127 protein-coding genes (2 of these 127 only partly in view) are annotated in these 230,686 nt (G+C 73.4%); 62 read left to right on the forward strand and 65 right to left on the reverse strand.

Annotated elements, in window-relative coordinates; all coding sequences use genetic code 11:
* The 3 genes from araA to ACGFIR_RS25555 all read left to right on the forward strand — a co-directional run.
* Positions 1 to 1,145, forward strand: partial view of an L-arabinose isomerase gene (araA, locus tag ACGFIR_RS25545; protein WP_393006646.1) — the 3' portion only. 358 nt of this gene lie to the left of the window's left edge; the window shows 1,145 of its 1,503 coding nt (coding positions 359-1,503); its start codon lies off the left edge, out of view; it ends in the stop codon at positions 1,143 to 1,145.
* Positions 1,146 to 1,358: 213 nt separating this feature from the next.
* Positions 1,359 to 2,351: a LacI family DNA-binding transcriptional regulator gene (locus ACGFIR_RS25550; protein WP_393006845.1), complete on the forward strand. Its 993-nt coding sequence runs from the start codon at positions 1,359 to 1,361 to the stop codon at positions 2,349 to 2,351.
* Positions 2,352 to 2,515: 164 nt separating this feature from the next.
* Positions 2,516 to 3,409, forward strand: coding sequence for an SGNH/GDSL hydrolase family protein (locus tag ACGFIR_RS25555; protein ID WP_393006648.1), 894 nt, complete (start codon positions 2,516 to 2,518; stop codon positions 3,407 to 3,409).
* 196 nt (positions 3,410 to 3,605) lie between these two features.
* Here the strand turns inward: ACGFIR_RS25555 and ACGFIR_RS25560 are convergent, their stop codons facing one another.
* From ACGFIR_RS25560 to ACGFIR_RS25590, 7 genes are all read right to left on the reverse strand, one after another.
* Complete coding sequence (locus tag ACGFIR_RS25560) at positions 3,606 to 4,862, reverse strand: phospholipase D-like domain-containing protein (RefSeq protein ID WP_393147583.1); 1,257 nt, start codon at positions 4,860 to 4,862, stop codon at positions 3,606 to 3,608.
* Between the two features lie 124 nt (positions 4,863 to 4,986).
* Positions 4,987 to 7,602, reverse strand: a complete 2,616-nt coding sequence (rph, locus tag ACGFIR_RS25565) for a rifamycin-inactivating phosphotransferase (RefSeq protein WP_393147585.1) — start codon at positions 7,600 to 7,602, stop codon at positions 4,987 to 4,989.
* Positions 7,603 to 7,784: 182 nt separating this feature from the next.
* Entirely contained in the window at positions 7,785 to 8,294 is a 510-nt protein-coding gene (locus ACGFIR_RS25570) for a DUF6301 family protein (protein WP_393147587.1), read from the reverse strand.
* Between the two features lie 7 nt (positions 8,295 to 8,301).
* Positions 8,302 to 9,918, reverse strand: coding sequence for a hypothetical protein (locus tag ACGFIR_RS25575; RefSeq protein WP_393147589.1), 1,617 nt, complete (start codon positions 9,916 to 9,918; stop codon positions 8,302 to 8,304).
* Positions 9,919 to 9,934: 16 nt separating this feature from the next.
* Entirely contained in the window at positions 9,935 to 10,228 is a 294-nt protein-coding gene (locus ACGFIR_RS25580) for a WXG100 family type VII secretion target (RefSeq protein ID WP_393006658.1), read from the reverse strand.
* Positions 10,229 to 10,247: 19 nt separating this feature from the next.
* Positions 10,248 to 10,502, reverse strand: a complete 255-nt coding sequence (locus ACGFIR_RS25585) for a hypothetical protein (RefSeq protein WP_393006660.1) — start codon at positions 10,500 to 10,502, stop codon at positions 10,248 to 10,250.
* Between the two features lie 307 nt (positions 10,503 to 10,809).
* Positions 10,810 to 11,502 carry a nitroreductase family protein gene (locus ACGFIR_RS25590; RefSeq protein WP_393147591.1) on the reverse strand — a complete coding sequence of 231 codons (693 nt, stop codon included), beginning with the start codon at positions 11,500 to 11,502 and terminating at the stop codon, positions 10,810 to 10,812.
* Between the two features lie 150 nt (positions 11,503 to 11,652).
* Here ACGFIR_RS25590 and ACGFIR_RS25595 point away from each other — a divergent pair, with 150 nt between their 5' ends.
* Complete coding sequence (locus ACGFIR_RS25595) at positions 11,653 to 12,093, forward strand: VOC family protein (protein ID WP_393006664.1); 441 nt, start codon at positions 11,653 to 11,655, stop codon at positions 12,091 to 12,093.
* Positions 12,094 to 12,196: 103 nt separating this feature from the next.
* Here the strand turns inward: ACGFIR_RS25595 and ACGFIR_RS25600 are convergent, their stop codons facing one another.
* The 9 genes from ACGFIR_RS25600 to ACGFIR_RS25640 all read right to left on the reverse strand — a co-directional run bounded on the left by ACGFIR_RS25600 (position 12,197) and on the right by ACGFIR_RS25640 (position 23,207).
* A complete protein-coding gene (locus ACGFIR_RS25600; protein ID WP_393006666.1) occupies positions 12,197 to 13,723 on the reverse strand; it encodes a hypothetical protein in 1,527 nt (508 codons plus the stop codon).
* 742 nt (positions 13,724 to 14,465) lie between these two features.
* Entirely contained in the window at positions 14,466 to 14,723 is a 258-nt protein-coding gene (locus ACGFIR_RS25605; protein ID WP_393147747.1) for a hypothetical protein, read from the reverse strand.
* A gap of 200 nt (positions 14,724 to 14,923) precedes the next feature.
* Complete coding sequence (gene rfbB / locus ACGFIR_RS25610; protein ID WP_393147593.1) at positions 14,924 to 15,901, reverse strand: dTDP-glucose 4,6-dehydratase; 978 nt, start codon at positions 15,899 to 15,901, stop codon at positions 14,924 to 14,926.
* 247 nt (positions 15,902 to 16,148) lie between these two features.
* On the reverse strand, positions 16,149 to 17,510 hold the full coding sequence (locus ACGFIR_RS25615) for a nucleotide disphospho-sugar-binding domain-containing protein (RefSeq protein WP_393147595.1): 1,362 nt from the start codon (positions 17,508 to 17,510) through the stop codon (positions 16,149 to 16,151).
* A gap of 10 nt (positions 17,511 to 17,520) precedes the next feature.
* The gene (locus ACGFIR_RS25620) at positions 17,521 to 18,753 is read right to left on the reverse strand and encodes a class I SAM-dependent methyltransferase (RefSeq protein ID WP_393006672.1); all 1,233 of its coding nucleotides are present in this window, start codon (positions 18,751 to 18,753) and stop codon (positions 17,521 to 17,523) included.
* A 501-nt stretch (positions 18,754 to 19,254) separates the two neighbouring features.
* Entirely contained in the window at positions 19,255 to 19,842 is a 588-nt protein-coding gene (locus ACGFIR_RS25625; protein ID WP_393006674.1) for a dihydrofolate reductase family protein, read from the reverse strand.
* A 248-nt stretch (positions 19,843 to 20,090) separates the two neighbouring features.
* Positions 20,091 to 21,302 carry an RNA polymerase sigma factor gene (locus tag ACGFIR_RS25630; RefSeq protein WP_393006676.1) on the reverse strand — a complete coding sequence of 404 codons (1,212 nt, stop codon included), beginning with the start codon at positions 21,300 to 21,302 and terminating at the stop codon, positions 20,091 to 20,093.
* Positions 21,299 to 21,697 (reverse strand): YciI family protein, encoded by a 399-nt coding sequence (locus ACGFIR_RS25635; RefSeq protein ID WP_393006678.1) that lies wholly within the window; start codon positions 21,695 to 21,697, stop codon positions 21,299 to 21,301. Before ACGFIR_RS25635 ends, ACGFIR_RS25630 begins: the two co-directional genes overlap by 4 nt.
* Positions 21,698 to 22,028: 331 nt before the next feature.
* Positions 22,029 to 23,207, reverse strand: coding sequence for an acyltransferase family protein (locus ACGFIR_RS25640; RefSeq protein ID WP_393006680.1), 1,179 nt, complete (start codon positions 23,205 to 23,207; stop codon positions 22,029 to 22,031).
* A gap of 376 nt (positions 23,208 to 23,583) precedes the next feature.
* Between ACGFIR_RS25640 and ACGFIR_RS25645 the strand changes: the two genes are divergently transcribed.
* A complete protein-coding gene (locus ACGFIR_RS25645; RefSeq protein ID WP_393147597.1) occupies positions 23,584 to 24,846 on the forward strand; it encodes a cytochrome P450 in 1,263 nt (420 codons plus the stop codon).
* Here the strand turns inward: ACGFIR_RS25645 and ACGFIR_RS25650 are convergent.
* A complete protein-coding gene (locus ACGFIR_RS25650) occupies positions 24,827 to 24,955 on the reverse strand; it encodes a hypothetical protein (RefSeq protein ID WP_393147599.1) in 129 nt (42 codons plus the stop codon). The genes ACGFIR_RS25645 and ACGFIR_RS25650 overlap by 20 nt on opposite strands.
* A 576-nt stretch (positions 24,956 to 25,531) precedes the next feature.
* Between ACGFIR_RS25650 and ACGFIR_RS25655 the strand changes: the two genes are divergently transcribed.
* Positions 25,532 to 27,163 (forward strand): MFS transporter, encoded by a 1,632-nt coding sequence (locus tag ACGFIR_RS25655; RefSeq protein WP_393006686.1) that lies wholly within the window; start codon positions 25,532 to 25,534, stop codon positions 27,161 to 27,163.
* Between the two features lie 405 nt (positions 27,164 to 27,568).
* Here ACGFIR_RS25655 and ACGFIR_RS25660 read toward each other — a convergent pair whose 3' ends face one another.
* A complete protein-coding gene (locus ACGFIR_RS25660; protein WP_393147601.1) occupies positions 27,569 to 28,048 on the reverse strand; it encodes an SgcJ/EcaC family oxidoreductase in 480 nt (159 codons plus the stop codon).
* A 456-nt stretch (positions 28,049 to 28,504) separates the two neighbouring features.
* Between ACGFIR_RS25660 and tpx the strand changes: the two genes are divergently transcribed.
* The 5 genes from tpx (at position 28,505) to ACGFIR_RS25685 (ending at position 33,776) form a co-directional block, all read left to right on the forward strand.
* The gene (gene tpx, locus ACGFIR_RS25665; protein ID WP_393006690.1) at positions 28,505 to 29,032 is read left to right on the forward strand and encodes a thiol peroxidase; all 528 of its coding nucleotides are present in this window, start codon (positions 28,505 to 28,507) and stop codon (positions 29,030 to 29,032) included.
* A 375-nt stretch (positions 29,033 to 29,407) separates the two neighbouring features.
* Positions 29,408 to 29,896, forward strand: coding sequence for an SgcJ/EcaC family oxidoreductase (locus tag ACGFIR_RS25670; RefSeq protein ID WP_393006692.1), 489 nt, complete (start codon positions 29,408 to 29,410; stop codon positions 29,894 to 29,896).
* Positions 29,897 to 29,934: 38 nt separating this feature from the next.
* Positions 29,935 to 30,390 (forward strand): SgcJ/EcaC family oxidoreductase, encoded by a 456-nt coding sequence (locus tag ACGFIR_RS25675; RefSeq protein WP_393006694.1) that lies wholly within the window; start codon positions 29,935 to 29,937, stop codon positions 30,388 to 30,390.
* A gap of 195 nt (positions 30,391 to 30,585) precedes the next feature.
* Complete coding sequence (locus tag ACGFIR_RS25680; protein WP_393006847.1) at positions 30,586 to 31,884, forward strand: aspartate aminotransferase family protein; 1,299 nt, start codon at positions 30,586 to 30,588, stop codon at positions 31,882 to 31,884.
* 335 nt (positions 31,885 to 32,219) lie between these two features.
* Positions 32,220 to 33,776, forward strand: coding sequence for a GMC family oxidoreductase (locus ACGFIR_RS25685; protein ID WP_393006696.1), 1,557 nt, complete (start codon positions 32,220 to 32,222; stop codon positions 33,774 to 33,776).
* 183 nt (positions 33,777 to 33,959) lie between these two features.
* On the opposite strand, the gene ACGFIR_RS25690 is transcribed toward ACGFIR_RS25685, so the two are convergent.
* Positions 33,960 to 35,123: an epoxide hydrolase family protein gene (locus ACGFIR_RS25690; protein WP_393006698.1), complete on the reverse strand. Its 1,164-nt coding sequence runs from the start codon at positions 35,121 to 35,123 to the stop codon at positions 33,960 to 33,962.
* Between the two features lie 356 nt (positions 35,124 to 35,479).
* Between ACGFIR_RS25690 and ACGFIR_RS25695 the strand changes: the two genes are divergently transcribed.
* Complete coding sequence (locus tag ACGFIR_RS25695) at positions 35,480 to 36,658, forward strand: acyl-CoA dehydrogenase (protein WP_393006700.1); 1,179 nt, start codon at positions 35,480 to 35,482, stop codon at positions 36,656 to 36,658.
* Positions 36,659 to 37,052: 394 nt separating this feature from the next.
* Here the strand turns inward: ACGFIR_RS25695 and ACGFIR_RS25700 are convergent, their stop codons facing one another.
* Positions 37,053 to 38,795: a hypothetical protein gene (locus tag ACGFIR_RS25700; RefSeq protein ID WP_393147603.1), complete on the reverse strand. Its 1,743-nt coding sequence runs from the start codon at positions 38,793 to 38,795 to the stop codon at positions 37,053 to 37,055.
* 280 nt (positions 38,796 to 39,075) lie between these two features.
* On the opposite strand from ACGFIR_RS25700, the gene ACGFIR_RS25705 reads away from it, so the two are divergent.
* Positions 39,076 to 40,731 carry an ABC-F family ATP-binding cassette domain-containing protein gene (locus tag ACGFIR_RS25705; protein WP_393147605.1) on the forward strand — a complete coding sequence of 552 codons (1,656 nt, stop codon included), beginning with the start codon at positions 39,076 to 39,078 and terminating at the stop codon, positions 40,729 to 40,731.
* A gap of 31 nt (positions 40,732 to 40,762) precedes the next feature.
* Here the strand turns inward: ACGFIR_RS25705 and ACGFIR_RS25710 are convergent, their stop codons facing one another.
* Together ACGFIR_RS25710 and ACGFIR_RS25715 are read right to left on the reverse strand one after the other, a co-directional pair.
* Positions 40,763 to 41,245 (reverse strand): cation:proton antiporter regulatory subunit, encoded by a 483-nt coding sequence (locus tag ACGFIR_RS25710; RefSeq protein WP_393006706.1) that lies wholly within the window; start codon positions 41,243 to 41,245, stop codon positions 40,763 to 40,765.
* A 193-nt stretch (positions 41,246 to 41,438) separates the two neighbouring features.
* The gene (locus ACGFIR_RS25715) at positions 41,439 to 42,386 is read right to left on the reverse strand and encodes an N-acetylmuramoyl-L-alanine amidase (protein ID WP_393147737.1); all 948 of its coding nucleotides are present in this window, start codon (positions 42,384 to 42,386) and stop codon (positions 41,439 to 41,441) included.
* A gap of 932 nt (positions 42,387 to 43,318) precedes the next feature.
* Here ACGFIR_RS25715 and ACGFIR_RS25720 point away from each other — a divergent pair.
* Positions 43,319 to 43,996, forward strand: a complete 678-nt coding sequence (locus ACGFIR_RS25720) for a hypothetical protein (RefSeq protein WP_393006708.1) — start codon at positions 43,319 to 43,321, stop codon at positions 43,994 to 43,996.
* A 195-nt stretch (positions 43,997 to 44,191) separates the two neighbouring features.
* Complete coding sequence (locus ACGFIR_RS25725; protein WP_393006710.1) at positions 44,192 to 44,776, forward strand: LuxR C-terminal-related transcriptional regulator; 585 nt, start codon at positions 44,192 to 44,194, stop codon at positions 44,774 to 44,776.
* A 25-nt stretch (positions 44,777 to 44,801) separates the two neighbouring features.
* Here the strand turns inward: ACGFIR_RS25725 and ACGFIR_RS25730 are convergent, their stop codons facing one another.
* The 9 genes from ACGFIR_RS25730 to ACGFIR_RS25770 all read right to left on the reverse strand — a co-directional run bounded on the left by ACGFIR_RS25730 (position 44,802) and on the right by ACGFIR_RS25770 (position 60,638).
* Positions 44,802 to 45,011: a response regulator transcription factor gene (locus ACGFIR_RS25730; RefSeq protein WP_393006712.1), complete on the reverse strand. Its 210-nt coding sequence runs from the start codon at positions 45,009 to 45,011 to the stop codon at positions 44,802 to 44,804.
* A gap of 69 nt (positions 45,012 to 45,080) precedes the next feature.
* Positions 45,081 to 48,257: an amino acid adenylation domain-containing protein gene (locus ACGFIR_RS25735; protein ID WP_393147607.1), complete on the reverse strand. Its 3,177-nt coding sequence runs from the start codon at positions 48,255 to 48,257 to the stop codon at positions 45,081 to 45,083.
* On the reverse strand, positions 48,247 to 49,248 hold the full coding sequence (gene sbnB, locus ACGFIR_RS25740; protein WP_393147609.1) for a 2,3-diaminopropionate biosynthesis protein SbnB: 1,002 nt from the start codon (positions 49,246 to 49,248) through the stop codon (positions 48,247 to 48,249). Before sbnB ends, ACGFIR_RS25735 begins: the two co-directional genes overlap by 11 nt.
* Positions 49,242 to 50,258, reverse strand: a complete 1,017-nt coding sequence (gene sbnA, locus ACGFIR_RS25745; RefSeq protein ID WP_393006718.1) for a 2,3-diaminopropionate biosynthesis protein SbnA — start codon at positions 50,256 to 50,258, stop codon at positions 49,242 to 49,244. Before sbnA ends, sbnB begins: the two co-directional genes overlap by 7 nt.
* Positions 50,245 to 50,700 (reverse strand): aspartate 1-decarboxylase, encoded by a 456-nt coding sequence (gene panD, locus ACGFIR_RS25750; protein WP_393006720.1) that lies wholly within the window; start codon positions 50,698 to 50,700, stop codon positions 50,245 to 50,247. Before panD ends, sbnA begins: the two co-directional genes overlap by 14 nt.
* A 2-nt stretch (positions 50,701 to 50,702) precedes the next feature.
* Complete coding sequence (locus ACGFIR_RS25755) at positions 50,703 to 51,980, reverse strand: MFS transporter (protein ID WP_393006722.1); 1,278 nt, start codon at positions 51,978 to 51,980, stop codon at positions 50,703 to 50,705.
* The gene (locus ACGFIR_RS25760; RefSeq protein ID WP_393147611.1) at positions 51,977 to 58,519 is read right to left on the reverse strand and encodes an amino acid adenylation domain-containing protein; all 6,543 of its coding nucleotides are present in this window, start codon (positions 58,517 to 58,519) and stop codon (positions 51,977 to 51,979) included. Before ACGFIR_RS25760 ends, ACGFIR_RS25755 begins: the two co-directional genes overlap by 4 nt.
* Positions 58,516 to 60,408, reverse strand: coding sequence for an amino acid adenylation domain-containing protein (locus tag ACGFIR_RS25765; RefSeq protein WP_393147613.1), 1,893 nt, complete (start codon positions 60,406 to 60,408; stop codon positions 58,516 to 58,518). Before ACGFIR_RS25765 ends, ACGFIR_RS25760 begins: the two co-directional genes overlap by 4 nt.
* Before the next feature lie 11 nt (positions 60,409 to 60,419).
* On the reverse strand, positions 60,420 to 60,638 hold the full coding sequence (locus tag ACGFIR_RS25770; protein ID WP_393006728.1) for an MbtH family protein: 219 nt from the start codon (positions 60,636 to 60,638) through the stop codon (positions 60,420 to 60,422).
* Between the two features lie 218 nt (positions 60,639 to 60,856).
* Between ACGFIR_RS25770 and ACGFIR_RS25775 the strand changes: the two genes are divergently transcribed.
* The 12 genes from ACGFIR_RS25775 (at position 60,857) to ACGFIR_RS25830 (ending at position 88,344) form a co-directional block, all read left to right on the forward strand.
* Positions 60,857 to 61,861 (forward strand): TauD/TfdA family dioxygenase, encoded by a 1,005-nt coding sequence (locus ACGFIR_RS25775; protein WP_393147615.1) that lies wholly within the window; start codon positions 60,857 to 60,859, stop codon positions 61,859 to 61,861.
* A gap of 144 nt (positions 61,862 to 62,005) precedes the next feature.
* Complete coding sequence (locus ACGFIR_RS25780; protein ID WP_393147617.1) at positions 62,006 to 68,539, forward strand: amino acid adenylation domain-containing protein; 6,534 nt, start codon at positions 62,006 to 62,008, stop codon at positions 68,537 to 68,539.
* Entirely contained in the window at positions 68,536 to 75,681 is a 7,146-nt protein-coding gene (locus ACGFIR_RS25785) for an amino acid adenylation domain-containing protein (RefSeq protein ID WP_393147619.1), read from the forward strand. Before ACGFIR_RS25780 ends, ACGFIR_RS25785 begins: the two co-directional genes overlap by 4 nt.
* Positions 75,682 to 75,741: 60 nt before the next feature.
* A complete protein-coding gene (locus ACGFIR_RS25790; RefSeq protein WP_393147621.1) occupies positions 75,742 to 76,632 on the forward strand; it encodes an acetaldehyde dehydrogenase (acetylating) in 891 nt (296 codons plus the stop codon).
* Positions 76,629 to 77,660 carry a 4-hydroxy-2-oxovalerate aldolase gene (gene dmpG, locus ACGFIR_RS25795; RefSeq protein ID WP_393147624.1) on the forward strand — a complete coding sequence of 344 codons (1,032 nt, stop codon included), beginning with the start codon at positions 76,629 to 76,631 and terminating at the stop codon, positions 77,658 to 77,660. Before ACGFIR_RS25790 ends, dmpG begins: the two co-directional genes overlap by 4 nt.
* 41 nt (positions 77,661 to 77,701) lie before the next feature.
* A complete protein-coding gene (locus ACGFIR_RS25800; RefSeq protein WP_393147626.1) occupies positions 77,702 to 78,688 on the forward strand; it encodes a methyltransferase in 987 nt (328 codons plus the stop codon).
* Positions 78,688 to 79,497 carry a 2-keto-4-pentenoate hydratase gene (locus ACGFIR_RS25805; RefSeq protein ID WP_393147629.1) on the forward strand — a complete coding sequence of 270 codons (810 nt, stop codon included), beginning with the start codon at positions 78,688 to 78,690 and terminating at the stop codon, positions 79,495 to 79,497. The genes ACGFIR_RS25800 and ACGFIR_RS25805 overlap by 1 nt, the downstream gene beginning before the upstream one ends.
* 81 nt (positions 79,498 to 79,578) lie before the next feature.
* Complete coding sequence (locus ACGFIR_RS25810; RefSeq protein ID WP_393147631.1) at positions 79,579 to 80,877, forward strand: aspartate aminotransferase family protein; 1,299 nt, start codon at positions 79,579 to 79,581, stop codon at positions 80,875 to 80,877.
* 27 nt (positions 80,878 to 80,904) lie between these two features.
* Complete coding sequence (locus ACGFIR_RS25815) at positions 80,905 to 81,831, forward strand: ornithine carbamoyltransferase (RefSeq protein WP_393147633.1); 927 nt, start codon at positions 80,905 to 80,907, stop codon at positions 81,829 to 81,831.
* A 110-nt stretch (positions 81,832 to 81,941) separates the two neighbouring features.
* Positions 81,942 to 85,097 carry a type 2 lanthipeptide synthetase LanM family protein gene (locus ACGFIR_RS25820; protein ID WP_393147635.1) on the forward strand — a complete coding sequence of 1,052 codons (3,156 nt, stop codon included), beginning with the start codon at positions 81,942 to 81,944 and terminating at the stop codon, positions 85,095 to 85,097.
* Positions 85,098 to 85,109: 12 nt separating this feature from the next.
* Complete coding sequence (locus ACGFIR_RS25825; protein WP_393006750.1) at positions 85,110 to 85,316, forward strand: hypothetical protein; 207 nt, start codon at positions 85,110 to 85,112, stop codon at positions 85,314 to 85,316.
* Between the two features lie 100 nt (positions 85,317 to 85,416).
* Positions 85,417 to 88,344 carry an ATP-binding protein gene (locus ACGFIR_RS25830; protein ID WP_393147637.1) on the forward strand — a complete coding sequence of 976 codons (2,928 nt, stop codon included), beginning with the start codon at positions 85,417 to 85,419 and terminating at the stop codon, positions 88,342 to 88,344.
* Positions 88,345 to 88,488: 144 nt separating this feature from the next.
* Here ACGFIR_RS25830 and ACGFIR_RS25835 read toward each other — a convergent pair whose 3' ends face one another.
* The 3 genes from ACGFIR_RS25835 to ACGFIR_RS25845 all read right to left on the reverse strand — a co-directional run bounded on the left by ACGFIR_RS25835 (position 88,489) and on the right by ACGFIR_RS25845 (position 91,901).
* The gene (locus ACGFIR_RS25835; RefSeq protein WP_393147639.1) at positions 88,489 to 90,240 is read right to left on the reverse strand and encodes an exo-alpha-sialidase; all 1,752 of its coding nucleotides are present in this window, start codon (positions 90,238 to 90,240) and stop codon (positions 88,489 to 88,491) included.
* Between the two features lie 147 nt (positions 90,241 to 90,387).
* The gene (locus ACGFIR_RS25840; protein ID WP_393147641.1) at positions 90,388 to 91,053 is read right to left on the reverse strand and encodes a hypothetical protein; all 666 of its coding nucleotides are present in this window, start codon (positions 91,051 to 91,053) and stop codon (positions 90,388 to 90,390) included.
* Between the two features lie 116 nt (positions 91,054 to 91,169).
* Positions 91,170 to 91,901 carry a FadR/GntR family transcriptional regulator gene (locus tag ACGFIR_RS25845; protein WP_393147643.1) on the reverse strand — a complete coding sequence of 244 codons (732 nt, stop codon included), beginning with the start codon at positions 91,899 to 91,901 and terminating at the stop codon, positions 91,170 to 91,172.
* Between the two features lie 215 nt (positions 91,902 to 92,116).
* On the opposite strand from ACGFIR_RS25845, the gene ACGFIR_RS25850 reads away from it, so the two are divergent.
* The 8 genes from ACGFIR_RS25850 (at position 92,117) to ACGFIR_RS25885 (ending at position 101,438) form a co-directional block, all read left to right on the forward strand.
* Positions 92,117 to 93,661: an ABC transporter substrate-binding protein gene (locus ACGFIR_RS25850; RefSeq protein ID WP_393147645.1), complete on the forward strand. Its 1,545-nt coding sequence runs from the start codon at positions 92,117 to 92,119 to the stop codon at positions 93,659 to 93,661.
* A gap of 108 nt (positions 93,662 to 93,769) precedes the next feature.
* Positions 93,770 to 94,726, forward strand: a complete 957-nt coding sequence (locus ACGFIR_RS25855) for an ABC transporter permease (protein WP_393147647.1) — start codon at positions 93,770 to 93,772, stop codon at positions 94,724 to 94,726.
* Positions 94,726 to 96,684: a dipeptide/oligopeptide/nickel ABC transporter permease/ATP-binding protein gene (locus ACGFIR_RS25860; protein ID WP_393147649.1), complete on the forward strand. Its 1,959-nt coding sequence runs from the start codon at positions 94,726 to 94,728 to the stop codon at positions 96,682 to 96,684. The genes ACGFIR_RS25855 and ACGFIR_RS25860 overlap by 1 nt, the downstream gene beginning before the upstream one ends.
* Positions 96,681 to 97,754, forward strand: coding sequence for an oligopeptide/dipeptide ABC transporter ATP-binding protein (locus ACGFIR_RS25865; protein ID WP_393147651.1), 1,074 nt, complete (start codon positions 96,681 to 96,683; stop codon positions 97,752 to 97,754). Before ACGFIR_RS25860 ends, ACGFIR_RS25865 begins: the two co-directional genes overlap by 4 nt.
* Positions 97,751 to 98,689: a dihydrodipicolinate synthase family protein gene (locus ACGFIR_RS25870; protein WP_393006767.1), complete on the forward strand. Its 939-nt coding sequence runs from the start codon at positions 97,751 to 97,753 to the stop codon at positions 98,687 to 98,689. The genes ACGFIR_RS25865 and ACGFIR_RS25870 overlap by 4 nt, the downstream gene beginning before the upstream one ends.
* Before the next feature lie 2 nt (positions 98,690 to 98,691).
* Positions 98,692 to 99,690, forward strand: coding sequence for an ROK family protein (locus tag ACGFIR_RS25875; protein ID WP_393147653.1), 999 nt, complete (start codon positions 98,692 to 98,694; stop codon positions 99,688 to 99,690).
* Positions 99,687 to 100,367: an N-acetylmannosamine-6-phosphate 2-epimerase gene (locus tag ACGFIR_RS25880; RefSeq protein WP_393006771.1), complete on the forward strand. Its 681-nt coding sequence runs from the start codon at positions 99,687 to 99,689 to the stop codon at positions 100,365 to 100,367. The genes ACGFIR_RS25875 and ACGFIR_RS25880 overlap by 4 nt, the downstream gene beginning before the upstream one ends.
* Positions 100,368 to 100,469: 102 nt before the next feature.
* On the forward strand, positions 100,470 to 101,438 hold the full coding sequence (locus ACGFIR_RS25885; protein ID WP_393147739.1) for an acetylxylan esterase: 969 nt from the start codon (positions 100,470 to 100,472) through the stop codon (positions 101,436 to 101,438).
* 78 nt (positions 101,439 to 101,516) lie between these two features.
* Here the strand turns inward: ACGFIR_RS25885 and ACGFIR_RS25890 are convergent, their stop codons facing one another.
* A complete protein-coding gene (locus tag ACGFIR_RS25890) occupies positions 101,517 to 104,501 on the reverse strand; it encodes a glycine--tRNA ligase (protein ID WP_393147741.1) in 2,985 nt (994 codons plus the stop codon).
* Between the two features lie 461 nt (positions 104,502 to 104,962).
* Here ACGFIR_RS25890 and ACGFIR_RS25895 point away from each other — a divergent pair, with 461 nt between their 5' ends.
* The gene (locus ACGFIR_RS25895; protein ID WP_393006773.1) at positions 104,963 to 106,645 is read left to right on the forward strand and encodes a 2-isopropylmalate synthase; all 1,683 of its coding nucleotides are present in this window, start codon (positions 104,963 to 104,965) and stop codon (positions 106,643 to 106,645) included.
* A gap of 94 nt (positions 106,646 to 106,739) precedes the next feature.
* On the opposite strand, the gene ACGFIR_RS25900 is transcribed toward ACGFIR_RS25895, so the two are convergent.
* Positions 106,740 to 107,903 carry a nitric oxide synthase oxygenase gene (locus ACGFIR_RS25900; protein WP_393147655.1) on the reverse strand — a complete coding sequence of 388 codons (1,164 nt, stop codon included), beginning with the start codon at positions 107,901 to 107,903 and terminating at the stop codon, positions 106,740 to 106,742.
* Between the two features lie 169 nt (positions 107,904 to 108,072).
* On the opposite strand from ACGFIR_RS25900, the gene ACGFIR_RS25905 reads away from it, so the two are divergent.
* The 16 genes from ACGFIR_RS25905 to ACGFIR_RS25980 all read left to right on the forward strand — a co-directional run bounded on the left by ACGFIR_RS25905 (position 108,073) and on the right by ACGFIR_RS25980 (position 150,809).
* A complete protein-coding gene (locus tag ACGFIR_RS25905; RefSeq protein ID WP_393147657.1) occupies positions 108,073 to 112,122 on the forward strand; it encodes an amino acid adenylation domain-containing protein in 4,050 nt (1,349 codons plus the stop codon).
* Positions 112,119 to 113,747: a condensation domain-containing protein gene (locus ACGFIR_RS25910; RefSeq protein ID WP_393147659.1), complete on the forward strand. Its 1,629-nt coding sequence runs from the start codon at positions 112,119 to 112,121 to the stop codon at positions 113,745 to 113,747. The genes ACGFIR_RS25905 and ACGFIR_RS25910 overlap by 4 nt, the downstream gene beginning before the upstream one ends.
* Positions 113,748 to 114,000: 253 nt before the next feature.
* On the forward strand, positions 114,001 to 114,228 hold the full coding sequence (locus tag ACGFIR_RS25915) for an MbtH family protein (protein WP_393006781.1): 228 nt from the start codon (positions 114,001 to 114,003) through the stop codon (positions 114,226 to 114,228).
* A complete protein-coding gene (locus ACGFIR_RS25920; RefSeq protein WP_393147661.1) occupies positions 114,228 to 117,242 on the forward strand; it encodes an amino acid adenylation domain-containing protein in 3,015 nt (1,004 codons plus the stop codon). The genes ACGFIR_RS25915 and ACGFIR_RS25920 overlap by 1 nt, the downstream gene beginning before the upstream one ends.
* A 2-nt stretch (positions 117,243 to 117,244) precedes the next feature.
* Positions 117,245 to 121,753, forward strand: a complete 4,509-nt coding sequence (locus ACGFIR_RS25925; protein ID WP_393147663.1) for an SDR family NAD(P)-dependent oxidoreductase — start codon at positions 117,245 to 117,247, stop codon at positions 121,751 to 121,753.
* Between the two features lie 43 nt (positions 121,754 to 121,796).
* Positions 121,797 to 122,858 (forward strand): TauD/TfdA family dioxygenase, encoded by a 1,062-nt coding sequence (locus ACGFIR_RS25930; protein ID WP_393147665.1) that lies wholly within the window; start codon positions 121,797 to 121,799, stop codon positions 122,856 to 122,858.
* Positions 122,855 to 125,938 (forward strand): AMP-binding protein, encoded by a 3,084-nt coding sequence (locus ACGFIR_RS25935; protein ID WP_393147667.1) that lies wholly within the window; start codon positions 122,855 to 122,857, stop codon positions 125,936 to 125,938. The genes ACGFIR_RS25930 and ACGFIR_RS25935 overlap by 4 nt, the downstream gene beginning before the upstream one ends.
* On the forward strand, positions 125,935 to 127,740 hold the full coding sequence (locus ACGFIR_RS25940) for an amino acid adenylation domain-containing protein (protein WP_393006791.1): 1,806 nt from the start codon (positions 125,935 to 125,937) through the stop codon (positions 127,738 to 127,740). The genes ACGFIR_RS25935 and ACGFIR_RS25940 overlap by 4 nt, the downstream gene beginning before the upstream one ends.
* Complete coding sequence (locus ACGFIR_RS25945; protein WP_393147669.1) at positions 127,737 to 130,112, forward strand: penicillin acylase family protein; 2,376 nt, start codon at positions 127,737 to 127,739, stop codon at positions 130,110 to 130,112. The genes ACGFIR_RS25940 and ACGFIR_RS25945 overlap by 4 nt, the downstream gene beginning before the upstream one ends.
* 2 nt (positions 130,113 to 130,114) lie before the next feature.
* Positions 130,115 to 131,278 (forward strand): pyridoxal-phosphate dependent enzyme, encoded by a 1,164-nt coding sequence (locus tag ACGFIR_RS25950; RefSeq protein WP_393006795.1) that lies wholly within the window; start codon positions 130,115 to 130,117, stop codon positions 131,276 to 131,278.
* A gap of 28 nt (positions 131,279 to 131,306) precedes the next feature.
* Positions 131,307 to 137,135 (forward strand): amino acid adenylation domain-containing protein, encoded by a 5,829-nt coding sequence (locus ACGFIR_RS25955; RefSeq protein WP_393147671.1) that lies wholly within the window; start codon positions 131,307 to 131,309, stop codon positions 137,133 to 137,135.
* Complete coding sequence (locus tag ACGFIR_RS25960; protein WP_393147673.1) at positions 137,132 to 137,914, forward strand: thioesterase II family protein; 783 nt, start codon at positions 137,132 to 137,134, stop codon at positions 137,912 to 137,914. Before ACGFIR_RS25955 ends, ACGFIR_RS25960 begins: the two co-directional genes overlap by 4 nt.
* Complete coding sequence (locus ACGFIR_RS25965) at positions 137,904 to 139,733, forward strand: ATP-binding cassette domain-containing protein (protein WP_393006801.1); 1,830 nt, start codon at positions 137,904 to 137,906, stop codon at positions 139,731 to 139,733. The genes ACGFIR_RS25960 and ACGFIR_RS25965 overlap by 11 nt, the downstream gene beginning before the upstream one ends.
* Positions 139,730 to 141,523, forward strand: a complete 1,794-nt coding sequence (locus ACGFIR_RS25970; RefSeq protein ID WP_393147675.1) for an ATP-binding cassette domain-containing protein — start codon at positions 139,730 to 139,732, stop codon at positions 141,521 to 141,523. Before ACGFIR_RS25965 ends, ACGFIR_RS25970 begins: the two co-directional genes overlap by 4 nt.
* Before the next feature lie 20 nt (positions 141,524 to 141,543).
* Positions 141,544 to 143,292, forward strand: coding sequence for a condensation domain-containing protein (locus ACGFIR_RS25975; protein ID WP_393147677.1), 1,749 nt, complete (start codon positions 141,544 to 141,546; stop codon positions 143,290 to 143,292).
* Entirely contained in the window at positions 143,289 to 150,809 is a 7,521-nt protein-coding gene (locus ACGFIR_RS25980) for an amino acid adenylation domain-containing protein (RefSeq protein ID WP_393147679.1), read from the forward strand. The genes ACGFIR_RS25975 and ACGFIR_RS25980 overlap by 4 nt, the downstream gene beginning before the upstream one ends.
* Here the strand turns inward: ACGFIR_RS25980 and ACGFIR_RS25985 are convergent.
* Positions 150,803 to 152,155, reverse strand: coding sequence for a condensation domain-containing protein (locus ACGFIR_RS25985; RefSeq protein ID WP_393006809.1), 1,353 nt, complete (start codon positions 152,153 to 152,155; stop codon positions 150,803 to 150,805). The two genes, ACGFIR_RS25980 and ACGFIR_RS25985, sit on opposite strands and share 7 nt — an antisense overlap.
* 428 nt (positions 152,156 to 152,583) lie before the next feature.
* Between ACGFIR_RS25985 and ACGFIR_RS25990 the strand changes: the two genes are divergently transcribed.
* Entirely contained in the window at positions 152,584 to 154,644 is a 2,061-nt protein-coding gene (locus tag ACGFIR_RS25990; RefSeq protein ID WP_393147743.1) for a cellulase family glycosylhydrolase, read from the forward strand.
* A 77-nt stretch (positions 154,645 to 154,721) separates the two neighbouring features.
* Here ACGFIR_RS25990 and ACGFIR_RS25995 read toward each other — a convergent pair whose 3' ends face one another.
* The 8 genes from ACGFIR_RS25995 to ACGFIR_RS26030 form a co-directional block, all read right to left on the reverse strand.
* Positions 154,722 to 155,996 (reverse strand): MFS transporter, encoded by a 1,275-nt coding sequence (locus ACGFIR_RS25995; RefSeq protein WP_393147681.1) that lies wholly within the window; start codon positions 155,994 to 155,996, stop codon positions 154,722 to 154,724.
* A gap of 49 nt (positions 155,997 to 156,045) precedes the next feature.
* Positions 156,046 to 157,197, reverse strand: a complete 1,152-nt coding sequence (locus tag ACGFIR_RS26000; protein WP_393006812.1) for a SagB/ThcOx family dehydrogenase — start codon at positions 157,195 to 157,197, stop codon at positions 156,046 to 156,048.
* A gap of 711 nt (positions 157,198 to 157,908) precedes the next feature.
* Complete coding sequence (locus ACGFIR_RS26005) at positions 157,909 to 159,231, reverse strand: SDR family oxidoreductase (protein WP_393147683.1); 1,323 nt, start codon at positions 159,229 to 159,231, stop codon at positions 157,909 to 157,911.
* Positions 159,232 to 159,290: 59 nt separating this feature from the next.
* Positions 159,291 to 160,844: a long-chain-fatty-acid--CoA ligase gene (locus ACGFIR_RS26010; protein ID WP_393147685.1), complete on the reverse strand. Its 1,554-nt coding sequence runs from the start codon at positions 160,842 to 160,844 to the stop codon at positions 159,291 to 159,293.
* Positions 160,841 to 161,092: an acyl carrier protein gene (locus ACGFIR_RS26015; RefSeq protein ID WP_393006820.1), complete on the reverse strand. Its 252-nt coding sequence runs from the start codon at positions 161,090 to 161,092 to the stop codon at positions 160,841 to 160,843. Before ACGFIR_RS26015 ends, ACGFIR_RS26010 begins: the two co-directional genes overlap by 4 nt.
* Positions 161,093 to 161,094: 2 nt before the next feature.
* The gene (locus tag ACGFIR_RS26020; RefSeq protein ID WP_393006822.1) at positions 161,095 to 161,367 is read right to left on the reverse strand and encodes an acyl carrier protein; all 273 of its coding nucleotides are present in this window, start codon (positions 161,365 to 161,367) and stop codon (positions 161,095 to 161,097) included.
* The gene (locus ACGFIR_RS26025; RefSeq protein ID WP_393147687.1) at positions 161,364 to 162,374 is read right to left on the reverse strand and encodes a hypothetical protein; all 1,011 of its coding nucleotides are present in this window, start codon (positions 162,372 to 162,374) and stop codon (positions 161,364 to 161,366) included. Before ACGFIR_RS26025 ends, ACGFIR_RS26020 begins: the two co-directional genes overlap by 4 nt.
* Positions 162,371 to 163,012, reverse strand: a complete 642-nt coding sequence (locus ACGFIR_RS26030) for a hypothetical protein (protein WP_393006825.1) — start codon at positions 163,010 to 163,012, stop codon at positions 162,371 to 162,373. The genes ACGFIR_RS26025 and ACGFIR_RS26030 overlap by 4 nt, the downstream gene beginning before the upstream one ends.
* A 221-nt stretch (positions 163,013 to 163,233) precedes the next feature.
* Here ACGFIR_RS26030 and ACGFIR_RS26035 point away from each other — a divergent pair, with 221 nt between their 5' ends.
* Positions 163,234 to 164,289: an FAD-dependent oxidoreductase gene (locus ACGFIR_RS26035; RefSeq protein WP_393147689.1), complete on the forward strand. Its 1,056-nt coding sequence runs from the start codon at positions 163,234 to 163,236 to the stop codon at positions 164,287 to 164,289.
* Between the two features lie 42 nt (positions 164,290 to 164,331).
* Here the strand turns inward: ACGFIR_RS26035 and ACGFIR_RS26040 are convergent, their stop codons facing one another.
* From ACGFIR_RS26040 to ACGFIR_RS26105, 14 genes are all read right to left on the reverse strand, one after another.
* Positions 164,332 to 165,207 (reverse strand): TauD/TfdA dioxygenase family protein, encoded by an 876-nt coding sequence (locus ACGFIR_RS26040; protein ID WP_393006829.1) that lies wholly within the window; start codon positions 165,205 to 165,207, stop codon positions 164,332 to 164,334.
* 22 nt (positions 165,208 to 165,229) lie between these two features.
* Entirely contained in the window at positions 165,230 to 165,925 is a 696-nt protein-coding gene (locus ACGFIR_RS26045) for a hypothetical protein (RefSeq protein WP_393147691.1), read from the reverse strand.
* The gene (locus tag ACGFIR_RS26050; RefSeq protein WP_393147693.1) at positions 165,888 to 166,937 is read right to left on the reverse strand and encodes a GSCFA domain-containing protein; all 1,050 of its coding nucleotides are present in this window, start codon (positions 166,935 to 166,937) and stop codon (positions 165,888 to 165,890) included. The genes ACGFIR_RS26045 and ACGFIR_RS26050 overlap by 38 nt, the downstream gene beginning before the upstream one ends.
* Entirely contained in the window at positions 166,934 to 176,734 is a 9,801-nt protein-coding gene (locus ACGFIR_RS26055; protein ID WP_393147695.1) for an amino acid adenylation domain-containing protein, read from the reverse strand. Before ACGFIR_RS26055 ends, ACGFIR_RS26050 begins: the two co-directional genes overlap by 4 nt.
* The gene (locus ACGFIR_RS26060) at positions 176,734 to 180,792 is read right to left on the reverse strand and encodes an amino acid adenylation domain-containing protein (RefSeq protein WP_393147697.1); all 4,059 of its coding nucleotides are present in this window, start codon (positions 180,790 to 180,792) and stop codon (positions 176,734 to 176,736) included. The genes ACGFIR_RS26055 and ACGFIR_RS26060 overlap by 1 nt, the downstream gene beginning before the upstream one ends.
* Complete coding sequence (locus ACGFIR_RS26065) at positions 180,789 to 194,411, reverse strand: amino acid adenylation domain-containing protein (protein ID WP_393147699.1); 13,623 nt, start codon at positions 194,409 to 194,411, stop codon at positions 180,789 to 180,791. Before ACGFIR_RS26065 ends, ACGFIR_RS26060 begins: the two co-directional genes overlap by 4 nt.
* Positions 194,412 to 194,482: 71 nt before the next feature.
* Complete coding sequence (locus ACGFIR_RS26070; protein ID WP_393147701.1) at positions 194,483 to 195,151, reverse strand: hypothetical protein; 669 nt, start codon at positions 195,149 to 195,151, stop codon at positions 194,483 to 194,485.
* Positions 195,148 to 198,486, reverse strand: coding sequence for an amino acid adenylation domain-containing protein (locus ACGFIR_RS26075; protein ID WP_393147703.1), 3,339 nt, complete (start codon positions 198,484 to 198,486; stop codon positions 195,148 to 195,150). Before ACGFIR_RS26075 ends, ACGFIR_RS26070 begins: the two co-directional genes overlap by 4 nt.
* 1 nt (position 198,487) lies before the next feature.
* Positions 198,488 to 203,995: an amino acid adenylation domain-containing protein gene (locus ACGFIR_RS26080; protein WP_393147705.1), complete on the reverse strand. Its 5,508-nt coding sequence runs from the start codon at positions 203,993 to 203,995 to the stop codon at positions 198,488 to 198,490.
* Between the two features lie 21 nt (positions 203,996 to 204,016).
* Complete coding sequence (locus ACGFIR_RS26085; RefSeq protein ID WP_393008637.1) at positions 204,017 to 204,235, reverse strand: MbtH family protein; 219 nt, start codon at positions 204,233 to 204,235, stop codon at positions 204,017 to 204,019.
* Positions 204,236 to 204,305: 70 nt separating this feature from the next.
* A complete protein-coding gene (locus tag ACGFIR_RS26090; RefSeq protein WP_393008635.1) occupies positions 204,306 to 205,592 on the reverse strand; it encodes an MFS transporter in 1,287 nt (428 codons plus the stop codon).
* Between the two features lie 13 nt (positions 205,593 to 205,605).
* A complete protein-coding gene (menC, locus tag ACGFIR_RS26095; RefSeq protein ID WP_393008633.1) occupies positions 205,606 to 206,730 on the reverse strand; it encodes an o-succinylbenzoate synthase in 1,125 nt (374 codons plus the stop codon).
* Positions 206,731 to 206,800: 70 nt separating this feature from the next.
* Complete coding sequence (locus tag ACGFIR_RS26100) at positions 206,801 to 207,484, reverse strand: MurR/RpiR family transcriptional regulator (RefSeq protein ID WP_393008631.1); 684 nt, start codon at positions 207,482 to 207,484, stop codon at positions 206,801 to 206,803.
* Positions 207,481 to 208,203 carry a GNAT family N-acetyltransferase gene (locus ACGFIR_RS26105; protein ID WP_393008629.1) on the reverse strand — a complete coding sequence of 241 codons (723 nt, stop codon included), beginning with the start codon at positions 208,201 to 208,203 and terminating at the stop codon, positions 207,481 to 207,483. The genes ACGFIR_RS26100 and ACGFIR_RS26105 overlap by 4 nt, the downstream gene beginning before the upstream one ends.
* A 95-nt stretch (positions 208,204 to 208,298) precedes the next feature.
* On the opposite strand from ACGFIR_RS26105, the gene ACGFIR_RS26110 reads away from it, so the two are divergent.
* Positions 208,299 to 209,441 carry a M20/M25/M40 family metallo-hydrolase gene (locus tag ACGFIR_RS26110; protein ID WP_393008627.1) on the forward strand — a complete coding sequence of 381 codons (1,143 nt, stop codon included), beginning with the start codon at positions 208,299 to 208,301 and terminating at the stop codon, positions 209,439 to 209,441.
* A gap of 83 nt (positions 209,442 to 209,524) precedes the next feature.
* Here ACGFIR_RS26110 and ACGFIR_RS26115 read toward each other — a convergent pair whose 3' ends face one another.
* Positions 209,525 to 210,616: a hypothetical protein gene (locus ACGFIR_RS26115; RefSeq protein ID WP_393008625.1), complete on the reverse strand. Its 1,092-nt coding sequence runs from the start codon at positions 210,614 to 210,616 to the stop codon at positions 209,525 to 209,527.
* Positions 210,617 to 210,915: 299 nt separating this feature from the next.
* Here ACGFIR_RS26115 and ACGFIR_RS26120 point away from each other — a divergent pair, with 299 nt between their 5' ends.
* Complete coding sequence (locus ACGFIR_RS26120) at positions 210,916 to 211,446, forward strand: adenylate kinase (RefSeq protein ID WP_393008623.1); 531 nt, start codon at positions 210,916 to 210,918, stop codon at positions 211,444 to 211,446.
* Positions 211,447 to 211,588: 142 nt separating this feature from the next.
* On the forward strand, positions 211,589 to 215,932 hold the full coding sequence (locus ACGFIR_RS26125; protein ID WP_393147707.1) for a S8 family serine peptidase: 4,344 nt from the start codon (positions 211,589 to 211,591) through the stop codon (positions 215,930 to 215,932).
* Positions 215,933 to 216,085: 153 nt separating this feature from the next.
* On the opposite strand, the gene ACGFIR_RS26130 is transcribed toward ACGFIR_RS26125, so the two are convergent.
* From ACGFIR_RS26130 to lanM, 4 genes are all read right to left on the reverse strand, one after another.
* Positions 216,086 to 218,347: a catalase gene (locus tag ACGFIR_RS26130; protein WP_393008619.1), complete on the reverse strand. Its 2,262-nt coding sequence runs from the start codon at positions 218,345 to 218,347 to the stop codon at positions 216,086 to 216,088.
* A gap of 160 nt (positions 218,348 to 218,507) precedes the next feature.
* On the reverse strand, positions 218,508 to 221,408 hold the full coding sequence (locus ACGFIR_RS26135) for an ATP-binding protein (RefSeq protein WP_393147709.1): 2,901 nt from the start codon (positions 221,406 to 221,408) through the stop codon (positions 218,508 to 218,510).
* Positions 221,409 to 221,488: 80 nt separating this feature from the next.
* The gene (locus tag ACGFIR_RS26140) at positions 221,489 to 221,728 is read right to left on the reverse strand and encodes a hypothetical protein (protein WP_393008615.1); all 240 of its coding nucleotides are present in this window, start codon (positions 221,726 to 221,728) and stop codon (positions 221,489 to 221,491) included.
* Positions 221,729 to 221,820: 92 nt separating this feature from the next.
* Complete coding sequence (gene lanM / locus ACGFIR_RS26145) at positions 221,821 to 225,087, reverse strand: type 2 lanthipeptide synthetase LanM (RefSeq protein ID WP_393147711.1); 3,267 nt, start codon at positions 225,085 to 225,087, stop codon at positions 221,821 to 221,823.
* A 306-nt stretch (positions 225,088 to 225,393) separates the two neighbouring features.
* Here lanM and ACGFIR_RS26150 point away from each other — a divergent pair, with 306 nt between their 5' ends.
* From ACGFIR_RS26150 to fabG, 4 genes are read left to right on the forward strand one after another with little or no spacing between them, the layout of a single operon-like run.
* Positions 225,394 to 227,226, forward strand: coding sequence for a BTAD domain-containing putative transcriptional regulator (locus ACGFIR_RS26150; protein ID WP_393008611.1), 1,833 nt, complete (start codon positions 225,394 to 225,396; stop codon positions 227,224 to 227,226).
* Positions 227,227 to 227,268: 42 nt separating this feature from the next.
* Positions 227,269 to 227,625, forward strand: a complete 357-nt coding sequence (locus tag ACGFIR_RS26155) for a hypothetical protein (protein ID WP_393008609.1) — start codon at positions 227,269 to 227,271, stop codon at positions 227,623 to 227,625.
* Between the two features lie 5 nt (positions 227,626 to 227,630).
* Positions 227,631 to 228,158: a 3-hydroxyacyl-ACP dehydratase FabZ family protein gene (locus ACGFIR_RS26160; RefSeq protein ID WP_393147713.1), complete on the forward strand. Its 528-nt coding sequence runs from the start codon at positions 227,631 to 227,633 to the stop codon at positions 228,156 to 228,158.
* Positions 228,155 to 228,901 carry a 3-oxoacyl-ACP reductase FabG gene (gene fabG / locus ACGFIR_RS26165; RefSeq protein WP_393147715.1) on the forward strand — a complete coding sequence of 249 codons (747 nt, stop codon included), beginning with the start codon at positions 228,155 to 228,157 and terminating at the stop codon, positions 228,899 to 228,901. The genes ACGFIR_RS26160 and fabG overlap by 4 nt, the downstream gene beginning before the upstream one ends.
* Here the strand turns inward: fabG and ACGFIR_RS26170 are convergent.
* Positions 228,873 to 229,706, reverse strand: coding sequence for an SDR family NAD(P)-dependent oxidoreductase (locus ACGFIR_RS26170; RefSeq protein ID WP_393008603.1), 834 nt, complete (start codon positions 229,704 to 229,706; stop codon positions 228,873 to 228,875). The genes fabG and ACGFIR_RS26170 overlap by 29 nt on opposite strands.
* A gap of 187 nt (positions 229,707 to 229,893) precedes the next feature.
* Between ACGFIR_RS26170 and ACGFIR_RS26175 the strand changes: the two genes are divergently transcribed.
* Positions 229,894 to 230,686, forward strand: partial view of a beta-ketoacyl-ACP synthase III gene (locus ACGFIR_RS26175; RefSeq protein WP_393008647.1) — the 5' portion only. Its footprint extends 155 nt past the window's final position; 793 of the gene's 948 nt are visible here — the first part of the coding sequence; the start codon lies at positions 229,894 to 229,896; its stop codon lies off the right edge, out of view.

The raw sequence follows: 230,686 nt of genomic DNA on the forward strand, positions 1-230,686 counted from the left end.
TGAACCTGAACCAGGCCGCGCACGGCGACCGCGAGTTCGGCTTCATCCAGACGCGCCTCGGCGTCGCCCGCAAGACCGTCGCCGGGCACGTCAGCGATCCCCGGGTGACCGTCCGGATCGGCGCCTGGGCCCGGGCCGCGCTGGGCTACTCGGCGATGCGGTCGCTGCGGCTGGCGCGCTTCGGGGACAACATGCGCGACGTGGCGGTGACCGAGGGTGACAAGGTCGAGGCGGAGCTGCGTTTCGGCGTCTCGGTCAACACCTACGGCGTCAACGACCTCGTGGCGGTCGTCGACCAGGTGGCCGACGCGCGGATCGACGACCTCGTCAAGGAGTACGACGACACCTTCCGGGTCGACCCGCAGCTGCGGCCCGGCGGGGCGCGGCACTCCTCGCTGCGCTACGCCGCACGTCTGGAGCTGGGCCTGCGCGCCTTCCTGGACGAGGGCGGCTTCCGGGCCTTCACCACGAACTTCGAGGACCTGGGCGGGCTGCGCCAGCTGCCGGGCATCGCCGTGCAGCGACTCATGGCCGACGGTTACGGCTTCGGCGGGGAGGGCGACTGGAAGACCTCCGTGCTGGTCCACGCGCTCAAGTCGATGGCGGTCGGGGTCGACGGTGGCACGTCCTTCATGGAGGACTACACCTACGATCTCACGCCGGGGGACGAACTGGTGCTCGGCGCCCACATGCTCGAGGTGTGCCCGACGATCGCCGGCGACACCCCGAAGGTCGAGATCCACCCGTTGAGCATCGGCGGGCGTGAGGACCCGGTCCGGTTGGTGTTCGACGCCGCGCCCGGTCCGGCGGTCGTGCTGGGCCTGGCGGACATGGGGGAGCGCTTCCGCCTGGTGGCCAACGAGGTCGACGTGGTGGCGCCGCCGCGTCCGCTGCGCCGGCTGCCGGTCGCGCGGGCCGTGTGGCGGCCCCGCCCGCACCTGGCCGGCTCGGCGGAGGCCTGGATCACCGCCGGCGCCCCGCACCACACCGTGCTGTCCCAGGCCGTGGGCGTGGCGGAGCTGCACGACCTGGCGGAGATGACCCGGACCGAGCTGCTCGTCATCGACGCGCACACCGACCCGCGCCGCCTCGCCGACGAGATCCGGTGGAACCAGGCCTACTACCGGCTCGCCCGGGGGTTCTGACCGGCGGGCGCGTACGTCGGCTCAGCCGCACCCTGGCCGGCGGGAGCGCTGGCGTAGACTGTCGACGTTCCAACCTCGGTCACCCGGCACACGTCGCCGTGGCGGATGGGAGGGCGGATTCAGCACCACGTGGTCCGCTCCCGCCGATTCGACGTGCGCGATCACCGACGGGGCCGGTGGGGAGGAGTGAGGTAGCCCGTGCGCAGTCCCGCGATGACGGACGTGGCCCGCCTCGCCGGCGTCTCGCACCAGACGGTGTCCCGGGTCCTCAACGGGCACCCCAACGTGCGCGAGCAGACCCGGCTCCGCGTCCAGGCGGCGATCGCCGAGCTGGGTTACCGGCCCAACCGGGCCGCGCGGGCACTGGTGACCGGCCGGTCCCAGGTGATCGGTGTGGTCGCGCAGAACACCACCCTCTACGGCCCGGCGTCGTTGCTGGCCGCGCTGGAACAGGCGGCCGCCGAGGCGGGCTTCGCGGTCAGCGTCGGCAGCGTCAGCGACCTGGACCACCGCTCCATCTCGGCGGCGGTGGAGCGGCATCTGGCGCACCGGGTCGCCGGCGTCGTCGTGATCGCGCCGGTGGAGTCGGCCGGGGAGGCCCTCGAACGACTTCCCCAGGACGTGCCCCTGGTCACCGTCGACGGTGACCCGGGCCGATCGATCCCGCTGGTGACGGTCGACCAGGTCGCCGGCGCCCGGGCCGCCACGCAGCACCTCCTCGACGCGGGGCACCGCACGGTCTGGCACGTCTCCGGCCCGCCGGACTGGTTCGACAGCGCTGGCCGCATCGAGGGCTGGCGGGAGGCTCTGCAACTGGCGGGCGCCGAGGTGCCGCCGTTGGTCCCGGCGGACTGGTCCGCGGCGGCGGGCTACCGGTGCGGGCAGATGCTCGCCCGGATGCCAGAGGTCACGGCGGTCTTCACCGCCAACGACCACCTGGCGCTGGGCGTGCTGCGGGCGTTGCACGAGCACGGCCGACGGGTGCCCGCCGACATCAGCGTGGTCGGCTTCGACGACGTGCCGGAGGCCGCGTACTTCATCCCGCCGCTGACCACCGTGCGGCCCGACTTCGCCGCGGTCGCCCGGGCGAGCCTGGACATGCTGCTCGCCCAGATCGAGTCGCCGAACGCCGCCGGCCCGTTGCGGCAGACCGTCGCGCCGAGCCTGGTCGCCCGCGACAGCGTCGCAGCCCCGCCGCGCCGCTGACGGGCACCGCTTTGCGTGCCCGAGCGCGGCCGGCGCGGCCCGTCCACCTGCGCCCGTGGGGCCGTGCGCGGTGATCGTCGTCATGCCGGCGACAATCATCGATATTGACGTTCGGCGACGGCGCGGACAGAATCACGGCACCCACCATGATCCCTGGAGATGCCATGACCCGTCCCCGCCTGCCATTCCTCCGGGCGGCCAGCCGGCTGGCCGCGTTCACCGCGGCCACCGCCGGTGTGCTGCTGGCCCTCGCCGCACCGGCCAACGCGGCCCTGCCCACCGGTCGCTACGTCGCGCTGGGTGACTCGTTCACCTCCGGCCCGCTGATCCCCACGCAGGTCGACCTCAACTGCATGCGCTCCAACCGCAACTACCCGTCGCTGGTCGCCACCGCCGCCCGCTCGTCGTCGTTCGCCGACGTGAGCTGCTCCGGCGCCACCACCGACGACATCCTGTACGGCGGCGACGGCGCGCTGGGCATCTCGCTGCCGCCGCAGCTCAACGCGGTCACCTCGAACACGGCGCTGGTCACCGTGCAGATCGGCGGGAACGACATCGGCTTCGCCGGCATCATCACCGACTGCGCGGAGGCGAGCCTGCGGAGTCCGCTCGGGTCACCGTGCAAGAACCAGTACACCGCCGGAGGCGTCGACCAGTTGCAGGCCAGGATCGCCGCCACCGCACCGAAGGTGAACGCCGTGCTGCAGGGGGTCCGCCGGGCCGCCCCGAACGCCCGGGTCGTGGTGCTCGGGTACCCGGCGATCCTGCCGGACAGCGGTAACGGCTGCTGGCCGGTGGTGCCGATCGCCTACCAGGACGTGCCGTACCTGCGTGGCATCCAGAAGTCCCTGAACACGATGCTCGCCAACACCGCGGCGGCGAACAACGCCACCTACGCCGACGTCTACGCCCCGTCGGTCGGCTACGACACCTGCAAGAGCAGCGGCACCCGGTGGGTCGAGGGGCTGATCCCGCAGAACGCCGCCGCCCCCTTCCACCCCAACGCCAGGGGTGAGCAGGGCATGGCCAACGCGCTGGTGGCCAAGCTGAACAGTTGACCCGCCGTCACGGGCGGGGGAGAGGCTCGCCTCCGCGCCGGGGCCCGGGCGACGGCCACGAGGGCTGTGCCCGGGCTCCGCACCGGCCGGGGTCGCGACGTCGAGAGATGTCGCCGGCCCACGGGACCGAAGCCCTGCTCCGCCCAACCCGGGCAGAGCAGGGCCGGCTCGGCCGGCGTCAGGCTCAGGGCACCGTTCAGCGGACGGCTCCGCCCCGGGCCCGGCAGATGTCCCGGACGTGCCAGAAGTCGTTCAGGTAGTCGTCGTGCATGCCGCGTCCCATGATCCGCAGCAGCGTCTCGTCAGCCTGCCGCAGGGCCGAGACGGCGTAGTTGTGACTGCCGGTGAAGACCCGCGGCACGATGTCGTCGTCGTACGCGCCGTCGATCAGCATGTACTTGTTGTGGGTCCGGATGTCCAGCCCCGGGCCGACGTTGAAGTTGCACCTGGTGAGCTGGATGTTGCTGCCCAGCGCGTTGAGCACCGCGGTGTTCGCCTCGGTGTAGACGACGTCGACCCAGCAGCCCGCGTTGCGCAGCGCGGTGAGCCGCTTGGCCACCTCGGGTCGGTTGAACGAGTACATGTTGACCCGGATGTCGGTCTGTCGGCGGGTGCCCGCGTCGTCGTAGGTGCACGACGCCACCGAGTTCAGGATGCTGACCACGGTGTCGGTGGCGGGATCGGAGACCGGCTGGCCGGACCGCTCCCGGCGGGGGAAGAAGTGCGCCTTGTAGGTGCTGCCGGTCGGTGTCACCCAGTAGTAGTCGTTGTCGCCGGTCGAGCTGTACCGGTGCGAGCGTAGGTCCGCGAAGTACGTCCGGTAGGCGTTGAATGTCGTGGCGTCGCTGAACGTCACCCCGTTGTTGTACGCCTCGTTCGCGTCCCACCACGTCAGGTTCGCCGAGCCCTGGAACACCACGTTGGACACGGTCGCCCCGGTGTCGAGCACGATCTTCGAGGCGGTCAGGAACTTGTTGTGGTTGTAGGCGGTGACCGTCGAGTCGGTGTACTGGATCGCCCTCGTGCCGATGCAGCCGCGGTCCTGGCTCGGGAACCGGTCCGCGCAGTGCACGATGTACGAGCCGGCGGTGTCCGTCGAGCCGAGGACCGGTTGCAGTCGCTGGAACGGGCGCCCGGTGGCCGAGGCCTGGTCGACGATGATCTTCACCCGGACGCCCCGTTGGTGCGCCCGGATGAGGCGACCGGGGAGGTCCGGGGTGGTGGCCGAATCGGTGACATCCGAGAACGAGAAGTGGAACCACGACATCTGGATCTCCTCGCCGGTCGGGACCCGGTCGATGATCCGGGCCAGCTGCGTGAAGATCGCGTTCTGCTCGGCGGCCGAGCCGAGCGGGCGGCTGAACACCGGTTTGTTCATGACGGGGTCGGGCTCGGCGGCGCTGGCCGGCGCGGGGAGCAGGGCGGGGACGCCGCTGGCGGCGAGGACGGTCACGAAGACCAGTGCCGATCGGGTCGCGAGTGGTGAAATAAATCGACGAATAGACATGTACGGATGGTGTCACCGCTCGCGCCCGACCGGCTACCCCGCGCCGGCACGCCCTCCGGTCGGTTGCCGGTCAGGGCAGGATCTCGACGTACCCGTCGGCCGCGTGCACGCGGATCCGCTGCCCGTCCCGGATCAGCCTGGTCGCGTGCTCCACCCCGACGAGGGCCGGCAAGCCGTACTCCCGGGCGACCACCGCCCCGTGGGTCATGAGGCCGCCCACCTCGGTCACCAGCCCGGCGATCGCGACGAACAGGGGTGACCAGCTCGGATCGGTGTAGGCGGTGACCAGGATGTCGCCCGGTTCGAGATCGGCCCGGGCCAGGTCCAGGACGACACGGGCCCGCCCCTCGACGATCCCGCCGGAGACCGGGAGGCCGACCAGCGCGCCCGCCGGCACGCCGTCGCGGCGGTACGCGCCGTTGATGCCCTCACCCTCGGACGTGAGCACCCGGGGCGGCGTGAGCGTCCGGTACGACCGGAACTCCTCCTTCCGCCGGCGGATGAGCTGATCGTCCACCTCGTGCGTACGCGCGACGTCGTGCAGTTCCTGGAAGGTGAGGTAGAAGATGTCCTCCTGCTCCGGAAGCACGCCGGCCCGCACGAGGTGCTCGGCCTCTCTCAGCAGGGCCTGCTTGTAGGTGAGGTAGCGGCTGACGATGGCGTACTTCGGATACTCCCGGTACCCGATGAAGGTGCGGACCCGGTCAATCATCCGCTTCGTCTCCAGCGCCTTCCGCTCGCCGTCGGGCTGGGCCCGCAGGCGCTCCAGAACCTCCTGTTCCTTCATCTCCGCCTGCCGGCGCCCCTGCTCGAAGCGCCGCTCGCGGGCGCCCGGCGCGAAGTTCCTGACGTTGTCGAGGATGAGGGGCACGAGCGTGGTCGGGCGTTCGCTCCAGCGTGGCCTGGTGATGTCGATCTCCCCGACGCAGCGCATGCCGTACCTGTCGAGGTAGGCCTGGATGGCGTCGCGCGCTTCCGGGCCGCCGGGCAGCGCGGCCAGTTCGTCCAGGAAGCCCTCGTCGTCGGCCTCCTGCAGGAAGGCGACCACCTCCGGGTACGGACGGATGACGTCGGCGACGTCCAGGAGCGCCAGCCCCATCTCCGACGTGACGTTGTGGGGAGCGGACAGCGTGAGCGTGTCGGCCACGTTCTTCTCGCCCAGCCATGCCTCCAGTTGCTCGTTGAGCCACCACGAGGCATCCATGGCCGCCATCAGCACCTGCATGCTGCGCGGATCGGTCAGCAGTCGCTTGTGTTCCTCGAAGGCCGCCAGGAGGAAGTCGAACAGCGCCGGGCCGGACTTCGTCCCGATGTCGCGCCGCAGGGTGGCGTTGGCGGCCCGGCTGAGTTCGATGAGGTCGGTGACGATGGCCGGGTCGGTCTCGATCGGGGCGGGCGCGTCGCCTGCGGGCGGCCCTGCCGGAGGACCCTGGTCGGGCAGCGGCGAAATGAGGTCGCCACGGTCGACGATGGTCTCCAGCGCGTCCCTCACCAGCGGATCGGACCTTCCCGCGAGCTGGAACAGGGCGGCGCGGCCCGAAGGCGACGCCAGGGCCCGGGTGACGTCGACGAAGAGCCTCCCACCGGCGTCGTGCATGGGCGCGAGGGCCGTCAGCTTCCACACCGAGAGCCCCAGCGGCTTCATGGCGTCGGTCATCATCTGCTGATGCCCCACGGAGAGGTAGACGTGGTTCTCCCCGTCGCGGGCCTCGGGGACGGGGAACAGCGTGGTGATCGGCCGGCTCTGCACGATCTGGAAGTCGTCGTCGACGAGGCACCACTCGATGTCCTGCGGGTGGCCGAAGTGGGCTTCGATCCGCCGGCCCAGCCGTACCAGCCGCACGACCTGTGCATCCGTCAGCGCCGGCTGGTCCTGCCGCGCCGGGTCGACCGCCCGTTCCACCGTCCCGCCGCCCGGTCGGGCGTGGACGGCGAGCGCTTTGCCGGCGATCGCCCGGTGGACGATCTCATCGCCCCGCACCCGGTAGGCGTCCGCGTTCACCAGCCCGGAGACCAGAGCCTCGCCGAGACCGAAGCTGGCCTCCACCGAGGCGACCTTCCGGTGGGACGTCACGGGGTCGGCCGTGAACAGGACCCCGGCCGCCTGCGGGAAGACCATCTTCTGTACGACAACGGCCATGCGGACCGTGCGATGGTCGATGCCGTTGCGTTGCCGGTAGGCCACGGCCCGCTCCGTGAACAGCGAGGCCCAGCATCGGCTGACGTGCTCGAGCACCGCCGCCTGCCCCAGGACGTTGAGGTACGTGTCCTGCTGGCCCGCGAAGGAGGCCGTCGGCAGGTCCTCCGCCGTGGCGCTGGACCGGACGGCGTACGCGGCCCGCTCACCGAGTTCGGTGAGAGCCCGTACGATCGCCGCCGCCACGTCGTCGGGCAGGACGACCGCCTCGATGCTCCGGCGGATCTCCGCACTGAGGGTGCGTACCGTCTCCCGGTCGTCCGGGGCCACCTGCGACAGTTGGGCGAGCCGATCGTCGATCGACGGCACGTCGGCCAGGATCCGCCGGTAGGCGTCCGTCGTCACGCAGAAGCCGGCCGGTACCCGGACGCCGTCGATCCGTGACAACGCCCCCAGGTGCGCGCCCTTGCCGCCGACGATCGCGACATGCCTGTCGTCGACCTCCCGGAGGTCTGACACGTACCGGTTGCTCGACAACGACACACGCATGCCGTACCCCATTTCTTTCCACCGTTCCCGGGCCCGGCCGACGATTCTGCGGCAGGACCCCGGTCTTGCGGCAAGCCCCGGGGTGCGATATACGTTTAAGTGGGACCACAGCCACTGTTTTCCGCCGCGAACTGAAACAGTTCTCACAAAGCGTGACGCGCGCTGTCGCACCTCGCCAGTCGTCAGGCGAGGTCCTTGATGACCTGGTCCCACTCGTCCTGGTACTCGTTGGAGGCCCACACCACGGCCACGGCGAACTCGGCGTGCCGGATCTGGACGGTCGACTCGGGGCCACGCCAGTGTGCCGCCGGCGATTCGCCCGACGTACGCCCCGTCGGCGGGCCAAGGACATCGGTGGCGGCGTCGACGGCGTCGGTGAAGGTGTCGTACAGGAAGACCTGCGACTCGACCGGCGGGTCTTCGATGGTCTCCGTCAGCCAGATCATGATGTCGTCGACATGGCCGGCGTCGAAGGTCAGGACGATCTGCTTGTCGCCGACCTCGAATCCGCCGTCGGCAACCGCGCCGAGACCGTCGATGGTCTCCCGGACGTCCCAGTGCATCCGCTCGGCCAGAGCCGGCACCTCGCTGATCGACCAACTCCACGAGGCCGATCCGAGCCGGGTGAACAGCAGTCGGAGTGACGCCATGTCCAGCCGCCGCCAGGTCACTATTCCTCCACCTTCCGGCATCGGTGAATCACCTTACCAAGCGGATCGAACCGCGACGCAGCTTGTCCGGATCGATGACGAATTCCCTGACGGTGATCTCGCAGTCGTCGTTTGTGCGTACCAGCAGATAGCGGATCGAGCCGGGGCCGCCATTTGTGATGGCGGACTGGATCTCGGACCAGAGTTCCGGGTTCTCCCGGAGGACGGGACCCAGCTTGCTGTCCTGTTCGAGTTGTTTACGCAGATAGAGCGCGCTTCCCTGCTCGACCGTCACCTCTGGGCTGTTCGGCTTCCGTGGGTCGGGCGCCTGCGCCTGGCCCAGTCCCGCCCTGCCACCCTTCTCCTCGATCGCGATGAAGGAACCCCGGCGATAGAGCGTGCGGTCGAGGTTGCCCGCGGTGCCCCGCTCGTAGGTCGCGCCCGTCAGGGGCCTCGCGTCGGAGAAGTCCCGCGCCACCACCACGGACCCCCCGGCCGACCCGAGCCGTTCGCTGGTCTGATTGACCCGCCGCTGCAGCCTGAGGAACCGTCGCCCCTCTGTCGCCAACCGCACGTATTCCTGGTTACTGAGGTGGGGCCGCGCCCTCGCCAGGAGGGCGGTGAGCTTGTCCGCGCTGAACCTGTGCATCGCCAGGCCGGCCCCGAGTCTGGTGACGACCGGTGCGATCTCCCGGTCCCACGCCAGATCGCGGAGACGTTTGTATGTCTTGGACATCTTGGCGAGCTTCCGTACGGCGGCCTCCTGCAGGCTGTTTCCGGACGCCGTGAGGCGGTACAGATGGCCCGACACGGCGCGTTCGGACAACTCACCCCGCAGGGGCTTGTTGTCGTCGTGTACGTACTGCTTCGAGTCGCGGAGTCTTCCGTCGTCCGTCCGCCACGCACCCATCCGGTCTTTGATGAAGTGGTTCTTGTCGTCGGGTCCGGCAAAAAGCCGCCGTCTGTACAGCCGGTCCCTCTGTCCGGTCCGCCGGAGGTCGCGCCGTTCGTAGCGCGGGAGTCGGTGATCCCAGGCGTCGGGCAGGCTCTCCACCTGCGGGATCGCCAGCTGGATCAGCTCGACGCACCGCCTCTCGGCCAGGGAGTACTGCTCCAGCACCCTCCGGATCGAATTGCTGGAGTGCTGTCGCTGTAGTTCCCAGTGCTGCGCCTGGGTTCCGATCCGCCAGGCCACCTGCCGTGCCACGGGGTCACGGTTGATCGTCAGCGCCAGCGCGAACTCCGGGTCGAGGCCGCGCCAGACGGGCCTGCCGGGGGGCACCGGCCCGATCAACACGCAGAACTGCGCCAGCAGGCAGCGGTACTGCATGTCCGCCTGCACCGCCCGGGACAGGATGCTCCGGGTGGTGGCCCTGGTCTGGTCGGTCAGGGTCTCGAAGTCATGCAGGATGTCGGCGCATGCGGCATAGGCCGAAGCGATCTTGGCGGCCTCTCCCGGCAGCTCGGACAGGCCCTGCCGGAACACGACGGCGAAGTCCCCTCTCAGCCGCATGCGGTGGCTGCCCGCGGAGACGGCTTGCAGCCGGTTCGCGAGCCGGCGGGCGTAGGCGGTCCGCCGACGCAGCTGCGCGACCATCGTCCGCAGTTCGCCCGGCGAGCCGGGGACGGGGTCGGTGGGCAGGTCGACGGCCTCCCAGACGTTCATGGGTCGGGGACAAGCGTCAGCCGATGCCGCCCGCGAGTCGGTTGTCGAGGTCCTGGTACTCGCGGATCGTGTCGTTGAGGAAGGCCGCCATCCCCTCGAGTCCGTCGATCATGTTCTGCGCGCCGGTCGACCACTGCTGGTAGGAGTCCTGGAAACGTGAGGAGGCGAGTTGGGTGCGGAACTCGCTGGTGACGAGCTGGTCGATCATCGACTTCATGGTCTGGAGCCGCTGAGTCATCTCGGTCTGGCCGGTCCGCAACTGGCCCGCCGCGCGCTGCAGGCCGTCATATCCGATATTGACGTCGACCACGTGTCGTCCCTTCTCCCCATCACTGTTCGGGAGTCGCCAGGTCCGCCTGGATCCGGTCCAACTCCAACTGACCGTCAACGAGGTGGTCGAACCACCGCGCGACGAGGTCCACCGACTCGTGCACGGTGGCGTGTGCCGCCGCCATCCCGCTGACGAAGCCGTGCAGCGCGTCCACGACCGGCTTCGGTTCGACCATCGGTACGCCGTCCGGCTGTTGCCGGGCGGCCGCCAACTCCGCCCGGACGCTGGCGAGTTCCCGCCGGGTCTGATCCACGGCGGCACGATCGAAACCAAACCCCGATGCCATGGTCTGATCATCCTTCCGGCACCTGCCCGTCGCCAACGCGGTGATCGCGCTGGGAAACTCATGTCAGGAACCTTTTGATGGACCTTCGTCGACCTCTGAGAACCCTCGACGATACTGGCACCGCAGGAACATGTAAATCGATTCGTGGACCGGTGCGGGGAGGAGCGCCAGGGCAGCTGATCCCGTAACTCACCCGCGGCTGCTGGCGGATCCGGTATCGGTTGTCGACGTACGCGGCCGGGGGCGGGACGCGTCTGATCACCGGACCGGTTCGTCAGGACGGCGGTGCACTCGGGGCGCGGCTCGGGTCGAAGCCGTCGAGGTGCAGCGCGTGGTCGACCGAGCGGCGCATCGCGGGCCGGAACTTCTCACCCCGGGTGTAGGCGACCGGCAGCAGGCCCACCTGGCGTACCGCGTCCACCGGGATGTCGAGAACCTGTGCGACCTCCGCCTCGAACATCAGGTGCAGGGTGGTCCAGGCCGTGCCGAGGCCACGCGAACGGGCCGCCAGGCAGAAGCTCCACACGGCCGGGATCACGGAACCGAACATGGCGGCCGACATCAGGCGTTCCATCGGACCTGGATCCCACGTGCTCACGCACGGCACCACGAGCATCGGCACCTCGTGCAGGTGCTCGGCGAGATACTCGACCGACGCCATCACGCGCTGCTGGGCGGCGTCGCGCGCCGCGTCCTCCTTGGTGATCTTGTCGGCGGCGAAGGGGAGGTCACGGTAGATGGCGAATGCCTTGCGGTAGATCTCGGCGATCGCCATCCGTTTCACCGGGTCGGAGACGACCACGAAGCACCACGGCTCCAGGTTGGATCCGCTCGGCGCCTGCAGTGCCAGGTCCACGCACTCACGCACCACGTCGAGGGGGACCGGGCGATCGAGGTCGAGTCGCCGACGGACGGCCCGGGTGGTGCTGAGAAGTTCGTCGGTCGAGAGGCCCAGGGTGGCTGGCATGTCTCGAAGAGTAGTGATTCGGCTGGGGCGTGATCTTCTTTGAGCTTGCGGCATCTGGCCGGCCTTCCCGGCCCGTGCCGCCCCCGGACAGCAACCGGCTAAAGGGGCGTTCCCGGATGACTACGAGTCTCTGGCCCTATACTCCGAGATATGACGATTCAGCGGATGGATCACGTCGGCATCGTCGTCGACGACCTGGAGGCTGCTGCCGCGTTCTTCGTCGAACTTGGTATGGAGATGGAGGGCCAGGGGCCGGTCGAGGGTCGTTGGGTGGACCGGGTCGTCGGGCTCGACGACGTGCGGGTCGAGATCGCGATGATGCGGACCCCGGACGGCCACGGTCGGCTTGAACTGACGAAGTTCGACGCCCCGACGGCGTTCAGCGCTGAGCCGAAGGTCGCACCGCCCAACACCCTGGGTATCCGTCGCATCATGTTCGCCGTCGACGACATCGAGGACGTCCTCACCCGTCTGCGCAGTCACGGCGCCGAGCTCCTCGGCGAGGTGGCGCAGTACGAGGACAGCTACCGGCTCTGTTACGTCCGTGGCCCGGAGGGAATCATCATCGCACTGGCCGAGCAGCTCGGCTGAGCCTGCCGGCGGTCGTTCGCCAGGAGACGATCCGCGCGGTCCAGCTGTCACCGGTGTCGGGCGGGGACACCTGGTCCCCGCCCGACACGGCCATCTTTCGCGTCTAACGCAGCACGCTGTCGCTGACCACGAACAGCAGGCCATGTGGCCGGGCCTCGCCCACCGAGCCGTGCGGCCATTTCTGGCGGTTGAAGTTGAGGCACTCGGCGCCGTTCACCTCGTCCCGGAACGAGGTGTCCATCGACACCTCACCGCTTGCACTGAAGTCGTACATGCAGATCCGGTGGTCGCCATCGAGCAGCGGGGAGACGAAATAGTTGGCCGACGCTATCCGGCTCAGCCCGCCGTTCTCACGGTAGATGCCGTCCCGGCCGCGGGTGAAGTTGTCCATGGCCCCCCAGTGCGGGCCGACGCCGGCGAACGTGGAAACGGTGTCACGGACCGGCATCACCCCGGTCAGCGCCGGGCAGTCAGACTCGTGCCCGCCAGCGGTCACTTCCTCGATCTCGTCGATCTTGCACTTCGGATTGTTGCCGGAGGCCAGCAGCTTCTGGATGTCCAGCACGTACACCATCCCGGTCTGTGCGTCCCGGGGCAGGCGCCAGTCGGCACCCATCACCGTGTGCACCAGGAACCGGTCGTCCGGGGTGACCCAGAGCCAACTGCCGCCACTGTTGGACCCGCTGAGCAGGCCGGACGTGTCGAACTTCCGATACGCCGTGCTGTCGTCGAAGACCTCGCGCCACTCCGGGTCCGGCTTGGTGATGTCCGGCGTGTAGTAGACGGCCCCACCCGCCATGGTCGACGCGAACGCGCCGCGGTGCCGAGGCTGGTGGGTGACCGCGGGCTCCATCACCATTCGGGGCTCGGCGAACGCGGGTTCATCCACCCGCGGGCCGTCGGGCAGCCGGGAAACCGACTTCAGTTTCGGCCGGTTGCGGTTGGTGATGTCGAAGATCCGCACCGTGTCGCGCAACCAGAGCGGATCGATCTCCGGGGTCGGCGGATTGAGATTGTTCTTGATCTCGGTGTAGTCGGTCACCACCATCCGGTTGAGATCCTCCCGCACCGCGATGCCGTGCGGGTTAGCGCACGTCGCCTTCTCGAGGGCCGGGTAGTTGTGACACTTGGTCGGATCCTCGCCGTACGGCAGTGCGGTCGCGATCTCCGATATGGTCCTGCCGTCCTTGCCGATCCGGACTATCTCTCCCGGAGAGCCCGCGTAGCCGTTACCGACCCGCACCTGGCCGTCGGAGTAGGTGCAGGGCCCGGGGACGTTCGGGCCGCCCATGTAGCTGGCGTAGGCGGTGCCGTCACTGAGCACCGCGAAGGCGTCCGGCGCCGAACCGCACGGAGTGTCGGCCGGCAGGTTGACTCCGGTAATCCTCAGCACCGGCAGTCGGCTCGCGTCGAGCACGAAAACCGTGTCCGAGAAGATGCCGCCGGCGTAGATCCGCTGGCCTTTGTGCCAGACGTACTGCATGTGGTGCGGTTCGTTCTGCCGCTGCGGGCCGAATGTCGCCGTGTTGACCACGCGACCGTAGCTGCGGGAGCCCTTGGTGGCGTCGATGACCGCGAGGAAGTCCTTGGCGTCGGGATTGGCGGCATCCACCGCACCGGACCAGGCCAACAACCACTTCCGCGGGCCGCCACGGAACGCGTCGACGGTCAGGTGGTTGGTGACGGTGTAGATCGTCCCGTCGGATCCCCGCACCCCGGAGGACTGCTCCGAGATCGCGTTCGCCGGGCCCGGCGGACCGAGCAGCGTGGCGACCATCGACCCGAGCATCACGAGGGCACCGATCCGCCTGGCGCGTCTCCTGAACGGAGTTCGGGCGGGCCCGGCCCCCTCCACGGCGGTGCCATCGCGCCTGCCGCCCGCTCTGGTCGAGCGACCGGCACCGAATCTGTAGATTGTCACGGGCTTCGTCCTATCGTGAGTGCTGATGGCGACTACTGCCTGGTCGCTGCGGCAACAGCGGCGGTCAGGACCATTTCCGAATCAGGGCGCGTCGCCGCTACGCATCGTGCCGCGATTCTCACCAAGCGTGGTCATCGTGCGCAGGCTCCTCCTCGGCCGATCACCGTCGGCGGCATACGGGCTTTCTGTCAGAGACTTCCTGAGAATGCTCGTATCCCCGAGGAACGGCCGCATCTCTGAGATTGCGGAGAATTCGCGGACAGCGGCGGTTATCGCCAACTAGCCGGACGATTCGCGCGTGAACCGGTGTCCTTTCCGCCGGCCGTGATCATTCCTGCAATTCTTGGCTACGCCGCTGGCGTCGACCGGCCGATCCGCATCGTCGGCCTGTCGTCCGCATCGTCGGACTGTCGCGCGATGACGAGCCCGAGTCGGCTGGCGTCGTGGCGGGTCAGGCCACAAGCAGACGGAGACCGAGTTCCGCCGTGTCGAGATCGACCGCGTCGGCCAGCTCGGTCAGCTCGGTCAGCGAAGGCCGGCCGACCACGAGGCTCGCGACCTCGGGCTGGTAGGCGCGGGTGAGCCAGAACCGCCGAAGCCAACGCGCATCGCCCAGCGCTGCCCAGACCTGCGCGGCGATCCGTGGCTCGGTCCGCCGCGTCACCGTGTAGGCGGCACCGATGGTGTCGTACAACTGCGCGCCGGACATGTCGCTGCCTCTCTGGCCGGCACGCACCCCGCACCGCGCCGGTGGCCGGGTGTCACTGCCCCCGATGCTCCGTCACCGGGGCGCCACTCCACCACACCGACGGGCCCTTCATCGAGATGCTGCCGTCCGTGAGGCGCCGCTCGCCGCCGTGCTCGCCCCGGCGGCACGGTGCTCGCCCGGTCCCGGGTTCGCCGCCGTGCTCACACCACGGGGTCGCGGCGCAGCGGCTGCCACCACTGCGGGTTGTCGCGGTACCAGGCGACCGTCGCGGCCAGGCCTTCGGCAAACGCGACCCGGGGCGTGTAGCCGAGGGCGCGCAGCTTCGCGTCGTTGATCGAATACCGCCGGTCGTGGCCCGGGCGGTCGGGCACCGCGCGGATGCGCTCCGGGCCGGCACCGCAGATCTCCAGCAGCAGGTGTGTCAGCTGGCGGTTGGTCAGTTCCTGCCCGCCGCCGATGTTGTAGACCTCACCCGGCTGTCCCTGCTCGAGCACCAGGTGGATGCCCCTGCAGTGGTCGTCCACGTGCAGCCAGTCGCGCACGTTCAGGCCGTCGCCGTACAGCGGAACCGTCTCTCCCCGCAGGAGATTGGTCACGAACAGCGGAACGATCTTCTCAGGGTGCTGGTAGGGGCCGTAGTTGTTGCTGCACCGGGTCACTCTGACGTCCAGGCCGTAGGTGCGGGCGAACGCCCGGGCCAGCAGGTCGGCGCCCGCCTTCGCCGACGCGTAGGGGGAGTTGGGCAGCAGCGGGCTCTCCTCCGTCCACGAGCCGGAGTCGATCGAACCGTAGACCTCGTCGGTCGAGACGTGGACCACCCGCGGCACGCACGCGTCCATCGCCGCCTGCAGCACCCCGGCGGTGCCGACCACGTTCGTCTGCACGAAGGCGTCCGCGCTGGTGATCGACCGGTCGACGTGCGTCTCGGCGGCGAAGTTGACCACGGCGTCGTGGCCCGGCATCAGCTCCGCGAGCAGCCGGGCGTCGCAGATGTCGCCGTGGACGAAGGTGAACCCGGGATGGTCGCGCACCGGGGTGAGATTCTCCAGGTTGCCCGCGTACGTGAGTTTGTCGAGCGCGGTGACCTGTACGCCGGAGTCTCCGTAGGCGCCGGAGAGGAGATTCCGGACGTAGTTCGAGCCGATGAAACCGGCCGCCCCGGTGATGAGCAAGCGCATTCTTACCCTCCTCAAGATGCCGGACCGGGACTGCGCCGGCCGGGACGCAACGGCAGGCGTGCGCCGCGCGGACTCCCGTCGGCCCGCTGCGAGGCGAAGGCCGCAAGGAGGGTCAACCGTACGGCGACCGTACGCCTCGTTCCCCGGCTGGACGGCGGCGGTCGCGTGTCGCGCGGACCGCCGCCGCCGAGCCGGTGTGTCTCCCGCCGTACGAGTGCCCTGCCCGAGGGCTCGTCGGCGTGGTGGGTCAGTGCGCCGTGGAATCCGGTTGCCGGTGCCGGGCGACCATCCGCTCCAGGATAGGAACGAATTCGGCCGGACTGGGCGTGGCCAGCAGGTCGTTGTGCATCCGCGCGACGCCCTGCCGGAACGAGGGCTCGGTCAGCACCCGCATGATCTGCTCGCGCATCTCGTCGACGGACGGCTTGCTAACGTCAATGATCAACCCCGCGCCGGTTTCCGTGAGGTACCTGGACAGGGCGGGCCCCAGGCTGTACCGGGAGCGGCCCATCCGACCTCCCAGGGCGGTCGCCGAGATCTCGTTGCCGACGAAGTCGAGCACGAGTTGCGGCACGCAGTTCGCCACCGCGGGCATGACGGTGCCCATACCGCCGTGGTGGATCAGCAGCGAACAGGTCGGCATCAGCTGGTTGAGCGGGACGAAGTCGAACACCCGGACGTTGTCCGGGATCTTGGACACCGCCCCCAGCTGGGTCTTGTTCAGCGTGGCGATGACCTCGACGTCCAACGTGGACAGGGCTTCCAGCAGGGCCGGGATGTGGGCCCAGCCCCCCTCCATGAACAGTCGTTCGGACAGGCCGAGCGAGACGGCCACCCGCGGGCGCGCCGGAACCGGGTACATCCAGTCCGGCATGACCTCCTGCCGCGCATGCGGGATCCACCGCATCGACAACGTCTGCGCCGACACCTCCGGCCCTACCGCCGCCGGCTGCTGATTGACGGTCCACTGCCCGAACAGCAGCTCGTCGTCGATCTCGACGCCGTACCGGTCGGCCAGCGGCCGTACGGTCTCGACCAGCGGGTTCTCCACCGACGGGCCACCGGGCCTGCTGGTGACCTCGGTGAACCTGTCGATGCTGCGGCAGAACACGTCGGGTGCGGTCCACCAGCGCGCCTGGACGGCGCCGCTGGCCCGGGCCGCGACCGCCGCGCCGGGAATGCAGGGGTCCCAGAGCACCAGATCCGGCTTCCAGGTCCGGGTGAACTCCACCAGGCCGTCCATCGCGGGCATCGGCTCGCCGGGGTCGCCCTTGTACGGGATGAAGTCCCACATCGCAGGCAGGTAGAACTGGGTGAGGACATCCCAGTGCTCGCGGTCCGGATCGTCGGGTCCGAAGGCCATGGCCTCGGTGACGCGAGCCAGCTCCGCGCGCTCCTCCGGGTAGGGCCGTCCCGGGCCCATCGGTATCGGCATGCTGTTCGGGTCACACCACGAAACCGGGGTGAGCCCCATCGACGCCGTTGACTCCGCGATGGACGCGTGGGAGACGACACAGACCTCGTGCCCCGCGGCCTTGAGCGCCCACGCGAGTGGAACCAACGGATACAAGTGTGCGGCCGCCGGCCAAATGACGAATACCACCCGCATCAAAGACTCCTTACGGCTCGCTGAGGACTTGGGGCTCGGGCAACGGAACGACGAACTTCCCGCGGAATCCTTCTGCGCGCAGCCGGGCAGACAGTTCATCCAGGATGTGCCAGGAGAACAGGATGGCGTAGTCCGGCTGATCCGGCCCGCACAGCTCCTCCTGCGAGATGACCGGAATGTGGACGCCAGGGAAGAGCCGGCCGATCTTGAGGGGACTGATCTCCGAGACGACGCTGATGTCCGCGGGTCCCAGCGAGCAGTAGTTGAGCAGGGTCACCGCACGGGCGGGGCAGGACGAGCCGGCGATCCGCGATCCGTCGCCGGCCAACTTTCTGACCAGGTGTCGGAAGCGGTCCCGGTGGTCCTCCACGCGGGCCGCGAACTCCCGGTAGGTCGCCTCGTCGGTGAGCTTCTGCGCGTCTTCCGCGCGGCGGAGTTCGGTGACGGAATCGCGGATCTGGTGCGCGCCCTTGAAACCGGCGTAGACGCGGACGGAGCCACCGTGGGTGTCGACGAGTTCGACATGGAAGACTTCGAGACCGTGCAGTCCGAAAACGTGCTGCAACGCGGTCAAGGAGTAGTACCGCGAGTGCTCGTGGTAGGCGAAGTCGTACTGCAACGTCCGCAGCATCTCCGGCAGGTAGTGCGACTCCGACACGAACATCCCGTCGGCTTCCAGGATCGTGCACAACCCGTCCAGGAAATCGCGCAGGTTCGTGACGTGGGCGAACGTGTTGGTGGCCACCACGATGTTCGCCGGCCGGGAGCTGGACATCATCCGCTGGGCGAGCTCCGCGCTGAAGTAGTCGGTGACGACCGGCGATCCGTTCGGCGACACCGAACCGCACGGATCGACGCCGAGCACGTTGAAGCCGCGCTCGGCCAGCGCGTCCAGCAGACTTCCGTCGTTGCTGCCGATCTCGATGACCCGGCGGCGCCGCGGATCGGGGTCCTGTTGCGCGGCCAGTACGGCCGCCAGTTCCACCAGGTGCTCACGGAAGCCCTTGGTGAGTCCGGCGAGGTGGTGGTAGTCGCCGGAGAAAAGAACACGCTCACTGACCGGTTCCATCACCTGGACCAGGCTGCACCGCGGGCAGAATCCGAGATCCAGTGGCCAGGTCTGTTCGGTCCGGGCCTCCTCGTGATTTTCCGGAAATACGCAAGCGGGCTGTTCGCCGAGTGACAGGAACTTGGTAACCGGGACGTCTCGGCAGGTCTGACAAAGCGTCCTGTCATCACCCACAGATGATCTCCTAACATAGGGGCGGACCGCTGTCTCGTCAGTTGTATCGCGGAGCCGTCGGCTTCGGCATCCTCACGATTGCGGTCCATGCTGGCGCCCGCGAACGGTGCGGATGACAACGCAGCGGACATCCCCGGAAACAGGCTCATTCTGTTTCCGGAGTCGCCGCTGTCGACGGCAGTGGTCAGATCGTCTGGGTATGGGGTGGCGCGGACGATGCGGGTTGTCTGTCCGCTGGTCGGGGAAAGCCGGTCCGTTGTCACGCGGCGTGGGCGTCGTGGCAATCGCTCATGTCACTCGCACTACTGCCACGGATATGGACGACGTCCATGGACCTGTCCGACCACGAGGAGTTCCCTCGTGGTCGGACAGAACCCCATTTGGAGGCCATTGTCGACTCCAGAGCCGACCCGATTTCAGGACGGCGGCGAGGTGTTCGGGAAGCGTCCTGCCCGCCACGGCGACGGATACGCCGAACACCTCGCCACACGTCGTCGGCGCTCAGGACTTCTGCTGCACCCCGTACTGCAGGAGCACGGTGTCAAAGCCGTCGAACGTGCGCACGCCCAGTCGCCGCAGCGACACCGGGTGCTCGAACAGCGGAGTGCCACCGGCGAGAGCGGCCGGGCCGAGCAGCAGGTGAAGCTCGTCGACCAGCCCCTGCTCGAGCAGCCCGTTCCACGTGGTGCGGCTGGCCCACGTGACGATCTCCTTGCCGTCCTGCTCCTTCAGCCTGGCGATCTCCTTGGGGGCGTCCGCCTGGGAGACGATCCGGGTGTTGTGCGCCCACGGGTGACCGGCCCCCGGCGGGGTGGCGTGATCGGAGATGACCACCTTGTCGACGACGTTGTAGAGCTTGGAGAACTCCCGGTCGGCCTCGAAGGCGGAGGGGTCGTCGGCGACGCTCGGCCAGTAACCCGAGAACATGGCGTAGGAGTTGCCCCCGAGCAGCACGGTGTCGGCCGCCTGCATCCGCTCAAGGTTGTACGAACCGAAACAGTTCTCCATCGGCACGGCCATCAGGTCGTGCCCAGGGCCCTCGTAGAAGCCGTCCATCGACACAGCGCTCACCACGATGAACTTGCGCATGCGAATCCCCTCCTCGTTGATCGTTCTGTGGCCGGTCGCAGCGGCGGCCGCAGCTACACGACCTCGCCTCCGCCCAGCCGTCCTGGCTTTCGTGTGTAGGACGGAGCGGCGGAGCGGAATTCGACATCGTCGGAGTGGCCGGCGCGAGTTTGACCGCCCGGTCCCGACCTGGCCCGTCGTCGTACCGCCGCTCGGCCCCGGGCCGCCCCGCGGTCGTGGCGCCTCCCGACCGGGCAGCCGCACGCGCATCAACCACTGAGCCGGGCGGCCTGGGAGATCAGGTACTGCCGTTCGGGCAGGCTGGTGGTGCGGTCGGCGGCTGCCCGGTAGTGGGTGGCCGCGGCCTTGGTGTCGCCGAGCATCTCACGCAGATGTCCGCGTACCGCGTCGAGCCGGTACTGGTCGCCCAGTTGTTCGTCCAGGGGTTCCAGGAGCTTCAGGCCGGTCTCCGGGCCGTGCACCATCGCCGCCGCGACAGCCATGTTGAGCGTCACGATCGGGTTGCCCGACAGCCGTTCCAATATCTCGTACACGGCGAGGATCTGCGGCCACGCGGTCTCCGCAGCGGTGGGGGCCTGGGCGTGCACGGCCGCGATGGCCGCCTCCAACTGGTACACGCCGATCTGCCCCCGTGACATGGCCTCCACCACCAGGGCGACGCCTTCGGTGATGAGCAGGCGGTTCCACCGGCTGCGGTCCTGCTCGTCCAGTGGGATCAGCTCGCCGTTCGCCCCGGTGCGGGCGGGCCGGCGCGCGTCGGTGAGCAGCATCAGGGCCAGCAGACCGGTGACCTCACCGTTGTCGGGCAACTGGGAGTGGAGCATCCGGGTCAACCGGATCGCCTCGTCGGACAGGTCGGCCCGGTGCAGCTCGGTGCCGTTGCTGCTCGTGTAGCCCTCGTTGAACAGCAGGTAGAGCACTCGTAGCACCGAGTTCAGCCGCTGGGTGTAATCCTCGCCGGCCGGCATCGTGAACGACACGTTCGAGGCCTTGAGCCGTTGCTTCGCCCGGCTGATCCGCTGCCCCATCGTCTTCTCGGGCACCAGGAACGCCTTGGCGATCTCGGCGGTCGTCAGCCCGGCGATCGCCCGCAGCGTCAACGCGATCGCGGACGCCGGCGTCAGGACGGGATGGCAGCACATGAACAGCAGCGTGAGGGTGTCGTCCTGGCCGGAGATCTCCACGGCCGGTGGTTCGAGACGGGCCACGGCCTGTTCGCGGCGGCGTCTGGCCTGGGTGCTGCGGATCTGGTCGGTCATCTTGCGCATGGCCGTCTGGATCAGCCAGCTGCGCGGACTGTCGGGGAGACCGTCCTTCGGCCAGTGCAGGGCGGCCGACAGCGACGCCTCCTGCACCGCGTCCTCGGCCGTGTCGAAGTCACCGGTCCGGTGGACGAGGACGCCCAACACCTGCGGTGCGAGCTCGCGGAGCAGTTCCTCCAAGCGCCTGGCGTGACTCATAGTGCGGCGATTACGCAACCCATCACTTGGCGTACCTCGATCCGTTGCCGGATCGGCCGACCGCCCGGGCCGGGCGCCGCCGACACCTGCGCGGCGATCTCGATCGCGCGGGCTTCGGAATCGACGTCGATGATCCGGTAACCGGCGAGGAGTTCCTTGAACTCCGGAAACGGACCGTCGGTGACCACCGAGGCGCCTGTGCCGTCGGAGGTGACGAACTTGGCCATTTCCGGGCCGGTGAGGCTCTGGACATCCACCAGCTCACCAAGTTCGGTGAGACGCCGGTTCAGTTCATTCTGGAACTTCAGATGGGCTTCGACGTCCTCGGCGGGCCAGTTCGCCATCGGCTCGACGCCCTCCGTGCCTGGATAGTTCTGCAGCAACAAGAACTTCATGTCTGCACCTCCCACGGATGATGGCCGCACCTCTGGCAAGTGTCGGTGACGCTACCACCCCGACCGGCGTCGAGCCGGGAACGCGCGCTTCGGTATTCGTCGAACGGTGGGCTCGATCTTGGAGCCGGCTACCGATTGGCGCGCCAGCGTCGCCTTTCGATCGTCCACGGGTACCGGTGGACGGTGCTGCCGACTCCAACGGCCACCGGTATTCGACCGAATACCGGTGGCCGTCCGAGTCGGGCGTCCCGCAGGACCGGCGAACCGTCTTCTCGCCTGCCGGCCGACAGGCGGCTACGGACCCTGGACGCCGGAGACGTCCCGGCGAAACTCACGCACTTCCGGAGAGTTGTGGACTCGGGGCCGTGCGGGGGCGGCTCCACCGGCGCATCATGGGCATCTCCACGAACCGGTGCAGCAACCAGCCGCCGAGGATGGACAGCGCGAGCAGACCGATTATGACCAGGACGGCGGTCGGCGTGTCGAACTTTCCGCCACCCGTCACATGGCGGATGTAGAAGACCGTCACCGTCTGGCACATGTAGAAACCAAAGGAGATGTTGCCGAGCCAGACGGCGAGCCTGCTCCGCAGTCCCGTCGGCGCGCCACGCATGTCCGCATCCGCGAACGTCGCCAGGAGCACGCCGATCGGAATGAGCGTGGTCACGTTGAAGGTGAGCTGCGCCGGAACGAAGTAGGTGGCGACGTAACCGAGCACCATGAACCCGACCGCGAGCAGCGGATTGATCCGGATCCACTTCCCGGCGAGGACGATCCTGGCCAGGATCGCGCCGAACGCGAACTCGAACATCCGCCCGGCCGGGAAGAGGTAACCCCACCAGAACTGCACGTCGCCCACCGGCGTGAAGCCGCTGCTGCGAGTCGAGAGGAAGAGCGTGGCGATCATCTGGAAGGCGACGAGCCCGGCGAACAGCGCCGCCGCGGTGATCCACATCTGGCGTACGGACATTCGCAGGATCGGACGGATGAGCAGGGGGAGGGTGACGTAGAAGAGCAACTCGCTGCAGAGCGACCAGGACGGGGTGTTGATGCTCTGGCTGATCGAGAAGTCGGGGAACCACGCGTGCACCAGGAACAGGTTGGGCAGCCACGTCTTCCAGCTGGCCACCCCGCCCGCGAAGAGCAGCATCACCAGCGCCCACATCACCACGTGGGTGGGGAAGATCTTCACCAGCCTGCGCCGGATGAAGGCTCGCGCCGAGCTGTCAGGTCTCGCCGACCAGGACAGCACGAAACCGCTCAGCACGAAGAAGAAGGAGACCCCCACGAAGCCGCCGTTGCTGAAGGCGTACGCGTACGATTGCGCGATGTCGGGGTTGGCGAACGGATTGATCCCCGGACCGGTGAGGTCGACAGGGTTCACCACCACTGCGGTATGGAAAAGAAACACCAGTAGGGCGGCGAAGAACCGCAGCCCGGTCAGTGAGTCGAGTTTCCTAGGCGCCCTTACGTCCTGAGGTTCAGGGGCGACTCGCACAGCTTCGGCCATGCCGGTTTCTCTCCCTTCAATTTGTCGGGTTTCCGGGTCCGGTGGAGGCACCGGCGCCGGCCGTCACCCTCGGTGAGTCCCGCTCAACCTCGCGGCCACCACCGCGCCCGCCGTGCCGGCGGGCCGCCGTGGCGTTCTCATGCCTGGTCAGGCCCCCTTCCCGGACCTGAACACCGTGCTCACACTGTTCACTCGCCGCACGGGGGTCGCATCTTCCGATGTGCGCTGCGTTGCGCACTCTGGAAGATGCGCATCCGCACCGGGTCAGGCGACAGTTGCCTGCCAGTACGTTCGAGGTTCCATCCAGCAACCTGCGGGTTCAGCGGGCGTGGCCTCTGGATGACCGGTTGATTTTGGGCACGAGGAGGCTGAACGAATGACCGTCCCCGTTGAACTCGGCGCGATCGATCTCTCCGACAACGACTTCTGGACCGAGTCGATCGAGTACCGGCATGCCGCGTTCGAGGCGCTGCGCGCCCAGCCCGGGCTGCCGTTCTTCGCCTCCCCGGAGTTCGGCTCGGCGCCGCGCGGTCGCGGATACTACGCGCTGACCAGGATGGACGAGATTCTGTTCGTGAGCCGCAACCCTGCCACGTTCATCTCCGGCAAGGGAAACGTCGCGATGGACCTGCCGGTCGAGTTCCTCGAGCAGTCGCTGATCACGATGGACGATCCCCGGCACGCCAGACTGCGGCGCATCGTCTCCCGGGGCTTCACCACCAAGGCGATCGCGGCGCTCACCGACAACGTGACCCTGATGGCCAAGGACATCGTCGACGAGGTGGTCGAGCGGGGCGAGTGCGACGCGGTCGCCGAGATCTCGGCGAAGCTGCCGCTGCGCGTCATCTGCACCATGATGGGCATCCCGGACTCGCAGCAGCAGTTCGTGTTCGAGCAGACCAACGCCATGCTCGGCGTCCAGGACCCGGAATACGTCGGGGAACAGGACGACGCCATGCTCGCGATGAACAAGGCGAGCCAGGAACTGGCCAACCTGATGCACGAGCTGGCCGCCCACCGCGCCACGAACCCCGCCGACGACCTGATCTCCAAGCTGCTCAACGCCGAGATCAACGGCGAGGCGCTCACGCCCTCGGAGCTGACCCACTTCTTCATCCTGCTCACCGGCGCCGGGACCGAGACCACCCGCAACGCGATCACGTGGGGGATCCATCTGCTCACCAAGTTCCCCGAGCAACGCGAGGCCTGGCTCTCCGACATCGACGGGGTGACCCCGACCGCGGTCGAGGAGATCGTCCGCTGGTGCGCACCGGTGATCTCCCAGCGGCGCACCGTCGCCGAGGACGCCGAGCCGATGGAGATCGCCGGCCAACCTCTGGGCCCGGGTGACAAGGTGGTGATGTTCTACTGGGCCGCCAACCGCGACCCGCGCTACTTCGAGAAGCCCGAGTCCTTCGATGTGCGGCGCTCGCCGAACCCGCAGGTCGGCTACGGCGGGCCGGGCCCGCACTTCTGCCTTGGCGCGCACCTCGCCCGCCTGGAGATCAACGTGATGTTCCGCGAGCTGCTGACCCGCATCCCGGACATCCACGCCACGGGGGAACCGGCGCGGCTGAAGTCGCCGCTCATCAACGGGATCAAGCGTCTGCCGGTGGCGTTCACCCCCGGCGCGCGCTGACCGTCGCCTCGCTTTCGCCGTAGCCGTAGCCGTAGCCGTCGCCGTCGCCCTGGCCGTCGCCGGGTGGCGAGCCGCCGCAGGTCGGCCACGTCGCCGTCGCGGTCTTCACCCATCGGCGCTCCTCGTTGCGGCCGAGGAGCGCCGATGCAGGGCGATCGCGCGGAGAGCGAGCCGGATCGCGTACGGGTACGGATCGGTGGACCTCCCGGGCAGCGTCCGGTCAGCCTCTCGTGGGAGCGCGGCCCCGTGCGGCCGTGGGCGCGTGTGGCACTCCGGGCGGGGTCCGCCGGACCGGATGCCCCCGGGACACGGCACGTCCCGTCATCCGGCTCCGGATCGATGTCGAAAACCGGTTCTCGGCTCCGTCCTACCCACAAAGACCGTCACGACGGATGAGCAGAGGGTGAACAGCCCTCCGCCCCGGGCCCGCCCGAGCCCGGGAACGTGACCGTACGAGGGGTGGATGACCGATGCGCGAGCTCGTCGCAGCGAACGTCGAGTCGTTCGGCGGCGTCCACGAGGGCCGGCGAACAGCGTCCCGGCCCTGCCGATGGACGACTCCTTCGACCACCTCGAACGGATCAACGCCTGCCGTCGCCGTCTTTGGTTGGCAGCCGGCCCGCTGACTCCGCGCCCGTACGCGTGACACGGCTGGATCGGCGACCGATTAGGGAGAGGTTCCTTCATGAGTACCGTTACGTCAGCCCAGGCCCAGACCGATGACCGGGCTGGTCCCCGGCAATGGATAGCACTGGCCGTACTTGCCCTGCCGTCCTTGCTGCTGTCCCTCGATCTGAGCGTCCTGTTCCTGGCGCTGCCGCACCTGAGCGCGGACCTGGGAGCCAGCAGCTCGGAGCTGCTGTGGATCGGGGACATCTATGGCTTCATGGTCGCCGGGTTCCTCATCACGATGGGCGCCCTCGGTGACCGGATCGGCCGCCGCAAGCTGCTGCTGCTCGGCGCGGCCTCGTTCGCCGTGGCCTCGGTGGTGGCCGCGTACGCCACGAGCCCGGAGATGCTGATCGCCTCCCGGGCGCTGATGGGCATCGCCGGCGCCACCATCCAGCCCTGCACCCTCGGCCTGATCAGCAACATGTTCCGCAACGCCAAGCAGCGGACGGTCGCCATCAGCCTCTGGATGACCTGCTTCATGGTGGGTCTGGCGCTCGGCCCCTTCGTCGGCGGGGTGATGCTCCAGTTCTTCTGGTGGGGCTCGGTGTTCCTCCTGGCTGTACCGGTCATGGTCCTGCTCCTCGCGACCGCGCCGGTCCTGCTTCCCGAATTCCGCGACAGCCAGCCCGGCAGGGTCGACCTGCTCAGTGTGGCCCTCTCCCTCGGCACCATCCTGCCGGTCATCTACGGCCTCAAGCAGGTGGTCACCGACGGCCTGACCTGGCCGACCGTCCTGTCCGTCGTCGTGGGCCTCGCCATCGGCGTGGTGTTCGTCCGCCGGCAGCGCGCCCTGGCCGACCCGCTGTTCGACCTTCGCCTGCTCGGCAACCGGGCGGTCAGCGGCGCGCTCGGCACCCTGCTGTTCGCCGGGGTCGCCGTCAGCGGCATCCTCCTGTTCTTCACCCAGTACCTGCAACTGGTGAAGGGACTGCCGCCGTTTCGTACGGGCCTGCTGATCATTCCGTACACCATCGGGGTGATCGCCGGATCCCTGCTCTCCCCGGGCCTCGCGCAGCGCATTCGCCCGGGGACCGTCGTCGCGGGTGGCCTGGCGATCGGCACGCTCGGGTTCCTGCTGGTCAGCCAGGTCCAGAACCTGCCCGGACTGACCCTCACCGAGATCGGTCTCGTCATCGCCTGCGGCGGCGTGGCACCCGTGTACGTACTGGGCACGGACCTGGTCGTCGGGTCCGCTCCGCCGGAGCGGGCCGGATCCGCGGCGTCGCTGGCGATGACCGGCGGTGAGGTCGGCACGGCCCTGGGCATCGCCGTCCTCGGCAGCGTCGGGACCGCCGTCTACCGCAACGAGATCGCCGACACGATGCCCGCGGACGTTCCGTCCAGTGCCGCGCAGTCCGCCAACGACACCCTGGCAAGCGCCGTCGAGGTGGCCGCAGGGCTGCCCGGAGCACTCGGAGCGGACCTTCTCGAGGCCGCACGCGACGCCTTCACGGACGCGTTCGTCGCCGTCGCCGTCGTCAACGCCGTCATGGTCGCCCTGCTCGCCATCGTCGTCGCCGCCGTACTCCGGCACATTCCTCCGACCGGCTCGAACGCGAAGGCGACGACGCCGACCGAGCCGACCGCCGAGGAGGCCAGGAACGGCCAGCCGGCAACGGTGGCAGGCGAGGCGTCCGGCGACTGACAGCGCAACCCGGTCGAGCCCGCCAGGAGGGCCGGTTGGTGTCGGGGTGGGAGGGCGCCCACCCCGACCGTACCGGTGCTCCTGGCGGCGGCTGGTCGGGAGACGTCCAGGCAAGCACCTGTCGCGTGTCACTCCGGTCGGCCGCACCTGCCGACGCCGGCGTGACGGCCCAGGGCACGCGCGGATGCCGGCACAGAGCTGGGCGGGCCGGGGACGCGCCGCGGCGCAGCGGCTCACCCGACGGCAAGCAAGTCTTCTACGAGGGGCGGACAGCACCGCCGGCCGCCACCAGCGTGGTGACGGCCGGCTCGTGCGGCAGCTGGGTGGGTCGCCCTGCTCTCCCCGGGTGCGCTGGTCACCCCGCAGCGCGGGCAGACCGACCCGGGCGCGGAGGAGCGGTGCGGGTCAGCCGTAGATGGGGCTCGACTGGTGGGACATCAGCTGCCAGTCGTCGCCCTGCCGGACGACGACCCAGACGGCGCGGATCTGCCGCTCCCGTGCGGTCTCGGTCTCGCCCGGCATGCGGATACCGCCCTCGGTGACCAGGACCGCGGCGTCGTCGCTGAGGAAGGTCACCGAGATGGGCCAGCCCTTGACCGAGGCGCCCCGCAACGGACCATCGAATCCGGCGGACATGTAGGCGTGGATCTCGTCGCGCCCCCGCAGCTGGTTGTCCTGCATCAGCAGGCTGCCGTTGGGCGCGAAGACCCGGGCGAACGCGTCGGCGTCGTTGTGCAGCCAGGCGTCCTGGATCCGCATCGGCACGGTCAGCGCCGCCTTCTCCCGTTCCTCCAGGAAGGGGCCGTAGTAGGACGTGTCCTCCTCGACCCCGGCGGTGGCCAGGATCGCGGCGGCGGTGCCGGGCATTGACGCGGTGCTGGGCACGATGGGCTCCTGTTCGTGACGGCGGATCCCGCCCTCGCGACGCGGCCGGCGGCCCGTCGCGCGGCCACCCTCGCCGGCCTGGTCCAGCGTCCGGGTGCCGGGCGCTGTGCGGCCCGGCGACGGGTGACGCGCCCGAGGCGGGCGGGCCGCCTCGGAACGCAATCGTCGGCCCGCCGGCGCGACGTCCGCACCTTCTGTATTGCCCCGCGCCGAGCGCCTGGTCGACGGTGCGGGGCGCCAGCGTCTCGGCGTCGGCCTCGCCCCGCATCGCCGCGATGCGGACGCCGGTCGCGCCGTGGCGGCCGGGGAGGGCACGGGCAGAGGTGCGGCGTCACCGGGGGCGCGGGGATGCTGCTGGAGCGCCGCCGGGGCCGGCGGTACGAGGAGGTCCACCCGGCTGCACGGGCACCGCCTGTGCCGAAGCAATCGGGCCGTCCGGATGACAGGAGACGCGTGATGACTACCGATCTGGCACGTACCGGGGCGGTGACCTTCCGGGGCCGCCCGGTCACCCTCGCCGGCAGCGAGGTGAAGGTGGGGGACCCCGCGCCCGGGTTCACCGTACTCAACAGCGACTTCTCCCCGTTGGGGCTGGACTTCGCGCCGGGCTCGGTCCGGATCCTCTCGGCGGTGCCGTCGCTGGACACCGACGTCTGTGACCAGCAGACCCGGCGGTTCCACGAGGAGGCCACGGCCCTCGACGGGGTCGCCGCGCTGACCGTGTCGGTGGACCTGCCCTTCGCGCAGGCGCGTTGGTGCGGGGGGAGCGGCCTGGAACGGGTCCGGACCGCCTCGGATCACCGGGATCTGTCCTTCGGGCTGGCGTACGGCGTGGTGGTGGCCGAGTTCCGGCTGCTGGCCCGTGCGGTGTTCGTGGTCGACCAGGCCGATCAGCTCGTGCACGTGCAGTACGTTCCGGAGATCGGCGCGCACCCCGACTACGAGCGGGCGCTCGCCGCCGCCCGTTCGGCGCTGACCCGCTGACAAGCTCAACCGTCGAACCGCTCCCGCTGACCCGCTGACCCGCTGACCCGCTGACCCGCTGACCCGCTGACCCGCTGGTCCGCTGGTCCGGCTGGCCCGCTGCGGGCCTGCTGCGGGCCTGCGCCGTTCCGACACCAGCCGACGGTCGTCTGCCGGCCACACCACCCGGTCGACGACAGGCCGGCAGCTGCCACCCGCCAAGGGGCCGCCATCACCGCGATGGCGGCCCCTGCGCGTGTTTCCAGGGCCGCCCTCGGCCGGAACGCCACCGTCCGCGGTGCCATCTCGCCCCGTGCGCTCCTGCCGCAATCGCAGAGAAGCTTCGCCGTCACGGAGAGATACATCATGGCGGAGCAAGGTCGATCGACGGAGGAGATGACCGTGTCCACAGCGACCTCGGCGCCCGGCGTGGCGAACGACAAGGCAGCCCTAGACGCCTATTACGGCGAGTTCACCGGCGAGAAGGAGAAGGAGGCGCTCAGCGTTCCGCTGCGTCTCGTCGCCGCCTGGGCCCGCAACGACGCCGACGGCGTCGCCGACGTCTTCACCGAGGACGGGATCCTCATCCTGCCCGGTGACGTGTACAAGAAGAGCCGCGAGGAGATCCGGGCCTTCATGGCCGCCGCCTACGCGGGCCCGTTCAAGAACAGCGGCGTGACCGGTCGGCCGGTGGACGTCCGCTTCATCGGTGACGACATCGCGCTGCTGCGCACCCACGGCGGCATCCTGGCCGAGGGCGAGACGGAGATCTCGCCGGAGCTGGCCGTCCGGTCCACCTGGGTCGTCGTCAAGCGCGACGGCGAGTGGAAGCTCGCCGCCTACCAGAACAGCCCTCGGGGTGCCGGCGCGACGCTGCGCTGGTGATCCCACTGCCCGACAAGCACATCCCGGAAGGAGAGACGATGGAGTCAAAATCGGCGGTGCTCGTCGATCAGGCGAAGAAGTGGGCGACCCATTACGGCGCGTTCACGAAGGGACCCGAGGGCGCCGCGCTGAGCGCTCCGCTGCGGGTGCGGGGAGCGTGGGACCGCAACGACGCGGCCGGCGTCGCGGACGCGTTCACCGCCAACGGCAGCATGCTGCTCGGTGACGAGCAGATGCGGGGCCGCGAGGCCATCCAGGCGTACCTCGGCGAGGCCTTCGCCGGGGGCCTGGCGGGCTCGCGGATCGAGGACGAGCCCGGTGACATCTTCTTCATCGACCCCGACACGGCGCTGGTGATCTCGACCGGCGGCATCGTGTCGAAGGGGGAGAGCAGCCTGTCGGCCAGCCAGCGGCAGCGCGTCTCCTGGCTGGTCGTCCGCGACAACGGCGAGTGGAGACTCTTCTCCTACCAGAGCAGCCCGATCAAGGGCTGATCCGCCACGGCGGGCCGGCCGGGACGCCGACGTGCGGACCCCGCAACGAAACGGGGGCCGGCCGGCCCGCTCCAATCATTCATCGGTGCTGTTCAGGTGAGGGAAAACGTGACCATCAACCAGTTGTTTGCCACATTGTCCAAAGCCGACGCCGACGAACTGGAGGCTCTCGACCGTCGCCACCTGATCCGCTCGATGCACCGGGGGGACATCGCCGACCGGGTGGTCATCGTCCGCGGCAAGGGGTGCACCGTCTGGGACTCGCGCGGTGAGGAACTGCTCGACGCCGCCGGCGGCGGGGTCTGGCACTCGCCGCTCGGCCACGGCCGCGAGGACCTCGCCGAGGTCGCGGCCCAGCAGATCCGGGAGCTGGAGTTCTTCACCAGCCTGCTGGAGTTCTCCAACGACAAGGCGATCCACCTCGCCGCCCGGCTGACCGAACTGGCTCCGGCCGGCATCGAGCGGGCGATGTTCTCCAGCGGCGGTTCCGAGGCGGTGGAGACCGCGATCAAGGCGGCCAGGCTCTACCACTTCCGCCGCGGCGAGCCGGACCGTACCTGGATCATCGGTCGTCACTACGCCTTCCACGGGGCCGCGTACGGCAGCGGCACGCTGACCGGTTTCCCGCCCATGCAGCACGGCGTCGGCCCGAACCTGCCCCACGTCGAGAAGGTCTCGCCGCCGTACCTGTACCGGGCGGCGCAGATGTACGGCGACACCGACCCGACCGACTGGCTGATCCAGGAGCTGGAGCAGACGATCGAGCGGATCGGCCCGGGCAACGTCGCCGCCTTCGTCGGTGAGCCGATCATGGCCGGTGGCGGCGTCCTCACCCCGCCCGAGGACTACTGGCCGCGGGTCCGGGAACTGCTCACCCGCCACGGCATCCTGCTGATCGCCGACGAGGTCGTCACCGCCTTCGGGCGTACCGGTGCGTGGTTCGACTCGCCTCAGCGGGACCTGAAGCCCGACATGATCACCATGGCGAAGGGGATGGCGGGCGGCTACGCGCCGCTCGGCGCCACGCTGATGACCGACGACATCGCCGAGACGCTCATCGGCCACGGCGGCTTCTTCCACGGCTACACCTTCCAGGGCCACCCGGTCGCCTGCGCGTTGGGCCTGGCGACGATCGACGTCATCGAGCGCGAGGGCCTGCTCAACAACGCCCTCGCCATCGGCGACTGGTTCCGTGCCGGCCTGTCGCCGGCGACCAGCCTCCCGGTGGTCGGCGACGTGCGGGTCGAGGGTTCGTTGGCCGCCGTCGAGCTGGTGGTCGACCGGCAGACCCAGCAGCCGATGGAGTGGCCCACGGTGGATCAGGTGGCCTTCGAGGTCCGCCGGGCCCACGGCGTCATCGCCCGGCCGTACGGGCACAACCTGGTGCTCGCGCCGCCGCTGGTGATGACCGAGCAGGAGGCCCGCCGGACCACCGACGCCGTCGTCGAGGTGCTTTCGCGCACCACCGCCGACGGCCGCATCGCACCGCGCTGAGTCCGGCTCTTCGACAGTCCCGCAGGGCCTTCCGCCCCGGCGTCCGATCCCGCGATCGTGGAGCGGGTCCGCCTGCACCCAGCGGATCCGCTCCACCGCTCCGACGTGCCCGCTCCACCGCTCCGACGTGCCCGCGCTGTCGTGCGTGCGCCGTCGTCATCCGACGAGCCGGGCCTTTTCCGCCGTGCTGCCGGCTCTTCGTACCTGCCGCCGGCAGCCGGTGTCGAGCGCGACCCCGACCGCGTGGCGTCGCCGAGAGAGCACTTCCACGCGCAGCTTCGGGCCACTCCCGAGGCTGCATCCCGCTGATCCATCATCCCCTCAAGGAGATTGGCATGTACGACTACGTGATCGTCGGTGCAGGTTCTGCGGGATGCGTTCTCGCGGCCCGGCTCAGCGAAGACCCGGACGTCAAGGTCTGCCTGATCGAGGCGGGAGGGCCGGACAGCGTGCCGAACATCCAGATCCCGGCGATGTTCGGTGAGCTGATGCGCACCAAGTGCGACTGGGACTACGACTCGCACGAGGAGCCGCGACTCGGCAACCGGCGGATCTTCCTGCCGCGCGGACGCGTGCTCGGCGGCACCAGTTCGATCAACGCGATGCTCTACATCCGCGGCAACAAGCTCGACTACGACGGCTGGAACCAGCCCGGCTGGAGCTACGAGGAGCTGCTGCCGTACTTCAAGCGCTCGGAGGACAACGAGCGGGGCGAGTCGCGCTACCACGGCGTCGGCGGGCCGATGAGCGTCTCGGACAGCCGCTCGAGGAACCCGATGTCCACCGCCCTCATCGAGGCCGCCCAGCAGGCCGGCCACCCCGCCAACGAGGACTTCAACGGGGCCGGCCAGGACGGCTTCGGCTACTTCCAGCTGACCCAGCGCGACGGACGACGGTGCAGCACCGCCAAGGCGTACCTGCACCCGGCGTTGAACCGGCCCAACCTCACCCTGGAGACGCACCTTGAGGTGCACCGGGTGCTCATCGAGAACGGCCGCGCCGTCGGCGTAGTCGGTGAGCGGCTGGACCAGCCGATCACCATCCGGGCCGAGCGGGAGGTCATCCTCAGCTCCGGCGCGTACAACTCGCCGAAGCTGCTGATGCACTCCGGCATCGGCAACGGCGAGATGCTCAGCCGGCTGGGCCTGCCCGTGCTCGTCGACAACCCGCAGGTCGGCCAGAACCTCCAGGACCACGCCTTCGTGCCGCTGATCTTCACCCACGACGAGCCGGTCAGCCTGATGATCGCGGAGGACCCGAAGTACCACCGGGAGTTCGAGGAGCAGGGCACCGGCCCGCTGACCTCCAACGGCCCCGAATGTGGCGGCTTCGTGCGTACCCGCTCGGGTCTGGAGGCGCCCGACGTCGTCTACTTCTCCGGTCCGCTGATCTTCCCGGACAGCGGGCTGAGCATGCCGAACGGGCACGGCATCACCTACGGCCCGGTCATGCTGACCCCGCGCAGCCGGGGCCAGATCACGCTGATCGCCAACGACCCGACCACCAAGCCGAAGATCGAGCACCGGTACTACACGGACGAGGACGACCTGGTCACGGCGGTGGAGGGGGTGCGGATCGCCATGGACATCGCCAGCCAGCAGGCGCTCAAGCTCTACACCACGACCCGCCACCAGGCGCCGGAGTCCGGCTCGGACGCCGACATCCGGGCCTTCGTCCGCCGGCGGACGCACTCGATCTTCCACGCCTCCGGCACCTGCGCCCTCGGCGAGGTCGTGGACGCCGAACTGAAGGTGCGCGGGGTGGAGGGCCTGCGGGTCGCCGACGTCTCGATCATGCCCAAGGTCGGCCGCGGCGCGCCCAACGCCTCGGCGATCATGATCGGCGAGAAGGCCGCCGCGCTCATCACCGATTCGGTGCCCGTCGCGGCGTGACGCCCCGGGCCGAGCGGCCCGCCGGGACTGCTCCCGGCGGGCCGCCGCCTGTTGCTGCCGCTCCCGGTCCGCTCGCTGGGCCCGACCGTCTCGTCGCACCCGGTGCCGGCTACGGGGAGACGCCCCGATACGCAACGGCCACGGGCCCGCCGGGAACGGCGGGCCCGTGGCCGGGGCGGGTGGTCAGGAGCGCAGCGAGGCGGCGAAGCCGCGCAGGTCCTCGACGAACGGTCCGGCCTGCTCCATCGGGCCGAAGTGGCCGCCCTTCTCGAACGTCGTCCAGCGCCGGATGGTCGACGTCTCCAGCCCGCCGAAGGCGCGGAACGGCGGGGCCGGGTCGTGCGGGAAGAAGCCCACCGCGACCGGCACCTCGATCGGCTCGCTCGGCACGCCGGGGGTGAACAGGGCGCCCAGCGCCATGCCGGACTCGTAGTAGAGCTGCAGGGCCGACCCCGCGGTGTTGGTCAGCCAGTGGATGCTGACGTTGGTCAGCAGCCGGTCCCGGTCGATGACGTCCTCCGGCGACTTGGCGGCCCGGTTCCACTCGTGGAACTTCTCGACGATCCAGCTGAGCTGGCCGACGGGCGAGTCGTTGAGGGCGTACGCCAGCGTCCAGGGCCGGGTGGTCTGGAGCCTCAGGTAGGCGGAGAGCTCGCTGTTGAACCAGGACATCGAGACCTGGTCGAGCTCGGCCAACTCCGGCTCGGACATGCCGGTCAGGCCGACGGCGTCCTGGGACGGCACGGTCGGCCAGGAGATGTGCACGCCGGCCACGTGCTCCTTGTCCACCCGGGCCAGGTCCAGCGAGATGATCGAGCCCCAGTCGCCGCCGGCGGAGAGGTACGACGAGTAGCCGAGGCGCCGCATCAGCTCCGCCCACGCGCTGGCCACCCGGGTGGTGGTCCAACCGGACTCGCGCAGCGGGCCGGAGAAGCCGTAGCCGGGGATCGACGGGATGACCAGGTGGAAGGCCTGGCCCGGGTCCCCGTCGTGCGCCCGCGGGTCACTCAGCGGGCCGATCATGTCGAGGAACTCGACGATCGAGCCGGGCCAACTGTGCGTGAGCAGCAGCGGCCGGGCGTCCGGCTCGGGGGAGGTGACGTGCAGGAAGTGCACGTTGGCGCCGTCGATCTCCGTGACGAACTGCGGGTACTGGTTGATCTCGCGTTCGGCGGCCCGCCAGTCGTAGCGGTGCTGCCAGTGCTCGGCCAGCTCGCGCAGGTAGCCGAGGGGAGTGCCGCGCTCCCACCCGGGGCTGGCGTAGGCGTCCGGCCAGCGGGTGGCCGCGATCCGGCGGCGCAGATCGTCCAGTTGGGGCTCGGGAATGTCGATCCGAGTGGGCTTCATGGGCCAACCTCTCCTCACGCAGGATGACGACCCGTCTACGGTGGGTCGAAATCAGGCTCACGCTAATGACCCCGGCGCGGCCGGTGCACCTTGCGGAATGCGGTCACGACCAGCCCCGGTGGTACGCCACCAGCACGGCGCGGGGACCGTCGGCGCAGGTCCCGGAGCCGGCTCGTCCGGCGCGACGGCAGGGCGCAAGCGAGAAGATGCGGCGCTGTCGCGCGGCGTCGCATGCTCGGTCCTGCTGGATACGAGGAACGTTTCGTACCGGGTGTGCGGTCCTGTGGTCCGGCGGCGGGCGGGCCGCGAGGTGCACCCGAGGCCGATGACCGCTGTCGAGACACGAGGAGGACGTGGTGTCGCCAGAAGCCGTATCGCGGGATGAGCTGCTCAAGCGGGCCGAGGACCTGGTTCCCCTGATCCGTTCCCGAACCGCCTGGTCGGAGGAGCACCGCCGCCCGCACGACGACGTCGTGGAGGCGCTCGCCGGGTCCGGGATGACCGACCTGCGCCGCCCCCGCCTGTACGGGGGGCTCGAGACGAGCGCCCGTACCCTGGTCGAGGTCATCTCCGTGTTGGCCCACGGTGACGGGTCGACGGCGTGGAACACCGGGGTCTGGGCCATCGGTGACTGGTTGGCGGGCAACTTCCCCGACCACGTCCAGGACGAGGTCTTCGCCATCCCGCACACCCGCATCTGCGTGGTGCTCAGCCCCACGGCGGTGGCGACCGCCGCGCCGGGCGGTCTGACCGTCAACGGCAGCTGGCACTTCATGAGCGGCGCCCACCACAGCCACTGGCAGGTGGTGATCGCGATGGCGCCGGCACCGGACGGTTCACAGTGGCCGGTGGCCGCGCTCGTGCCGATGTCGGAGCTGGAGATCGTCGACGACTGGCACACCACCGGCCTGGTCGGCACCGGCAGCGTCACCACCGTCGCCAAGGACGTCTTCATCCCGCAGGAGCGGGTGCTGCCGATGGTGGCGATCCTCCAGAGCCAGTACGCCTCCGAGCGCAACGCCACCTCGCCGGTGTACAACACCCCGATGATCCCCACCGGTGCCGCCGGGTTCATCGGGGTCGCCATCGGGCTCGCGCAGGCCGCCCGGGACGAGTTCCTGCACCGCCTTCCGGGCCGCAAGATCACCTACACCGGGTACGAGCACCAGGCCGACGCTCCCGTGACGCACTTCCAGGTGGCGGAGGCGTCGTTGCTGGTCGACGAGGCCGAGTTCCACGCGTACCGGATGGCCGACCTGCTCGACGACAAGGGCGCCAGCGGCGAGCCGTGGAAGATGGACGAGCGGATGCGCAACCGCGGCTGGCTCGGCCGGGTGGTGCACCAGTCCAAGGCCGCCGTCGACGTCCTCGCCACCGCCAGCGGCGGCTCGTCGCTGTACCGGTCGGTGCCGATCCAGCGGATCCAGCGCGACATCCAGGCGTTCAGCCTGCACGCGTTGATGCACCCGAACACCAACTTCGAGCTGTACGGCCGCGGCCTGTGCGGCCTGGAGCCCAACACCATGTACCTCTGAGCATCCGGAGCGGCCCGAGGGTGGGCCGTCGACGCGCGCCGACCGCCGAGCGTGCGTCCGCCGCGCGTCGCCGGCGTCCCCGCCCGCACCGTACCGATGACCCGGCCGACCGGCGCCCACCGCGCCGGTCGGCCTCGTCGTTCCCGGGCCGGCACGGCCCGGGTGTCCTGCGCCGTGGCCCGGGAGCCGTCGCCGGCCACCTCGGCGGCCCCCGCAGTGGGGGCACATGCCGCGAGGCGGTCCTCGCGGACCGGCCGGCGCGGGAAGCCCGTACGGAGGCGGGCGGCAGTGGACCGTTCCTTCCAGGCATCCGGCGCGCGTGATCCGCGCCGGATGTCAGCCGAGCCGGGCAGCGTTCCCGGCGGTCGCGCGGTGGCACCGCTGGCCGGCCCGCTCAGGCCGGCAACGACCCCGTCACCGGGACCACCGAGCCGTTGGGTACCCAGGCGGACCGGGCGGCGCCGTGCTGGTGGCCGCCCTGTCCCGGCACGTACAGCGCCGAGGCGGCGTAGAGGCGCAGCTCGCCGCGACGACCGCCGTCGCCCAGGTACCGGTGGTAGCCGACCGCGGTGGCGGGCGCGCCGGGAAAGAGCCGGTCGAGATCGCGCAGGTAGCGGGCGGCGTCAGCCTGGCGGGGATCGAAACGGAGGGCGAGCAGCGGTGCCGCCGGTATCTCCAGCAGCGGCCCGGTGAGCAGCCAGGGTGCCAGATAGCTGCCCTCGGCCAGCCGGCCGCCGCCGGCCACCTGCCGCAACACGGCCTCCGCGCCGGTCCAGCCGGCGACCACGAAGAGCGGGTGGCGTCCGCTGTCGGCAACCGGGAGCCCACGTGCCGCCGCCGCGGCGCGGACCTCCGCCACGGCACGGACGCCTCGGGGAGAGTCGTCGCCGACCACCGAGATCGCCGACACCCCCCGTCCGGCGACGAAGCCGACCATCGCCCGCAACGCCTCGGCGTCCTCGGCGCTGAGCCCGTCGGCCGGGCAGGACGACACCGGGCGCGCCGGCCCGGTCAGCGCCGAGCCGAGGCTGGCACTGGCACACTCCGGGCCGTCCGGTCCGGTCAGCCGGGCATCGTCGACGCGGTCGTGGCCGGTGTCCACCGGCAGCCAACCCGTGGCCGTGCCCTTCCCGATCCAGAGCCGGCTCGCCCCGGCCGGAAGGCGTACGTTGACCCAGCTTCCGGTGCTGCCCGGCCGGGTCGTGCCGGCGGTGAGCCGGGTGCGCCCGGTGCCGGCGGAGGCCTTCGCGGAACCGATCTGCACCAGGTTCCAGCCCGGCCGGTTCGGACTGACCAGGACGGGTAGCCGCTCGGTGCCGACGTTCACGGTGCGGAGCAGCGGCACCCCCGCGACGGCGGGCGGTGGCGGCGGGGGGAGCAGCGGCAGCACCGCGGCCACGACGAGGGCGAGCGCGGCCATCGCGCCGGCCACCCCGGCCGGCCGGACCGGCGCGTCGGGGTGGGCGAGCACCAGGACGGCGACCACCAGGGCCGCGACGACGACCACCACGGCGAGCACGGTCAGCCGACCGAACCAGGTCAGCGGGGCCCACCGGTCGGGGCGTACGCCAGCCGCGTAGCCGGCCAGCGCCGTGGCCGTCGCGGCGGCGAGCAGGGCCGCCACCAGGGCCGTCGCCCCGGTGCGACGCAGCGATCCGATGACGGCCACCAGGGCGGCCGCGCTGATCGCCGCGCTAAGACCCGCCACCCGGACCGCCTCGATCACCGGCTGGTCCGCACCGGCGGTGGCACCGACGCGTACCGCGAGGAGCAACCAGGTCGCGACGGCGGCGACGCGCAGCGTGCGGGGTCGACCGAGCAGCAGCGGCAGGACGAGGGTCGCCCCGGCCAGCAGCGCCACCGGCGTGACGGGCGCCGGGTCCACCTCGGTGCCGAGTACGCCGCAGAGGGCGGCGGCGACGGCCGTGAAGGTCAGCGCGGGGCGTACGCGGCGGGTGGCGTGCGGCGCGGCGAGCGCGAGGCCGACCGCGACGGGGGTGGCCAGCAGGACGACGATCCGCAGGAACAGCGCGACGGCGGGCGGCTCGGCACTCGCCGCGTTCACCCCGGCAGCCCAGGCAGGCCCGGCATCGAGCAGGAGCGTACCGGTCGCGACGGCGACGACAGGATGCGACACGCTTGATCGTCACCCGCGACCCCTGCGGACGCACCTTCCTGCGTGCGGTCCACCGCCGCCGCCGATGCGGCCGGTCGCGCCACCCGACCGGGCCGCATCCGGACGGGTGGCGCCGCCGGCGCTGCTAGGGTCGTCGTCGTGGCACGAGGTATCTGGTCGCAGAAGGTCCGCTCCGCCCGCTGACGGCGGCGCCCTCTCCTGCTGAACGCGCTCGCCGTCCCGGTTCCCGCCGGGCGGTCGCCTGACGCTGCCCGGCTCCACAACGAGCTGCGGAGCACCGTTGAACCTCATCCCGAACCCCGAAACCACGTCCCTGCCCGTCGAGGCGGGCGGTGGCGCGCACGTGCGCGCCACCGACGTCACCGTCATCCGCGGGTCCCGGCGCGTCTTGAACGACGTCTCGGTCACCGTGTCCGCCCGAGCGCGGGTCGCCGTCGTCGGCGAGAACGGCCGCGGCAAGACGACGCTGCTGCACGTCCTCGCCGGCCTGATCCCGCCCGACGAGGGCACCGTGCACCGGGCCGGCACGATCGGCCTGGCCCGGCAGGAGTTGACCGTACGAGATGGCGGGACCGTCGGCACCCTGACGTCCGAGGCGCTGGCCGCGTCGCTCGGGGCCCTCGCCGCGCTGGACGAGGCGACCAGCGCCCTGGCCGCCGGCGATCCCGCTGCCGACGACCGCTACGCCGCCGCGCTCGACGCCGCCACCCGGCTCGACGCGTGGGACGCCGAGCGCCGCGTCGATGTCGCCCTGGAGGCCCTCGCCGCCTGCACGGACCGCGACCGCCCGCTGTCGACGCTGTCGGTCGGGCAGCGTTACCGGGTGCGGCTGGCGTGCCTGCTCGGCGCGCGGCACGACGTGCTGCTGCTCGACGAGCCGACCAACCACCTCGACGCCGGCGGGCTGGACTTCCTGACCCGCCGACTGCGCGAGCACGACGGCGGCCTCGCCGTCGTCAGCCACGACCGGGCGCTGCTGCGCGACGTCGCCGACCGGTTCCTCGACCTCGACCCGACCCGTGACGGCAGGCCGCGTCTGTACGCCGGTGGCTACGACGCCTGGCAGGACGCCCGGCGCCGCGAACGTGAGCGCTGGCAGCAGGACCACGAGGAGCAGCAGATCGAGCACCGGCGACTGCAGGACGCGGTGTCCCGGGCCCGCGACCGGCTCTCCACCGGCTGGCGGCCGGACAAGGGCACCGGCAAGCACCAACGCCAGTCCCGCGCGCCGGGCGTCGTGCAGGCGCTGCACCGCCAACAGGACGCCCTGCACGCGCACCGGATCGACGTGCCGGAGCCACCGCCGACGTTGCGGTGGCCCGACCTGGGCGTACGACCGGGGGCGCCGCAGGTGCGGGCGCACGGCGTCGCAGTCGACGGGCGCCTGGCCGGTCCGGTCGACCTCACCCTCGACGGCGGCGACCGGCTGCTCGTCACCGGAGCGAACGGCGCCGGAAAGTCCACGCTGCTCGCCGTGCTGGCCGGTTCGCTCCCGCCCGACGAGGGGCACGTCTGGACGGCGACGGCGGCACGGGTGGCCCTGATCAGCCAGGAGACCGCCGAGCAGGACCCGGAACGCACCGCCCGCGAGGTGCACGCCCGCCACGCGGGGCGGCTGGTGGCTCGCGGGGTGCTCCGCGACGGCGACGTCGTCGCGCTCGGGTCGCTCGGGCTGCTGGACTCCGAGGCGATGCGTACGCCGATCGGGCGGATGTCGCAGGGGCAACGGCGGCGCGTCGACCTGGCGCTGGCGCTGGCCGGGCGGCCCAGCCTGATCCTGCTCGACGAGCCGACCAACCACCTGTCGTCGGCGCTGGTCGACGAACTGACGGGGGCGATCCGCGACACGAGCGCCGCCGTCGTCGTCGCCACGCACGACCGGCAGCTGTTACGGGATCTCGTCGACTGGCCGCGCCTGGAGATCAAGGGTCGGTAGCGTGCCCGGGTAGAGGGGCCGGTGGGCCGTGTCAGCCGCTGACGAACAGCTCACGGAGCTCGGCGAGGCCCGTACTGCCGCCGACGGCCACCAGCGAGTCGCCGGGTTCGAAGGTGAAGTCGGGATCCGGCGACGGGATCACGCGGTCGTCCCGGACCACGGCGACGATCGACGCGCCGGTGCGGGTCCGCGCGCGCGTGTCACCGAGCCGGCGGCCGAGGTACGGCGACCGGGCGGGAATCGGCAGGCGTACGGTCTCGACGCCGTCCATCGGCGGCGTCAACTCCGTCAGGTGGTCCATCACCAGGGGGAGACCGAGCAGTTCGGCGATCGTCCGCGGCTCCGCGCCCTCCAGCGCCAACGTGTACCGCACCCGCTCGGGGTCGTCGGAGTCGTAGAGCACGATGTCGCGTCGACCGTCGTCGTGCACGATCACTGCGCCTCGCTGGCCCGCCCCGGTGGTGAACGTGTACGACACTCCGACACCGAAGAGCCGGGTCCTCTCCAGGTTCACGTCTCCGCCTCCCGTGGACGGGTGCGCCGCGGCCGGACGCCTCGACCTCCAGACTAGGCCACGCCGCCGCGGCGGGCGGCGTTCTCGACGGCAGCCGGCCGACGTGGGCGAGGGTCCCCTGCCAGGCGCGCTGGCAGGGGACCCTCGCTCGTACACGTGGCCGCCGGATCACCGGCCGGTCGGTGTTGCGGTGCTAGACGCGGGTGATGCGGATCGCGTCGGCGATCACGTAGCCGGTGCTACCGGACCACCGGCTGACACCCACCTTGTTGGCGTCCCCGGCGGCCAGGGTGAAGGTGCCCAGCGAGCGCCATCCACCACCGTTGGCTGACTGGTTCACGTTGACTGTCTGGTTGCCGCTGCTGGTCACCACGACGTACGGCGTGGTGGCGTTGTAACCGGCGACCGCCGGGTACCAGGCCTCCACCCGGTAGGTGGCGGTGGCCGGGATGTTCACCTTGTACCAGGCGACGTCGCTGGCCGCGACCGGGTCGGCGAACCGGTAGTCGGTGCCGTAGCGCTGCGACGAGTACGTCGAGGTGCCCCAGTTCGCGCTCGCGGTGAACCGGCCGGCGGTGGTGTTGTCCACGATGGTCGACCAGGAGGGCGGCGGCGTGGTGGTGCCGGTGACGAGCTGCATGTAGTAGGTCCAGTTCCAGTTCGGACCCGGGTCGGTGTGCGTGGCGCCCGGCACCTGGTTGTGACCGATGATGTTGTTGCGGGTCTTCGGGATGCCGTACTTGTCGCACAGGTACCGCGTCAGCGCGGCCGATGACCGGTACATCGCGTCGGTGTACCAGGAGGCGTTGTCGACGTAGCCCTCGTGCTCCAGACCGATCGACTGGGTGTTGTAGGTCCAGTTGCCGGCGTGCCAGGCGACGTCCTTGTCCCGCACCATCTGGGTCACCGCTCCGTCGGAGGAACGAAGCAGGTAGTGCGCGCTGGTGCCGGCGGCGGCGTTCTGGAACCAGCTGATCGAGCCGGAGTAGCTGCCCTGCATGGTGTGGATGACGATGTAGTTGATCGGGTACGACGACTCGCGGCTCGACACCGTGTAGTTGGACGAGTTCGCCGGCACCCAGGCCGCCGGGCCGTAGTCGGTGCTCTGGATGCCGATGTCGGCGGCGCCCACCGGCGCCACGTCGGCGTACTCGCCCCGCTGGGGCGCGACCGAACGGCCGGCCACGGTGACCTGGCCGGTGGCCGTGGTCGCGCTGAAGCCGCTGGCGAGCAGGTCGTACACGGCGTCGGCGTACAGCCGGGCGGTGGCCTTGTCCGACGAGCCGCCGTAGCGGGCGATCACGCCGTACCACTGGTTGACGTCGTCGCGCTGCGTCGGGGTCAGCCCGGCCTGGTCGGCGTACGAGCGGAGCACCGCCGCCGCGCCGGTGACGTTCGCCGCGTCGCGGCTGCGCAGTTCGGCACGGTCCAACCGGGTACGGCGCACGGCCTCGTCGAGGGTCTGCACCTTCGGGTTGCTGGTCAGGTGCATCACGCCGTACCCGCCGGAGGCGCTGGGTTCGCCGTTGTGGTTGTCCAGCCGGGTCTCCGCGTATCCGAGCGCGGCGAGCAGGTCGCGCGGTACGTCGGAGCGGGCCGCCGCCTGGTCGAAGGCGACGGCGAGCGTCTTCGTGTCTTGCTGGGGCCCGGCCTGGGCCGGCTGGCCGGTCAGCCCGATCGTCAGGATCATTGCCCCGCCGAGCAGTTGGCTCACCCGGCGTGAGGGTCTCCGCACAGTCACCGTCACTCCTCATCGACTGCGAAGGGGCGACCGTGATCACGCCGCCCGGTTCGCCGTACCATATAGCTCGACGTTCGTCTATGTCGAGACCTTGCGCCGAGCTTCTTGTTGGCGAAGGATTCCTTCACCGGGTGGGCGTCGGGACGAGCGGCACCCCTAACTCCGGCGGGAAATAGCGACATTTGCATATCTGAGCGTTAACATCCAGCCGGTCGTCCGGCTGGCCGTCCACGAACCGGCCAACCGGACGCCGTCCTCGAACCAGTTGCGCGAGCGACGGCCGGGGACACCGCGCCGCACTCGCCCGTCCCCTGAATTGGCAGGCAGACACCGTGAACCTGAAAAGAATCACCGCCGTCTCGGCGGGCCTCCTGCTCGCGATCGGCATGGCCCTGGCACCCACCCCGGCGGCTCAGGCCCACGCCGTCGCGGACACGGTGAACATCTACCCGCCGATCCAGGGCGCCTCCACCTGGGACCGCTTCGGCGTGTCCGGACCGGCGAGGCACCACCGGGTCTTCTCGAACTGGGGATACCTCAACGACTGGTCGGTCGACATCTACCGCAACCCGGGCGCGACCGTGGTGTCGCCCTTCGGCACCAAGACCGCAGCCGGGCACGCCGTGACGGTCCGGGTGGTCACCGTCAGGGCCGGCTGCGCCACCGGGCAGCTGGCCGACGGCGGATACCGCATCGGGCTCGAGGCGCGTGACGCCAGCACCGGCGAGATCCTCGGCCGGGCGGACGTCATGCACGTCACCAACAAGCCCGCCGGCATCTACGTCGGCGCGACGGTCGGCCCGTGGACCAAACTCGGCGAGACGGGCCGGTTCCGCTGGTCGACCTGCTACCAGGTCAACGGCGACAGCGGCGCGCACATCCACCTGGAAGTGATCAACCAGCACCGGTACTCGTGCTACATCCACCGGGGCGCGAACACGGCGCTGACCGACCTGACCGTGGTCGGTCGGGTCGGAACGCACAAGTCGGGCCCGGTCCAGACCTGCTGATCGGCCCTCCGACCCTGCGTGTCCGGCCCGCCCCGCGCGGCGGGCCGGACCCGGGGCCTCGCGGACGCCGCCGGTGACGGCGGCGTGCCGCCTGCCGGTGCGGGAATATGGGGGCCGTTCCCCGTACCGGTCGCCGGGGCCGCGGTGACATTCTCCTTGCCGTCCGTCAGCGACGAGGAGCCAGGAGTGGTGCGCATGGACGAGCAGACACGGGTGCAGGTCATCGCCGCCGATCCGGCGGTACGGGCCGGGGTCGACGACATCGTGCGGGCCTGCCCGGAGCTGACCGTGGTGGCCGACCGGCCGGACGTGGTGCTGATGGTGACCGCCGAGGTCAGCGACGCCGTGCTGGTCCTGTTGCGCTCGCTGTCCCGCGCCGGCCGGCGGGTGCTGCTGATGACCGACACGACGGGGGAGTCGGATGTGGTCGAGGCCGTGGAGGCGGGTGCCGGCGGACTGCTGCGCCGGTGCGAGGCCCGCCCGGAGCGGTTGCGCCCGGCGATCCGGGCGACGGCCGGCGGCAGCTTCACCGTACCGTCGGACCTGCTGACCCGGGCCGGCGACCGGGCGCCGCAACGGCCGGTGGCCCGGCAGCTCACCAAGCGGGAGCGGGCGGTGCTGCTCATGCTCGCCGACGGGCACGAGACCGCGGAGATCGCCCGCTCGCTGGCCTACTCGGTCCGCACCGTGACCGGCATCGTGCACACGATCACCCAGCGCTGGCAGGTGCGCAACAGGGCGCACGCCGTGGCGCGCGCCCTGCGCGAGGGGCTGATCTGAGTCGGACGCGAGGGGCTGATCCGAGTCAGATCAGCCCCTGCCGGATGGCGTACGCTGCCGCATGGACCCGGTTGGACACCTGCAACCGGGCCATGAGGTCGTAGATGATGTTCTTCACGCTGTGCGGTGAGCAGCGCAGCTCCCGCGCGATCCCCGCGTTGTCGTAGCCCTCGGCGACGAGTTCGAGCACCCGCAGTTGCTGGGCGGTGAGTACGGGCTTCGACTCGTTTCTCATGATCGTCTCCTGGGCTGGTGGGCGTGGTGGCACCTTCCGGCCCAGGCTAGGAACGGCCCACCGGCCCGCTCATCGGGCCGCCTCACCCACATTGTCGGCCGCCGCCCCCGCATTCTCCGCGGCGGAAACCGCGACCCACTGCCGCGCCAACCTCCCGACCGCCTGGTCGGGACGGCGCACCGCCGCCGTGAGGATGCCGGTGAAGCTGTCGGCGATCGAAGCCGCGCGGTCGGCGGTGAACAGCTCGCCGTGGTACTGCAACCACCCGGTCAGCCGCGTCCCTTCCTCCCGCACGGTGAGCAGCAGGTCGAAGGGGGAGCCGCCCTGGCCGTGCCGCAACGGTTCGGCGGTGACCCCGGGGAGCCGGAGCCGACCGGTCAGGTCGCCGAGAAGTTGGAAGGCGACCTGGACCACCGGGTTGTGGCGCAGGTCGCGCTTCGGGCGCAGCGCCGTCACCAACCGGTCGAACGGGTACCCCTGGTGCCGGTACCCGGCCAGCGCCACGTCGCGTACCTGGCGCAGCAGGTCGGTGAAGGTCGCCCCGGACGGGCAGGGCAGCCGCAGGGCGAGGGTGTTGGCGTACATCCCGATGCCGTTCCCGGCCTCCTCCGTGTCGCGGTTGCCGGCGAAGGTACCGATCACCAGGTCGTCGCGGCCGGCCAGCCCTCCGATCAGCACGGTGAACGCGGTGAGCAGCACCATGTACGGGGTCGAGCCGGTGGCCCGGGCCAGGGCCCGTACCGCGGCGGTGGTCTCCGCCGGGAGACCGAACCGGAGGGTGGCCCCGGCCGGCCGCGGGCGCGCCGGTCTGGGCCGGTCGGTCGGGAGGTCCAGGGTGGACGGCGCGCCGGCGAGGTGCCGACGCCAGTAGTCGAGGTCGGCCGGGTCGGTCGGCGGGAGCGGGGCCGGCGGCAACGGGTCGACGGCCTCCGCGTGGCCCTGGCGGCGCCGCGCGTACGCCTGGCAGAGGTCGCGCCACAGTACGTCCATCGACCAGTCGTCGGCGATGATGTGGTGGACGGTGGCGGCCAGGACGTGATCCCCGGAGGCCAGCCGCAGCAGGGCGACCCGCAGCAACGGCCCCTCGGCGAGCGCGAACGGCACGGCGGCGAGCCGTTCGACGGCCGCCTCCGCCTCGGCGACGTCGGCCACTGCGCGCACCTCGATCGGCACCCGGGCGTCCTGCCCGACCTGCGCGTACGGCACGCCGCGCCGGGACCCGAAGGTGGTCCGCAGGGCCGGGTGCCGGCGTACCGTGTCCGCCAGGGCGGCGCGCAGCGCGTCGACGTCGACCGGTCCGCGCAGCCGGTAGGACTCGACGATCGTGTAGGTGGTCGACCCCGGATCGAGCTGGTCGGCGAACCAGATCCGGTGCTGGGCGGCGCTGAGCGACCCTTCGGCCGGCCGGGCGGCGTCGGCGCCCGGTGCGGCCGACGGCGGGGCCCCGGCGGCTGCGGCCCCCGCGCCGGTCGCCGGACCACCGCCGGTGCCCCGCGTGGCGAGTTCGGCCACGGTGGCGGTGAGCACGTCGGCGGGGGAGAGCGACCAGCCCCACAGTTGGCGGACGCGGGAGCAGACCCGGGTGGCCGCCAGCGAGTCGCCGCCCAGCTCGACGAAGGCGTCGTGCACCCCGACCGGCCCGGTGCCGAGCACCTCGGCCCAGAGGTCGGTGAGCCGGCGCTCGTCGTCGGTACGCGGGGCGACCCGCTCCCCGTCGGCGAGCCGGTGCCCGTCGGGCGCGGGCAGGGCCGCCCGGTCCAGTTTGCCGCTCGGGCTGACCGGCAACGCCGGCACGGCCACGAACACCGACGGGACCAGGTAGCCGGGCAGCCGTTCGGCGAGGTGGGCCCGGAGCACCCGGACGGCGGGGACGGTGCCGGCCACGACGTACCCGACGAGCTGCCCGGCGTGCACCGTCGTGGCGGCGGCGCGTACCCCCGGGACGGCACGCAGCGCGGCGTCGATCTCACCGAGTTCGACCCGGTGACCCCGGATCTTGACCTGGTGGTCGATCCGGCCCAGGTAGTCGATCGCGCCGTCGGGCCGCCGCCGGGCCAGGTCCCCGGAGCGGTACAGCCGCGAGCCGGGCGGGCCGAACGGGTCGGGAACGAACTTCTCGGCCGTCAGCCCCGGCCGGTCGAGGTAGCCGCGGGCGAGCTGCACCCCCGCCAGGCAGAGCTCGCCGACCTCCGCCGGTTCGCCGCGCTCGTCGAGGATGTGGGTGCGGGTGTTCGCCCCCGCGTGCCCGATGCTGACCGGCTCACCCGCCCGGCAGCGCCATTCGGTGACCTCCACCGCCGCCTCGGTCGGGCCGTAGAGGTTGAGCAGCTCGCAGCCGACCAGCTCGTCGGCCTCGGTGACCAGGTCGTCGGTGAGCTCCTCGCCGCTGCAGGTGATCCGGCGCAGGCTGGGCAGGCGGGCCCCGGTGTCGCGAACCTCGGCGAGGAACACCCGCAGCATGGACGGTACGAAGTGGATGGCCGTGATCCCGTACCGGCGGATCGTGTCGACCAGGTAGGCCGGGTCGCGGTGCCCACCCGGGCGGGCCAGCACCAGCCGCGCGCCGGCGGCCAGGGTGCCGAAGACCTCCGGCACCGAGACGTCGAAGCCGTACGGGGACTTCTGGAGCACCCGGTCGTCGGGGCCCAGCGGATGCGCGTCCAGCCCCCAGCGGACCCGGTTGACGATGGCCCGGTGCGGGACCACCACGCCCTTGGGCCGGCCGGTGGAGCCGGAGGTGTAGAGGACGTACGCCGGGTGTTCCGCGTCGACGGCGACCTGCGGTGCCGGGGCCGGCCAGCCGGTGCCCTCCCGGCTGACCGACACCGTGGCGACGCTCCGGCCCGCCTCGGCGAGGGTCGGCAGGTCCGGGTCGGCCACCAGGGTGTGCAGCCCCGCGTCGGCCACCAGCAGGGCGAGCCGCCGGGGCGGGTGATCCGGGTCCAGTGGCACGTAGGCGGCGCCGGCGGTGAGGATGCCGAGCAGCGCCACCACCATGTCGCCGCCCCGGTGCAGGCACACCCCGACCCGGGACTCCGGGCCGACGCCCCGGGCGACCAGCTGGTCGGCGAGCCGGTTGGCCCGCCCCACCAGTTCGGCGTAGCTGAGCTGTTCGCGCTCGGTGACCACGGCCACGGCGTCCGGCGTGCGCGCCGCCTGCCCGTGCACCAGCTCGTGCAGGGCCGGCTGTCCCGGGTACGGCGTGGCCGTGTCGTTCCAGGGTGCGACGGCGGGCTCAGTCGGCATCCGGGTCCTCCGGCGGGACGGTCAGGAAGTCCGGCAGCCGGGTGCCGGTGCCGTCGCGTTCCGCGGTGCGCCGTACCAGCTCGGCCACGGCGAGGTCGAGCACGCCCAGGCCGAACGGCGAATAGACGGTGACCCGGTGCGGATCGTGCCGCCAGGACGCCCCGTCCAGGATCTCGCCGATGCCGGCGGCGATGAAGTCGCGGTTGCCGGTCTCCTGTTCCGCCAGGTGCAGCGAGGTGGCCGCCCGGCAGACGTGGTCGGCGTCGTCGACCACGTTGACGGCGGTGATGATGTCCGCCGGGAAGATGTCGCGCAGCGACAGGTGCAGCACGAGTGCCCCCGGCCGGCAGTGCGCCAGCCCCAGGTGCGGTACGCCCGCCGTCGTGGCCAGGCAGACCCGCGGGTGGGCGCCGAGGGCCTCCTCGACGTCGCCGGCGACGCGTACCTTCAGGTCCCACCGCGCGCAGCGCCGGGCGAACGCGGCGGCCCGCCCGGCGTCCAGGTCGAAGACGGTCACCTCCGTCAGGCCGGGCAGCGCCGCGCGGAGGAACCGCAGCACCTCGAAGTTGATCACGCCGCAGCCGATCAGGGAGACGCCGCCGGCCGGCGGGGCGAGGGCGCCGGCGGCCAGGGCGGCGCTGGCGGCCGTCCGCCGGGCGGAGATGGTGGCGCCCTCGATCAGCGCGACCGGGTGGCCGTCGGTCATCGAGTTCACGACGATCGCGGCGGAGGCGCGGGCCAGCCCCCGGTCGACGTTGCCGGGGAAGGACGAGATCCACTTCATGCCGGCGACCGGCGCATCGTCGCCCAGGTACGCGGGCAGCCCGATGATCCGGTTGCGCGCGTCCTCGGGGAACCGCAGGAACACCGAGTGCGGCAGCACGGTACGCCCCCGCGCGTGCAGGACGTAGGCGCGGCGGACCGCGTCCAGGACGGCGTCCTCGCGGCCGGCCAGGATCTGCCGGACCTCGGCGGCGGATGCGATCAACATGGCGGCACGCTCATGCTCCGGTCCCTCCACAGGTGGGCGACGTCGCCGAAGTGCCCGGTCACCCAGTCGTCGTCGTAGATCGTGTTCAGGTAGCGCTCGCCCCGGTCCGGGAAGATCAGCGCGCACGTCGCGCCCGCCGGGATCAGGTCGCGCAGCTGCCGCACGGCGGCCACCACCGCGCCGGACGAGCCGCCGGCGAGGATGGCCTCCCGGCGGGCCAGCCGGCGGCACCCGGCCACGCAGTCCAGGTCGTCGACGTGCACCACCTTGTCGGCCAGCCCGTCCCGGTAGAGCTTCGGCCGGATCCCCGCGCCATGGCCGGGGATGAGCCGCTTGCGCGGGGGATGGTCATCGAAGATCGCGCTGCCGGCGGCGTCCACCGCGACGATGGTCAGCGCCAGTGCGTGCCGGCGCGCGTAGTCGGCGCAGCCGCGCAGGGTGCCGCAGGAACTGGTCGCGCAGAACAGGAAGTCCAGCGGGGCGGGCACCCCCTCGACGATCTCCCGCATGGTCGTCTCGTGGGCGCGGGGGTTCAACGGGTTGGCGTACTGGTCCGGCCACCAGGCGTTCGGGATGGTCGCGACCAGCTCCTGGACCCGGCGGATGCGTTGCGGCAGGTACTCGCCGGTGGCGGGGTCGGTACGGGTCACCACCTCCACCTCGGCGTCGAACGCCCGCATGACCGCGATGTTCTGCGCGTTCGTCCGGGGATCCACCACGCAGATGAACCGGATGCCGAAGTAGCGGCACACCTGGGCCAGCCCGATGCCGAGATTGCCCGAACTGGACTCGACCACCACCGACCGGCCGGGTTGCAGCTGCCCGGCCCGGAGCCGGTCGATCAGCATGCCCAACGCCGAGCGGTCCTTGATGCTGCCGCCCGGGTTGTGCGCCTCCAGCTTCGCCCACAGGGTGAACGGGGCGTCGGGCATCAGCTTGTCCAGCCGGACCAGTGGGGAGCCGCCGATCGCGTTCAGCACCCCGCCGACGTCGGTCTCACCGGGGGGCATGTTCGCTCCCGCTACGGCGCTCCGTAGCTGCCCGCAGGGTGTGCCCGGAGACGGTCGCGGTGCCGGGGATCGCCTCGGCCGGGTCGTCGGTGGTGCCGAGCATCCGGTTGGCCTCGTCCACCATCACCACCCGGGGCGTGTACCCCTTGGCGTCCGGGTCGGCCATCGCCGCGTAGCTGATGATGATGACCAGGTCGCCGGGGTGGATCAGCCGCGCCGCGGCCCCGTTGATCCCGATGACCCCGCTGCCGCGTTCCCCGGCGATGACGTACGTCTCCAGGCGGGCACCGTTGTTGATGTCCACCACGTGCACCTGCTCGCCGGCGAGCAGGTCGGCGGCGTCCATCAGATCCTCGTCGATGGTCAGCGAGCCGACGTAGTGCAGGTCGGCCTGGGTGACCACCGCGCGGTGGATCTTCGATTTCAGTATGGTGCGCAACACCTTCAGCTCCTCCTAGGGGGCTCGATCGGCAGAAAGTCCGCTCGACGTACCGAGCGGCTCAGCGTCGCCAGTGCGGCGAGCAGGACCATCCAGACGGCCATCGACCACGCGGCGTGGGTCGGCCCGAGTGCCTCCAGCAGGTAGCCCCCGGCCAGGGAACCGGCCGCGACCGCGCCGTTGGCCAGCAGGCTGACCGCGCTGAGCACCCGGCCCTGGATGCGATCGGGGGTGCGGGCCATCTGGTAGCCCGCGACCGCCACGTTCCAGATCGGCCCCACGAACCACATCAGGGCGTACGCGGCACCGATCAGGTAGCGGTCGTCGGTGACCGCGATGACGGTGGCCATCAGCGCCCACACCCAGTTCGCGGCGATGACGATCGTGCGCATCGGGAACCGGCCGGCGCACCAGGTCGCCACCAGCGAACCGAGCACCCCGCTGGTGCCGGCCACCCCGAGCAGCAGGCCGATGGCCGCGGGCGCCGCTCCGGCGGCCTCGAACGCCACGATGACGATCAGGAACAGGACGCGGAACAGCAGGTTGCTGCCGGCGACCAGCAGGGTGGCCGTCCGCAGGAACGGCTGCCCCCACAGCCAGCGCAGCCCGTGGGTGAGTGCGACGGCCGGCGTCCCGGTGCCCGCGTCCGGGGCGGTCGCGCCGCCCGGCGCGGCCTGGAAGTCGCGGCGGATGAACAGCAGCGTCACCAGGGAGACCAGGTAGGAGACCGTGTCCAGCACGAACGGCCAGGCCCGCCCCAGCCCGAACAGCACGCCGCCGAGCGGGGTGCCGGCCATCACCGCGGCCCGCTCCCGGGCCTCGTTGCGCGACAGCGCGGTGGTCACCTGACTCGGGTGCACCACGTTCGGGATTGCGGCGCCGGCCGCCAGCTCGTACGCGACCGACAGCGTCCCCTCGACGAACCCGACGGCCAGCACGTGCCACAGGTGCAGCTCGCCGCCGGCGATCGCCGCCACGATGCTGCCCACCCCCAGCGCACGCAGCACGTCGCACCAGATCATCACCCGCCGGCGGTCCCACCGGTCCACCAGCGCTCCGGCCGGCAGCTGGAACAGCAGCGTCGGCAGCAGCGATACGAAGCCGGCCAGCCCGGCGGCGCCCGGCGAGCCGGTCAGCGCCAGCACCAGCAGCGGGTACGCCACCAGCGACGCGGTCGAGCCGAGCATGGAGACCGCCGACCCGCTCCACAGCAGCAGGAAGTCCCGGTTGCGGTGCAGCGGTGGGATCCGCTCCCCGGCGACCGGACCGTCGAGCCGGGTCACCGGGCACCCCGGCGGGCGGCGACGTCGGCCAGCCGGTTGCGGGCGGTCAGCCTCGGCAGCGCCCGCTGGTCGTCGAGCTTCGGATAGCCGGGCAGCGCCCCGGCCAGCCGGGCGACGGTCGGGTGGTCGAACAGGGCCCGGACCGGCACGTCGACGCGCAGCAGCGTACGCAGCCGGATCGCGACCCGGGTGGCCAGCAGCGAGTGCCCGCCGGCCTGGAAGAAGTTCTCGTGCACCCCCACCTCGTCGGTGCCGAGCACCTCGCCCCACACCTGCGCGACCGTCCGCTCGTCGGCGCTGCGCGGCGCCGCCCGTACGGGTTCGCGGCCCCCGTCGGCCCCCGGGCGCGGCACCGGCAGGGCGTTGCGGTCGACCTTGCCGGTCGGGGTGAGCGGCAGGGCGTCCAGCGGTACGTAGGCGGCCGGGCACATGTGGTCCGGCAGGGTGCGGAGCAGGAACTCGCGCAGCTGTGCACCGGTCGGCACCGGGTGCTCGCCGCCGACCAGGTACGCGACCAGTTCCTGCTCCCCGCCGTACCGCTGCGGGTGCACCACGGCGGCCCGGACGTGCCGGTGGGCCAGCAGCGCCGCCTCGATCTCGGCCGGTTCGATCCGGTGCCCCCGGATCTTCACCTGGTGGTCGACCCGGCCGAGGATCTCCAGGTGCCCGTCGGCGTGCCAGCGGGCCAGGTCGCCGGTGCGGTACATGCGCGCACCCGGCAGCGCGGAGTGCGGGTCGGGGACGAACCTGTCCGCGGTGAGCGCGGGCCGGGCCCGGTAGCCCCAGGCCACCCCGTCCCCGCCGATGTGGACCTCACCGGGGACGCCGACCGGCACCGGCTCCAGCCGCTCGTCCAGCAGGTAGAGCCCGGCGTTCGGGGCCATGCCGAAGTCGACGGGCCGGCCGTCCGGAGCCAACCGGGTCGTGGTGGACCAGACCGTGGTCTCGGTCGGCCCGTAGATGTCCCACACCGTGGCCCCCGCCGAGGCGAGCCGGACCGCCAGTTCGGTCGGCAGCTTCTCGCCGCCGCAGAGGACGACCGTGCCGGCGGGCGCGGACCAGCCGGAGTCCAGCAGCATCCGGTAGGTCACCGGGGTGGCCTGGAGCACCGCCGGCCGGGCGGTGTCGATCAGCTCGGCCATCCGCTGCGGGTCCCGGGTCTGCTCCGCGTCGGCCACCACCACCCGGCCGCCGACCAGCAGCGGCAGGTACAGCTCCAGCACCGAGGGGTCGAACGACACGGTGGTCAGCCCGACCACGGTGGCGCCGGCCGGCAGACCCGGCCGGTGCCGCATCGCGGCGAGGAAGTTGCCCAGCCCCCGGTGGCTGATCATCACCCCCTTCGGGGTGCCGGTCGATCCCGAGGTGTAGATGACGTACGCCAGGTCGTCGGCGGACGGCCGGTCGGTCAGCGGCCGCTGCGGACGGGCGGCGATCGCCGCGTGCTCGGCGTCCAGCAGCACCGTGCGGATGCCGGCGGTGTCCAGCCGCCCGGCCAGCGCGGTCCCGGTCACCATCACCTGCGCGCCGGCGTCGGCCAGCATGAAGGCCGTCCGCCGCGCCGGGTGGTCGGGATCCAGCGGCAGGTACGCGCCACCGGCGGCCAGCACCGCGAGGAACGCCACGACCAGGTCGGCGCCGCGGTGCAGGTGCACCCCGACCAGCGTCCCCGGCCCGACGCCCAGCTCCCGCAGGTGGTGGGCGAGGCGGTTGGCCCGGCGGTCCAGCTCGGCGTAGCTGAGCACGTCGTCGCCGAAGACCACCGCGTCCGCGTCCGGGGTGGCCGCCACCTGCCGGGCGACCAGCTCGGGCAGCGTCGCGTCCGGGACCGGCAGCGGGCCGCCGGCGCCCAGCTTGAGCAGGACGCACCGGTCGGGCTCCGGCAGTCCGACCCGGCGCGGGTCGCCCGCCGGGTCGGCGACCATCGCCTCCAGCACCCGCCGGTAGGTCCGGGTGACCAGGTCCAGGTGGCCGTCGGAGATCCGGTCGGTGCCGGCCTCGATGATCAGCTGACCGGGCTCGCTGGACACCGAGAGGCCGAACTCGTTCGGGGTGGTGTCGGTGATCGCCGACCGGTCGATGCCGTCCAGGTCGAGCACGTGCATGTCGGTGTAGTTGAAGAAGATGTCGACCAGCGGCTGCTGGTTGCCCCACTCGCGTTGCATCGCCGGCAACGGGTAGTGCCGGTGCGGCCAGAGCGCGACCTCCTCGGCGAAGACCTCGCGGGCCTGCCCGGCCCAGCTCGATCCGGTCAGCTCCACGGCGAACGGCACGGTGTTGAGGAACATCCCCCGCGCCTGGTCACCGTCGGTCAGCTCGGGCCGTCCGTTGCAGACCAGCCCGCTGTGGAAGCGCCGCTGCCCGGTCAGGGTGCCCAGCACGGCCAGGTGCGCGGTGAACAGCAGGCTCTTCAGCGGTACGTCCGCCGTGCGGGCCAGCTCCCGCAGGCCCGGCATGAGGTCGGCGAAGGGCAACCGCACCGCCCGGTACCGGGCACCCGTACCCGCCCATGCCGTCGGGACAGCGAGCCGCTCGTGGGTGCGTACCCGGGACGCCCAGAACTCCCGGTCCACCCCGGCGGCCACGGCCCGCCGCTCCAGGGCCACCGCGTCGGCGAACCGGACGGCCGGTGCCGGGGCGGGCCGCGGATCCTGCCCGTCGCGGATCCGGCGGTAGTACGACAGCAGCTCCGGGACCAGCGAGTTCTGGCTCCAGCCGTCCAGGATGGCGTGGCTGTAGCTGACCAGCAGCCGCCACCGGTCGTCGGTCAACCGGTAGGCGTGCAGCCGCAGCAGCGACGGCGTACCCAGGTCGAACCGGTCCCGCCGCTCCTCGGCGACCAGCCGGGCGACCGTGCCTTCCCGCTCGGCGACCGGCACGTCCCGCAGGTCGGTGTGGCCGACCCGGATCTCCGCGTCCGGGTGGATCAGCTGGAGCGGCTCGCGGTAGGAGGTCAGATCGATCGAGGCCCGCAGGATCTCGTGCCGGGCGGCGAGCAGCCGGGCGGCGGCGCGCAGGGCCGGCAGCGCGAACGTGTCGCCCTCGACCGGGTAGCAGAGACTGTTCAGGTAGAGCTCGCCGGTCGGATCGGCGAGCATCTCGTACGCCATGCCGGCCTGCACCATCGACAGCGGGTACGCGTCGACCACGCCCTCGGGCAGCCGGGCCCGGTCCTCCTGGTGGATCAGCGCGAACCGCTCCACCAGGCGGGTGGCCCCGGTCGGCAGTCCGCGTTCCCGGGCGTCGACGGCGTCGGCGAGCTCGGCGACCGTCCGGTACCGGAAGAGATCGGTGACGGTGACGTCGAGTCCCTGGTCGCGGAGGTTCCCGACGACCCGGATGGCGCGGATGCTGTCGCCGCCGATGTCGAAGAAGCGGTCGTGGACGCCGATCGGTCCGCTGTGCTCGGCGAGCGCCTGGGCGTAGGCGGCGACGACCAGGTGCTGGGTGGGGGTGGTCGGTGGGGTGTGGTCGCCGGTCCGCGCGGCCTGGGCGTCGGGCGGGGCGAGCGCGTTGCGGTCGATCTTGCCGCTGCTGGTCAGGGGCAGTGCGGGGAGGGTGATCCAGCGGGTGGGGACCATGTACTCCGGCAGCTGGGCGCGCAGGTGGGCGCGCAGCGTGTCGGGGTCGACGGGATGGCCGTCGGCGACGACCAGGTAGGCGACGAGTTGCCGGTCGTCGCCGGGGCCGTGCGGGTGGACGACGGCGGTGTGGACGCCGGGATGGCCGGCCAGGGTGGCTTCGATCTCGCCGAGCTCGATGCGGTTGCCGCGGATCTTGACCTGGTGGTCGAGGCGGCCGAGGTACTCGATCGTGCCGTCGGGGCGCCAGCGGGCCTGGTCGCCGGTGCGGTACGCGCGCCGACCGCCGTCGGTGGGGGTGAAGCGTTCGGCGGTGCGGGCGGGTTGACGGTGGTAGCCCCGGGCGAGTTGGACGCCCGTGAGGAGGAGTTCTCCGGGGACGCCGACGGGCACGGTGTTGCCCCAGCGGTCGTGGATGTGGGTGCCCGTGTTGGCGATCGGGGCGCCGATGGTAACGGCACGCCCGGGGTGGACCGGGGTGGCGGTGACGTCGACGGCGGCCTCGGTGGGACCGTAGAGGTTGTGCAGCTCGACGTCGAGATGGGCGTGCACGGCGGCGGCGAGGTCGTCGGGGAGGGCCTCGCCGGAGCAGATGACGCGGCGGAGGTGGGGCAGCGTGGTGCGCGTCGTGGCGAGATACGTGGTGAAGGCGCGCAGCATCGACGGGACGAAGTGGATGGTGGTGACGCGTCGCCGGTCGATGGTCTCGGCGAGGTAGGTGGGGTCGCGGTGCCCGTCGGGCCGGGCCATGACCAGGGCGGCGCCGGCCGTCAGGGGCCAGAAGAACTCCCAGACGCTGACGTCGAAGGTGTGCGGGGTCTTCTGCAGGACCCGGTCGGCGTGGTCGAGGCGGTAGGCGTCCTGCATCCAGCGGAGACGGTTGACGATGGCGCGGTGGTCGACGAGGACGCCCTTGGGGCGGCCCGTGGAGCCCGAGGTGTAGATCAGGTAGGCGGGGTTGCGGTCGTCGGCGCTGACGTGGGGACGCCCGCCGGGTTCGTCGGCGAGGGTGGCGTCGTCCAGGTGGACCCGTGGGCCGGCGTGCCAGTCGTGCTGGTCGGGGGTGTCGACGAGGGTGATCGGGTCGCCGGTGTCGGTGAGCATCCAGCGCAGCCGCCCGACGGGATGGGTCGGGTCGAGCGGGAGGTACGCGGCGCCGCTCTTGAGCACGGCGAGCAGGGCCACGGCGAGCGCGACGCGGCGTCGCGCGCTGACGGCCACGATCTGTTCGGGGCCGGCGCCGAGGGCGATCAGCCGGTGGGCGAGCTGGTTGGCGCGGGCGTCGAGCTGGGCGTACGTCAGCTCCTCGGCATCGTCGAGCACGGCGACCGCGTCGGGGGTGGCGTCCGCCTGCGCCTCGATCAGTTCGTGCAGCAGGGTGTGGCGGGGATGGTCGACGGCGGTGTCGTTCCAGGCCGCGAGCTGGGCGGTCTCGGTGCCGGTGAGCATGGGCAGCCGGGTGACCGGGGCCTGCGGGTCGGCGACGACCGCGCTCAACAGCTGCCGGTAGTGCCCGGCCAACCGCTCGGCGGTCGCGCCGTCGAACAACGCCGTCGCGTACTCGACCACCGCGGCGAAGGAGCCGTCCGCCTCCTCGGCCATCTGCATGGTCAGGTCGAACTTCGCGGTGTGCCAGAGCGTGGGGACCTGCCGCGCCCGCAACCCCGCCCCGGCGAAGTCGGCCGCCGTGGCGTTCTGCATCACGAACATGGTCTGGAACAGCGGGTTGCGGGACAGGTCCCGCTCCGGGGCCAACGCGTCGACGATCCGCTCGAACGGCACGTCCTGGTGCGACTGCGCGTCCAGCACCGTCTCGCGGACCCGGGCCAGCACCTCGACGAAGGTCGGCTCGCCGGACAGGTCGGTGCGCAGCACCAGCGTGTTGACGAAGTACCCGATCAGGTCCTGGACCTCGGGCCGGGTACGCCCGGCGACCGGGGTGCCCACCGCCACGTCGGTCTGCCCGGTGTAGCGGGCCAGCAGGACCTGGAACACGGCCAGCAGCACCATGAACGGGGTCGCCCGGTGCCGGCGACCGAGCGCGGCGAGGGCGCGCCCGAGATCGACCGGCACGGTGAACGGCAGCGTCGCACCCGTCGGGTCCTGCACCGGCGGGCGGGGCCGGTCGGCCGGCAGTTCCAGCGGCACGAGGCCGGCCAGCCGGTCGCGCCAGTGGTCGAGCTGACCGGTCCAACCGGCCGCCCGCTCCCGCTGCCGCAGCGCGAAGTCCGCGTACTGGATCGGCGGCGGGGCGAGCGGGGACGGTACGCCGGCGACCAGCGCCGGGTAGAGCGCGCCGAGTTCCCGGGCCAGTACGCCGACCGACCAACCGTCGAACGCGATGTGGTGGGCGACCAGCACCAGGACGTGCTCCTGCTCGGCGAGCCGGACCAGCCGGACCCGCAGCGGCGCGTCCCGCCCCAGGTCGAACGGCACGCTCGCCTCGTCCCGGATCAGCGTCTCCAGCAGCTCCCGCCGCTGCGACCCGGCGTACCCGCTGAGGTCGACGACCGGCAGCGCGACCGGCTCGGCCGGGCCGACCACCTGGCTCGGCCGGCCGTCCACCACCTGGTAGCGGGTCCGCAGCACCTCGTGCCGCCGGACCACCTCCCGCCAGGCGTCACGGAGGGCCGCCGGGTCGAGCGGACCGGTCAACCGCCAGCTGAACGGCACGACGTACTCGGCGCCGCCGGGCCGGATCTGGTCGAGCAGCCACACCCCCTGCTGCGGATAGGACAGCGGCAGCGGACCGGCCGGCCGGCGCGGCGAGTCCGGGGTGGCCCGCGACCGGCCGCGCGCCCGCCCGGCCAGCAGGGCCGCCATCAGCGCCTGCCGGCGGTCGTCGGCCGGGGGCGGGGTGCCGGGTACGGGAAGCGGCGGAGTGTGCGCGGGATCCGTGGCGGTGCCGGCGGGAGCCGGCTCGGGGACGGACCGGGACGGGACCTCGGGAGTCTTCACGCCTTACCCACCTGCGCCAACATCGTCTCCAGTTCGGACTCGGACATCCCCGCCACCCGTTCCTCGACGGCCCGCCGCAGCACCGTCGCCAGCTCCGCCACGGTCGGTGCCTCGAAGACCGCGCTGACCGGCAGGTCGACCGGGAAACGTTCGTGCAGCAGGGCGACGACCTGGGTGGCCAGCAGGGAGTGGCCGCCGAGGTCGAAGAAGTCGTCGTGCACCCCGCAGCCGTCGACGCCCAGCACCTCGGTCCACACCTCGGCGACGGCCTGTTCGGTGGAGTCACGCGGCGCCGTCGGTGCGCCGTCGGTCACCGACCCGGCCGGGGCGGGCGCCGGCAACCGCCGGCGGTCGACCTTCCCGCTGTCGGTCAGGGGCAGCTCGTCGAGGGCCACCCAGCTCTGCGGGACCAGGTGCTCCGGCACCCGTTCGGCCAGGTACGCGCGGACCGCCCGGTGGTCGACCGGATCCGGTCCGGCCGGCAGCAGGTACGCGACGAGCTGCGGGCCGCCGGCCGCGCCGTGGTGCACGTCCACCACGGCGGCGCGGACGGCGGGGTGCTGGCCGAGCACCGACTCGATCTCGCCCAGCTCGATCCGGAAGCCCCTGATCTTCACCTGGTGGTCCCGCCGGCCCAGGTACTCGATGCTGCCGTCCGGCAGGTGGCGGGCCAGGTCGCCGGTGCGGTACATGCGCTGCCCGGGTCGGCCGGCGAACGGGTCGGGGACGAAGCTGGCGGCGGTCAGCCCCGGCCGGCCGAGATAGCCCCGGGCGAGCTGGATCCCGGCGAGCGCCAGCTCTCCGGTCTCCCCGACCGGCACCGGTCGCAGCTCGCCGTCCACGATGTACGTGCGGGTGTTGGCCACCGGGCGGCCGATGGTCACCGCCTCGCCGGGCCGGCAGCGGGTGCTGGTCACCTCGACCGCCGCCTCGGTCGGTCCGTACAGGTTGACCACCTCGCAGTCGAGCCGGTCGTGCGCCGCGGCCACCAGGTCCGCGGGGAGCGCCTCGCCGCTGCACAGCACCTGCCGGATCGACGGCAGGGCGGTCCGCCCGGCGGGCAGCACGTCCAGGAAGGCGCGCAGCATCGACGGCACGAACCGGATCGAGGTGACCCCCTGATCGGCCACCACCCGGGCCAGGTACGCCGGATCGCGGTGCCCGCCGGGACGGGCGATCACCAGGGTCGCCCCGGTGGTCAGCGGGGAGAAGATCTCGCACACCGAGACGTCGAAGCCGAACGGCGTCTTCTGGAGTACGACGCCGCCGTCGGCGCCCCGGGCGTCCGGCATCCAGCGCACCCGGTTGACGATCGACCGGTGCGCCACGACGACGCCCTTCGGGCGGCCGGTGGAGCCGGAGGTGTAGATGACGTAGGCGGCGTTGTCCGGACCGGCGAGCGGGCCGGGGTCGCCGTCCGGCAGCCCCCGGTGGTCGTCGTCGACGCGGACCGGGGCGCCGGTGGCGGCGGCCAGCGGCCCGTGGCCGACACCCGGGCCGGTGACGACGGTCGCCGCCTTCGAGTCGGTGAGCAGGTAGCGGATCCGCTCCGCCGGCTGGTCCGGGTCCACCGGCAGGTAGGCCGCGCCGGACTTGAGCACCGCCAGCAGCGCCACCACCAGGTCGACGCCCCGGTGCAGGCACACTCCCACCACCGACTCCGCACCCACCCCGGCTGCCCGCAGCCGGTGGGCGAGCCGGTTGGCCTCGCGGTTCAGCTCGGCGTAGCGGACGGTCCGCTCGTCGGCCACCACGGCGATCGCCTCCGGGGTACGCCGTACCTGCGCCTCGACCAGCTCGTGCAGGCACGGGTCGGTCGGGTACCCGACCTCGGTGTCGTTCCACGCCGTCGGGACCCGGTGCCCGTCGGTCGCGGTCAGCTTCGCCATGGCGGTCACGACTACCGGCCCGCCGCCTGCTCCATGCGCTTGCGCAGGCTCAGCGGGCGCATGTCGGTCCACACCTCGTCGATCCGCCGCAGGCACTCCTCGCGGGTGCCCTCGGTGCCCTCCGCCCGCCACCCCAGCGGCAGCTCCCGGTCACCCAGCCAGATCGAGTACTGCTCCTCGTCGTTCACCACGACCCGGTAGACGCGCTCGTCGGTGTTCTCGTCGGACATGCCGGCTCCTCCTTGCGAAAGGGCAGCCGTGTCGTACGACACGACACTGGTCCCACTGCCGGTCACACCCTGCCGGGAGGCCGATCACCGGGCGTAGAGAAGAACCGGCAGAAAAAGGCGTACGAGCCTTGCCGGGGATTCTCTTTCTGACCCGTTGCTCAGCGGCCAGGCTGGGCCGTGCCGCGAAACCGGCAGCCCCGCGGCCGACAGGAGAAGCGATGAGTACGTCCCGGATGACGGTGCCACCGCTGCCGTGCGGGTCGGCCGAGAAGGCGCTTCCGTACGTCCTGACCGCCGGCACGCCGGGGGAGCCGATCGGCACCCGGCTGGCCGCGAACCGGGCCGAGATCCGGACCCGGCTGCGTGAGCACGGGGCGGTGCTGCTGCGGGGGTTCGACGTCGGCGGCGTGGACGGCTTCGCGGGGGCGGTCCGGACGCTCTCCGGGGAGCCGCTGGACTACGCCGAGCGGTCGTCGCCCCGCAGCACCATCAAGGGGCAGGTCTACACCTCGACGGACTTCCCGTCGGCCGAGGAGATCTTCCTGCACAACGAGAACTCGTACCAGGCCGACTGGCCCATGACGCTGTACTTCTGCTGCCTGCGGGCCCCGGCCACCCGGGGCGCCACCCCGCTGGCCGACACCCGCCTGGTGTGCCGGTCCATCGACCCCGCGGTGCGCGACGAGTTCGTCGCCCGGGGCTGGATGGTGGTGCGCAACTTCCACGAGGGCTTCGGCGTGCCCTGGCAGCGGGCGTTCAACACCGACGACCGGGACGAGGTGTCGCGCTACTGCGCCGGCAGCGGCATCGAGGTGGAGTGGACCGGCCCGAGGCTGCGCACCCGCGCCCGCCGCGACGCCGTGCACCGGCACCCGGGGACCGGTGAGCTGCTCTGGTTCAACCACGTGACCTTCTTCCACGTCACCACGCTGGCCGAGGAGGTCTGCGCCGGGCTGCGGGAACTGTTCGACGAGACCGAGCTGCCCACGAACACCTACTACGGCGACGGCGGGCGGATCCCGGACGACGTGGTCGCCCACCTGCGGGACTGCTACCGGGCGGCACAGCGGCGCTTCGACTGGCAGCGCGACGACGTCCTGGTGGTGGACAACATGCTCGCCGCGCACGCCCGGGAACCGTTCACCGGCGACCGGAGGATCGCCGTGGCGATGGCGGAGCCGTACCGCGCGGCGCTCGCGGCGGCCGACGCCGACCCGGGCTGACCGTCGCCGGTGCGCCGAAGACCCTTCCGCACCGAGATGGCGTACGGCAGCACCCCGGCGCGGCGGCAGCGCCGCCCACCCGGCAACGGCAACTCTCCACGGCATCGCAGCGATGCCCGGGCCTGGACACGGAGGCGAAGACCCATGGCAGACGGCGACAGCCGGTACCTCGACACCGGCGGGGCGGCACCACCCGATCACGAGGGCGGGCACGCCATGTCGTCGGCGCAGGAGCAGCTCTGGTTCGTCGACCAGCTGCGCTCCGGTGCCAGCGAGTATCTGCTGCACCAGGCGGTCCGGGTGCGTGGCCCGCTCGACACCACGGCCCTCGGGGCCGCGTTGACCGAGATCTGCGCCCGGCACGAGATCCTGCGGACCCGGTACGACACGGTGGACGGACGTGCCGTGCAGGTGATCGACCCGCCCGACCCGGTCGGGATCGACCTCGTCGACCTGGGTGGGACGCCGGACGGCGACCGGGACAGCCGCCTCGACGAGGTGGTGGACGCGGCCCTCGACCTCCCGCTCGACCTGCGCAAGGACCCGCCCCTGCGGATCCGGCTGATCCGCTGCGCGGCGGACGAGCACGTCCTGCTGTTCGTGGTGCACCACATCGCCTTCGACGGCTGGTCCTGGGGCGTGCTCGCCCGGGAACTGCACACCCTCTACGAGGCGTTCGCCGCCGGCCGGCCCAGCCCGCTGCGGCCGCTGCCCGTCCAGTACGCGGACTTCGCCGCCTGGCAGCGGGAGAACTGGCTGTCGGGGCCGCACGTCGACGCCCAGGTCGGCTACTGGCGGGAGCGGCTGGCCGGGCTCGGCCCGCTGGAGCTGCCGACCGACCGGCCCCGGCCCGCGCACTGGCAGGCCGCCGGCGACGGCCTCACCTTCACCGTGCCGGCGGACCTGGCCGCCGCCCTGACCCGACTCGGCGCGGACCGGGGCGCCACCCCGTTCATGGTCTTCCTCGCCGCGTTCCAACTCCTGCTCGGCCGGTACGCCGGTCAGCGCGACGTGGCGGTCGGGGTGTCGGTGGCCGGGCGGCACGAGGTGGAGCTGGAGGGCATGATCGGTCTCTTCGTCAACACCGTCGTGCTCCGGGCCGACCTGGCGGGCCCGGCGTCCTTCCCCGACCTGCTCGACCAGGTGCGGGCGACCACCCTGGACGCGTACGACAACCAGGAGGTGCCGTTCGACCGGATCGTCGCCGAGCTGGCCCCGCAGCGGGACCTGTCCCGCAACCCGCTGTTCCAGGTGGGGTTCGGCCTGCACAACGCCGACCGGGCGCCCTTCGCCCTGCCCGGCCTGACCGTCACCGAGCAGCCCACCTGGTGGACCTCGTCGGCGTTCGACCTGTCCCTGCAACTGGTGGGGCAACCGGACGGCTCGTACCACGGGGAGGTCGTCTTCCCGACCGCGCTGTTCGACGCCGCCCGGGTGCACCGGATGGTCGCCAACTACCTGCACCTGCTGACCGTCGTCGTCGACCGCCGGGACCGCCTGGACGAGTTGGACCTGCTGGCTGCCCGCGAACGCCGGGAGGTGCTCGGCGGGTGGAGTCGTGGCGCCGAGCGCGCCGCCGGCCCGGGGCTGCCGGAGCTCTTCCTCGCCCAGGCGGCGGCGACCCCCGACGCGATCGCGCTGGTCGCCGACGACGGCACCGAGGTCGGCTACGCGGAGCTGGCCGGACGCGCCCGGAGTCTCGCCGCGCGCCTGCGCACCGGCGGGGTGGCCGTCGGCACCCCGGTCGGGGTCGCGGTGCACCGTGGACCGGACCTGGTGACCGCGCTGCTCGGGGTGCTGCTCGCCGGCGGCGTCTACGTGCCCCTTCCCCCCGACCAGCCGGTCGGCCGGCTGGAGTTCATGGCGGCCGACGCCGGGGTGTCGGTGCTGGTCACCGAGTCGGCCCTGCGGGGCCTGCTGCCGGCCGGTGACGCCCCGGTGGTGCTCGTCGACGCCGGCCCCGACACCGATGGCGTGGCCGACCCCGGCATCGATGGCGTGGCCGGCCCAGGCACCGAGGCCGACGCCGGGCCGGCTGCGCTGCCGGCCACCGATCCCGACGCCGCCGCCTACGTCATGTACACCTCCGGGTCGACCGGCCGGCCCAAGGGCGTCGTGGTCACCCATGCCGGCCTCCGCAACCGGGTGCTGTGGTCCGTCGAGCAGTACCGGCTCACCGCCGCCGACCGGGTGCTCCAGAAGACCGCCCTCGGCTTCGACGCCTCCATGTGGGAGTTCCTCGCCCCACTGGTCAGCGGCGGCGCGGTCGTGCTGGCCGCCCCGGACGCCCACCGCGACCCCGGCGCGATGCTGCGGGCGCTGCGGGCGCACGACGTCACGGTGCTGCAACTGGTGCCGTCCGTGCTGCGGGTGCTGCTGCACGAGACCGACCTGTCCGGCTGCGCCGCGCTGCGGCTGGTCTGCTCGGCGGGCGAGCCGTTGCCGGTGGCGCTCTGCGAGCAGCTCCGCGCCCTGCTGCCCGTGGAGATCTGGAACACCTACGGCCCCACCGAGTGCGCGATCGACGCCACCGCCTGGCGGTACCGCGGTGACGAGCAGGTCGGGACCGTACCGATCGGCCGGCCGTTGCCCGGCTGCACCGTCCGGGTCCTCGACGCCGGCGACCGGCCGGTGCCGGTCGGGGTGGCCGGCCAGCTCTGCCTCGGCGGCGTCGGCCTGGCGCGCGGCTACCTGGGGCGAGCCGCCCTCACCGGGGAGAAGTTCACCCCCGACCCGTACGCCGGCACGCCGGGGGAGCGCCTGTACCGCACCGGTGACCTGGCCCGGTGGCGCGACGACGGCAGCCTGGAGTACCTGGGCCGCCTCGACGACCAGATCAAACTGCACGGGGTACGCATCGAGCCGGGCGAGGTCGAGGCGGCCCTGCGGCGGCAGCCGGGCGTCGACGCGGCGGCGGTCACCCTGTACCGGCCGCCGGCGGGCGACGCCGAGCTGGTCGCGTACGTGGTGCCCGCAGCCGGCGCCCGGATCGACGCGGACGGACTGCGCGACGCGCTCGCCGACGGGCTGCCCACCGCGCTGGTCCCGTCCACCGTGATCCGCCTGGACACCCTCCCGCTGACCGCGAACGGCAAGCTGGACCGGGCGGCCCTGCCGGCGCCCGACGGCCCCCGCCCCGGCGCCGACCGGAGCCACCTGCCGCCGGTCACCGACACCGAGCGGACGATCGCCGGGATCTGGGGCGACCTGCTCGGCGTCGAGCGGATCGCCCGGGACGACAACTTCTTCACCCTCGGCGGTCACTCCCTGCTCGCCATCCGGGGCGTGCTGCGGCTGCGCCGGGCACTCGACGTGGAACTGACCATCGGGCAGCTCTTCGCCGCCCCCACCGTCGCCGAGCTCGCCGCCCTGCTCGACGGGGCCCGCACCGGTTCCGGCGGCCCCGCCGACGAGCCGGCCGGCGCGGCGATCCGGCCGGTGCCGCGGGACGGGGACCTCCCGCTCTCCCTCGGCCAGCGCCGGCTGTGGTTCCTGGACCAGCTCGAACCGGGCAGCCTCGAATACCTGATCCCGATCTCGATGCGGCTGACCGGCCCGTTGGACGTGGTGGTGTTCCGGCGCGCACTGGACGAGGTGGTCAACCGGCACGAGATCCTGCGCACCCGCTACCGGTCGGTCGACGGCGAGCCGGTGCAGGTGGTCGACCCGCCGGGACCGGTCGGGTGGGAGCTGATCGACCTCAGCGGCGCCCCGGACGTCGTCGAGGGTGCCGAGGCGCTGCTGCGGGTCGCGGCCAGCCGGCCCTTCGACCTGGCCACCGAACGCCCGGTCCGGGCCCAGGTGATCCGGGTCGCCGCCGACGAGCACCTGGTCGCGCTGACCCTGCACCACATCGCGTTCGACGTGTGGTCGATGGAGATCCTCCTGCGCGAGCTCGACACCCTCTACCGCAGGTACGCGCGGGGCGGGGCCGCCGCCGTCCTTCCCGACCTGCCCGTGCAGTACGCGGACTTCGCGGTCTGGGAGACGGCCCGCCAGGACAGCCCCGAACTGGACGCCCAGCTCGCCTACTGGGTCCGGCAACTGGCCGGGGCGACCCCGCTGGAGCTGCCCACCGACCGGCCCCGCCCGGCGCTGCGGGACCCGGCGGGCGACAACGTCATCGTCGACGTGCCGACCGACGTCGGGCGGGCGTTGGCCGAGCTGGGCAACCGGGAGGGCGCCACCCTGTTCATGGTGCTGCTGGCGGCCTTCCAGGTCATGCTCGGCCGGTACGCCCGGCAGCACGACGTGGCCGTCGGCACCCCCGTCGCCGGCCGGACCCGACCGGAGACCGAGGACCTGCTCGGCTTCTTCGTCAACAACCTGGTGCTGCGTGCCGAACTGGTCGACGACCAGCCCTTCCCGGTGCTGCTCGACCAGGTGCGCCGCACCGTGACGGACGCGTTCGGCAACCAGGACGTCGCCTTCGAGCGGCTGGTCGACACGCTGCGGCCCGATCGGGACCTGTCCCGCAACCCGCTGTTCCAGGTGATGTTCGAGCTGCAACACCTGGACCGGATGACCGCGACCCTCGGCCCGGCCGCCATCGAGCACGTCGACAGCGCGCACCCGGTGGCCAAGTTCGACCTCACCCTCTCCGTGGAGCGGCACCCGCACGGCCGGTTGCGCTGCTGGTTCGAGTACGCCACCGCGCTCTGGGACCGCGGCAGCATCGAGCGGATGGCCGGGCACTACCTGCACCTGCTCGCCCAGTTGGCGGCCACGCCGGGGGCCGCCCTGCGGGACCTGACCCTGACCACCGACGCGGAGCGGGCGTACCTGACCGGCCCGTTGGCCGGGGAGCCGGCCGGAGCGCTGGACGCCGCCGCAGCGGCGGGCGCCGGCGTGGTGGAGCTGTTCGCCCGGCGGGTCCGGCGGCACCCGGACGTCGTGGCGGTGGAGTTCGACGGCCGGCGGCTGACCTTCGCCGAGCTGGACACCCGGGCCAACCGGCTCGCCCACCACCTGCGCGCGCTCGGCGTACGCCCGGAGGTCCCGGTCGCGGTCTGCCTGGAACGCGGCCTGGAGGTGGTGGTCACGCTGCTCGCGGTGCTCAAGGCGGGCGGGGTGTACCTGCCGGTCGACCCCGAGCACCCCATCGAGCGGCTGCGTTTCCTGCTCGCCGACGCCGGGGCGGCGGTGGCGGTCACCACCGAGCGCCTCGCCGACCGGGTCGCCGCCGACGGGGTGGCCGTGGTGGCCCTGGACGCCGACCGGGCCCTGGTCGCCGGCCGGGACGGGACCGCGCCGGACGCGTCGACCGGGCCGGACGATCTCGCCTACGTCATCTACACGTCGGGCTCGACCGGACGGCCCAAGGGCGTGATGATCCCGCACGGCGCGTACGCCCACCACTGCGGCGTCATCGCCCGCGCGTACGACATCAACCCGGGCGACCGGGTGGTGCTGCTCTCCGCGCTCACCTTCGACGTGGCGATGGACGGCATGATGGCCACCCTGCTGGCCGGGGCGACGCTGGTGGTCAGCGACCCGCTCTTCTGGAGCCCGGCCGAGCTGCCGGACCGGCTCGCCCGGCACCGGGTCACCCACATGGAGATCACCCCCGCCTACTACCGGCAGGTGATGGACGCCCTGCCGGCCGGTGACGACCGGCTGCGGCACCTGAAGCTGATGAACGTCGGCAGCGACGTCGTCACCGTCGCCGACGCCCGCCGCTGGGCGGCCACCGGACTGCCCGGCCGGTTCCTGGTCAACTACGGCCCGACCGAGGCGACCGTCACCTGTCTGCTGCACCCGGTCACCGGCGACCCGCCCGGCGAGCGGAACGAGGCCCTGCCGATCGGCCGTCCGGTCCCCGGCACCCGGGCCTACGTGGTCGACGGGCAGCTGGACCCGGTGCCGGTGGGGGTGCCCGGTGAACTCCTGCTCGGCGGGGAACGCCTGGCCCGCGGCTACCTGAACCGGCCCGGGCTGACCGCCGACCGGTTCGTGCCCGACCCGTTCGGGGACGGGCCCGGCGGCCGGCTCTACCGCAGCGGCGACCTGGTCCGGCACCGGCCGGACGGGACGATCGAGTTCCTCGGCCGGATCGACCAGCAGGTCAAGATCCGGGGTTTCCGGATCGAACTCGGCGAGATCGAGTCGGCCCTGGCCGAGCACCCGGCGATCCGCGCGGTCGCGGTCGTCGCCCGGGAGACCCAGCCGGGGGAGAAGGGGCTGGTCGCCTACCTGGTCTGCCGGGACGGCACCGCGCCGGCCGTCGGCGAACTCCGCGCCCATCTGCGCGACCGGCTGCCGGAGTACATGGTGCCGGCCCAGTGGACGGTGCTGGACGCCCTGCCGTTGACCGCCAGCAAGAAGGTGGACCGCCGGGCACTGCCCGCCCCGACACCCGTCCGCGCCGGCAGCCGGGCGTACGAGGCACCCCGTACCCCGGTCGAGGAGGCCGTGGCCGACATCTGGGCCACCGTGCTGGAGGTCGACCGGGTGGGCGTCCAGGACGACTTCTTCGACCTCGGCGGCCACTCGCTGCTCGCCACCCGCGTGCTCGCGCACCTGCGGCAGAGCTTCGACATCGACCTGCCGCTGCGTCTGCTGTTCGAGCGGACCACCGTGGCCGGGCTCGCCGACGCGGTGCACACGGCCATCGAGAACGAGATCGCACGGCTTTCCGACGCCGAGGTGGCGGAACTGCTCAAGGAGGCAAACCTGTGACCGCCAGCCACACCCCGAGCGCGTCCCTGCGACAGGAACTGCTGCGGCGACGCCTGCGTGGCGCCGGTCAGTCCCGCCGCGCCGACGCCATCGCCCCGGCACCCCGTACGGGTCCGCTGCCGCTCTCCTTCGCCCAGCACCGGCTCTGGGTGCTCGACCAGTTGCAGCCCGGCGGCACCGGGTACCTGATGTCCGTCGGCCTGCGGCTGCGCGGCCCGCTGCACTCCGACGCGCTGCGCCGGGCGTTGACCGAACTGGTCGCCCGGCACGAGATCCTGCGGACCCGCTACGTCGTGGTCGACGGCGAGCCGGCACAGGTCGTCGACCCGCCCGCCCCGGTCGAGGTGGCGGTGACCGACCTCGGCCATACCGACCAGGACACGGCCCGGCAGCGCCTCACCGAGCTGCTCGGTACACCGGACCCGGTCGACCTGGCCGCCGGCCCGGCGCTGCGGGCCCGGCTGGTCCGGCTCGCCGGGGACGACCACGCCCTGGTGCTCGCCCTGCACCACATCTCCTCCGACGGCTGGTCGGAGGGGATCATCCTGCGCGAACTGGCGGCCCTGTACGGGGCGTTCGTCGCCGACCGGCCCTCCCCACTCGCCCCGCTGCCGATCCAGTACGCGGACTTCGCGCTCTGGCAGCGGACCCGGCTCGCCGGGGACCGCCTGGACCGGCAGGTCGCGCACTGGCGGGACCGGCTGGCCGGGCTGACGCCGTTGGAGCTGCCCACCGACCGGCCCCGGCCGCCGGCGTGGAACCCGGACGGCGGGCTGGTGACCTTCACGGTGCCGGCGGCCGTCGCCGGGCGGCTGCGCGAGCTGGGCCGGGCGTCGAACGCCACCCCGTTCATGGTGCTGCTGGCCGCGTTCCAGGTCCTGCTGGCCCGCTACACCGGGCAGACCGACCTGGCGGTGGGCACCCCGGCCGCCAGCCGGGACCGGTTGGAGACACACGACCTGGTCGGCCTCTTCCTCAACACGCTGGTGCTGCGCACCGACCTGTCCGGCGAGCCGACCTTCGTCGAGGTGCTGGCCCGGGTGCGGGAGGCGGTGCTGGACGCGCAGTCCCACCAGGACGTGCCGTTCGAGCGGATCGTGGACGCGCTGTCGCCGGAGCGGGACCTGTCGCGCAACCCCCTGTTCCAGACCATGTTCCTCTTCCAGGAGGGCGGGTCGGCCGGCTTCGACGCGGGCGGCCTGGTGGGTGAGGAACTGTCCGTTGGCCCGACCACGGCGAAGTTCGACCTGACTCTCGGGCTGACCGAGGAGGCGGACGGCTCCCTCTCCGGCGGGGTGGACTTCCCGACGGCGCTGTTCGACGACGCGACGGTGCGGCGGCTGGCCGGGCACTACCGGCGGTTGCTGAGCGCCGTCGCCGCCGACCCGGACGCCCCGGTCACCCGGCTGCCCATGCTCACCGACCCCGAGACCGCCCAGCTCGCGGCCTGGAACGACACCGCCGTCGACCACCCTCTGCCGGGCGTGACCCTGACCGGACTGCTGGACGCGCAGGCGGCCCGTACGCCCGACGCGGTGGCGCTGCGCTTCGCCGGCGAGGAGCTGACGTACCGCCGGTTGCACGCCGACGCCGACGTCCTCGCGCGGCGCCTACGCCGGGCCGGGGTCGGGCCGGAGTCGGTGGTGGCCGTCTGCCTGCCGCGCGGCCTGGACCTGATGCGGGCGTTGGTGGCGGTCCTGAAGGCCGGCGCGGCCTACCTGCCGCTGGACCCGGACCTCCCGGCGCGGCGCCGCGCCTTCATGGTGCGCGACTCCGGCGCCCAGCTCGTGATCGACGAGGGCTTCCTCGCCGCCGGGGACCACGCCGCTCCCGCCGGCGAGCCGTCCGCCGCCGGTGACCTGCCATCCCCGGCCGAGATCACGCCCGGGCACGCCGCCTATCTCATCTACACGTCCGGATCGACCGGCCGGCCCAAGGGCGCCCTGATCGAGCACCGCGCGATCGTCAACCGCCTGCTGTGGATGCAGGACGCCTACCGTCTCGACGCCGCCGACCGGGTGTTGCAGAAGACGCCGATCGGGTTCGACGTGTCGGTGTGGGAACTCTTCTGGCCGCTGGTCACCGGCGCGACGCTGGTCCTCGCCCGCGCTGGCGGGCACCGCGACCCCGCGTACCTGGCCGAGGTGATCCGGGCGGAGGCGATCACCACCATCCACTTCGTACCGTCGATGTTGAAGGCCTTCCTGGCCGAGCCCGTCGGGGCGCTGCCGTCCCTGCGGCGGCTGATCTGCAGCGGCGAGGCGCTGCCGCCCGAGCTGGCCGCCCGCGTGCACGAGCGGATCGGCTGCGAGCTGCACAACCTGTACGGCCCCACGGAGACCGCCGTCGACGTGACCGCGACGCGGTGCGAGCCCGGCGAGCCCGTGACCATCGGCCGTCCCATCGCCAACACCACCGCCCACATCGTCGACGCCACCGGGCAGCCCGTCCCCGTCGGGGTGCCCGGCGAGCTGCTGATCGGTGGCGTGCAGCTCGCCCGGGGCTACCTCGGCCGGGCCGCGCTGACCGCCGAACGGTTCGTCCCCGACCCGTTCGCGGCCGCGCCGGGATGGCGCCTGTACCGCACCGGGGACCTGGCCCGCTACCGCCCCTGCGGCAGCATCGAGTACCTCGGCCGCATCGACGACCAGGTGAAGATCCGGGGCCAGCGCATCGAGTTCGGCGAGGTCGAGGCCGTGCTGTACGAGGCTCCCGGCGTCACCGCCGCCGCGGTGGCCGTCCACGACGGGCAACTCGTCGGCTACCTCGTCGGGCCGGAGACCGCCGACCGGGTGCGCGCCTACCTGCTCGAACGCCTGCCGGACGCGATGGTCCCGGCACGCTGGGCGATCCTGCCCGCCCTGCCGCTGACCGCCAGTGGCAAGGTGGACCGCCGCGCCCTGCCGGCGCCCGGGTCGGCTCCGGGCCCGGTGGGCGGCGGCCACGTCGCCCCGCGCGACGAACTCGAGGCGCGGATCGCCGACGCGTTCTGCGCGGCGCTCGGCATCGACACGGTCGGCGTCACGGAGAGCTTCTTCCTGCTCGGCGGCGACTCGATGCGGGCGATCCGGATGGTGGGGCTGCTGCGCGCGGCCGGCCTCGCGGTGTCGGTCCAGGACCTGTTCACGCACCAGAGCGTGGCCGACCTGGCGGGCGTGGCCGTGCCGACCGGTCCGGACGGGGAGGCGGAGTCGACCGTCGGCCGGTTCGCGCTGGTGAGCGACGCGGACCGCAGCCGGCTGCCGGACGGGCTCGTCGACGCCTACCCGATCACCGAGAACCAGGCCGGCATGCTGTTCGAGATGCTGGCCGGCGGGGACCGCCCGGTCTACCGCAACGTCTCCTGCTACCGGATCGACGACCCGCTGCCCTTCTCGCTCGACGCGCTGCGGGAGGCCGGCCGGCTGCTCACCGACCGGCACGAGATCCTGCGTACGTCGTTCGACCTGTCCAGCTACTCCGAGCTGATGCAGCTCGTCCACGCGTCGGTCGACCTGCCAATCGGCTACGACGACCTGCGCGGCCTGCCGTCCGACGAGCAGGAGGAGGCGGTACGGGCGCACCTGCGCGCCGAGCGCGTCCGGCCGTTCGACATCACCACGGCGCCGCTGCTTCGCTACCACGTGCACCAGGTCGGCGACTCCGAATGGCGGCTGACCCACTCGGAGAGCCACGCGATCCTCGACGGCTGGAGCCACACCTCCACCGTGGCGATGCTGATCTCGCTGTACCGGACGCTGCGCCGGGGCGAGCGGCCCGCCCTGCCACCACCGCCGGCGGTGCGGTTCGCCGACTTCGTCGCCCGGGAACGCGAGTCCCTCGCCTCGGCGACGGACCGTGGCTTCTGGGCGGCGACCGTCGCCGGTTCCGACCGGATCGAACTCCCGCCCGAGTGGGGCACCGGATCGGACGCGCCGGCGAACATCGTCGAGGTGCCGTGGGCCGACCTGCGCCCCGGACTGCGCCGGCTCTCCGCCGCCGCCGGCACCTCGCTGAAGAGCGTGCTGCACGCCGCGCACCTCAAGGTGCTGAGCATCGTCACCGGCCGGCAGCGGTTCTTCACCGGCCTGCTGTGCAACGGCCGGCCCGAGCGGCTGCGCGGCGACGAGGTGTTCGGCATGTACCTGAACACCGTCCCGTTCGCCGCCGACACCTCCGCCCGGACATGGCGCGCCCTGGTCCAGGCCGTCTTCGCCGGCGAGGCGCGTCTCTGGCCGCACCGCCGCTACCCGCTGCCGTCCATGCAGCGCCAGTGGGGCAACGGCACGCCACTGCTGCGCGTCGGCTTCTCGTACCTGGACTTCCACGTGCTCGACGGCCCGGCCGAGTCGGTCGGGATGGTCGACGACTTCAGCCCGAGCAGCGTCGGGTTGGACGTGTGGACCTTCCCGGGGGTCCTGCGCCTGGGCGCCCGGCCCGCCGACATCGACCGGCCGTACCTCGAACTGCTGGCCCGGACCTACCGGCACGTGCTGGAGGCGATGGCCGCCGGGCCGGACGGCGACACGGACGTCGGCCTGAGCGCCGCCGACCGGGCCTGGGCGGTCGAGGCGTACCAGCCCGTCGAGCGGTTCCCGGCGGCGCCGTTCGTCCACGACCTCGTCGCCGAGCGCGCGGCCGCGGCGCCCACCGCGGTGGCGGTACGGCACGGCGACGCCACGCTCACGTACGGGCAACTGGACAACCGCTCCGACCGGCTCGCCGCGCGCCTGGGCGAACTGGGCGTACGGGCGGACACCATCGTCGGCATCCACCTGCCCCGCGGGATCGACCTCGTCGTGGCGATGCTGGCCGTCCTCAAGGCCGGCGGAGCGTACCTGCCCCTCGATCCCGCCTATCCCGCCGAGCGGATCGGCGACATGATCCGCGACGCGACGCCCGTGGTCGTGCTGACCGACGCCGACCTGGCGCCGAGGCTGCCGTGCACGGCCGCGACGGTGCTGATCGCCGACCTCGCCGACGGCCGGCCCCGGGCGGCCTACCCGCCGGCGGCGCGGCTCAGCGGGGACAACCTCGCCTACGTCATCTACACGTCGGGCTCCACCGGGCGGCCCAAGGGGGTCGCGGTCACCCACCGCAGCGTGCTCAACTTCTGCCACGCCCAGCGGCGGATCCTGGACGCGCACGCCGGGGACGAGGTGTTGCAGTTCGCCTCGCCGAGCTTCGACGCGTCGGTCTGGGAGATCCTCCTGGCGCTCGCCAACGGCGCGGCGCTGGTGCTGCCCCCGCCGGACGCCGACCCCGGTGACCTGCGCCGCCACGCGGCTGAGCTCACCCACATGACCCTGCCGCCGCCGCTGCTGGACCGCCTCGACCCGGCCGCCTTCCCGCGCCTGCGGGTGCTGACCACCGGCGGCGAGGCGTGCACGGCCGAGCAGGCGGCGCGGTGGGCCGGCCGGGTGCGCGTCCTGCACGCCTACGGCCCCACCGAGACCACCGTCGTCGCCACCATCGCGCAGCTGCGGGCCGGCGACACGGCGCCGCCGCCGATCGGGCTGCCGCTGGCCAACGTGCGCGCCTACGTCGTCGACGACGAGCTGCGCCTGCTGCCCCCCGGCGTACGCGGGGAACTGGTGCTCGGCGGGGCGGGCGTGGTGCGCGGGTACCTCAACCGGCCGCGCCTCACCGCCGAGCGGTTCGTGCCGGACCCGTACGCCCCCCGGCCGGGGCAGCGCATGTACCGCACCGGCGACGTGGTCTCCCGGGACCCCGACGGCACCCTGCACTTCCACGGGCGCCGCGATCACCAGGTGAAGGTGCGCGGGTTCCGCATCGAACTCGGCGAGATCGAGCACGCCCTCGCCGCCCACCCGGCGGTCGCCGCCGCGGTGGTCACCGTGCACCGGGCCGGTACGCCGGACGCCTCGCTGGTCGCCTACACCCGCCCCGCGAACGGGACCCCGGCGTCGGCGACCGCGCTGCGCGACCACCTGCGCGAGCGGTTGCCGCAGCACCTCGTCCCGCACCACTACCTGTCCGTGGACGACTTCTCGTACACCCGCAACGGCAAGGTCGACCGGAACGCCCTTCCGGCGCCGGACGGCTCGCGGCCGGCGACCGACGTCGACTACGTCGCGCCGCGCTCGGACGTCGAGAGGCACCTCGCCTCCGCCTGGAGCGAGGCGCTCGGCATCGAGCGGATCGGCGTGCACGACGACTTCTTCGCCCTCGGCGGCCACTCGCTGGCGATGATGCGGCTGACCGCGACACTGCGCAGCCGGCACGGCTACGAGCTGACGTTCGGCTCGTTCGTCGAACACCGCACCGTCGCCGGGCTGGCCGCGACGCTCCAACAGCCAGCGGGACCGGTTGGCGCGATGATGTGGCTGCGGCGCGACGGCGACGGCCGGCCCCCGCTGTTCTGCGTGCACCCCGGCGGCGGCAGCGCCCACTGGTACCTGCGCCTGGCCCCGCACCTGCACCCCGGTCAGCCGGTGGCGGCGTTCGAATGGCCCGGCCCGCACCCGGAGGGCACGCCCACCACGGCGGAGATCGCGCGCCGCTACGGCGACGAACTCCGCCGGGCCCAGCCGCACGGGCCGTACCGGCTGTTCAGCTGGTGCGGCGGCAGCGGCATCGCCAGCGAGATGGCCCACCGGCTGGTCGAGGACGGGCACGAGGTGACGCTGATCCTGCTCGACCCCGGTCTGGACATCCACACCCGGGCCGACGCCTGGCGCGAGCTCGACCTGATCCGCCGCCTGGAGTCGCTGCTGCACGAGGCGGAGATCGGCGGCGACGGGGCCGACACGCCGGAGCGCCGCCGGGAGATCCTCGACCTGCTCGACCACCTCGTCGACGACATCGACGAGGAGACCGGCATCGCGCTGCCCGAGCGCGGCGTGGGGGACGAGTGGCCCCGGCAGGTCCGGATCTGGCGCGAGGTCATGGAGGTCGACGTCGAGTACCGGCACCGCCCCTGGCCGGGGCGGCTGGAACTCGTCGTCAGCGACGAACTCGCCGACGGCCAGCACGAGGTCACCTCCGGCCAGAGCTACCCGGACTACCTGGCGCGCTGGGAGGAGCTCTGCACCGGCGGCGTACGGGTGCACCGGGTGCCCGGTGACCACTTCAGCGTCATCAAGCCGCCGCTCGTCGACACTCTCGCCCGCGTCATCACCGACGTGCTCGATGCGGCCTGACCGCTGTCACGGATGCCGGCCGCGCCTGCTCGGGCGCGGCCGGACGAAAGGAGGAACTGGATGAGTACCCGCACGAGCCCCGCACCGCTCAAGGTGGCGATCGTGGGCACGGGCAACATCGGGACGGACCTGCTGTTGAAGGTCGAGGCGTCCCCCCTGCTGGAGTGCGTCCTGTTCGCCGGGCGCCGCGCCGGATCCCCCGGCATCCAGCTGGCCGAGCGCCACGGGGTGCCCACCAGCGTGGACGGGATCGACGCGGTCACCGCCCGCGCCGAGCACATCGACCTGGTCTTCGACGCGACCTCGGCCGACGACGCCACCCGCCACTGGGCGACCGTCGCGCCCACCGGGCTGCCCTTCGTCGACCTCACCCCGGCGCACCTCGGGACGTTCTGCGTACCGGCCCTCAACCTCGACGACTGCCTCGACGAGCAGTACCTCAGCATGGTCACCTGCGGGGGACAGGCGGCGGTTCCGATGGCCCACTGCATGGCGGAGGCCGCTGCGGGGATCGACTACCTGGAGATCGTCTCGGCCAGCGCCTCGGCGACCGTCGGCCCCGCGTCCCGGGCCAACCTGGACGAGTACGTGCACACCACCGAGCAGGCGACCATCGAGTTCTGCGGCGTGCGACGCACCAAGACCGTGCTGGTCATCAACCCCGCCGAGCCCGGCATCGTCATGCGCAACTCCATCGCGGTGACGTCCGCCGAGCGGCTCGACATGGACGCCCTGCGCGCCTCCGTCGCCATGATGGAGAAGCTGATCAGGTCGTACGTCCCCGGCTACCGCGTCGTCGTGCCGCCGGTGGCCGTCGGGGACCGCATCACCATCGTCGTGGAGGTCGAGGGCCGGGGCGACTGGTTCCCGCGCTACGCCGGCAACCTCGACATCATCACCTGCGCCGCCCTCGCGGTCGGCGAGGCCCGGGCGGAACGGGGTCGGTCATGAGCGGCGCACCGAAACTCAGCATCTGCGACACGACCCTGCGCGACGGTAACCACGCCGTCGGCCACCAGCTCGGCCGGGCCGACATCAGCGCGTACGCGCGGGCGGCCGAGGCGGCCGGTGTGAACGTTGTGGAGGTCGGCCACGGCAACGGCCTCGGCGCCTCGTCCATCCAGGTCGGCATGGCCGCGCTCAGCGACGCGGAGATGCTGCGGGCCGCCAAGGCCGAGCTGCGGAACGCCCGCCTCGGCGTGCTGTCGATCCCCGGGTTCGCCAGTGTCGAGCGCGACCTCAAACCGGCCCTGGAGTGCGGCGTGGACGAGGTCCGGGTCGGCGCGCACTGCACCGAGGCGGACGTCACCCGGCAGCAGGTCACGATGCTGCGGGCGATGGGCGTCACCGTCAAGGGGATGCTGCTGATGAGCCACATGGCCTCCGCGGCGAAGCTGGTGGAGCAGGCCCGGCTCATGCAGAGCTACGGCGCCGAGGCGGTCGTGCTGATGGACTCCGCCGGCGCGTACACGCCGGAGAAGGTCCGCGAGAAGGTCGGCGAACTCGTCGAGCACCTCGACATCGCCGTGGGCTTCCACGCGCACAACAACCTCGGCATGTCGGTCGTGAACAGCATGGCGGCGATCGGGGCCGGGGCCACCATCGTCGACGTCACGGCGCGGGGCTTCGGCGCGGGCGCGGGCAACGCGCCGATCGAACTCGTGGCGGCCAACCTGCACGTCGAGCAGGTCGAGACCGGCGTCGAGCTCTTCGGCGCCCTCGACGCGGCCGACGTGGCGCAGGAACGGTTCGTCAAGCACGTACCCACCAACGACAGCGTCACCATCGCCAGCGGGATCGCCGGGGTGTTCTCCGGCTTCGCCGCGCCGGTGCGGCGGGCGAGCGCCCGCTTCGGCGTCGACCCCCGCAGGATCCTGCTCGAGCTGGGCAACCGGCGGGTGGTGGCCGGCCAGGAGGACACGATCATCGAGGTCGCCATGTCGCTGGCCGCCGAGCAGTCGGCATCGAGCCAGGTGTGAGCGCTCGTCCGGGGTTCGCACCAAACGACGTAGGAGGAGCAATGCGACACCATTCCCCGCTCGACGCCGCCGCCGACCTGGCCGGGGTCGCCGCGCTGCTGCAGATCGGCGCGGAGATCGGAGTGGACCGGCTGCTGGACTCGGGCGACACGTTCGGCGCCGCCGAGCTGGCCGGGGTCGCCGACCTGCCGCAGGCCGGCGTGGACGACTACCTCGCCGCGCTGGTCGCCGCCGGACTCGTGGTCGGCACGGACGCCCCGGACCGGTTCCGGGCCGCCGAGGACTACCCGGACCGGCGGTACGCGGCCGGATACCTGTCCTGGGCCATGAGCGCGAACGGCCCGTTCCTCGCCAACGCCCGGGAGTTCCTGACCGACCGCGACGCGGCGGCCCGGCTTTACCGGCGCGACGGGCGTCGGGTGGCGGTCAGCTCGCGGTGGATCGGCGAGCGGGCGTTCTATCCGCCGATCATCGACCGGGTGGTCTCGGCCGGCGCGCTGCGCGTGGCCGACCTCGGCGCCGGCGCCGGCGGGCTGCTCATCCGGCTGCTGGATCAGGATCCGGCGCGTACCGGCGTGGCACTCGACAGCAGCGGCGCCGCGTGTGCCGCGGCGCGGGAGGCCGCCGCCGCAGCGGGGGTGGCCGACCGGCTCCGGGTCGTCGAGCGTACGGTGCAGTCCCTCGCCGACGACCCCGGACCGGTCGAGGGCGCGGACGCCGTGCTGGCGTGCTTCGTCATGCACGACATCGTGGCGGACGAGGCGGTGGCCAAGGCGGTCCTGGGCGCCTGCCGCGACGCGCTCGCCCCCGGCGGGTTCATGGCGGTCGCCGACGCGATCTCCTATGCGCCCGACCCCGCGGAGCGGCGGTTCAGCGCGCTCTTCACCTACCTGCACGCCAGCTTCATGAGCGTCACCCTGCCGAGCCAGCGGCGGTGGCTGGACACGTTCCAGGCCGCGGGCTTCTCCGAAACCGGGTGCGTGCCGCTCGGCGTGCCCGGCGGCCGGCTCTTCGTGGCGGTCAAGTAGTGGCTGCCACGCCGCCCCTGCACCGCGAGCTGGCCGGGGAGCTGTGGACGGCGGCGCGGACCCTCCGTGCCGTGCCGCCGATCTCGGCCCGGCATCCACAGCTCGACCTGGCGGACGCGTACGCCATCCAGAGCGAGGTACGCGAGCTGGACCTGGCGGCCGGCGCGGTCCTGGCCGGGCTCAAGATCGGTGCGACGAGCGAGGCGATCCAGTCGATGTTCGGCATCGACCATCCCGACTTCGGTTACCTGACCGACCGGATGGTGCTCGCCGACGGCGCCGAACTCGACCTGAGCCGGTTCATCGCGCCGAAGGTCGAGGGCGAGGTCGCGTTCCGGTTCGCGGAGGGCATCAGCGGCCCGGCGGTGACCGCCCACGACGTGCTGGCCGCGACCGCCGAGGTCCTGCCGGCGCTGGAGGTGCTGGACAGCCGGATCCGGGACTGGCGGATCGGCCTCGTGGACACCGTCGCGGACAACGCCTCGTCGGCGGCGGCCGTCCTCGGCGCGGGCGTGCCGCCCGACACGACGGACCTGGCCGACGCGCGCATGCGGCTGCGCAGCCGGCACGGGGTGCAGGAGGGGCGGGGTGCGGCCGTGATGGGGCATCCGGCCGAGTCCGTGGCGTGTCTGGTCCGCATCCTGTCCCGGTTCGGCACCGGGATCGAGGCCGGGCAGCTCGTGCTCTCCGGATCCTGGGCGGCGGCCGTGGACCTCGTGCCGGGGGACACCGTACGGGCCTCCTTCGGCGCCCTGGGCTCGGTCGCGCTGACCACCCGTCCCGGCACCCCGCCCGCCCGACAGGGCTGATCGACCGGCTGTCGCCCGGGGACCCGCACCCGACGGTCCGTTCGCGACAGACACGACTACCACCGAGGAGACCCCGCACCGATGACCATGCTGGTGGACGAGACGGTACCGCCGCACAAGGCGGCCTACGACTTCTCCCTCTTCGAGGCGATGGAGTCGGAGGTGCGCTACTACTGCCGCAAGTTCCCGGTGGTGTTCGACCGGGCCCGGGGCGCCGAGCTCTACGCCGAGGACGGCCGGATGTTCACCGACTTCTTCTGCGGCGCCGGCACCCTGAACTACGGCCACAACCATCCGCACCTCAAGCGCCGCATCACCGAGTACCTCGCCAGGGACGGCGTGATGCACGGCCTGGACATGTACACCGTGGCGAAGCGGACCTTCCTGGGCCGGCTCCGGGAGCAGGTGCTGGCCCCGCGCGGGCTGGACCACAAGGTGCAGTTCTGCGGGCCGACCGGCACCGACGCGGTGGAGGCGGCGCTGAAGGTGGCCCGCCGGGCCACGGGGCGGCGTGGCATCGTCTCCTTCACCGGGGCCTACCACGGCATGTCGCGCGGGTCGCTGGCGGTCAGCGGCGGCCGCCGGGCCCGCGCCGCCGGGCAGGTGGGCGCGGCGGCGGAGGTGACGTTCGTGCCGTACGAGGACGGCCCGGCGGGACCGTTCGACTCGATCGGCTACCTGGAGCGGATGCTGTCCGACCCGTCGTCGGGGCTGGACGTCCCGGCCGCGGTGATCGTCGAACCGTTGCAGATGGAGGGCGGGGTGTATCCGGCCTCGGCCGACTGGCTGCGCCGGCTGCGCGACCTGACCACCCGGTACGGGATCCTGCTCATCTTCGACGAGATCCAGTCGGGCTGCGGACGGACCGGCACGTTCTTCTGCTTCGAACACGCCGACGTGGTGCCCGACATCATCACCGTCTCCAAGGCGATCGGCGGGTACGGGCTGCCCCTGTCGATGGTGCTGATCCGGCCGGCGCTCGACGTCTGGTCGCCGGGCGAGCACACCGGCACCTTCCGGGGCAACCAGCTCGCCTTCGTCGCCGGCGCCGCCGCCTGCGAACTCTGGGGCGAGGACGGCTTCCGGACCACCGCCGCGGTCGGCGCCCGGCGGCTGGAGCGCTTCGGCGCCGAGCTGCGCGACAGCGATCCGGCGCTGACCGTACGGGGCCTGGGCATGGTCCTCGGCATCGACCTGCGGGCGGCCGGCGGCGCCGGGCGGGCCGATCGGATCCAGCGGCGCTGCTTCGACGACGGGCTGATCGTCGAGCTCTGCGGACGCGACGACGAGGTGGTCAAGGTGATGCCGCCGCTCACCATCGACCTCGCCCGGCTGGAGCGGGGCCTCACCGTCCTGCACCGGGCCATCCGATCGAGCTGACCCCGCGACCGTTCGAGGAGGATTTCGATGGACCGTCGTCCCCGCCGCCACCTGTTGTCGATCCGGGACCTGAGCGACGCCGAGCTGCGGCAACTGGTGACCCGCAGCGCCGCGCACGCCGCCGGCCGGGTCCGCCCCGCCGGGCGGTTGCGCGGCCTGGTCACCGCGGTCTACTTCCGCCGTACCTCGACGCGGACCCGCACCGCCTTCTCCAGCGGGGCGCTGCGGCTCGGCTCGCACCTGATCAGCTACGGCCCGGGCGACCTGCAACTGAACACCGGCGAGACGGTCGAGGACACCGCCCGGGTGCTGTCCGGGATGGTCGACCTGTTCGTCGCCCGCACCGCCGACCCGGTCGCCGAGCTGCGGGCCTTCGCCGGGCAGGACCGGATGGGCGTGATCAACGCGATGAGCGCCGAGGAGCACCCCACGCAGGCGCTGGCCGACCTGGGCACCATGACCGAGCGGTTCGGTCGGGTCGACGGGCTGCGGGTGCTCTACGTGGGCGAGGGCAACAACACCGCCGCCGCGCTCGCGCTCGCCCTCAGCCGGTTCACCGGAACCCGGCTGCACCTGCGCACGCCGCCCGGGTACGGGCTGGCCCCCGGCATCCTCGCCGCCGCCCGGGTGGCCGCCGAGCGGACCGGCTCGGCGGTGGCCGAGGCGCACCACATGGACGACCTGCCGGAGGTCGACGTCGTCTACACCACCCGCTGGCAGACCACCGGCACGGCCAAGCCGGACCCGGACTGGCGGCGCGTCTTCGAGCCGTTCCGGGTCGACGGGGCGGTCCTGGCGGCGAGCCCGGAGGCGTTGTTCATGCACGACCTGCCGGCGCACCGGGGTGAGGAGGTCACCGCCGACGTGCTGGACGGTCCCCGCAGCATCGCCTTCGACCAGGCCAGGCACAAGATGTCCAGCGCCCAGGCCGTGCTGGAGTGGTGCGCCGGGTGACCCGGCCGCCGGTCACCGCCGGCGGGCGTCCAGGGCCGCGCGGGCGCCGTCGAGAATCTGGGTACCGGTTACCCATGTGAGCCCCGGCGGGGCGCCGGCACGATACCGGCGTGGAGAGAGCGCGGACGCGGGATGCGGTAGCGGTGAGCGGTGCGGGCGGCGCCTGGTGGGCGGCCGGCCTCACGCTCGCCGAACGGGTACGGGCAGCCGACCACGGCGGGCCCGTCGCCGCCGACCCCGTGTCCCCGCACGCCGTGCAGCGGTTGCAGGACTGGCGCTCGGCGTACGAGCTGGGCACGACGGGGCAGTTCGCGCACCGCCTGGCGGCCCTGCGGATCACCGAGCGGCAGTTCCTGGCCCTGCTCGACCAGCCGCCGGCGGCGCTGGCGGCCGGGTCGGGCGTGCCCGCCTGGGCCGAGTTCACCGAGCGGGCGCTGGGCCTCGCCCCTGAGGGAGCGACCCACCTGCCCGTGCACACCCCGTGGTCCGACGCGTTCGGCGACGTGCTGGCACCGTTCGTCACGGCCGCCTGCGCCGACCTGCGCCAGCGGGTGCGGGCCCCCGGGGCGGCCACGGTGGTCGACCTCGCCGCGGTGTACGTCGGGTTCGCCGACACGCTGCGCGGCAGGCTGGTCGCGATGGCCTCGCGTACCTTCGTCCTGGAACTCAACCGCGCCCGCGTCGCGGGCCGGCTGGTGGGTCCCACGCCCGAACACCGGTTCGCCGCCTTCGTGGCCGACCTCGCCCACCGCGAGCGGCTGACCCGGGTGCTGACGGACTATCCCGTCCTGGCGCGGCTGCTGGCGACCGCCTGCCGGCACGCCGTCGAGGCGACGGCCGAACTGCTCGACCGGTTCGTCGCGGACCGCGCGGAGATCCTCAGCCGGTTGCTCGGCGGCCGCGATCCGGGGCCGCTGGCCGGGCTCGACGCGGCGGGGGACTCGCACGGGCACGGGCGGGCGGTGGCGCTGCTGCGCTTCGCCTCCGGCGCCCGCGTGGTCTACCGGCCGCGCCCGGTCGCTGTCCACGTGCACTTCAACGAGGTCCTGGACTGGCTGAACGCGGTGCTGCCCGACCTGGAGCTGCGCACGCTGACCGTGCTGGCCCGCGACCGCTACGGGTGGATCGAGGTCGTCGACCGTACCGACTGCTCGGAAGCCGGCCAGGTCGGGGCGTTCTACCACCGGCAGGGGGCGCTGCTCGCGCTGCTGTACCTGCTCGGTATGACGGACATCCACCACGAGAACCTGATCGCCTGCGCCGACCAGCCCGTACTCGTCGATGTCGAGACGCTGCTGCACCCCGACCTGCCCGTGCCGTCCGCCGCGCCCGACCCCGCCGCCCGGGCGCTGCGGACGTCGGTGTACCGCACCGCCCTGCTGCCCCAGCCGCTCATCGGCGATCACGGCCTGCTCGACATCTCCGGCCTGGGCGGCGACCCCGGCGCGCAACAGCTCCGGGAGGCCGTCGGCTGGGCGGCGGCCGGCACCGACACGATGCACCTGGTACGTCGTCCCGCGCCCGTGCGCGCGGCCGAGAACCGTCCGACGCTCAACGGCGTCCCGGCCGACGCCGCCGAGCACACAACCGAGCTGCTCGCCGGCTTCCGCGCCGCGTACCGGGCCATCGGCCGGCGGACCGAGGACCTGACCGGCCCGGACGGCCTGCTACGGCGGTTCGCCGACGACGAGCTGCGGGTCATCGTCCGGTCAACGCGGACCTACACCGTGCTGCTGAGCGAGTCCACCCACCCCGACGTGCTGCGCGACGCGCTCGACCGGGACCAGATCTTCGACCTGCTCTGGGCGGCCTCGGTGGACGACCCCATGCGCGAGCGACTGGTGTCCCGGGAGATCGAACAGCTCTGGGACGGCGACGTCCCCCTGTTCACCTGCCGTCCCGACGACACCGACCTGACCGGTGGTGACGGCGTCCCGTTCGTCGACGTGCTCGACGAGCCGGTACTGGCGGCCACCCTGCGCAAGATCGCCGGCATGGGCGTGATCGACCGACGCGACCAGGAGTGGATCGTCCAGGCCGCGCTCGCCGGCCGGCTCGGCGGGGCGCGCCACGAGTGCGCCGGGGCCGCGTCGGTCCGGTGGGAGGCGACGGCACCGGACCCGGGCCGGCTGCTCACGGTCGCCTGCGGCATCGCCGACAGGATCATCGCGGACGCCTACGACGACGGCGTGTTCGCCAACTGGCTCGGGCTCGAGCCGTTGGACGGCGGGTACAGCACGGTCCTGCCGCTGGGCGCGGGGCTGGGCAGCGGATATCCGGGCACCGCACTCTTCCTGGCCGAACTGGCCCGGCTCGCGGACGTCGACCGCTACGCCGAGGCCGCCGGCCGGGCGGTGCGCCAACTGCCCCTGCTGCTCACCGCGATGGGGGACCGGCCGCACCTGGCGAGCACCGTCGGCAGCGGCGGGTTCACCGGCCTCGGGGGGATCGCGTACGCGGCGGCCCGGCTCGCCGAGCTGCTCCGGGACGACGCGCTCGGCGACTCCGTCGAGACGGCGGTACGCCTCGCGGCGATCGCCGCCGCGACGGACACCAGCCTGGGCGTGCTCGACGGGCTTGCCGGCTGCCTCGCCGCGATGCTCGCCGTCCACGAGCTGACCGGGCTGCCGCTCGCGGCCGAGACGGCCCGCGACTGCGCCGAGCGGCTGCTGGCCGCCCCCGCGCTGCCCGCGCAGGCCGGCTTCGCCACCGGTACGGCCGGGATCGGCTGGGCCCTGCTGCGATTCGCGCAGGTCGACAGCGACGAGCGGTACGCCGAGGCCGGCAGGGCGTTGGTGGCCCGCGCCGCCACCGGCCCGGTGCCGCCGCCGTCGACGCACTCGTGGTGCCACGGCGTCCCGGGGATCGCGGTCGCCATCGCCGACCAGGGGCGGTTGCTGGCGGATCCCGCGCTGGCCGCCTTCGTGGACGGCGCGGCGAGCGCTGTGTCGAAGTCCGGGCTGGTCAGCGACCACAGCCTCTGCCACGGGGAGTTGGGCCGGCAGGAGATGCTGTCGGTGGCCGCCGCGCACGGTCGCCAGGCCGCCGTCAGGGTCCGCTTCGCGCAGGCCGGACAACTGGTCGCGGCGCTGGACCAGGCCGGCCCGAGGTGCGGCGCGGCCGGCGGCGTGAGCGTCCCCGGCCTGCTGGACGGCCTGGCCGGGATCGGCCACGGACTGCTCCGTATCGGCTTCGCCGATCATGTGCCCTCGGCACTGCTGCTGCATGCCGAGCCGACGACATCCGGACGCGGTGTCGAGAACTAGAAGGGGGACAACATGCGGGACGACGTGACCGCTCCTCATCCGGCGGGGCCGGTGGCGGAGCACGAGTCAGCCGACACGAACCCGGCGGGCGAGATCAAGCTCAGCTTCCTGGGGCACATCGGAAGGCGGTCGGGCATCCTCACCGGACTGATGGTGGCCGCGCCCGCCATCGCGGCCATCATCGACACCGGGGGTACCGGGGGACACTCGTCGTCGTAGCCGCCGGCCGGCGAGCGGCACCCGCTCGTGTCGTTTCATCGACAGCGGGTGCCCCGCGTTGGACGCGGCAATGCGGGTGCTGCTCACGTTAGCCTGCGGCATGCGCTTCTCCTCGCCGGTGATGATCGGACGTGACCCCGAGCTCAGCGCCGTCGACGCTCGACTGACGGCCACTCGGGGCTCGTCCGGTGGCACGATCTTCGTGATCGGCGAGGCGGGGATCGGCAAGACCCGGCTGGCGGAGCACTGCGCGCACGCGGCGGCGGAGGCCGGCATGGAGCTGCTACGGGGCCGTAGCAGCTCCACCGGCCCCATCGTTCCGTTCCGCCCGCTGACCGAGGCGATCTTCTCGCTGTCGCGTACGGGCCGGCTGCCCGACAACACGGAGCTGGCGCCCTACCGGCCGGCCCTGGCCCGGCTCGTCCCGGAGTGGCGGGATCCCACGGTGCCGGAACGGGTGGCCTCGATCGTCGAACTGGCCGAGGCCGTACTGCGGCTCGTCGCCGCCGTGGCTGGCCGCCGGGGCTGCGTGCTCATCCTCGAGGACATCCACGACGCCGACGCCGAGACCCACGCCGTCGTGGAGTACCTGGTCGACAACCTCGCCGACCTGCCCATCCTGATGGTGGCCACCATGCGGCCGGGCAGCGGCCCCGCGACCGAGCTGGCCTGGGCCGCGGCGGTGCGCCGGTCCGCGACCGTCGTCGAACTGCGCCCCCTGTCCGGGCCGGAGGTACGCGAACTCGCCTGCGCCTGTCTCGGCACCGATGCCCTGCCCGCCGAACTCACCGACCGGCTGGTGCACGACAGCGAAGGCAACCCGTTCGTCGCCGAGGAACTGCTCAACAGCATGATCGGCGCGCGCGCACTGGTCCGCGACGACGACGGCTGGCGGTTCACCGACGACTCGGCCATCGCGTTGCCGAACACCGTCACGCTCAGCGTGACACGCCGGTTGGCCAGCCTCGACCCGCAGGCGCGGACGCTGCTGCACACCGCCGCGGTGCTGGGCCGTCGTTTCCCCGTGGCCGCGGTCCGGGCGGCGACCGGCCTCGAGGAACGGGCCATGCTGGGCCACCTGCGGTCCGGGGTGGACGTCGAGGTGATCATGCCCGACCGGTCCACACCCGACTGGTACTCCTTCCGCCACGCGCTGACCGCCGACGCGATCCTGGCCACGCTCACCCCGGCCGAACGGTCCGCGCTCGCGAAACGCGCCGCCGACGCGTTGGAGTCGGCGTACGCCGGGCTGCCCGGACACTGGTGCCAGCTCGCGGCCGAGCTCAGGCAGACCGCCGGCGACCACCACGCCGCGGGTCTGTTGTTCGCGGAGGCGGGTCGACGGGCACTGGGCGACGGCGCCACCACGTCGGCCGTCACCCTGCTCGACCGCGCGTACGAGCTGATGTCCGATCCGCCCGACCCCGACGCCCGCGCCCGCATTCTCGAGTCGTTGCTCAACGCCCTGGCCGAGGCCGGTCACGCGAACCGGGCGTTCGCCCTGGTCAACGACGCGACCTGGGTGAACGCCGTGACCCTGGGCGTCGAGCAGCACGTCAGCATCCGGACCCGCCTCGCCTGGGTGGCGGTCATGACCGGCCGGTGGTCCGACGGCGCGTCCCAGGTACGCATCGCCCGGGCGGTCCTCGGCAGCGATCCGCCGCCGGGGCCGGCCGCCCAGGTGGACGTGGTCGAGGCACACCTGATCTTCGGCGACGGCGACGGCGGCGGCCGGACCAGGCAGGCCGAGCAGCTCGTGCTCCAGGCCCTGGCGGTGGCCGAACAGGTGCCGATGGCGGAGACGGCGTGTCAGGCACTGCAACTCCTGGCCGTGATCGCCCGGGGCCGCAGCTTCGACGAGGCGGAGTCCTACCTGACCAGGATGCTGACGACGGCGGAGGAGCACCGGCTGCCCCTGTGGCGCATCAACGCGCTGTTCCGGCTCGGGGTCAACCAGAGCATGCGTACCGGTGAGCAGACGCTGCTGCGCCAGGCGGAGCAGGCCGCGCAGCTGTCCGGCGCCATCATGCTCCGGCACAGCATCGAGGGCGTGTACGCGATCCGTGCCGTGATGCAGGGCGACTACCCGACAGGCGACGAACTCGCCGCCCGGTGCGCCTCGGCCACCGCCCGGCTGCGCAACATCGACGACCAGCAGTTCGCACTGGTCACGGCCGCCGCCTCCGCCGCCCACCGCGGCCAGCGGCGACTGATGGAGCGCCGCCTCGAGGAGTTCCGGGCGGCCGGTGGGGGAGAGTCCGGGCACGTCCCCCTCGCCTACGGCTTTTGCGAGGCCGTCTGCGCGCTGCTGGAGGAGGACCGGCCGGCGGCGATCCGGGCCCTCGACCTGGCCCGGGCGTGGGAGGACGACCATCCGAACACGTACTACATGACGGGCCGTTTCGGCCTGCGGCCGCTCCTCGACGCGCTGGCCGGGTCACTGGACCGCACGGGCATGGACGCGGTGGCGCTGGCCCCGGGCGCCGCCCTGCGCTGGAACCGGCAGTTCCTGCACCTGGCGAAGGCGGTGGTGCTCGGGCGCGCGGGGCAGAGCGAGCGGGCCGCCACGGAGGTCGCACTGGCCCTCGACGCCGCCGCGCCGTACCGCATGGCCTACCACCTGGGACTGCGCCTCGTCGCCGAGGCCGCGCTCGCCGACGGGTGGGGCGAGCCGGTCGCCTGGCTGCGGGCGGCGGAGGACTACTTCCACAACGTCGACGCGCCGGTCGTCGCCGGGGCGTGCCGGGGTCTGCTCCGCCAGGCCGGTGCCTCGCTCGGGCAACGGCGCTCGGGCCATGACCGCATCCCGGCCCCGTTGCGGGCCGTCGGGGTGACCGTACGCGAGCACGAGGTGCTCGTGCTGCTCGCGAAGGGCCACGACAACCAGGACCTCGCCACGCTCCTGCATCTCTCGCCGCGTACGGTCGAGAAGCACGTCGCCAGCCTGCTGCTGAAGACCGGGCACGCGAACCGCAGGGCCCTGCGCGACAGCGTGGACGACCTGCTGCGGGCTCCGCCGCGCCCGTAGCCGGGCGACGTCGGCCGGCACCGGTCGCCGAGGCCCTGCGACCGGGCGGTGGCCCGCCCGACCCGGCGGTCCCCGCCCCCGTGGGGACCGCCGGGCCCTGCCGGGTGCCGGTGGTGCGTGCGACACCCGGCAGGGGTCGCGGGGTCAGGCTCCCTTCACCCAGTCGAGAGTGAACCGGGCGAAGTGGATGCCGCCGGTGTCGCCGACCTCGTACAGGTCGCCGACCGTTCCGTCGGCAAGCACGGCCATCGTGGAGTAACCCGCGCCGCCCGGCTTGAGCAGCGCCCGGGCCGGCCAGCTGGCGCCGTCGTCCGTGGAGAGTCGTACGGTGAGGTCGTTGCGCGCGCTCGGGTGCGCGTTGTTGCTGAACAGCGCCGTACGGGTGCGCACCGGTGCCCCGTTCGCCCCCACGTCCGACGGGCGCAGGTAGGACAGCTCGTCGGCGTTGCACAGCGGATCGGTCAGCACGGCACTGGCCGTGGCCGGGCCGAAGGTCGCGCCGCCGTCGGTGGAGGTGGCGTAGAACCGGCTGCGGGTCGAGTTGTGGCGCATGTTCTGCACGACGGCCCCGGTACCGCGCTCGATCGCCTTGCTCTCGTTGATGTTCCCGCCGGCGGATCCGCCCCGTCGCCACGTCACGCCGTGGTCGTCGCTGTAGATGTTGCCGGCGTGACTGGTGCCCGCCGCGTCCCGGTAGGCGATCGGCTGGACCAGGCGGCCGGTGCTGGTCTGGATGCCGTGGCCGGAGGAGAAGAACACCTGCCGCCAGGCCGGGTCCTTGATCGCCGGGTTCAGCTCCACCGGAGCGCTCCAGGTGGCGCCGTCGTCCCGGCTCGTGATGTAGCGCAGGTGCATGCTGTTCGGGTCGTCCGCGGTGTTGAGGCCGGAGCTGCCCGACCAGAAGCTGACGCCCGGCCGGGGGGAGTAGGTGAAGAAGCAGTAGACGGTGCCGGTGGCGCGGTCGACCAGCAGGCTGGGATCACCCGCCCCCTCGCTGGTGGTGGCGGGGGCGTGGATGACGCGTGGCTGTTCGAAGGTGCGGCCGCCGTCGGTGCTGCGGATCATGGCGATCTGGATGTTGTTGGTGCCGCCGCCGAGGTCGTACGAACCGTTGATCCGCGCGTCGGCGACGGCGATGACGGTGCCGTTGTTGGTGACGGCCAGGCCCGGGATCCGGACCGAGGCCGCGGTGCCGTCGTAGCGACCGCCCGCGCCGTTGAGGTTGCGGATGACCGATCGCGTGGTGAGCAGCGTCGTCGTGTTCATCTGCGGGGTGCCGGCGGCCATGCCGCAGGCGGCGGTGCCCCGCAGCGTCGTGTCGAAGCCGGCAGCGGTGACCCGCAGGGTGTACGGGGTTCCGGCGGGGACCGTCCAGTAGTGCAGGTGGTTGCCGCCGGCGGCCACCGTCGTGGTCCACGGCGAGCCGGCGCGTCCGGGCCACGTGGCGACGAAGGTGCGGGCGGTCGTGGTGCGGTTCTCCAGCGCGAGCTGCAGCCGGCTCGCCGTGCAGTCGAAGCTGGCCAGCGCGGACATGCCGGTGCCGCAGTGGAAGATGCCGGCGGAGGTGTCGTCCAGCCCGGTCGGGGTGGTCGTGCGCAGCGTGTAGGCGGTGCCGGCCGCCAGGGTCCAGTACAGCTGGGTGCTGCTGCCGGCGGCGACCGTCCGGGTCCAGGGGGAGTTGAGCCGCCCCGGCCAGGTGACGGTGAAGGTCTGTGCGGTGGTGCTGCGGTTGTCGAGCAGCAGGTTGAGTCGGCTGGTCGTGCAGTCGGCGCTGGCCGTCGCGGTCACGCCGGCGGGTGCGGCGTGCGCCGGCGTGGCGGGCAGTACGGCCGCCAGGCCGAGGACGGCGGCCACGGCCGCCACCAGTCGGCGCGGTGTTGCTCGGACTCGGGACACAGGGATTCCTTCCGGGTCGGGGGTGGGGCGGAAGTCGAATCAGCCATAAGACGTCGGATGTCCGACGTCCGTGACGCTAAGGGGCGCCGACGGGGATCGTCAAGGGATCGACGGAAGACAACCGTCCATCCGGGACGGACCGGGGCGCTACCGCGAGTATTCGGCGTGCAGCTGCGCGGACGGTCGACGTCGGTCCGAGTGGCGCCAGGTCCGTCCCATGCCGATCTCGGCGCAGCAGTGCGACTCCGGGACGCGGGCCCGATGGGCCGGACACTCCTCGGCCAGGATGCGGATCTGGTCGGCCTCCAGCTCGAACGCCCTGCGGCTGCCGGTGAGGACCAGCGTGTCGGCGGCGACGTCCCACCGGAGATGATCGCGAAACTCCCGATGCCGGGTGCGTTCGTGCTCGGCGGTCGAGGGCGCCGGCCACGCGTCGCCCGGTAGGACGACGCGGTGCGGCCTGCCGGCCCCCAGCCGGGAACGGACCTGCTTCCACCGGGACGGCGGGAACGCGAGGCGGTGGTGCAGCAGCACCAGGTCGAGTGGGCGTCCCCAGGCGTGGTGGGTGGGCAACTTCGCGCGGCGCAGTGGGAGGTGGACGATCGTGTGCGGCGACCGGGCGGCCAGGCCCCACGCCTGGGCGAGCATCACCGCTGTCTCCTGGTCGAGGCAGAACTGGGCGCCGAGCCGGCCCTCGTAGAGGCTGGCGAACGCCGGCGCCTGCGCCGGCCGCACGACTCGGTACCGGTGAGGGCCGAGCCGGACCGTGCTGACCACGACCGGCCAGCTGCTTCCGCCCAGCCGTCGACCCACGCGGCAGCACCTCCGAGCACCCGTCGCCTCGCCGTCCGGCGAGCATTGTCGCCGGATCCGACGCGAGACGGCGAGCGGGTTTCCCGGCGGCGGGGTCCGGCGGTCGGGCCCGCGCCTCAGGGCTGTACGGCGCGCGCGATGCTCGCCCTGATGGGCGCGTAGTGCTCGGCGATGGCGGAACGCAGGCGCTGCGCGTCGCCGGCCGCGACCGCGTCCACGATCGCGCGGTGCCGCTGGGCGGTGATCACGCGGTCTTCCGGCTCGATGCACAGGGTGGGTGCCACGATGGCCTGTACCTGCCAGAACGCCTCGGTGAGTTGGAGCAGCAGGTCGTTGCCCAGGGGCTCCATCAACTTGAGGTGGAATGCCCGGTCGACCTCGAGGAAGTCCTTCCCCTGGGCGGCGAGCCCCTCCATCTCGTCGGCGAGCGCGGCGAGCGACGCGCGGTGCTCGTCGTCGAGGACGCCGATGGTCTCGGCCGCCAGCCCCTGCTCGAGGGTCTGCCGGACGTCCACGACCTGCCCGAGCACGTGGTGGTCCTCCTCGCCGCTGAGCAGGCCGCGAAACGCCAGACTCTCCACCAGGGCGTTGAGGGACATGCGGCCGACGAAGGTGCCGTGACCGTGCCGCACCTCGACGATGTCGAGGGCGGAGAGGATCTTGACCGCCTCCCGGACGCTCGAGCGGCTGGCGCCGACCGCCTCGCACAGCTCCACCTCGGTGGGCAGGAGATTGCCCGGCTTGAGGCGGTTGCGCAGGATGTACTCCTTGATCCTGGTCGCCACCTCCTGCCGGCGGGGACCCGGGCGCTCCGCGCCGCGTAGCGGACTCGCGTCGATGGTCGTCATCTGCCCCTTGCCCTTCGTTCACGGATCTGAGACGCTCACCCTATCGGCATCAGACGTCAGACGTCAGACCCATACCTTGGATTCCCCCGGCGCGAGCAATCCTGCGAGCGCATAGAGCCTATGGAGGCATCTCCGTGAGCACCACTGGTAAGCCGTCCCGGAGTCGGCGCGTTCCTCCGCGCCGGGCTCGCTCTCTGGCCGTCGTCTCCGCCGCCGTGAGCCTGACGCTCGGGCTGGCGGCCTGTAGCGGCGGCCCCGCCTCGACCAACGCCGTCGGCGACGGCAAGGGAGGGGCGTCGATCGAGACCACGTTGGCGTTCACCCTCTCCAGCGGGTTCGATCCCGCGAACGCCTCCTCGGCGGTCGCGACGGCGGTCAACCAGCACATCTTCGAGGGCCTTGTGGATCTTGACCCGGTCACCCGGGAACCCTACCGGGCGTTGGCCAAGGACGATCCGGCGGCCAGCGCCGACGGGCTCACGTACACCGTGGCGCTGCGGGACGGCGCGAAGTTCTCCGACGGCACCCCCGTCACGGCCGAGGACGTCGCCTGGTCCTTCACCCGGGTGCTCAAGCCGGCGGACCCCAAGTCGCCACCGCTGATGCAGGGGTTCGTGTCGTTCATCGACTCGGTCAGCGCCAAGGACGCGACGACCGCCGAGTTCAAGCTCAAGTACCCGTTCGCCCTGTTCGCCGAGCGGATCTCCGTCATCAAGATCGTCCCCAAGGCGAAGACCGCGGACGCGGCCGCCTCGAAGGCCTTCGACACGGCACCGATCGGCTCCGGCCCCTTCAAGATGGACAGCGCGTCCAAGGAGTCGGGCATCAAGCTGAGCAGGAACCCGACCTACGACGGACCACGTCCCGCCAAGGTCGAGACGATGACGTGGAACACCACCACCGAGGCCTCGGCCCGCGTGGCCGACCTGCAGGGCGGCCGGGTCCAGGCCATCGAGTCGGTGCCGTACCTGAACGTCGACTCGCTCAAGGGCAAGTACACCGTCGAGGCGAAGCAGGCCTTCAACCAGGTCTTCCTCATGTTCAACTCGGCGGCGGCGCCGTTCAGTGACAAGCGGGTGCGGCAGGCCCTGCACTACGCGATCGACACGGACGCGGTCATCAAGACCGCGCTCAACGGCTACGGCACCGCGGCGAGCAGCTACCTGGACGAGGGCAACAAGGACTACCAGAAGGCCGCCACGGTCTACGACCACAACATCGAGAAGGCCAAGGCCCTGCTCGCCGAGGCCGGCGTCACGAACCTCTCCTTCCAGCTCGACACCACGGACAACTCCGTCGTCAAGGACGTCGCCCCGCTGGTCATCGAGCAGTGGAAGAAGATCGGCGTCAACGCCAGCCTCAACACGGTGCCCTCCTCGGCCATCTACGGCGACATCGTGCCGAAGGACACCTTCCGGGTGCTGATGGCCTCCGGGGACCCCAGCGTCTTCGGCGTCGACACCGACCTGCTGATGCGGTGGTTCTACTACGGCGAGACCTGGCCGGGACAGCGCTACCGCTGGAGCGACGCGAACCGCAAGGCCATGGCCGACCTGCTCGACAAGGCGGCCCAGACCTCCGACGAGGCGGCCCGCAAGGCCGTCTGGAAGCAGGCGCTCGACATGGTGGCCGAGGAGGCCGCGCTGTACCCCATCCTGCACACCAAGGTCGTCACCGCGTACGACCCCGCCAAGCTCTCCGGCTTCGCGGGTGCCGCGACCACCGGCCTGTACTTCCTGGGCGCCAGCCGGACCGGCTGAGCCCGCCCCGGAGGGGGCCGGCCCCCGGCCCCTCCGAAGTCCCGCCCGGCCCGTACACCCCCGGACCGGGCGGGACGTCTCGGCGGCCCTCGACGAGAGAAAGACACCATGCTGAGCGTTCTGAGCCTGGTCGCGCGACGACTCCTGACCCTGATCCCCCTGGTCCTGGGCATCACGCTGTTCGTCTTCGTGATCATGCAGTTCTCCCCGATCGATCCCGCGCTGTCCGTTCTCGGTGACCAGGCGACCCCGGCGCAGGTCGCGGCGTTCAAGGCCGCCAACGGCCTCGACGACCCGCTGCCACTGCGCTACCTGCACTTCCTGGGCGACCTGGTCCGGGGCGATCTGGGCATGACCTTCCCGCCGTCGGTTCCGGTCGCTGACAAGATCGCCACCGCGCTGCCGCTGACGATCCAACTGACGGCCCTGGGCGTCGTCGGCGCCCTGGTCATCGCGCTGGCCCTCGGCATCCCCGCGGCGCTGTACCGGGACCGCTGGCCCGACCAGGTCATCCGGTTCGTCTCCATGGCCGGCATCGCCATGCCGTCGTTCTGGCTGGCTCTCCTGCTCATCCAGGAGTTCTCGGTGCGGCGCCCGGTCTTCCCGACGGGCGGGTACGTCAACCCCACCGACTCGGTCACCCTCTGGCTGCAGTCCCTCGCCATGCCCGCGCTGGCGCTCGCCGTGCCGGTCGGCTGCGCGCTCGCCAGGATCGTGCGTACGTCGATGGTCGAGGAACTCGACAAGGACTACGTCCGTACGGCCATCGGCGCCGGGCTGCCGCCCCGCGTGGTGATCGGCCGCAACGTGCTGCGCAACGCGCTCGTCAACCCGCTCACCGTGCTTGGCCTGCGGATCGGCTACCTCATCGGCGGCACGGTCGTCATCGAGGCCATCTTCTCGCTGCCCGGCATGGGCACCCAGATCATGAGCGCGGTGCAGCAGAACGACACGGCCCTCGCGCAGGGGACCGTCCTGACGATCGCCGTCGGTTTCGTCGTCGTGAACCTGGTCGTCGACATCCTCTACCTCTTCGCCAACCCTCGACTGCGCGGAGCCCACTGATGCGTCGCACCCTCACGGCCCGGCTGTCACGCCCCGGCATCGCCTTCAGGAGACTCAGCGTCACCTCCCGGATCGCGCTCGGTTTCGTCCTGCTCATCGTCCTGGTGGGCGTCTTCGCGCCCCTGCTGATCCGGTACGACCCCGCCCAGACCGGGCTCGGCCCGGCGCTGACCGGTCCGAACGGCGACCACTGGTTCGGTCTGGACAAGCTCGGGCGTGACGTCTTCTCCCGGCTGGTGGCCGGCACCCGGCGGTCCCTGATCGTGGGCTTCGGCGGCGCCGGGATCGCGCTGCTGGTCGGCGCGATCCTCGGCGCGCTCGCGGGAACCAGCCGGCCCGCGGTCGACGAGGCGCTGATGCGCTGCCTCGACGTCGTCATGGCCTTCCCCGCCATCGTGCTCTCCGCGCTGCTGATCATCTCCTTCGGCAAGAACAGCCTGCTGGTCCTCGTGATCGCGATCGGCTTCGTCTTCACCCCGTCCGTCGCGCGGATCGTGCGCGCCAACGTGCTCTCGCAGTACCGGGAGGACTACGTTGCGGCCGAGCGGATCATCGGCGCGCGGCGGCTGCACATCCTCTGGCGGCACGTCCTGCGCAACTGCGCCGCGCCCATCCTCGTCTTCGTCACCGTCATGGTCGCCGACGCCATCGTCTTCGAGGCCTCCCTCTCCTTCATCGGCGGCGGGCTGGCACCCCAGGAGGCGGAGTCCTCGTGGGGCTCCGTCATCGCCTTCGGCAAGGAGATGGTGCAGATCGGTGGCTGGTGGGCCACCTTCTTCCCCGGCCTGCTGATCCTGCTCACCGTGCTCGCCCTGAACGTGCTCTCCGAGGGGATGTCCGACGCCTGGGCCGCCCCGGCGGCCCGGCGCGCCACCGTCTCGCCGGCCGCCGATCCGCTGGTGCGGGCAGAGACCGGCCCGGGTGAGGTCGTCGAGCTGCCCGGCCTGCCGGAGGCGGCGCGGCGGCTGCGCGAGCGGGCCCGTCCGCTCCCGCAGGGCGAACCCGTCATCGAGGTCAGGAACCTGTCGATCGGCTTCGAGGGACGCCACCGGGGCGTCGACATCGTCGACGACCTGACCTTCGACGTCCGACCCGGCGAGGTCGTCGGCCTGGTGGGGGAGTCGGGCTCGGGCAAGTCGCTGACATCCCTCGCGGTCATGGGGCTGCTGCCCAAGGGCGCCAGGGTGCGGGGGGAGATCCGCTTCGAGGGTACGGACCTGCTGACCGTGAGCACGAAACGACGGCGGGCCCTGATGGGGCGCGAGATCGCGATGGTCTACCAGGACGCCCTCTCGGCCCTGAACCCATCGCTGCGCATCGGCCCCCAACTGGCGCAGATGATCCGCCGTGGCGGCACCCGGTCGGCCGAGGAGCTGATGGGGCTGGTGGGCCTGGACGCCGCTCGCACCCTGGCCGCGTACCCGCACGAGCTCTCCGGCGGGCAGCGGCAACGGGTGGTGATCGCGATGGCCCTCTCCCGGGACCCGCGCCTGATCATCGCCGACGAGCCGACCACCGCGCTCGACGTCACGGTCCAGGCGCAGGTGATGGAACTGCTGCTGCGGCTGCGGGACCGGCTGGGCTTCGCGCTGATCCTGGTCAGCCACGATCTCGCGCTGGTCAGCGACGTCGCCGACCGCGTCGTCGTCATGTACGGCGGGCAGATCGTCGAGAGCGGGGTCACCGCCGACGTGGTCGGGGCCCCGGCGCACCACTACGCCCGTGGGCTGCTCGGCTCCGTGCTCTCGCTGGAGGCCGGCGCGCAGCGGCTCACCCAGATCCGCGGTGTGGTGCCGTCCCCGGCCGACTTCCCGCCGGGATGCCGGTTCGCGGACCGCTGCCCCATGGCCACGCAGGTCTGCCGTGACACGGCGCCCCGCCTGGAGGGCACCGCCGCCCACGGGTACGCCTGCCACCACCCGGCCGTCACCGTCAGCGAAGAGGAGCTGGCCCGATGAGCGCGACAGTCCCCGGTCAGCCGATCGTCGAGCTGCGCGACGTGCACGTGGTGCACCGCACCCGCGGCGGCGGCATGTTCAACCGCGAGCGGGTGTACGCCCTCACCGGCGCGCACCTGACCGTACGCGCCGGGGAGACCATCGGCGTCGTCGGTGAGTCGGGCTGCGGCAAGTCCACGATGGCCAAGGTGCTGGTGGGTCTCCAGCGACCGACGAGCGGCACGGTCAGCTTCGCCGGCACCGACGTGTGGTCGATGAGCGCGGCGCAACGACGCGAACGCATCGGTTCCGGCGTCGGCATGGTCTTCCAGGACCCGGCCACGTCGCTGAACCGTCGGATGCCGGTACGCGACATCCTGCGGGACCCGCTCGACGTGCACCGCCGCGGCACCCGCACGCAGCGGGAGGAGCGGGTCGACGAGCTGATGGCCCTGGTGGGGCTGCCCCGCTCGGTCGCCGACGTCCTGCCGAGCCAGCTCTCCGGAGGGCAACGCCAGCGGGTGTCCATCGCGCGCGCCCTGGCGCTGGAGCCGGGCCTGGTCATCGCCGACGAGCCCACCAGCGCCCTCGACGTCTCGGTGCGGGCGCAGATCCTCAACCTGCTCCTGGACCTCAAGGACCGCCTCGGGCTGGCCATGGTCTTCGTCTCGCACGACATCCAGACCGTCAAGCGGATCAGCGACCGCGTGGTCACCATGTACCTCGGCCGGATCGTGGAGCAGGCGCCCGCGGCCCTGCTGCCCGAGGGCGCCCGACACCCGTACACGCGCGCGCTCTTCTCCGCCACGCCGGGTCTGCTCTCGCCCATCGACCCCATCCCGCTCGTCGGCCCCGTCCCACTCGCCACCCGACCGCCCAGCGGATGCCCGTTCCGCACCCGCTGCTGGAAGGCCACGGACGTGTGCGCCACCGAGCTGCCGCCGCCCGAGCGGGACGCCGACAGCGCCGGGGACCACGAGTTCCGGTGCCACCACCCCGTACCCGCTGGATCCAGCAACGCCGAGCTGGTGGAACTCGCCAGAGCCGCCACCGGCCGCACCACCCCCCTACACGTCGAGGAGACAGCGTGACCACGCCAGCCCCGCGGATCGCCGGCGTCGTGCCGCCGGTCGTCACCCCCCTGACCGAGGAGGGCACGGTCGACGTCCTCTCCCTGGAGCGACTCGTCGAGCGGCTGCTCACCGCCGGAGTCGACGGCATCTTCGCGCTCGGCAGCTCCGGCGAGACCGTCTTCCTCACCGACAGCCAGCGCGACCAGGTCCTCGAGACCGTCGTGAAGACCGTCGGCGGCAGCGTGCCCGTCATCGCCGGCTGCATCGAACCGACCACGCGCCGGGTCCTCGACCGCGCCGAGGCGTCGACGCGCCTGGGCGCGGACGGCCTGGTGGCGACGGCTCCCTTCTACGCCATCGTCGGTCCCCACGAGATCGAGCGGCACTTCCGCGCGATCGCCTCGTCGGTCGAGCTTCCCCTGTTCGCGTACGACATTCCCGTCTGCGTGCACACCAAGCTCGCCACCCAGCTGTTGACCCGGCTGGCGGCGGACGGGGTCATCGCCGGCGTCAAGGACTCCAGCGGCGACGACGTCGCCTTCCGCCAGCTGGTGCTGGCGATCGCCGAGCGGGCGCCGGACAGCGGTTTCAGCCTGCTGACCGGGCACGAGGTGGTCGTCGACGCGATGATGCTCGCCGGTGCCTCCGGCTCCGTGCCCGGGCTGGGCAACGTGGACCCGGCCGGTTACGTGCGACTGCACCGGGCCTGCGTCAGCGGCGACTGGGAGGCCGCCCGGCACGAGCAGGACCGGCTGACCCGCCTGTTCCGGATCGTCGACGCGGCCGACCCGGCGACCTCGGCCGGGGCGACCCGGGGCGTGGGCGCGTTCAAGACCGCCCTGGCCCTGCTCGGTGTGATCGACAGCAACGCCGTGTCCCTTCCCCTGCGGCCACTCGACGCCGACGAGACGACCCGGGTGCGTACGCAGCTGGAACTGGCGGGGCTGCTCTGAACATGTCCGAGGCACACACGCCCCGAACCGTCGCCGACGAGGCGGTCGCCGCGCTCGACATCGGCGGCACCAAGACGGCGGCCGCCATCGTCACGGGGCAGGGTGAGGTCGTCGACCGCGTCACCGCCGCCACCCCCGGCAGAGCCGGCGCGACCGCCATCCTCGACACCGCCGCCGACCTCGTCCGCCACCTGCGGACGCGGGCACCGGGGACCGGCATCCGTGCCCTCGGCGTCGGCAGCGCCGGCGTGGTCGACAGCGCGACGGGCCGGGTGCTCTCGGCCACCGACGTCCTGACCGGCTGGGCCGGCACCGACCTGGCCGGGCGGCTGCGGGAACTGCTGGCCCTGCCCGTCGCCGTCATCAACGACGTGCACGCGCACGCCCTCGGCGAGGCGCGCCACGGCGTCGCGGCCGGACGCGAGACGGTGCTCCTCGTCGCCGTCGGCACCGGCATCGGCGCCTCGTTCGTCGCCGGCGGCAGCGTGCTCGCCGGCGCCCACAGCGCGGCCGGCCACGCCGGTCACCAGCCCTCCCCGTACGCCGGGTCGCTGCCCTGCACCTGCGGGGGACGGGGACACCTCGAAGCGCTCGCCTCCGGGCCCGGCCTCGCCGCCGAGTACGCGCGGCGTACCGGCCGGCCGGTCGACGACCTGCGGGCCGTGGCCGCGCGTGCCGAGGACGGCGACGAGACGGCCGCGGCGGTCGTCCGGCTGGGCGGGACGGCCGTCGGCGCGGCGGTCGGCGGGCTGGTCAACATGCTCGACCCCGACGTCGTCGTGGTCGGCGGCGGCGTCACCGGCCTCGGCGAGCCCTGGTGGCGGGCGCTGCGTGACGCCGTGCGGCGGGAGACGTTGCCCAGCCTGGCCGGCGTGCCCGTCCTGGCCTCGGCACTCGGTTCGGACGCCCCTCTGCTCGGCGCCGCCTCGCTCGCCTGGGAGGCGGCGCGGGGCGACCATGGGCAGGGCCGGCTCCACCACGACATCCGGACAGCGTCGTGAACCCGCTGATCGCGCAGCTCCGCCACCGCCTGGTGGTCTCCTGCCAGGCGTACCCCGGTGAGCCGATGCGGGACACCGACACGATGCGCCGGGTCGCCCTCGCCGCCGCCGAGGGCGGGGCGGCCGGCATCCGCGCCCAGGGGCTGGCCGACATCGCGGCCATCCGGGACGCGGTCGACCTGCCGCTGATCGGGCTCTGGAAGGACGGCGACGACGACGTCTTCATCACCCCCACGCTCGAGCACGCGCTGGCCGTCGCCCGGGCCGGCGCGCACGTCGTCGCGCTCGACGGCACGTGCCGACCACGGCCCGACGGCCGGACCGTCGCCGAGACCGTCGCCGCCGTCCACGAGCGGACCGGCGCCCTGGTGATGGCCGACTGCTCCACCCTTGAGGAGGGGATCGCCGCCGCGGCGGCGGGAGCCGACCTGGTCGGCACGACCCTGGCCGGCTACACGTCGTACACCAGCAAGGGGCCGGGCCCGGACCTGGACCTGGTGGCGCAGCTCGCCGGCGCGATCGACGTGCCGGTGGTCGCGGAGGGCCGGATCCACACCCCGGCGCAGGCGGCGCAGGCGCTGCGGGCCGGCGCGTGGACGGTGGTGGTGGGCACCGCCATCACCCACCCCACCACCATCACCGGCTGGTTCGCCTCCGCCGTGGCACACGCCGGCTGACGGGCGGGGCGCGTCCGGCGGTCCTGTCCCCGGCAGGCGTCGCCGGCGCGGCACACAGGTCAACGACGAATCGACGATCCTGCTGGCACGGAGGTCATGACTGTGGCTCTGAGCGATCTCACCCTCGCCGACTGCTGGGCGTACCGGCCCGACCTGGCCGTCCCGGCGGACCTGGGGGCCTTCTGGGAACGGACGCTCAGCGCGGACGCACCGGGCCCGGCGACGTACGAGCCCGTCGACACCGGGCTCACCCAGGTCCGTACCTTCTCGGTCGTCGTGCCCGGGTACGACGGCGACCCCGTGTACGGCTGGCTGCACCTTCCCGCGCAGGCCAGCGGGCCGCTGCCGTGCGTGGTCGAGTACCTCGGCTACGGCCGTGGCCGTGGCCTGCCCCACGAGAAGCTGTTCTGGGCCGCCGCCGGCTTCGCCCACCTGATCATGGACACCCGTGGCCAGGGCTGGAGCGCCTCGTCCGGCAGTACGGCCGACCCGCACGGCTACCCGGCGGGCACCGTTCCCGGCTTCCTCACCCGCGGCGTCACCGACCCGGACGACTTCTACTACCGCAGGCTCGTCACCGACGCCGTGCGGTTCGCCCGCGCCGCACAGCGGCATCCCGCCGTCGACGCCGACCGTGTCGTCGTCACCGGCGTCAGCCAGGGCGGCGGCCTCGCCCTGGCGGTGGCGGCGCTGTTCCCGGGCGTGGCCGCCGTCATGCCCGACGTGCCCTTCCTGTGCGACTTCCGGCGAGGTGTGCAGGTCGCCGCCCGTGGCCCCTACGGCGAGATCGCCGAATACCTCAAGCTGCACCGCGACCGGAGCGGCCAGGTGTTCGGCACGTTGGCGTACTTCGACGCCGCCGTGCTCGCGCCCCGCGCGACCGCGCCCGCGCTGTTCTCCATCGCGATGATGGACCAGGTCTGCCCGCCCTCGACCTGTTTCGCCGCCTACCACCGCCACGGCGGCGAGAAGGAGCTGCGCGTGTACGAGTTCAACGACCACGAGGGTGGCGGGGCGGAGCACCAGCTCGAACAACTCGCCTGGCTGCACAAGGTGCTCGGCCGGGGATGAGCCCGGCCGCCAGGCCCCCGGGATGAAAACCGGCCGCCAGGCCCCGAGCCGTCGCGGCGGGGCCTGGCGGCCGGTTCGTCACGAGTGGGCGACCCGCAGCTGCGACCAGTCGATGACCCGGTCTCCCAGCTCCGCGACGGAGGCGAGGAGGCCGAGTCGGGCGGCCCGCACGTCGGGCTCCTCGGCCATCACGAACACCTCGTCGAAGAAGGTGTTCACCGGTGCGGTGATCCGTACCGTGGTCTGCGTGAACTCGTCGAGGTCGGGGCGGGCGGCGAGGTCGGCGCTGACCTGCTTGAAGGTCTCGTGCAGGCGGATCTCGGCAGGCTCGTGGAGGTGGGCGGGGTCGTAGCCGGCGGGGGTGCCGGCGGGGACGATCCGGCGGCTGCGTTGCAGTGCCTCGGCGAGCGCCCGGAACGACTCGTCGGTCAGAAGCCGATCGATCTGCCCGAGGAGCCGGTCGGCGAACTGCGGACGGTCGGCGTGCAGCAGGACCGCGCGGATCCGGTCGACGGGCTGGTTCTCCTCGCTGAGGAGCTGTTCGAGGCGGCGGGTGAGGAACTCCGCGATGCCGGCCAACACCTTCTCGTCGACGGGCACCGGCTGGTGACGCGCCGCCCGGGCGAGCGCGTCGGTCAGGGAGACGCCGGCGAGGGCGGGCTGCGAGCGGTGGACGGCCAGGAGGCCGAGGACGGCTCGGCGGACGGCGAACGGGTCGCTGCTGCCGGTGGGGAGCCCGACGGTGGCGGCGAGTCCGACGACGAGGTCGAGACGGTCGGCCAGCGAGAGCAGCGCACCCGGCAGGGTGGCGGGGAGCTGGTCCCCGGCGGCCCGGGGGAGTTCCGCGTCGAACAGCGCCTGGGCGACGGGCTGCGGCTCGCCGGCGTGGGTCGCGTACTCGCGGGCCATCACTCCGGCGAGGCTGGTCATCTCGGTGACCATCTGCGAGCCCAGGTCGAACTTGACCAGCTCGGCGGCGCGTTCGAGCGTCCGCTGGTCCTCGGCGGACAGGCTCAGCCCGGCGGCGAGCTCACGGGCCAGGGCGGCGATGCGCTCGGCGCGGTCGGCCATCGACCCGAGCTTGTCGGTGAAGGTCAACCCCGTCAGGCGGGCGCGCAGCTCGGCCAGGGGAGTGTCCCGGTCGGCTCGGTAGAAGAACAGCGCGTCCTCGTAGCGGGCGCGGAGCACCGCCTCGTTGCCGGCGCGTACGAGGTCGACGTCGATGTCGCCGTTGCCCACCGCGACGAAGGAGGGCAGCAGGGCGCCCTGCGCGTCGCGTACCGGGAGGTAACGCTGGTGCTTGCGCATGACGGTGGTGAGCACCGCCTCGGGCAGCCGCAGGTAGCTGTCGTCGAACCGGCCGAGCAGCGGGGTGGGCTGCTCCACCAGGTAGACGACCTGGTCGACGAGCCGCGCCTCGGCGGCGAGGTCGACGCGTCCACCCACGTCGGCGGCGAGCCGTTCGGCGGCGGCCGTGATGGTGGCCAGCCGCTCGTCCGGGTCGACCACGATGCCGGCCTTCCGGACGGTGTCGAGGTATTCCTCGGCGGAGGCGACCGGCAGCACCGGACGGTCGGCGGTGCGGTGGACCCGGGTGAGCCGGTCGGCGGCGAGGATGCCGGCGGTCACCGGCACCACCTCGTCGCCCCAGAGGGCGAGCAGCCAGCGGATCGGCCGGGTGAACGCCAGCTCCGGATCGCGCCACCGCATGTTCTTCGCCGAACGCAGCGAGCCGACCGCCCCCGCCAGCACGGTACGCAGCACCTCCTGGGCGGTGCGGCCCGGCTCGTGGCGGCGTACCACCAGGTGGGGCACGCCGTTGACGTCGGCCTGCGTCAACTCCTCGACCGCGACGCCCTGGGACCGGGCGAAACCCACCGCGGCCGGGGTCGGCTGCCCGTCCGGACGGAACCCGGCGCTGACCTTCGGGCCCTTGACCGTACGCGTGTGGTCCGCCTCCACGGCGGCGACGTTCTCCACGATCGCGACCAGCCGCCGCGGGGTGGCGTGCAGCCGGACCGACCCGTGATCCAGCCGGGTCGCCCCCAGCCGCTCGGTCAACTCGCGGGCCAGCTGCTCCCGCGCGGCGCGCGCCTCCGCCGGGGGCATCTCCTCCACCCCGATCTCGAAGACCACCTGCCGTGGCCCGGACGCGGCGCCGGTGCCGGCCGGCTCGGCGACCCGCGCGGCCACCGCGGCCGGCGTCACACCCAGCGGGTGCTGCAACGACTCCCGCTCGGAGATCCACAGCTTGGCCACGTCGGCGGCGAGACGCCGCATCCGCGCGAACTCCGCCGCGCGTTCCGCGGTCGACACCGCGCCCCGCGCGTCGAGCACGTTGAAGGTGTGCGAGCACTTCAGCACGTAGCTGTAGGCCGGCACCGGCAGACCGATGTCGATCAGCCGCTGGGCCTCGCTCGCGTACCGGTCCAGCAGCGTCCGGTTCGTGGCCACGTCCGCGTCGTCGAGGTAGTAGCGGGACATCTCGTACTCGGCCTGGCCGAACACCTCGCCGTAGCTGATCCCGTCGGCGTAGGTGATCTCCTTGAAGTGCCGGACCCCCTGGAGCGCCATCATGATCCGCTCGATGCCGTACGTGATCTCCACGGACGGCGGATCGAGGCTGATCCCGCCAGCCTGCTGGAAGTAGGTGAACTGGGTGATCTCCAGCCCGTCGAGCCACACCTCCCACCCCAACCCCCAGGCGCCCAGCGCGGGGGAGGCCCAGTTGTCCTCGACGAAGCGCACGTCGTGCGCGGTCACGTCGATCCCCAACGCGGCCAGGCTGCCGAGGTAGAGCTCCTGCGCGTTCTCGGGCTCGGGCTTGATGACCACCTGGAACTGGGTGTGGCACTGGATCCGGTTCGGGTTCTCCCCGTACCGGGCGTCATCCGGACGTACCGACGGCTCGACGTAGGCCACCCGCCACGGCTCGGGACCCAGCACCCGCAGGAACGTCGCCGGGTTGAGCGTGCCGGCACCGACCTCGGTGTTCATCGGCTGGACCGTCAAACAGCCCTGCTCCGTCCAGTACGCGTTCAGGCGTGCCAGAGCGTCCTGCATTGTCAGCACGTCGTGCTCCATCTCGATGACAACCGACCAGGGCACGAGGCCGCCGCTGGTCGCTGTGGAAGTGTCCCGCCAGACTATCGCTCGCGTGCGTGGGCGTATCGCGCGCGTAGTCGGTAACACACCGTTTTGGTCCGTCCCTTGCGCATTGATTGGCAGTTCAACGGTGCCCCTACCAGGGGTGGAGCGACCCTTAGTGGCCGTTGCCGGGCATCCGGCTTGGGTATAGCCTCCTGCGTCAGGAAAGTCTGAAGATCCTCTCGTGAGACCCCTCACGACCGGTGAATCGCGTCCCGGTGCGCTGGTCCGACGCTGGACAGACCGTGCCGTCCGCCAGTCTCGACGAGGGAGAGACGGGGCAACAAATGCCAACCATTCCGGAATTCTCCGATCAGTCATCGCCCCGTGCGGACGCAGGGTCGGCCGCGCACTGGAATCCGCAACGACCCAGCCCCATGCGGTACGCCCGGTACCGGCCGGCGGAGGAGCGGATCGAGATTCCGCTGCGCGGGCGCACCTGGCCGGACCGGCGGCTGGTGCGGGCTCCGCTCTGGGCCTCGGTGGACCTGCGCGACGGCAACCAGGCGCTGGCCGAGCCGATGGACCCCGCGCGCAAGCGGCGCATGTTCGACACGCTGCTCCGGATCGGCTTCAAGGAGATCGAGGTCGGCTACCCGTCGGCCAGCCTGGCCGACTTCGAGTTCGCCCGCCACCTCGCCGACGAGGACGCCATCCCCGACGACGTCACCCCGGTCGTCTTCACTCCGGGCCGCCGTGACCTGGTCGAACGTACCTTCGAGGCCGTCGCGGGCTACCCGCGGGCGGTGATCCACCTCTGCGTGGCGACCGCGCCGGCCTGGCGGGAGGTCGTCCTGGGCGGGACCCGCGCCGAGGTGCTGAAGCTGATCCTCACGGCGGGCGAGGACGTGCTGCGCCTCGCCGAGCGGTATCCCGGGGTGGACCTGCACTTCCAGTTCTCGCCGGAGGTCTTCAACCTCACCGAGCCGGACTACGTGCTGGAGGTCTGCGACACGCTGACCGCGCTCTGGGACGCGTGCCCGCAACGCCCCGTCCGGCTGAACCTGCCGACGACCGTGGAGACGACCACCCCCAACCTGTTCGCCGACCAGATCGAGTACATGTCGCGGCAGTTGGCCCGCCGGGACGGCGTCATCCTCTCCGTGCACCCGCACAACGACCGGGGCACCGGTGTCGCCTCCGCGGAGCTGGCGCTGCTCGCCGGCGCCGAGCGGGTGGAGGGCTGCCTGTTCGGCAACGGGGAGCGGACCGGCAACGTCGACCTGGTCACGCTGGCGCTCAACCTGCACTCGCAGGGCGTCGATCCGATGCTGGACCTGACCGACATCGACGAGGTCCGCCGCACCGTCGAGTACTGCAACCGGATGGTGGTGCCGGAGCGGCACCCCTACGGTGGCGACCTCGTCTACACGGCGTTCTCCGGCACCCACCAGGACGCGATCAGCAAGGGGCTGGCGCACCACCGCAAGCGGGCCGCGCAGCTCGGGGTGCCGGTGGAGGAGGCGCCCTGGGAGGTGCCGTACCTGCCGATCGACCCGTCGGACGTCGGTCGTGACTACGCGGCGGTGGTACGCATCAACAGCCAGTCCGGCAAGGGGGGCATCGCCCACCTGCTGCACCAGACGCAGGGGCTGCAACTGCCCCGGCGGCTCCAGATCGAGTTCTCCCGGTTCGTGCAGAGCGTCAGTGACGCCAGCGGGGCCGAGGTCACGGCGAAGCACCTGTGGGACCTCTTCCGGGGCCGGTACCTGGACCCCGACGGCCCGGTCACGGTCGACGACTGGCGCATCGCCGGCGCGGCGGCGGAGGGCTACCGCTTCGCCGGGACCCTGAAGACCGCCGGCGGCAGCGGCGAACGGGTGGGCGCGGGGCCGACGCCCTCGGCGGCACTCGTCGCCGCGCTGGGCGACGAGGGGATCGACGTCGAACTGCTCGAACAGCAGGAGCAGCCGCTCACCGACGGGCAGGGCGGCGTCGCGGTCTACGTCGAGTGCCGCATCCGGGACCGTACCCTGTGGGGTGTCGGGTTGGCCGACTCCCCGGCGGACGCCCAGGTGCGGGCCGTGCTCTCGGCCTGCAACCGGGCCCTGGCCGACTGACCGGCCGCCGGGACCGGGCCACGACCGGACGGACCGGAGCGCACCCGGAAGGACCCACGCAGGTCCTCCGGCGCGCCCCGGTCCGTCCGTCGCGTCAGCCGCCGTGGCCGGTGACCGGGCAGCCCGGGCCGTTCGCCCCGCCGGCCTCGCGCGGTTCGTGCGGGAAGAAGTTCGGCAGCCGTACGGTCTCCGGATACCGCCGGGAGAACGTCGCCGTGGTGGACGCCCCCGTCGGCGCCACCAGGCTGCGCCAGCAGGCGTCGACGGTGCGGCCGGCGGCCTGTTCCCGCCGTTCGTGCCGGACGAACGCCTCGGCCACGAAGTGATGGTCGACGATCGTGACGCCGTGCAGTTCGAACGAGTGCATGACGGCGGTCAGCAGCTCCAGCATCGCCCGGTCCTGCCACAACGTGCGGCTGGAGCGGCGGTCCAGCCCCATCCGGTCCGCGATGACCGGGAGCATGTCGTACCGGTTGCTGTCGGACAGGTTGCGGGCGCCGATCTCGGTGCTGGTGTACCAGCCGGAGAAGGGCACGGCCGGGTAGGTCAGCCCGCCCATGCGCAGCTTCTGGTCGCTGATCGCCGGGTGGGCGTACCAGCGCAGGCCGAGGTCGGCGAACCAGGGCAGCGTCGGATGGCTCAGCGGCACCTCCAGCACCGCGTCGGCCGGCAACGGATACCAGCGGGGCGGCGCCGTACCGGCACTGATCACCAGCGGCAGGATGTCGAACGGCCCACCGGCACCGCCGGGCCAGCCCAGGGACCGGGCCCACTCGGTGAAGGCGACCGTCTCCGGATCGCCGACGACCGTACCGTCCGGCTGGCGGTAGCCGGCGTAGCGCACGAGCTGCGAGTTCCAGATCCGTGGACCGGGACCGTCGGGTGGCTGCGCGCCGAGCACGGTGATCGTGGCCCGGATCCGGCCGCCGTTGGTGGCCCGGCGCAGGTGCTCCACGCATGCCTCGTAGATGTCGTCCGGTTCGGTCGCCTGCCGGGCATCGCGTACGTCGAGCACCCGCCAGTTGGCCTTGCCGACGCAGTGCACGCTGTTGCGCCACGCGATCTTACAGCCAGTGACGAGTTCGTCCTCAGTGTGCCGGTATCCGGAGGTCCTGGCGAACTCGGTGAGCACCGCTTCCGGCCGGGCGGCGTCCACCGTGCCGGCGGCGGTCTCCGCGCAGTCCCGGAGGAAGTCCCGGATCTCGGCGACCTGGTGGTCGGGTAGGTCCCAACCGACGGGAGGGTCTGTCACTGTCACTGTCCAAGCCTCCCCATGCTTCCCTCGGTACGGCTCCCCACCTCCGCTTTTTAGGGGTACGGGAAGGGGTGCGGACGCCGGTGGGCGCGACGGCCGGTGGCTATCTTCACCCGGTATGGTCTGCGCACCCACACGTACCCCAGAGGGTGAGACGAGAGAGGGAGACCGCATGCCGGAGCCGGTGCAGTCCGGAGCGTCGCCGTCGCCGTCCGATCGCCGCGAGCTGTTGCGGCAGCGGATCGTTCGCTCACTCTCCGTGAAGGACGAAGGTGTCCGGGAGACGGCCGTCCTCCGCTCGGCACCCGCCGAGGAGCAACGCGAGCCGTTCCCCCTGACCGACCTGCAGGCGGCCTACTGGGTGGGTCGCCGCGAGGGGCAGCGGCTCGGCGGGACCGCCTGCCACGGCTATCTGGAACTCGACGTGCGCGAACTGGACGTCGACCGGTTGAGCCGGGCCTGCGACCGGCTGGTCCAGCGGCACCCGATGCTGCGGGCGGTCATCGACGACGACGGCAACCAGCGGGTGCTCGACGAGGTGCCGTCGTACCGGATCCCCGTCGCGGACGCGACCGGCCCGGACGGTGGCCGGCTGCTCGACGACATCCGCGACGAGATGTCCCACCAGGTCCTCCGGGCCGATCAGTGGCCGTTGTTCGACCTGCGGGCCACCCGGACCGGGGAGTCGACGTCCCGGCTGCACATCAGCTTCGACATCCTGATCGCCGACGCGCTGAGCTTCCGCATCCTCGCCGTCGAACTGGCCGACCTGTACGAGGACGCCGACCGCGAACTGCCGGCGATCGGGGTCACCTTCCGCGACTACGTGACGCACCTGAACCGGGCGGACGACGGGGCCCGCGAGGCCGACTGGGCGTACTGGCGGGAGCGGATCGAGGCGCTGCCGCCGGCGCCTGACCTGCCCGTACGGCCCGCCGCCGAGCAGCCGGAGATCCCGCGCTTCTCCCGGCTTGAGACCCGGCTGTCCGCCGAGAGCTGGGCGGCGGTGCGCAAGCTGGCGGGAGCGGCGGGGGTGGCGCCGGCGGGCACCGTGCTGGGGGCCTTCGCCGAGGCGTTGGGGGTCTGGACCGCCGCGCCGCGCTTCACGCTCAACCTGACCCTGTTCGACCGTCGACCGGTGCACCCGGACATCGACCGGGTGGTCGGGCCGTTCACCAACATCAGCCTGCTGGGGGCGGACCTGGCCGCCGCCGGATCGTTCACCGAGCTGGCCGCGAGCCTGCAACGGCAGATGTGGAGCGACCTGGAGCACCGGCAGGTCAGCGGCGTCGAGGTGCTGCGGGAACTCGCCCGCAGGCGCGGGGGCGAGTCCGCGATGCCGGTGGTCTTCACCTACGTCCAGGACCCCGGCAACGACGACTTCCGTACCGACCTGAGCCGGCTGGGCACGATCCACTACGCGCTCTCCCAGACGCCGCAGGTGCTGATCGACTGCCAGGTGTCGGAATCCGCCGGGGAGGTCTGGGTCTGGTGGGACGTCGTCGCCGACGCCTTTCCGGACGGCCTGCTGGCGGAGATGTTCGCCGCCTTCACCGACCTGTTGGGGGAACTCGCCGAGCCGGCCGCCTGGGCGGCGGCCCGGCCGGCCCGGCCGCCGGCTGCGGTGGCGGCGCTGCGGGAGAGCACCGAACCGGTGGCGGAGCTGCCGGTACGACCGCTGCACGAGCTGGTGACCGAGGCCGCCGACCGGTGGCCGGACCGCACGGCGCTGGTCGACCCGGACGCGAGGCTCGACTACGCGGGCCTGCGGGACGCCGCGACGGAGCTCGCCGTCCGGCTGACCGACGCCGGGGTGACGGCGGGCGAGCTGGTCGGTGTGCACGCGCGCGACGGCATCGACCGGGCGGTCGGCGTGCTCGGCGTCCAACTCGCCGGCGGGGCCTACCTGCCGCTGGACGCGAACCTGCCGGCCGGGCGCCTCACCGAACTCGCCCGGCGGGGCGGCATCCGGATGCTTGTGGTCGGTGCGCACGACGACCTCCGTCCGGAGTGGGCGTCGGAGCAGCTCGTGGTGCTGACCGCGCGCTCGGGCGCGGGCGGACCGGTCGACGTGCCGGCGCCGGGCCGGCTGCCGGAGGTGCCGTTGGACCAGAGCGCCTACGTGGTGTTCACTTCCGGCTCGACGGGAGCGCCGAAGGGCGTGCAGGTCTCCCACCGGGCGGCGGCGAACACTGTGCTCGACGTGAACCAGCGGTACGGCGTCGACGAGCGGGACCGCGTCTTCGCGGTGTCGTCGATCGGTTTCGACCTGTCGGTCTGGGACATCTTCGGCACCCTGGCCGCCGGCGCCACGGTGGTCAGCGCCGAGCCGGGGCAGGCCGGCAAGGACCCGGCGCGGTGGCTGGCCCGGATGCAGGCCGAGCGCGTCACCGTCTGGAACTCGGCGCCCGCGTTGATGAACCTCTTCGTGGACGTCTGCGAGCTGCGCTCGGCGGTCCTGCCGGACCTGCGGCTGGTGCTGCTCAGCGGGGACTGGATCCCGTTGAACCTGCCCGCGCGCATCCGCCGGGTGGCCCCGAACGCGCGGGTGGTGAGTCTCGGCGGAGCCACGGAGGCGGCCATCTGGTCGGTCGCCTACGACGTGCGCGACGGCGACCGTGGCTGGTCCAGCGTGCCGTACGGCTTCCCCCTGACCAACCAGCGGCTGTACGTGCTCGACGAGGCGGGGCGCGAGCGTCCGGTCGGCGTCGCCGGCGACCTCTACATCGGTGGGGTCGGGCTGGCGCAGGGCTACTGGGACGCCCCGGAACTCACCGCCGCGGCGTTCGTCGAGCACGAGCGGCTCGGCCGGCTCTACCGCACCGGCGACCTCGCCCGGCGGCACCCCGACGGCTGCCTGGAGTTCCTCGGCCGGCGGGACGGGCAGGTGAAGATCCAGGGCCACCGGGTCGAACTGGCCGAGGTGGAGGCGGCCCTGGTCCGGCTCCCCGACGTGCAGTCGGCGGCCGTCGCGGCAGTCGGCCCCCGGGACGGCCAGCGGCAGTTGGTGGCCTACCTGGTGCCCGCCGACGAGCGGCTCGACGTCTCCGCACTGCGTGCGGCGCTCGGCGCGAGCCTGCCGGAGTACCTGGTGCCGAGCAGGTTCCTGGTCGTGGAGTCGCTGCCGGTCAGCGCCAACGGCAAGCTCGACCGCGCCCGGCTGCTGGAGCTGTCGCCACCGGTCCCGGCGGAGCCGGAGCCGGCCGCCACGGCGCCGCTCCCGGTCGAGACGGCGCCGCGGACCCCGCGCCCGTTCGCCGAGTACCTGCTCGGTCTCGCCCGGCAGGCGACCGGGAACGACCAGCTGGGCCTCGACGACGACCTGATGCTGGCCGGGCTCGACTCGGTGGACCTGGTCCGGCTCTGCAACGTGCTGGAGCGGGAGCTGGACTTCCGCCCGCCGTACGAGGAACTGGTGCGCAACCCGCGCGTCGCGGCGATCGAGCGGATGCTGGAGTCCGACCTGCTGGACCGGCTACGGGCCGGCGGCCGGATCGGCTCGGGCTCCGGCGACGGGGACGAGCAGGCGCCGTCGGCGGAGCTGGTGCAGCGGGCCGTGCTGCGCCACCGTACGCTGCACAGCCTGGCGGGTCGGTCGATGCCGGCACCGGACGCGGCCACGGACCTCGACCTGTACCGCGACAGCGCCTCGTGGCGGGGCGGGGACGGGGCGGGGGCGGTCACCGGCGAGCAGCTCGGCAGCCTGCTCTCGGTGTTGCGGGCCGTCGAACTCGACGGCCGGTCGAAGTTCCGCTACCCCTCCGCCGGTGGCCTGTACGCGGTGCGCACCTTCGTGCACGTGCGGCCGTCCCGGGTCGACGGGCTCGCCCCGGGGGTCTACTTCTACAACCCGGTGGCGCACCGGTTGGCGATGTTCGCCTCGGCGGTCGGCTTCGACCCCGAGTGGTTCGGCGGCGTCAACCGGCCGGTGGCCGGCGCGGCGGCCTTCGCCGTCTACCTCGCGGCGGACTCGGCGGCGATCAGCCAGAAGTACGGCGCGCGCACCGCACGGTTCGCCGCGTTGGAGGCGGGCTCGATGGCCATGCTGCTGCGGCAGGACGCGGCCCGGCACGGGCTGGGGCTGTGCCAGATCGGGGGCTTCGCGGACGATGCGGTCATCCAGTGCCTCGGCCTGGACCAGCGGGAGGACCTGCTGACCACGGTGCTCGGCGGACCGGTCGGCGGGGGTGCGGCGCTGGACTACGAGGAGGGCTTCGTGTGAGCGCCCCCGACGCCGCGACGGGGCCAGGGCCGGGCGGGCCCGGCGCACAGGAGCCCGCCGAGCTGCTCGCCGAGCTCCGGGGGCTGGGCGTGGAGCTGACCGTCACCGACGGCCGGCTCACCTTCCGGGCGCCCACCGGGGTGCTGACCGACCCGCTGCGGCAGCGGCTGCGTACCCACCGTGACGCCCTGCTCGCGTTGCTGACCGGCGGGCAGTCGGTCCGCCGGGCGCTCACCGACCGGCAGCTGCGCATCTGGCTGCTGCACCAGCGCTACGGCGGCAGCGTCGGCTACCAGCTCGGCGGCGCGTTCCGCCTGCACGGGCCGCTGCGTACCGACCTGTTCCGGGACGCGGTGCGGGCGGCGGTCAGCCAGCATGCCGCGCTGCGTACGGTGGTGGCGATCGAGCAGGGTCTGCCGGTCCTGGTGGTGCGCGAGCGGATGCCCCTCGACGTCGCGCTGCTGGACGTGCCGGGCGGCACCGACGACCTGGTGCACCAGTTGGTGGCCGAGGTGATCAGCCAGCCGATGGACCTGGTCGACGGCCCGCTCGTACGGGTGGCGCTGCTGCGGTCGGGGGCCGGGCAGCACGTCGTGGCGCTGGCGATCCACCACCTGGTCGCCGACGACCACGCGGTGCGGCTGTTCGGCGAGCAGGTGATGACCAACTACCGGGCGCTGGCCGTCGAGGCCGTGCCGGTCGACCTGCTGGTGGCGCGGGAACGGAGCGACGCGGCCGAGCCTCCCGCGGTCGACTGGCGGGCGGACCCGGCGCTTCTCGAGCGGGTCGCCCGGCGACGGGCCGCGCTGTCCGGGGTGCCGGCACCGGTCCTGCCCGCACCGGGACCGGCGGTGTCGGCCGCTTCGCCGTGGGCGGCGCGGTCGCTGGCGGTCCGGCTCGACGGCGAGGCCCAGCAGGCGTGGGACCGGGGCCGCCGGGCGGCCGGCCGTACCTCGCTCGCGGTGCGCCTCGCCGTGATCGGACTGGCGGTCGCCGCGGCGGGCGGGCCGGACGAGCTGCTCGTCGGCACGCCCGGGTTCGGGCGCGAGAACGCGGCGCAGTGGCGCACGATCGGCTACTTCGCGACCACGGCCGTGGTGCGGGTCGCGCTGGCCGGCTGCCGGACGTTCGGTGACCTGCTCGCCCAGGTCGCCGATGACCTGAACGAGGCGTGGTCGTTGCAGCGCGTGCCGTACGAGGAATTGGTGGGTAACCGGTCGCACGCCGTCTCCGGTGGACATGTCCTATGGCTTGTGGCCTATCTGGACGCGCCATTTCCCGAGGTGCCCGGGCTCGATGTCCAGCCGGTGTCGATACAGGCGCAGCAGGCCCGCCACGATCTGCGTATTGGGATCGCCCAGCGACCGGACGGTACGGATCTCGGCATAACATATCGGCAAGCTGCGGTATCCGATGGCTTTGTCACCGATTTCGCGGCCGCGCTTCGCAATTTCTCGGCGCGACTGCCCGCTCCGGACGCGTTGCTCGCCGAGCTGACCACCCCACCGCCGAAGGGCCGTGAACAGGGGATGCTAGGGGTTGCCGACGGCTCTGCGGCGCGCCTTCTGCGGGTGGCGGGACGCCGTAGAGGCGGGTCGAGATCGGGGCAGGAAACTAGTAGTTGACATCGGTAAACTGTTGGTGCATGCTCGCGATGCGAATCGGGGAGGGGCGCGAAAGTGCTCCATTCCGGAGCGTCGCGAGCAGGTTACGAATTGTTTCTGGCAGGCGCGCCCGGTTAATTGGAAACTCGTTGATGGATGTCGGCACCCGCTACCTGTCGTGGTGGGCGGGCTACCTCCTGCCATCGACGCGACCAATCAGTGAACCGAGCGTGGTGCTGCCGTGGCGGAACTGTCGAGCGGGAGGCGCGGAGACGTGTTCAACGATGATGACGACCGGCGTGTGTACCTAGTCGTGATCAACGAGGAGGAGCAGTACTCCGTGTGGCTCGCCGACCGGGAGCCGCCGACGGGCTGGCGCGCGGTCGGCTTCAGCGGTTCCCGCGACGAGTGCCTCGACCACATCGAGCAGGTGTGGACGGACATGCGGCCGCTGTCCCTGCGTACCGCCCTCGCCGAGGCCGCGGGGCGAGTGACCGACTGATGGCGGCACCGGGCCTCTTCCGCGCAGCGCCGTGGCAGCGATGGCTGGTCAGCCACCTGCCCGACCCGGCGTCCTGGCACGGCACCGCCGAGGTCCGGCTGCCCGTCGCCGTGGCCCGGGCGGAGGAGGTCGTCCACGCGCTGCGGGAACGACACCCGCTGGCGCGTACCCGTCTCGTCGGCGACGACCGGCACGGCGCGGCGCTGCAGATCCTCGACGGCCCGGCGGACCCCGCCGCGTCGGTGTGCTTCGAGGTGCACGCCGAGCCCGACGGTGGCAGCCGGGTGCTGATCCGGGTCCCCGGCACCCTCGCCGACGCCGGCACCCTCCGGATGCTCCAGTCCGCCCTGGTCGACGAGGCGGCGGGCCGGCCGGCCGACCCGGCGGGCCTGGACTCCCTGCTGCGGTACGCCCAGTGGCAGCACAACCTGCAACGGCAGGCCCCGGAGCCGCTACCGGCGCGGGGCCCGGTCAACGCGGTGCCGTTCGAACGTCCCGTGACCGGCACCGCGTCGGCCGAGGGCCTGCTGGGTCACGTCGCGACCGGGGCCGCGCGCGACGGTCTGCGGGAGGCCGCCGAGCTGCTCGACGTCACGGCCGAGGCGGTCCTGCTCGGCTGCTGGTGGCTGCTCCTGCGCGCGATCGCCGACGGCGAACCGGACCAGCTCTGGGTCGGGGTCGACGAGCGCCGGGCACCCGTCCCCGACACCGTCGTCGGCCCGCTGACCGGGTACCGGCCGTGGCCGGTCGGCCTGGCCGGTGACGCCGCCGTCCGGGACGTGCTGCTCGCCGCCGACAGGTGGCTCGCCGGTCCGGCCCTGCGGCGGCCGGTCTGGCACGAGGCGAGCGAGCCGGACGCACTGCCGGCGTACGCGTTCACCACGGCACCGGCCCACGCCGCCGTCACGGTGCCGGGCGGTGAGGCCGTGCTGTCGCCGCCCGCGCCGCCGCCGTTCGCGCGTACCCTGATGCTCGCTCCGGCCGTCGGCGCGCAGCGCGTGGACCTGCTGCTGCGCCACGCCCCCGACCGGATCCACCGCGACGACGCCGTCCAACTGCTGGACACCCTGGACGGCCTGCTCGCCGATCTCCCCACGCTGGTGCGGGCCGGCCGGCCCTGGCGGGGCGCCGCACCGGTCGGCACCGACGCCGCCGCGACGCCGGTGGACCCGCCGTCGTTCTGGCGGCGCATCCAGCAGCAGGCGGCCCGGACGCCGCAGGCGCCGGCCGTGGGCACGGGCGACGAGTGGCTGACCTACGCCGAACTGGTGCACGCGGCCCGCCGCCTGGCCGGCGAGCTGCGCTGGCGCGGCGCCCGGCCCGACGAGTGCGTCGGTGTGCTGGCGGCCGACGGTCCCGGCCTGGTGGTCTCCCTGCTCGGCGTGCACGCCGCCGGCCTGGCCTACGTGCCGCTGCACCACCGGCTGCCCGCGGGCCGCATCGCGCAGATGCTGGCGACCGCCGGAGCGCGCCTGGTCGTGCACGACGGCTCCGCGCCGCAGCTGCTGCCGGCCGACGTGCAGGTGGTCGACCCGACCGCCGGCGCGGACCCGACACCGACCGGGCCGGCCGATCCGCCCGGTGGCGGCCCGGAGTCCTTGGCCTACGTCATGTTCACCTCGGGCAGCACCGGCACGCCGAAGGGCGTCATGGTGACCCGCCGGGGCCTGGACAACTACCTCGACGTGGCCGCGCGGGAGTACCCGCTGGCCGCCGGCGCCGGGGTCGTCTCGCATACGGCCGTGATCTTCGACCTCTCGGTGACCTCCCTGCTCGCGCCGCTGCTGGTCGGCCAACGGGTGGTCGTCACCGACGCCGACGAGGGCATCGACGGCCTGCTCGCGGCGATCCGCGCCGTCGGTGACGTGAGCCTGCTCAAGCTCACGCCGGCCCACCTGGCGCTGCTGTCCCGGCTCGACCTGGCCGGCTACGGCCGGGTGCGCGCGGTCGTGCTCGGCGGCGAGGACCTGCCAACCGACGTGGTCGCCCGCTGGCGCGCCAACCACCCGGACTGCCTGGTCTTCAACGAGTACGGCCCCACCGAGACCGTCGTGGGCTGCACCGTGTGGTCCCCGGACCCCGCGGACGCCGGCTACCGCAGTGTCCCGATCGGACGGCCCATCCAGGGGGCCCGGGTCCTGGTCTGCGGGCCCGACCACCGGCCGCTCGTGGCCGGGGTGCCCGGGGAGATCTGTGTGGCCGGCGCCGGCGTGGCCCGCGGGTACCTCGGCGACCCCCGGCGCACGGCGGCGCAGTTCGTGCCGGACCCGACCGGGGAACCGGGTGCCCGCATGTACCGCACCGGCGACCTGGGCACCGCCACCGCCGCCTGCGGCCTGCTGTTCCACGGCCGCATCGACCGGCAGGTCAAGCTGCACGGCTTCCGGATCGAGCCCGCCGAGATCGAGCTCAGGCTGCGTGAACTGCCCGGGGTGACCGACGCGGTGGCACACGTCGGCACGCTGCCGGGCGGCGAGCGGGTACTCGTCGGCTACCTGGTCGCGGACCGGGAGGTCGGCACCGGGGCGGACACCGCGCTGCTGCACGCGGCGCTTCCGTGGTACATGGTGCCGACCATGCTGCGCCGACTGCCCGCGCTGCCCACCGCCGCCAACGGCAAGGTCGACCTCAGGCAGCTTCCGCCCCCGGTGGCCGCCCCCACGACCGGGGGCGGTGCCGTCACCGAGATGCAGCGGCTCGTCCGCGAGGCGTGGAGCGAGGTCACCGGGGTCGCCGAGCCGGACCTGGACACCCGCTTCTTCGAGGTCGGCGGGACCTCGTACTCGCTGGTGAAGGTCAACGCCAGGCTCCGCGAACGGTTGCGCCGCGAGATCTCCATCGCGGACATGTTCGAGCGTCCCACCATCCGCCAGCTGGCGGCCTTCCTGGAGGAGGAACCGCCAGCGGCCCCCGACACGCCGGAGCACCCGACCGGGAACGTGTCGCCGGAACCCACTGCCGACCGGCGCCAGGAGGCGTTGCGGCGGCTGCGCGCACGACGAGGCGAGGGCTGACCATGGAAGACGAACTCGCCGTCGCGGTGGTGGGCATGGCGCTGCGGTGCCCGGGTGCCGAGACCCCCGAGGAGTTCTGGCAGAACCTCGTCGACGGGGTCGAGAGCATCGAGCGGTTCGCACCCGAGGAGGTGGAACTGCCCGCCCGCCTCCGTGATCTGGACTCCGGCGCGGTGCACGTACCGGCCGGCGGCCTCCTCGACGAGCCCGCCCGCTTCGACGCCGAGTTCTTCCGCATGTCACCGCGCGAGGCCCAACTGATCGACCCGCAGCACCGGCTGCTGCTGGAGGTCGCGCACGAGGCCTTCGAGAACGCCGGAGTGGTGCCCGGCGCCGGGACCACCGCCGTGTACGCCGGTGCGGGTTTCCCCAGCTACCTGTGGTCGCGGCTGCTGGACAGCCCGACCACCGAGGGGGCGGGGCAGTACTGGCTCACGGTCGGCAACGACAAGGACCACGTCGCCACCCGGATCGCGTACACGCTCAACCTCCAGGGCCCGGTCGCCACCGTGCAGTCGGCCTGCTCGACCTCGCTCGTCTGCGTGCACTTCGCCTGCCAGAGCCTGCTGGCCGGCGAATGCGACGTGGCGCTCGCCGGGGCCGCCTCGGTCGGCTTCCCGCAGCGGCGCGGCTACCACTACACGGAGGGCGGGATCCTCTCGCCCGACGGGCACTGCCGCCCCTTTGACGCGCAGGCGCAGGGCGCGGTGCCGGGCAGCGGCGTCGGTGCCGTGGTGCTCAAGCGACTGGCCGACGCCCGCCGGGACGGCGACCCCATCCGGATGGTGATCCTCGGCAGTGCCATCGGCAACGACGGCGCGGCCCGGATGAGCTACGCCGCGCCGGCGGTCGCGGGCCAGGCCGCCGTGATCAGCGGCGCGCTGCGGGTCGCCGGAGTGAAGCCCGACGAGGTCTCCTACGTCGAGGCGCACGGCACCGGCACCCCCCTCGGCGACCCGATCGAGGTGGCCGCCCTGGCCCGGGCGATGCCCGGTGAGCCGGGAAGCGCGCCGCCGTGCTGGCTCGGTTCCGTCAAGGCCAACATCGGCCACCTCGACGTGGCCGCCGGGATGGCCGGGCTGGTCAAGACGGCCCTCGCGCTGGAGCACGAGACGATCCCGCCGACCCTGCACTTCACCGAGCCGAACCCCCGGCTGGAACTCGACCGGACCCGCTTCCAGGTCGCCGGCCGCGCGGTGCCGTGGCCCCGGACCGGTCCGGTCCGGGTGGCCGGGATCAGCTCCTTCGGCCTGGGCGGCACCAACGGGCACCTGGTGGTGACCGAGCCGCCCCGCGACCGTGGCGGCGAGGAGCCGGTGCGCGCCGTCGCGCCGCCCACGCAGCCCGTCGCGCTGCCGCTGTCCGCGGACAGCCCGGCCGCACTCGACCGGCTGGCCGACCGGCTCGCCCCGGCGCTCGGCCCGGACCTGCCCGCCGCCGCCCGTACGCTGGCCGCGCGGCGACCGCGCGGGGTGCGCCGGGTACTGCTCGCCACGGATCCGGCGCACGCCGCCGAGCTGCTGCACAGCCAGCGCCAGAGCCAGCACGCCGGGCCCGGGCGGGTGGCGTTCGTCTTCTCCGGTGCCGGCAAGCACGCCGTCGCGGAGGCCGCCGAGCTGCTCGCGTTCGACGCGTTCGCCGAGGCGTACGGGCAGGCGCGCGCCGTCTTCGCCGACCTGGGCAGCACGCTGCTGGAGCCCGACGTCACCGACCCGGAACTGCTACGCCGGCCGACGCTGTCGCTGCCGTCCCTCTTCGCCGTGCAGGTGGCGCTGGCCCGGCTCTGGATGGCCCGCGGGGTACGCCCCACCGCCGTCGCCGGGCACAGCGCCGGGGAGTGCGCCGCCGCGCACATCGCCGGGTCGCTGCCGCTGGAGGACGCGGCCGCCCTGGTCGTGATGCGGGCCCGCCTGCTGGAGGAGTCCGCCCCGGGACGGATGGCCGTGGTGCCCCTGCCGGCCGCCGAGGCGGAACGACTCGGCGCCACCTTCGGACTGACGCTCGCCGCCGTCAACACCGCCCACAGTTGCGTTCTGGCCGGCGAGGTCGCCGCGTACCAGCGGTTCGCCGAGCACGCCGAGGCCACCGGCCTGGACATCCAGCCGGTCGGCATCGCCACGGTCCCGCACTCGCCGCTGCTGGCCGACGGCGCCCGGCAGCTCACCGCCTTCGCCGAGGGCCTCGACCTGCGACCGCCCACCATCGCGTACGTCTCGGCCCTGACCGGGGCGCGGGTCGACGCGGCCGAGCTGGCCCGCCCCGGCTACTGGGGCGAGCACCTCTGCCGACCGGTGCGCTTCGCCGACGCCGTCGCGGCGCTCACCGCCGAGGCCGACCTCTTCGTGGAGATCGGCCCGGCGGGCACGGTCGAGCCGCTCGTCGCGGCCGATCCCCAGGTCGAGCGCGAGACCGTGGTGGGGTCGCTGCCGCACCCGAAGGAGGGCGTCCGGCCGCAACGGCGCCTGATCGAGTCGCTGGGCCGGCTGTGGGCGCAGGGCGCCGAGGTGGACTGGTCCACGGTGCTCGGTGCCGGCCCGCGTGCGGCCGTACCGACCGCGCCCTTCGTCGGTGTCACCCATCTGGCCAGGGCCGGCACGGACGCCGCGGTCGACGCGCCCAGAGCGCCCGCCGCCACGGGCGCCGGGCCCCGGGTGTTCGCGCCGACCTGGCACCGGGTCGTCCGGCCCCCGGCCGCCGTGCCCACCGGGAACTGGCTGGTGCTGGGCGCCGACTCGCCGCTCGCCGGTGAGCTGGTCGCCCGGATCACCGCGGCGGGCGGCGGCGCCCGCCGCGTCGACGCGCCGGTGGCCGACTTCCCCGCCGGTACGTCCGGACTGGCGGAGACCTTCGACCGGGTGGTGGCGGAGTTCGAGGCGCTGCTCGACGACCCCGAACTGGTCGGGGTGCTGGACCTCACCGGTCACGACGCGAGCCCGACGGCAGCCGGGCAGCCGGTCGACGCGAGCGCGTTCCACCGGCGGCTGGCGCTGATCCGCGCGGTCGACCACCGCCCCGAGTCGCCGCTGCGACTGGTCTGCGTGGTCTCCGGCACCTGCGCGGTGCTCGGCGACGAACCGGCCGATCCGGCCGCCGCGCTCGCCTACGGGCCGGTGCTCGTCGCGGACCGGGAGTACCCGCACCTGAGCACGAGGATCGTCGACGTCGACCGCGCCGGCGACCCGGCGGTCACCGCCGCCGTCCTCACCGGCGAACTGGGCGACGACGAGGGCCCCGAGCTGTACGCGGTGCGCGGTCGGCACCGCTGGCAGCGGTCCTTCTCGCCGGTGCCGGCCCCGCAACCGCCGAGCGAGGGGACGGACCTCGGCCCGGTGCTCGTCACCGGCGGCCTCGGCGGGATCGGCCGCTCCGTGGCGGTGGAACTGGCCCGGACCGGCACCACCGCGATCGCCTTGGTCGGCCGCGCCGCCGCGCCGCCCCGGTCGCAGTGGGAGGCGCTGCTGGCCGCCGACCCCGGCTCGCCCGTCGCCGCCCTGGTACGGGACCTGCGGGCGATCGAGGCGAGCGGCGCCCGGCTGCTGACCGTCGCCGCCGACTGCACCGACCCGGCGGCGATGCGTGCCGCGGTGGACCGGATCGCCACCGAACTGGGCCCGGTCAGCACCCTCGTGCACGCCGCCGGTGTGCCCGGCGGCGGGCTGATCCGGCTGCGTTCCGTCGACGAGTGCGCGACGGTGCTCGCGCCCAAGGTGCGCGGCGTACGGGTGCTCGCGGACGTGCTGGCGGACCAGCCGCTGCGGCGGGTGCTGCTCTGCTCGGCGCTGGACGCGGTGCTGGGCACCGTGGGGCAGGTCGACCACGTGGCCGCCAACGCCTTCCTCGACGCGGTGCCCGGCGCCGGCTGGTTCGGCGACGCGGTGGTGACCAGCGTCGGCTGGGGCGCCTGGCAGGAGGTCGGCCAGGCGGCCGACGTCTCCAAGGTCGGCGGGCTCGCCAACTGGCGTAACCGCGCGCTGGCCGACGCGCTGACCCCCCAGGAGGGGGCCCGGTTGGCCCACGCGCTGGCGTTCGGCGCCGGCGGCACCATGGTGGCCGGAACCGTCGATCCCGAGCTGCTGCTCGAACAGGCCCGCCAGGCCGACGTGGTCAGCCTCTTCGAGGACGAGCAGCCCGACGGTACGAGGCAACTGCTGCCCCGCCCGGCGCTGTCGGTGCCGTACCGGGAGCCGGAGGGGCCGATCGCGGTGGCCGTGGCCGGCATCTGGTCGGAGGTGCTGGGCATCAGCCCGATCGGCATGGACGACAACTACTTCGCCCTGGGCGGTCACTCGCTGGCGGCGGTGGCGCTGGTCGCCCGGCTGCGCCGGATCTTCGCCTTCCCGATCGGGCTGACCGACACGATCGCGCGGCCCACCGTCGCGGCTCAGGTGCAGTGGTTGGAAGCCGAGTTGGACCGCTTCCTCGATTCGATCTCCGACGAGGAGGTCGAGCGACAGCTTGCCGCACTCGAAGCGGGTGGGCAGGAGATCCGGCCGGACGGGAGTCCCGGCTGACCCGCCGGTTCCCGATCCGTGTCCACCCTCCGATGGGAGTCAGATGCAGAGCCCTTCCGAGACCGACCGGCTCGCGGCGGTCCTCGACCGTCGGCGGTCGAGGCGCCCGGAGCAGAACTCCGGCAGCGAACTGGTCCGGGTGAGCCCCGGCGTCCGGAGACCCTGGCAACCCGCGCTCGCCGAGGCCACCGTGCCCGGCGTCGACCTGTGCGACTGGGTGACGTCGCACCTGCACCCGGTACGGGAACTGATCACCGCGCACGGTGCGCTGGTGCTGCGCGGCATGGTGTGCGACGTGGAGTCGTTCGGGCGGACGGTGGCTGAGGTCGCCGGCGACCAGTTGGCCGAGTACACCAACCGCTCCACCCCCCGCAGCCGGGTGGCCGGCAGGGTGTTCACCTCCACCGAGTACAGCGCCGACCACGCCATTCCGATGCACAGCGAGCAGTCGTACACCAGCCGCTGGCCGCTGCTGCTCGGGTTCTACGGCGAACTGCCGGCCGAGACCGGTGGGGAGACCCCGCTGGCGCCGACCGACCAGGTGCTCGACCTGCTGCCCGCCGACCTCGTCGACCGCTTCGTGGAGCGCGGGGTCTGCTACGAGCGGTGGTACCACCCGAACGTCGGTCTGCCGTGGACGGAGGTCTTCCAGACCGAGGACCCGGCCGAGATGCAGCGCACCTGCGCCGACTCCGGCATCGAGGTCAGCTGGCACGAGGACGGTCTGCTGCGTACGAGGCAGCCGGCCCAGGTCGTCACCCGCCACCCGGTCAGCGGCGCGACCGTCTGGTTCAACCAGGCCAACCTGTTCCACCCGGCGGCGCTGCCGGAGTCGGTGTCCGGCCCGCTGCGCCGGACCTACGGCGAGCGGCTGCCCCGCAGCGTGTCCTTCGGCGACGGCTCACCGATCCCCGACGAGTACGTGCGCCTCATCGAGGAGGCGTTCACCACGGCGAGCTGGCGGGCGCCCTGGACGGCCGGCGACGTCGTGCTCGTCGACAACGTGGCGGTGGCCCACGGGCGGCGCCCGTACACCGGTGCGCGGCGGGTCCTGGTCGCGATGGCCGGCACCGGCCAGGCGGACGACGGGGGGAACGGGGAATGATGGGGTACGACGACACGCGGGAGACCATCGGGCTCGGGCCCGCCCAGTGGCCGCTCTACGTCGCGGCGGGCGCCGCCCTCGGCCAGCGGCGTACCGTGCTGTCGGTGTCGTGGGGCCCGGCGGCGCCGGACCTCGACAGGGTGCGTGACCTGCTCGCCCAGTACGACGCGTGCTGCCTCGCGCTGCTGTCGATGCCCGGCCTCACGGTGCCGGTGCAGCGCCGGGAGCCGGGCCCGCTCGGGCCGGCCGACACGCCGGCGCAGAGCGCGCTCCGGCTGGTCGACGCTGCGCAGGGCCGCCGGCTGGAGATCTCCCTGCCCGCCGTGATGGTGGACGCGGTGTCGCTGCGCCTGCTCTGGGACCAGCTCGCGGCGCTGCTGTCCGGCCGGCCGGTGGACCGGCCCGAACTGGACTACCTGGACGTCGCGGAGTGGCAGCGCGAGGAGGCGGAGGAGAGCTCCCCCGGCGCGGTCAGCGCGGCGTTCCGCGCGGTTCTCGCCGCCCGGGACGCGAGCGCCCAGCGGCCCGCGCCGGAGCACGTCGAGCACCGGTGCGGCCCCGAGCTGCTGACGGCTGCCCGGGCCGTCCCCGGCGACCTGTCGGACGTGCTCTCCGCCGCGCTGCTGCTCGCTCTGCCGGCTCCGCACGCCGACGGCCGGCGGCACGTCGCCAACCTCGTGCCCGGCCGGGGCATCGAGGCGCTGCGCCAGGTCGTCGGTCGGCTGGACCTGCTGGCGCCGGTGCCCGTCGAGGTGCCGGCGGACGCGACCGTACGCGACCTGCTGGCGGCGGTCGCCGACGCGCGACGCGCGGCGCAGCAGGAGTACACCCGGCAGACCGTGCCGGCGCTGCTCTCCGCGCTGACCGCCTGGCAACAGCTGGCCGGGTCCGGCGAACCGCTGGCCGGGGTGCTGGTCGAGCCGCCTTTCACCCCGCTGGAGCAGCCGTCGGCGGCACCCCTGACGCCCGAGGTGTCCGGCTTCGACGCCGGCCCGGCCGACCTGCTGGTGCGGGTCGTCGAGGGCACGGCCGACGGCGCGGTGTTCATCAGGCACGACCGGACCCGGCCAGTCCTCGCGCCGGAACTGCTCGAAGAGCGGCTGACGGTGATCCTGGCGCAGTTCGCCGGGGCCGACCGTCCGGTGCGCGGGCTGACCCGTACCGGCGCCCAGGAGCGCGCCCGACTGCGAGCCGTGCTGCGCGGTGCCGACGGCACCGGTCCCGGGGCCGGCGACGCCACCCCCGTGGAGCGGCTGATCCTGGACCGGGCCGACGCCGGACCGCAGCGGATCGCGCTGTCCGCCGCCGACGGTGAGCTCACCTACGGCGAGCTGCGGGACCGGGCGTACCGGGGCGCGCAGTCGCTGGCCGCCGCGGGGATCGGGCCGGGCAGCGTGGTCGCGGTCGCCTCCGGGCGGCTCGTCCCGTACGTGGTGGGTTGCCTCGCGACCCGGCTCGTCGGCGCGGCGTTCCTGCCGATCGACCCGACCATGCCCAGCGGGCACCGGCAGCGGCTGCTCGAGCGCGCCGGGGCGGCCGCCGTGCTGGGCGGCCCCGATCTCGCCGTCGACGCGCCGGAACGCACCGGGACCGGCCGGCCCCACGTCGACATCCCGACCGGGCCGGCGGACGCCCCGACGCCGGCGCCGGACCAGGTTCCGGTGCCGCTCTCGGCCCCGGCGTACGTGCTGTTCACCTCCGGTTCCACCGGCGTGCCGAACCCGGTGGCGGTGCCCGGCACCGCGCTGGCCGGCTACGTCCGGTCGATCACGCGGCGGCTGTCGCTGACCGCGGATTCCGTCGCCGCCAGCCCGGCGGCCTTCACGGCGGATCTCGGCGTCACCGCGCTCTGGCCGGTGCTGGCGGCCGGCGGTCGGGTGGTGGAGATCCCGCTGGCGGCGCGGCTGGACGCCGACCGGTTCGCCGGCCTGGTCGCCGGGCACGGGGTGACCCTGCTGAAGATCACCCCGTCGCACCTGCGGGCCCTGCTGTCGGCTGCCCCGGCGGCCGACTGCCTGCCCCGCGACGTCCTGGTGCTCGGCGGTGAACGGCTCGACGAATCCCTGGTGGCGCAGGCCCGGCAGCTGCGTCCGGAACTCACCGTGATCAACCACTACGGTCCCACCGAGACCACCGTCGGCGTGCTGACGGCGCCGGTGACGGGCACGGACCCCTGTCCCGTCGGCACCCCGCTGCCGCACGTCACCGTGGCGGTGCTCGACGACGCGGGCGAGCCGGTGCCGTTCGGGCACCGCGGCGAACTCGTCGTCGGGGGACCCGCACTGGCCCTCGGCTACCCGGGCGACCCACGGCTGACCGCGTGGCGGTTCCGGCCGGACCCCCAGGCGACGCACGGTGAGCGGGTCTACCGCACCGGCGACGTGGCCAGCGTCGACGAGGCCGGGCAGGTGTGGCTGCACGGCCGGCTGGACGACCAGATCAAGATCCGCGGCTGGCGGGTCGAGCCGGCGCAGAGCGCGTCCGTCCTGCGCGAGCACCCCGCCGTCCGGGACGCCGCGGTGGTGGCGGTGGAGACCGCCGGCCAGGTCGCCCTGGCGGGGTTCGTGGTGGCCGAGGCGGGCAGCACCGAGACGCAGCTGCTCCGGTACGCGGCCGAACACCTGCCGGAACAGCTGGTGCCGACCCGGCTGCACCTGCTGGACCGGCTGCCGCTGCTGCCGAACGGCAAGGTGGACCGCGCCGAGCTGGTGCGCCACGCCGCCACGCGGGCCACCGCGATCGTCGGCCCCCGTACCGACCTGGAGTTCGTGCTCGCCGACGTCTGGTCGGAGCTCATGAACGGCGCCGAGATCGACGTGACGGTGAACCTGTTCCAGGCCGGCGCGCACTCGCTGATGGCGACCCAGGCGCTCAGCCGCCTGCGCGAGCTGCTCGACGTGGATCTCAGGATCGACGACCTGTTCAGCCATCCGAGCGTCGAGGCGCTCGCGGGACGGCTGGCCGGCGGCGAACGGTCCGCCGATACCCAGCGCCGGGCGGCACTCGCCGCGCGCGTGCTGCGGATGACCGACGAGCAAGTGGACGAGTACCTGCGGAACGGCGCGGAGGCCGGACGATGACGAGCACGACCCCCAACGCGGTCGACGTGGTGACCCGATTCGTGACGTACGCCCGTCAGCAGCCCGACCAGCCCGCGTTGAGTTTCGGCGCCAAGCAGGTCACCTACCGGGAGCTGGACCGGTGGTCGGCGGCGGTGGCCCGGGACCTGGCGGCGGCCGGGGTGCGGCCGGGCGACCCGGTCGCGATCTTCTCGCCGGACCGGCTGGAGACGGTCGTCGCCGAGCTGGCCATCCTACGGGCGGGCGGCTGGTACGTGGTGGTCGACCCGCACCAGTCCGCGCACCGCCGGGACCTGCTCCTGCGTCGTACGCGCAGCCGGACCGTGCTGGTCTCCGACAGCGTCGCCGGGCAGTTGCCGGGCAACCTGACCGTGGTGCCACTCGACCGCCGGGAGGCGGAACCGTGGATGCGCGAGCCGGACCACCGGCTGCCCGCGTACGCCTGCTTCACCTCCGGGACCACCGGCGTGCCCAAGGGCGTCCAGGTCAGCCGGGACTCGCTCAGCTACTTCTGCGAGGTGATCACGAACCGGTTGGGGATGCGGGCGGGCTGGCGGGTGGCCGGATTCTGCCCGACCGACTGGGACGGCGTGGTCGTCGACCTGTGGATGCCCCTGACGGCGGGCGGGTGCGCGGTGAGCCTGGAGGCCGCGGACCGCGCCAACCCGGAGTTGATCGCCCGACTGGTCGCCGAGACGGGGGTCGAGCTCGCCATGCTCCCGACCGCCCTCGGGGAACTGGTGCTGGACACGCCCCAGATCGCCAAGGCGGACCAGCTCAAGGTGTTCGTCGTCGGTGGCGACCGCCTGATGCGCCGGGTGCCGCAGGGGGCGGCCTTCTCCCTCTGGAACATCTACGGCCCGACCGAGACGACCGTCGTGGTCACCGCCGGCGAGGTCGAGCCGACCGGTCCGCTCGACCTCATCCCGATCGGCCACCCGTTCCGGGCCGGCACGATCTCGATCGTCGACGAGTTCCTGCGCCCGGTGCCCGACGGCACCGTGGGCGAGATCCTGATCGGTGGCCCGCAGGTCGCCTTCGGCTACCTCGGCGAGCCGCGGACCACGGCCGACGCGTTCCGTCCCGCCCCCGACGGCGGCCGCTGGTACCGCACCGGTGACCGGGGCCGATTCCTGCCGGACGGCCAGATCGAGTTCCTGGGCCGGGGGGACAGCCAGGTCAGCGTGAACGGCCGCCGGATCGAGATGGACGGCGTCCTCACGCTGCTGCGCAGCCTGCCGGCCGTCGCCGACGCCGCCGTGGGCCTCACCGGCACCGGGCGCGCCATGGTCCTGCTCGCGGCCATCGTCGTACGGGATCCCGACACCACCGTCGCGGAGATCCGCGCCGGACTGTCGGACTGGCTCGCGCCCCACCAGATGCCGGACCGGATCGTGATGGTCGACGCGATTCCCCGCGACGACGCCGGCCAGCTGGCGGTCGACCGGCTGGTGGCCGCGCCGGACGCCCCGGCGGAGCAGACGGCCGACGCCGACGAGGAACTGGACCGGGTCGAGGAAGACGAACTGGACGAGTGGGTGCTCGACCTCTGGGCAGAGGTGCTCGGGCGACCGGCTGCCGACCGCACCGAGAACTTCTTCCAGGCGGGCGGCAACTCGCTCGCGGCGGTCCAGTTCGTCCAGCAGTTGCAGAGCGCGTTCGACGTGAGCCTGCCGGTGCTGCGCTTCTTCGACCGGCCGACCCCGGCCCGGCTCGCCGGCCTGCTGCGCGCCGCGCTGCGTGAGCAGTTGGCGCAGATGTCGGACGAGCAGGTGGCGCAGCTGTTGACGGAGCCGTCGTGACCGAGCAGTCCGCCGCGCTGCGGGAGCTGATCCGCCGCCGGGCCGTCCTGGCGGAGGCGCGGAAGAAGTCCGCGGACTCCGCCACCCGCCCCGTCGGCCGGTCCGCCGACGGGGCGACGGGCCGCGCTGCCGCCCGACCACTGACCGGCCGCCTGCAACTGCCCGGCTTCGCGGCCCCGGTGGAGATCAGCACCGACGCCGCCGGGGTTCCGCACGTGAGTGCCGCCTCCCGCGCCGACCTCTACCGGGCGCAGGGGTTCCTGCACCACACCGAACGGCGTTGGCAGATCGACGTCAACGGCCGGGTGGCGGCCGGCGAGCTGGCCGCGCTGCTGGGCCCCGCCGGCATCGCCTCCGATCTCCTGGCCCACCGGCTCGGCCTGCCCGACCTGCTCGACGCCGCGACCGCCCGGGCACCCGAGGACGTCCGCCAGGTGTTCGCCTGGTACGCGGAGGGCGCCCGCTGCGCGGCGTCGGCCGTGCCGGACACCGACGAACACCGGGCGTTGGGCCGGCAGCCGGCACCGCCGGACGGGCCCGCCGCGCTGCGTACCGCCACGGCGCTCTTCCTCCTGTTCGGCCTCGGCCTGCAACAGGACTGGCTGTTCGACCTGCTGCGCGCCACCCTCAACGGCGCGGCGGGGCCACTCTGGTCGGCGCCGCCCGGCGCGGCGGACGAGCCGCCCCTGGCCCCCGGTGACCTGCTCACCGCCGCCGTCGAGCGGTTCGGGGCGCTGCTGTCGACCGGCGGCGCAGGCTCGAACGCCTGGGCCGTCGGGACCCCACGTGGTGCCGCCGCGGGCCCGGTGCTCGCGGCCGATCCGCATCTGGCGCAGTACGCCCCCGGCCACTGGATGCCGATGCACCTGACCTGCCCCGACGTGGACGTCATCGGCGCGTCGCTGCCCGGCGTGCCGGACCTGGTGTTCGGCTACAACGGCAACGTGGCCTGGGCCACCACGTTCGCGCCCGTACGGACCAGCACGCTCACCCTGGAGCGGCTGGTCGACGGGGCGGCGCTGCGGCCCGACGGGACCGAGCCCGTCCGCTGGACGGAGCACACCGTCGAGGTGGCCGGCGCCGAGGCGGTGACGATCCGCACCGGCGCGACCTCCCGGGGCCGGCTGCTCGGGTTGGACCTCGGCGTCGGAGCGGGCCGGTACGACCTCGCGCTCGACTGTCCGGCGTGGGCGGACCCGTACGACCAGCGGGCGCTCGCCGGGGCGAACACCGCGGTCTCCGGGGCCGCGTTGGCCGCGGCGCTGACCGGGTGGCACGGGGTGCCGCAGTCGATCGTCTACGCGGACCGTGGCGGCCGGATCGGCACCGTCCAGGTCGGCACCCGGGCCGGGGACACCGGGGCGGGGCCCCACGCTGGCTGGGCGACGGCCGGGGCGCCGCAGGGCGTGCACCGGCACCGCGTCGACTCCGGAGAGGACCTGGTGGTGGCCGCGAACCACGCGCCGCCGGGCGGGGACGAGGCCGGCCACTGGGAGGCGCCGGTGCGGGCCGACCGCATCGGGCAGCTGCTCCGGGCGGGCCGTGGCACGTCGGTGCCCGAGTCGGCCCGGGCACAGCTGGACGTGCTGTCGCCGTTGGCGCGGGAACTGCTGCCGGAGCTGGTGCGTACGGCCGCCCCGCTGGTGCCCGCCGAGCAGCAGCCGCTGCTGACGGGGCTGGCCGGCTGGTCCGGCCAGATGTACCGCGACCTGGTGGAGCCGACCCTCTTCGTGGCGTGGCTCCGCCAGCTCACCCTGGACGTGGCGGCCGGGGCCGGCGCCGTGGCGGCCGGCCTGTTCGTCGAGCGCAAGGCGTGGATGACCGAGTGGGGGCTGGGCCTGCTGCGCGACCGGCTCGCGGCGCTGCCACGGCAGCAGGACGGCCCGGCCCTGGTGGCCGCCGCCTTCGACCGGGCGCTGACCGACCTGCGGACCCGCTTCGGACCGGATCCGGCGCGCTGGACCTGGGGGCGGCAGCACACCGTCGTCTTCTCCCACCACCTCAGCGGATTCCCCGGCTGGACCGACGAGCCGATCGCCCTGGCGCTGCCCGGCTCCGACGACACGGTCTGCCGGGGTGACGGGGGCACCGTCCCCCGGGGCGGTCCCACCTTCCGCATGATCGTCGACCTGGCGCGTCCGGACGACTCCGTCTGGGCGTTCCCGGTCGGCGTCAGCGGCGTGCCCGCCTCGCCGCACCACCGCGACCTCTGCTCCGCGTGGTCGGTCGGCCGGTACCACCGGATGCTCTACCGGCGCGGCGCGCTCCAGGCCACCCGCCCGGACACCCTCACCCTGCTGCCGGTCGGCGCGGACGCCGCCACCGGCGGCGCCGCCACGACCGACTCCTCCTCATCCCACAAGGGCGACTGATCATGACCGAGACCGAACTCATCAACCTGTACTCCGCCTGCCCCGAGCGGGTGCTCGACCCGGTCAGCCGGGAGCCGATCACCGCCGCCCGCCTCGCCGAGGTGCTGCCGGAGTCGCTGGCCGAGATGGAGCTCTCCGACCGGCTGACCATTCCCGTGCCGGAGCCGCTGCGCGAGATCTACGCCGAGTTCCGGCCGACGCCGATCCTGCGCGCCACCCGCTTCGCCGAGGCGATCGGCACGGACTGCTCGATCCTCGTCAAGGACGAGGGGAGCACCCCGTCGGGCAACCACAAGATGAACAGCGCCTACTGGATCGCGTACCACTGCGCGCGGGACGGCATCACCACCATCACCACGGAGACCACCGGCAACTGGGGGACCGCCCTGGCGATGGCCGGCCAGCGGTTCGGGCTGCGGGTGGTGTGCTTCCTCGACGAGGCGAGCGCGCTGGCCCGCCCCGACCGCGAGCAGGCGATGCGTGCGGCCGGCGCCGAGGTCATCGTGGTCGCGCCGGACGACGACGAGCACTACGACCCGCTGGTGCTCTCGGCGAGCCGGGCCGTGAGCTACACCCGGGAGATCAGCTCGGCACGGTACATCTTCGGCAGCGTCTACAACTACTTCATCCTGCCGCAGACGATGACCGGGGCGGAGGTCCGCCGCGACCTGGTCGACGAGCAGCCCGACGTGGTGGTGGGCAGCTGCGGCGGCGGCGCCAACCTGCTGGGCATCGCCGGCGCGTACCTCGCCGACGCGCTGCACGGCGGTCCCGCGCCGGAGGTGCTCTGCGCGGAGTCCGACCAGTGCCCGATCGTCAGCAAGGGCGTGCTGGGCGAGTACTCCATCGACGACCAGGACTACTACCCCCGACTCCGGACGTACGGGCTGGACCGGCTGCTCGGCGACGAGTACATCGGTGGTCTCGGCTCCACCATCGTCGCGGCCCCGGTGGCCCACTTCCACGAGCAGGGACTGCTGCGTACCGCGACCTTCACGACCGAGCAGGCGGCCGAGGCGGCGGAGCTGTTCCGGCGTACGGAGGGCCGGCGGGTGGCCCTGGAGACCGGCTACCAGCTCGCCGCGGTCGTGGCCGAGGCACGCCAGTCGCCCGGCCGCCGGATCCTTGTCAACGTCAGTTCGGTCAGCGACCGTTCGTACGCCTGAGCTGCCGCCAGCGCCGGAAGGAAACCCCGTGCACAACTCGTCCCGTCGCAGGCGGCTGCTGCAGGAGCTGCTCAACGCCGAGGGGCTCACCTCGCCGGACCGGATCAGGCCCCGTGACGCGTCGGCCGGCAACGACCTGCCGCCGTCGTTCGCACAGGAGCGGCTCTGGCTGATGGATCAGCTCACCGGTGGCTCCGCCGCCTACAACATTCCGCATGCGGTGCGTTTTCGTGGGGTGTTGCGGGTGGAGGCGTTGGAGTGGGCGTTGGCGTCGGTGGTGGAGCGGCATGAGGTGTTGCGGACGTGTTATCCGGTGGTGGATGGGCGGGTGGTGCAGCGGGTTGTGGGGGCGGGTTTTCGGTTGGGTGTGCGGGATGTGTCGGGGGAGGTGGGTGCGGGGGAGTGGTTGGCGGATTGGTTGGCGCGGGAGGCGTTGGAGCCTTTTGATTTGGCGTCGGGTCCGGTGGTGCGTGGTGAGTTGGTGCGGTTGGCGGTTGATGATCATGTGTTGTTGTTGACGGTGCATCATATTGCGTCGGATGGGTGGTCTTCTGGGGTTTTGGTGGGTGAGGTTTTGGCGTTGTATGAGGCGTTTGGTGTGGCGGGTGTGGGTGAGGTGTTGGCGCCGTTGGCGGTGCAGTATGGGGATTTTGCGGTGTGGCAGCGGGAGTGGTTGCGGGGGGATGTGGTGGCGGGGCAGTTGGCGTATTGGCGGGAGCGGTTGGCGGGTGTGTCGGTGTTGGAGTTGCCGACGGATCGGGTTCGTCCGGTGGTGTTGTCGGGGGCGGGTCAGACGCGTCGGTTTGTGGTGCCGGGGGAGTTGCGGGAGCGGTTGGTGGGTTTTGCGGCGTCGCAGGGGGTGACGTTGTTCATGGTGTTGGTGGCGGGGTTCAAGGTGGTGTTGTCCCGGTTGACGGGGCAGACCGACATCGCCATCGGCACCCAGATCGCCAACCGCAACCGGCCCGAGCTGGAACCGCTGATCGGTTTCTTCGTCAACACGTTGGTGCTGCGGACGGACCTGTCGGGTGCGGAGACGTTCCGGACGGTGCTGGAGCGGGTGCGGCAGACGGCGCTCGGCGCGTACGCCCACCAGGACCTGCCCTTCGAACGCGTGGTCCAGGAGCTGCAACCGACCCGCGACCTCGGGCAGGCCGTGCCGCTGTTCAACGTCGACTGCATGCTGCAGAACGCGCCCTACCCGCGTCGCCAGCTCCCCGGCCTGGACGTCGAGATCCTGGACCGGCACACCTGGACCGCGAAGTCGGACCTGGGGCTGATGTTCTGGGAGACCGGCACCGAGTCGGAACCCGAACTCATCGGCTGGTACGAGTACAGCACCGAACTGTTCGACGACGCCACCGTGGGCCGCTACGTCGACCACCTGCTGCGGGTGCTCGACATCGCGATCCGCGAACCGGACCGGCCGCTGTCCACCGTGCAACTGCTCTCCCCGGAGGAGATCGCCACCCAGCTGACGCGGTGGAACTCCGAGCCGGTCGCGCCGGCCGCCGAGCGGACCGCGCTGGACCTGTTCGACCTGGCGGTGGGCCGCCGTGGTGACGAACCGGCGGTCGTGGTCGGCGAGGTCGAGCTGGGCTACCGGGAACTCGACCGGCGCGCCAACCGGTTGGCGAACGCGCTCGTCGCCGCCGGCGCCGGCCCCGAGCGGCAGGTGGCGGTCTACGCCGACCGCGGACCGGAGGCCTTCGTCGCCATCATGGGCGTGCTCAAGGCCGGCGCCGCCTTCGCGTTGCTCGACCCGCACGACCCGCCGGCACGGATCGCCACGGTGCTCGGTGAGGTACGCCCCGTCGCCGTGGTGCGAGCCACCGCGTCGCCGCTGGCCGGGCTCGTCGACGGGGTCGAGGTGCTGGACGTGCCGGGGCCGGCGGAGGGCGACGCGACGCCCCCGGCGACCCGGCCGCGCGGCGACCACCTCGCGTACGTCATGTTCACCTCGGGCTCCACTGGCGTGCCGAAGGGCGCCATGGTGGAACACTCCGGGCTGCTGAACCTGACCGAGTGGCTGAGCGGGACCGTCTACCGCAACGCGACCGGGGCGGCCCGCCGGGGCTGCTTCAACGCCGACTTCACCTCCGACGCGTTCATCGAGGACCTCTGCCTGCTGCTCATGGGCGAGACCATGTTCCTGCCGGACGCGATGACGCGGCGCGACCCGCAACTGCTGGTCGACCTGCTGCACGAGCGGCGGGTGCAGCTGTTCCAGTGCTCCCCGACGCAGGTGAACCAGCTGATGGCCAGTGGGTTGTTCGACGCCGGCTGCGCGCTGGAGACCCTCATCGTGGCCGGCGAGCAGATCGACGAGGACCTGTGGCACCGGCTGGCCGGGCAGTCCCGGGTGGCGGTCTGGAACGTCTACGGCCCCACCGAGTGCGCCGTGGACGCGACGTACGCCCGCATCCTCCCCGACGCGACGCCCTCCATCGGCCGCCCGGTGTGGAACACGACGATCCGGATCCTGGACGCGGACGGAAACCTGGTCCCGGCCGGGGTGCGCGGCGAGATCTGCATCGGCGGGGTGGCGGTGGGCCGGGGTTACCTGCGCCGACCGCGGCAGACCGCCGACGTCTTCGTCCCCGACCCGTACGCGACGACCCCGGGGGCCCGGCTCTACCGCACCGGCGACATCGGCGCGTACCGGCCGGACGGCACGATCGCGTTCCACGGCCGGCGCGACGACCAGGTGAAGATCCGGGGCTTCCGGGTCGAGCTGGGCGAGATCGAAGGGGTGCTGCGCGACCTCGCGGAGGTGGCGGACGCCCGGGTGGACCTGATCCCCGGCCCCACCGGCGAGGACCGGCTGGTGGCCTACGTGGTGCCCCGCCCGGAGGCCATCGCGCGTACCGACGCCGCGGCCGAGCTCGTCGCCCTCTGGCGGGACGTGTTCGACGTCGAGCAGGCCGCGCCGGCCCTCGACGTCACCCTCGACACCGCCGGCTGGAACGACTCGGCGTCGTTCCAGCCGATCCCCGAGGCCGAGATGCGGGAGTACCGCGACGCCACCGTACGGCGGATCCGGGACCTCGGCCCGCGCCGGATGCTGGAGGTCGGCAGCGGCACCGGCCTCATCCTGTTCGGACTGGCCGAGGTCCTGGACAGCTACGTCGGGGTCGACTTCTCCCCGGTCACCGTCGCCAAGCTCCAGGAGGTCGTGACGGCCGCGCCGCCGCCCTGCGAGGTGCGGGTGCTCCAGGCGGAGGCCCGGGAACTGGAGAAACTCGGCGCCGAGACGTACGACACCGCGGTGTTCAACTCGGTGGTGCAGTACTTCCCGCACCTGGGGTACCTGCGCGACGTCCTCGTCGACGTGCTCGACCGGCTCGACCCCACCGGCACGGTCTTCCTCGGCGACCTGCGCAGCCCGCAGCTGCTGGCGCTGACGCACATCTGGATCGAGGCCAGCCGGCTCGACGACCAGGCGAGCGTCGGCACGCTGGCCGCCCGCGTACGCGGCGCGATCGCCCGCGAGCGCGAGCTGCTCGTCCCGACGGAGTTCCTGACCGACCTGCGGGCGCAGGTGCCGACGGTCGCGTGGGTCGAGCACCGGGTGCACGGCGGCAGCGGGCAGAACGAGATGGTCCGGTTCCGCCACGACGCCCTGCTGTACCGGGGCGAGCCGGACGCCCGCGTCGTACCACTGTGGCGGGACTGGACGCCCGGCGTCACCGTCGCGGACATCGCCGACCTGCTCGGGCAGGCCGCGGAGTCCGACGTGCCCGGCTGGCGCGCGGTCGGCAACGCCCGGCTGTGGCGGGAACGGGCGCTGGCCGACGCCATCGGTGCGGACGCACCGCACCGGCTGGTCACCGAGGTGCTCGCCGAGGCGGAGCGCGACGTGCTCGGGCGCGGCCTCGACCCCGAGCAGCTCGCGTCGCTCGGCCGGGAACTGGGCCGGGAGGTCCGGATCACCTGGACGCCGGGCGAGGTGGGCGGGCAGTACGACGTGGTGTTCCTGCCCGCGGCCCTGAGCGGGCAGCGCGTCGAGGTGCGCTACGAGGCGCCGGCCGCCGTGGCGGAGCCGGAGGCCGCCTCGCCGGACTTCACCCACTCGCGGCAGCAGTTCTACCTGCGGCTGCGCGACGAGGCCGGCCGCCGGCTGCCGACCCACATGGTGCCCGGCGCGATCGTGGTGCTGGACCGGCTGCCGATCAACGCGGCGGGCAAGCTCGACCGGCGGGCGCTGCCCGACCCGGACCTGGACCGGCCGGTCGCCGACCGGCACGACGAACCACCCCGCACCCCCGCCGAGCGGGCGCTGGCCGAGGTGTGGCAGCGGCTGCTCGGTGTCCCGGCGGTCGCCGCCACCGACAACTTCTTCGTCCTCGGTGGGCACTCCCTGCTCGCCACCAGCATGATCAACAGCATCAACGAGCAGTTCGGCGTGGAGCTGAGCATCCGGCACGCGTTCGAGTCCCCGGTGCTGCGGGAGCTGGCCGCGCTGGTGGACCAGGCCGCCGCCGGCGACGCCACCACGATCCCGTTGCTGCCCGTGCTGCGCGACGAGTTCCTGCCCCTCTCCTTCACCCAGGAACGGCTCTGGCTGGCCGAGAAGCTGGGCCAGCAGGCCGGCGTCTACAACATTCCGCATGCGGTGCGTTTTCGTGGGGTGTTGCGGGTGGAGGCGTTGGAGTGGGCGTTGGCGTCGGTGGTGGAGCGGCATGAGGTGTTGCGGACGTGTTATCCGGTGGTGGATGGGCGGGTGGTGCAGCGGGTTGTGGGGGCGGGTTTTCGGTTGGGTGTGCGGGATGTGTCGGGGGAGGTGGGTGCGGGGGAGTGGTTGGCGGATTGGTTGGCGCGGGAGGCGTTGGAGCCTTTTGATTTGGCGTCGGGTCCGGTGGTGCGTGGTGAGTTGGTGCGGTTGGCGGTTGATGATCATGTGTTGTTGTTGACGGTGCATCATATTGCGTCGGATGGGTGGTCTTCTGGGGTTTTGGTGGGTGAGGTTTTGGCGTTGTATGAGGCGTTTGGTGTGGCGGGTGTGGGTGAGGTGTTGGCGCCGTTGGCGGTGCAGTATGGGGATTTTGCGGTGTGGCAGCGGGAGTGGTTGCGGGGGGATGTGGTGGCGGGGCAGTTGGCGTATTGGCGGGAGCGGTTGGCGGGTGTGTCGGTGTTGGAGTTGCCGACGGATCGGGTTCGTCCGGTGGTGTTGTCGGGGGCGGGTCAGACGCGTCGGTTTGTGGTGCCGGGGGAGTTGCGGGAGCGGTTGGTGGGTTTTGCGGCGTCGCAGGGGGTGACGTTGTTCATGGTGTTGGTGGCGGGGTTCAAGGTGGTGTTGTCCCGGTTGACGGGGCAGACCGACATCGCCATCGGCACCGCCGTCTCCGGGCGTACCCGCCCCGAGATCGAGCCGATGATCGGCTCGTTCATCAACACTTTGGTCCTGCGTACCGACCTGTCGGGCGAGTTGACCTTCCGGACGGTGCTGGAGCGGGTGCGGCAGACGGCGCTGGGCGCGTACGCCCACCAGGACCTGCCCTTCGAACGCGTGGCGCAGGAACTCCGGCAGTCGACCGACGGCCGCCACGACGGGCTGCCCTCGATCGACGTGTTCTTCCAGTTCGACGACACCGCCCCCAGGCTGCCCCAACTGCCGGGGCTGGAGGTGTCGCCGTACCCGGTGCAGAAGCGGACGGCCAAGTTCCCGCTCGCCGTCACCATCGCCTCCGAGCCCGACGGCGGCCTCAGCGGCAGCGTGGAGTACCTGGTCGACCTGCTCGACGCCGAGGACGTGGACCGCGTCGTGCGCGCGCTGCTGACCACACTCGACGCCGCGGTCCAGGCGCCGTACCAGCGCCTCGACGTCGCCGCCGGGGCGAAGGAGGAGAACCGATGAGGCGCAACCCGTACCTGCCGTGCCTGGAGATGCGCGATCCGGACGCCGCGCTGACCCTGTTCTGCCTGCCACACGGCGGCGGCTCCGCGACGGTCTACCGGGACTGGCGCGCCATCTTCCCGGCCTGGGTCGACGTGCAGCCGGTGGAACTGCCCGGCCGGGGCAGCCTGCTGTCCCGACCGGCGGTCACCGACATGGACCTGCTCGTCACGACGGTGGCGCGGGCGGTGCTGCCGGCCGTCGACCGGCCGTTCGCGGTCTTCGGCCACAGCATGGGTGCGACGGTGGCCGCCGAGCTGACGAGCTGGCTGTGCCGTTACGGGCACCCCGCACCCGGTCTGATGATCGCCTCGGGCCGGGCCGCCGTGCCGGACCTGCGGCTGGCGGCGGCGACCGCCGCGCTGCCCGACGACGAGCTGTTGACCTGGCTGCTCGGTCTGGGCGGCACCGAACCGGCGGCCTTCCTCGACCCGCAGCTCACCTCGATCGCGCTCCGCGCGTTGCGGGCCGACCTGACGGCGTGCGTCGGCTACGAGAAGACCTTCGACCGGCTGCCGGTGCCGATCCTCGCCCTCGGCGGGGACGACGACCCCGGGGTGCAGGTCGCCGAGCTGGAGCGGTGGAACGAGCAGACGTCGAAGGCGTTCCGCTCGGTGGTGCTGCCCGGCGGGCACTTCTACTACCGCGACCAGATGTCGACCGTGGCCCGGCTGATCACGGCGGAACTACGGCTGGTGCCCGGGGTGGGGACGTTGGCGGGAGAGCACCGTGGCGGGTGACCGGCGCGGCGCGGCGCGGCGGCACACCGCCGAGCTGCTGCTGTTGCTGCGGTACACGTTCGCCGTCGTGCCCGGACGGGCCGGCGCCCTCCTGGCGCTGGTCCTGCTGGCCGCCGCGATGACCACGGCCAGCATGATCGCCTCGGTGCGGCTGATCGCGGCGGCCGGTGAGACCGGCGCGCTGCTGGTCGCCGCCGTGTCGCTCGGCGTCGTGGTGGTCGTCGGCGAGGCGCTGACCGTGGCCGCGAGCTCGGTCGCCGCCGACGTGGGCGCGAACGTGGAAGCCGCCCTGCGGCACCAGATGATCCGCGCGGTGGGACCGACGCGGGAGGACGGGGACCGGCCCGGTCAGGCGGAGCTGTCGGCCTTCGTCAACGGCGGCTACTCGCCGGAGACCGTCTTCATCAGCCTCGCCTCGATCAGCGTCCGGCTGCTGTCGGCGGTGGCCGCCATGGGGCTGCTGGCGCTCTTCGCCTGGTGGGCGCCGCTGCTGATCCTGGTGACCCACCTGTGGAGCCGGCGACAGAACCGGAAGATGTTCATGATCGCGGTCAGCTCCACCATCGACGAGCGGTCGTCGCTGGCCCGGGTCGGCTACCTGGTCGACCTCGCCCTCACCCCCGGCACCGCCAAGGAGTGGCGACTGTTCGGCCTGCAGTCCTTCGTGCTCGCCGAACTGCGCCGGGAATGGCGCGTACTGCTCGGCGCGGTGCGGCCCCGACGTCGCCGGATGCTGCGCTCCGCCCTCTCGTCCACCCTTCTCGTCGCCGCTGCGGTGGCGACCGTGCTGGTCTCGTTGGCCGTCGCCGCCGGACAGGGCCAGGTGACCGTGGAGCGGTTCGTCCTGCTGGTGCAGGCGCTGCTCATGGCGCGCGGGTTCACCGGCTTCGGCGGGGCCGACTACGCCGTGATCAACGGCGTGCCCGCGCTGGTCACCGCTGCGGCCGCCGCGGCGGACCGCCCCGCCGCGCCGGCCCCGAGCACCCCGGCCGGCGGCACCGGGCCGGCCGTCCGCCCGCCCGGAGTCACGATCGACGACGTCACGTTCAGCTACCCGGGGCGGGAACAGCCGGTGCTGGACGGGCTCAGCCTCCGCATCCCCGCCGGCGAGGTGACCGCCATCGTCGGCGCCAACGGCGCCGGCAAGACGACCCTGCTGCGGCTGTTGCAGGCGTTCGAGACGCCACGGTCCGGGCGGATCCGGGTGGACGGGGTGGACCTGGCGCTGCTCGACCCGGCCGAGTGGCGTACCCGGCTGGCGGTGGTCCGGCAGGACTTCGTGCGCTACCCGTTGTCGGTGGCCGACAACGTGGCCGTGGCCGGCACCGCCGACCCCCGCGAACTGGACCGGGCGCTGCGCGCCGCGGGCGCCGCCACCCTGGTCGAAGGGCTGCCGCGGGGCACCGACACGCTGCTGGCCCCCGGGCAGGAGGGGGGCGCCGAACTCTCCGGCGGCCAGTGGCAACGCATCGCGCTGGCGCGGGCGTTGTACGCGGCCCGGGACGGCGCCCGCCTGGTCCTGCTGGACGAGCCGACGGCCAGCCTCGACCCGCGCAGCGAGATGGAGATCTTCCAGAACCTGCTGGCGGCGTTGCGTGGCTGCACCGTGGTCCTCGTCTCGCACCGCTTCGCCGCCGTCCGGCTGGCACGGCACATCGTGGTGGTGGCGGACGGCCGGGTCGTCGAGGAGGGCGACCACCACGAACTGCTCGCCGCCGACGGCTGGTACGCCTCCGCCTACCGGCTCCAGGCGCAACGGTACGAGGCCGGCGACGGGTCCGTCTCCGCCGACGAGATCACGATGGCAGGTGGGCGATGACCCGGACCGCCGGCCTGCGGTACCTGCTGGCGCTCCCGCTGCGGGCGGCGCCCGGTCTCTGCGCCGCGCTGCTCGTGGTGACCGTGCTGGACGCGATCGGCGCGGTGCTGGTCGCGCTGCTGGTGCGCGACGCGGTGGTGGCGATGGGCGCCGGCGACACCGACCGGGTGGTGTGGCGCTCGGCCGCGGCCGCCGCGGTGCTGACCGTCGCGCTGGTCGCGCACGTGTTCGCGTTCCTCTGGCAGGCCGCGATGGCGGAACGCGCGCGGCAGACCGTCGACGTCGAGACGCTGACCGCAGTGGGCGGGCGCCCGCAGATCGACCACTTCGCGTCCCCCGAGTTCCTCGACGACCTGCAGATCCTGCGCCGGGAACGGGGCCGCGTCGGCACCAGCTCGATGGTCGTGTTCCAGTGCCTGGAGAGCGGCCTGCGGCTGGTCACCCTCGTGGTCGCGTTGCTGACGGTGAATCCCGCCCTGCTCCTGCTGCCGGTCGCCGCGGTCGCCGCGGTCTGGGCCGCGTCCCGTGCCGAGGGAATCACCCAGGGCGGCGCGGAGCGGGCCGCCGCCGAGCGGCGACGTGCCGGGGCGCTGTTCGACATCCTGCTCTCCGAACGTGGCGTGCACGAGAGCGCCGTGTTCGACCCGGGGCACCGGATGGTCGGGCTGCACGACACGGCGCTGCGCGCGGCGCAGTGGGTGGAACGCAAGGCCCGGTGGCGGGCGTTCTGGCTCAACGTCGCCGGCTGGTCGATCTTCGGCGTCGGGTACGCCCTGCCGCTGGTCGCGTTGGTGGTCGGCTGGCCCGTGCCCCGCCCCGGCGCGGCGGACCTGGTGCTCGTGGTCCTGCTCGCGCTGCTGCTGATGAAGGCCATCGCCGACGTCTACGACGCGTACGGCTGGATGCTCGGCGCCGCCGCCACCGCGCAGCGGCAGCTACGGGTGCTCGCCGGGCTCGGCGCCGACGACGTGCCGGCGGCGACCGGGGAAGCGACGCCCCCGCTGCGCCGGCTGACCGACGGCATCCGGCTGACCGGCGTCTCCTTCCGGTATCCGCGCCACCCGAAGGATGCGCTCAGCCAGGCCGACCTGTTCCTGCCGGCAGGGTCGGTCGTCGTTCTGGTCGGCGAGAACGGCGCCGGCAAGTCCACCCTGCTCAACCTGCTGCTGGGCCTCTACCGGCCGACCACCGGCTCGATCCTGGTGGACGGCCACGATTTGGCACGGATGGCCCCGGGCCGGCTGCTCGGGGCGGCCACCGGCGCGTTCCAGGACTACGCGCGTTACCGCCTGTCGCTGCGGGAGAACGTGGGCGTGGGCGACCTGACGCGGATCGACGACGAGTCGGCCGTGCGGGCCGCCCTGGACAGCTGTTCGGCCGGCGGTCTGGTGGAGCGGGACCCGCGCGGGCTCGCCGCACCGCTCGGCGACACCGACGAGCCCGGGACGGTACGACTCTCCGGCGGGCAGTGGCAGCGGCTGGCCGCCGCCCGGGGGCACCTGCGGCCCGCGCCGGTGCTGCGGGTCTTCGACGAGCCGTCCGCGGCGCTCGACCCGGACGCGGAGGCGGCGCTGTTCGACCGGATCGTCGGCAACGGCGGTGACCTCGCGGCGCGGTACGGCACCGTGACGGTGATCGTCTCGCACCGACTGACCACCGCCCGCCTCGCCGACCTCGTCGTGTACCTGGAAGGCGGCCGGATCATGGCCGCCGGCACCCATGACGAGCTGGTCCGGCGCTGTCCCCCCTACGCCGAGCTGTACGCGATCCAGGCCGGAGCGTACTCATGACGAACTTCGGGAGCATTGGTATGTCTGAATCGAACGTTTCCCTCGAGGTGCTCGTCCGGCGGGCCCGCCTGCGTACGGCCCAGCGGGACGAGGCGGCCGAGGTCGTCCGACCGGCCACCGAGGTCGAGCTGACTCCCGTGCAGCAGGGGCTCTGGCTCAACGGCAAGTTGCGGGACACGGTCCAGGGGCAGTTGATCACCTGGGGCGCCCGGCTGGTCGGTCCCCTCGACGCGCGGGCGCTCGCCGCGGCGCTGCGGGAGCTGACCGTCCGGCACCCCCGGCTGCGCAGCCGGCTCCGGTCGGCCTCGACCGTCCCGACGCTGCGTGTCGTGGACGACGAGGGTGACATCCGGGTGGTGGAGCTGGCGGACGCGCCGGCGGACGACGAGTCGCCGGCCGAGCGCCTGGCGGCCATGGACGCCGCCGCCGACCGGGTGCTGGCGAAGCGGTGCACGATCGTCGACCCCGAGACCGGACCCATGTTCGTCGGTACGGTGATCACCGCCGGTCCCGATTTGGGCTACATCGGGATCGCCGTGCACCACCTCGTGTTCGACGGCCGGTCGCTCGGCGTCTTCCTGGCCGAACTCGCCGAGCGGTACCGGCTGCGGCGCGGGCACGGCGCGGCCGACCCCGCCGGACTGTCGCCGGTCGAGGTGCTGCCGCTGTCCGCGTCCGGGCCGGCTGTGTCGGCCGGCGACCTCGACTACTGGCGTGCGGACCTGGCCGCCGCCCCGGCGCCGTTGCAGCCGCGCCAGCCGGGTGACGCCGAGGCGCCGCCCCGGCACGACTTCGTGCTCACGCAGGCCGTGAGCCAGCGGATCCGCGACTGCGCGGCCCGGCACCGGGCCACCCCGTTCATGGTGCTGATGGCGGCCCTGGCGGTGACCGTCCGGCGCGAGGGCGGGCCCCGCGACGTGGTGCTCGGCGCGTTGCTGGACATCCGGGGGCCGCACGAGCAGCAGCAGGTCAGCTACCACCTGAACACGGTGCCGCTGCGGATCCGCTGGCGCGACGACGCGGGCACCACGTTCGCGGACCTGCTCGAACGGGCCCGCACCAGCAGCGTCGAGGCGATGGCCCGCCGGCACACCCCGTTGAGCACCATCGTCAGCGCCGTACGCGACGGCGGCACCCGCGCCGACGCGCTGACCCAGATCACCCTCGACTATCTCCACCAGGACGACCGCACGCTGACCCTGGACGGGCTGCACTGCACCGTACGCGAGCAGTTCGGCAGCTCGCCCGAGTTCGGGCTGGGCGTCATGGTGCTCGACGCCGGGGACCGCTTCGAGGTGTGCCTCGAGCCGGGCCCGCACTTCCTCGGACCGGACGGGGTGCGCCGCTTCGCCGAGTCGCTCGACGCCGTACTGGACGCGGCGACGCTGTCTCCCGACGCCCCGCTGGAGTCGGTGTCGGCCCGCCGCGACGACGCGCTGTTCGTGACGGCGGCGAGCCCCGCGGCGGCGTCCACGGCCGGCGGGGCCGCCGACGGGGACTCCGAGCGGTCGGCCGAGCTGACGGAGATCGTCCGTGCCGCCTACGCCCGGACGCTGCGACTGCCGGAGCTGCCCGGCCGCGACGTGGACTTCTTCGACCTCGGCGGCCAGTCGCTGCTGGCGATCCGTACCGCCCTGGAGATCGGCCGGAAGTCCGGCATGAAGGTCACCATCCGGGACATCTTCACCACCCCGACGCCGGCGGCGCTCGGGCGTCACCTGGCCGGCAGGGAGGCCGCCGCCACGGACAGCACGGGCCAGAACCGGTGACTGCGCTGTCCGCCAGCGTGGCCGGCACCCTGCTGGCCCGCGCGGAGCAGTCCCCGGACCGGGTGATCCTGCGGTACCTGGACGGCGCCGGGCAGATCTCCGAGCAGGTCACCTACCGCCAACTGGTCGACTCCGCGCTGGCGGCGGCGCGGCTCCTGACCGACGCCGGTGCGACGGGGCAACCGGTCCTGCTGCTGGCCAGGGCGGACCGCAACTTCCTCGACTGGTTCTTCGGCTGCCTGTTCGCCGGGGCCATCGCCGTGCCGATGCCGCCGGCGACCGGGCGGCACCGCATCGACCGGCTCGTCGGGGCCGCCACCGACGCGCAGGTCCGGGTGGCGGTCGGCCGGCCGAGCGCCGCCGCGGTCAACGCCCTGCCGGACGTACGCTGGCTGGCCCCCGACAGCCACCGGGAGGCGCCGGCACTACGCGGCGACGGCGTACGGGCGGCCGGCCCGGTGGTGCTCCAGTACACCTCCGGCTCGACCAGCCGGCCACGGGGCGTGATGCTCACCGACGAGTGCCTCCTGCACAACGTCGGCCAGATGGTGGCCACCTTCGACCTGCGCGAGTCGGACGAGATCCTGATCTGGCTGCCGCCCCACCACGACATGGGGCTCATCGGCGGTCTGCTCACCCCGGTGCTCAACGGCATCCCGGTCAGCGTGCTCGACGCGGCCGACTTCGCCCGGCGTCCGCTGCTCTGGCTGGAGACGCTCGCCGCGCGGGCCGCGACCGTCAGCGGCGGCCCGAACGCCGGGTACGAGACCCTGGCCCGGACGCTGGAGCAGGCCCCGTCCGACGTGGCCGGTCTCGACCTGTCCCGGTGGCGGGTCGCCTTCGTCGGCGCGGAACCGGTACAGGCGAGCACGCTGGAGCGCTTCGCGGCCGCCGCCGCCCCGTACGGCTTCGACCGGGCGGCGTTGCGGCCCTGCTACGGCCTGGCCGAGGCCACCCTGCTGGTCACCTGCGCGGCGGGACCACCCGACGTCACCGGTGACGCCGGCGCGACGACCCCACCGGTCTCCTGCGGTCCGCCGGTGCGCGACACCACGGTCCAGATCGTCGACGCCGGCGGGCTGCCGGTCGCCACCGGAACGGTGGGGGAGGTGCTGGTCGGCGGCCCCGGCGTGGCGGCCGGCTACTGGAAGGCCGACGCGGCGACCGACCGCGTCTTCGGCGCCACGGTCCCGGGTCTGCCCGGCCGCTTCCTGCGCACCGGTGACCTCGGGTTCCTCACCGAGGACGGGGAACTCGTCCCCACCGGCAGGGTCAAGGACCTGTTGATCGTGCACGGGCGCAACGTGTACCCGGCCGATCTGGAGCTGGCCGCGCAGCGGGCCGTCACCGACCGCCCCGTCGGCATGGCGGCGGCGTTCCACCTCGAGCACCTCGACGAGATCGCCGTGCTCGTCGAGTGCGGCAGCCCGGCCGACGACGCCGGCGAGCTGGCTGACGACGCCCTCCTGCACCGCGTACGGGCGGCGGTCGCGGCCCACGCGCAGCACCCGCCGGCGCTGGTCGGCATGGTCCGGATGGGCCTGCTGCCCCGCACCACGAGCGGCAAGATCCGCCGCGCCGACACCCGCGAGCAGTACCGCGCCGGCCGGCTCCGCCTCTCCGCCGAGCTGGCCGGGCAGGCCACCGTCGCCGACCCGGCGGCGGCCCGCGCCGTACGGGACGCCCTCGCCGAGGCCGATCCCGCGACCCGGCCCGCCATCGTCTTGGAGCACCTGCGGGACCTGCTCGGTGCCGCCGGGGAGGGCGACGACCCCGACGCCGGCGGCGTGGCCCGCTACGGGCTGGACTCCCTGGCGCAGATGTCCCTGGTCGTGCACCTGGAGACGGTGGCCGGCGGGCCGCTGTCGTACGCCACCGTGCTGCGGGCCGGATCGCTGGACGAGGTGGCCGAGACGGTCGCCGTGGCGTACCGCCCGGACGGGAGCGGTCCGGCGGGCGAACACGGGTCGCCGCAGGACGGGCCCGAACCACCCGCCGCCCCGCCGCCCGGCGTCCCGGCCCCGACGGGAAGCGCGGAGCAGGCCATGTACCTGCTGGAGCAGATGTCCCCCGGCGGCACCACGCTCGCCGCCGCCGCCGAGGTCGAGGGGGTGGACGCCGACACGATCGGGCGCTGGGTCGACGATCTCGTGGCCCGGCACGAGGCGCTGCGCACCGCCTACCGCAGCGACAGCGCCGGGCTGGTCCGGGTGGTCGTCCCCGTCGGCTCGTACGGCCCGGTGGTGCGCGTCACCGACGGCACGGGCTGGTCGTCGGCGCGGGTGGCCGACTGGCTGTCCACCGCCGACGAGGAGCCGTTCGACCTGGCCGTGGCGCCGCTGTTCCGCGTCGAGCTGCTGCGCCGGGGGCCCGACCGGCAGCTGCTGGTGCTCTGCGTACCGCACGTCGTCGCGGACTTCGCCGCGCTCACCGGGATGCTGTCGGAGCTGATGGCGGCCGGCGCCGGCCGTCCCCCGACGGCGGTGCCGCCGTCCTACCGGGAGCACCTGGCCGCGCTGGCGGACCATCAGGCGGGTCCGGCGGTGGCGGCGGCCGGCGACCACTTCGCCCGGCTGCTGCGCGGAATCCCGGCCACGCTCGCGTTGCCCGGCGCACCGGCGAGGCACCCGGTCGCCGACGCCGCCGCGGAGCTGGACTGCGACTTCGGTCCGGAGCTGACCGCACGGGTACGCGAACTGGCCAGCCAGGAACGGACCACCACCTTCGTGGTGCTGCTCGCCATCTACCAGGCGCTGCTGCACACCGCCACCGGCCAGTCCGGGATCGCCGTGGCGGTGCCGATGTCCGGCCGGACGGACCCACGGTTCGCCGACACCGTGGGCCTGTTCATGAACCAGGTGCCGGTGGTCAGCCGGCTGGGCGCCGGCACCACGCTGCGGGACCTGGTCCACGCGGCCCGCGACCAGGTGCTCACCGCGCTGGACCACCAGCGCTGCCCGCTGCCGGAGATCGCCGCCAGGGTCGGCGGCGCGGGACCGAGCACCCTCTTCGAGACCATGTTCGTCTACTACCAGGCGTCGCCCGGCCAGCGGACCGAGCTGGCCGCCTTCGCGGTCGGCGCCGACGCCGAACTGCGCGTGGGCGGGCTGACCTGGCGCTCGGTGCGGGTGCAGAAGTCCCGGGACACCCTGCCGCTGACCGTGGCAGCCGCGACCGGTCGGTCCGGGCTCCGGTTCGTCTTCCGTTACCTGGTCGAGCGCTTCGACCCGGCCGCCGTACGGCAGCTCGCCGAGGCGCTGCCGCGACTCGCCGCGCGACTGCTCGCCGATCCCGCCGCGCCGGTGGATCCCACCGTCGCGGTGGCGGCCGGGCCGCAGTCGTCGCCCGCCCCGACCGGGATCGACCGGACCGACCCGTCGGCGCCGGAGCAGCTGGTGGAGCGGCTGTGGCACAGCGTCCGGACCCATCCCCGCCAGCTCGCCCTCGTCGACGCCCACCGGCAGCTGACCTACGAACAGCTCTGGCGACGCAGCGGCGACATGGCGTCCGCGTTGCGGACCCGCGGTGTCCTGCCCGGCGACATCGTGGCGTTGATGCACACCCGCGACGTCGACGCGATCGTCGCCACCATGGCCGTCCTGCGGGCCGGGGCGGCGTACGTGCACCTGAGCCTCGACTCGCCGCTGCCCCGGCTGCGCCGCATCGTCGCCGACTCGGCGCCCCGGCTGGTGCTGACCTGTCCGCGCCACCACGAGGACGCGAGCAGCCTCGGCGTACCGGTGGTGCCGGTCGCGGAACTCGGCACCGGGGTGCGGGCGTCCGGCGTGGGGGAGGACCCCCTGACCGGTCCCCATCCGGAGCCGCTGCCGCCTCCCGACCCGGCCGGCACCGCCTACGTCAGCTACACCTCCGGCTCGTCCGGGCAGCCCAAGGGCGTGGTCGTGTCGCACCGAGCGGTGGCCCACGCCACCGACGCGTACGCCGACCGCCTGGCCATCGGGCCCGGGGACGTGGTGGCGGGGGTGTCGTCGCTCGGCTGGGACATCGTGGTCGGCGACGTCTTCGGTGCCCTGCTGCGCGCGGCCACCCTCTGCCTGGTGCCGGACGAGGTCACCGCCGACGGCGCCGAACTCGCCGCCTTCCTGGCCGGACAGCGGGTGAGCGTGCTCGCCACCACCCCGCACCGCTGGCGGCTGCTCCTCGACGCCGGTTGGCAGCCCCCGTCGGGCTTCCGGGCGGTCTGCGGCGGGGACGCCATGACGGTCGGCGACGCGGGCCGCTTCCGCGAGCTGGGCGTACACGTCTGGAACTTCTACGGTCCGACGGAGACGGTGCTCTGGTCGTGCTGCGCCGACCTGCGGCGGTGGGACGGGCAGGGACCGGTACCCATCGGGCACGACCTGACCGGCTACCACTCGTACGTCGTCGACGACCGGCTCGCCCCGGTGCCCGCCGGTGACACGGGCGAGCTCTGCGTCGGTGGGGCCGCCGTGGCCGACGGCTACCTCGGCGATCCGCGCCTGACCGCCAGCCGCTTCGTGCCGGACCCCCACGCGGGCGTGCCGGGGGCCCGGATGTACCGCACCGGCGATCTCGTCCGGATCCACGGTCGGGCCGGGTTGACCTTCGTGGGTCGGGGCGATGACCAGGTCAAGGTGCGCGGACACCGGGTGGAGCTGGGCGAGGTCGAGGTCGCCATCGCCGGCCTGCCGGGGATCGCGGCGGCGGCCGCCGCGGCACTGCCCGCCGCCGGCGCCGGCCCCGCGGAGCTGGTCGCGTTCGTGGTGGCCGGCCCGCGTGGCCGGCCGGAACAGCGCTCCCTGCTGCGCGCCATGGCCGACGCGCTGCCCCGCTACATGCTGCCGAGCCGGGTGGTCTGGGTGCCCCGCCTGCCGGTGACGGCGAACGGCAAGCTGGACCGGGCGGCGCTGCGCGGACTGACCGGCGAGTCGGCGGTGACCGCCGGAACCTTGCCGACCACCCCGACCGAGCGGCTGGTCGCGGAGGTCTTCGGCACGGTGTTGCAGGTCGATCCGGTCTACGCCGACGACGACTTCTTCCTCATCGGCGGGCATTCGCTGCGGGCGGTGCAGGCTGCCGCGCAGCTCGCCGCGCGGGCCGGCGTGCCGGTCTCGGTGCGGACGCTCTTCCTGCATCCCACGGTCGCGGCGCTGGCCGCGCAGATCGACGGTGCGGCCGGCCAGGACCGGTCCGGCGGCGCGGCCGACGCGCCCCCGCACGTCACCGGCGGGTCCGGCGAGGTCACCCCCGGGCAGTACCGGCTCTGGTTCGACCACCTCCTGGGCGGCCGGGACGCCGGCATGGTGCTGCCCTTCCTGGTCCGGGTGGACGGCCGGATCGACGGCCCCGCGCTGCGCGACGCCTTCGACGTCCTCGTGGACCGGCACGAGTCGTTGCGCACGGTGGTACGCACGGAGGACGGCGCCCCCCGACAGGTGCCGGGCCCCCGCCCCGTCCTCCGGCTGGTGGCGGTCGGGGACCCGGACGACGGCGCCGCCGAGCGTCTCGGCCGGCGGCGGTGTGCCGAGCTGCTCGACGAGGCGTGGCAGCTGGCGGTGGGGCCGCTGGTGCGCTGCGAGGCGTTGCTCGCCGCCGACCACGCGGTGCTCGTGTTCGTGGTCCACCACGCCGTCTTCGACGGTTGGTCGGCCCGGGTGCTCTTCGAGGAGTTCGGCCGGGTCTACACCGCGTTGCTCGACGGCACCGCACCCGACCTGCCCGCGCTGCCGGTCACCGCGTACCAGGCGGCCGAGTTGTTGCGGCGGACGCGGGCGGGGGCGGCCGACCGCGAATCCCTGGACGCGCTGGTGGGACGGCTGCGCGGGGCGCCCCGGCTCCGGCTGCCGGGGCCGTCCGGTCCGAACCCGGCGCCGCCCGGCGAGCAGGCCCGCAAGCGTCGGCAGTCGATCGGCGACAGCGCGCACCGCGCCGCCCGGCGGCTGGGTGCCACCCCGTACGCCGTGGTCACCTCGGCTCTCCTGGTGGTCCTGCGGGACCGGTGCGGGCAGGACGATCTGGTCGTCGGCCTGGACCTGGCCGGCCGGGAGCGGGTCGAGCTGGAGTCCCTGGTCGGCTACTTCGGCAACCAGCTCCCGATGCGGGTGGACCTCGGTGGCCTGCGCCGCCTCGACGAGGTGGCCCGGCGTGTCGGCGCCGAGGTGCGCGACCTGCTGGGCCACCAGAGCGTCGGCTACGAACAGCTGGTCGCCGAGCTGCGCCGCACGGGGTCGGAGACCACCGGCGGCCTGTTCGACGTCAAGGTGGTCCACCAGTACGTGACGGGCCGGTTGGTCGACCCGGCCGGCCGTACGGAGTTCAACCTGCTCGACAGCGGCTGGGCCTCCCCGGCCAACCCGGTGGGGCTGTGGGTGTGGGACGACGGTGGGTCCGCGGTGCTGGAGCTGCACCACCGGTTGGACGCCTGCGCCCCGGCGTGGGCGGATGACGTGTTCGACCAGATCGTCGCGGTGCTGGGCGCCGTGGCGGACAACCCGGAGTGTGAGGTGGCGGATCTGATGGGCAGGTCATCGGCGACGGACGACACGGGGGAGGACTTCCCGTCCTTCGACGACATCGAGATCACCGAACTCGGTGGCCCGGTCGAACCGGCGGTCGAGGTGCGGCGGGCCGGCGCGACCAGCGTGCTGATGGTCAGCGGGGAGGGCTCGGCGCGGGAGTGGCTGGCCGGCCATCCCGACACCTGGCGCGACGGCCTCGACGAGCACGGCGCGGTCCTGCTGCGGGGCTTCGGGGTGGACGACCCGCAGCGCCTGGCCGAGGCGGTGGCCGAGGTGTTCGGGGAGCCGTACCAGACGACTGAGCACCCCCGCCAGGTGCTCGGCGACCGCGTGGTGATGCCGATCGACTACCCGGCGGAGCTGGAGCTGTACTGGCACAACGAGGACTCCTTCAACCGGACCTGGCCGGCCCGGATCGCCTTCGCGTGCCAGCAGCCGGCCGAGGAGGGTGGCGAGACCACCGTCGTGGACGGACTCGCGGTCCTGCAGGCGATGGACGCCGACACCCGTAAGCGGTTCACCGAGCTGGGCGTCTGCTACGTGCGCCGGTTCCTGCCGGGGCTGGGGCTGCCCTGGACGGCGGTCTTCGGCACCGACGACCGTGACGAGGTGACCCGGCAGTGCGCGGCGGACGGCGTGAGCGCCACCTGGGACGGCGACGTGCTGACCACCCGCGCGCACCGGCCGGCGGTGCTCCCCGACCGCCAGGGCCGGCCGGTCTGGTTCGCCCAGGTGCTGCACTGGCACGAGTACTGCCTCGATCCCGAGACGCGGCTCCAGCTCGCCGCCGCGCTCGACGGGGTGATGCCCCGCTCGGTCACCTACGGCGACGGCACGCCCATCCCCGAGGAGGTCGTAGCCGAACTGATCGACATCAGCCGGGCGAACGAGTGGCCCGCCCCGTGGATCCGCGGTGACCTGCTGCTGGTGGACAACCGGCGCATGGCCCACGGTCGGCGTGCCTACCGGGGCCAGCGCAGGATCATGGTGTCGTTGGGTGACCCGCAGCGTCAGTGAGCGCCCTGCGGTTCGCCTGTCGTCTCGTCGACCTCGTCCAGCGTCCGGCCCGGATCGGCCAGGAGCCGTTGGGCGAGGTCGACGAAGCGTCGGGCGAACTCCTCGACGGTCGAACGGTGGAACAGCGCGGTGCTGTAGGTGAAGAGGCACCGTAGCCTCTCCTCGGTCACCCCCACGTAGAGTTCGAGGTCGAACCGCGCGCTGGTGGTGCCGTCCAGCCGGAACGTCCGGACGGTCACGTCGTGCCACTCGGACGTCTCGTCGTCCGTACCGTCCTGGTCGAGGTCGAAGCTGAGCTGACAGAGCGGCCGGCGGCTGTAGTCCCGGGGCACCCGTAGGTCGGTGATCAGCTGCTGGTACGACACGTTCTCGTTCTCGTGCGCCAGGAGCACCTGCTCGCGTACCTGCTCCAGCACGTCGCGGAAGGTGTCCTTGTCGCTGAGCCGCACCCGCACGGCCAGGGTGTTGACGAAACACCCGATGACGTTCTCGACGTCGGGGTCGGTCCGGCCGGACAGCGGCGTGGCCACGGCGAGGTCGTCCTGGCGCAGGTACCGCCGCAGCAGCACGAAGTAGACCGACAGCATGGCCATGTAGGGGCTGACCCGTTGCTCGCGGCACAGCTCGCGCAGGGCGGTGACCGCGGGCTCGGCGACGGTCGTCTGCACGGAGCTGCCCTCGTACGACAGTTCGGCGGGGCGGGGGTTGTCGCCGGGCAGCTCGGTGGGGGTCAGGTCGGCGAGGTTCTCGCGCCAGTACTCCAGTTCCTCGCTGTCGCCGTCGTGGTCGTCGGCGCGTTGCCAGAGCTGCGGGTACTGGCGTACCTCGGGCAGGTCGACGGCCTCACCCCGGGCCAGTGCCCGGTAGGCGGCGCCGAGCTCGTGCTCGAAGATGGGCGCCGACCACCCGTCGAACACCAGGTGGTGGACGTCGACGTACAGGACGTGGTCGTCCTCGGCCAGCCGGATCAGGGTGGCCCGGACCAGCGGGCCCTCCTCGATGTCGACGGGGACCTGGGACAGCTCGTCGATCAACGCCTTGGCCTGCTCGACCCGTCGCGACGGTGGCAGGAGGTGCGAGAGGTCGGTCTCGGCCAGTGACAGGGGCTGGGTGCGCGCCACCCGCTGCCACGGTTGGCCCTCCCAGTCCATCGGGAACGTCGCGCGCAGGCTGTCGTGCCGGTCCACCACCACCTGTAGCGCCCGGGCCAGGTGGTCGGTGCGCACCGGGCCGGTCAACCGCCAGGTCAGCGGGATCGTGTACGCGCTGGACTCCGGGGCGATCTGCATGGTGAACCACAAGCGCTCCTGCACGGCGGAGAGCGGGTAGTCGACGTGGGCGCTCATCGTTGCTCCGTTCGGTATCTGGCGGCCAGGGTCCGGTCCGCCGCCGGGACGGGCGGGTGGTCCGGACGAGGCCGGTCACCGCGGCCACCAGAGTCGGTGAAGATCCAGCGATCCCGGACGAGGTTACAAGCGTCCCCGCGCTGGTCGGCGGGCACCTCCGCCTCGTCCCGGACCGTCACCAGGCCATTTGCCCTACGTGAGGGGCGGTGGCTGGGCCGCGCCGCCCGTCCATATGGAGGTACGCCGATTGACAAAGTTTGGAATCTAAACTTAATCTGCGGTCGCGATCGGGTGTCGGCCGCGTTCGTGGTGGCGCCTGCCGCGATCCCGTCCCAGCGGCATCCCAGGCGAGGAGCGTCATGGCCGAGACCCGAGGTACGACGAGAAGGACCCGATGGCGGCTGAGCCTGTTCACCGGCGCCCTCACCATGCTGGTGGTGAGCCTCGGCCTGACGTTCGCGGTGAGCGCCCACGCGGCCGCCGGCTGTCGGGTGGCGTACTCGGCCAACCAGTGGCCCGGGGGCTTCACCGCGAACGTGGCCGTGACCAACCTCGGTGACCCGATCGACGGGTGGCGGTTGACCTGGACGTTTCCCAGCGGGCAGCAGGTGACCTCGGCGTGGAACGCCACCGTCACCGCCGCCGGCGCCGACGTCACCGCGACCAACGTCGGCTACAACGCCGCTATCGGCACCAACGGCACGGTGTCGTTCGGCTTCAACGGCTCCTGGTCGGGCGCGAACACCGCCCCCACGTCGTTCGCGCTGAACGGCGTCACCTGCACCGGCGGCGTCGGCCCCACCACGGCCCCGCCGACCACCGCCCCGCCCACCACCCCGCCACCCACCACCCCGCCACCCACCACGCCGCCGCCGACCGGTGACCCGATGGCCTACGTGGCCGCGATGCAGCCGGGCTGGAACCTCGGCAACACCTTCGACGCGGTCGGCAGCGACGAGACGGCCTGGGGCAACCCACGGGTCACCCAGGCGCAGCTGGACGCCGTCCGGGCGCAGGGCTTCAACAGCATCCGGATCCCGGTCACCTGGAGCAACCACCACGGCCCCGCGCCGGCGTACACCATCGATTCGGCGTGGCTCAACCGGATCAGGGAGGTCGTCGGTTGGGCCCTCGCCGACGGCTTCTACGTGATGATCAACATTCACCACGACTCGTGGCAGTGGATCAACGCGATGCCGTCCGACCGGACCACCGTCCTCAACCGCTACAACGCGCTCTGGACCCAGATCGCGGCCGCGTTCCGGGACGCCTCACCGAGGCTGCACTTCGAGAGCGTCAACGAGCCGCAGTTCGCCAACAGCTCCGGCGACGCCCAGAACGCGCAACTGCTGCACGAGCTCAACACGTCCTTCCACCGCATCGTGCGGGCCTCCGGCGGCAACAACGCCACCCGGATGCTGGTCCTGCCGACCCTGCACACCTCGGCGGACCAGGCCCGCGTCGACGAGCTGACCAGCACCTTCACCCAGCTGGGCGACCGCAACCTGATCGCCACCGTGCACTTCTACGGCTACTGGCCGTTCAGCGTGAACGTCGCCGGGGGCACCCGCTTCGACGCCACCGCCCAGAAGGACCTGACCGACGCCTTCGACCGGGTGCACAACGCCTTCGTGGCCAAGGGCATCCCCGTGGTGATCGGCGAGTACGGCCTGCTCGGCTTCGACCGGCACACCGGCACCATCCAGCAGGGCGAGAAGCTGAAGTTCTTCGAGTTCCTCGGCTGGTACGCCAGGACGAAGAAGATCACCACGCAGCTCTGGGACAACGGGCAGCACTTCAACCGGCTCACCTTCCAGTGGAAGGACCCGGAGCTGTTCGCGCAGATCAGGTCGAGCTGGACCACGCGCTCCGGGACGGCGTCGTCCGACCAGGTGTACGTGCCGCGTACCGGCTCGATCACCGCCAGGACGCTCGCCCTGAACCTGAACGGCACCACCTTCCAGGGGCTGTACCAGGGTGGCACCGCGCTGGCGCAGGGCACCGACTACACCGTGTCGGGCAGCCAGCTCACGCTGACGGCGGCGGCGCTGACCCGGCTGGTCGGCAACCGGGCGTACGGCGTGAACGCCACCCTGCAGGCGCGGTTCTCCGCCGGGGCGCCGTGGCGGATCGACGTGCTCACGTACGACCCGCCGGTGTTGTCGAGCGCGAGCGGGAACACCACCTCGTTCGCGGTGCCCACCCAGTTCCGTGGTGACCAGCTCGCCACGATGGAGGCGAGGTACGCCGACGGCCGCAACGCCGGCCCGCACGACTGGACGCCCTTCAAGGAGTTCGACGTGGCCTTCGCCCCCGACTATCCGGGCAACCGCATCACGCTGACCGACACCTTCTTCGCCGCCGTCGACGACGGTGCCCGGGTGACCCTCACGTTCCACTTCTGGAGCGGCACGACCGTCACCTATCACGTCACGAGGTCGGGCAGCAGCGTCACCGGTGTCACCGCCGGCGCCGCCCGGGTGGGCTGACCCGGCACCGGGGTCTCCCGGCCGCGACGGGCCGTGACCGCCAGCCGGTCACGGCCCGTCGGGCGTACCCGATCGGATCATTCGGCGCGGTCCCTGCCACCCGCCGTCGCTCCGGCGGGGCGGGCGCGGGCGGGTTCGCTGAAGGTGCTGACGCCCGGGACCAGCAGCGTGAGGGCGCTGGCCGCGGCGGTCAGCACGGCCGCGGCGACGAGGGTGGGCCGGATCCCGAACGCCGCGACCGCGGGGCCGGTCAGGGCGTAGCCGACCGGCAGCAGGGCGAAGGCGCTGAGCTGGTCGAGGGCGAGGGTCTTGCCGAGCACCTCGGCGGGGATCTCGCGTTGCAGGGCGGACAGCCAGTAGAGGAAGTAGATCTCCACGACGAATCCGCCGGCGGCGAAGCAGAGCGCCGTGACCGGCAGCGGCAGGGCGAAGGCGAGGCTGGCGGGCAGGGCGGCGTAGGTGGTGAGGGCCAGCATGCTGACCGTGCCGGGTCGCCGGGGCCGCCACCGGCCGGCCAGCGCGATGGCCGGCAGGGCGCCGGCGGCGGCAGCGGCGAGGACGACCCCGTAGGCGAGTTCGCCGCCGAGGCGTTCCGCGGCGACCAGCGGCAGCAGCGTCAGGCTGGGTGCGGTGCCGGCGAAGAGCTGGACCGCCACGGCGGCCATCACGGCGGCCACCCAGGGACGGCGCCGGACGGTGGCGATGCCGGCCGCGGCGTCGGCCAGGACGCTGGTCCGGGGCCGGGTGCCGGCGGCGAGGTCGCGCACGCCCAGCACCGCGAGGGCACCGGTCGCGAAGAGGAGGGCGGCCAGGCCCAGCGCGGCGTCGATGCCGATGGCGGTGACGATCGCGGCGCCGGCGAGCGCCCCCAGCAGGGTCGCGAAGCGCTGTACGGCGGAGACCAGGGCGTTGCCGCGTACCAGCAGGTCGGCGGGGAGCAGCGCCGGGACCAGGGAACGCATGGCCGGCCGGGACAGGGACTCGGCCACGCCGGACAGCGCGGTGACGACGCCGAGCGCGGCCAGGGGCAGGCTGTCGAGGCAGAGCAGCGTGCCGAGGACGATGGTGGTGCGCATCAGGTCGGCGGTGAACAGGATCCGGGGCCGCGAGACCCGGTCGGCGAGGATGCCGCCGGCGAGCAGGCAGACCACCAGGGCGATCGCCCGGCCGGCGAGGATGACGGCGATGGTGCCGGCGCCGGCACCGCGCTGTACGGCGTACAGCGCGAACGCCACCGGCAGGATCTGGTCGGCGATCGCCCCGGCGGACTGACTGGCCCACACCCGCAGGAACAGCGGGTGCTGGCTCAGCTTCTCGCCGCTGCCGGTGGCGGTGCCGGTGGGCGCGCTCATGGCGTGGGGTGCGTCCGGCGGTGGCCCGCACCGGTGCGGCCGGCCGGGCTCATCCGGACTGCTCCGGCCGCGTCGCCTGCTCCGCCGGAGACCGGTGCGCGCTGGCGGCGAGGCGGGCCGGCGGCGGGTACTGCGAGCCGGCGGGCCGGGCGCCGTCACCGGGGGCGGGATTGCCGGCGGAGAGCAGGTACGTGGCGAACTCGTGGTCGGGATCCACCCCGAGCATCGCCTCGACACCGCTGTCGTGGAACGCGATGGTCTGGAACGGCGCCAGGCCGAGCGCGGTGCAGGTCAGCGCGAAGGTCTGGCCGTAGTGGCCGGCGTCGAACATCCACAACCGGTAGGCCCGGGGGTGCCGGTACTTCCAGGACAGGCGGGCGGCGACGGTGGTGGTGAGGCAGGTGAAGGCACCCCGGTAGGAGGGCTCCTGCTCGTAGGTCAGGGCGGCGATGCGGTCCCGGTCGACGGTGGCGTCGAGGAGCTCCAGGCGGTGCACCTCGGGCGCGTAGTGGTAGAGGCCGGGCGGCACCCCGGTGACGTCGTAGACGGCGACGTAGCACTCGACCTCGTGCCGGCCGCCGGCGGAGGCGCTGATGCGCCCCTGCTGAGGGCCGAATGCGCCGCCGTCGAGGAAGCACTGGGGTGCGAACGTGCAGGCCAGAACGGTGGCGAGCGCGTCGATGCCGACCGGGGTGTCGGCGAACGCGCGGTGGGTGCGGCGGGCGGCGAACACCTCCTCGACCGGCGTACGCAGCGGCAGGGTGCGGCGGGGAAGGTGCACGGCCGGGGCGTCCGGGTATCGCTTGAACGGCGCCGGAGGCTCACCGTCGGCGGCGATCTGGGTGGCCGTGGCGTCCCGTCGCGGCGAGTCCACGAGGTAGTTGGCGTCCCGGGCCTCGGTGTGCATGCGCGACGCGATCGGCCCCCAGTGCTGCCAGGCGGGCGGGGTGTCGACGTCGTCGGTGTCGGCGACGAGGACGCCGGCGTCGCGGAGCTGGTGGACCGCCTTGGTGGCGGCGTCGGCGGCCTCGCTGCCGAAGTGGCCGGCGATCTCGTCGACGTCGGTGAAGTCGTCCAGGCGCTGCAACAGGGTGAACAGGTCGGGGGTGACGCGCAGCCAACGGCGTTCACCGGGCAGGGCGACCATCAGCGCATCGCTGTCCCAGCGGCAGATGAGCTGCTCGCGGCGGCGTACCCGCATTCCGGTGTCCTTTCACGACGACGCACGATGGACAGAATGGTGCCGGACCCGCGTGCGGGTCCGGCACCGGGGCGCGTCAGGCGGCGCCGTGGTTCAGAACTTCCTCGTTCGTCTCGACGATCACGATGTTAAAGGCCATGGTGTGTACCTCCTCTCGGGCGCGAAGGGCTCGTGCACCCCTGGAAACGACCGTCTCCGCCGGCTTTCGAGACTGACGCTCGGGGGGAACTGCGGTGCCGTGGAAACGCATTCGGGTTGCCGCCGTCGCCGGCGGAATCCTCATCCGTTCTCCCTTTCGGCAATAGAGAACGTAGCGAATGCGTCGGCCTCCTGCCAAGGGGTCGGCGCCCATTTGTTTGTCGCCGTACAGCGAGAATCAATGGAAATTCGAGCCGGCCTTCAGGCGTGCCTTCAGGTGCGGGCTCGATCACAGGATCCGGAGGTCAGCCGCCCTCTCCGGAGGCGCGAATTACCTGTCGATGGGCTGCGGGTGGGTCGCTCGTTCGCGCCGATAGGTATAACCACCACGCGGGCACGGGAATTGCCGCCTGTGAATGCCGTGTGGCCTCGGCTCCGGTCCGTCCGGTCTATTCCGGCGGCTCCCACTGCCGCATCGAGTCCCGGTCCCCGTGCCGAGGCCCGGGACGCGACTGAGGCCGGCTGCCCTGGTCGGTGTCCAGGTCAGCCGGCCTCAGGCCGGTACGGAGCGGGTCAGGCGGCGCCGACGGGCACCGGCTCCGGGGCGGGAGCCGCGGCGGAGACCGGGGCGGGAGCCACGGCGTTGGCCGGCGCGGGGACGGGCACAGCAGCCGGCGTCTGTGCGGGCAGGTACCTGCCGAGCTTGCGGATGCGCCGGGCGTTGTTCTCCATGACGTCGATCGACGGCAGGTCGGCGTCGGTCCGCACGACCGTCGGGCTGGCGGCGGCCGTGTGGATGTTGTTCAGCAGGGTGTGGAACGAGCGGGGGAACAGCGAACTGACGAACTTCGACTGCTGCCGGCCGCGCCGGATGCTGGCCACCGGCTTGGACCAGTCGACCTGGTCGAGCCCGAACCGGTGCTGCCGGACGAGCTCGCGGCGGAACGTCGCCCACGGCACCAGCTTCAGCGTGAACCGCTCGGCGATCTCCTCGGTGGTCACGGGGGTCACCGGGTAGCTGATCACCCGTGGCGCGGCGGACAGCGCGTTGGCCACCACGGACCGGGCCAGCACGTCGCCCGCCACGACCGGGCTGGTGACCTCGGAGTCCCAGACCATGCCGAGCTGGAGGATGTGCGAGATCATGTTCCAGAACGAGTACTCCATCCCGGGGTCCTTGAACCCGGTGCTCGGGCCGCCCAACGCGAACGGCGCCTGGTAGATGTGGATCGGCACCCCGTCGCGGTTCGCCCGCAGGCTGATGTGCTTGACGACCCACTTCATCCGGCTGTAGCCGGTGTAGAAGAAGCTGTTGCGGTAGAAGTCGCGCCACTGCTGGTAGACCTCGCTGCCCACCGAGCCGATGACGTGCAGCGTCTTGAACCGCTTCTGCAGGCAGAACTCGGCGAGCCGGAGCGTCGGCAGCACCTTCTCCTCGCGGTAGCGGGAGTAGGGGTAGTCGTGCGTCGTCGCCCCCGCGGCGTCGATGACCACGTCGACCTCGGTGAGCAGCTCGTCGTACGCGGCGGGGGCGAGCCCCATCGCCGGGTCGAGGTAGCTGCCCTCCAGGACGACCAGCTTCCCGGTGTCGGGCAGCTCCATCTTGTACTTGCGCAGCTGCCGGGCGATGCGCTCCTGACCGGACTTGTCGCCCTTGCGGCGGACCAGGGCGTGGACCGTCGCCACCCGGGGGTCGCCGAGGAGTTCGCGCAGCATGTGCATGCCGACGAAACCGTTCGCGCCCAGCAGGAGCACGTTCCTGGGCTCGTCGGCGCCGCGCCGGGGCAGCCGCGCCGCCACGGCGCGCGGATCCTCCGAGTAGCCGAGCGAGATCCGGTCGGGGTTGCCCATCGAGAGCGCGATGCGGTCGCTGTGGTGTCGCAGGGAAATGTGCATGGTTCCGCCTTTGCATGGAGAGTGAGGGTCGTGGAGCCGGAACGGAACGGGCCGGGCCGTCAGGCCACGCGGCGGTCCAGGTGCTGCCAGAACCTTTCACGCAGCTCCCGCCGGAGAAGCTTGCCGCTGGGATTGCGGGGCAGTTGGTCGACGAACTCGTAGCTCGCCGGGATCTTGAAGTCGGCGATCCGCCCCCGCAGGAACGGGGTGAGATCGCGGGCGGTCGCGGGTTGGTCCGGGTGGGTCACCACGAAGCAGTGCACGACCTCGCCCCAGTGCTCGTGCGGTACGGCGACGGCGGCGGCCTCGACGACCCCCGGGTACGCGCAGACCGCGTTCTCGATCTCCGCCGGGTAGACGTTCTCGCCGGCCACGATGATCGTGTCCTTGATCCGGTCGCGGACGAACAGGAAGCCCTCGTCGTCCAGGTAGCCGGCGTCGCCGGTGTGCAGCCAGCCGTCGACCAGCGTCGCGGCGGTGGCGTCGGGCAGGCCCCGGTACTCGATCATCCGCGCCGGGGTCGACAGGCAGATCTCGCCGACCTCGTACGGCGGCAGGAGCCGGCCCGTACCGTCGATGATCTTCACGGCGAAGCCGGGGTACGGCCGGCCGGCGGCCTGCATGCGCGGCCCGCCGACGACGTGCTCCGACGGCGGCAGGCAGACGGCGGTGTTGCCGCTCTCGGACAGGCCGTAGATCTGCGCGAACTCGCAGTCGAACATCTCGATGCTGCGGCCGAGCAGCGCCTCGGAGATCGGCGACCCGCCGTAGACGATCTTGCGCAGCGAGACGAAGTCCTCCCGCTTCGGCCGGGGCGGCGCCAGCATCATCTGCAACTGGGCCGGCACGACACAAGCGGTGGTGACGCCGTGGCGGCGGATGAGACGCACCGCCTCGTGCCCGGCGAACACCCGGACCGACACGTTGGTGACGCCGGCGCTGAAGCCCTGGATCGACCACCAGAGGCCACCGATGTGGAACCCGGGGATGCCGATCAGGCTCACGTCGTCGGGCCGCCAGTCGATCCAGTCCAGGTCCTCGGAGGCGAGCGCGTCCCGCACCGCGAAGAAGCTGCGGTGGGCCAGCACGACGCCCTTGGGGTTGCCCGTCGTGCCGCTGGTGTACACCTGGGCCAGCGGCTGCTCCTCGGTCCAGGACGGGTCGAGGTCGCCGTCCTCGCCGCCCTGCCAGCCGGTGAAGTCGGCCAGCGACACGACCTCGCGCAGCTCGGGCAGGTCCGGTCGCAGCCCCTCGACGGTGTCCAGGAGGTCCGCGTCGCAGAAGAGGACCGTGCTGCCGGAGTCGCGCATGATGTGGCGGATCTCGCCGGCGCGCAGCCGCCAGTTGATGGGGACCAGCACCGTGCCGGTCTTGGCGCAGGCGAACAGGATGTCGTAGTAGTGCTCGGACTCCTTGCCCAGGTACGCGACGCGGTGCCCGGCCGCCGCCCCGGCGCGGCGCAGGGCGTGCGCCGTCGCGTTGCTGGACCGGTGCAGCTCGGCGTAGCTGACCGTACGGTCCTCGCAGTGCACCGCCGGGTGCTCCGGTCGCCGCGCGGCGTGGAACGCGATGACGTCGTGCACCGTGCGCAGCTGCGGGTGGTACGCCCTCATCGGCCCGTTCCCTCCGGCACCGCCAGCGTCTCCTCGAGGAACCGCACGATCGCCGGCCCGGACGCGAGGGCCGGCAGCAGGTTCGGGTCGATCTCGATGCCGAACGCGTTCTCGATCGCCATCATGAGCTGGATCTGACGCAGCGAGGTCCAGCCCTCCACAGTGTCCGGCTCCAGCCGCTCGGGCAGCTCGTCCGGTGCGACACCGAACACCGAGGCGATCACCTCGCGGACGCGGGTCTGCAACATTGCTACTCCTTGGGTGTCGCGCCGGGGCCCTGCCCCGGGGTGAAGAAACGTCGCGTGATCCGGGAGATCGTGCGGAAGTCGTCCGTGCTGACCTCGTCGAGGGAGATCTCCGTGCCCAGCTCCGCCTCGATCAGATAGAGCAGCTCGACGAAGTGCATCGAGTTCAGGACGCCGGTGTCGACGAGGTCGTCGTCGGCACCGACCGAGTCGATGTCGGGGCAGCGGGCGCGCAGGAACGCGGTGAGGAACTCGGGGACCGTCTCGGTGGTGGTCATGACCTCTCCTCGGGGCGCGGCGGTGCGGGCAGGATCTTCGTGCTGACCCGGGCGGCCGCCGGCTCGCCGGCGCACCGGTGTTCGGCCACGACCCGCCCGGTCGACAGGCCGGTCGGGATGAGCCGGTTGGTCCGCAGCGCGACGGCCGGGTCGCGCAGCAGCGGGTTGGTGTCCCGCACGGCGGCGGAGAACAGCGCGAAGACCGGATCGATGACCTTGGTCGCACCGTCGGAGTCCTCGACCTCGACCCAGGCGTGGACCAGGTCGAGCATGCCGACCACCCAGCCGATCCGGGTGACCGCCGGGATGCCGGCCCGGACGCAGAGCTGGGCCAGGTACCGGCTCGCCGAGTCGCAGCTCGCCACGCCGTACGTGGTCAACAGGTCGACGTCGTCGCGCAGGGCGGCGGGCAGCTTGACCCAGCGCAGGTCCATGGCGGCGAACTCGGCGGCGATCGCCCGCAGCTCGGGTGAGCGCAGCTCGGCCAGCTCGCCGCGGGTGTGGACGGTCGCGGTGACGGCGAGCTCCGACGCCGTACGGGTCACGGTGTCGCCGCTCGCGACGGCCGTGCCGTCGGCGGGCTCGACCGTCAGGTCGTGCACCGCGCCGCCGCAGCCTTCGGGGCGCGGCAGGGCCAGCGTGCTGGTCGGCGCCGGGCCGCACGTGTCGGCGGCGCAGGCGACCCGCAGCGCGAACCGGGAGGCGCGGGGCGCGAGCAGGTCCCCGGTCGACGAGCGCATCCACCGCAGCGAGTAGGCGAAGGCCTGCTCCGGCACGGTCGTGCCGGAGCCGGAGTGCAGCGCCAGGTTGAACAGGTCGTGCGAGTCGAAGCGCTCCGCGCCCGCGTCGCCGCTGGCCGGCAGCCCACGGTCCAGCAACGTGGACAGCGTGTGGTCGTCGCAGCCGAGGAGCTGTCGGGCCGCGGCGCGGTCCACGTCGTCGAGCCGGTGCTCGGGCGGGATCGCGAAGAGCGTGTCGAGCCCGCGGCTCAGTCCGGCCGCGGTCACGACCGCACCGCCCGGTCGCGCCACATCGTCCTGATGACGCTTCCGGTGCTCAGCACGTACTCGTCGACGGAGGCCCAGCCGAGCATCTCGTTGATCTGCACCTGCTCCGGGCCGGCCGACGTCTCCAGGTAGCCCGGCAGGTCGAGGGCCTCGGCCCGTGCCTGGCCGGCGCGCATGAGGACGTAGCCGACCCCGACCGAGTCGACGCGGCGGCCGAGCACCGCGAACCACACGTGCGGGCGGTCGGGTCGCATCCGGTCCAGCGCGTTGGAGATCCGGACGGCGTGCACCACGGCCCGCGGCCCGGCCAGCAGGCACGCCACCGAACGCAGCGCCCAGCCCCACCACGGCGTGGTGCGCTCGTCGCCGTAGAGGACGAGGATCCCGTCGAGCCGCTCGGCGCGGTACGCGGCGAGGGTGATGCCCGAACTCATGAGCTGGGCGATCACCAGCTCCGCGAGGTAGAGGGCGGTCAGGGCCGACCTGCGCTGCCAGCGGGGGAGCGAGCCTGCGGCGGCCCAGATCGCGCCGTCCTCGTACGCCTCGGCGAGCAGCCGCGCGCCCGCCCACAGCTGCCGCCACCGGAGGTCCCGGACCTCGAGCCGGGGCTCCGGCCGAGCGATTCTCTGACTGTTCACATTGCACCCCACGTCCGAACGGGAGCCCCGCTGACCTGGGTGAATTTATTGGTCTTGGGTAATCGGTCAGTAATAACCAGGCCCCTCCGGCGGTTTCTGCGCCACCGATGGCTGCCGGCGGACTCCCTTCCCCGCCGGCGGGCCCGGATGGGAGACTGAGCCGTGTCGCGTGACGACGTCGGGAGCCCGCCGGAACAGCCCCGCACCGATTCGGCGCCAGCGTGATCGCCGGCCACTGGGAGGTCGTCGTGGTCGGCGGCCGGATCGCCGGCGCGTCCACCGCGTGGGCTCTCGCGCCGTACGCCGAGCGGATCCTCGTCGTGGACGCCTCGCGGCCCACCGCGTTCTGGCCGCAGCAGTCCACCTGGGACCGGGACGGCAACCTCGCCTGGGCCGAGCTCGGCCTGCTGGAGACGGTGCTGGCCTGCGGCGCCCCCCGCACGTACGGCGACACGCAGCGCATCGGCGAGGAGGTCGTCGAGCGGGTCTACCCGCGCGAGGACGACCACTCGTTCCGGATGAGCGTGCCCCGCGAGGTGCTGGACCCGGCGCTGCTGGCCGCCGCGCGCAGCCGTGCCAACGTCACCGTGCTGCGCCCGGCCCGGGTGCGGGACCTCACGATCGACGCGGGGCGGGTACGCGGGGCGACCGTGCGCCACGGCGGCGTCGACAGCCAGGTCACCTGCGACCTGCTGGTGCTGGCCGACGGCCGGCTGTCGCGCAACGCCGAACGGGTGGGGGCGAGCGCCTACCGGGTCGTCGAGTCACCGTGGTTCGCGCTGCTGGCCTACTACGAGAACCTGCCGCTGCCCACCGACCGCTCGTACTTCTCGTTGCAGGACCGCAGCGTGCTCATCTCGACGCCCTGCGGCGACAAGCAGTGGTGCGTCGCGCTGGACCTGCACCAGAGCCTGATCGACGAGACCGGTCGGCACCCGGCGCACTCGTACGAGCGGATGGTGCGCGACGACCCGCGCCTCGGCCCGGCCGTCGCCGTCGGCCGCCGCAGCACCTCGATCGGCGGCGCCGGCCGGATGCGGATGCTGCGCCGGCCGATGAGCGGGCCGGGCTGGTGCCTGGTCGGCGACGCCGGCTACCACCTGGACCCGGTCACCGCGCAGGGCACCCGGGCGGCCCTGGTCACGGCCCGGATCCTGCGGGACCGGGTCGCGGGCGCCGGCCGCGTCGCGGGCGCGGACCTGACCGGCCTGAGCGACGAACGCGACGCCGCCCTGGAGGCCGACTGGGCCTACACCGAGCAGATCGTGCGCGCCTGACCCGATCCCGACGCCCGGCCCCCGACGCCCGGACGCCGCCGGCTATCCGACCGGGCGAGTGCCGTTGATGGTCACCCGCTGGCCGTAGCGGGAGTGCGGGTAGTAGTCCCACACGGCGTGGTGCTGGGTGCAGCGGTTGTCCCAGAACACCAGCGTGTTCGGCGTCCAGCGGACCCGGCAGCTCAGGATGGGCTGCTGGGCGACCCAGCCGAAGAGCATGTCCAGCACCGCACGGCTCTCCTGCCGGGAGAGCTGCACGATGTGCGAGGTGAAGCCGGCGTTGACGAAGAGCAGCCGGCGGCCGGTCTCCGGATGGCGTACCACGACCGGGTGTTCGCTCTTCGGCACGACGTACTCGGGCGGCGGGGTGTGACCCTGCCAGGGGATCAGGCCGTCGTGGACCGCGGTCAGCCCGTCGAGGAAGGCCCGCATCGGTGGGGAGAGCATCTCGTACGCCAGGTGCATGTTCGCCCAGAGCGTGTCCCCGCCGACGCCGATCTCCGGCGTCCTGGTGACGTAGAGCATCGAGCCCAGCGACGGCTCGGCCTCGGCGGTGCCGTCGGTGTGCCAGTCCTCGCCGGCCACGAACCGCGACTCCCGGCCGGCGCTGATCTCGAGGATGGCGGCGTCGCCGCCGTCGAGGTCGGCGAGGGGCTGCCGGCGCAGCTCGCCGAAGTGCCCGGCGAAGCGCTTGTGGTCCTCGGCGGAGAGCACCTGGTCGCGGAAGACCAGCACGTGGTGGGCCAGGAAGGCGCGCCGGACGTCGGCCAGTTGCGCGGCCGACAGCTCGGTGGCGAGGTCGAGGCCGGAGACCTCCGCGCCGATCACCGGAGTGATCGGCCGGACGGTGATGGTGTCGTAGTGCTCCGGCGGGCGGGTCGTCGCCCGCTCGACGGCGGCAAGGACGTGTTCTTCCATGCGTTCCCTCCAGGATTCCGTGTCACAGTCCCCGGGCCAGCAGGTCGGCCACGATCAGCCGACCGAAGGCGAGGTTGCCGTGGATGGGGTCGTCCGGCTCGCAGAACGCGGCCCGCTGCCGGCCCGAGCCGTCGGTGACCCGGGCCCGCAGGTCCACGATCTCCACGCCGGTGGCGACGAGCGCGCGGCGGATCGTCTCCTGGGCCGCCATGAAGACCAGCGGGTCGGACATGCCCGGCACCCGTTGCGGCGGCAGCACCGCGAGGACGCGCAGCCCCAGGTCGACGGCGTGGCGGTAGAAGCCCAGCGCGTCGCGGGCCATGGCGCGCACGATGTCGTCGAAGAGCCCGCCCGCGAGGAAGCCCGCCGGGAAGCTCCCGTTGCCCGCCCGGTAGATCCGCCAGTTCTCGGTGGTGGCGAAAAAGTGGGCGCTGAGCCCGAACGTCGAGACCAGCGGGACGGCGAGCTGGCCGATGTCGGGCACGCCCAGCTCGCCCAGGAAACCCCGGTAGCGTTCCTGCGCGGCGGCGTCGCGGAACACCAGGCCTTCGTCGCGTACGTCGAAGAAGCCGACGTTGAAGTCGCGCCCCGAGCCGATCGGCCCGCCGACGAAGGGCAGCTTGGCCGCCGTCGCCGCGCGTGCGACGGGCCCGGCGTGCGAGTCGCCCAGCAGCAGGAACCTAGCCGGCGCGGTAGCGGTCGAGGACGGCGTCGTCACAGTAGAGGTCACCTCCGTCGTCGGCACGAACGTCGGACGCCGTGGCGGCCGGACCCGCCGACCGGTCGCCGTCGAGGGCGTCGAAGAAGTGGCGCATGACGAAGGCGACCCCGTCCGGCGTCACGTCGCGCAGGTTCGGCGCGTAGAAGGCCCCCCGGAACGGGAAGCCGGTGATCAGCTCGTACGAGGGGAAGTAGTCGACGTGCTCGTGCTCCTGGGCCAGCTGGCCCGCCGCCGCGCGCAGCACCGCCTTGGAGTACCCGGTGGCGGTCAGCGCGTGCGCCCCCGTCGCCGTCGCGGTGAGCGGCACCGGTGACACGGTCAGCAGGACGGTCAGCCGGGGGTTGGCGGCGCGCAGCAGCCCGACGGCGGCGGCGAGGTCCCGGTGCACCTCGGCGACCGTGAAGTTGTGGAAGACGTGCCGACCGGCGTCGAAGGTGCCCCGGACGGTGCCCGGACAGACCGGCAGGACGGTGCCGGTGACCAGGTCCCGCCAGGCCTCGGTCAGGCCGAGGGTGAAGATGAGACAGCCCGCCCCGGCGACCGCACCCCGGATCGCGGCCAGGGTCGACCGGCGGGCCGCCAGGGTCGCCTCCGGCGAGTCGTAGCCGTCCGGTTCGACCGACGGGCGGTACGGATCGAAGTACCGGTCGCCGTCGCGCCAGACCTCGTCGGGGCCGGCGTCGCCCGCCAACGCCCAGCCCAGCCACTGCCGCAGCATGGCGGCCGTGTAGATGGTGCCGGTGCGGAAGGAGAACGCGCCGTAGTGGCGGGCCCGGCGGTCGGCCTCGGTCAGCCCCGGCGGTGGCAGCTCCGCCTCGCACCAGTTCATGCCCTCGTCGCGCAGGGCGGGGCCGAGGTGCCGGGCGAAACAGGACCCGGCCGTGAGGATCGGGTCGTCCGGGTCGATGACGAACTTCGGCGTCCACACGTCGCCGATGGCGAGCATCTCCGGCTCGGCCACCGCGCTGCGCCAGAACGACCGCGCCGGCAACGACTGGTACGGGTTCATCGCGCCACCTCCGGGCCATCGGCCGGCTCCGCCCCGTCGATCGCCTCGGCCACCGCCCGTACGTGCGGCGCCTCGACGATGCCGTAGTGGGTGGTGTCCACGACGTGCCACGCGAACCCGGCCAGGTGCGTCCGCCACTGCCCGGCCTGCTGCCGCGGGGCGCCGAGCGCCGGCAGGCCGACCGTCGGGCGGCCCGCCAGCCAGATCCGCCCGGGTGTCCCGGCCAACCGGGGCAGGGTGTGCTGCGCCATGCTCGCCAGGTTGGCCCGGCAGCAGCGCGCCAGCGCGTCCGCGTACGCCGCCGCCGGGGTGCCCGCGCCGGACGCGGCCCCCAACTCGTGGGCGAAGAGCGCGGCGAGGCGCTCCTCGTCGTACTGGCGGAAGGCCGGGGCGGCGTCCGGCGGCGGCGGGTCGAGCAGGTAGAGCCCGTCCGCCGGTTGACCGGCCGCCTCGGCCTCGGCCGCCATCCCGAGCGCCACCCAGGCGCCGAACGACCACCCGCCGAGCCGCCAGCGCCAGTCGTCGCGGGGGAAGCGGTCCCGCAGCGCGGCATGGTAGCGCGCGGCCCGCTCCGCCAGCGACCAGGTCGGCGCCTCGGGGTGGGCCAGCGCCGGATCGGCGATGACGCAGACCGTCAGTTCCGGGTCGAGCGCCGACACCAGCGAGCGGTACGCCTGGACGTCGCCGCCGACCGGGTGGACCAGGCAGAGCACCGTACGCCCACGGCCCGCCTGCCACACCTGCACCGTCACGGCCGGCTCCTGCGCGCCGGTGACACGCACCGGCTCGCCCAGGAGCCCCAGCACCTCGGTCAGGCTCACCCGGTGGCTCAGCTGGGACAGGCTGAGGCTCACGCCGAAGTGCTCCTTGACCCGGTCGATCAGGTCCAGCAGCAGCAGCGAGTCGGCCCCCAGGTCGTACAGGGACGCGGCCGGGTCGAGCGCGTCGACGCCCAGCCAGCCCCGCAGCCAACCGCCCACCTCCTCGGCGGCCGACCGGGGCCGACCCGCCGCGGGCGACCCGTCGCCGCTGAGCGGCACGGCGGGCGTCGGGGCCGGCGGCGCGTAGAACTCCCGTGCCCGGTCCAGCGCGGTGGTGCAGACGAGCAGGTGCGGCAGGCGCAGCCGCAGGGCCTGGGCGAAGATCCGGTGCCCGTCGTCCACTCCGAGGCCGACCGCCAGGTGCGCCCGGTGCCGGGCGTCGGTGGGCAGGGCGTCGCGGGCCAGGCCCACCTCGTTCCAGACGTCCCACCCGATCGAGATCCGCAACGTGGTGTCGGTCCCGCCCGCCCGGTGCCGGGCGAAGGCGTCCAGCAGGCCGTTGGTGGCGGCGTAGTCGAGCTGACCGATGCCGCCGAGCTGCGCCGACATCGACGAGCAGTAGACGACGAACGCCGGCCGGTGCCGGGCGACCAGCCGCTCCACGAGCAGCGCGCCGTGGCTCCTGGCGGCCGTGGCCCGCCGCATCGCGGCCGCGTCCCGCCGACTGGTCAGCCCGCCGGCCGCGATTCCCGCCGCGTGCACCACGCCGTCGACCCGTCCGACGTCGAGCCGGGCCAGCAACTGCTCGGCACCGGTCTCGGCCAGGTCCGCCTCGACGAGGTCGACGCGATCGGCCCACGGCGCCAGGTCGGCCGGCAGCGGCCCGCGCCGGGCCAGCAGGACCACCCGGCAGTCGCCCTGCCCCAGCAGCCAGGCCGCGATGCTGCGTCCGATGCCACCGGTGCCGCCCAGCACCACGTACACGGCCGGTCCGGCCGGCAGCGCACGCGTGGCCGGTACGGCCGGCGGGCGGACCGGCAGCAGCGCCTGCTCCCACCAGTAGTCCCCGCGCAGCGCGAGTCGCCGGGGTGGCGGTGCCGGCTCCGTCAGCAGCGCCGCGAGCGCCGGCCCCCACTCCGCCGGATCGGGGCCCGGCAGGTCCAGCCAGTGGCTTTCGACGTCGCTCTCCTGGGGAGCGACCTCGCACACCCCGGCGAGCAGTCCCAGCTCGGGCCGGCGTACGTCGCCGTCCACGGGTTGCGCCTGTCGCGACAGCCACCAGGCGCGCAGCCGGGGCCGGCGGGGCAGCGCGGCGAGGGCCGCCAGCAGCGCCGCCGGAGTGTCGACGCAGGCCCGGTACGCGTCAGCCAGCGCGTCCGCGCCGACCGGTCCGTCGACGGGCAGGGGCAGCGCGTGCAGCCACTCGACGCCGCCCTGCCCGGCGTCGCCGTGTCCCGCGTCGCCCTCCCCGGCGTCGCCCTGCCCGACGCCGCACTGTCCCGCGTCGCCCTGCCGAGCGTCGTCCTGTCCGACGGCGCACGGTTCCGCGCCGCTCTGTCCGGCGGCGGCCGGCGGGGTGGCGTCGGAGTCGGTCAGCGCGGCGAGCAGTTGGCGCAGCGAGTCGGGGTCGGCCGGGTCGACGGTGTAGCTGTCCGGCCCGAGCCGGGCGAAGCCATCGGCGGCGACCACGGCCACCACCCGGGCGTACGACGCCGCGAAGGCGCGCAGCGCGGCCGGTGCCGGCGGCTCCGCGACCATGATCACGAGCGTCTCCGGACGGCGGACGTCGGCCTCGCTCCCCGCGTACCGCCAGCGCACCCAGTGCGGCTGGTGCAACCACTCGGCCTCGGGCAGCCGGGCCGGCCACGGCTGACCGCCCGGCCCGGCCCCGGCCGGCGATGTATCCGGCCCGGCCCCGGCCGGCGATGTATCCGGCCCGGACGATGCCGTCCCGGCCACGGATGTCGTGCCGGCTGGCAGGGGAGCCCCGGGCAGCACAGTTGTCGTGGCCGGCGGGACGCCGGTCGGCACAGTCGTCCCGGCGGGCAGGCCCGTCCCGGTCAGCACCGTCGGCGCGGTCGTGCCGGTCGGCGGGGCGGCGCGGACGAACTCGTGGTCGACGAGCGCGAACGCCGGCGGGGGAAAGTCCCAGGGCGGCTGGGCCGGCCCGGCCGGCCACCGGACCGGTCGGCCGGCCAGCCAGGCGGTGGCGAGTTCGGTCGCCGACGGCGTACCGGCCGGGCCGGCGACCGCGACGGGTCCCGCCTCGGCGGATGCCACCTCGACCGGGACCGCTTCGGCGGATGCCACCTCGACCGGGACCGCCTCGACGGGGGCCGCCTCGACCGGGGCGACCTCGACGGCGGTCGCGGTGCGCAGCCAGGCCACGGCGGCGGCCACGTCGGCGCAGACGGCCGCCGCCCGCCAGCGGCCCGGCGTACGGCCGGCCTGCAGGTGGCGCAGCACCCGGTGGTAGCTGTCGGGCCGGGCCGCCAGGTAGTCGGCGATGCGTTCGGCGTCGGCACGCAGGCCGGCCGCGCTGCCGCTGGCGAGCACCACCACCGGTACGCCGGGACCCGGCGGGGCCGCCGAGCCGGTGTCGACCGGCTCGGCCGCCTCGCAGACCAGGTGGGCGTTGGTGCCGCCGATGCCGAAGCTGCTCACCGCCGCGACCCGTGGCCGATCGGCCGGCCAGGGCCCGGACTCCGTGGGGATGTGGAACGGGGTGGGATCCGGGCCCAGCCGTGGATTGAGGCGGCGGAAGTCGACGTTCGGCGGGATCCGCCCGTGGTGCACGGCCAGCACGGCGCGGACCAGGCCGACGACCCCCGCCGCCGCGCCGAGGTGACCGATCTGGCTCTTCACCGAGGCCAGCGCGGTACGACCGGACTCGCTGAGGTCGTACGCCTGGCGCAGCGCCGCCACCTCCACCGGGTCGCCCAGTTCCGTGCCGGTGCCGTGCGCCTCCACGTAGCCCAGGTCGCGGGCGACGTGCCCACTGCGGCGCAGCGCGGCGCGGATCACCTCACGCTGGCCGGCCACCGAGGGCGCGGCGAAGCCGAGCTTCTCCGCGCCGTCGTTGTTGACGGCCGAGCCGGTGACCACCGCGTAGACGGTGTCGCCGTCGCGGCGGGCCAGCCGCAGGGGCTTGAGCACCACCACGCCGACCCCGCTGGCACCCACGGTGCCGCCGGCGTCGTCGCTGAACGGCCGGCAGTGCCCGTCCGGGGAGAAGATGTGCTGCGGCTGGTAGCGGTAGCCGGCGGTGAGCAGCGGGTCCACCAGCACGCCGCCGACCAGCATCACGTCGCTGTCGCCCTGCCGCAGCAACCCGGCCGCGACGTGCACCGCCACCAGCGAGCTGGCGCAGGCGGCCTGCACGGTGAACGCCGGCCCGGTCAGGCGCAGGTGGTAGGCGACCTTCGTGGCCAGGAAGTCCTTCTCGTGGTGCAGCGCCAGCTGGAAGGGGTCCGGCAGCCGCGCCGGATCGGCGTCGCGCAGCATCGTCTGGAAGTAGGTGTTCTCACCGCAGCTGGCGAGCAGGCCCACCCGGCGTACGGCGGGATCGGCGATGCCGGCGTGCGCCAACGCCTGGACGCAGCTCATCAGCAGGTGCCGCTGCTGCGGATCCATCAGCCGCGCCTCCTGCGGGCTGATGCCGAAGTGCCCCGGGTCGAAGCCGAGCGGCCCGGCGAGCTGGCTGCGGGCGCCGACCAGGCCGTCGGCCGCGTCGAAGTGCTCGATGCCCCGGCCGCCGGCTTCCACCATCGCCCAGAAGGAGGCCAGGTCGTCGGCCCCGGGCAACCGGACGGCCATCCCCACCACGGCGACCGGCTCGTCCGCAGGGCCCGCGGCGGCCTCGTCCCGTACGGTCGCGACCACCCCGGACGCCCGGCGGGCCGGTTTGTGGGCAGGCGGCGTCGTCGGGGGGTGCGACGCGGGCCCGCCGGCGTCGGCCCGCTGCGCGGTGAGGAACCGGGCGAGGCGGCGGATGGTGACGTGCTCGAAGAGGTCGGGGATGCTCAGTGGCAGCCCCTCGGCGGCACAGCGCAGGTGGAAGCGCATCAGGTCCAGGCTGCCTGCGCCCTGGTCGAAGAAGCGTCGATCGGGTTCGACCGGTCTGCCGACGACCTCGGCGAAGAGTCCGGCCAGCCGCGCCTCCAGGGCCGACATGACCGGCGCGGGCGCGGCGCCTCCCGGCCGCAGCTCCTCGCCCGGCGCGGTCGACGCGCGGCGGCGGTCCAGCTTCCCGCTGGCCGTACGCGGCAGCTCCGCCAGCCGCCGGAACCGGTCCACCCGCACGTACGCGGGCAGGAGCCCCGCGAGGTGGGCGTGCAGCTCCGCCGCGGCCGGCGGATCGGCCCGGAACTCAAGGCAGGCGACCAGGTGGCCGGCGTCGCGGACCACCACCGCGTTGACGACCGCCGGGTGCGTCAGCAGTGCCGCCTCGACCTGGCCCAGCTCCAGCCGGTGACCGCTGACCTTCACCTGCTGGTCGTCGCGGCCCAGGTAGTGCAGCAGCCCGTCCCGGTCGAAGCGGGCCCGGTCGCCGCTGCGGAAGAACCAGCCGAGGCCGGGCAGCTCGACGAAGCGGGCCCGGTCGAGCGCGGGATCGTCCAGGTAGCAGGGCGCCACCAGCTCGCCGCCGATCAGCAGCTGCCCGGGGCAGTCCGGCGGCACCACCTCGTCGGCCGAGTCCACGACCCGCAGCCAGCTGTTGGCGACGGGCCGGCCGATGGCGGGACGGGCCGGCCAGGTGGCGGGGTCGCCGTCGAGGCAGAGGCTGCTGACCACGTGCGTCTCGGTCGGCCCGTAGTGGTTGAACAGGCGCGCGCCGGGCAGCCCGGCGAACCAGCGGCGGATGCTGTCGGTGCAGATCAGCTGCTCGCCGGCGGTGACGACCTCCCGCAGCCGCGACGGGTACCGGCCGAGGCGTACGCCGTGTTCGGCCAGGAGTTGCAGGGCGACGTACGGCAGGAAGATCCGCTCGATGCCGGCGGCGTCGAGGTGTTCCAGCAGGGCCGGCATGTCCTGCCGGAGCCCGGGGCGGGGAAGGTGCAGGGCCCCGCCGCCGCAGAGCGTGCCGAAGATCTCCTGGAAGGAGACGTCGAAGGAGAGCATGGAGAACTGCAGGGTCGCCGCCGCGCCCGCCAGGCCGCCGGCCTCGCTCTGCCAGCGCAGCAGGTTGCCCAGCAGGGCGTCGCCGACCTGGACCCCCTTGGGCGTGCCGGTCGAGCCCGACGTGAAGAGCGTGTACAGGGGGCGGCCGGCGTACGACGGTGCGACGGGCGTGCCCGCCCGGGACAGAAGCACCGGATGGCGGGGGAGCCGGCCGTCGTCGATCGCGTCGAGGGCGGGCTCGTCGCCGGGTGCCAGCAGCACGCAGAGCGGATCGACCTGGCCCAGGACCTGGCGCAGCAGCGTCGGCGGGTAGGCCCGGTCGAGCGGCACGACGGTGAGGTTGAGCCGGGCCGCCGCCAGCAGCGCCACCACGTGCTCCACCGACGGCTCGAAGAACAGGGCGACGCGGTGCCGGCCGTCGCCCGACACCGGATGCTGCCGCGAGAGCTCGCCGGCGAGCGCCGAGGCGTACGCGTCGAGGTCGCCGTAGCTGAGCCGGCGGTCGCCCGCGACCAGCGCGGTCGCGGTCGGCTGCGTCCGTACCCGCCGGGCGAAGGCCTCGGCCATGGTGGGGCCGTCCAACGGGGTACGCGGGCCCCGGCCGGGCTCGGGCAGGCCGCTGCGGTAGGGCCGCACCAGCTCGGCCAGGGTGCTCGTGCCGGTGCCGGTCAACGCGTCCAGGCCGCGCCGGAACAGCTCGGCCGCCGCGGCCACGTCGGCGGCGTCGAAGTGCTCGTCGGCGTACTCCCAGAGGCAGTCGAAGCCCGCCTCGTGCTCGACGACCGAGAGGGTGAGCGGGCACTTGGCGTCGGTCGGTGCCAGCCAGACCGGCCGGGACGCGCAGCCGGGCAGCGTCAACGCGGAGAAGTCGGTGTTGTCGAGGACGAAGAGGAAGTCGAACAGCGGCGCGTCGGCGCCGAAGTCGTGGTCGGCGACGGCGTGTGCGAGCGCCACGTCCTGGGCGTCGAGCACCGCGCGTACGGCGGTGGCCTGCCGCCGCAACTGTGCGCGCAGCTCCTCCTCGGGGGCCAGCGCCAGGGGCAGCAGCACCGTGTTGGCGAACATGCCGACGCTGGCCTCGAAGGCGCGTACGGGCCGGTTCGCCACCGGGCTGGCGACGCGCGGATGGGTGCGGCCGGTCACCCCGTGCACCGCCCAGCCGAAGAGCGTCAGCAGCAGCGGGAAGCGGGTCAGTCCCAGCTCGGCGCCGAGCCGGTCGAGCGCGCGGCGGCGCGCCGGGTCGATCGTGGTCCGCAGCAGGTGGTCCCCACCGCCGCCGCGCTGCCGGAGCGGGCGCAACGGCGCGGCGACCTCCGCCACCGTCGCGTAGTGCGCGCACAGGGCGTCGCGCTGCGCCCGGTAGGCGGGGTGGGCGAACCAGTCGGCCTGCCAGCGGGCGTAGTCCAGCGGGGTGGGGACGTTCCCGTCCTCGTCCCCGTCGGTGGTGGTGCCGTCCAGCGCCGCCGCGTACGCAGCCGACAGGTCGCGGAACAGCACGTCGAGCGACCAGCCGTCGACGGCGATGTGGTGCAGGTGCAGCAGCAGCACCCCGCCGTCGGCACGGGCCAGCCAGTACGCCCGCAGCATGCGCGGCTGCCCGAGGTCGAAGGGGGCGGCGAAGAGGGCGCGGGCCCGCTCGCGCCACCCGGCCGCGTCACCGTCGCCGTCGCCCGGCTCGCGCCGTGCGGCAATGTCGCCGTCGCTGTCGTCCGGTTCGCGCCGTGCGGCCATACCGCCGTCGCCCGGCTCGCGCCACGGGTCGTAGGGCTCGCCCACCTCCTGCCGCAGCCCCTCGGGCGCGGCCCGGAAGGCGGTCCGCAGCGCCGGGTGACGTGCCACCACCCGGCGCAGCGCCTGCCGCAGCGCGGGGACGTCGACCCGGCCGCGCAGCTCGAAGGCGAGCCCCACGTGGTAGGCGGTGGACGCCGGCGAGCGTTGCTGCAACAGCCAGAGCCGCTGCTGCTCGGAGGTGGCCGGTGCCCACGAGGCGCCGGCCGGGGGAGCCGGCACCGGGTACGGCGAGCCGGTCGTGGTACGGGCCGTCTCGATCGCGGCGGCCAGCTCGGCGAGGTCGCCGCCCAGCACCACGGCCTGCGGCACCTCGACGCCCCAGCGCCGCTGGATCGCGAAGCGCAGCCGCAGCGCCTTGAGTGAATCCCCGCCGCTGGCGATCCACCGGTCGTCCGGTCGCAGGTCGGGCACGCCCAGCACCTCGCCGGCCAGCGTGAGCACCGCGCGCTGCCACGCCGTGCCGGGTTCGCCGGCAGGATCGCCGTCGCGCCCGTCGCGCCCGTCGCGCCCGTCGCGGTTGTCGTGTTGGTGCGGGTCGTCGCGCGCGGCGCGCCAGGGCGGGGCGTCGCGCGCCAGCAGCGCGGCCGAGTCCACCTTGCCGTTCGCGGTCAGCGGCAGCGCCTCGACCCGGTGGATCCGGTGCGGGCGCAGGTACGGCGGCAGGGTGGCGCCGAGGTGCCGGTCGAACTCCGCGAACGAGAGGTCGGGAACCGTCACGAGGTACGCGAGCAGTTCGTTCGTGCCGTGCGCGGGGTCCCGCCGGGTGCACACGTACGCCTGACGGACCCCCGGGTGGGCGAGGATCTGCCGCTCCACCTCGCCCGGCTCGACCCGGAAGCCCCGGACCTTGACCTGCCGGTCGACCCGGCCGACGTACTCGATGCGCCCGGCGGCGTCGGCGCGCACCAGGTCGCCGGTGCGGTAGTGGCGACCGGCGGAGCCGTCCAGCCAGGGCAGCCGCACGAAGCGGGCGGCGGTCTCCTCGGGCAGGTTCCGGTAGCCGGACGCCAGCGCCTCGCCGCCGAGGTACAGCTCGGCGACCTCACCCGGTGCGGCGAGGCGGACGCCGTCGACCACCAGGTGCGCGTCGGTGCCCGGCAGCACCCGGCCGATCGGCACCACCTCCGCGTCGAAGTCACGGGGGACCGGATGGCACAGGGCGAACGTGGTCGCCTCGGTGGGCCCGTACACGTTGTGCAGCCGGGTGCGGCTGGCGGGGTTGTCGCGGTACCAGCGGCGGATCAGCCGGGCGTTGAGCTGCTCGCCGCCGACCAGCACCTGGCCCACGTCGGCGAAGCAGTGCGGCACCTCGTCGACCACCGCGTTGAACAGCGCCACCGTGATGAAGAGCGTGTCGATCCGCTCCCGGCGCAGCGCGGCGTCGAGCAGGTGCGGCGTCGCCACCGTCTCGTCGTCCAGGACGACGCAGCAGCCGCCGGTCAGCAGCGGCACCCAGACCTCGAAGCTGATCGCGTCGAACGCCGGGTTGGCGAGGCTCGCGTAGCGGGCCGCCGGGGTCAGCGTGAGGTAGCCGGGCCGGGCCAGCCGCAGGATCCCCGCGTCGCGCACCTGCACGCCCTTGGGCCGGCCGGTGGTGCCCGAGGTGTAGAAGACGAACGAGGCCGGCGCGGGCGCGGCCTCAGGCGCCGGCTGGTCGTCCTGCGCCGGCGCTTCGTCCTGCCGTCCCTGCCGCTCGTCGGCCGGTCGCCGGCGACGACTGCCGGGCGTGTCCGCCGCCAGCAGCGCCGTCGCCGCCAGCGGCCGGATCCCGTCGGGCAGGTCGTCGGGCGCGTCCGGGCCGTGGACCACCGCCACGGCGCCCGAGTCGCGCAGCATGTGGTCCCGCCGCCCGGGCGGGCTCTGCCGGTCCAGCGGCACCACCGTCGCGCCGAGCCGCAGGATGCCGAGCATGACGCAGACCAGCCGCCAGCCGCGGGGCAGGTGCACCGCGACCGCCTGCCCCGGGCGGGCCCCGGCCCGGCGCAGGGACCGGGCGACGGCGGCGCTGGCGGCGTCCAGCTCGGCGTAGCTCAGGCGCCGGTCGCCCTCGGCCACCGCGACCGCGTCGGGGGTACGGCGGGCCTGCGCGAGCACCTCGGCGGCGAGGCTGGGACCGTGCGCCATCACACCTCCCGTACGGCCGGCGTCGTCGCGCGGGCGTCGCGGATGCGGTCCACCTCGCCGCGCAGCAGCGTGGCGACCCGCAGCACCACCGCGCTCTCCAGGATGTCCCAGTGGTCGCAGTGCACCTGCTCCAGCAGGAAGTCGGCGTCGCCGCGCCGACGCCAGAAGGCGCGCACCTCGTGCAGGAACGCCTCGTCCCGCCCGGCGGTGGCCTGCAACAGCACCAGTCGGGCCGGTGACGCGGGGGTCGCGTAGTCGCGCATGGTCGACCGGTTGTGGTTGTAGACACGGTGGTACTGGTCGATCTGCTCGTCGTCGATGCCGGGATACATCCCGTTGAACTTGACGAGCTTGTCGCGGAACTCGGCCATGTCCACCGGCTCGATCGCGCCCCGGTGGGCCGGGTCGTCCGTGCCCAAAGTGTCCAGCAGGACCACGCTCAGCCCGGGATGCCCGGCGAGGGCCAGCCGGCGTCCCATCTCGTACGCGACCAGGCCGCCGTAGGAGAGCCCGGTCAGCACCACCGGCCCGTCCAGCAGGTGCCCGACCTGCTCCAGGTACGCCTCGGCCATCGCCTCGACCGTGGGCAGGAACTGCTCGCCCGGGTTCACCCCCGGCGACTGGATCCCGTACACGCCGAGGGACTCCGGCAGCGCCTTGGCCAGCGACAGGTAGCAGAACGCGGTGCCGCCGGCCGGATGCACGCAGATGACCCGGCCCGCGCCGTCGCCCGCCCGGAACTCGATCAGGTTGCTCGGTGGCCGGCCCGACGTGCCGCGCCGCAGCCGGCCGCCGAGCGCCTCGATCGTCGGGTGCAGCATGATCTCGTGGACCGGCAGCGGCTCGCCGAACGCCTCCCCGATGGCGTGGGCCAGCTTGATCGCCGAGATCGAGGTGCCGCCCACGTCGAAGAACCGGTCGCTGATGCCGATCTCCGGGTGCAGCAGCAGGCGCTTCCAGATCTGGTAGAGGGTCAGCTCGATCTGGTCGCGCGGGCTGGCCAGGTTGACCTGCCAGGGCGCCCCGGCCCGGGCCAGCCGCAGCACCTCGTCGCGGTCGAGCTTGCCGTTGGCGGTCAGCGGCAGCCGCGGCAGCTCCACGAAGAGCGACGGGACCATGTAGCCGGGCAGCCGCCGCGACAGCGCCTCGCGCCACTCGCTGACCAGCAACGGCGTCGCCCCGCCCCGGACGACGCCGGCCACCAGCATCGGTTCGCCGGTGGCGTCGGAGTCGACCAGCACCGCCGCCTCGCGTACGTCGGGGCGGTCCAGCAGCGCGGCCTCGACCTCGCCCAGCTCGATGCGGAAGCCCCGGATCTTCACCTGGCCGTCGCGGCGGCCGAGGTACTCGATGTTCCCGTCGGGCAGGAGGCGGGCCAGGTCTCCGGTGCGGTAGACCCGCTGCCCGGGCACGAACGGGTCGGGGACGAACCGCTCGGCGGTCGCCGCCGCCCGGCCCAGGTAGCCGCGGGCGACACCGGCGCCACCGATGTGGATCTCGCCGGTCACCCCGACCGGCACCGGCTCCAGCCGCTCGTCGAGCAGGTAGACGCGGGTGTTGGCGATCGGCCGGCCGATCGGGCACCGCCGGGCCGTCGGCTGCGGGTCGAGGTAGGCGGTGCTGTAGACGGTGGTCTCGGTCGGCCCGTACCCGTTGAGGATCCGCAGCCCGGGCAGGGCCTCCTGGAGGCGGTGCAGGGCCTGCTCCGGCAGCGGCTCGACCCCGACCAGCAGCTGGCGTAGCGCCGACCCGGCGAGCCGGGCCGCCGGGTCCTCGTCGAGCCACCGGACGAAGGCCGGCGGCAGGTAGGCCTGCCCGACGCGGTGCTCGCGCAGCCAGCCCATCAGCGCCGCCGGGTCGCCGCGCAACTCCTCCGGCACGAGGTGCAGCGCCCCGCCGGTGGTCAGCGGCAGGAAGATCTCCTGCACCGAGACGTCGAAGCCGACGCTCGACCAGAGCGCCGCCGCCTCCCCCTCGGCGGCGCCGAGCCGTGACACCCAGTGGTCGAGCAGGTTCACGACGCCGCCGTGCGCGACCGCGACGCCCTTGGGCCGGCCGGTCGAGCCCGACGTGTAGATCACGTACGCCAGGTTGGCGGGGTGCACGACGACGCCGGGCGGGCCGTCGTGACGCCCCTCGGCCTCGACGGCGGCCAGGTCGCCCTCGTCGAGCACCAGGGCCGGCGTGGCGTCGGCGACCATGCCGGCGAGCCGCTCCGGCGGCAGGGTCGGGTCCAGCGGCAGGTAGGCGGCCCCGGCCTTGAGCACGCCCAGGATGGCGACGACCAGCCCGGCCGAGCGCGGCGCGCGCAGGCCGACCACCTGGTCGGGGCGTACGCCCCGGGCGATCAGCGCGTGCGCCAGCCGGTTGGCCCGCCGCTCCAGCGTGGTGTAGTCCAGCCGCTCGTCGTCGTCGACCACGGCGGGTGCGTCGGGGCGCCGCCGCGCCTGCGCCGCGATCCGCGCCACCACGTCCGCCGGGCCGGCGAGCGGGCGCGTCGTGCGGTTCCACTCGACCAGCAGGCGGTGCCGCTCGTCGGGGCCGAGCAGCCGCAGCGCGCCGACCGGCGTCGACGGGTCGGCCGCGACCTGGGTGAGCAGGCGGACGAAGTGCCCGGCCAGCCGGGCCACGGTCGCGGCGTCGAAGAGGTCGGTGTTGTACTCGAAGATGACGTGCAGCTCGTCGGCCTGCTCCATCACCTCGACCGACAGGTCGAACTTCGCCGCGCCGGTGTCGCTCGACAAGGGACGCAGCACCAGACCCGGCAGCTCCAGCCGGCCGCGCGGGATGTTCTGCAACACCAGCATCACCTGGAACAGCGGCGAGTAGCTGGTGTGCCGCTCCGGGTTGAGCGCGTCCACGAGCTGCTCGAACGGCAGGTCGGGATGGGCGTACGCGTCGAGCAGGTGCCGGCGGACGTCGGCCAGCAGCGCAGCGAACGACTGCTGCGGGTCCAGCCGGTTGCGGATCACCACCGTGTTCACGAAGTGCCCGATGAGGCCCTCCACGTCGCGGTGGTTGCGGTTGGCGAACGGGGTGCCGACGCAGACGTCGTCCTGCCCGCTGTGGCGCCACAGCAGCACCGACAGGGCCGCCATGAGCGTCATGAACAGCGTCGCGTCGCCGGCCCGGCCCACCTCCCGCAGGCCCCGCAGCACCGCCGCGTCCACCGTCGTGCCGTGGGTCTCGCCCCGGTAGCGCTGCACCACCGGCCGGGGCCGGTCGGTCGGCAGGGACAGCAACGCGGGCGCGCCGGCCAGCGTCCGCGTCCAGTAGCCGAGCTGACGCTCCAACTCGCCGCCGTCGAGCTGCCGGCGCTGCCACAGGACGTAGTCCGGGTACTGCACCGGCAGCTCGGCCAGCGTCGGCGCCTCGCCCCGCGCGTACGCGACGTAGAGCGCGGCGACCTCGCCGATCAGGATGCCGACGGACCAGCCGTCGGCCACCATGTGGTGCACGGTGAGCAGCCAGCGGTGCTCGTCCTCGCCGAGCCGGAGCAGGGCGCTGCGCAGCAGCGGACCGGTGGCCAGGTCGAACGGCGCGCGCGCCTCGGCCTCGGCGGCGGCGTCGGCGCGGCGGGACCGCTCCGGGCCGGGCAACGCGGTGAGGTCCGTGACCGGCAGGGCGACCGGCCCGGCCGGCCGCACCACCTGGCAGGGCTCCCCGTCGACGGGGGTGAACACGGTACGCAGCGCCTCGTGCCGGCGTACCACCTCGGTCAGGGCGCGGGCCAGCGCCGGCACGTCCAGGGCGCCCACGACGTCGAAGGCGACCGGGTTGTTGTAGAACGGGTTGCCGGGGGAGAGCTGGTCGAGGAACCAGAGCTGCCGTTGGGCGAACGCGACCGGCACCGGTGCGTCGGGTCGCGGCCGGCGGGGGATCGTGTCCGCGTCGGCGCCGGTCAGGATCGCGACCAGCTCCTCCTTGTGCCGCTTGATGTCGGCCAGCAGCTCGGCCGTGAGGACCTCGCGGGAGCCCGTGAGGCGCAGCCGGTCGCCGTCGACCCGCAGCCCGACCGCGTGCCGGTTGAGCGTGTCGAGCAGCTCGTAGGCGTTCACAGCTCCACCGTGATGGTGTCGGTGGCCGGGGCGTCGGGCGTGGGTGCGTCCGCCCCCGGCCGGCCGCCGCCGACCAGCGCGTAGACCAGCCGGTGCGAGGGTTCGAGGTCGAACAGGGCGGCCAGCGGCGCGGTCTCCATCGCGCCGATCCCGCACAGGCCGAGACCGTGCCCGGGGGCGGCCATCGTCAGCAGTTGGGCCATCGCGCCGGCCTCGATCGCGGTGAAGGTCGCACTCTGCTCCTGGTAGAGAGGCTCGATGGCCGCGCGCTGCGCCACCAGGAAGAGCGCGAACGCGGCGGCCTCGAAGACCGGGCGGTTGACGAAGTAGTCGAAGGCGTCGGGGCTCAGCTCGCGGTCGCGGCCGAGCGCCAACAGCCGGTGCGCCGCCGGGTCGTGGTAGTACGCCCCGCCCGGCACCCCGTCGACGCGTCCCGCCTTGACCAGGACGTACGTCTGCACGGCGTAGGTGCCGCCGGCCGAGCCGTACTGGAACTTGGCCCGGCCGTCGACCTCCCGCGCGGCGAGGGCGGCCAGCAGCCGGCCGAGCGCCCCGGCCGGCACCGGGTCCGCGGTGAAGCGGCGCAGCGAGCGGTAGCCGGTGTAGCGCTCCTCGTACGCCGGGTCGGCCGGCGCGGCCAGCGCGACCGCCGGGGTGCCGGGGGCGAAGTCGCGCCGGCCCCGCCCGTCCGCCGTGAACGCGGCGCGGGCGGCCGGGTCCTCGACCACGGCGGCGGCCCGCTGCGCGGTCGCCACGACGGCCCGTTCGGCGGTGTGTTCCCGGAACATCCGCAGCAGGTCGGCGAGGGTCGGCTGGCGCATCAGCCGGGCCAGCTTCGGCCGGAAGCCCAACTCGCCGGAGAGGGCGTTCGCGATCCGCACGACGTCGATCGAGGTGGCGCCGAGCATCAGCAGGTTGGCGTCGGGCGCGACGACGGGCAGGTCGAGGATCTCGGTGACGATCTCCACCAGCCGCTTCTCGGCCGGGTCGGTGAGCACCGGCACCTCGACGGGGCGCTCGGCCGACGGCTTCGGCTCGGGCAGCAGGGCCCGGTCGACCTTGCCGTTGGCCGACAGCGGCAGCGCGTCGAGGACGGTGAACGACGCCGGCACCATGTACGCCGGCAGCCGCTCCTCCAGGTATGCGACCAGGGCGGCCGGCTCGGGCGCGGGACCGTCGGGCACCACGTACGCGGCCAGCCGCTTCTCGCCCTGCGCCCGGCCGAGCAGCCGCAGCGCGGCGGCGCGTACACCCGGGTGGCCCTCCAACGCCGCCTCGATCTCGCCCAGCTCGATGCGGTAGCCGTGCACCTTGACCTGGCCGTCCTCGCGGCCGAGGAACTCGATCGTGCCGTCCGGGCGCAGCCGGCCCAGGTCGCCGGTGCGGTAGAGCCGCTCGCCGGTGACCGGGTGGACGACGAAGCTGGCCGCCGTCGCCGCCTCGTCGCGCCAGTAGCCCTGCGCCAGCCCGACGCCGCTGATGTAGAGGTCGCCGGTGGCCCAGGTCGGCCGGGGGCGCAGCGCCTCGTCCAGCACGTGGACGCCCTGGTGGGCCATGGCCCGGCCGTAGGGGATGCTGCGCCAGGCCGGGTCGACCTCGCCGACCGGGTGGTGGATGGACCAGATGGACGCCTCGGTGGCGCCGCCGAGGCTCTCGACCCGGATCCCGGGCAGCGCCCCGCGCAGCCGGTCGGGCAGGGTGAGCGGGATCCAGTCCCCGGAGAGCATGGCCAGCCGCAGCGACGCCGGCAGCGGGTGACCGGCGTCGGCGTGGTCGAGCAGCATGCCGGCCAGCGCCGGCACCGAGTTCCAGACGCTCACCCGGTGGGTGTGGGCCACCTCCGACCAGTGGGCCGGGTCGCGGGCCAGCTCCGGGTCCAGCGTCACGACCGCCCCGCCGGCCGCGAGCGTGCCGAAGATGTCGAAGACGGAGAGGTCGAAGCTGAGCGTGCTGACGGCCAGGACCCGGTCGGCCGGCCCGACCTCGAAGCGCCCGATGACGTCGAGCAGCGTGTTCACCGCGCCGCGGTGGTCGATCGCCACCCCCTTCGGCGTGCCGGTCGATCCGGACGTGTAGATGACGTACGCGAGGTCGGTCTCCGCCCGTTCGACCGGCCGCAGCGCGGGACCGCCCGCGCCGACGCTGGTCCCGTCCACCACCAGGCGCTCGACGCCCTCGGGCAGGGCCACCCGGTCCGACTCGGCCAGCACCAGCCCCGCCCCGGCCCGCTGGAGCACCCGGGCCACCCGCTCGGCCGGCCACTCGGGATCGAGCGGCAGGTACGCGCCCCCGGCGTGCAGCACGGCCAGGGTGGCGACGACCTGCTTCCAGCCCCGGTCGAGCAGTACCGCGACGAGCTGTCCGGGGCGGACGCCCCGGTCCTGGAGCCGCCCCGCCAACCGGCGCGCCTCGGCGCGTACGGTCGCGTGGTCCAGCTGCCGGTCCACGGCGAGCACGGCGGGCGCGGCGGGGGTCGCCAGCGCCTGCCGGTCGACCAGCTCGTGCAGGAGCCCTCGATCGGCCGGCGGGGTCGCCGGCACCGGCGGGGCGAGCGGCCCGTCCACCGTGCGGTGCCAGGCGTCCGGCTCCTCCAGCCGCCCGAGCAGCGTCCGGTACGCCGCGAACATCTCGGCGACGAGGCCGGCCGGGAAGAGTTCGTCGATGCTGTCCCAGTTGACGTGCAGTCGCCCGCCGGCCTCCAGGACCGTGTGGTCGATCCACACCTGCGGGGTCTGGGTGATGCCGTGCACGACCTCGCCGCCGAGCGCCGTCGCGAGGCCGCTGTCACCGACCTCGGGGGCCGATTCGGTCAGCGTGCTGTTGAAGACGACGGGCAGGGCCGCGTGGCGGGTGCCCCGGGCGCGGGCGAGTTCGCGGTTGACCCGTACGCCGCTGACCGCCGAGTGGTCGATGTCCTGCCAGAGCTGCTCCTGCACGGCACGGGCCCGGGTCGCGAAGTCGGCCCCGGCCGCCACGTCGACCTCCAGCAGCACCAGCGAGGTGAAGTCGCCGATCACCGCGTTGATCCCGGGGTGCATCGGCAGCCGGTTGAACAGCGGCAGGCTCAGCGTGAACCGCGGCTGGCGGCTCCACCGGGCAAGCACCTGCGCGAACGCGGTCACCAGCAGCACCGACGGGGTGACCCCGTGGCGTCCGGCGACCGCCTTCAGCCGGCTCCAGCGCTCCGCGGGCACCACGTCGTCGTAGCGGGTGAAGCGCGGCCGTTCGACGCTCTCCGGCTGTCGTTCCAGCGGTAGCTGCGGCGCGGGGGCCAGCGTGGCGACCCGCTCCCGCCAGTAGCCGAGGGCCCGCTCGTAGCGCGGCGTGTCCCGCAGGGCCCGTTCGGCCAGGACGTAGTCGCGGAAGGTCACGGCGAGCGGCGGCAGGTCGGCGTCCGGGTCCGCGTAGAGCACCGCCAGCTCGTGTTCGAGGATCTGCCCGCTGGCCGCGTCGAGGATCAGCGCGTCGATGCTGACGTGCAGGCGCGCCTCGCCGTCGAGCAGCGTCACCGCGAACTCGAACAGCGGCCAGCGGCCGGCGTCGAGCACCTGGTGGGACATCCGCTCGCGGGTCTCGGCCAGGCGGGTGGCGGCGGTCCGTGGGTCGAGCCCGCGCAGGTCCTGCCGGGCCATCGCGTAGCGCGGCACGTTCGGCAGGACCTGCTGTACGCCGTCGCGGAAGACCGCGCGCAGCATGTCGTGGCGGTCGATCAGCCGGTGCAGCGCGCGGGTGAACCGCTCCTCGTCGAAGTCGCGCAGCCGCAGCTCGCTGTAGCCGTGCGCGCCGACCCCGCCGAGTTCGATGGCGGACCCGCGCCCCACCCAGTAGGCCTCCTGGATGTCGGTGAGCGGGAACGGCTCGTGTCGACCGGCGGGGTCGGCGACGAGTGGCGGGAGCGCGTCGACGGCGGGGGCGTCGGGCCCGGCCAGCTCGGCCGCCAGGTCGGCCAGGACCGGCTTGCGGAAGAGGGTACGCAGCGACAGCCGCGCCGACATCCGCTCGTTGATGGCGTGCACGAGGCGGGTCGCCAGGAGCGAGTGGCCGCCCAGCGCGAAGAAGTCGTCGAGCGCGCCGACCCGGTCGCGGCGCAGCACCTCGGCCCAGATGGCCGCCATCCGGGCCTCCCGCTCGTCGCGCGGCGCGACGTAGGCGGTGGCGACGTCGGCCTGCTCCGGCGCGCGCAGGGCCCGCCGGTCCAGCTTGCCGTTGGCGGTCAGCGGCAGCCGCTCCAGCACCACCCAGCGGGTCGGCACCAGGTGCTCGGGCAGCCGGCGCCGCAGCTGCTCGCGGGCCGCCTCGGCGGTGACGTCGCCGACCAGGTAGCCGACCAGGTGCGGGTCACCGGGGGTGTCCTCGCGCAGCAGGACGGCGGCCTCGCGTACGCCCGGGACGTGCCGCAGGGCGTTCTCCACCTCGCCCGGCTCGACGCGGAAGCCGCGTACCTTGACCTGGTCGTCGGCGCGTCCGGCGAACTCGATGGTCCCGTCGGCGCGGCGGCGGGCCAGGTCGCCGCTGCGGTACATCCGCTCGCCCGGCCCGGCGAACGGGTCGGGCAGGAACCGTTCGGCGGTCGCGGCCGGCCGGTGGAGGTAGCCACGGGCCAGGCCGGACCCACCGATGTAGAGCTCGCCGAGCACGCCGGCCGGCACCGGTTCGCACCGCTCGTCGAGCACGTAGAGGCGGGCGTTGGCGACCGGCCGGCCGATCGGTGGCAGCGCCGGCCAGTCGGCCGCCGCCGCGGTGGCCAGCGCGAACTGGCTGACCACGTGCGTCTCGGTCGGGCCGTACTGGTTGTAGAGGTACCGGCCGCCCAGGCCGGTCACCAGGGCGCGCAGGTCGTCGTCGACCCGCAGCGCCTCGCCGGCGGTGACGATCTCGCAGCCGGCAGCGAGCGGGGCGACAGTCCCGGTGAGGCCGGCCATCTGGTGCAGCACGGCCGCCGGCAGGAACGCCCGCCGTACCCCCTGTTCGGCGAGGAGGTGACGCAATTGGCCCAGGTCGCGGGTGCGCTCCTCGCCGATCAGCACCAGCGTGCCGCCCTGGCAGAGGGTGCTCCAGATCTCCTGGGCGGAGACGTCGAAGCCGATGGAGGCGAACTGGAGCACCCGTTGTGGTGCCGGGCTGCCCGGCGCGGCGTAGCGCAGCTGCCAGTCGATCAGGTTGTCCAGGCACCGCCAGGTCTGCGCCACGCCCTTGGGCCGGCCGGTGGAGCCGGAGGTGTGGATGACGTAGGCGAGGTGGTCGGGTCGGGTGCCGGGGTCGGGGCTGGTGGTGGGGTGTGGGGTCAGGTCGGCGGTGTCGAGGTCGACCAGGGGTGTGGTGGTCAGGCCGTCGAGGGTGGTGCGGGTGGCGGCGTGGGTGAGGACGGCGACCGGGGCGCCGTCGGCCAGCAGGTGCCCGAGGCGTTCGGCGGGGTGGGCCGGGTCCAGGGGCAGGTACGCCCCGCCAGCCCGGGCGACGGCCACCAGCGCGACGATCAGCTCGGGTGACCTGCGCAGGCAGAACGCGACGAGAGCGTCCGGCCCGACGCCGTGTTCCCGCAGGTGGTGGGCGAGTTGGTTGGCGCGTGCGTCGAGGTCGCGGTAGGTGAGCGAGGTGTCCTCGAACGTGACCGCCACCGCGTCGGGGGCCGCCGCGACCCGCTCGGCGAGGCGGGCGAGGACGCTCCGCTCCACCGGGGACGGCGCGGCCTGGCGCAGCGCCTGCTCGCGTTCCCGCTCGTCGAGCAGCGACAGTCGGTCGATCGGCTCGTCGGGGTGGGCGACGAGTTGGGTGAGGACGTGGTGCAGGTGGCGGATGTGTCGTTGGGCGGTGGTGGTGTCGAACAGGGCGGTGGCGTACTCGAGGCTGCCGGTGATGCGCCCGTCGTGCTCGGCCAGCGCGAGGGTGAGGTCGAACTTCGCGCTCGTGTGGGGCGGCGGCAGGGCGGTGACCCGCAGGCCCGGCAGGGTCAACTCGCCGTCGTCGGTGTTCTGCCAGGCGAACATGACCTGGAAGAGGGGGGTGTGGGCGAGGTTGCGGGTGGGGTTGACGGCTTCGACGACGTGTTCGAAGGGGAGGTCCTGGTGGTCGAGGGTGGTGAGGGTGAGGTCGCGGACGCGGTGCAGGAGTTGGGTGGTGGTGGGGTGGTCGGTGAGGTCGATGCGGAGGGCGAGGGTGTTGACGAAGAAGCCGATGAGGTTTTCGAGTTCGGCGCGGCGGCGGTTGGCGGTGGGGGTGCCGATGATGAGGTCGTGGTGGCCGCTGAGGCGGGACAGGACGATGGCCCAGGCGGTGAGCAGGGTCATGTAGAGGGTGGCGCCGTGGCGGGTGGTGAGGGTTTTGAGGGCGGTGGTGAGGTCGGGGTCGATGGTGATGGGGAGGTGGGCGCCGTGGTGGTCCTGTTCGGTGGGTCGGGGTCGGTCGGTGGGTAGGTCGAGCAGGGTGGGTGCGTTGGCGAGGGTGTGGCGCCAGTGGGTTTCCTGGCGTTGGAGGGTGCCGTCGGTGAGCCATTGGCGTTGCCAGGCGGCGTAGTCGGCGTACTGCACGGGCAGGGGCGGCAGCGGATCAGGCCGACCGGCGTGGTAGGCGGCGTACAACGCCCCCAACTCGCGGGTGAGGACGCCGATGGACCAGCCGTCGGAGACGACGTGGTGCATCGTGACGAGCAGGACGTGCCGGTCGGGCGCGAGGGTGACCAGGCGGCCCCGGATGAGGGGACCGGTCGTCAGGTCAAACGGGGCGGTGCTCTCCTCGTCCTGGAGCCGGGCCAGCCGGGCGGCGGCGTCGGGCGCGCCGGTCAGGTCGTGCGTGTGCAGGGTGAAGCCCGTCCCGGGCGGGTCGACGAGTTGGTGGACGTCGGAGCCGGCGGGGACGATGCGGCTGCGCAGGGCCTCGTGCCGGTCCACCAGGGAGTCCAGGGCCGCCCGCAGTGCGCCGTGGTCGAGCCAGCCGGCCAACTCCAGGGCCAGCGGCATGTGGTAGGTGTGGCCGAGGCCGCCGAGCCGCTCCAGGAACCACAGCCGCCGCTGCGCGAAGGAGAGCTCCAGGGCACCGTCCCGGTCGACCGGGCGGATCGGGGGCAGCACGTCGCGGCCGTCCGGCGTCAGCCGGGCGACGAAGTCGCTCAGCACCGGCGCCGCGAAGAGCGCCGCCGGCGAGACCTCCCGCCCCAGCACCTGCCGGATCCGGGAGACCAGCCGCATGGCCAGCAGCGAGTGGCCGCCCAGGGCGAAGAAGTCGTCGTGCCGGCCGACCCGCTCGATCCCCAGCACCTCGGCCCAGACGCCCGCGACCATGCCTTCCAGCAGGCCGACCGGCTCGACGTGCCCGCGCCGGCCGAAGGCCTCGCCGTCCGGCGCCGGCAGCGCCGCCCGGTCGAGCTTGCCGTTGGGTGTCAGCGGCCACGCGGCCAGCCGGACGTACGCCGACGGCACCATGTGCTCCGGTAGTTCGGCGGCCAGCCGGTCCCGCAGCCGCGCGGCGTCCGGCGCCCCGCCCAGCACGTACGCGACGAGCCGCTGGCCGCCGCCGGCGTCGGGGCGCGCCACGACGACCGTCTCCCGTACGCCCTCGACGGCCGCCAGCCGGGACTCGATCTCGCCCAGCTCGACGCGGAAGCCCCGGACCTTGACCTGGAAGTCGTCGCGGCCGAGGAACTCCAGTTCCCCGTCCGGCAGGCGACGACCCAGGTCGCCGGTGCGGTATAGCCGCTCGCCCGGCACGAACGGGCTGGGCCGGAAGCGCTGCGCGGTCAGCTCGGGGCGGTTCAGGTAGCCGCGCGCTACGCCCGCGCCGCCGATGTGGATCTCGCCGACCACGCCGTCCGGCACCGGCTCGCCCTCGCCGTCGAGCAGGTAGACCCGCACGTTGGGCAGCGGCCGGCCGATCGGCAGGCAGGTCGCCTCGGCGAGGTCGTCGGTCGGCAGCAGGTGGCAGGTGCTGTCGACGGCCGCCTCGGTCACGCCGTACGCGTTGACGATCCGCACCCCCGGGCCGCACAGGGCGCGCAGCTGGGCGGCGTTGGCGGCGGTCCAGGCGTCCGACCCGCAGACCACCGTCTCCAGCCCGGCGAGGCTCCCGCCGGTGGATTCCAGGTGCTCCAGCAACGGGTTGAGCACGGCCGGCACGAAGTCGGCGAAGTCCACGTCGTGGTGGCGCAGCAGCTCGGACAGGCCAGCGCTGTCCAGCAGCAGCGGACGCGGGCAGAGCACCAGCCGCCCGCCGAAGCCGAGCGCCCGCACCACGTCGGCGGTGAAGACGTCGAACGAGAAGCTCGCCATCTGCAGGTGCACCAGGCCGGGACGCAGGTCGAACAGGCGTTCCCAGGCGGCGGCGACGGCCACGAGCTGCCGGTGCTCGACCAGCACCCCGTTGGCGGTGCCGGAGGTGCCGGACGTGTAGATGACGTACGCCAGGTGCTGCGCGCCCAACCCGTCCACCAGCGGGTCGGTCGCCGGCAGCTGCGCCCACGCCGCCGCGTCGAGGTCCAGGTCGACCACCGGGGTGTCGAGCCCGGCCAGCGCGGCGTGCAGCCGCTCGCGGGCCGGGCCGTGGGTCAACGCCGCCACCGGGGTGCTGTCGCGCAGCATGGCGGCGAGCCGCTCGGCCGGGTACGCCGGGTCGAGCGGAAGGTAGGCGCCACCGGCCTTGAGGACCGCCAGCAGGCACACCACCGTCTCCGGCGACCGCTCGACGCAGATCGCCACGATCCGGTCCGGCCCGACGCCCCGGGCCCGCAGGTGGTGGGCGAGCCGGTTGGCCCGCGCGTTCAATTCACCGTAGGTGAGCCGCTCGTCGCCGAGGACGAGGGCCACCGCCTGCGGGTCGCGGGCCGCCTGAGCCTCGACGAGGTGGTGCACCAGGCGCCCCGGCGGGTACGCCACCGTGGCGTCGTTGCCGTCCTCGACCAGCCGGCGCCGCTCGGCGGCGGGCAGCACGTCGAGCCCGCCCACCGCCGCGTCGGGCGTGCGTTCCAGCGCGTCGGCCAGCGTCGCCAGGGCCCGCTCGACCATCGCGCAGACCCGCCCGGGTGCCACCCCGGCCGCGGCGGCGACCGTCAGCACGACGTCGTCGCCCAGGTCGTCGACGTCCAGCGCGAGCGGGTAGTTGCCGCGTTCCTGCGCCGCCAGGTAGGTCAGGTCGTCCGCGTCGGGGGTCGGCGCGGGCGTCTCCGACTCGGCCAGCACCTCGGCGTGGCGGTAGTTGAGCAGGGCGGTGAAGAGGGGAGCCGGCGGCGCCACCCTGCTGCACGACTGCGCCAGCGCCAGCGACGCGTGCTCGTGGCGGATCAGCCCGGTCAGCGCCTCGTGGGTGCGCAGCACGCACTCGGTGACGCCGGTGGCGTCGACGGTGACCCGCAGCGGGAGCGTGTTGAGGAAGGGCCCGAGGATCCGGTCGCTGCCCGCGCCGGCGTCCATCCGGCCGGAGAGCACGGTGCCGAAGACGACGTCGCGCCGGCCGCCGGCCCGGGCCAGCACCTGCCCCCAGGCGACGTGGAAGAGGCTGGTCACGCCGACCTGGAGGTCCTGGGCCCGCTGCCGCAGCCGCCGCGTCAGCTCCGGCCCGAGCCACACCCGGGCGTCGCGCATCGTGTGCCCGTCGCCGTGGATGTCGCGCAGCCCGAAGGGCACGGTCGGGTTGTCGACGTCACCGAGCATCCGGCGGAAGAAGCTCTCCTGCTCGGCCCGGTCGGCGCCGCGCCGGATCCGCGCCACGAAGTCGCGGAAGGGCAGCGGCGGCGGCAGCCGGTCGCCCTCGCCGGCCAGGTACGCGCGGACCTCGGCCCGCAGCTGCTTGAGCGAGGTGTTGTCGTCGACGATGTGGTGGATCAGCTCGACGGCCAGCCACCCGCCGTCGCGGGGGTCCCGCGCGACCAGCAGCCGCAGCAGGGGAGCCTGGTCGAGCGGCAGCCGGCCGTACCGCCGGTCGACGTGCTCGCGGAGCTGCCGCAGCGGGTCGTCGCCGGTCGGGTCGAGCGGGACCTCCTCCACCGGCAGGGGCGCCCGGCGCCACACCACCTGCACCGGCTCGTTGATCCCGTGCCACACCACCGCGGTACGCAGCACGTCGTGCCGGGCGACCACCGCCTCCAGCGCGGCGGCGTAGCGGTCCAGCCGGTCCCGGTCGGCGAAGCGCAGGACCGTGGTCACCAGGTAGGGGTCGCGGTCGCGGGCCATCAGGTGGTGGAAGAGCATGCCCTCCTGCACCGGGGCCAGCGGGTAGATGTCCTGCACGTTCGGTGTCCCGCCGGGGACCGTGGCGACGATCGCGTCGATCTCCGGCTGGCTCAGCTCCACCAGTGGCAGCAGGTCCGGCGTGATCCGCTCGCAGCCGGCCGGGATCGGCTCCGCGGTCACGTCGGCCCGGTCCGCGTCGGCACCCACCGTGGCGGCCAGGTCGGCCAGGACGGGCGAGGCGAAGAGCGCGCGTACGTCGGCGGAGAGGCCCTGGCGGCGCATCCGTTCCAGCACCCGCAGCGCCAGCAGCGAGTGCCCGCCCAGCGCGAAGAAGTTGTCGTGCCGGCCGATCCGCTCCACGCCCAGCACCTCGGCCCAGATGGCCGCGAGGGCGGTCTCCGTCGCGCCGACCGGCTCGGTGTAGTGCCGGGCGGCGAAGGCCGACCCGTCGGGTGCGGGCAGGGCCCGGTGGTCGAGCTTGCCGTTGGGCGTCAGCGGCCACTCGGCGACCCGCACGTACGCGGCCGGGACCATGTGCTCCGGCAGGACGCCGGCCAGCCGGGTGCGCAGCGCCTCGGCCGTCAGCCGGCGCACCGACGCCGTGTAGTAGCCGACCAGGCGCGACTCGCCGGTGGCGTCGGTCGTGACCGTCACCACCGCGTCGCGTACGCCGGGACAGGCGGCGAGTTGGGCCTCGATCTCGCCCAGCTCCACGCGGTAGCCCCGCAGCTGCACCTGGGAGTCGTTGCGGCCCAGGTAGTCGAGACCGCCGTCGGCGCGGTGGCGGACGAGGTCACCGGTGCGGTAGAGCCGGTCGCCCGCCACGAACGGGCTGGGCCGGAAGCGTTCCGCGGTCAGCCCGGGACGGTTGAGGTAGCCGCGCGCGACCCCCGCGCCACCGACGTGCAGCTCGCCGACGACCCCGGGCGGCACCGGCTCCCCCTGCCCGTCGAGCACGTAGAGGCGCAGGTCACCGAGGGGCCGACCGATCGGGCTCACGCCCGGCCGGTCGGCGTCGGCCGGGGTCAACGGCCGGTACGTCACGTGCACCGTGGTCTCGGTGATGCCGTACATGTTGACCAGCTCTGTGCGCCCGTTGCGCGCGTCCGCGTACCACGGCCGCAGCATCGTCGGGTCCAGCGCCTCGCCCCCGAAGATCACCGTACGAAGCTGGTGCGTCCGCGCGCTGTCGGCCTGCGCGGCGATCAGGCCCCGGAACGCGCTGGGGGTCTGGTTGAGGACGGTCACGCCCTCGTCACAGAGGAGCCGGTGGAAGTCGGCGGGGGAGCGGCCGGTCAGCGTAGGGACGATCACCAGCCGGCCGCCGTGCAGCAGCGCGCCCCAGATCTCCCAGACCGAGAAGTCGAACGCGAAGGAGTGGAAGAGGCTCCACACGTCGCTCGGGCCGAAGCCGAACCACCCGGCCGTGGCGGAGAAGAGCCGCACCACGTTGGCGTGCTCGACCATGACGCCCTTGGGCCGGCCGGTGGAGCCGGAGGTGTGGATGACGTAGGCGAGGTGGTCGGGTCGGGTGCCGGGGTCGGGGCTGGTGGTGGGGTGTGCGGTCAGGTCGGCGGTGTCGAGGTCGACCAGGGGTGCGGTGGTCAGGCCGTCGAGGGTGGTGCGGGTGGCGGCGTGGGTGAGGACGGCGACCGGGCCGCTGTCGCGCAGCAGCTCGCCGAGGCGCTCGGCCGGATGGGCGGGATCGAGCGGCACGTACGCGCCACCGGCCTTGAGGACGGCCAGCAGCGCGACGACCAGCTCGGGCGAGCGCTCCAGGCAGACCGCGACGAGGGTGTCGGGTCCGACGCCGTACGTGCGCAGGTGGTGGGCGAGCTGGTTGGCGCGTGCGTCGAGGTCGCGGTAGGTGAGCGAGGTGCCCTCGAACGTGACCGCCACCGCGTCGGGGGCCGCCGCGGCCCGCCGCGCGAACAGCGCGGGGATCGTCTGCTCGACCGGGTACGCGCTCGCGTCGCCCCAGGTCGCCAGGAGGTCACGGCGCTCCGCCGGGTCGAGCAGCGCCAGCCGGTCGATCGGCTCGTCGGGGTGGGCGACGAGTTGGGTGAGGACGTGGCGCAGGTAACGGATGTGTCGTTGGGCGGTGGCGGTGTCGAACAGGGCGGTGGCGTACTCGAGGCTGCCGGTGATCCGCCCGTCGTGCTCGGCCAGGGAGAGGGTGAGGTCGAACTTCGCGGTGGTCCACGGGGTACGCAGGGCGGTGACCTCGACACCGGGCAGGTCCAGGTCCACGTCCTCGTTGTTCTGCCAGGCGAACATGACCTGGAAGAGGGGGGTGTGGGCGAGGTTGCGGGTGGGGTTGACGGCTTCGACGACGTGTTCGAAGGGGAGGTCCTGGTGGTCGAGGGTGGTGAGGGTGAGGTCGCGGACGCGGTGCAGGAGTTGGGTGGTGGTGGGGTGGTCGGTGAGGTCGATGCGGAGGGCGAGGGTGTTGACGAAGAAGCCGATGAGGTTTTCGAGTTCGGCGCGGCGGCGGTTGGCGGTGGGGGTGCCGATGATGAGGTCGTGGTGGCCGCTGAGGCGGGACAGGACGATGGCCCAGGCGGTGAGCAGGGTCATGTAGAGGGTGGCGCCGTGGCGGGTGGTGAGGGTTTTGAGGGCGGTGGTGAGGTCGGGGTCGATGGTGATGGGGAGGTGGGCGCCGTGGTGGTCCTGTTCGGTGGGTCGGGGTCGGTCGGTGGGTAGGTCGAGCAGGGTGGGTGCGTTGGCGAGGGTGTGGCGCCAGTGGGTTTCCTGGCGTTGGAGGGTGCCGTCGGTGAGCCATTGGCGTTGCCAGGCGGCGTAGTCGGCGTACTGCACGGGCAGGGGCGGCAGCGGATCAGGCCGACCGGCGTGGTAGGCGGCGTACAACGCCCCCAACTCGCGGGTCAGGATCCCCAGCGACCAGCCGTCGCTGACGATGTGGTGCATCGTCAGCAGCAGCACGTGCCGGTCCGGGGCGAGCGCGACCAGGCGGCCCCGGAACAGCGGACCGGCCGCCAGGTCGAACGGGGCGGTGCTCTCCTCCTGCTGGAGCCCGGCCAGGGCGGCGGCGGGATCGGCGTGCCCGGTCAGGTCCTCGTGCCGGAGCGGGAACCCGGCGCCGGGCGGATCGATGTGTTGGGCCGCCTCCGCGCCGTCGGCGACGATGCGGGTACGCAGGACCTCGTGTCGGTCCACCAGGGAGTCCAGGGCCGCCCGCAGCGCGTCGCGGTCGAGCTGGCCGTCGAGCTGGAGGGCCAGCGGCATGTGGTAGGCGTGACCGACCCGACCGAGCCGCTCCAGGATCCACAGCCGCCGCTGCGCGAAGGAGAGCGGCAGGAGGCCGGAGCGGTCCGACAGGCGCTCGACTTCCGCGGACGCCCGTGCCGACGGGACGCGGCCGGGGGCCGGAACACGGATCGTCTTGTCGCCCGGCAAGTGTGCCCCCTCGAATCCCCACTGGCCTGCCGTGACACCGGACATCGGCCGAAGTGGATCAACATTAGACGATGCGGCAGACCGGTGCCAGAGCCCGACGGCTGGGCCTGGAGACCTCATTCCGACACGGCGCGCAGACTTTCGGTCAGTGTGTCGGCGAGCCGTGTGTACGCCGTCCGGAGTACGCGCGGGACAGCCCCCGCGCCGGACCGGTTCGCCGCTGCCAGGGCGTACGCGCGCACCAGGGCGGCCGGGTGCGCCGCGGCGTACGCCCGCTCGTCGGCGCCGGCCAGGGCACCCGCCAGCGCGTCGGCGTTCGCGATGGCGTTGGCGTCGGCGAACGCCTCCGCGTTGGCCCCGGTGCTCAGGTCGGCGTAGTGCGCGGCGAACTCGGTCACCTCGTCGGGGCCGTAGCCGTTGGCGGTCGCGTAGGCGTGGGCGTTGGCGTGTGCGACCGCCCGTGCCTCGGCGTACGGGTAGGCGGCCCGGTACAGCTCGCGCAGGGCGGGCCGGAGCGCGTCGCGCCACTCGTGCGCCCCGACCTCGTCGCCGGCCAGCGCCCGCCGGAACAGCCCACCCACCCGGCTGGCGTCGCCACCGGGCACCGACGCGAGTACGCGCGCGTGCCAGTCGTACACCACCGGGAACGGCACCCGGCCGGCGAGCCGGTCGAGTTCGGCGTCCACCCGTCGCCGCCAGTGCGGGGGCGCGGCCGGGTCGTGGCCCTCGGTGAGCGCGGCGAGCACCGCCACCAGCCAGTCCGGTGGCTGCCGTGGGTCGGTCACCCGTCCCACCTGGACGGTCGGTCCATCCCGGCGAGGAGGTCGTCGACGTCGTCGTCGGTCAACGTGTCGAGGGACTCCGCGCCGCCGGTGCGAGTCGCGGGGACGGTCCCGGCCGGCGCGTCGGCTCCCGCCCCGGCGGCGGTGACCGCCGCGGCGAGGCCCGCCACGGTCGGGTCGTCGAAGAGCGTGCGCACCGGAAGGTCGACCCCGTACGTCGTCCAGACCCGGGCCATCAGCTGGGTGGCCTTGACCGAGTGTCCGCCCAGGACGAAGAAGTTGTCGGCGACCCCGACCGGGTCGGGCAGGCCCAGCAGGTCGGCCACCAGCCCCGCCAGCTCCCGCTCCAGCGGGGTGCGCGGGGCGACCGGCGCCTCGCCGGAGCCGGCACCCCTCGCCGGCGCCGGCAGGGCGCGCAGGTCGAGCTTGCCGCGCGAGGTCCGGGGCACCTCGGGCAGCGCCACGAAGACCGCCGGCACCATGTGCGCGGGCAGGAACCGGCGCGCGTACCCGGACAGGTCGGCGGGCGGATCCGTCGCGGGCGGGTCGGTGACGACGTAGCCGACCAGCCGCACGCCGTCGTGGTCCACGTCGGAGGCGGTCGTCACGACCGCGTCGCGGACCTGCGGGTGGCCGCGCAGCACCGCCTCCACCTCCGCCGTCTCGACCCGGAAGCCCCGCACCTTCACCTGCCGGTCGGCCCGCCCCAGCGGTTCGATCCGCCCGCTCGGCAGCCACCGGCCCAGGTCCCCGCTGCGGTAGAGCCGACCGCCGGGGGTGAACGGGTCGGGCACGAACCGCCCGGCGGTCCAGCCGGGCGCCCCGACGTAGCCCCGGCCGACCCCCGCGCCGCCGATGCACACCTCACCGACCACGCCCGGCGGCACCGGTCGTAGCCACCGGTCCAGCACGTACACCCGGCTGCCGGCGACGGCCGGGCCGAGATCCGGCGGCGCCGACCCCGCCTCGACCTCCGCCCCGGTCGAGTAGACGGTCGTCTCCGTCGGGCCGTAGCAGTTCCACAGACGGGTGCCCGGCTCCGCCAGGGCGTCGGCCAGCCCCCGGGGCAGCGCCTCGCCGCCGCTCAGGCGCAGCCGCACCCCGGCCGGCACCCCGCCGGCCGCGACCAGCATCCGCCAGGTCGTCGGCGTCGCCTGGAGCATCGTCGTCCCGGTCGTGGCGAGCAGCCGTCGCAGCCGGTTGCCGTCGATCACGTCGTCCTCGCCGGCGACGACCACCGGCGCCCCGCACAACAGCGGCAGGAGCAGGTCGAGCAGGGCGATGTCGAACGCGAACGGGCTCACCGACAGGACCCGGTCGGCCGGCCCCAGCGGGACCATCTCGCGGAACGCGTGCAGCAGGTGTGCCACCGCGCCCTGGGTGACGGTGACCGCCTTCGGCCGGCCGGTGGACCCCGAGGTGAACAGCACGTACGCCGCCGCCGTCGCCGGCACCGCACACGGCGGCGGCAGAGCCGGCTGCGCCGCCGCGCCCGTCGGTTCCGCCGGCGGTGTCCCCGCGCCGGCTGGCACCGCCGACGGGGTTCCCTCGCCCGTCGGTTCCGTCGGGGCCAGGTCGAGCAGGGTCGCCGCCGCGCCCAGCTCGGCCAGCAGCGGGGCGGGGACGGCGCCGCTGTCGGTGACGACCACCCGCACCCCGGCGTCGGCGAGCATCCCGCGCAGCCGTCCCGGCGGGTGGGTCGGGTCGAGCGGCAGGTACGCCGCCCCGATCCGCCACACGCCCAGCAGCGCCGGGAGCGGGCGCGCCCCCCGGGGCAGGACGATGCCCACGGTCTCCTGGGCCCGTACGCCGAGCCCCCGCAGTCCGGCGGCGATCCGGGCGGTGAGCCCGCGCAGCGCGGTGCCGGTCAGGGTCGCGTCCTCGCCCGAGATCACCACCCGCTCGCCGGCGTCGACGTCGGCCACGAGCGCCGCCGCGGTGCTCCCCGGCGGCAGGACCGACCCGGAGCGGGCCGCCGGCCACACCCGGGTGACGAGGTCCGCCGTCGCCGGGGAGAGCAGGTCCACGTCGCAGACGCGGGTCTGCGGGGCGGTCGCCAGCGTGGCCAGGAGCGCGGCCAGGGCGTCGGCGAAGCGGCCCGCGCTGTCCGGGGCGAAGAGGTCGGTGAGGTAGCGCAGGCGTACCGACAGCTCGTCGGGGCCGACGACGGCGGCCAGCTCCAGCTCGAACTTGCCGGTGCCGGTGGGCACCAGCTCGGGCCGCCAGCGCAGCGCCCCCCGGTCCACGGGCGGCAGGGCCTCCTCGACCGTGCACATCACCTGCACCAGCGGCGCCCGCGTCGGCTGCCGCTGCGGCCGGCACAGCTCGACCACCCGCGCGAACGGCAGGTCCTGGTGGGCCTGGGCGCGTGCGGTGGCGGCGTGCAGCCGGTCCAGCAGCTCGGCGAGCGTCGGGTCGCCGTGCAGCGCCGCCCGGATCGCGACGGTGTTGGCGAAGAGGCCGAGGATCGGCTCGGTCTCGATCCGGGTACGCCCGGCCACGGGCACGCCGACGAGCACCTCGTCCGCGCCGCTGAGCCGGGACAGCAGGGCCGCGTACGCGGTCAGCAGGACGGTGAACAGGGTGCTGCCCCGCGCCTCGGCCAGGCGGCGCAGCGCCCCGGCCAGCTCCCCGTCGACCGGCACCGCGACCTCGGCGGCGGCCGGCGACAGCCGGTCCGGGTACGGGTGGTCGACCGGGAGCGGCACCTCCGGCGGCGCCCCGGCCAGCTCGGCCGGCCAGAAGCGTTCCGCCTCGTCGTGGCCGCCCGCGTCGGCGTGCTCCCGCTCCCAGAGGGCGAAGTCGGCGTACTGCAGGGGTGGCTCGACCGAGACGGGCGGCCGGCCGGCGCGCAGCGCCTCGTAGTCGGCGGAGAGCTCGTCGAAGAGCAGCCGCAACGACCAGCCGTCGATGATCGCGTGGTGTGCCACCAGCGCCAGCACGTGCCGCTGCGGGGCGAGCCGCAGCAGCCTGACCCGGGCCAGCGGGCCCCGCTCCAGCGGCAGCGGGGTGCGCACGTGTTCCCGCAGCGCGGCCCGGGCCGCCGCCTCCCGGTCCGCCTCGGGCAACTGGTCCAGGGCCACGACCTCGATGGCGGTCGCGGGGGCGTCCTCGTCGATCACCTGGATCGGCCGCCCGCCGTTGGCCCGGAAACAGGTGCGCAGGATCTCGTGCCGCGCGACCGCCGCCGCCCAGGCCCCGTCGAGCGCGGCCGGATCCAGCGGGCCGTCCAGCCACACGGCCCAGCCGACGTGGTAGGTCGGCTGGCCCGGGTCGAGCTGGTCCAGCAGCCACATCCGCCGCTGCGCGGCCGACGCCGGGAACTCGAAGACGTCCATCTCAGCGCACCCGCCCGTCGACCGCGACGACCCGCAGCTCGGCGGTGTACCGGCCGTCGGGTCCGGTGAGCCAGAGCTGGTCCGGCGCCGGCAGCATCTCCACCACGGAGACGGTGGTGTCCCCGGCGTGTCGGCGGGCCCGGCGCACCGAGCGGGACACCAGGTCGACCGAGGCGAGGCTGGTCAGGTCGGCGTGCACCGGTTTCCGCTCGCCCGCGCAGCGCAGGAACACGTGCCGGGGCAGGCCGTGCGTGCCCGCCCAGGCCCGGGCCTGCCGGAAGCGCAGCGCCTCGTCGCGGGTCTCGGCGAAGTCGAGGTCGGCGGCGGCGAACGTCCACGACTCGCGGCTGATCACGAGGGAGTCGACGGTGATCCGGGGCTGGTGCGCCGCCGGGGGCAGGATGCGGAAGAGCTGCGACAGCCCGGCGCCGACCACGTCGCCGAGGACGTGCATCAGGTCCAGGTCGAACCGCCCGTCGCGGGAGCGTACCCGCAGCCCGCCGGCCACCTCGACCAGGTCGCACTCGCCGACGCGCAGGCTGCGGCGCGGGTCGTGCCCGAACGAGTCGTGCGCGAACACCAGCCGGACGTCGTCGGGCCCGGTCAGCGCGTGGCTCAGCCTGGTCGGCACGCCGCCCTCCTGGCCGGTCTCGGCGGGATAGACCGCCCCGGCGCCCACGTCCCGGGCCAGCGCGGCGCGCAGGGCGTCCGCCTCCGGGTGGTAGGCGATCCAGGTGGCGTACCGCAGGGTGTTGACGCCCGGGTGCAGCTCGCCGAGGACCCACTCGTCGCCGGCGCGCATCAGGTCGGGGCTGTGCTGACGCGCGGACGGCCAGCCGGGCCGCCCCGGCGGGAAGGCGGCGGCCACCGCCGGGGCCAGCTCCGCCGCCGTGAACCGGATCCGCCGCTGGCCCGCCGGTAGCGGCAGCACGTCGGCCCAGCGCCGGTGCAGCGCGGCGGTCAGCAGGTCGGTCAGCCGCTGCGGGGGGTGGAACAGCGCCTCGCCGGCCAGCAACCAGAAGTCGGCCAGCGGAACCACGTCGGTGCCCAGCTCGGCGGCCCGGCGCCGATGGATGTCGGCGCAGAAGCGCTGGTAGAGCGTCGCGCCGGCGGCGGTGAACCAGCGCGCGCTGTCCAGCACCAGGCCGAGCGCGTCGCGGATCCCGTCGAGGCTCGCCTCGCCGATGCCGACCGTGCCGGCGCGCAGGCACTCCTCGTAGACGGGGGTGCGCCCGGCGTACATGGTGCCGGCGCGCCGGGTGGCCGGGACGCCGGCCAGCCTCGTGAAGGTGGCCTCCAGGCCGGTCATCGCGGCGGTCAACCCGGCCGGGTCGCCGGCGGACGCGGCGAGCGCGTCCCGGGCGGCGCGCAGCTCGTCGAGGGCGGCGAGCGCGGGCCCGCGTACGGCCGCGTCGGTGACCCGGTCCAGCCGGGCCCGCATGGTCTCCTCCGGCCGGGTGTCGTGCGGCGCCACCTCCGGCTGCCAGGCGATCCGGTGGGCCGTCGCCAACGTCTCCAGCACCTCGTGCACCTCCCGCGTCGAGCGCAGTCCCGACCCCGGCTCGGCCAACACAACCCCGGCGACCTCGTTCGCGTCGCGGATCCCGTCGCAGGCGCGCAGCACCGCCGCCTCGGCGTCGCTGAGCCGCACCGGCGCGGCGAGCGGCACCCGCAGCGTCGTCCCGGCCAGCTCCAGGAAGGGCATGAGCCGGGGTACGAGCCACGGACGCAGCCGCGTCGCGTACGGGGCCAGCACCGCCGCGACCGCCCAGCCCTCCAGGTAGACCGTCCGCGCGGCGAGCAGCGCCGGCGGGTCGGCGGGGTCGACGCGTACGCCGGGGCCCGGCTCGATCCGCGCCCAGCCGACCGGCCCGAAGAACCCGATGGTGTCGTTCTTGACGCAGTAGCGCTGGAGGTAGCTGGTGACCAGCGCCTCGTGCTGGCGGTGCTTGGTGTTGCGGGACGGGTTGTCGGGGCCCCGGCGCAGCAGCGCGTCGACGCCGGTGCGCAGGGCGTGCGGGTTCTGCCACACCACCGCCTCGCGGAACCGGGGGTGGGCCGCCACCGCGTGCAGCGCCACCGCGAGCCGGCCGACCGCCTGCGGGTACACGGCCGCGTACGCCGCCTCGGCGCGGGCGATGCCGGCCGGGTCCCCGTCGGCCGTGGCCGCCACCACCCGGTCGGCGGCGGCGGCGAGTTCCGCGTCGCCGATCGGGGCCAGCAGGTCCACGGGCAGGCCGGCGCCCCGCAGGCAGACCGTCCGCCACAGCGCCCACCCGTCGGTCAGCCGGGCCAGGTGCGCCGGCAGGCCCCGCGCGCTCGGCTGCGGGACCCGGTCGCGGCGGCGCAGCGCCGGCGCGGTCCGCCCCCGGCCGCCGGTCGTCGATCCGGTCGCCGCGTCGATCGCCGCCGCCGTCGCGGCCAGGGTGGGCGCCCGGTAGAACGGGCCCACGCTCAGCTCCACGCCGAACGCCTCGCGGATGCGGAACATCAGCCGGGTGACGGTCAGCGAGTTGCCGCCGAGGGTGAAGAACCCGGTCTCCCGGCCGATGCTCGCGGGCGTTCGCCCGCCGGGCAGCAGCCGGGACCAGAGTTCGGCCAGCCGGTGCTCGGTCGGCGAGGCGGGCCCGGCGACGTCCGGATCCGCCTCGGCGGGCCCGGGCGCCGGCAGTGCGGCCCGGTCGACCTTCCCGTAGGCGGTCAGCGGCAGCCGGTCGAGGACGACGAACGCGGCCGGCACCAGGTGGGCGGGCAGCCGGGCGGCGACGTGCTCACGCAGGCCCGCCGGGCTCGGCGCCGCCGGGCCGGCCGGCGTGACGTAGCCGACCAGGTGGCGCTCCGGCCCGTCGCCGCGTACGGTCACCGCCGCCGAGGCGACCCGCGGGTGCGCCCGGAGCACCGCCTCGACCTCGCCCGGCTCGACCCGGAACCCCCGGATCTTCACCTGGTCGTCGCGGCGGCCGAGGAACTCCAGCACCCCGTCCGCGCGCCAGCGCACGACGTCACCGGTGCGGTAGAGGCGCTCACCCGGCGTCTGCGGATCGGGCACGAACGCCCGGGCGGTCGCCGCCGGGTCGCCGAGGTAGCCACGGGCCAACCCGTCGCCGCCGGTGTACAGCTCGCCCGCGACCCCGACCGGCACCGGCCGGCCGTCCGTGTCGAGCACGTGGACGGTGCTCTGCGGCACGGGACGGCCGATCGGCACCCGGTCGCCCAGCGGGGCGGGGCCGCTCATCAGGTGGCAACTGGTCAGCGTGGTGTTCTCGGTTGGCCCGTACGCGTTGACCAGCGGCAGCCCGCCGCGCGCGGCGAGGACGGCGCGGACCGCGCCCGGGTCCGCCACGTCCCCGCCGGTGAGCAGTTGCCGGACGCCCGCCAGGGCCGCGACGTCCTCCTCGGCGAGCTGCCGGAAGAGGCCGGCGGTGAGGAAGGCGACCGTGACCCCGCCGTCGCGGAGCAGGGCGGACAGCCGGGTGAGGTCCACCGGGTCCGGCGGTGCGACCACCGCCGTGGCGCCGGTCAGCAGCGCGCCCCAGATCTCCCAGGTGGACGCGTCGAAGGCGGTCGGGGCGAACTGGAGGATCCGCTCGCCGGGGCCGAGGGTGGCGAAGTCCGGGTCGGTCACCAGCCGCACCACGCCCCGGTGGGTGATGCCGACCCGCTTGGGCGCACCGGTCGAGCCGGAGGTGTGCAGGACGCAGGCGAGCCGCACCGGGTGGATCGGCTCCGGCGGCGGTCCCGCACAGGCCGGGACCGTGGTCGGGGGCGGGCCGGCCGGCGTGGGTTGCGCGTCCGGCGCCTCGACGTCCAGCACCCGCACCGGGCCCAGGTCGGGCAGCCCGGCGGCGGCCTCGGCGGTGGTCAGCAGCAGGCGGGTGCCGCTGGCGGCGAGGAGGTCCGCGATCCGGGCGGGCGGGGCGGCCGGGTCGACGGGGAGGTAGGCCCCGCCGGCCTTGAGTACGCCCAGCAGGGCGCGGATCAGCGGTTCGCCCCGGGGGAGCAGCACGGCGACGGGGGCTTCCCCGGTGACCCCGTGTCCGCGCAGCGTCCCGGCCAGCCGGTCGGCCGCCCGGTCCAACTCCGCGTACGAGACCGTGCGGTCGCCGAGCACCAGCGCGGCGGCGTCGGGGGCGGCGGCGACCCGGGCCGCGAAGACCTCGGGAATCGACGCGTCGCGGGGGTAGGGCCGTCGGGTGGCGTTCCAGGCTGCGCGCAGCGGTGCCTCCCCGGCGGCGCCGAGATCCAGGTCGGCCAGGCGGGCGTCGGGCCGGTCGGCCAGCTCCCGCACGGTGTGGTGCAGCTGCGCGAGGATCCGCCGCGCCGAGGCGGCCAGCAGGCTGCTGTCGTCCCAGGTCACGCCCAGGCGCAGTTCGGGCTCGTCGAAGGCGTGCACCGTCAACGGGTAGCCGGGCATGCGGTGTACGCGCGCCGAGCGCCGGGCCGCCTCCGGCCCGCCCTCGGCCAGGGCGGTGCCCAGCCGCTGCCGTTCGAACACCACGAGGCTGTCCAGCAGCGGCGTGTCGGGCGCCAGGCCCGCCTGGTCGAGAATGGTGTGCAGCGGCGTGAGCTGGTGCTCGCGCAGTTGCCGGATCCGGTCCGCCACGTCGGTCAGGAACCGCCGCACGGTCCACCGTGGATCGAGGCGGATCCGCAGCGGCACCGTGTTGATCAGCAGCCCGAGGATCCTCCCGGCGTCCGGGACGCTGTCGTAGCGGCAGGATCTGGTGACCGCGAAGGTGACGTCGTCGACCCCGCCGTAGCCGCCGCGCAGCAGCGCCCAGGCCGCGTGGACCAGGATGCCGACGGTGACGCCGACCTCGGCGGCGGCGGCCCGGATCCGGTCGGCGTCGGGCCGGGCCAGGGCTAGCTCGTCCGAGGCCGGCACGCCGCGCGCGCCGGGGTCCGCGTCGAGGCGACCCGGCAGCGCCCGGGGGAGCGGGGCGCCGGCGAGGTGTCCCTTCCAGAACGCGTCGTCGCTGCCCGGGTCGCGCGTGCCCCACCAGCGTACGAAGTCCACGAACGGCGGCCGGGTCGGCGGGTCCGGAGCCCGGCCGGCCCGGCGCGCGGCGTAGTCGGCGAGGATCTCGTCGAGCAGCATCCGGGTGGAGCGGCCGTCGAGGATCGCGTGGTGGAAGGTGACGACGACGTGTTGGTCGCCCAGCGTGGTGACCCGCAGCAGGGGCGCCCGGCCGACGTCGAAGGGCTCGTACCGGTCGGTGTGGAGGAAGTCGTCGAGTGTGGACTCCCGCCACCGCAGGTCGGGTGCCACGTCCGGCCGGACGACCTGCGCCACGCCGTGGTCGCCGTCGACCTCGAAGGCCGTACGCAGCGCCGCGTGCCGACGGGTCGCGGCCTGCCAGGCGGCGGTGAACGCCTCCCGGTCCGGCGGGCCGTCCCAGCTGATCGTGACCTGTTGGACGTCCACCCCACCGGCGGGCTGCCGGAGGGTCTGCAGCACCATCCCGCGTTGTACGGCGAGGGCTGGATACCGCTGGAGGCTGTCGTTCATGTGCCCTCGTCCGGTGCGGGGTCAGCCGGTGGCGGCGTGCTCGTCCATCCAGCGCCGCAACGACGCGGGTCGCATGTCCGTCCACACCTCGTCGATCCGGGCGAGACACTCGGCGCGCGAGCCGGTGGTGCCCTCGCGTCGCCAACCGGCGGGCAGCTCCCGGTCGTCCCACCAGATCGAGAACTGTTCCTCGTCGTTCACGACCACGGCGTACGTCCGGGTGTCGTCGTCAGTGCTCATCGGACCCCCTTCGCGGGAAGGATTCCAGCCACGTCGATCACGTGTCAAGGAATCTGTCGATCTTCGGCCGTCAGGCGGAGGTGGGCCGTACGACCGGCTCGGGCGCGGACGGCGGCGCCTCGGTGTCCCCACAGGTCCGGGGCGTCCGGGCGACCCAGCCGACGGCCGGCCCGGCGGCGAGCGCGCAGCCTACGAAGATCGCCGCGACGACCCACCACCCCCAGCCGCCCGTCTGGATCGCGAGGAGGGTCAGGCCGACCGGCGCGAAGACGTCCGCCGCCGAGCTGATGGTCTGTGCCGTGCCGAGGTACACCCCGCGCGAAGCGGCGGGCGGCACGTTGGTCTGGACGAACCAGAGCGCCGCCGAGAACCACAGCTCGGTGGCCGTCACGAGCACCACGACGCCGAGGAGCACGACGACCGTCCATCCCCCGCCGGTGCGGCCCGCGAGCGCCGCCAGCGGGCAGGCGAGGGCGGTGACCAGGGCGCCCCGGCGGATGAGGCGGGCCGCGCCGGGAAGCGAGTCGGCGCCGCGCGACGCCGGCACCTGCAACGTGATCACCAGCCCCGTGTTGAGGGCCAGCATCGCGCCGAGCAGCGGCTTGGGGGCGTCGGTGTGGGTGATCGCCCAGAGCGGCAGGATCTCGACGAGGACCACCGAGTGGAACATCATGACGGCGAGGAGCACGGCGGTCGTGACGTAGGGCAGGTCCCGCAGCACCGCCCACCGCGAGGCGGTCACCGCCCGGTCGCGGCGCACCACCGGGGCGGCCGGGAGCCGGGTCACCAGGACGGCGTTGAGCAGCGACAGCACCGAGTTGAGCAGCACCATGGCGACGAGCGCGGCGGCGGAGTCGAACGCCAGCGCCAGCGCGCCGAGCCCGGTGCCGAGGGTGAAGCCGGCATTGAGGTACGAGCGCGCGTACGCCATCGTGCGCACCCGGTCCTCGGCCGGCATGGCGTCGGCGGTGTAGATGGTGCGCCCGGCGTTGGCGAACGAGTCGGTGGCGGCGGCCACCACCATCAGCACCACGAAGCCCACGAAGGACGTCACGAGCGGGTAGGCGGCGAACGTCAGCGCCGACCCGAGCGCGCCGACGGCCCAGGACCGCTGCCCGCCGATCCGGTCGGCCAGCGCGCCCAACGGCAGCGAGGTGAGCACCCCGGCGAGACCCGCGATCGAGAAGCCGACCCCGATCTGCACCGGGCTGAGCCCGAGGACCTCGGTGAAGAACACGATGCTGCCGGTGAGGAAGGTGCCGCTGCCGACGGCGACCATGGCGGACTGGTACGCGATCGCCCGGGGCAGCCCGGGTGGCGGCAGGAGCCGGGACGCGGCGAATCGGTGACCGTCCATGGTGCCGGTCAGGCTACCCGGGAGATCGCAGCACGAGCCGCTCGGTGGTGCGCTGCTCGATGTACGCCAGGTCGGCGTCCCAGCCGAGTCCGGCCACGGTGGGCACCTCGACGAGCCCGTCGGTGCTCACGATCGGGCGGGTGGTGACGTCGCGGGCGTAGTACTTGTCGGAGCCGGAGACGTCCGAGGGGAGCGTGAAGCCGGCGAGCGCGCTCAGCGCGACGTTGGCGGCCCGTCCGATGCCGAACTCGTGCATCCCGCCGCACCACACCGGCACCCCGTGCTCGCGCGCGAGGTCGTGCGCCCGTACGGCGTGGGTCAGTCCACCCATCCGCGAGACCTTGACGTTGAGCACGCGTACGGCCTTCAGGCGCAGCGCGGTGACGAGGTCGTCCACCTCCTCGACGGACTCGTCGAGGCAGACGGGGGTGTCGATGCGTTCCTGGAGGGCGGCGTGTGCGACGAGGTCCCGGGGCGCGAACGGCTGCTCGATCATCAGCAGGCCCAGGCGGTCGAGCTGCCTCAGGACGGCCCGGTGCTCGGGTACGTCCTGGTAGGCGCCGTTGGCGTCGACGTGCAGGGGCACGTCCGGATGCGCCGCGCGGACGGCGCGCACCGGTTCGACGTCCCAGCCGGGCGCGATCTTGAGTTTGATCCTGCGGTAGCCCTCGTCGACCCGCAGCCGCACCTGGGCGAGCAGGTCGTCGACGGTGGGTTCGATCCCCAGGGAGACGCCCGCCTCGACGTGGCCGCGCCGGCCGCCCAGCGCGTACGCGAGGGGGACGCCGCCGGCGGCGGACCAGAGCGCCCAGGCGGCGACGTCGAAACCGGCGCGGGCGAAGTGGTTGCCCCGGACCTTGCCGAGCGTCGCCGCGAGGTCCGCCGGGTGTTCCCAGCCGGTGCGCAGGACCATCGGCGCGAGGTGGTCGCGGGCGACCGCCCAGCAGCTCTCGACGGTCTCGGCGCAGTAGAACGGGCCGCTCGGCGACGCGATCTCGCCCCAGCCCACGGCGCCGTCGGTGCCGGTGAGCGTGACCAGGATGTGCTCCAGTTCGCGCTTGGCGTGGGAGCTGGTCTGGAAGCGGTGCACGAGCGGCAGGCGGACCCGCCGCAGCTCGACGACCTCGATCCGCCTCATGCCGTCACCCCGCCGTGACGGTGGCCCCGGACCGGCCCGTGGACGGGCGCGCCGCCTCGACCGTGGCCGGTCACGCGACACCGTCCCGGTCTCGGGCGTTGCCGTCCGGGCCGGGGTGACTCGGTCGCTCCGCGTAGAGGCCGAGTTCGGCGGCGAGGGCGTCACGCTCGCGCAGGCGCCGGCCGGCCCCCTTGGAACTGGCGATGGTCAGGGTGGCGAGCAGGTGCAGCGCGAGCACCACCGAGGTGGGGGAGTTGGCGTAGGAGGCGCTGTCGGCGCCGATGACGATGCGGGCGGCGGCGCTCGTGGCCAGCGGCGCGTCCTCGGCGTCGGTGACGAGGACCAGTTGACCGCCGTGCCGGACGTAGGCGGAGGCGACGTCGATGGTCTCGCGCCGGTAGCGCGCCATGCAGACGGCCACGAGCAGGTCGCCCTGGCGGATGTCGCCGAGCACGTCGAGCGCCCGCAGCGCCGCGCCGTCGACGAGGTGGACGCCGGAGAGCCCGGCGCTGAGGTCGGCGGCGAGCAGGGACGCGAAGCCGAGCGACTTGCCGTGGCCGATCAGGTAACGGCGCCGGGCAGACACGATGAGAGCCGCGGCCCGCTCGATCGCGTCCTGCTCGGCGGCCCACGCCAGCGCCCTGGTGAACTCGGTGCGCTGCTGTTCCAGGACCCGCTGCTTGAGCACCCGCGCCGACCTGCGCTGCACGTTGCGGTCGAAGCGCTCCGCGGGCGTCGTTCTCGTCGTGGTCATGCCTCATCCTCCGCGAACAGGTAGCTGACGCGGCCGGGGGCGTCCGCCGGCCGCGCGAGGCCGACGAGCCGCCCGCCGGCGGCGAACCGGTCGACCAGCGCCTGCCGCAGCCGCGCCCGGTCGTCGGGGCCGCAAGCGGCGGTACGGTCGTCGGCGGGCGAGTCCACCGTGGTGTGTCCGGCCTCGTGTCCGTCTTCGGCAGCGGAGGCCCGGGTGCCGTCGCCGGACCGGTCGAGGTCCCACCGCACCAGGACGCGGTCGCTGCCGCCGTCGTCGTAGAAGTCCGGCAGGAACCGGATCCCGACGGCGCCCAGCACGTTCAGGTTGAAGTGCGCGTTGCGCAGCGCGTACGGGTCGAATGTCCACCGCATCGTGCGTACGCCCGCGCGCCGGGCGGCGTCGGCCTGGGCGTGCTTGAGCAGGCGGCCGACACCGCGCCCCTGTGCGCGCGCGTCGACAACGGCGGCCTGGGAGTAGTGGTAGGGCTCGCCGTGCTCGATGCCGGTGAAGCCGTAGCAGAAGCCGACGAGGGAGCCGTCCACGTCGAACGCGCCGACGGCGGTCCCGGCGTTCTCGCCGAGCGCGGCCAGGAGGCGGGGGCTGACGGCGTGCTCGGGGCCCTCGTAGCCGAAGACGGACCGGTAGAGCGCCGACGCCGCCGTCCACTCGGCCAGCCCGGTGAGGTCACGCGCCACGATGCCGTGGGTGTCATCGACCATCGGGCCGCCCTCCGAAAGATAGCGATCGTATGTCGCCCAGACTGCCCCAGTGACTGCTCGTTGACAAGGTGTCGGACCGAACATAGTGTCCGTATGTGTCTCCGTCATCGTCAGGCCCGAATGCCGCGCTCGACACGCTGCACCGCTACACGCTGCACGAGTCCCCGACCGGCGACCGGCGGGCGCTGGCCGCGCTGGCCGACGTCCTCGACGCGGACGCCGCCCGCGCCGGCTTCGACACCGCCCGGGAGTCGCACCCGAGCGGCGACCATCTGGTCTGGACACTCCCGGCGCGGGGGATCCCGGGCGATCCGGTGCTGCTGCTGACCCACTACGACACCGTCTGGCCCGTCGGCACGCTGTCGACCATGCCCTGGTCCGTCGAGGGCGACACCGTGCGCGGCCCGGGCGTCTACGACACCAAGGCCGGGATCGTGGCACTGCTCGCGGCGGCGGCACGCGTCACGCGGCAGGGCGCCCCGCACCCCGAGGTCAGGGTCCTCGTCGTGGCCGACGAGGAGATCGGCTCACCCACCGCCACCGGGCTGGTCCGGGCCGAGGCGGCCCGGGCCCGCGCGGTGCTCGGCCTGGAACCGCCGCACCCCGGCGGCGACCTCAAGACCGGCCGGCGCGGCAGCACCCGGGTCCGCATCGAGGTCACCGGCGTCGAGGCGCACGCCGCGCTCGACCCCGACGCCGGGGTCAACGCCATCGACGAACTCGTCGACCAGCTCGTGCGGGTCCGCGCCCTCGTCGCGGACCGGCCGGTGCTGCTCAACACCGGCACCGTCGCCGGCGGCGGCCGGACCAACGTGGTCGCCGGGGAGGCCCACGCCGACCTCGGGCTCCGCTTCACCGATCCGGTCAACGAGGACGCCGTCCTCGCCGGCCTGAGGGCGCTGCGTCCGGTACGCGAGCGCGCCCGGCTCACCACCCGGCTGCTCTCGCACCGGCCCACCTGGCAGCCCGACGAGGCGGGCGCCCACCTGCTCGACCGGATCGTGGGCATCGCCGCCGACCTCGGCCAACGCCTCGCCGGTCACCCGGCGGACGGTGCCGCCGACACCAACACCACGGGCGCGCTCGGCCGCCCCACCGTCGACGGGCTGGCCCCGCCCGGCGGTGGCGCGCACGCCCGGCAGGAGTGGGTCTCGGCCGCCGGCATCGGCGCGCGCACCGAGCTGCTGGCCGCCCTGCTCACCGGGCTCGACACCGCAGGTCGCGGGCACGGGGCCTGACCGGGGCGCCCGCGCGCTGCGGGGCCTCCCGCATCCGCCCGGGCGGACGGTCCACTGCGGCGGCTGACGTGTCGCGCCCAGGGTCAGCGCGCCCTGGCCCGCCGGGTACGGGTCCAGCCGACGAGCGCCACGGCGACCAGCGCCAGCCCGAGCGCTCCGGCCGCCACGAGGTAGGTTCCCACGCCGCCGGAGCGGCCGGTCTCGTCGCGGGCGGCGCGGGCCGTCGACGCGGGCGTGGTGGGCGTCGCGGGCGGGGTGGGGGACGCGGCGGCCGCCGGCAGCGGGTAGCGCAGGATCGTGGGCCGCGTCCCCGGCGGCTGGTTGGCGGTCTCGGACACGGTCAGCAGGGACCGACCGTCGCGGCTGTAGGCGACCGACTCGCCCTGCGGCTCGTCGGGCAGGCCGATGACCCGTGGTGTCCCGCCGGTCAGCGCGGCGACCACGTCGCCGTCGGGGACGTCGAACTCGTACGCGTCGGCGTAGGTGCGCAGGACCACCCGGCGCCCGTCCGGCGCGGTGGCGGCGCCCGTGACCACCGCCCGGCCGAGCGCGCCGAAGGGATTGCTCGTCGTGGACGCCGGCAGCCGGACCCGCCCCACCTTCACCAGCGGGGTCGTCGTGCCCGGACGCAGCCCGGCGCTCGGGGCGTACAGGTTGGCGGAGTGCTTGGTCACGACCAGCGGCCGGTCGTCGCCCGTCACGAGCAGGGCCTCGACGTCGTGCGGGCCGTCGGGGTACGCCATGCGGTGCAACACCGGCCGGTCGGCTCCCGGCGGGAGCTTCCACACCCCGATCGTCTGCCGGGAGCGGTCGTTGTCGCCGGTGTCCGCCACCCAGATCGTGCCGTCCGCGCCGACGGCGAGATCCTCCGTGTCGCGGGGACGGGACGGATAGGACACGCTCCGCACGACGGAGCACCGCTCGTCGAGGAAGAAGATGCGGCGGCGGGCCTCGTCGTCCGCGCCGTCGTTGATCATGACGTACCCGCTGTCCGTCACGGCCATTCCGGAGATCTCGCTCAGCCGGCCGCCGCGCACCTCGCACACCGGAGTCCCCGCAGCCGCGGCGGGCGACGGGTCGGCCACGGCGGCGCCGGGGGCCGCCGTGACGGCGAGGGCCACCACCGTCCCCGCCGCGAGCCGCAGTCGCCGGGTCCCGTTGCCTCGTCGCCTCACCAGCAGTCCCTTCAGTGCCGGACGCCGGGCGGGCCGGTGCCGGTCCGCGCTCCGGTGAGCCACCCCGGGCAGGGCCGCACGCGACCGCCCCACGCTGGTGCAACTACCCGACCCGAGTCGCGGTGCGCGCGTGTGGCCAGGCAGTGAGTGTATGGCCCGAGCGCTACGCCCCCGTCGCGGCCCGCCGCACGCCGCCGCGATCCGGATCGCCGTCGGCCCACCGCCCGGAGCGGCCGCGCCCACCGCGTGCGGCGGTACCGGGCCGGGACCCGGTCGCCACGACGGCGTACGCTGCCGCGATGACCGCACCGGCCCGCATCCTGGTCTACGGGGTGTACGGCGCCGGCAAGTCCACCCTGGCGGCGCGGCTGGCCGAGCGGCTCGGGCTGCCCTGGCACCCCGTCGACGACCTGCTGTGGCGGCCCGGCTGGGTCGAGGTGCCGGTGGCGGAGCAGCGCAGCCGGATCGAGGCGGTCTGCCGGCGGGACCGCTGGATCCTCGACGGGGCGTACCACGGCTGGCGGGACGTGGTGCTGGCGCGGGCCGACCTGGTCGTCGGCCTGGACTATCCGCGCTGGCTCTCCTTCTGGCGGCTGCTGCGGCGCACCACGGGCCGGCTCGTCAGCGGCGAGGAGATCTGCAACGGCAACCGCGAGTCGCTGGGCAGCGTCCTGTCCCGCGACTCGATCCTGCTGTGGCACGTCACCGCGTTCGGCCGGGCCCGGCGGCGGATGCGCGCCTGGCAGGCCGATCCCGCCGGGCCGCCCGTGCTGCTGTTCCGCTCCCCGGCGGAGCTGGAGCGCTGGCTGGCCGGCCTGACCCGCCGATGACCGTACGCATGGACGTACACCATTGCCTTGGTCCTCGTGATCACCTAGGTTTCACCCGATCGCACCCAGCGACCTCCCTCCCGGCTCTGGCAGGCAGCGGGACCGCACCCAGCGCGCCGCCGACGTGACTTAGGAGCTCACCGTGGCACCGTCCTCCGGTCGAAGAACGTTCCCCTCCCGCTGGCGGGCACCGGTCCGGCTGGTCGCGGCCGTGGCGGCGGGCACCGTGCTGTTCGCCGTGGCCCCCACCCCGGTCGTCGCGGCACCGCTGCCAGCGGGCGACACGACAGCCGAGAGGTCAGCCCGCCCGGCGTCGAGCAAGGCGCAGCCCAAGAGCGGGCTCTGGCTGGTGCAGCTGGACAAGCCGTCGGTGGTGGCCGCCTCGCAGGCGAGGCCGGCACGCACCGGCAGGATCGACACGCGGTCCGCGGCGAGCACCTCCTACGCGCGAGAACTTGCGCGGCAGCAGGACACGCTGGTGGACGAGATGGAGGCGGTCCTGGGCCGCTCCGTGCGGGTCGCCCACACCTACCGCAACGTGGTCAACGGCCTGGCGGTCGAGGTCAGCGCGGACGAGGCGGCGCACCTGTCCGGCCTGCCGGGGGTCAGCACCGTCGTGCCTGACGAGGTCCTGGAGCTGACGACCGACACCAGCAACGCGCTCATCCAGTCGCCCGCGGTGTGGGAGGGCAGGACGGCGGAGAACGTCGGCACCCGTGGTGAGGGCGCCATCGTCGGGATCCTGGACTCCGGTATCAACCCCGACCACCCGTCGTTCGCGGCGGTGGACGGCGACGGCTACCGGCACACCAACCCGTACGGCGCGGGCACGTACGTCGGCGTCTGCGCCCCGAGCCACCCCCAGCACAAGGCGATCTGCAACGACAAGCTGATCGGCGCCTGGTCGATGGTCGGCACCGACGCCCGGGACGACAACGGCCACGGCAGCCACACCGCCTCGACCGCCGCCGGCAACCGGCACGAGGCGACCATGACCGTCGGCACCAGCACGCACAAGATCACCGTCTCCGGGGTCGCGCCGCGGGCCAACGTCATCTCCTACAAGGTCTGCATGGTCCTCGGCTGCCTCTCCTCGGCGACGATCGCCGCCGTGGACCAGGCGATCGCCGACGGCGTGGACGTCCTCAACTACTCGATCTCCGGTCGCGACGACCCCTGGAAGGACCTCGTCGACCAGGCGTTCCTGGAGGCGTACTCGGCCGGCATCTTCGTCGCCGCCTCCGCCGGCAACAGCGGCCCGGGCGCCAGCACCGTCGCGAAGACCGCGCCGTGGAACATGTCCGTCGCCGCGGTCAGCCACGAGCGGGTCATCGCCCACCGGCTCGACGTGACCGGCCCGACGCCCGTCCCGGCGCCCCTCACCGGCATCGCCGCCGTGATCGGGGAGAACTCGCCGAACCCGCCCATCGAGGGTGCGATCCGGTACTCCGGCGCCGTCGACGCGGACAACGTGCAGGCCTGCCTCCCGTTCCCGGCGGCGGCGTTCAGCGGCAGGGTCGCCCTGCTGCCCCGGGGCGGCTGCGACTTCTCCGTGAAGGTCAAGAACGCCACCGCCGCCGGCGCGACCGGCGTGGTCGTGCACAACCAGTACAGCGGCCCGCCGATCACGATGGGCGCGCTCGCCGGGACCACCATCCCCGCCGTGATGGTCTCCCTCGCCGACGGGCAGCGGCTGCGCGACCACGCGGCCGCCACCGACAGCCCCGTCACCGTGCGCGTCGACCCCGGCAGCGAGGTGCTGCGCGACGGCGACTGGACGGACGTCGTGGCCGACTTCAGCTCGCGCGGACCCAGCAAGTTCGACATGCTTGCGCCCACCGTGGCCGCCCCCGGCCGGAACATCCTCGCCGCCACCATGGCGGCGAAGGACAACCCGGCCACGTACGCCTTCATGCAGGGCACGTCGATGTCGTCGCCGCACGTCGCCGGCGCCGGCGCGCTGCTGGCGGCGCTGCACCCCGACTGGTCGCCGACGCGGATCCGCTCCGCGCTGGCGGTCACCGCGGACCGCGACGGGGTGGTCAAGGAGGACGGCCGCACGCCGGCCGACGCGTTCGACATGGGCTCCGGCCGGATCAACCTGGCCCAGGCCGCCCGGACCGGCATCGTGCTCGACGAGACCGCCGCGAACTTCGTCGCGGCCAACCCCGACGCCGGTGGTGACCCGCAGACGCTGAACCTGCCGGCCGTGGTCGAGCACCACTGCCTCAAGGTCTGCACCTTCACCCGGACGGTGTCCAGCGTGGCCAGGGTGGCCGCGACCTACCAGGTCACGCCGCAGGCCCCGGCCGGCGCGCGGATCACGGTCGCGCCGGCGCGGTTCACCCTGGCGCCCGGCGCCAGCCAGGAGCTGACCATCACCCTGGACGTCACCGGGACCGCCCGCAAGAACTGGCTCTTCGGTGCGATCGACCTGACCACCGACGCCCGGCACGCGCCGGACGGGCAGCCGATCGCCCAGGCGCACTTCCCGGTCGCCGTCCTGCCCGCGGCTCCGGACCTGACGGTCGACAAGACCGCGCTCAGCTCCAGCATGGACGTCGCGCGGAACGAGAGCCACACGGTCAAGGTGGGCAACGCCGGCGGTGCCGAGCTCACCTGGCGGGCGACCGGCGACGGCGACGACTGCGCCTGGCCGACCTGGGTGAAGGTGACCCCGGCGCAGGGCACGCTGGGCGCGTTCAAGAGCCAGGACATCGAGATCACGCTCGACTCGACCGGTCTGGACGACGGCGGCGTGTTCCGGGCGAACCTGTGCCTGGCCAGCAACGACCAGGACCAGCCGACGACGACGATCGCGCTGGAACTGACGGTGGTGCCGGTGCCGAAGATCGAGGTGGCACCCACGTCGCTCTCCGCGCGGCAGCCGGCCGGGCTGGTCACCAGCCAGAAAGTCGCGGTACGCAACGCGGGGCACGGCGTGCTGGACTGGCGGCTGGACGACCCGGACGCCGGCCCGGACGACGAGCGGATCCGGCTCCTGCGTGACGGTGTCCTGCTGATCCCGAACTCGGGCAGCGCCACCCGCGGGGTGATGGCGTTCGATCCGCAGACCGGCAAGCTGATCGACCCGCAGTTCATCCCGCACGTCAAGTTCGACCCGACCAGCAGCCTCTACACGCCGTTCCAGGTCATCGCCAAGCCGGACGGCAGCGGCTTCCTCATATCCGACCAGGTCAACTCGGTGGTCACCGAGCATGGCCTGGACGGCAGCTTCCGGCGGGTCTTCGCCCCCGCCGGCGGACTGGCGGATCCGGCGATCATGGGCAACACCCGGGGTATCGCGCTCTCGCCGCGCGGCACCGTGCTGGTGACGGTCGCCTCCCAGGCGAACGCCCACTCCGTTGTCGAGTTCGACGCCGAGGGCAGGTACCTGGGCACGTTCGTCGCCCCGGGCGCCGACGGGCTCAAGGGGCCGTGGGGGATCCTGTTCCGCGGCGACGACATGCTCGTCTCCGCCAGCGACAGCGACGCCATCCACAGCTTCACGAAGGACGGCTCCCGCGCCAACGCCCGCTTCTTCGAGGGGCTGAGCTGGCCCGGCCAGCTCGCGGAGCTGCCCAACGGCAACGTGCTCGCGGCGAGCTGGGGCAGTGGCTCCACCGCCGGGGTCTGGGAGATGGACCGCGCCGGCAAGCTGGTCGGCGTCTACGCGCCGCCCGGTGGCTCCGGGTACCAGGGCGTGCACCCCCTCGGCAACGGCAACATCCTGACCACCAGCTCCAAGGGGGTCCACGAGATCGACCGCTCCGGCCGCCTGGTCGAGGTCGAGAACGACAAGGGGGCGGCCCGCTTCATCACCCACGTACGGCTGCCGGACCTCCAGCCGTGCGTGACGCCCGACGAGGTGCCGTGGCTGACGGCGTCGCGTACGTCCGCCGGCACCGGCGCCGGCAGGTCCAGCGAGGTGACCATCTCGCTGGACAGCACCGGGCTGGCCGCCGGCACGTACCGGGCCCAGCTCTGCGTGACCAGCGACGACCCCAGCACCCCCCTGGTGACGCTGCCGGTGACGCTCGAGGTCACCGACCAGACCTGCACCCAGGTGGTCGACGGCGAGCGCCGCGGCCCGCTGCGGGTCGACGCCGGGGTGGCCTGCCTCGCGCCCGGCGCCGCGGTCTCCGGGCCGGTGAGCGTCGGCCGGGGCGCGGGACTGGTCGCGCTCGACGCCGGCGTCGTCGGGCCGGTGACCGCCACCGGGGCCTCGGTGGTGGAACTGACGCGCAGCCGGATCGACGGCCCGCTCTCGGTCACCGGCGTCACCGGCAGGGTCCTGATCGCCGGGACGCGGGTGACCGGCCCTGTCAGCGTGGTCGACAGCCGCACCGGCGACACGCCCGTCGTGATCTCCGGCAACCGGATCGACGGGCCGCTGCGGTGCGTGGGCAACCAGCCGCCGCCGGTGGACGGCGGGGTGCCCAACACGGTCGGCGGCCCGGCCTCCGGCCAGTGCCGGGGGTGGTGAGCGGGCCACCCCGCCCGGCTCGTCGCTGACGTGACCGCTGCCCGGGCGGCTGACCGCTCCGGTGGACGGGCCGCCGGTCGGCGGATCCGTGGAGCGTCGACGAGGGCCGCCCCCGATGCTGCCGGGGACGGCCCTTGTCGACGTACGGACGCGTCAGGCGACCGAGGCGGGGAACCTCTCCCACGTCCGGTGGGCGGCCAGCAGGGGCTGTACGGCGGTGAGGACCTCGGCCCCGGAGCCACCCGTGACGACGCCGGGCGTGCCGGCGACCCCCGCCTGCCGCAGCACGTCGACGCCGGCGCCCCACGCCCCGATCGCCTTGGCGTGGCGCCAGCACTCGTCGACCAGCAGCAGCACCCGCGGATCCACGGTGGCGGAGTCCGCCGCGCCCGCCTTGGCGTCGCGCGCCGGCAACGCGTCCGGTGCGGGCGCCGGTGCCCCGGCCAGCAGGAGCACGTCGAACTCGACCGAGCGGCCGGTGGCGAAGGTCCGCTGCACGGGCAGGTCGCCCACCATCCCGCCGTGCGGGGCGACCAGGAGCGGCACCATCCCGGCGGCGAAGACCGCCCGGCGCACCTCGTCGACGCCGTCGAGCCCGGCGGCGGGGTCGACGACGATCCCCACCGTACGGCCGTCGGCCGGCCAGCGCCCGCCCACCTGCGACAGCGCGGGGCTGGGCGCGACGTCGGCGAGCGGCACGGTGGGCTCCGGCGCGGGAAGGCCCAGGCCGGTGGCGACCTCCGCGCACAGCACCGGGTCGATGTTGGCGAGACACTGGAGCTGGCGTTCCTTGATCGCCTGGTGGTAGCACTTGCCGAGCTCGAAGGTGTAGGCGCGGATGATGTGCTCCTTCTCGACCGGCGACATGCTCAGCCAGAACAGGCGCACCTGGCTGAAGTGGTCGTCGAACGAGACCGGGTTGGCGCGTACCTTGGGTGCCTGCGCCACCTGCACCGGCACGTCGACGAACGCGCCGTCGGCGTCCCCGGCCGGGAAGGGGTTGCCGCCGTCGAGCGAGTTCGGCCGGTACGGCGCGACACCCGCGTGCACGGCCTGCTGGTGGAAGCCGTCGCGCAGCATGTCGTTGACGGGGGCGTGCGGACGGTTGACCGGGATCTGCGAGAAGTTCGGCCCGCCCAGCCGGGTGAGCTGCGTGTCGACGTACGAGAACAGCCGCCCCTGCAACAGCGGGTCGTTCGTGACGTCGATGCCCGGCGGCAGGTGGCCGACGTGGAAGGCGACCTGTTCGGTCTCGGCGAAGAAGTTCGTCGGGGTCCGGTTGAGCGTCAGCTTCCCGACCGGCTGCACCGGTGCCAACTCCTCGGGCACGAGCTTCGTCGGGTCGAGCAGGTCGATCCCGGCGAAGGTCTCCTCGGGGGTGTCGGGCAGGACCTGCAGGCCCAGCTCCCACTCGGGGAAGGCGCCGGCCTCGATGGCGTCGTACAGGTCCCGGCGGTGGAAGTCCGGGTCGATGCCGCCCAGCAGCTGCGCCTCCTCCCAGGTCAGGGAGTGCACGCCCAGCTTGGGCTTCCAGTGGAACTTGGCCAACGCCGTCTCGCCGGCGGCGTTGACGAGCCGGAACGTGTGGACGCCGAAGCCCTCCATCGTCCGGTACGAGCGCGGGATGCCCCGGTCGGACATGTTCCAGATGGTGTGGTGCTGCGCCTCGGTGTGCAGGGAGACGAAGTCCCAGAAGGTGTCGTGCGCGCTCTGCGCCTGCGGGATCTCCCGGTCGGGGTGCGGCTTGCCGGCGTGGATGATGTCCGGGAACTTGATGGCGTCCTGGATGAAGAAGACCGGCATGTTGTTGGCGACCAGGTCGAAGGTGCCCTCGTCGGTGTAGAACTTCGTCGCGAAGCCACGGGTGTCGCGGACCGTGTCGGCCGAGCCGCGCGAGCCGAGGACGGTCGAGAACCGTACGAAGACGTTGGTCGTCCTGCCCTTCGCGAGGAAGCCGGCCTTCGTCACACCCTCGGCGGTGCCGTAGGCCTCGAAGACGCCGTGCGCGCCGGCGCCACGCGCGTGCACGACGCGCTCGGGGATGCGCTCGTGGTCGAAGTGGGTGATCTTCTCGCGCAGGTGGTGGTCCTGGAGCAGGATCGGACCGCGCGGCCCGGCCTTCAGCGAGTGGTCCGTGTCGCGCAGCCGCGTCCCCTGCGACGTCGTGAGGTGGGCGCCCTGCTGACCGTTGGCCGTCGTCGGCGCGCCGGTCGCCGCGCCGGTCGGCGTACGGGTCTCGGGGGCGCCCTGTTCCTTCTTGGGCGGCAACGGGCCGTGTGGCGTCGTCGGCTCCTCGACCGTCGGTGGGGCGCTGCCCGGCGCACCGGGCACGTCCGGGGTCAGCACGTCGGCGACCTTCCCGGCGGCGGCCTCCACGACGTCCTTGACCGCCTTGGCGGGCTTGCTGGCATCCATCTGGCGAGTTCCTCCGTGAAAGTGGCGTTGAGCAGGCGTCTTGGCCCGTACCCCCAGCCGGGCGGGGGAAACGGGGACGCGACCATGACGGAGACCACCGGTGCCGGTCGCCGACCCCCGGCTCCGCGTGTCGGCCGTCCCTGCGCGCCGACGCGGCCGGTCAGGCGCTCTCCACCTCGGCGGCGAACTCGCTGAGCGCGATCCGGTTCGGCAGACCCGTCTTGCCCAACAGGCTGGACACGTGCCGTTCCACCGTGCGCGGGGACAGGTGCAGCCGGGCGGCGATCTCCCGGTTGCTCAGCCGCCCGACCAGCAGCCGAAGCACCTCGAACTCCCGCACCGTCACGCCCACCGACCGCAGCTCGGCGGGGATGTCGCCGGCGCCGGAGCGGCGCTGCGTCAGGCGTACGCCCGCCCGCCGCAGCAGGGCCCGGCAGGCGCTGGCCACGGCCGGCACGCCGCTCGAGTGGAAGTGCTCCTCGGCGGCGCGCAGCCACTGCACGGGCGTTCCCCAGCCGTCGGCGAGGGCGGCCTCGCAGACCAGCCGCAGGGCGAGGTGCCGACCCATCGCGTACGGCGCCCCGGCGCGCATCGCCTCGGCCGCCGCCTGCGCCGCCGCCTCCGGCCGACCGGAGCGGCCGAGCAGCACCGCCTTCGCGAAGAGCGCGAACTGCAGGTCCCAGCGCAACCTGCTCGCCGAGTCGCCCTGCACCGCCTCGTAGGCCGGCCAGCCGGCCTCGCCCGACATGACCTGGAGCAGCAGGTGCAGGCCGTGCCGGCCGGAGAGGTGGAAGACCGTCGGGCTCTGCTCCTCGGCGTTGAACGCGCGGGCCAACTCGTCGAGGGCGCGCGGCCGGTCCTCCTCCAGCAACGCGCAGAAGGCCCTGGCCAGACCGTGGACGCGGGTGGCGTGCAGGGCCTGGTCGCCGCTCCAGCGGCGGAACTCGGCCAGCGCCTGCTCCATCTCCCGGCGCCGTCCCCGGTGCGCCGCCAGGACGGCGCTGACCAGCAGCACGTACTGGGTGGTCTCCAGCAGCTTCAGCCGGGTGGTGGCGGCCAGCACCTGCTGGACGAGAGCGGCCGCCGTGTCGAAATCGCCCCGCAGCACCGCGTGCAGGGCGAGGCTCGCCTCCGCCTGGTGACGCGCGGTCACCGCACCGGCCTGGGAGGCCCGCTCCCGGGCCTGTTCGAGGCGGTCCAGGCGCGCGTCGCGCAGCGCGTCGTCGTTGCCGAGCCGGATCAGCGCGTGGATCTCCCAGATCGGCAGCCGGTGCTGCGCGGCGATCGCCAGGGCCCGCTCCAGGCAGCGGGTCGCCTCCGCCGGGTCGCGGTGCCGGATCAACGCGCCGAGGAGCTGCCAGGCCTGACAGGCCACCACCGGCAGCGGCACGGTCTCGGCGACGGTGGCGGCCCGGCGGGCCAGCGCCTCGGCGGTGGCGAGCTGGTCCTGGCCGGCGGTGTCCAGCACCAGGTGGGCGGCGACCACGTCGACCGGGGCGGTGTCCTCCGCGGCGGCGTCCGGGCCGAGCAGGGCGCGCGCCTGCTCCACCTGGGCCAGCCCCTCGGCCGACCGGCCGGCGACCGTCGCCGCCCAGGCCAGCCGGGTGTGCAGCTGCGCCCGCCGGCGCGGATCGACGCCGCCGATCTGGTCCAGTGTGCTGACCGAGGCGAGCGCCCGCTCGACCAGCCCCGCCTCCGCCAGGGCGTGCAGCAGGGCTTCGAGGGCCGCCGCGCGCGCCACGGGATTCTCGCCGAGCAGGCTGATCGCGCGGTCCAGCAGGGCGACCGCCGTGGTGGCGCCGCCCTGGGCGATCGCCCGCCGGCCCGCCTCGGTGAACAGCTCGCCGGCCGTCTCCGGGTTGTCGGCCTCCAGGTGCAGGGTGGCCGACACCTGGCACCACTCGCCGGGTAGCCCCGGGAACACCACCTCCACCGCCTCGGCCATCCGCCGGGCGAGCCGGGCCCGGTCGGCGGGGCCGAGCAGGGTGAGCAGCGCCTCCCGGGTGAGCCGGTGCCGGAAGGCGTACCAGTCGGTGAGCTGGTCGTCGACCGTGACCAGCCGCCCCGCGACGTCACCGCCCAGGTGGTCCAGGACGCCGCGCTCGCTCAACCCGGTGGCCGCCTGCACCACGGCCAGCGGGAAGCGGTGACCCAGCAGCGCGCCCATCGAGAGCAGTTCCCGGGCCTGGCTGTCGAGCTGCTCGACCCCCTGCGCCATGCCCCTCGCGAGGGTGCTCGGCAGGCCGGCGGCCGGCTTCTCGGACATCCGCCAGCCGTCGGGGCCCTCGATCAGCAGGTCGCCGTCGACCATGCCGGCGACGAGTTCCTCGATCAGGAAGGGGTTGCCGCCGCTGCCCGTCGAGACGAGGGCGTGCGCGGCCGCCGGGACCCGCTGCGGGTCGGCGTCGAGGCACGCGCCGACCATCTGCCGCAGCTCGTCCTCGTCGAGCCGGCCCAGCTCGATGAGCGTGCACTGTCCGCGTTGGGCGGCCGAGCGGGCGATGGTCGACGCCGCGCAGGGCTCCGCCCGGATGGCTCCCAGCAGCAGGGTGGGTTGCAGGGCGAGGTTGTCGATGAGGTACTCCAGCACCGTCAACGTCTCCGTGTCGGCGTCCTGGAGGTCGTCCAGCAGCATCAGGCACCCCCGCCCCGCGCCGGCCACCCCGGTCAGCCGGAGGACGGCCTCGGCGAGGATCACCAGGGACGCGTTCTCCTGATCGGCCGGCGGCCGACCCCAGTCGGGCACGAGCCGGCCGAGGATCGGGCCGTACGGGCCGAGCACGCTGGGGTCGACCGGGCCGGAGCGCAGCAGCGACAGCAGCGCCTCGGTCAGGGGGCGTAGCGGCACCGTGGTGCCGATCGTGCTGCCCCGGCCCCGCATCACCCGCATGCCCGCCGCGGTGGCCATCTCCGCGATCCGCGACGCGAGGCGGGACTTGCCGACGCCGCTCTCGCCGACCACGAACACCGCACCGCCACGCCCCGACTGCGCCAGTTCAAGGCTTTTGTGCACCCTGCGGAGCTCGACGTCCCGACCGATGAACTTCGAGGAGCGGTACACACTGCGCACGCTATCCGAGGAGGTGGGCCGCAGCCCAACGCGGTGCCGCCGACGCCGGCCCCCGGGCGGCTAGCCGATCGTCACAACGGACGCTCGGGGCAGCAGGTCGTCAGGGGCGCAGAGTCCGCCACGGCGGCGCCGCCGTCACCGACGAGACCGCCGATCACCATGCCCACGGGCACGACCAAACTGGCGAGGGCCGCCGCGCGGATCCCGAACGTCACGACGGGCTGCAACCACGTCGCTCCGGCCGGGTCGTCGTTGGGCGCCGCGGGGTCGATCTCGTCGGCACGGTACGAGGGGAGCTGGTTCTCGGACAACTGTCATTCCTCCTGTGTGAAATCGTGTATCCGTAGGATGTTTCCGGAGCTTGCCGCTCCACTGGAGATCGTCGTCGTTCGCCGGGCCGTCCTCAACCCGCAGCACGCGGTTCAGGGGTCGCTTCCAGCAGCAGCGCCGACGGCACCGACCCGACCCCGCAGAGCCGCAGCAGCCCGTAGCCGATGCCGGCGAGGCCGCTGACCAGACCGGGGGTGGGCACGGTGCCCGGCGTTCCGCAGGCCGCCCCGTGGCGGTCGACGGCGTCGAGGACCCGGCCGGCGAGCCGTCGCGTCGCGGACCCCTCGCCGTCGAGGACGCCCGCCGCCTCGACGACGCCCAGCTCGCCGTGGCAGAGGCTGAGGTCGTCGAGCAGCGGCCGGTCGGTGAGCAGGCGCAGCACGCCGGCGTCGAGAGGTTCGGTGCCGAGTGGTCCGGCGTCGAATGGGTCGGTGCCGAGAGGCTCGGTGCCGAGTGGGTCGGTGCCGGGGGCGAGGGCGTGGTGGGCGAGGGCCAGGCCGGCCGCTCCGCGACACCAGCCGTACCCCGCCGGCCCGCCGCCGTCCGGGGCGCCGGCCCGGCGCAGCGCGCGCCGGGCGGCCCGCGCGTACCGGGCGCCACCGGTGCGGGCGTGGCGGCCCAGCGCCCAGCCGATGCCGGCCACCCCGTCGGCGAAGCCGGCCTCCGCCGGCAGGTCGTCGCGCTCGACCGCGTCGACGAGCCGGTCGGCCCAGTCGCGGGCGAGCGACGCCGCGGGCGCGTGGTCCAGTTCGGCGTGCACCGCGTGCATGGCGGCGAGGCAGCCCGCGCCCCCGTCGGCCCACGCGAGGGCCGACGATCCCGTGCTGGCGGCGGCGGCCAGGTCGACCGCCGCGCGGGCCTGCCCGGCGAGCCCGGGGTCGGCCAGCAGGGTGGACAGTCGGGCGAGCCCGTACGCGATGCCGCCGAGGCCGTACAGCCCGCCGGGGCCGATCGCGGCGACCAGGTCCGGACGCGCGGCGAGCAGGCGGAACAGCCCCGGCACCCCGCCGACGGCCCGGTGGGCCAGCTCGGCGTAGCGGGCGGTGCCGGTCACCGCGGCGAGCTGGCCGAGGAAGAGCGCGACCCCGAGGTGGCCGTTGGCGAGCCCGGCCCCCATCGGCAGGACGAGCCACTGCCGGTCGTCGACCAGCTCCAGGCCGAGCCAGTTGACCCGGTCGGCGCCGGTGACGCCACGGGCCTCGATCTCGTCGGCCAGCGCGACCGCGGCGGCGAGCAGGCGCTCCGGCGACGCGGATGGTTCGCCGACCGGCCGGGACGTCGGGGTGCCGGTGTGCCGGCGGTCGACGGGTCGGCGGGTCGCCAGCGTCGCCGCGACGATCCACTCCTGGTGCCGTCGGTCGGCCTCGCCCAGCGCGGCGATCTTCTCCAGCGCCGTGTCGAGCCCCCGGCGGGCCAGCGGCACGGGCAGCGGCTCACCGCCCCCGGCGACCCGGACGGTCCGGCTGCCCGGGGTGCCCTCGAACAGCGGTACGTCGCCCGCCCACAGCGCCACGGCCTCGTGCCGTGGGAACTGGGCGAGGAACGGGTGCCCGGCGGCGCTGGCCCAGAGGACGCCGAACGCGCGGTCGCGCTCCAGCGCGTCGCCGAGCAGGTCCGGGTGCGTGGTCTCGGTGAGCAGGCCGTGGTACGCCGAGGTGGGGCGGGCCACCAGCCGTACGGGGACGTCGGCGCAGGCGGCGACCAGCTCGGTGAACTCGCCCCGGTGGGCCCGGATCGTCTCGTACGCCAGCCGGAACCCCGCCAGCAGGGCCGGCTCGTGGGCGCCGGGGTCGACCACGGCGTCGCCGACGCGGGGCCGGTTGCGCCCGCCGACGAAGTCGACGGCCCGGCGGGTCAGCCGCATCCGGTCGGTACCCGGGTCGGCCCAGTCGAGGGCGCTGACGGGCGCGGTCCCGCCGTGGTCGCCGCCGACGCCGGAGAGGTCCATCGCCCCCTGGTCGCCCACGACGATCACCGGTACCAGGCCGGTCCGGTGCACCGAGGCGGCCAGCAGGTCGGCGGCCGGGTCGCCGGTGCCCGCCGCCTCGCCCAGCGCGGGGTGGAAGAGCGTCTCGGTGTCCACCACGACCGGGGTGTCACCGGCGGCGATCAGGTTCTCGTAGTGCATGTCCGTGGCGTGCAACGCGTGCAGCAGCGCGACCAGGGCGCCCTGCCGGCGGTAGAAGTCGTCCGCCTGCTCCGGGCGGCTCAGTGCCGTCGCGTCGACGTACTCCGACCAGCCGTAGCCGGGTCGGGTCAGGGCGGCGACCCCGCGCAGCCCGAGCCCCGGCGTCCGCCGCTCCAGCCAGTCGACGAACGCGGTGAAGTGGACCTGGGAGGCCAGTTCGCGCGGCTTGTAGACGACACGTCGACCGTCGGCGAAACGCAGCACCGTGGTCGTACGGCCGCCGGTGTGCGCGTCGCCCAGGTTGCTGCGGACCGCGACCAGCGGTCCGGGGTCGTCGCCGCCGAGCAGGGTCGCCACCAGCTCGTCGCGGTCGGCGAGGAACCGGGTCAGCAGTTCCAGCCCGGACCGGGCGGCCGTCGTGCCGGCCTGCGCCAGCAGGCGGGCGAGCACGGGACGGCGCTCGACCAGCTCGGCCAGCCCGGCGGGCTCGCGGAGCTGGGCCGCGAAGTCGGCGAAGCGGGCCCGGCTGTCGGCGCCGGCGAGCAGGCCGGCCGCGCGGCGCCGGTGCAGCTCCGAGACCAGCGTGCGGGCCGCGACGGCGAGCAGCCGGTGATCCAGCGCGGTGGCGAACCGGTCGGTGAGGGCGGCCAGGTCGACCGTCTGCCGCGTCGCGAGCCGGCGGGCGCTGTCGCGGAACTGGTCGGCGGCGACGTCGACGAACGGTCGCAGGGGCGCGGTGAGGGCGGCACGCCAGTCGGCCGGGTCGGCCGGCGGCCGGGGTGTCGCCGCGGCGGCCAGCGCCGCCTCGACGGTCTGTGCCCACTGCGGACGGGTCGTCCTGGCGGCGAGCGCGGCCGGATCCTCGGCCAGCAGGTCGCGTAGCCCCGCCTCGTCCAGGCCGACCTCGGCCAGTCGCGCCGCGAGGCCCGGCCCGTGCCCGGCCCGCCACCGGGCCAGCTTCCGCTCGACGTCCGCGCCGCTGGCATGATCGGCGGCGGCAGGGCCGCCCGTGCCGCGTGCGTCGTCGCTGCCGGGCCCGCCTGCCGCGCCGCCCGCCTCCGGCGGTGCGTCGGCGGGAGGCCGGCCCGGTGTGCCGGCGACCGGCCCGGGCACGCGTTCGTGCAGCGCGAGCCCCGACGCCCACCAGTGCGGGGCCAGCCGTACGCCGCTACGGGCGTGCTCGGTGGCGCCGGCCGGGAGAGTCGAAGTCACCGTTGCAAGGTGCCAGAGCGGGGCGCGGAGTTCATGAGTGGAAACTACCCACATTCGTGTCCCGGTGCTGGCTGCGGGGGTGCGCGCGGACCTGCCGGGGCCCCGGGACGGCGGGGCGGGCCGCGTCGGCCGGGGATTCCCGTTCCGTACGCGACAGCCCCATCCTAGTCACTAAAAGTGATCAATTGAACGGCCAGCGTGACATCCGCAGGAAATTGAGTGTCGCTCACGCATGCGGACGCTGCCGGTGCCGATGAGTCTTCGGACGACTGTCTACCCGGGGCGGCGCGATGAACGGAGCTGGGGATGGAGTTTCGGGTACTGGGGCCGGTGGGGGCGTGGAAGGGCGACGCGGAAGTGGCGCTGGACGGCGCGAAGCAGCGGACCGTGCTCGCGGCGCTCCTGCTCGCCGAGGGGCGTACCGTGCCGGACACCCGGCTGTGCGGGCTGCTCTGGGGGGAGCGCCCGCCGGCCACCTTCGCCGCCCAGCTCTACAACTACGTCTCCCGGCTGCGTAAGTACCTCGGCGCCGAGGTGGACATCGTCCGGCAGTGGTCGGGGTACCAGATCCGCATCGGCACCGCCCGGCTCGACCTCGACGAGTTCGAGCGCCTGGCCGAGGTCGGGCGCGAGGCCCTGCGCGACGGCCGGTACGCCGAGGCCGCCGAGCGGTTGCACGCCGCCCTGTCGCTGTGGCGCGGTCCCGCGCTGTCCAACGTGACCGAGCACCTCGCGGCGGCCGAGACGCACCGGATGGCGGAGCTGCGGATGGCGGTCCTGGAGAGCCGGATCGAAGCCGACCTGCGGCTGGGCCGGCACGTGCGGCTGGTCCCCGAGATCACCCAGCTCGTCGCCGAGCACCCGCTGCACGAGGGGTTGCGGGGCCAGCTGATGACCGCCCTGCTGCACTGCGACCGGCAGGCCGACGCGCTGGCCGTCTACCACGAGGGCCGCCGGGTGCTGGCCGACGAGCTGGGCGTCGATCCGGGGCCGATGCTCACCGAGGCGTACCGGGCGATCCTGGCCGGCCCGCCCGCCCCGGCGGTCGTCGCGGAGCGGAGCTGGCACGGCGTACGGCCCGCGATGCTCCCGCCCGGCGTCGGTGACTTCGCCGGCCGCGAGGAGGAGCTGAGCGGGCTGCTGCGGGTGCTGACCGCCGAGCCGAAGGCCCGCCCGGCGGTCGCCGTGGTGACCGGGATGGCCGGCGTCGGCAAGAGCACGCTGGCCCTGCACGCGGCCCACCTCACCCGCGGCGCCTTCCCCGACGGCCAGCTCTACGCCGACCTCGGCCGCGCCCGGGGCAACGCCGTCGAGCCGTACGACGTGCTCGGCTGGTTCCTGCGCAGTCTCGGCCACGCCGAGGCGGCGATCCCGAAGGGTCTCGACGAACGGGTCCGGCTCTACCGCAGCCAGCTCGCCGGCCGGCGGCTGCTGGTGATGCTCGACGGCACGGCGGACTACGCGCAGGTCTGCCCGCTGCTGCCCGGCGACCCCGGCTGCCAGGTCATCGTCACCAGCCGGCTGCGGATGCCCGAGCTGGCCGGCGCCACGTCGATCGAGGTCGGCACCCTGGACCGGCAACAGGCGCTCGCGCTGCTCGGGCGGATCGTCGGGGAGCGGCGGGTCGCCGAGGAGGCCGACGCGGCCGGGCGGATCGTCGAGTTGTGCGGTCGGCTCTCGCTCGGCGTCCGCGTCGCCGGATCGCGGCTGCTGGCGCGCCCGCACTGGTCGCTCGGCTACCTGGCGGACCGGCTCGCCGACGAGCGGTACCGGCTGGACGAGCTCCGGCTGGGCACGATGGACGTCCGGGAACGGCTGGACAGCAGCTACCACCAGCTCGCCGACCTGGGCCAGCTCGCCCTGCGCCGGTTGGCGCTGCTGCGCACGCCGGCCTTTCCGAGCTGGTGCACCGCCGAGGTGCTGGGCGTGTCGCGGCACGCGGGCGAGGAGGTGGGGGAGAACCTGGTCGACGCCCGGCTGCTGGAGATCGTCGAGTCCGACGGTGGCCGGCGGCAGCGCTTCCGCTTCCACGACCTGGTCCGCGTCTTCGCCCGGGAGAAGGCCGACCAGGCCGACCGGATGCTGGTGGCCGGCGCCGGGGCGCTGCGGGCGGTGGGCACCGAGCCGGTGGCGGTGTAGAGAAGATATAGCTGGTGGCCGCACGGTCACGGGGTGAAAAGCGTGACAACGAGCGACTGCGCGACGGCCGTGCCCGTCGACGTGGAGCAGGTCGCCCACGACACGGTCGTGGCCCGGATCCGCCCCGACCTCGACGATCCGGTCTTCGCCGGACACTACCCCGGATTCCCGCTGCTGCCCGGGGTGCACATCTTCGAGTTCGTGTACCGGGCGGTGCGCGCCGTGGCCCCCGAGCTGGTGTTGACCGAGATCGTCAGCTGCCGTTTCCTGCTGCCCTTCCGGGGCGACGACGAACTCGTCATCACGATCCACCGCGACGGCGAACTGTGGCGGGGCGAGGTCGCCGTCGCCGCCGTGCCCGTCGCCGAGGTGTTGCTGCGCTTCGCGAGCGAGGAGTGACCGCCATGATGGGGATCGAGGAGATCAAACGGATCGTCCCGCACCGGCCACCGATGCTGCTGGTCGACCGGGTCACCGAGCTGGTGTCCCGGCGGCGGCTGGTGGGCTCCTTCACCGTCACCGGTGACCGGCCACTGCCGATGTCGCTGCTGCTGGAGTCCTGGGGGCAGGCGGCGCTGGTGCTGATCCGACACGACCGGCCGATGCCGGACGTGCTGACCGACGGCGTGCCGGTGGCCGGCGTCTTCGAACACATCCGGTTCGGCCGGCCGGTGCTGCCCGGGGAGACGGTGGAACACCGGGTCACCATGAACCGACTGGTCGCCGACACCGCCTTCGTCACCGGCGACAGCATGGTCGGGGACACCGTGGTGCTGCGGGTCGGCCGGCTCGTCGGGGCGATGCGCTCGGTGGAGTCGCTGCGGGCGTCCCTCGACACGGCGAACCGCCAGGCGGCCGTGGTGGCGACCACCGGTCCGCAGGAACCCGCCGGGGCGGTGCCGGCGGCGACAGCCTCCGGGGCGACGCGGTGAGCGCCGGCGGGCGGCCCGTCGCCCTGGTCACCGGAGGCTCGCGGGGGATCGGCCGGGCGGTGGTCCGCCAGCTGGTTCGCGACGGCTACGACGTCGCCATGTGCTACCAGTCCAGCAAGGACGCCGCCGACGAGGTCGTCGCGGAGGCGACCCGGGACGGTGGGCGCGTCCTGGCGATGATGGTCGACGTCTCCGACGCCGCGGCGGTCCGGGACTTCGTGTCGACCACCGAGCGGGAACTGGGCGACCCCGACGCGGTGGTCAGCGTCGCCGGCATCATCCGGGACAGACCGCTGGCCCTGATGGCCGACGCCGACTGGCGCGCGGTCATGGGGGTGAACCTGGACGGCACCTACCACCTGTGCCGCGCGGTGATCCGCCGGATGATGCGCCGGCGCGCCGGGTCGATCGTCACGGTCTCCTCGGTGTCCGGGGTGGCCGGCAACCCGATGCAGACCAACTACTCCGCCTCGAAGGCCGGGGTCATCGGTTTCACGAAGGCGCTGGCGAAGGAGGTCGGCCGGTACAACATCCGGGCCAACGTGGTCGCGCCGGGCTACATCGACACCGACATGATCGCCGCGCTCTCCGACGAGCTGGAGACCGTCGCCCGGGACCGGGTGGCCCTGGGCCGGGTCGGGCTCAGCGAGGAGATCGCCGAGGTGGTCTCGTTCCTGCTCTCGTCGCGCGCCTCGTACCTGACCGGCCAGGTGATCACCGTGGACGGCGGCCTCGCGATGTGACCGGCCGCCGGCCGTCGCCGGTGACCCCGGAGTACCAGGGGCCGAGCAGCCGGGTCAGGAAGTCGGTGCGGTAGGCGTCCGCTCCGATCAGGATCCTGGCCCGGTTGCGGGCCACCCCGCGCAGGATGGCGCGGGCGGCGTGCTCCGGCGTGACGGCCACCGAGCGCTCGAAGTGCTCCCGGACCGCCTGGTAGTCGCGCAGCCCGTCGTTGCGGGCGTTGCGCATGATGTTCGTCCTGATCCGGCCCGGGTACACGCAGCTCACCCCGACCGGCACCCCGTCGGCCCGCAGTTCCCGCGCCACCGCCTCCGTGAAGCCCCGGACGGCGAACTTGGCGGCGTTGTACCCGCTCTGCATGGGTGCGCCGGCCAGCCCCAGCACGCTGGAGACGTTGACCAGACGGCCACGCGAGGCGGTCAGCAGCGGCAGGAACGCCCGGGTGCCGTGCACGACCCCCCAGAAGTCGACGTCCATCACCCATTCGAGGTCTTCCCAGGTCGCGTCGGTGACCGAGGCGAGCAGGGTCACCCCGGCGTTGTTGACGACCAGGTCGGCCCGGCCGAAGTCGGCCTCGACCCGCTCGGCGTGGGCCAGCACCGCGGCCCGGTCCGTCACGTCCAACCGGTAACCGTGCACCTGGCCCTCGAACGCCGCGCAGCGGCGTACGGTCTCCCGCAGCCCCTCGTCGTCCACGTCGGAGACGGCGAGTCCGGCGCCCCGGGCGGCCAGCTCGACGGCGAGCGCGCGGCCGATGCCGGAGCCGGCGCCGGTGACCACCGCCACCCGGTCAGTGAACTCTCTCATCCTGGCCCTTCCGATCGGTCTTCGGGCCTCGGCGGTCCGCGCCCGACGCAGGATTCCTCCGCCGGCTATGGCATTCCTATGCCGCGTCGATATGTAGAGAAGCTATGAGGCGGCAGCCCGAGCCTTTCTCCCGGCAGTCCTCGACACGGCTGCCGGCCGGGTTGACGAAGGGAGAACGATGTCGAGCATCTTCGGTTCGGCGATCACCGGGCTCGGCGCCTATCGGCCCACCCGCGTGGTCACCAACCCGGACATCGCACTGCGTACGAACGTGACGACGGAGTGGATCGAGGAGCGCACCGGGATCAAGACCCGGCACAGCGCCGGCCCGGGCGAGACCGTGCCGGTGATGTCGGCCGAGGCTGGCGCGAAGGCGCTGGCGATGGCGAACGTCGACCCGTCCGAGGTCGACCTGCTCATCCTGGCGACCGCCACCAAGCGGGACCGGATCCCGGGTGGTGCGCCGGAGGTCGCGCACCGCATCGGCATCCCGGCCACCGGCGCGTTCGACCTGAACGCCGCCTGCGCGGGCTTCGCCTACTCGGTGTCGGTCGCGTCCAACGCGGTGCGCCTCGGCGAGGCGCGCAACGTGCTGGTCATCGGCGCCGAGCACCTCACCGAGTTCATCGACCCCGAGGACCCAGCGACGTACGTCATCTTCGGCGACGGCGCGGGCGCCGCGGTGATCTCCCGCTCCGGAACCGAGGGCATCGGCCCCGTGGTCTGGGGCAGCGACGGCCGCCGGGCCCCGATCCTCGGCACGAAGTGGGCCAGGGACGGCAAGGAGTACGCCTCGATGAACGGGCCGCTGGTCTACCGGTGGTCCACCAAGAACATCCCCCCGGTCGCGCGGGAGGCCTGCGCCCGCGCCGGGATCGACCTGTCGGAGATCGACTGGTTCGTGCCGCACCAGGCGAACCTGCGGATCATCGAGCAGCTCGCCGAGATCCTGGAGATCCCGGAGGAGAAGGTCGCCCGGG

This window comes from Micromonospora sp. NPDC049051 (assembly GCF_043197575.1).
In the GTDB taxonomy this organism is placed as follows: Bacteria; Actinomycetota; Actinomycetes; order Mycobacteriales; family Micromonosporaceae; genus Micromonospora.

What these genes read in the sequence shown, in the direction of transcription:
- ACGFIR_RS25550 (WP_393006845.1), top strand. Translation starts at nt 1,359, where the DNA reads ATGACGGACGTGGCCCGCCTCGCCGGCGTCTCGCACCAGACGGTGTCC.
- ACGFIR_RS25555 (WP_393006648.1), top strand. Translation starts at nt 2,516, where the DNA reads ATGACCCGTCCCCGCCTGCCATTCCTCCGGGCGGCCAGCCGGCTGGCC.
- rph (WP_393147585.1), bottom strand. Translation starts at nt 7,602, where the DNA reads ATGCGTGTGTCGTTGTCGAGCAACCGGTACGTGTCAGACCTCCGGGAG.
- ACGFIR_RS25570 (WP_393147587.1), bottom strand. Translation starts at nt 8,294, where the DNA reads ATGCCGGAAGGTGGAGGAATAGTGACCTGGCGGCGGCTGGACATGGCG.
- ACGFIR_RS25575 (WP_393147589.1), bottom strand. Translation starts at nt 9,918, where the DNA reads ATGAACGTCTGGGAGGCCGTCGACCTGCCCACCGACCCCGTCCCCGGC.
- ACGFIR_RS25590 (WP_393147591.1), bottom strand. Translation starts at nt 11,502, where the DNA reads ATGCCAGCCACCCTGGGCCTCTCGACCGACGAACTTCTCAGCACCACC.
- ACGFIR_RS25595 (WP_393006664.1), top strand. Translation starts at nt 11,653, where the DNA reads ATGACGATTCAGCGGATGGATCACGTCGGCATCGTCGTCGACGACCTG.
- ACGFIR_RS25605 (WP_393147747.1), bottom strand. Translation starts at nt 14,723, where the DNA reads ATGTCCGGCGCGCAGTTGTACGACACCATCGGTGCCGCCTACACGGTG.
- rfbB (WP_393147593.1), bottom strand. Translation starts at nt 15,901, where the DNA reads ATGCGCTTGCTCATCACCGGGGCGGCCGGTTTCATCGGCTCGAACTAC.
- ACGFIR_RS25615 (WP_393147595.1), bottom strand. Translation starts at nt 17,510, where the DNA reads ATGCGGGTGGTATTCGTCATTTGGCCGGCGGCCGCACACTTGTATCCG.
- ACGFIR_RS25625 (WP_393006674.1), bottom strand. Translation starts at nt 19,842, where the DNA reads ATGCGCAAGTTCATCGTGGTGAGCGCTGTGTCGATGGACGGCTTCTAC.
- ACGFIR_RS25630 (WP_393006676.1), bottom strand. Translation starts at nt 21,302, where the DNA reads ATGAGTCACGCCAGGCGCTTGGAGGAACTGCTCCGCGAGCTCGCACCG.
- ACGFIR_RS25635 (WP_393006678.1), bottom strand. Translation starts at nt 21,697, where the DNA reads ATGAAGTTCTTGTTGCTGCAGAACTATCCAGGCACGGAGGGCGTCGAG.
- ACGFIR_RS25640 (WP_393006680.1), bottom strand. Translation starts at nt 23,207, where the DNA reads ATGGCCGAAGCTGTGCGAGTCGCCCCTGAACCTCAGGACGTAAGGGCG.
- ACGFIR_RS25645 (WP_393147597.1), top strand. Translation starts at nt 23,584, where the DNA reads ATGACCGTCCCCGTTGAACTCGGCGCGATCGATCTCTCCGACAACGAC.
- ACGFIR_RS25655 (WP_393006686.1), top strand. Translation starts at nt 25,532, where the DNA reads ATGAGTACCGTTACGTCAGCCCAGGCCCAGACCGATGACCGGGCTGGT.
- tpx (WP_393006690.1), top strand. Translation starts at nt 28,505, where the DNA reads ATGACTACCGATCTGGCACGTACCGGGGCGGTGACCTTCCGGGGCCGC.
- ACGFIR_RS25670 (WP_393006692.1), top strand. Translation starts at nt 29,408, where the DNA reads ATGACCGTGTCCACAGCGACCTCGGCGCCCGGCGTGGCGAACGACAAG.
- ACGFIR_RS25675 (WP_393006694.1), top strand. Translation starts at nt 29,935, where the DNA reads ATGGAGTCAAAATCGGCGGTGCTCGTCGATCAGGCGAAGAAGTGGGCG.
- ACGFIR_RS25680 (WP_393006847.1), top strand. Translation starts at nt 30,586, where the DNA reads ATGCACCGGGGGGACATCGCCGACCGGGTGGTCATCGTCCGCGGCAAG.
- ACGFIR_RS25685 (WP_393006696.1), top strand. Translation starts at nt 32,220, where the DNA reads ATGTACGACTACGTGATCGTCGGTGCAGGTTCTGCGGGATGCGTTCTC.
- ACGFIR_RS25690 (WP_393006698.1), bottom strand. Translation starts at nt 35,123, where the DNA reads ATGAAGCCCACTCGGATCGACATTCCCGAGCCCCAACTGGACGATCTG.
- ACGFIR_RS25725 (WP_393006710.1), top strand. Translation starts at nt 44,192, where the DNA reads ATGGACGAGCAGACACGGGTGCAGGTCATCGCCGCCGATCCGGCGGTA.
- ACGFIR_RS25730 (WP_393006712.1), bottom strand. Translation starts at nt 45,011, where the DNA reads ATGAGAAACGAGTCGAAGCCCGTACTCACCGCCCAGCAACTGCGGGTG.
- ACGFIR_RS25735 (WP_393147607.1), bottom strand. Translation starts at nt 48,257, where the DNA reads ATGCCGACTGAGCCCGCCGTCGCACCCTGGAACGACACGGCCACGCCG.
- sbnB (WP_393147609.1), bottom strand. Translation starts at nt 49,248, where the DNA reads ATGTTGATCGCATCCGCCGCCGAGGTCCGGCAGATCCTGGCCGGCCGC.
- sbnA (WP_393006718.1), bottom strand. Translation starts at nt 50,258, where the DNA reads ATGCCCCCCGGTGAGACCGACGTCGGCGGGGTGCTGAACGCGATCGGC.
- ACGFIR_RS25765 (WP_393147613.1), bottom strand. Translation starts at nt 60,408, where the DNA reads ATGGCGAAGCTGACCGCGACCGACGGGCACCGGGTCCCGACGGCGTGG.
- ACGFIR_RS25770 (WP_393006728.1), bottom strand. Translation starts at nt 60,638, where the DNA reads ATGTCCGACGAGAACACCGACGAGCGCGTCTACCGGGTCGTGGTGAAC.
- ACGFIR_RS25775 (WP_393147615.1), top strand. Translation starts at nt 60,857, where the DNA reads ATGAGTACGTCCCGGATGACGGTGCCACCGCTGCCGTGCGGGTCGGCC.
- ACGFIR_RS25780 (WP_393147617.1), top strand. Translation starts at nt 62,006, where the DNA reads ATGGCAGACGGCGACAGCCGGTACCTCGACACCGGCGGGGCGGCACCA.
- ACGFIR_RS25790 (WP_393147621.1), top strand. Translation starts at nt 75,742, where the DNA reads ATGAGTACCCGCACGAGCCCCGCACCGCTCAAGGTGGCGATCGTGGGC.
- dmpG (WP_393147624.1), top strand. Translation starts at nt 76,629, where the DNA reads ATGAGCGGCGCACCGAAACTCAGCATCTGCGACACGACCCTGCGCGAC.
- ACGFIR_RS25800 (WP_393147626.1), top strand. Translation starts at nt 77,702, where the DNA reads ATGCGACACCATTCCCCGCTCGACGCCGCCGCCGACCTGGCCGGGGTC.
- ACGFIR_RS25810 (WP_393147631.1), top strand. Translation starts at nt 79,579, where the DNA reads ATGACCATGCTGGTGGACGAGACGGTACCGCCGCACAAGGCGGCCTAC.
- ACGFIR_RS25815 (WP_393147633.1), top strand. Translation starts at nt 80,905, where the DNA reads ATGGACCGTCGTCCCCGCCGCCACCTGTTGTCGATCCGGGACCTGAGC.
- ACGFIR_RS25825 (WP_393006750.1), top strand. Translation starts at nt 85,110, where the DNA reads ATGCGGGACGACGTGACCGCTCCTCATCCGGCGGGGCCGGTGGCGGAG.
- ACGFIR_RS25830 (WP_393147637.1), top strand. Translation starts at nt 85,417, where the DNA reads ATGCGCTTCTCCTCGCCGGTGATGATCGGACGTGACCCCGAGCTCAGC.
- ACGFIR_RS25845 (WP_393147643.1), bottom strand. Translation starts at nt 91,901, where the DNA reads ATGACGACCATCGACGCGAGTCCGCTACGCGGCGCGGAGCGCCCGGGT.
- ACGFIR_RS25855 (WP_393147647.1), top strand. Translation starts at nt 93,770, where the DNA reads ATGCTGAGCGTTCTGAGCCTGGTCGCGCGACGACTCCTGACCCTGATC.
- ACGFIR_RS25860 (WP_393147649.1), top strand. Translation starts at nt 94,726, where the DNA reads ATGCGTCGCACCCTCACGGCCCGGCTGTCACGCCCCGGCATCGCCTTC.
- ACGFIR_RS25865 (WP_393147651.1), top strand. Translation starts at nt 96,681, where the DNA reads ATGAGCGCGACAGTCCCCGGTCAGCCGATCGTCGAGCTGCGCGACGTG.
- ACGFIR_RS25875 (WP_393147653.1), top strand. Translation starts at nt 98,692, where the DNA reads ATGTCCGAGGCACACACGCCCCGAACCGTCGCCGACGAGGCGGTCGCC.
- ACGFIR_RS25890 (WP_393147741.1), bottom strand. Translation starts at nt 104,501, where the DNA reads ATGCAGGACGCTCTGGCACGCCTGAACGCGTACTGGACGGAGCAGGGC.
- ACGFIR_RS25895 (WP_393006773.1), top strand. Translation starts at nt 104,963, where the DNA reads ATGCGGTACGCCCGGTACCGGCCGGCGGAGGAGCGGATCGAGATTCCG.
- ACGFIR_RS25905 (WP_393147657.1), top strand. Translation starts at nt 108,073, where the DNA reads ATGCCGGAGCCGGTGCAGTCCGGAGCGTCGCCGTCGCCGTCCGATCGC.
- ACGFIR_RS25920 (WP_393147661.1), top strand. Translation starts at nt 114,228, where the DNA reads ATGGCGGCACCGGGCCTCTTCCGCGCAGCGCCGTGGCAGCGATGGCTG.
- ACGFIR_RS25925 (WP_393147663.1), top strand. Translation starts at nt 117,245, where the DNA reads ATGGAAGACGAACTCGCCGTCGCGGTGGTGGGCATGGCGCTGCGGTGC.
- ACGFIR_RS25930 (WP_393147665.1), top strand. Translation starts at nt 121,797, where the DNA reads ATGCAGAGCCCTTCCGAGACCGACCGGCTCGCGGCGGTCCTCGACCGT.
- ACGFIR_RS25935 (WP_393147667.1), top strand. Translation starts at nt 122,855, where the DNA reads ATGATGGGGTACGACGACACGCGGGAGACCATCGGGCTCGGGCCCGCC.
- ACGFIR_RS25940 (WP_393006791.1), top strand. Translation starts at nt 125,935, where the DNA reads ATGACGAGCACGACCCCCAACGCGGTCGACGTGGTGACCCGATTCGTG.
- ACGFIR_RS25950 (WP_393006795.1), top strand. Translation starts at nt 130,115, where the DNA reads ATGACCGAGACCGAACTCATCAACCTGTACTCCGCCTGCCCCGAGCGG.
- ACGFIR_RS25960 (WP_393147673.1), top strand. Translation starts at nt 137,132, where the DNA reads ATGAGGCGCAACCCGTACCTGCCGTGCCTGGAGATGCGCGATCCGGAC.
- ACGFIR_RS25970 (WP_393147675.1), top strand. Translation starts at nt 139,730, where the DNA reads ATGACCCGGACCGCCGGCCTGCGGTACCTGCTGGCGCTCCCGCTGCGG.
- ACGFIR_RS25975 (WP_393147677.1), top strand. Translation starts at nt 141,544, where the DNA reads ATGTCTGAATCGAACGTTTCCCTCGAGGTGCTCGTCCGGCGGGCCCGC.
- ACGFIR_RS25985 (WP_393006809.1), bottom strand. Translation starts at nt 152,155, where the DNA reads ATGAGCGCCCACGTCGACTACCCGCTCTCCGCCGTGCAGGAGCGCTTG.
- ACGFIR_RS25990 (WP_393147743.1), top strand. Translation starts at nt 152,584, where the DNA reads ATGCTGGTGGTGAGCCTCGGCCTGACGTTCGCGGTGAGCGCCCACGCG.
- ACGFIR_RS25995 (WP_393147681.1), bottom strand. Translation starts at nt 155,996, where the DNA reads ATGAGCGCGCCCACCGGCACCGCCACCGGCAGCGGCGAGAAGCTGAGC.
- ACGFIR_RS26000 (WP_393006812.1), bottom strand. Translation starts at nt 157,197, where the DNA reads ATGCGGGTACGCCGCCGCGAGCAGCTCATCTGCCGCTGGGACAGCGAT.
- ACGFIR_RS26005 (WP_393147683.1), bottom strand. Translation starts at nt 159,231, where the DNA reads ATGCACATTTCCCTGCGACACCACAGCGACCGCATCGCGCTCTCGATG.
- ACGFIR_RS26010 (WP_393147685.1), bottom strand. Translation starts at nt 160,844, where the DNA reads ATGAGGGCGTACCACCCGCAGCTGCGCACGGTGCACGACGTCATCGCG.
- ACGFIR_RS26015 (WP_393006820.1), bottom strand. Translation starts at nt 161,092, where the DNA reads ATGTTGCAGACCCGCGTCCGCGAGGTGATCGCCTCGGTGTTCGGTGTC.
- ACGFIR_RS26020 (WP_393006822.1), bottom strand. Translation starts at nt 161,367, where the DNA reads ATGACCACCACCGAGACGGTCCCCGAGTTCCTCACCGCGTTCCTGCGC.
- ACGFIR_RS26040 (WP_393006829.1), bottom strand. Translation starts at nt 165,207, where the DNA reads ATGGAAGAACACGTCCTTGCCGCCGTCGAGCGGGCGACGACCCGCCCG.
- ACGFIR_RS26050 (WP_393147693.1), bottom strand. Translation starts at nt 166,937, where the DNA reads ATGAACCCGTACCAGTCGTTGCCGGCGCGGTCGTTCTGGCGCAGCGCG.
- ACGFIR_RS26055 (WP_393147695.1), bottom strand. Translation starts at nt 176,734, where the DNA reads ATGGCGCACGGTCCCAGCCTCGCCGCCGAGGTGCTCGCGCAGGCCCGC.
- ACGFIR_RS26065 (WP_393147699.1), bottom strand. Translation starts at nt 194,411, where the DNA reads ATGTCCGGTGTCACGGCAGGCCAGTGGGGATTCGAGGGGGCACACTTG.
- ACGFIR_RS26075 (WP_393147703.1), bottom strand. Translation starts at nt 198,486, where the DNA reads ATGGACGTCTTCGAGTTCCCGGCGTCGGCCGCGCAGCGGCGGATGTGG.
- ACGFIR_RS26080 (WP_393147705.1), bottom strand. Translation starts at nt 203,995, where the DNA reads ATGAACGACAGCCTCCAGCGGTATCCAGCCCTCGCCGTACAACGCGGG.
- ACGFIR_RS26085 (WP_393008637.1), bottom strand. Translation starts at nt 204,235, where the DNA reads ATGAGCACTGACGACGACACCCGGACGTACGCCGTGGTCGTGAACGAC.
- ACGFIR_RS26090 (WP_393008635.1), bottom strand. Translation starts at nt 205,592, where the DNA reads ATGGACGGTCACCGATTCGCCGCGTCCCGGCTCCTGCCGCCACCCGGG.
- menC (WP_393008633.1), bottom strand. Translation starts at nt 206,730, where the DNA reads ATGAGGCGGATCGAGGTCGTCGAGCTGCGGCGGGTCCGCCTGCCGCTC.
- ACGFIR_RS26100 (WP_393008631.1), bottom strand. Translation starts at nt 207,484, where the DNA reads ATGACCACGACGAGAACGACGCCCGCGGAGCGCTTCGACCGCAACGTG.
- ACGFIR_RS26105 (WP_393008629.1), bottom strand. Translation starts at nt 208,203, where the DNA reads ATGGTCGATGACACCCACGGCATCGTGGCGCGTGACCTCACCGGGCTG.
- ACGFIR_RS26120 (WP_393008623.1), top strand. Translation starts at nt 210,916, where the DNA reads ATGACCGCACCGGCCCGCATCCTGGTCTACGGGGTGTACGGCGCCGGC.
- ACGFIR_RS26130 (WP_393008619.1), bottom strand. Translation starts at nt 218,347, where the DNA reads ATGGATGCCAGCAAGCCCGCCAAGGCGGTCAAGGACGTCGTGGAGGCC.
- ACGFIR_RS26150 (WP_393008611.1), top strand. Translation starts at nt 225,394, where the DNA reads ATGGAGTTTCGGGTACTGGGGCCGGTGGGGGCGTGGAAGGGCGACGCG.
- ACGFIR_RS26160 (WP_393147713.1), top strand. Translation starts at nt 227,631, where the DNA reads ATGATGGGGATCGAGGAGATCAAACGGATCGTCCCGCACCGGCCACCG.
- ACGFIR_RS26170 (WP_393008603.1), bottom strand. Translation starts at nt 229,706, where the DNA reads ATGAGAGAGTTCACTGACCGGGTGGCGGTGGTCACCGGCGCCGGCTCC.